The sequence below is a fragment of the Stenotrophomonas sp. 86428_Sma genome (assembly GCF_056481585.1).
This window is the reverse complement of the sequence record NZ_CM151156.1, coordinates 4502052-4729000: the sequence shown is the minus strand read 5'-3', so window position 1 is coordinate 4729000 and position 226949 is coordinate 4502052. Positions and strand designations below refer to the sequence as shown.

The window sequence follows — 226949 nt, the reverse complement described above, 5'->3', positions numbered from 1 at the left end:
AAGGCCTGCTGCTGCTGACCGACAACGGTACGCTGGCGCACAAGCTGACCGACCCGAGGCACAAGGCTGACAAGACCTACTGGGTGCAGGTGGAAGGCATGCCCAGCGACGAACAGCTGCAGCAGCTGCGCACGGGCGTGGTGCTCAATGACGGGCCGACCCTGCCGGCGAAGATCGAGCGCCTCGATCCGGCGCCGTCGCTGTGGACACGCGATCCGCCGGTACGCTTCCGCAAGACCGTGCCCGACGCCTGGCTGGCGATCACGATCCGGGAAGGCCGCAACCGGCAGGTGCGGCGGATGACCGCGGCGGTGAACCTGCCGACGCTGCGGCTGGTCCGCGTGTCGATGGGGCCTTACCGGCTGGACGACCTGCAGCCGGGGCAGTGGCGGCAGATCGGTTGATGCAGAAAGGGCCGGATACCTTCCGGTGTCCGGCCCTCATGTAGTGCCTTGGGGTCAGAGTCCTTCCTGTGGAAAGGATCCGACCCCGGCAGGCTCAGGCGTCGCTGCCGATATCGCTGTGCTCGTCCACCACGGTGTCGTTGCGGCGGTCACGTGCGTTGATGCGCTGCGCCTGGCCATTCACCACGTGGCCATTGGCGGCCTTCTTCTTCTGCTGCTTGCGGTACAGCGCGTAGCCGAGCAGGCCTACACCGACCGCAGCGGCGGCCACGGCCACTGCCGGATTGCGGCGCACGAACTTGGTTGCGGCCTTGCCGCCGGTCTTCACTGCGCCGATGGCGGCGCCGGTCTTGATCCAGTCCGCATTGCGCAGGCTGCCACCGGCGCTCTTCAGGCCATCGCCGGCGGTGTGGGCCAGCTCCAGGGCGCGCTCCAGAGCGCGGTCGGTGATTACGGTCAGCTTGCTCATGCGGGGGTCCTTTGCCTCGGGTCGAAGTCCAGTGTCGCGTGTTGCCCGTAAACGGTATGTCAGTCGAGGTCACACGTGGCGTGACTTTACCGCAGCCATTCAGGATCAGGCAGGGTCCGCAGCCGGCCCCACCGGTCAGGTCCCGCGCGGCTTGGCCCGATGGGTGGCCGTCGCCGTCCACGGGTCATCCGGCCACGGATGGCGCGGGTAGCGGCCCTTCATTTCCTTTTTCACTTCCGCGTAGGTGTTTTCCCAGAAATTGCGCAGGTCCTGGGTGACCTGCAGCGGGCGGCCACCGGGCGAGAGCAGGTGCAGGGTCAGTGGGACGCGGCCATCGGCGATGCGCGGCGTGTCGGCCAGGCCGAACAGTTCCTGAAGTTTCACCGCCAGCACCGGCGGCAGCGGTTCGCCGCTCTCGCTGTCCAGCGCGTAGGTGATCGGCCGCTCCAGCCCGGAGGGTACGGTGATGCGGGTCGGTGCATGACGCTCGACCAGCTGACGCTGTGACCATTCCAGGGGCGACTTCAGCGCTTCGCCGAAGCTGGACTCGTCCAGCGCATCCAGGCGGCTCTTGCCGGCGAACGCAGGCTGCAGCCATTGCGCACGCGTGGCCAGCAGGGCGTCGTCGCTGCAGTCGGGCAGGCCGAGTTCGGGCATCCAGCGCCGCAGCGACTCCACGCGTGCCTGCCATTGGCGCAGGCCTTCGGTCCACGGCAGCGCCTGCAGGCCGAGTTCGGCCACCGCGTCGGTCAGCGCCTGTGCGGCGTGCTGCGGATCGACCCGGCCTGCCGAGCGGCTGTCCAGCACGATGCGGTCGAAACGGGTCTCGCGCAGTGCCACCAGGGCGCGACGCTCGCTGTCCCAGCGCACTACGTCCTCGGTCACGAAGCGCTCCGGCCAGGCCTTGCGCAGCTGGCCTTCGTCCACCGGTGCGGCACGCAGCAGCAGCGCGTCGCGTGCCTCGAAGCGCAGTTCACTGGCTACCAGCCACGGCTCGCCACGCAGGTCGCTCAGATCGTGCAGGCGTGCGCTGCGACCGTTGGCCAGCAGGTAGCGCAGTGGGTCGCTGGGGTGCTGGACACCGATGCGGTCCGGGAACGCGTGCGCGAGCAGGTCGCCCATTTCGTGCGCCTCGATGCTGGCCGGTGGTGCGGCCTCGCAGCGCAGGCGGCGACGCCACTGCTTGGCGGCGGCATCGATCGCGGCCAGGCCGCTGCGGTTGGCGTCGCCCGGTGCGCGGCCATTGCGGAACGCCGCCAGCGCACGCCAACGCGCGGCCAGCGCATCACCGCCCTGGCGCAACGGATCGCGCGCCTCCAGCAGGGCGGCCAGATCGGCGGCCAGCGCCTGTGCGCGGGCATCGGGCGCGGCCAGCAGCATCGCCGCCATCCGCGGATGCGTGCCCAGCGCCAGCACACGGCGGCCAAGTGCGGTGATCGCACCGCTGCTGGACAGCGCGCCGAGCCGCTGCAGCAGTTCGCGGGCGGCACCCATCGGGCCGGCCGGTGGCGGATCGAGGAAGCGCAGGTCGCTGCTGCCCCAGGCGGCCAGTTCCAGCGCCAGTCCGGCCAGCTCGACCTGATCGATTTCGGCGCGGCGCTGCGGCTCCAGCCGCTGCGACTGCGGCCACAGCCGCCACGCCACGCCTTCGGCCACGCGACCGGCGCGACCGGCGCGCTGGTCGGCCGACGCTTGGGCGATGGCCACCACGTCCAGCCGGGTGAAGCCACTGTTGGGGTCGTAGCGCGGTTCGCGCGCCTGGCCGCTGTCGATCACCACGCGCACGCCGGGCAGCGTCACCGAAGACTCGGCCACGTTGGTGGCCAGTACCACGCGCCGACGACCATCACTGGCCGCCTGCAGGACCCGCGCCTGCTGCTCCACCGGCAGTTCGCCGTGCAGGGCCAGCACTTCGACGCCGGCATCCAGCGATTCCTGGAGCCCGGCCTGCACCCGCGCGATCTCGCGCTGGCCGGGCAGGAACACCAGCAGGTCACCGGGATGTTCAGCCAGGGCCTGCTGCACCGCGCGGCGCACCTGCAGCTCCAGCGCCTCATCGCGGCGCGCCGGGAAATGGCTGATCGCCACTGGGTAGCTGCGGCCTTCGCTGCTCAGCCGCGGCGCATCCAGGAAACGGGCCAGGCGCTCACCATCCAGCGTCGCCGACATCACCACCAGGCGCAGGTCATCGCGCAGCTGTGCCTGCACGTCCAACGCCAGCGCCAGGCCCAGATCGCCACTGAGGTGGCGTTCGTGGAATTCGTCGAACAGGATCGCGCCGACGGTTTCCAGCATCGGGTCGTCCTGCAGCATGCGGGTCAGGATGCCTTCGGTGACGACTTCAATGCGGGTGCGTGCCGAAACCTTGTTCTCGAAGCGGATGCGGTAGCCGACGGTGCCACCGACCTCTTCGCCCAGCTGCCGCGCCATGAACAGCGCGGCGCTGCGCGCGGCGACCCGGCGCGGTTCCAGCAGGATGATCTTCCGCCCCTGCAGCCACGGTGCATCGAGCAGCGCCAGCGGCACCTGGGTGGTCTTGCCGGCGCCGGGCGGTGCCTCCAGCACCAGCCGCGGCTGCGCGGCCAGATGCTGCTGGATCTGTGGCAGCAGCGGGGAAATCGGGAAGAGCGGGGCGTTCATGTGCAAAGGATAAGGGGCCACGGCGGTCGCAGGTACAATGCGCGGGCACTTTTCCCCCGCGATGACCATGCACCTGATCGATATCGGCGCCAACCTGACCCACGACTCCTTCGACCGTGACCGCGATGCCGTGCTTGAACGCGCACGGCAGGCCGGCGTGGTGCAGATGGTCATCACCGGTGCCAGCCGCGAGCACTCGCCACTGGCCCTGCAGCTGGCGCAGCAGCACCCGGGCTTCCTGTATGCCACCGCCGGCGTGCACCCGCATCATGCGGTGGAGTACACCGAGGAATGCGACGCCGAGATGCGCGCGCTGCATGCCCACCCGGAAGTGGTGGCTGTGGGCGAGTGCGGGCTGGACTACTTCCGTGACTTCTCGCCGCGCCCGGCCCAGCACCGCGCGTTCGAGCGCCAGCTGCAGCTGGCCGCAGACAACGGCAAGCCGCTGTTCCTGCACCAGCGCGACGCGCATGCCGATTTCATGGCACAGATGAAGAACTTCGAAGGCCGTATCGGCCCGGCGGTGGTGCATTGCTTCACCGGCGAGCGTGACGAGCTGTTTGATTACCTGGACCAGGACTGGTACATCGGCATCACCGGCTGGCTGTGCGACGAACGCCGTGGCGCGCACCTGCGCGAGCTGGTGAAGAACATCCCGGCCAACCGCCTGATGATCGAGACCGACGCGCCGTACCTGCTGCCGCGCACGCTGAGACCGATGCCGAAGGACCGCCGCAACGAACCGATGTTCCTCTCGCACATCGTGGAAGAACTGGCGCGTGACCGTGGCGAGGACGTGGCGGTGACCGCCGCGAATGCAACTGCCGCGACGCGTACGTTCTTCCGCCTGCCCGACGCGGGTTGATCAGGTAGTGCCGGCCGCTGGCCGGCAGCAGCATGAACGCCGCAAAAATCGCGCGGTTGCCGGCCAGCGGCCGGCACTACCGGAGCAGGTCGCGCAGGCCCTCACGGTAGCTTGGGAAGCGCGGCTGCCACCCAAGCGCTTCACGCGTGCCACGACTGTCGATGCGCTTGTTGCTCTCGTAGAAGCGCCGCAGCGTCTGGCTCAGCGCAGGGTCGTCCCAGGCCATGGCAGGTGGCATCGCAAAGCCGCCCAGCTGCGCGGCGAAGGCCAGTACCTCCTGCGATGGTGCCGGCTCGTCATCGGCTGGCAGATACAGCCCATCCACGCACGGCCGCTGCATCGATGCGATAACGACCGTTGCCAGGTCATCCACGTGCAGGCGGTTGAACACCAACCCTGGACGCACTACGTGGCGCGCACGTCCCTGTGCCAGCTGCAGCAGCGCATTGCGTCCCGGCCCGTACAGGCCGGGCAGGCGGAATACCGCCGAGGCGATACCGCGCTGCTCCGCCAGCGCACGCCACTGGTCCTCGGCGCGTCTGCGTTGCATGCCGGTCGTTTCAGTGGCATCGGCCACGCTGGTTGCGTTGATCCAGCCGCCGGCCCGATCGGCATAGACCGACGTGGATGACAGATAGCCCACCCAGCGAAGTGCCGGACTTTCCTGCAGTGCCGGTAGCAGCAGACGCAGTGCCGGGTCACCCTCGGCATCGGGCGGCACGCTGCACAGCACGGCCTCGGCCTGCGCGATCTCATCGAGCAGGGCGGGCGACGGTGGCATGTCAGCTCGCAGCTGATGGCGCGGCAGGCCATCGTGCGGTGCCGACGCCGGGTCGCGCGCCGTGCCGGCCACGTGTACGCCCAACGCCCGCAGATGCGTAGCCAGCACGCACCCGCTCCAGCCCATGCCGAGGATCAGCACCCGCGCCGGCAGCGCGTTGGTCTGCAACGCGGCGCTCACGCGCTGCGCAGCGCCTGGTAGGCCTGCAGGCTGCTGTAGGCGACCTGCAGCAGCAGAGCTTCCTGGTCGGCCTTGCGCGCGCGCGCCAGCATGTCGCCGACGATCTGTTCTGCCTCCACCTGCTGGCCGGCTTCCAGATCGCGCAGCATCGAAGCCTTCAACGCAGAGCCGGCCTGGGTCAGGGTGCCGCGTGCGGTGTCCTGCGCAGCATCGGGAATCGGCTCACCGGCAGCTTCGGCCACGGCCAGGCATTCGTCGTACAGGCCACGCACGATCGCCTCGCCATCATCGGTGGCGACGATGCTGCCGATATCCGCGCGCAGCAGGCAGGTCGAGGCGGCCAGCGCGGTCAGGAAGGTGTACTTGATCCACTGTTCCTGGCCAATGTGCTCGCTGGCCAGATGATCGAGGTTGGCCTGCACGCAGGCGGCGGCGAAGGCACGCACGCGTTCGGAGATGGCACCGCTGTCGCGCTCGCCGAAGGTGAGCTTGGCCGGCTTGCCCAAGTGCAGCACGGCGCCGTCGGGGGCCTTGGTGGCACTGATGAAGCACAGGCCGCCGAGCACGGCGTCGCGGCCGAAGCGCAGGTCCAGCGCCTTGTAGTGATGCAGGCCGTTGAGGATCGGCAGCACGGTGGTGTTCGCGCCCACGGCCGGAGCGATGGCATCGATCGAGCTGTCCAGGTCGTAGGCCTTGCAGCTGAGGATGACCAGGTCGAACGGCTTCTGTGCGGCAAGCGCGGGAAGGACGTCGGCGGTGACGTGCTGCACCGGGAAGCTGGCGTCGCCGAGCGGGCTGCGGATGACCAGGCCATCGCGGTCCAGCTGGGCGGCGCGTGCGGGGCGCACCAGGAAGGTCACGTCCACGCCAGCCTGAGCCAGGCGACCGCCGAAGTAACCGCCGGTACCGCCGGCGCCGAGGATCAGGATGCGCATTGCACGTTCACCGTTTTCTGGGGAATCAGGAGTGCGATTGTGCCGGAGATTGCGGCCAACGGCGGAGCCCCTCGTGGTGGTTCGCGGAAAGCACTGTTCATTGGGGTAGGCCGGGCGGGTAGGCCGCGCAGGGGACGCTGCAAGTACGTCCCTGTAAGCTCGGTCGCCGCATCCATGCGGCTCACGCCCCTGCGCAACCTACCCGTCCGGCCACGGACATGTTCCGGGCGCGGCCACCACGGAAAGCAGATCAAGAGCGGAAGCGGGTCGCTCGCTGCGCGAGCTCGTGTAGAGCGGTGCTCAGGGTAGTTGTTCGCTGAAGTCTTCGGTGTAGCCCAATAGCAGTGTGGTGCGGTTGGCCAGCGTTGCAGCCAGTTGTGACCAGGTGTCGTGCGTTCCGGCCGCGTAGATGCGCTGCAGGTCCGCGACCAACGCGCCCGCCTCTGCAGGCGACGGTGCGCTGTCGCGCTGGAAACCGAGCCACGATGCGCCGAGTCCGAACAGACGGTAGTCGTAGCGCTCCTGCAGATGCCGGATCAGGGCGTGGTTCTGGAAGAGGTCCCAGTCCGCGCTGAAGTAACCGTTGGGCAGGGCGGCAATCAGCAGGTCGTCACTGGCTACGGGTACCTGTTGCACGCAGACCACGTCATCGATGATGAGATCCGGCTTCGCATTGGCAGCGACCAGCGCCTCGATGTCCTCGTCGCTGCACATCAACGTACCCGCCAGCGCTGTCCACTGCAGCCGATGCGTGGAATGCTCGAGCTGCGCGACGACGTGCGCCAGCAACCGCTCGCGTGCCGCCAACGCATCTTCCGGCGTCGCCGGGTCTTCGTCCTCGTACAGCGCGATGCGCTCGTCGTCGGACGCGTGCATGCTGGTGTAGCGGCACTGGCCGACATCGTCGAGCGTGCAGAGATAACGAAGGCGGGGATCAGCCGTCTGCAGCGAGGCCAGGCAACCCAGCACCTCATCCATCGTAGGCGAATCGCTCAGCAGGACGTGGCTGAACGCATCGATCGGACCATCCGACACGGCCTTGTCCAACGCAATGGAAGTGATCTTCATCGCCACAGCCTAGCCGTAATCCGAAACGAAAAGAGCCAAGCATCGGTCTTACCGTGAACGCTCCATCCACGCATGGCGTGGATCCATCGTGTCGACCAAGGTCGACACCTACCAACAGCGACCGGAAACTGTCAGGGGTGGGGCGGTGTGGGGGTGCAGGACCGTTGGCGCCATGGATGGCGCCATCGAGCCCCCACGGACGGGTTTACGGCGTGTCCTGCACCCTCACACCGCCCCGCCCAACTCGTGATGCTTCCGCCTTGGCTGTTGCTGTTGCCGGCCAGCGGCCGGCACTACCACTGCAGGTGCAGGTGCAGGGCCGCAGTGCCGCAGGCCCTGCAGGCACCCCTCAGCTGCGCATGCCCACGCCACGGCGCAGCAACCACAGCGCCAGCGCCGTCAGCACCACCACGAAGCCGATCATCAGCCCGTAGGCCACCGGCAGCGGCACATCGCTGCTGCCCAGCAGGCCATAGCGGAATGCATTGACCATGTAGAAGATCGGGTTCGCGTGCGTGGCCGCTTCCGCCCAGCCCGGCAGCAGCTTCACCGAATAGAACACGCCGCCCAGGTAGGTCAGCGGGGTCAGGATGAAGGTCGGCACGATCGCCACGTCATCGAACTTCTTCGCATACACCGCGTTGATGAAACCGGCCAGCGAGAAGATCGTCGCACCCAGGATCACCGTGGTCAGCATCACCAGCGGGTGCGGGATGCGCACCGGGGTGAAGAACATCGCGATGATCAGCACGATCACGCCCACCATCAGGCCGCGCAGCACCGCACCGGCCACGTAGCCCCACAGGATCACCCAGTTCGGCATCGGGCTGACCAGCAGCTCTTCCACGTGGCGGCCGAACTTGGCACCGAAGAACGAGGAACTGATGTTGCCGTAGCTGTTCTGGATCACGCTCATCATCACCAGGCCCGGCACGATGAACTGCATGTAGGTGTAGCCGCCCATGTCCCCCACGCGCGACCCGATCAGGTTGCCGAAGATCAGGAAGTACAGGGTCATGGTGATCGCCGGCGGCACCAGGGTCTGGCCCCAGATGCGCATGATGCGGGCGACTTCGCGGCGCACGATGGTCATCAGTGCGATGCGGTTGCGCTGGCCGTCGGTCAGCTCGGTGGTGCTCATGCAGGCTTCTCCAGGTTGCCGGTGAGGCGCACGAACAGCTCCTCCAGGCGGTTGCTCTTGGTACGCATCGATCGCACGCGGATACCGGACTCGTTGAGCGTGGCAAACACGCGGTTGAGGTCCATTGCGCGCGGCATGTCGATGTCCAGCGTGTGCGGGTCCGGTGCGGTCAGCGTCGCGCCCTCGATCACCGGCAGCTGCGCCGGCAGGTCACCGTCGATGTCCAGCAGGAAGCCTTCCACGTCCAGCTTGGCCAGCAGGGTGCGCATCGGCCCCTGCTCGACGATCTGGCCATGGTTGATGATCGCCAGGTGGCGGCACAGGTACTCGGCTTCTTCCAGGTAGTGCGTGGTGAGGATGATCGTGGTGCCGGCGGCGTTGATCTCCTTCAGCACGCGCCACATGTCGCGGCGGATCTCGATGTCCACGCCGGCGGTCGGCTCGTCCAGGATCAGCAGGCGCGGGCGGGTCATCATCGCGCGGGCGATCATCAGCCGGCGCTTCATGCCACCGGACAGCGTACGGCTCATCACCTGTGCCTTTTCCCACAGGTGCGCCCGCTTCAGTTCCTCTTCGGCACGCTCCTCGGCTTCCTCGCGCGGCACGCCATAGAAACCGGCGTAGTTCACCAGGATGTCGAAGGGCTTTTCGAACAGGTTGAAGTTGATTTCCTGCGGCACCAGCCCGATCAGGCGCATGGTGGCGCTGCGGTTGCGCACCAGGTCGCTGCCGAATACTTCCACCTGGCCCTCGCTGAGGTTGACCAGGGAGCTGATGATGCCGATCAGGGTGGACTTGCCGGCACCGTTGGGGCCGAGCAGGGCGAAGAAGTCGCCCGGGGCCACTTCCAGGGAAACCCCCTTGAGGGCCTGGGTGCCGTTGTCATAGGTCTTGCGCAGGTCGCGCACGCGCAGGGCGGGCGCCGTATCGTTCTGGGATGCCAAGCTCGAAGCCTTCGCGCCCATGGGCTGGCGCTGGAGAGGGGCGGGGAGGGGCTATTATAGAAGACCCCGAGGGCTTGCCCCGGCTACACACTGTCCCGAAAAGTCGTGCCTGTTCAATTCCCCCTCAAGCTGGTCGGCTGCCGCATGCTGGCCCCGACCGTCGGCCACTACCAGTTCGTGCGTGACGATGGGCAGCCGCTGGATTTCCAGCCCGGTCAGTTCATCCAGGTCCATTTCAGCTACGCCGACGGCACCGAAACCAAGCGCAGCTACTCGCTGGCGACCATCCACGACCACGCGCTGGGCCCGGGCGAGGCGGTGGATATCGCGGTCAGTTTCGTCCCCGGTGGCGCCGCCACGGCCCTGTTCGAGGCGCTGGAGCAGGGCGGCCAGATCAGTGCGTCCGGCCCCTATGGCCGGTTCTGCCTGAATCCCGGTGACCACAATGCCCGCTACCTGCTGATCGCCACCGGCACCGGCGTTACCCCGTACCGCTCGATGCTGCCGCTGCTGGAAAAGGCCATGGCCGAGCGCGGCGTGCAGATCGTGCTGCTGCAGGGCGCGCGCAGCCCGGGTGAGCTGCTGTACAGCGAAGATTTCTACAGCTTCGCCGAAAAGCACCCGAACTTCCGTTATGTTCCATGCCTGTCGCGTGAACTGCCGGCTGATCCGCATCCGGACGTGCAGCACGGCTACGTGCAGCAGGCGCTGGCCGGCTTCACCCCGGACCCGGCCACCGACATTGCCTACCTGTGCGGCAACCCGGACATGGTCGACGCCTGTGCCGAACTGCTGAAGGGCGCGGGGCTGGGCAACCCGCAGATCCGCCGCGAGAAGTACGTCAGCAGCAAGTAAGCCTGCGTAGTGCCGGCCGCTGGCCGGCAACCGCGTGGACCCTGGTAGTGCCGGCCGCTGGCCGGCAGCCCATGAACCAGGGGCGGCATCACGCCGCCCCCGGTGTCCTGCCTCAGTACGCGATCCAGGCGTCGCGCCACGCATAGCCGGTGCCCGGACGATAGGCATCGGCATTGATGTTGCACCAGGCGCCTTCCGGGAACGGGCGGCAGGCATACAGCTTGCCGTCAGTGCCCTTCACCACGGTCTCGCCCGGCGTGTAGTTGCCGAGGCCGGCCGGGTACACGAAGTCGAAGTCGCCGCCCGGCGGATCGACCGGATCGATCGGCCCCGGCCCCGGCACCTGGGTTTCCAGCTGGAAGCGGTTGCCCGGCTTCAGGTACACGCGGTTGTCGGTGGCCGAGGCGACCGGCGTGATCACGCCGTTCTTCATCACGCCCACGCGCGCATGCTGTGCACTGGCATTGACCTTGCGGGCCAGGGCCAGCGGCCACTGCGTCGGGCTGGTCTGGCCAGCGGCCAGCTTGGTTTCCACGCGCTCCAGATCGTTGCCGTTGGCATTGAACACACGCAGGGTCACGGTGCTGTCCACGTCCAGTGCGCCATTGGCGGTCACCGCGCCGGCATCCTGCCACTGCGGCGGCGGAACCACGCCACCGCCACCTTCGAAGCGCACGTCCATGCAGGTGTAGAAGGCTTCCTGCGAATCCGAGCGCTGCCAGGTGTTGTAGATGATGTGCTGGCCAGTGCGCTTGGGCAGCGGGCAGTCCAGCTTGTAGACACCGCCTTCGGACAGCGGCACGTTGCCCAGGGTGCAGAATTCCTGCAGGTCGGCCCAGCGCAGCGGGCTGCCCGGCTGCCAACCGTCACGGGTGACGTAGAACTTCCACTCGCGGGTGGCGTGCGGCGCCGGCGCCAGGAATTCGAAGGTGTAGCGGCCACGCGAATCGGCGCGCATCGGCGTGGTCGGCCAGTCGCTGCGATTCAGATCGAGGCCGCGGTACTTGGGGATGCTGGCGCTGCACAGCTCGCCATCGCGCACCAGGTCGCGGTGGTTGCCATTGGCGTTGCCGTGGGCGATCGCGCTCCAGTCATAGAACGGCTGCGCGCCGCCGATGGCCTTGGCCGCGGCACAGGCCGGGTTGGTCGGGTTTTCCGGATTGCCTTCGTGGCACTGCTTCACGCGGCTGAGCGGCTTGGACATGGTGCCGTGGGCGAGGGCGCTGCCGGACAGGGCCAGGCCGGCAACGACGGACAGAGCGAGGACTGCCCGGTGGGACAGGTGCATGCAGGAACTCCTTTGCGAAGTGTGGGAAACCTCGCGCAGTCTTCACGTGCAGGGCCGTCGGCAACATCGGACAAGTTTGAAATCGATGGCGGCTGTGTTCGATCTGCAACACGGTGCTCACTGTGCCGCCATCCGGGCGAAAGGCGGTGCACTGTGCACCGCCTCCCGCATCACTGCCTCAGTACGCGATCCACGCATCGCGCCATGCTGCACCCACGCCCGGCCGGTAGGCTTCGGCGTTGACGTTGCACCATGCACCTTCCGGGAACGGGCGGCAGGCATAAAGCTTGCCGTCGCCGCCCTTCACCACGGTCTGGCCCGGCACGTAGCTGCCGATACCGGCGGGATACACGTGGTCAAAATCACCGCCCGGTGATGGCGTGCCGGGGTCGGGCACCTGGGTATCGAGCTGGAAGCGGTTGCCATCCTTCAGGTACACGCGGTTGGCGGTGGCCGAGGCCGTCGGTGTGATCACGCCATTGCTGAGCACACCCACGCGTGCGTGCTGGGCGCTGGTATTGACCTTGCGGGCCAGCGCCAACGGCCACTGCGCGGCCGCAGTCTGGCCACTGGCCAGGGTCGCTTCCACGCGTTCGACATCATTGCCGTTGGCGTTGAACACGCGCAACGCCAGGGTGGTGCCGACCGGCAGCTCGCCGCGCGCGGTGACCGGGCCGGCATCCTGCCACTGCGCTGCGGGCGGGGTGCTGCCACCGCCTCCTTCAAAGCGCACGTCCATGCAGGTATAGAACGCCTCGGTCGAATCCGAGCGCTGCCAGGTGTTGTAGATCACATGCTGGCCGCTGCGCTGTGGCAGCGTGCATTGCAGCTTGTAGGTGCCATCGGCCGACAGCGGCGTGTTGCCCAGCGTGCAGAACTCCTGCAGGTCGGCCCAGCGCAGCGGGCTGCCCGGTTGCCAGCCGTCGCGGGTGACGAAGAAGCGCCAGTCGCGCGTGGCGTGCGGTGCGGTCGCCTTGAACACGAAGGTGAACTTGCCGTTGGCGTCTGGCTGGATCGGTGTGGTCTGCCAGTCGCTGCGGTTTACATCCAGCCCGCGGAAGGTCGGGTTATTGCCGCTGCACAGCTTGCCGTCGGGCACCACGGCCTGGTGGTTGCCGTTGGCATTGGCCTGGTTGATGCCATTCCAGTCGTAGAACGCCTGCGAACCGCCCACCGCTTTCGCGGCGGCGCAGGCCGGGTTGGTCGGGTTCTCCGGATTGCCTTGGAAACAGGCATAGACGCGGCTGACCGGCATGGTCATGGTGCCGTGGGCGAATGCGTTGCCGGCCAGGCACAGGCCCGCAGCGGCGAACGAGGTGGCCAGCAACAGCGGTGTGGATCGGAATGACATGGCGCTTCCTTGTGGTCGTCGAAAGAGAACGGTGACCGCAGGAGCTGCGCTGCACGGCGGACTTTCGGCGGCACCACGGCGAGTATCGAGTCGCGATGCAGGCTGAGGAACCACCGAAGCGCCGATCCGTGACTGGGGGTGTGAAGCCCTTCCCGCAGGCTTCACGCGGGACTGAACGGATGCGTTGGCGGTCACGGGATCGGCGTGGCATCGATCACGTCGTGGAGATCCTGCTACGTCGGCGCCATACCCACTCGATCTGCCTGGCACGAGAAGCAGCCGTGGGCCGCGTTGTGCAGCTGCACGAAGGCCACGGCAGGGTCGGCAAACAGCGCGTCCAGCCGGGCGGCAACATCAGTGCCCGCGCTGATCTCTGCGGCCAGCATCAATGCAGCCTGGTCATAGGCGCGCAACGAGATCGTACGGCGCTGTACATAGGCGGGTACCTCACCCGGCGGCAGCACGCAGCGCGTTACGCCACGCTGCACGAAGATCGGGCCCGAGGCGTGATAGGGCGAGTGCAGCGGCAGGTGCACATGGGACAACAGCAGCAGCTCGCTGCCGCTGGGCGGATCGCTCAGGCCGATCCGGCAGGGGTGTCCTCCTGTTTCGCCGGCCCAGCGACGCTGGATGCCCAGCGCAGCCAGCGCGGTGTCACTCTTCTCGAACAGGTGCTGGAAGGGGCGGTGGTCGAGGCCACCGAGATACCACGCATGCATGGGCGTCTCCTTGGTTTTCCCCGGATTCTGCGCATGCACCGGCCGTCATGCTCGCCGTTTTCAGACCCGGCATCGCCATCGGGCCAGGCAGTGCCACGGGGATCGCACCGCAAGGCGCTAAGATGCGCGCGCCGCCCCGGCCGATGAGCGCCGCATGTCCCTGGATTTCCCCACCATCACCGTGCTTGGCTTCCTGCTCTGCATCGGCATCGCCGTGGGGTTCTCATTGCTGCTGGTGGTGCTGCGCGGGCAACCGGTGCTGCGCCTGTGGACCGCCAGCCTGTGGCTGCTGACCCTGGGCGTGACCCTGCTGGCGCTGCGCCCCTACCTGCCGTTGGCGCTGGCCATACTGGCCGGGAATGCGGCGATGGCCGGTTGCGCGGTGCTGATGCTGCGCGGCGTGGCGCTGCATCTGGAACAGCCGCTGCCGCTGTGGCGGCCGTTGTTGATGGCAGCCGCGTTCATGGCCTGCATCTTCGCCTTCCTGGTGCTCTGGCCGGACCTGGGCGTGCGCCTGCAGGTGTTCAGTGTGTTCACGCTGCTGGTCGATGGCTGGATCGCCTGGCTGCTGCTGCGGCATGCCCCCGTACAGCAGCGCATCAGCTGCCGTCTGGCGGCGGCGGTGTTCCTGGCCGAGGCGGCACTGTACGCGGTGCGCCTGTTCCTGCCGGTGGCGCCCGATGCCGGTGAGGACATCATGCGCACCGGCACGCCGATGTTCGTCACCTACATTGCCGGGGTGATGCTGGAGCTGGCGCGATGTTTCGCGATGGTACTGCTGCTGGTCGAGCGCATGCTGGTCGATCTGCGGCGTGCGGCACGCACCGATGGCCTGACCGGGCTGCTCAACCGCAGCGCGGTGCTGGCCGATGGCCAGGCGCAGTTGCAGCGGCTGCGTCGGCAGGGCCGGCCGCTGGCCCTGCTGCTGGTCGACGTCGATCACTTCAAGCAGATCAACGACCGCTGGGGCCACCTGGCCGGTGACCAGGTACTGCGTCACTTCGCTGCGCTGCTGCAGCATGGTTTGCAGGGCCACGACACGCTGCTGGGCCGCTACGGTGGCGAGGAGTTCGTGCTGGTGCTGGCCGGCAGCACACAGGGTGAAGCGATGGCGCGGGCCGCGGCGATCCGTACCGCTCTGCAGCAGAAGCCGGCGCGGCTGGGTACCGGGCCGGTGATGGTCACCGCCAGCATTGGCCTGGCCATGGACGACGGCCACGGCGACCTGTCCACGCTGTTGGCAGCGGCGGATGCGGCGCTGTACCGGGCCAAGGCCGCAGGCCGCGACCGCCTGGCCTGCGCCACGCCGGCGGAGATTTCGCGTCTGCCCATCGCCGACGACGCCGTGCCCGTGTAAGTTGAGTCACATCTTCCGCGGCAGCCCGTCGTGGTTGCCAGGAACGTCCTCCAGGGGAAACGAGCACGATGCAAAGACACCACCTCGCGTTGGCCGCAGCGTTGGCCAGCCTGATGCTTGCCGGTTGCAGCCAGTCACCGTCACCCGGCGCCGAAAGCGCCAGCGATGCACCCAGCCGCCGTTTCGGCACGATCGACTTCCAGCCCTGCACGTTGTCCACCGAAGGCGCCAGCGCCAACGTGGAAGCGCAGTGCGCCACCCTGCAGGTGCCGGAGGACCGGGCCCAGCCCGATGGCCGACGCATTGGCCTGCGCATCGCCTGGCTGGAATCGGGCAGCAGCGGCTCCAGCCAGCCCGACCCGGTGTTCTTCCTGGCCGGTGGTCCCGGCCAGGCGGCCAGCGAAGTGGCGGTCATCGTCGATACCGCGCTGCGCCAGGTGCGCAAGCAGCGCGACATCTTCCTTGTCGACCAGCGGGGTACCGGTGGCTCCAACCCGCTCAGCTGCCTCGGCGCGGACGGCAAGGACCTGCAGATGGACGAGGACGCCGCTCCCACCGAGGCGTCGCTGCGCGACTACGCGCAGCGCTGCGCGGCCTCGCTGCAGGGGCGTGCCGATGCCCGCTTCTACACGACCACCGAAGCCATCGCCGACCTGGATGCGGTACGCCAGGCCTTGGGCGTGGACCGGATCAACCTGGTCGGCGGCTCCTACGGTACCCGCGTGGCCCAGCGCTATGCCGGTGCCTATCCGCAGCACACCCGCAGCATCGTCATCGATGGCGTAGTGCCCAATGAACTGGTGGTGGGCGGCGACTTCGCCACGACGTTCGAGGATGCGATCGCCCTGCAGTCGGCGCAGTGCCGCAAGGATGCCGCCTGCAGCAAACGCTTCCCGACCGACACCCGCGCGCAGCTGCGCAGCGTGGTCGAGACCCTGCGCCGTGCGCCGGTCTCGGTGGAGTATCGCGACCCCGGCACCAACCAGACCCGGCAGGATGTGCTGAGTCCGGACAGCGTGATCGGCCTGGCGTTCGCCTTCTCCTATGTGCCGCAGTATTCCTCGCTGCTGCCGCTGGTGCTCGATGAAGCCGCGCATGGCCGCTATGCACCGCTGGCGTCACTGGCACGCGGTGCGAACCGCAGCATGGATTTCCAGATCAACCGAGGCATGCAGTGGTCGGTGATCTGCAGCGAGGATGCGCCGCGTTACAAGGCGCCGGCCGAGGACCCGGAGCGACTGTTCGGCAACGACGTGGCCAGTGCCTTCTTCGCGGCCTGCCCGGTATGGCCGCACCAGCCGGCGCCAGCGTCCAATGCCGTGCCGCTGCGCAGCGACGTACCGGCGCTGCTGCTGTCCGGTGAACTCGACCCGGTGACACCCCCGCGCTATGCCGAACAGGTCCTCAAGGGCCTGCCGAATGGCCGCGCGCTGGTCGCCCGCGGCCAGGGCCACGGCACGCTGAGTGCCGGCTGCATGCCGCGCCTGCTCGGCCAGTTCATCGACAAGACCGATGCCAAGGCGCTGGATGCCGGCTGCCTGGACACGCTGAGCTACGTGCCGGCGTTCACCTCGTTCAACGGATGGGAACCATGATCGTCGCCGACAACCTGCACAAGGCTTTCGACACCCGCACCGGCCGCATCCAGGCGGTCTCCAACGTCGGCTTCCGCGCCGAGGACGGCCGCATCACCGGCCTGCTGGGCCCCAATGGTGCCGGCAAGACCACCACCATGCGCATGCTGTACACGCTGATGACCCCGGACCAGGGCAGCATCAGCGTCGATGGTGTCGATGCCGCACGCAATCCGGTGGAAGTACGCCGCCACCTTGGCGTGCTGCCCGATGCGCGTGGCGTCTACAAGCGCCTGACCGCGCGCGAGAACATCGCCTACTTCGGCGAGCTGCATGGCCTGTCGGCCGAGCGCATCCGCGAACGCATCGAAGTGCTGTCGCATGCCCTGGACATGGGTGACATCCTCGACCGCCAGACCGATGGCTTCTCGCAGGGCCAGCGCACCAAGACCGCGATCGCCCGCGCGCTGGTGCACGACCCGCGCAACGTCATTCTGGATGAGCCGACCAACGGTCTGGACGTGATGACCACGCGCGCACTGCGCCGCTTCCTGCTGGGCCTGCGCGAAGAGGGCCGCTGCGTGATCCTGTCCAGCCACATCATGCAGGAGGTGGCCGCGCTGTGCGATCACATCGTGATCATCGCCAAGGGCACGGTGATGGCTGCCGGCAGCGCCGATGAACTGCGTGCGCAAGCCAGCGAATCCAACCTGGAAGACGCGTTCGTGAAATTGATCGGCAGCGAAGAGGGCCTGCACGCATGAGCATGATGTCGACCCTGATGACGGTGATGCGCAAGGAACTGCGCGACCTTTCCCGTGATCGCCGCACGCTGCTGCTGACCCTGCTGTTCGGGCCGCTGCTGTACCCGGTGCTGCTGCTGGGCATGGGCAAGCTGGCCGAGAGCCGGGTACGCACCCAGATCGAGCAGCCGCTGCAGATTCCGACCATCGGTGCGGACAACGCCCCCAACCTGGTGCGTTTCCTCGCCGCGCAGGGGCTGAACACCGCGCCGGCACCGAAGGACCTGGCCGAGGCCATCCGCAGCCAGGAGATCGACGTGGCGCTGCGCATCAGCGATGACTTCGGCAAGGACTGGGCCGATGGCAAGCCGGCGCTGGTGGAGGTGATCAAGGACAGTACCCGTCGCGCCGCAGAAGTACCCAGTGCGCGTCTGGAGGCGGCGCTGGCCACCTACAACGGCCAGGTGGGCGCGCTGCGATTGATGGCGCGTGGCATCGACGCGCAGGTGGCGCGGCCGCTGGACGTGGCGCGCCAGGACCTGGCCAGTGCCGAGGCCAAGCGCGGCATGATCCTGTCGATGCTGCTGCCGGTGCTGCTCACGCTGACCTCGTTCATCGGCGGCGCCTACCTGGTGATGGACGCCACCGCCGGCGAGCGCGAGCGGCAGTCACTGGAGCCGCTGCTGGCCACGCCCGGCTCGCGCAGCGCGATCGTCAGCGGCAAGATCGCGGCTGCCTGCGTGGTCGGCTTCGTGTCACTGCTGCTGACCCTGGTCGCATTCAAGGTGAGCGCACAGATCGCGCCCGGCAACATCGGCCGCCAGTTCAACATGAACGTCGGTTCGATGCTGCAGATGCTGCTGGTGATGTTGCCGATGCTGATGATCGGCACCTCGCTGCTGACCTTCCTGTCGGCGGCGGCCAAGAGCATGAAGGAAGCGCAGAGCCACATGACCTGGCTGATGCTGTTGCCGATGATGCCCGGCTACGCGCTGGTGGCCTATCCGCTGAAGAGCGAGCTGTGGCAGTACGCCGTGCCGTTCCTGTCGCAGAACCAGATGCTGTTGAAGGTGATCCGCCACGAGACCATCACGCCGTCGGTCTGGGCCATCTATCTCGGTGCCAGCCTCGGCCTGGCCGCACTGCTGTGGTTCGCCGCCGTGCGCCGTTACCACAACGAGCGCCTGGCGATCTCGGGCTGACTGCAAAAAGGGGACGGAGGGGATTAAGTCGTTTTTAACCCTCCGCCCCCTTCTTCTGAGGGCGCCCCCGCTTGCGCAGCACCACGGGGCGGCCCAGTGTCTGTTCCACCATCCGCAGGTAAGCTGCATTTCCCAACGGATGCTGCCCGGCACTGTGCGCGCGTATTGCCGGCAGGTCGGCGGACGCGTTCACGTCCCGCAGGAACTGCGCATAGAGCGTCGTCCGCTGTCGCTTGGTCGAGGCCAGTGCCCGAAAGGCGGGATGTTCTGTCAGCATCGGATCATCGCGGCGCTGCAGGTTTCCATGCACGCTCGACCAAGGGTGATCTTCCGGGGCGCCTGTCATGCCTGCACGAACCGGATTGAGTTCGATGTAGCGATAGACGCTGAGCAGATAGGCGTCGCTGTCCACCATCGAAGAATGGAAGCGGCCCTGCCAGAGTGGTCCGCTGCGCTCATGCCGCTGATTGAACGCCTGGACATAGTTGTTGCCCTGCATCCGCATCGCGTTGGCCAAGCCGGCCTGAGTGGAGGGTGTGGCCAATAGATGGACGTGATTGCCCATCAATACATAGGCATGCAGCGCGACCTGATGCTTCAGGAAGGCGCTGTGCAAAAGGTGCAGAAACAGCTGGCGGTCGATATCGTCAACGAAGATCGCCCCCTTGTTCACACCGCGCTGGGTTACGTGATACGGCTGTTCGGCCAACATCAGGCGTGCTTGTCGAGGCATGGCAGTTCAGGGGTTTCAAGGAATCATCAGCCTGCCGCCTCCGTGACCGCGAAGGGCATCAGGCGATGCCGCGAGTTGATGTGGGGGAGGGCAGAAGCGACTTAATCCCCTCCGTCCCCTTTTCCATACCGCGCAGGCGTCACCCCCATCTCGCGCTTGAACACGGCGATGAAGGCACTGGGTGTGTCGTAGCCCATCGACAGCGCGACGCTGATCACCGGCTCGCCGGACAGCAGGCGTGGCAGTGCCAGCAGCACCCGCAGGCGTTGCCGCCACTGGCTTGGCGACAGGCCGGTCTCGGCCAGCCAATGGCGGGCGAGGCTGCGGCTGGACAGACCGCTGCTGGCGGCCCAGTCCTCGATGCTGCGGTTGTCGTGCGGTGCGCGCGCCAGTGCGGCGGCAAGTTTCTGCAGTCGCCGGTCACGCGGTTGTGGCAGGGCAAGCGGCAGAGGCTTGCTGGCGGCAATCTCATCGGCGATCACACCGGCCAGTCGTGCCTGTGTGGCATCCAGTGGAACATGCGGCCACTGCAGCGCCCGAATCACCGCGGCCTGCAGCAGCGGCCCCGGCTGGAAGATGCGAGGGGCTGCAGGCAGGTCGGTGCAGGCCTGCGCGCTGAAGTACAGGCTCCAGCCGTCGAACGCACTGGTACTGGCCAGTGCGTGGGGCAGCGAAGGCGGTATCCAGGCGACATGACCCGCCGGCAGCAGCCAGTGCAGGTCGCCGACCTCGATCCGCAGCAGGCCCTGATGTGCACCCAGCAGCTGCCCGCGGGCGTGCTGGTGGCGTGCCGTGCGGCGCGGACCCGGCAGGCGCAGCTGCGCCCCCAGCAATGCAGGCCCGTCGGCGGCATTGGCCAGCGCCGGGTCAATCAATGCGGTGGTTGTCTGATCTGCCATATCGATTGGCAGTTATACGGCAGAAACGTCGCGTCCGGGCTCCGACACTGGAGCCCACTTCAACGGAGCGCTTCCCCATGCAGCCACAGGACATTCTTCCCGACCATCAGAACGACGTGCAGGTGAACGGCCTCACCGTGCGCAAGGGCAGCGTGGGTGCTTTCCTGGCCAGCGTCCGCGACTGGCAGGATCCGTCCAGCGATCACGCCACCCGCGCCACTGCCGAAGCCGACCTGCGCGCGTTGCTGCCCGGCCTGCATGCGCTGGGCCTGTTCCAGGTGCTGGCCGCGCGCGATCCGGCGTTGCAGCGCCTGATTGATGGCGCGGCCTGAAACGGACAAGGCCCGGACGGACCGGGCCTTGGCGTCATGGAGGTGGCAGAAACGACTTAATCCCCTCCGTCCCCTTTTTTGCGGTCAGCCGCCCGGTGCGAACACCAGGGTGCGGCGGGTGGTGACCGGCGCGTTGACCGGCTCGAAGCGCCAGCGCTTGACCGCGTTCAGGGCTTCGCGGTCGAAGGTCCGTCCCGACGTCGCGCGCAGCACGCGGGCGCTGACCACTGAGCCGTCGGTACCGACGGTGATCTCCACCAGCACTTCGCCCGACGTTCCCGAACGCAGTGCCTCGGCCGGATAGCGCGGCGCCGGCGTGCTGACCGGGCGGAGGGTGGGCGCTGCCGCGGCGGCTGCCTGGCGTGCGGCGCTGGCCTGTTGGGCGGCGGCCTGCTGCTGTTTCTGTTCGGCATCGCGACGGGCCGCGGCCTGGCGCTCCGCCTCCTGGCGCTCGTTGTCGCGGCGTGCGGCATCCTGCTGCGCGGCAATCTGCTTGGCCGCATCGGCTTCCTTGGCGCGCTGCTCGGTCAGGCGCTGCTGTTCGGCCTGCTGCTTGGTCCGGTCTTCGGCGTCCTTCTTGGCCTTCTCGGCTTCGGTCTCGCTGCGCTTGGCCGCATTTTCCACGCCCTTGGCCAGGCCTTCCTTCAGGCGCGGCAGGGCGGGAGCGGAGGCGTCCACCTTCTCGATCAGTGCCACCAGGCGCTGCGCCTCGGTGTAGTCCTCGCGGCCCAGGTGCTGCTCGGCGGCGATCAGGGTGTAGGGCAGCAGGTCGGTCAGCGCGCTCTTCACCGACGCGTCGTCCGGTGTCTTGTCGCGCAGGGCGAGGTAGTACTCGATGGCGTTGTCGCCGGCCGGCGCGTACATGCGGTTCTCGCGCAGTGCCTGGCTGGCCGATTCACGCAGCTGTTCGGTGCCCATGGACTGCACCTTGGCGGCGACCACCGGTGCGGCCGGTGCAGCGGTGGCGGGTGCGGCGGCCGGGGCCGGTGCTGCAGATTCTTCCTTTCCCGAGCAGGCGGCCAGCGCCAGTGCCAAAGCAACCGGCAGCCACCGGCGCGCGGCGGTGATCGTTGAGACGTGCGACATCCTGCTCCCCTCTAGAAGACGACGTGACGTAAATCATTGATACGCATGGCCGGGACCTGTGGTCCGGGCGCGGAACGATGACGTTTCCCGACGCCACCGCCGGCAACGGCGAGGGTGCAATCTAGCATCCCGGCCACCGCCGCGTACAAGGGGCAGGGGCCGGGATGGGGCAGCGGCGAAGGACCGCTGCCGGTTGCCGCATCAGTGGTCGTGCGACTTGCTGTGGCTGTTGGACATCAGCTTGTCGGTCCAGGCAATACCGATCGCCGACAGGATGAACACGCAGTGGATGATGGTCTGCCACAGCACGCCTTCCTGGGTCATGGTCGTGCAGGTATCGACACCAGCGTTGTAGAAGCTGGTCGAAGCCGACGACACTGCTGCTGCCCATTGTTCCGGCTTGCACAGCGGCAGTCCCTTCAGCGCGCTGGTGGCGATGAAGGTCTTCAGCAGGTGGATCGAGGAGATGCCGATGATCGCCATTGCCAGCTTCACCTTCAGCACGCTGGCGTTGACGTGGCTCAGCCATTCCGGCTGGTCCGGGTGGCCTTCCAGGCGCAGGCGCGAGACGAAGGTCTCGTAGCCACCGACGATCACCATCACCAGCAGGTTGGAGATCATCACCACGTCGATCAGGCCCAGCACGATCAGCATGATCTGCTGTTCGCCCATCGAGACCGAGTGGGACAGCAGGTGCCACAGTTCCTTGCCGAACAGGAACACGTAGACGCACTGGGCAAGGATCAGGCCCAGGTACAGCGGCAGCTGCAGCCAGCGCGAGGCGAAGATCAGCGAGGACAACGGGGACAAGGGGCGAGGACTGTGGCTCATGCAGGACAGTGCGTTTCGGGGGAGCCGCGAGGTTACCGGCCCGTCGTGACGGTGCCAACCCAACTCTCGCACTAGACTTCAGGTTCCTTTCCGCACCCCGAGCCGCCGCCATGATCGACCTGTATTACTGGCCCACCCCGAACGGCCACAAAGTGACCCTGCTGCTGGAAGAAGCCGGCCTGGAGTACCGCATCCATCCGGTCAACATCGGCTCGGGCGACCAGTTCAAGCCGGAATTCCTTGCGATCTCGCCCAACAACAAGATGCCTGCGATTGTCGACCACGCCCCGGCCGATGGCGGCGCCCCGCAGAGCGTGTTCGAGTCCGGCGCCATCCTGCTGTACCTGGCCGAGAAGACCGGCCAGTTCCTGCCCAGCGACCCGCGCGGCCGCGTCACCACTCTGGAGTGGCTGTTCTGGCAGATGGCCGGCCTGGGCCCGATGAGCGGCCAGATGGGCCACTTCAACGTGTATGCGCCGGAAAAGATCCCCTACGCGATCGAGCGCTACGACAACGAAGTGCGCCGCCTGCACGGGGTGATGGACAAGCGACTGGCCCAGCACGCCTTCCTGGCTGGCGACGCGTACACCATTGCCGACATGGCCAGCTACCCGTGGATCGGTGCCTACGACAAGCTGCCGGTGGATTTCGCCGCGTTCCCGAACCTCAAGCGCTGGCACGAAGCGATTGCTGCACGCCCGGCCACCCAGCGCGCCTATGCCCTGCGCCAGCAGGTGAACCCCAACGCCGGCAAGCCGCTCAGCGACGAAGAGCGCAAGCACCTGTTCGGCCAGCGTTGACCCGGAACGGTGGGTGCCGACCGTTGGTCGGCACGCCTCATGGGCAGAAGGTCATGCTGCCTTCCCGCACCGGCTTGGTTAGGATGGAGGCTGACCGCCCCGCGTCCATCGCGGTGGCGGACCTGCCGTTTGCCGGGATCCTCCATGCGCCACCTGTTCGCTTCGCTCGCCCTCATGCTCGCCACCAGTACCGCCGCCCACGCTGAAAAGCTGACCCTGGAAGCCATCACCGGCCCGCTGCCGCTGTCCGGCCCGACCCTGATGAAACCGAAGGTCGCCCCCGATGGTTCGCAGGTCAGCTTCCTGCGCGGCAAGGACAGCGACCGCAACCAGCTGGACCTGTGGACCTACGACATCGGCAGCGGCCAGACCCGTCTGCTGGTGGATTCGAAGGAGGTGCTGCCCGGCACCGAGACCCTCAGCGATGAGGAAAAGGCCCGCCGCGAGCGCCAGCGCATCGCTGCGATGACCGGCATCGTCGATTACCAGTGGTCGCCGGACGCGCAGCGCCTGCTGTTCCCGTTGGGCGGCGAGCTGTACCTGTACGACCTCAAGCAGCAGGGCCAGGCCGCAGTGCGCCAGCTGACCCACGGCGAGGGCTTCGCCACCGACGCCAAGCTGTCGCCCAAGGGCGGTTTCGTCAGCTTCATCCGTGGCCGCAACCTGTGGGTGATCGACCTGGTCAGCGGCAGGCAGTTGCAGCTCACCCGCGACGGCAGCACCACCATCGGCAACGGCGTGGCCGAGTTCGTTGCCGACGAGGAAATGGACCGCCACACCGGTTACTGGTGGGCGCCGGATGATTCGGCGATCGCTTTCGCGCGCATCGATGAAGCACCGGTGCCGGTGCAGAAGCGCTACGAGGTCTACGCCGACCGCACCGACGTGATCGAGCAGCGTTACCCGGCCGCCGGCGACGCCAACGTGCGCGTGCAGCTGGGCGTGATCGCACCGGCCGCCGATGCGCAGCCGCGCTGGGTCGACCTCGGCAAGGAACAGGACATCTATCTGGCTCGTGTCGATTGGCGCGATGCGCAGCACCTGAGCTTCCAGCGCCAGTCGCGCGACCAGAAGCAGCTGGACCTGGTGGAAGTGGCGCTCGATTCCAATCGCCAGCGCGTGCTCGCCCACGAGACCAGCCCGACCTGGGTGCCGTTGCACAACAGCCTGCGTTTCCTCGATGACGGCAGCGTGCTTTGGTCGTCCGAGCGCACCGGTTTCCAGCATCTGTACCGCATCGACAGCAAGGGCAAGGCCACCGCGTTGACCCACGGCAACTGGCCGGTAGACGAACTGCTGGCGGTCGATGAGAAGGCTGGCAAGGCCTACTTCCGCGCCGGCATCGAGACCTCGCGCGAAAGCCAGATCTACGCGGTGTCGCTGCAGGGCGGTGAGCCGCAGCGCCTGTCGAAGGCACCGGGCATGCACAGCGCCAGCTTCGCCCGCAACGCCAGCGTCTATGTCGACAGCTGGTCCAACAGCACCACGCCGCCGCAGATCGAACTGTTCCGCGCCAATGGTGAGAAGATCGCCACCCTGCTCGAGAACGATCTGGCGGACCCGAAGCATCCGTATGCGCGTTATCGCGATGCGCAGCGCCCGATCGAGTTCGGCACGCTGACCGCGGCCGACGGCAAGACCCCGCTCAACTACAGCCTGATCAAGCCGGCCGGCTTCGATCCGTCCAAGCGTTACCCGGTGGCGGTGTACGTCTACGGTGGCCCGGCCAGCCAGACCGTCACCGACAGCTGGCCCGGCCGTGGCGACCACCTGTTCAACCAGTACCTGGCCCAGCAGGGCTACGTGGTGTTCTCGCTGGACAACCGCGGCACCCCGCGCCGTGGCCGTGACTTCGGTGGCGCGTTGTACGGCAAGCAGGGCACGGTGGAAGTGACCGACCAGCTGCGCGGCGTGACCTGGCTGAAGCAGCAATCGTGGGTGGACCCGGCGCGCATCGGCGTGCAGGGCTGGTCCAACGGTGGCTACATGACCCTGATGCTGCTGGCCAAGGCCTCGAACCAGTACGCCTGTGGCGTGGCCGGTGCGCCGGTGACCGATTGGGGCCTGTACGACAGCCACTACACCGAACGCTACATGGACCTGCCGGCGCGCAACGAAGCGGGTTACCGCGAAGCGCGCGTGCTGACCCATATCGACGGCCTGCGCTCGCCGCTGCTGCTGATCCACGGCATGGCCGATGACAACGTGCTGTTCACCAACTCGACCAGCTTGATGAGTGCGCTGCAGAAGCGTGCACAGCCGTTCGAACTGATGACCTATCCGGGTGCCAAGCACGGCCTGTCCGGTGCCGATGCGTTGCATCGCTACCGCGTCGCCGAAGCCTTCCTGGGACGTTGCCTGAAACCCTGATCACCTGCCGGGAAGGAGCCCGTCATGACCCTGCCACCACCGATTCCCACCCCTGGACAGGCCTCCACCGGTTGGTGGTGCCGTCACTGGCGCTGGGCGATGCCGTTGACGGTGGTGCTGGTGCTGGGCGGCGCCGGTGGCGTGGTGACCTGGAGCGTGCTGCGCTGGAGCGAGGCGGCACGCGAGAGCCCGCCGATGCGCGAAGCGTTGCGCCGCGCGGGCTGCAGCATCGAACTGGTGGAAGCCTTTGGCGAGCCGCTGCATATCGAATCGATGCCGCTGGGCAGCATGCAGACCGCGATGAACGGCCAGCGCGACGTCGGCCTGACCGTGGCCCTGGAAGGACCGCACGCGCACGGCCGGCTGTTCGTGCAGGGCAGCCGTCGCGATGAAGTCTGGGATTACCCGGTGATGTATGTACTGGCCGAAGACAAGCAGACCTTCGACCTGACTGCACTGGATGACGACGAGGCTGCGGGGGAGTGCGAGCTGCAGGCCTGCCGTGAGCGTGGCGAATGCCCGCTGACCGCCGCGCTGTGACCGCAGGTCGCGCGGCCGGGTTAGGGCGGCCATGTAGAGTCGACTGTTAGTCGACTGCTCTCCACAAGACGCCTGAAAACCCCGCGCTGCGCGCGATAGTCGACTGACAGTCGACTCTACCCATCAGCCGCGCCGTGACCTCCAGCCGATTGTCGCCATCGCCGTGAGCGCGTAAGTTGCGGGCAACCCTTTGCTGGAGTGTCCCATGAAGCCGATTGCGCTCGCTGTTGCCCTGGCCCTGACTGCCGCCCCGTTGCTGTCCGCACCGCCGGCCCTGGCCGCGCCGGCTGCCAAGGCCGCGACTCCCGCCAGCCCTGCCTGGGTCGCCCGCAGCAATGCACTGGCGCAGATCCTGCTTGATGCACAGGGCCCGTTCCAGCCGGAGGAAACCGGCTTCTTCGGCGTTCCCGGCTACGACGACAAGGTGGCCGACCTCGGCCCGGACAACGGCAAGCGCTACCGCGCCGCGATGGCCAAGGCCCGCGACGAACTGAAGGCGAAGCTGGCCACCGAGCAGGATCCCAATGTCCGCCAGGACCTGGAGATCATGATCCACGCCGCCAGCCAGAACATCGAAGGCAGCGAGCTCAACGAGAAGTACCTGTTGCCGTGGAGCGATGCGCCGCAGACGGTGTTCAGCGGCCTCAACCTGCTGCTGTCCGACCAGGTGCCGGCCGAGCGCCGGGCCAAGGCGCTCGACCGCCTCAAGGCCTACGCCGGCCTGCAGCCGGGCGGCACCGCCTTCACCACGCTGGCGCGCCAGCGCTATGAAGAGCGCTTGAAGGACAGCAGCCTGCTGCAGCCGACGAAGATCGAAGTGCAGCAGTCGCTGGACAACGTCGAGACCTACATCACCGGTATCGAGTCGCTGCTGAAGAAGTACCAGATCGCCGGTGCCGATGAAGCAATGAAGGCGCTGGCCGGGCAGATGAAGGACTACGCCAGCTGGACGCGCACCACCGTGCTGCCGAAGGCTCGCACCGACGCACGCCTGCCGGCACCGTTGTACGCGTACCAGCTCAAGCAGGTCGGCATCGACATCGACCCGAAGCTGTTGATGCAGCGCGCGCAGCTGGAGTTCATGGAAACCCGCTCGGCGATGCAGCAGCTGGCGCCGCTGGTGGCGAAGGACAAGGGCCTGAAGGTGGCCGACCCGAGCGACCCGGTGGCGGTGATCCGCGCGCTGAAGGCCGACAAGATTGCCGACGATCATCTGGAAGGCCACTACCGCAAGGTGATCGACGCGATCGATCCGCTGATCCGCGAGCACGCCATCGTCGACGTGCCCAAGCGTGCCATGCAGATGCGACTGGGTTCGGCCGCCGAGAGCGCCGCCAGCCCGGCGCCGCACTTCCTGCCGGCGCCGCTGGTCAACAACACCGGGCAGCAGGGCACCTTCGTGCTGCCGCTGGGCAATCCGGCCGCCGGTCCGGGTGCGCAGTACGACGACTTCAACTTCGGTGCGGCGGCGTGGACGTTGAGCGCGCATGAAGGTCGCCCCGGCCACGAGCTGCAGTTCACCGCGATGGTCGAGCGCGGCGTGTCGCTGGCACGCACGATGTTCGCGTTCAATTCGGTGAACGTGGAAGGCTGGGCGTTGTATGCCGAAGCCGAGATGGTGCCGTACGAGCCGCTGGACGGGCAGATGATCGCCCTGCAGTTCCGCCTGCTGCGCGCCGCACGCGCGATGCTGGACCCGATGCTCAACCTTGGCCTGACCGATCGTGCCAACGGCGAGCGCGTGCTGATCGAGCAGGTCGGACTGTCCAAGGCGATGGCCACCCAGGAACTGGATCGCTACATGGTGCGCATGCCGGGCCAGGCCGGCAGCTATTTCTACGGCTACACCCGCATCCTGGAACTGCGCATGCAGACCGAGCTGGCACTGGGCGCGAAGTTCGACCGCCTGGCGTTCAACAACTTCCTGCTCGACCAGGGCCTGCTGCCGCCGGACCAGCTGGCCGATGCGGTGAACAAGGTGTTCGTGCCGAAGTACAAGCGCTGAGCATCACCGGTAGTGCCGGCCACTGGCCGGCGCTGCGGGTTTCGTGCCAACCAAGGTTGGCACCTACCAGAGCGATGCGTCGGTTATTGCAGGGGTAGTGCCGGCCGCTGGCCGGCAATTGCCGTTGGTAGATGCCGACCTTGGTCGGCGCTGTGGGTTTCGTGCCAACCAAGGTTGGCACCTACCAGAGCGATACGTCGGTTGTTGCAGGGGTAGCGCCGGCCGCTAGCCGGCAACCGGTGTTGGTAGATGCCGACCTTGGTCGGCGCGGCGGGTTTCGTGCCAACCAAGGTTGGCACCTACCAGAGCGATACGTCGGTTGTTACAGGGGTAGTGCCGGCCGCTGGCCGGCAATCGCCGTTGGTAGATGCCGACCTTGGTCGGCGCTGTGGGTTTGTGCCAACCAAGGTTGGCACCTACCAGAGCGATACGTTGGTTGTTGCAGGGGTAGTGCCGGCCGCTGGCCGGCAACCGGTGTTGGTAGATGCCGACCTTGGTCGGCGCTGTGGGTTTCGTGCCAACCAAGGTTGGCACCTACCAGAGCGATACGTCGGTTATTGCAGGGGTAGTGCCGGCCGCTGGCCGGCAATTGCCGTTGGTAGATGCCGACCTTGGTCGGCGCCGCGGGTTTCGTGCCAACCAAGGTTGGCACCTACCAGAGCGATGCGTCGGTGGTTGCAGGGGTAGTGCCGGCCGCTGGCCGGCAATTGCCGTCGGTAGATGCCGACCTTGGTCGGCGCTGTGGGTTTCGTGCCAACCAAGGTTGGCACCTACCAGAGCGATGCGTCGGTTATTGCAGGGAGTAGTGCCGGCCGCTGGCCGGCATTTCCCTTGGGCGAAGAGGATTTCTGAGGTTGCCGGCCAGCGGCCGGCACTACCGGCGGTGACCCTCTCGGGTCACCGCTGCGGTTGCGGCGTAATCACTTGTGTCGGCAACCGCGCGGGCGGTGCCGGATTCGGCACCCAGATCGCGACGCCGGCGGCGCGCTTCTGCGTGGTCGGAATACCGATGCCGACGCCGCCACCGACGTGCGAGCCGAACGTGCCGGCGCCGACCGACATGCCCACCGGCGAGCCACTACTGCCCACGCCCATCAAAACCACGCCATTGGCGCCGAGCGCGGCGGCCTCACGCTTCAGGCGTGCCACGGCGGCATCGGTCTGGCCCTGGGTGCCGAAGCCGACGGCGGACGCCGATTCCAGCTGGGCGATTTCCTGTGAACCGGCCGGTGGCGTCGAATAGATCTGCACCAGCGCCGGATCGATCGGTGCGCGGGCGCGGCCCAGCATCACCTTGGAGGTACTGGCACAGCCAGCGGCGACCAGCAGGATGGCCGCCAACGCGGCCCAACGGATGTTCATGGCACGACCCCTGTAGGACTGGTTGCGATCATCGGCGGGCCACTCTGAATCGGCGCCAACACCCGGGCCAGGGCACGCACGGCAGCACGCTAGCACGGCGGGGGTGACAGCCCCGCCAATGGCAGTAGGCGGCGGCAGCGGGAACGTCTATGGTTGGGGCAGGAACCAACTGCGGGAGAGCGGCATGGGTGTGATCAGTCTGTTGTGGGGCGTACTGGCGCTGTTGTGGATGATCCTGGCGCTGATTCCACTGCTGGGCTGGGGCAACTGGTTCCTGATCCCGTTCGCTGCGGTGGGCGCGGTCATCGCCGCGCTCGGCATCCTGTTCACCCACCCGAGCAAGCGTGGCCGGGCCTGGGCCGGGCTGGTGCTGAACGGCATCGTGGTGGTGGTGGGCATCCTCCGGCTCGGCCTGGGTGGCGGCGTGATCTGAGCCCGCACCCGGGTGCGACAGGGCGTCGCAGGCGCACGGTCCATGGCCGGGCAGGGGCGTACAATGAATGGCTGCGCGAGCCCCCCGCGTGCCTGTGAATCCGCGCCCGGCGCGGCAGCCCCATGATCATCCGACCCCGTCCCCACGGCTGGCAACTGCTCTACATCCTGCGCGGCTCGATCGTCAAAGCGATCGCGCCCAAGGTGCTGGCCATCCTGATCCTGTCCATTGCCGTGGCTGCGGTGGTGGAACTGGCGCCGCCCACCGGCATCGAACGCGTTTCCGTCACGCCGTTCACCCTGCTCGGCCTGGTCCTGTCGATCTTCCTCAGCTTCCGCAACAGCGCCTGCTACGAGCGCTGGTGGGAAGGCCGCAAGCTGTGGGGCCAGCTGGTCTACGAATCGCGCTCGCTGGCCCGCCAGGTGAACCTGCTGCTGGCCGATAACACCGGCCGCCGCCGCCGCATCGCCTACCTCACCACCGCCTTCGCTCATGCACTGGCCGGTCGCCTGCGCGGGCGCATCGTGGCGCTGATGGCCCTGCCGTGGCTGGACAAGCGCCAGCGCGAACAACTCGGGCAGCGCGAGAACGTGCCCGACGCGCTGCTCTCGATGATCGCTGGGGAACTGGCGCAGGCCCTGCGCGCCGGTGACCTCGACCCGATCCTCTACACCCAGCTGGAAGAGCGCCTGCATGCGATGTCGTCGATCCAGGCCGGCTGCGAGCGCATCCTCACCACACCGCTGCCGTTCGCCTACACCCTGCTGCTGCACCGCTGCGCGTGGATGTTCTGCGTGCTGCTGCCGTTTGGCCTGGCCAGTTCGCTGGGCTGGGGCACGCCGGTGCTGTCGGCGGTGCTGGCCTATGCCTTCTTCGGCCTGGACCAGCTGGGCGAAGAAATGGAAGACCCGTTCGGCCTGGAGCCGAACGACCTGCCGCTGGACGCGCTGGTGCGCACGATCGAGATCGACCAGCTCGACGCGCTCGGCGAACGCCCATTGCCCGAACCCCTGCTGCCGCAGGGCTACCTGTTGCAATAGCCACTCCTCGGAGCCTGCCATGTCCCACCCGCTTTACCGCCCGCGCCGCATGCGCCATGACGAGTTCTCGCGCCGCCTGATGCGCGAGAACACGCTGACCACCGACGACCTGATCTACCCGGTGTTCGTGCACGAACTGGCCGGCCGCACCGCAGTACCGTCGATGCCGGGCGTGGAGCGGCTGTCGATCGAAGAACTGCTGAAGGTGGCCGAAGAGGCGCTGGAGCTGGGCATTCCGGTGATCGACCTGTTCCCGGTGATCGACCCCTCGCTGAAGTCGCTGGACGCGTCGGCGGCGTGGGCCGAAGACGGCCTGGCGCAGCGTGCGATCCGCGCGCTGAAGTCACGCTTCCCGGAGCTGGGGGTGATGACCGACGTGGCGCTGGACCCGTACACCACGCACGGCCAGGACGGCATCATCGACGACAAGGGCTATGTGCTGAACGACATCACCGTCGAGGCGCTGGTCAAGCAGTCGGTATCGCACGCCGAAGCCGGTGTCGACATCGTTTCGCCCTCGGACATGATGGACGGCCGCATCGGCGCGATCCGTCGTGCGCTGGATGCCGACAACCACATCAATGTGCGCATCATGGCTTACTCGGCCAAGTACGCCTCGGCGTTCTACGGCCCGTTCCGTGATGCGGTGGGCAGCGCCGCCAGCCTCGGCAAGGCCGACAAGAAGACCTACCAGATGGACCCTGCCAACGGCGACGAGGCCCTGCGCGAGATCGCGCTGGACCTGGAAGAGGGTGCTGACATGGTGATGGTCAAGCCGGGCATGCCGTACCTGGACCTGGTGCGCCGGGTGAAGGAAAAATTCGGCGTGCCGACCTTCGCCTATCAGGTGAGTGGCGAGTACGCGATGATGAAGGCCGCCTTCGCCAACGGCTGGCTGGACGAGCGCGCCTGCGTGCTGGAGTCGCTGCTGGGCTTCAAGCGGGCCGGCGCCGATGGCGTGCTGACCTATTTCGCGCCGCAGGTGGCGCGATGGCTGCGCGAGCGCTGACAATAGCGCCACGATAGACGGAGGATTACGCGATGGGACCCGAACTGGGATGGATGCAATGGCTGATCTGGGGCATCGGTACGCTGGTGTTCGGCGCCATCATCGTCGGTGTCTTCATCGCGGCCTGGCGGGCCGGCAAGCGCCCGCCGGAGCAGCTCTCCGCCGCCCGCCATGTCGCCCGTGAGCAGGCCCTGCCGGACAGCGTGCAGGCCGAACTGGCCGCGTTGAACCAGCGCAAGGACAATGGCCAGCTGAGCGAGATCGAGTACGAGCAGCAGCGCGCCAAGGTGTTGTCGCGCTGACGGGTGGGTGCCAACCTTGGTTGGCACTTTCCCGCCTGCCAACCAAGGTTGGCATCTACCAAGCGGCCATCCACGCACGGCGTGGATCTACCGCACGCACCTGGCGCCTCCATCGCCCGGGTAGCCGCCAACCTTGGTTGGCGTTTGCCGTCACCGTGCGCCCGGCACGCACCCCGCAACCGCCGCCACCTTCGGCGCGGCCAACCGGTACACATCCACGCCACCGGCACGCGGTGCCTTCGCCGCACTGCTGGCGACCATCATCTCGCCGGGCTTGGCGTTGTCGATCACCGGCGCGCCGGTCCAGCCGCTGGCCTGGTTGAACGACAGCCCCAATGGCTGCAGCGCCGCACCGGTCCACGCACAGCCGCTGCTCCACACCTGCGTGGTCGTGCCGTTGCCGCGGCTGAACACCACGGCGCCGTCATGCCCCAGCCAGTCGCCGTCGGTCTCGTCGTCGGCACTGTTCAACGCGCTCAGTGCGCTGGCCGGGCCACGCAGTCCCTGCGCATCCAGCGTCGCCACGAACAGGTCCCAGCCGGCGCCACGGCCCTGCTGGCGGGCAAACAACAGCTGCCTGCCATCCGCGCTCAGGGCCGGCCCGCGCTCTTCCCGGCGGCCCGCGTCGCCCGCCAGCAGCTGCGCGGTACCCAGTTGGCCATCGGTGGCGAGAGTGGCCCGATACATCGCCAACGCGCCCTCGCGGCCGGCCGCGAACAGCAGCCAGCGGCCGTCGCGGCTGAAGTAGGGATCATGGGCCTCACCGGCCACGCCTACCGGCAAGGCCTGCGCCTGCTGCCAGCGGCCGTCCACCACGCGCGCCTCCCACAGGCCCCAACCGGCCTCGCCACGGCGGGCGAAAACGATGCGCTGGCCATCGGCGCTGATCGTGGCGCGGCCCTCGTCGGCACGGGTCGAGACTACGCCCATGCCTTCGATGCCGTACTCGTTCAACGCCATCGCCACGGGGGCAGAGAGTAGACTGGCGGCAAGCACCAGCAGGGGCGGGGTGATGCGCATCATCCGGGTCCGTGCACGAAAGAGCATCAGTCTAGCCAGCTTGAGGATTCCATGACCGACCGTTACGCCGTCTTCGGACACCCCGTTGCCCACTCGAAGTCGCCGCAGATCCACGCGACGTTCGGTCGCCAGGAAGGCATCGCGGTGGATTACCGCGCGATCGACCTGGCCCCGGATGCGTTCCTGGCCGGCCTGGAAGCCTTCGCCGCCGACGGCGGTGTCGGTGCCAACGTCACCTCGCCGCACAAGGAAGCCGCGTTCTCGATGTGCACCACGCTGACTGCACGTGCGCGCCGCGCCGGCTCGGTCAACACGCTGCTGCGCAAGGGCGACCGCTGGCATGGCGACACCACCGACGGCATCGGCCTGGTGCGTGACCTGACCGACCGCCATGGCCTGGACCTGCGTGGCCGCCGCATGCTGCTGATCGGTGCCGGCGGCTCCGCGCGCAGCGTCGCTCCGGCCTTCCTCGATGCCGGCATCACCGAGCTGGTGGTGGTCAACCGCACGCCGGAACGCGCCGATGAACTGATCGACGCGATGGGCGAGCCGGGCCGCGCGATCAGCCGCTACTGGGAAGACCTGCGCGAGCTGGGCGACTTCGAACTGATCGTCAACGCCACCTCGGCCGGCCGCGACCGCGACGTCGAGTTCAAGCTGCCGCTGTCGCTGGTCAACTCGATGACCACCGCCGTCGACCTGAACTACGGCGAGGCCGCCATCGCCTTCCTGGCCTGGGCGCGCGCAGCGAACTGCCGCAATACCGTGGATGGCCTGGGCATGCTGGTCGAGCAGGCCGCCGAGAGCTTCCTGCAGTGGCACGGTGTGCGTCCGCAGACCGACGAGGTCTACCAGACGCTGCGGCAGGGCTCGGCCGTGCTGGCCGGCGAGGACTGATCGATGGACAACACGACCCTGATGGTGACGGTGCTGAGCATCGTGGGCGTGCGCCTGCCGGTGCTGATCGCACTGTGCGTGGGCCTGGTCTGGGTGGTCGGCGCACCGCGCGATGCCACCCGCACCGGCGCCCTGGTCGGCCTGGTGCTGTTGCTGCTGTCCAGCCTCGGCAGCATGGCCGCCGGCATCCTGCCGATGTGGTTGATCAACAGCGGCAACTTCGACGCCATCTCGGGCATGAGTGCCATCCTTGGCGTGCTGCACTTCGCGCTGGCGATGGTCGAGGCCATCGGCGTGGTGCTGCTGGTGTGGGCGCTGGTGCGCCTGCTGCGTACCCGTACGCTCCCGGCCGCCTGACCGGTCGCGCCGGGCCATGCCCGGCGTATCTGCCCCTGGGATGGTCCGGCCATTGGACCGGGACCGCCAGCGGGCGTCGTCGCTGGCCCGTTCAGGGTCCCAGCGGCGGTGAATGCGGCCGGCCATGCGACAATGCCCGGCCTGATCCAGCTACGGTAATTCCCGGCGTGACCGAAACCGTCGCCGCTCCGCGCACCCTCGATGACACCTTGAAGGACGCGATCCGCAAGGCGTACACGACGCTGCAGGCCAATACCCCCGGCTTTTCCACCCGTCGCTCGCAGAGCCAGATGATCGGCGTGGTGTCGCGTGCGCTGTCGAAAAGCGGTGGCGTCGGCGTGGTCGAGGCGCCCACCGGCGTCGGCAAGAGCCTGGGCTACCTCACCGCAGGCGTGCCGATCGCATTGGCCAGCAAGAAGAAGCTGGTGATCAGCACCGGCACCGTGGCGCTGCAGTCGCAGCTGGTCGAGCGCGATATCCCGAACTTCCTCAAGGCCACCGGCCTGGAAGCGACCGTGGCGCTGGCCAAGGGCCGTACCCGTTACCTCTGCACGCGCAATGCCGCCGAGGCGCAGGGCGAGGGCTCGCAGGGCGGCATGTTCGAGGATGACGCGCCGCTGTTCGACCGGCCGCTGGCGCCGATCGAAATGGACATCGCCAAGCGCCTGACCGACGCCTTCACCAGCGGCAGCTGGGATGGCGATATCGACAACGCACCGGAGACCATCAGCCCCGGCCTGCGCAGCCGCATCACCACGCCGGCTTCGGGTTGCGCCGGGCGCCGTTGTGCGCACTCGGCACAGTGCGCGGTGCTGCGTTCGCGCAACACCGTGCGTGACGCGCAGATCGTGGTCACCAACCACGCGCTGCTGCTGTCGGCGCTGTCGATCGGCGACAGCGACAACGGCCAGCCGTTGATCGCACCGCCGTCGGACATGCTGCTGGTGCTGGACGAAGGCCATCACATCGGCAACGTGGCGATCGACCAGGGCGCGGCCAGCCTGGCGCTGGACGAGATGGCCAAGCGTACCGGTCGCCTGCAGATCCTGATCGCCGGCGCCTACCGCGCGGTCGACAAGGATCGCCTCGGCAACCTGCTGCCGAATGAAGCGATCGAGGTGGCCAGCAACGTGGCCAAGCAGCTGCGCGCGTTCCGCGATCATATCGAGCGCGTGTGGATGCCGGCGCCGGCGGACGAAGAGCCGATGTGGCGCGCCGCCAATGGACGCCTGCCCGAGGCCTGGCGCGAGCCGATCGAAGCGCTGGCCGACGACACCCGCAGCCTCTACAACTGGGCGCATGCCGCCACCGCGCAGGTCGCCAAGGGCAAGCCGGACGATGCCGCGCGCGAGCGCCTGCAGCGTAACCTGGGCATGGCGCTGGAGATGATCGAGCAGCAGTACAACCTGTGGCAGGCCTGGCGCCGCGAGGACAAGGACGGCGCGCCGCCGATGGCGCGCTGGGTCACCGCCACCCGCGACGGCGACCTGGTGCTGCATGGCTCACCGGTGTCGGCCGCGCACGTGCTGCGCAAGCTGCTGTGGGATGAAGTGGATTCGGTGGTGATGACCTCGGCGACGCTGACCGGCGGTGGCGACTTCCAGTCGCTGGCAATCGACAACGGCATTCCGGAAGAGGCCGAGATGGTCTCGCTGTCGTCGCCCTTCGACCTGCCCAACCAGGCCGAGCTGATCGTGCCGAAGTTCCCGGTCACGCCGGACGACCGCGAAGGCCACCCGCGCGAAGTGGCGCGCTACCTCGACACCGAACTGGACTGGGCAAAGGGCTCGATGGTGCTGTTCACCTCGCGCTGGAAGATGGAGAAGGTAGCCGGGCTGATGTCGGCCGCGCGCCGCAAGCAGGTGCTGGTGCAGGGCGAGATGTCCAAGACCCGGCTGATCGACGAGCATCTGCGGCGCGTGGCGGCAGGCGAAGGCTCGGTGCTGTTCGGGCTGAATTCGTTCGGCGAAGGCCTCGACCTGCCCGGTGAGGCCTGCACCACCGTGGTGATCACCCAGGTGCCGTTCGCGGTGCCGACCGATCCGCAGACCGCCACGCTCAGTGAGTGGTTCGAGGGGCGCGGGCTCAACGCCTTCAACCTGATCGCCATTCCGCATGCGCTGCGCACGTTGACCCAGTTCGCCGGCCGCCTGATCCGCACCTCCACCGACACCGGCCGCGTGGTCATTCTTGATTCGCGACTGCTGACCCGCCGTTACGGCAAGCGCATCATCGACGCGCTGCCACCGTTCAAGCGCGTGATCGGCTGACCGGTAGTGCCGGCCGCTGGCCGGCAAAAAGGGGACGGAGGGAATTAAGTCGTAAGTGGCACAAACGACCTCATCACCGCCGTCTCCGGTCGCTAGCGCCGTAACGGCAGCCATTGCCCTTCGCTGGCGCTGCGCCACAGCCATTCGACTGGCCCGAAGCGATGGCCACGCAGCCACCACGCGCTCGCCCACAGTTGCAGCGGGAACACCACCGCTGCCACCAGCAGCACCGGCCACAGCCCGTACTGCGAGCCGATGCCCAGCCCGAAGCCGGCAAACAGCGGCACGCAGATCGCGCTTTGCAGCAGGTAGTTGCTCAGTGCCATGCGTCCGGCCGGCACGAACACGCGCAGCATGCGCTCGGCCCACGGACGCAGATAGAGCAGGGTGAAGATCGCCGCCGCAGCAATGCCGAGTGCCAGCGGCGCAACGCGATAGGACACGCGCAGCAGGTAGCCGGGCACGCCCGCGCGCAGCGCCGGCCATGCCTGTTTGAGCGCATCGGCCTGGGCATCGATCCACAGGAACACCGCCGTCAGCAGCAGGCTGCCGATGGCGATCGAGCGCAGCAGCGGCAGATGCGCCTGCGGCTGCTGCAGCAGTCCGCGGCGGCCGGCCCAGTAGCCCAGCAGGAAGCGGCCGAGCACGAAGAACAACAGCGCCCAGTTGCTCAGCTTCAGCCATGCGGCCAGCTGCAGGTTGTGCCACCACGCCTGCGCCAGCGTGCCGTGCGCAAGGGCATCGAGCGCCATGGCGTTCATCTGCGCGCGCGGTGTGAGCAGGGCGACCCATTCGCGGATCCACGGCGACAGCAGCGGTGGCAGCAACAGGGCGATGAACATCCCAATGAACAGCAGTGCGCGATCACCAAGGTGACGGAACAATGGCAGCAGCAGGCCCACCAGCGCATAGACCAGCAGGATGTCGCCCCACCAGACCAGCACCGAATGCAGCAGGCCGATCACCAGCAGTACTGCCATCCGCCGCAGGTGCGCGGCCATGCTACCGGGAGCGTAGCCGTCCATCTGCATTGCTACGCCCATGCCGAACAGCAGCGAGAACAGGGTGATCGCCTTCATGTCCACCAACCACGCCATGCCGGTGCGGATGGCATGGTCGAGGGCCGCGCTGGGCAGTGCCTGCTGCGCGGCCTCGGTCATCAACGCATCGAGCGAGAAGAAGCGCAGGTTGACCAGGAACACCCCGAGCAACGCGAACCCACGCAGGGCATCGATGAGGGGCTGGCGCGGCGGGCGATGGGTCATGCCGCGCAGCGTACCGGATCGGTAGCGCCGGCCGCTGGCCGGCAACCGTTGTTGGTAGATGCCGACCTTGGTCGGCGCTGTGGGTTCCGTGCCAACCAAGGTTGGCACCCACCAGAACGATGCGGCGGTTGTTGCAGGGGTAGTGCCGGCCGCTGGCCGGCACCTGCACCGCGATGGCCCACATCGATGAGGCTGCCGGCCAGCGGCCGGCACTACCGCACGGGGGTCAATCGCCGAGCAGCGCGGTGTTGCGTACGGCGCCCTTGTCGGCACTGGTGGCGAGCAGCGCGTAAGCCTTCAGCGCGCTGGTGACCTTGCGCGGGCGGGGTGCGCGCGGCTTCCAGCCGCGGGCATCGGCGTCGGCGCGGCGCTGGGCCAGCGTGGCCTCATCCAGCAGCAGGTCGATGCGGCGGGCCGGGATGTCGATGCGGATGCGGTCGCTGTTTTCCACCAGGCCGATGACACCGCCGCTGGCGGCTTCCGGCGAGACGTGGCCAATCGACAGGCCCGAGGTTCCGCCGGAAAAGCGGCCATCGGTGAGCAGCGCACATTGCTTGCCCAGCCCCTTCGATTTCAGATAGCTGGTCGGGTACAGCATCTCCTGCATGCCGGGGCCGCCTTTCGGGCCTTCGTAGCGGATCACCACCACCTCGCCCGGCTGCACTTCGTCGGCGAGGATGCCGGCGACGGCGGCGTCCTGGCTTTCGTAGACGCGCGCGGGGCCTTCGAACACATGGATCGACTCGTCCACGCCGGCGGTCTTCACCACGCAGCCATCGATGGCCAGGTTGCCGCGCAGCACGGCCAGCCCGCCTTCCAGCGAATACGCGTGCTGCAGCGAGCGGATGCAGCCCTCGGCGCGGTCTACGTCCAGCGTCGGCCAGCGCGTGGCCTGGCTGAAGGCTTCCTGGGTGGGGATGCCGGCCGGGCCAGCCTTGAAGAAGGTATGCAGGGTGTCGTTGTCACTGCGCACCACGTCCCAGCGTTCCAGTGCTTCGGCCAGGCTGGCGCTGTGCACGGTCGGCACCGTGGTTTCGAGCAGGCCGGCGCGGTCCAGTTCACCGAGGATGCCGAACACGCCGCCGGCGCGGTGCACGTCCTCGATGTGGTACTTCGGCGTGTTCGGCGCCACCTTGCACAGCTGCGGTACGCGCCGCGACAGCGCGTCGATGTGGGTCAGGTCGAAGTCGACCTCCGCTTCCTGCGCGGCAGCCAGCAGATGCAGGATGGTGTTGGTGGAACCGCCCATGGCGATGTCCAGGGTCATCGCATTGGCGAACGCGGCCTGGGTGGCGATGCCGCGCGGCAGCGCGCTCGGGTCTTCGCCGCCATACCAGCGGTGGCAGAGTTCGACGATCAGGCGGCCGGCGCGGCGGAACAGCGCCTCGCGGTCGGCATGGGTGGCCAGCGTGGTGCCATTGCCCGGCAGCGACAGGCCCAGCGCTTCGGTCAGGCAGTTCATCGAGTTGGCGGTGAACATGCCCGAGCAGGAGCCGCAGGTGGGGCAGGCGCTGCGCTCGAACGCGGCGACCTTCTCGTCGGAGGCGCTGTCATCGGCGGCCACCACCATCGCATCGACCAGGTCCAGCTTGTGCTCGGACAGCTTGGTCTTGCCCGCTTCCATCGGCCCGCCGGAGACGAACACCACCGGGATGTTGAGGCGCAGCGCGGCCATCAGCATGCCGGGGGTGATCTTGTCGCAGTTGCTGATGCACACCAGCGCGTCGGCGCAGTGCGCGTTGACCATGTACTCCACGGCATCGGCGATGATCTCGCGGCTGGGCAGCGAATACAGCATGCCGTCGTGGCCCATCGCGATGCCGTCGTCCACGGCGATGGTGTTGAATTCCTTGGCGACGCCGCCGACCTGTTCGATCTCGCGCGCGACCAGCTGGCCGAGGTCCTTCAGGTGCACGTGGCCGGGCACGAACTGGGTGAAGGAGTTGGCGATGGCGATGATCGGCTTGTGGAAGTCGCCGTCCTTCATGCCGGTGGCACGCCACAGGGCGCGGGCGCCGGCCATGTTGCGGCCGGCAGTGGAGGTGCGGGAGCGGTATTCAGGCATGGCTGGCGGAACGGGCGGGCCGTACAACGTGGGGGTCAGCCGATCATGGCCAATTTTTTCGGTTGCTGCTGCAACCACCGGGTAGGATTCGGCAGGGCTGCGCCCTGCACCTGCCGAAGCAAGTGCTAATGCAACGGCCGAAGCAACGGCAACAGCTGGCCTATCCGTGGGATGGCGGGGTGGGTCCGGTTGCGGGGGACGGCGCAAGTACGTCCATGTAGCCTCGGTCGCGCCATCCATGGCGCTCACGCCCCCGCAACCGGACCCACCCCGCCTTCGACACTTTCCCAATGCTGTTGGTGGGTGTCGACCTTGGTCGACACGATGTATCCACGCCATGCGTGGATGATGGGGAACGACGAAAATGAAAGTCCGTTCATCTTTCGGACTTTGCCGATTCCGGTTGCTGGTCCGGATTTGGCATCATTGGGGCATTGATCCGTCGACAGGGCATGAGGCCATGAAACGTTCCCGCACCACCGCGCTGCTGCTGATGAGCGCCGCACCGCTGCTGTTCACCGCCTGCCAGAAGGAGCCGGAGGTGAAGGTGCAGGAAGGCCTGTACACCTCGGTGGAGGCCTGCACCGAGGCCACCGGCGATCCGTCGTCGTGCCGCAATGCGTTCGCCGAAGCGCAGAAGCAGGCCGCCGATGCGGCGCCGAAGTACGCCAGCAAGGAAGCCTGCGAGAAGGACTACAAGCCGGAACAGTGTGTGCAGCAGCACACCTCGGCCGGTACCTCGTTCATCGGCCCGATGATGATGGGCTTCTTCATGTCGCAGATGCTGAGCAACCGAGGCGGCCTCGCGCCGCAGGCGCCGGCGGCGTCGCCGGCCTATCAGGACAAGAGCGCTGGTTGGGCGCGTCCGGCACCGGGCGGTACCGGTGGCCTGAACACCGCCAGCGGCATCGGCGCCGGCAAGGCGGGCCTGGCGCCGGTCACCAGCGAACCGAACCGTGCGGTCACCGCCAGCCGTGGTGGCTTCGGCAACACCAGCGCACACCGCAGCACCAGCGGCAGCTACGGCGGCTGATCGACCCATGCAGCGTATCCGGATTGCCGAGCGTGCCCAGTGGCGGGCACGCGCGGAAGAGGCGGGTTTCCGCTTCCATACCATCGACGGCCAGCCGTACTGGGATGAAAGCGCGTATTACGCTTTCACCCTGCGCCAGATCGAGCAGGACATCGAAGACCCCAGCGCCGAGCTGCACCAGATGGCGCTGGACCTGGTCGGCGATGTCATCGGCAGCGAACGCCTGATGGACCAGCTGGCGATTCCGTCGCATTACCGCGACTGGATCGCCGACAGCTGGCGCCAGCGCCAGCCGCATCTGTACGGTCGCCTGGACCTGGCCTACGACGGTACCGGCCCGGCCAAGCTGTACGAGTTGAACTACGACACGCCGACCTCGCTGTTCGAGGCCAGCTTCTTCCAGTGGCAATGGCTGGAAGACCAGCGCAATGCCGGTCGCCTGCCGCAGCATGCCGACCAGTTCAACGCGATCCACGAAGCGCTGGTCGAACGCTTCGGCGAACTGGCCACGCAGCTGCCGCCGCCGCTGTACTTCAGCGCCGTGGGCAGTTCGGAAGAAGACCGCGGCACCGTGGAGTACCTGCGCGACTGTGCGTCGCAGGCCGGCCTGCATGGCCAGGCCATCGCCATCGAGGATATCGGCCTGTCCGAGGACGGCCGCTTCACCGCGCTGGACGATTCGGTGATCGGCACACTGTTCAAGCTGTATCCGCTGGAAGACCTGATGGCCGAGGAATTCGGCCGCGCGTTGCCCGGCTCGGGCGTGCAGCTGCTGGAACCGGCGTGGAAGGCGGTGCTGAGCAACAAGGGCATCCTGCCGCTGCTGTGGCAGCGCAACGTGGGCCATCCGAACCTGCTGGAAGCGCATTTCGATGACGGCAGCACGCTGGCGTCGGGCTGGGTGCGCAAGCCGCTGTTCTCGCGCGAAGGCGCCAACATCGAGATGCACCTGGCCGATGGCAGCACCCAACGCAGCGACGGTCCCTACGACGGCCCGGCGATCATCCAGCGTGCGCATCCGCTGACCCGCTTCGAAGGCGGCTACCCGCTGATCGGCAGCTGGGTGGTGGGTGACCACGCCTGCGGCATCGGCATCCGCGAGGACGACAGCGCGATCACCCGCGACAGCGCGCGCTTCGTGCCGCACGCGATCGTTGATGAAGCGCCGACGCGGATCTACGTCTGATGACGGTACGGCGCAACCGGGCCGGCGTGGGCAACCGACGCCGGTCGTAGAACAACCGCTGTGGGTAGTGGCCGACCTTGGTCGGCGCCGTTGATTCCGTGCCAACCAAGGTTGGCACCTACCAGAGCGGTGCGTCGGTTGTTGCAGGGGTAGTGCCGGCCGCTGGCCGGCAACCGCCGTTGGTAGATGCCGACCTTGGTCGGCGCCGTTGATTCCGTGCCAACCAAGGTTGGCACCCACCAGAGCGATGCGTTGGTTGTTGCAGGGGTAGTGCCGGCCGCTGGCCGGCAATCGCCGTTGGTAGATGCCGACCCTGGTTGGCGCTGTGGGTTCGTGCCAACCAAGGTTGGCACCCACCAGAGCGGTGCGTCGGTTGTTGCAGGGGTAGTGCCGGCCGCTGGCCGGCTACCGCTGTTGGTAGATGCTGACCCTGGTCGGCGCTGTGGGTTTGTGCCAACCAAGGTTGGCACCTACCAGAGCGATGCGTCGGCTGTTGCAGGGGTAGTGCCGGCCGCTGGCCGGCAACCGTTGTTGGCCCCCACCAGAGCGATCGCTGGTATCAGAGCAGCCCTTCGCGCTTCACCGCCAGGTAGCGTTCCACCAGCGCACCGGGCAGGGCATCGGCGGTTACGTCCAGCACCATCACCTTCTCGCTGCGCAGCGCCTCATGCGCCTTCGCGCGCTGCTGCAGGTACAGCGCCGCTGCACCGGCCTGGGTGGCGTCTTCCAGTGTCTGCACTTCGCTGTCCAGCACACCGTCCAGCTCACGCTCGCGCAGGCTGGCCACGCATACCAGGTGGCGCTGCTGCAGCAGGCGCACCGCCGCCAGCAGGTCTTCGATGTCTTCGTCGCGCACATTGCTGACCAGCATCACCAGCGCACGCCGGCGCTGGCGCAGCGACACCTCGGTGGCGGCGGCCAGGTAGTCGGTGGCCACCGCGCGTGGCTGCAGGTCGTAGCTGGCGCGCAGCAGGTGCTCGACGGTGCCCATGCCGCGCTGCGGCGCCACCCAACGGCGCTCGCCACCGGTGGCGAACAGGCCGGCGGCGTCGCCCTGGCGCAACGCCAGGTAAGCCACCACCAGCGAGGCGTTCAAGGCATGGTCGAAGTGCGAGAGCCCGCCTTCGCTGGCCAGCATGCGCCGGCCGCTGTCGAGCATCAGCAGCAGCTGCTGGTTCTTCTCGTCCTGGTATTCGCGCGAGATCAGCTTGCGCGCACGCGCGGTGGCCTTCCAGTCGAGCTGGCGCAGGCTGTCGCCGATGCGGTACTCGCGCATCTGATGGAAGTCGGTGCCTTCACCGCGGCGGCGCTTCACGTGTGCACCGACCAGCCGCGAGGCCTGGTCGGCACTGAACAACGCAAACCGGGTGAGCGGCACGAAGTTCGGATAGACCCGCACGTCCAGTGCGGGCGGCAGCGTGCGTTGCTGCCACCACAGCCGCCACGGCGAGCGCATGCGCAGGTGCACGCCTTCGAAGCGGAAGTGCCCACGCTGCAGCGGCTGCAGGTGGTAGTGCAGGGTGGAGGCACTGCCGCCCTGCAGGCGCACGCGCTGCGGCAGTGATTCCAGCGGCCAGCCACCGGGCACCAGGTCGAACACCTGCACCGTCATCGATTGTCCGGCCTGCAGGCGCAGCGCGGCTTCGCGACGCACGCCCAGTGCCAGCGCCTCGGGCAGCTCGCGTTGCACCTGCGGCGACGGACGCCGCGTCTGCCGCCACAGATCGATCAACGCTGGCACAGCAATCGCCAGCGCCGCCAGCGCCCAGCTCCAGCGCGGCAGCACGCCGCCCAGCACCAGGCCGCCCAGCGCGGCCCAGGCCAGCAGCAGCAACAGCAGCAGCGGTGCTGGTCTCATCGACGCGGCGCTTCCACCTTGGCCAGCAGTGCGCCCAGCACGTCGTCGGCGTCCTGGCCTTCGATCTGCAGTTCCGGTGCCAGCGCGATGCGATGGCGCAGCGCAGGGCGCGCGATGTCGCGCACATCATCCGGAGTGACGAAATCACGACCGGCCAGCACCGCCTGCGCGCGCGAGGCACGCACCAGCGCGATGCTGCCACGCGGGCCAGCGCCGACCGCGATACCCGGCCACTGCCTTGTGGCCGCCACAATCCGCACCGCGTAGTCGATCACTTCGTCGTCGACGGTGATCGCCGCAGTGGCGCGCTGCAGTTCCAGCAGCTCACCAGCACCGAGCACGCGTGGCACCTGGCTCAGGTCGAAATCGCTGGCGGCGCGGCCGCTGGTGATCGCGGTCACCATGCGCTTCTCGTCCTCCAGCTGCGGGTAGTCGATCAGCACCTTCAGCAGGAAGCGGTCCAGCTGTGCTTCCGGCAGCGGGTAGGTGCCTTCCTGCTCCAGCGGGTTCTGCGTGGCCAGCGCCATGAACGGCGGCGCCAGGGTGAAGGCCTTGCCTTCGATGGTCACCTGGCCTTCCTGCATCACTTCCAGCAGCGCCGACTGGGTCTTGGCGGGTGCACGGTTGATCTCGTCGGCCAGCAGCAGGTTGGTGAACACCGGGCCGCGGCGGATCTTGAAGCTCTCGCTCTTCGGGTCGTACACCGCGTGGCCACTGACGTCGCTGGGCATCAGGTCGGGGGTGAACTGTACACGCCCGTAATCCAGCTCCAGGGCCTGTGCCAGTGCGCGCACCAGCAGGGTCTTGCCCAGCCCGGGCACGCCCTCGATCAGCACGTGACCACCGGCAAGCAGCGCCACCAGGATCTGGTCCAGCACATCGGCCTGGCCGATGAAGGCGTGGCCGACGGCATCGCGGATGGCATCGACGCGTTCGATCAGGCGGGCGTTGGCGGCCGCCGGCAGCTCGGGGACTTCGGTCATAGCAGGGATCTCATCTGGAGCAGCAAGCGGATGCGCTCGCGCAGGGCGGAGGAATCGTGCGGCGGTGGGGGCGTGAGTGCGCTGGCGACGCGGCCCTGCGGCCACTTCAGCAGCTCGGCGATGGCCTGATCGCGCGGCGCACCATCCAGTGCGGCGGCAATCGGTGCGCGCAGGCGCAGGCGGTGCAGGAACAGGGCGAGCACGGCCTCGTACAGGCGTATGCCGTGACCGAAGCGCAGCAGCAGTTCGCCACTGGCACGCACGTGCTCCAGCAGTGAACGACGTTCCAGCACCGGCGACGGCAGCAGGCTGCCGAAGCGCTGTGAACGGCCCCACAGCCAGCCCAGCAAGGCCAGCAGCAACGGCACCCACAACGGCCAGCCCTGATAGAACATGCGCGACCACAGCGACGGCGGGCGGCTGGCATAGACCAGCCAGACCGCACCCTTGCCATAGTTCGGATCGAGCAGGTAGCGGGTCAGGTCGCGATGCGACGCGTCGTGCAGGCCGTCGCTGGCCCCGCCACCTGCCGACGCCTGGCGCGCTGCCGGTGAGTCCACTTCGCTGCGCATGAACTCCATGTCGGCCAGCACGCTCACTCTGCCCTGGCCGTGGCGCAGGCGCGCGAACACCAGGTCGCGATCAGTGCCCCAGCGGCGTTCGGCCTGCGCACTGGCCGCAAACCCAAGGGTGAAGCGGCGGCCACCACAGAATTCGACGTGGCCCGGATCGTCGTCGACATGGAAGGCCTGGCAGTCGCTGCGCTGGAACAGGCTGTCCACGCCCAGCCGGTCCAGCAGGGGGCCCTGCGTGCTGCCGGCATCGTCCTCGGCCGGCGGCGGCGTACGTACCAGCAGGTGGCCACCCCCGTCGACCCAGTCCAGCAGTGCGCTGGCGATGGGCGGCGGCAGTTCGCTGCTGTCCTGCAGCAGCACTACCGTGTCGTGGCGCCCCAGCGTCATCTGCTGCAACTCCAGCCGCGGTCGCGAATGCACGTCGATGCCATCGGCGCGCAGGGCCTGGCCGAGCACGTACAGCGGGTTGTAGGCGGCCTCGCCCTGTGGCGGCAGCCGGATCGTCTCGGTCACCCGCTCGTGCGTGCGCAGGTAGAGGATGGTCAGCGGTACGCCGAACAGCACCAGCGCACCGAGCAGGAGCGACCAGAACAGGCGCGGACTCATGCCTGCCACCCGTACTGCTGGCGCAGGGTATCGGCCAACGCATCGAAATCGGCGCGGCTGGGCAGGCGGCCACCGTAGGCGGCGTACTGCCACATGCGCACGATGCGCGCGAACAGGTCACGGTCGCTGGCCTGGGGCATGCGTCGCGATGCGCGCAGGCATTGCGCTTCGGTGGCACCGGGTGGAAGCGCGATACCGCTGCGCTCGCCCACCGTGCGCACGCTGGCGCGGTACAGCAGGGCCAGCGCCTGCCGCGGCCGGCCCTGGTCCCAGAGCAGGCCGGCCTGGGTGGCCACGTCCGGCGGCAGCACCACCGGCAACTCCACCTGCTCCTCCAGCACCTTCGGTGCAGCGTCGGCCTTGCGCCGGCCACTGCCACGCAGCCACGGCAGCCACAGCCGCGCGGTCAGCAGCAGCACCAGCAGCAGGATGCCGAGCAGGCCCCACAGGCCCCATTCGGCCAGCCGTGCCAGCCAGGCGATGCCGTCCTTGCGCGCCTTGCGTTCACCTTTGCTGCTGGTGTCACGCTGCAGCTGCTTGTCTTCCTTCTTTTTTTCCTCGGCCTGCTCGATCGGCTTCCAGCGGGCCACCTGGCGGGTCGGGCGCTGCAGCGGGTCTTCATAGGCGCGGTTCACTGCCTGACGGAAACCGGCGGTGTCCACCGGCGCTGTACCGAAGATCATTGCCGGCGTATTGGCGGGGTCGTTGGCCGCGGTGGCCGGTTCTTCTGCACTGTCTTCGTCCTCTTCGGCATCGCCGGCCTGCTCCGCGACCGTCTGCGCGTCCTGCGCATGCACCGGTGCGGACACCAGCGGCAGTGCCAGCCACAGCAGCAGCGCCAGCGTCGATGCTGCCGGCAGCAGCCGCTCGCGTAGGCGGCGCAGGGCGATTTCGACGTCCCAGGCTTCCATCTGCGTTCGACGGTTCAGGTACAGGCCAAAGCCCGCACCGACGAAGAACGGGCCGATCAGCACCGAGGCCAGCCAGCACGCCAGGTTGAAGCCCAGCCGTGCCCATGCGGGCGTGTCCTTGCCAATCATGTCCCACGCCGCACGCCACGATTCGGACATCAGCTCCAGTGGCATGAACATGAACACCGCACCGATCGCGCCGGATACCAACACGGCTTCGAACGCCAGGCAGGTCACCGTCAGTACCAGTGCCGCGCCCGCTGCGCCGGCTGCCACCGCACGACGGCGTGGGCCGCGCTGGCCCGGTGTGTTGCCTTCCAGCAGGTTCACCGGCAGGCACAGGCTGCGCAGCACGCTGAAGCGACGCCAGCCCAGGTAGCCCCAGAAACCGGTGTTGCCCCAGTGGCGCTGCGCGCGCAGGGCGGCCAGCGTGCCGACCGGCTCACCGAAAATGCCGCGCGACAGCACGTACAGCGGCGCGCGTTCGAACAGCGGCTTGCACCACCACATCGCCAGCCAGGCCCAGCCGAAGGCATCCAGCCACCAGCCCAGCGCGTTGAAGATCACGAACAGCGGTGCACTGGCCAGCAGCCAGCTGCCCCACAGCGCACGCGCGTGACGGCGGGACAGGGCGGTGCCCAGCTCCATCGCTTCCCAGCCACTGCGGGCGCGCAGCGCCACGTCCAGGCGGTCAATGCGCATGGCCGCCCCCACGTCCGCCGCGCCACAGCCACAGCAGCACGCCGGCCCACAACACACCGGCCACGCTGAACTTGCCCCACGCCGGTACTTCGGCAAGCGAGGACCAGAAGGCTTCGATGAAGGCGGCCACCAGCAGCATGAAGGCGACGCCGAGGCACAGCCGTGCGCCGATGCGGCCGCCTTCGACCAGTGCATCCAGGCGGCTGCGCCGGCCTGGTGCCAGCAGCTTCATGCCCAGCTGCAGACCGGCACCGCCGGCGATCACGATCGCGGTCAGCTCGAAGGCACCGTGGCCGACCACGAAGCGCCAGAACGGGTCGCCATGGCCGATGTGCTGCAGGTGACCGGCCACCGAACCGATGATCACGCCGTTGAACAACAGCACCAGCAGCGTGCCCAGCCCAGCCAGCAGCCCGCTGGCAAAGGTGCGCAGGGCGATGCTGATGTTGTTCATGATGTAGTGGCCGAACATCATCCAGTCGGTGCCGCTGTCACGCCCCAGGCGCTCGGCGGCGGGATCGTACATGCGCTCCATCTCGGCGATCTGGCGGTTGTCCATCAGCATGTGGATCAGGTCCGGATAGACCTGCACCAGCACGAAGCAGGCCACCGCCGGCAGCGCGAACATCGCCAGCGCCACCCACATGCTGCGCGCCTGGCTGCGCACCAGCAGCGGGAAATCGGCCACCAGGAACTCCAGGGCACCCCGCCAGCGCGTCGGCGGCGTGCGGTACAGCACGCTGTGGCCCTGCTGCATGAGCTGCTGCAGGCGCTGCACCAGCTGCGGGCTGTAGCCGCGTTCGCGGGCCAGTGCCAGTTGCTGGCACAGCCGCCGGTAGCGCTGCGGGAAGGTGGTGTCGTCCAGTGCCAGGCCGCTGGCCTTGCGGCGCGTGCGGCGTGAGGCACCGGCACGCAGCAGCAGCCACTGCTCCAGGTCCTGCCATTCCTGCTGGTAGCGGGCGACGAACTGTTCCTGCTTCATCGCCGCCCCAGCAGCCAGTTGGCCATCGCATACAGGCGCAGCACGCCGACCTGGCCATGGGTGCCGGTCAGTGGCTCGGCAATACCGGCCAGCTCCTGCTGGCGCGCCGCCGACAACCGTGGCGCGCGCTCGGCGAAGGCCATCAACGCAGCCTGTTCCTCTGGTCGCAGCGGCTGCGGCGGGGCCAGCACGCTGTCGATGGTCGGCGGCGGTGGCAGGTACAGCGCGGGTGCGTGCACCACCACGGTGCCCGCCACCAGGTCGCCAAGGCGGCGGCCATGCGGATCGAACAGGCTGCTGATCAGGCCCAGCGCATAGCCGAACGGCAGCATGTCCACCGTGCGCAGCAGGTTGCGGGTGATCGCCGCCATCCAGCCTACCGGCGCGCCATCGCGGGACAGCACGCGCAGCCCCAGCGCACGCTTGCCCAGCGTGCGCCCCCACAACGCTTCGCAGACGATCGGGTAGGCCCAGTAGACCAGGAACATCAGCACCAGGTAGAGGCCGGAGCCGAACTTGTCCAGCAGCGCCAGCGGAATGGACACCAGCACCAGTGCCGCGATGCGCACGCCAAGATCGACCAGCCAGGCCATCGCCCGCGGTACCGGGCCGGCGGCAGGCAACTGCAGCGGCACACCCTCCGGCGTCACCACCTCGCGGTAGGTATCGAGCATCGGTGCGGCCATCAGCGCGATGGCCTTCGTTGTGGGCGCCGGAGTCCTCTCCGGCGGGCAGCCACAGGCATGGGGGTCTCGACAGGTCCTGGTCGGGCCAAGACTTTAGCAGAGCCGCATGGCAGCGACGGGGGCTCAGCCCCGGTATTCGTCCTTCAGCCGCACGTAGTGGTCGGCCGAGTAATGCAGCGCCTCGATCTCCTTGTCACTGAGCGTGCGTGCCGGTCGTGCAGGGTTGCCGACCCACAGCTCGCCTTCGCCCACCACCTTGCCGGGGCCGATCACCGCACCGGCGCCGACGAAGCCATGGCGCTCCACGCGGGCGCCATCGAGGATGCAGGCGCCCATGCCGATCAGGCTGTAATCGCCGATCGTGCAGGCATGGATGATGCAGCCGTGGCCAACGGTCACGCCTTCGCCGATCAGGGTCGGGTAGCCGGCCTTGTTGTACGGGCTGTGGTGGCTGACGTGGATGATGGTGCCGTCCTGCACGTTGGTGCGTGCACCGATGCGCACATGGTTGACGTCGCCGCGGATGACCGTGCCCGGCCATACCGACACGTCATCGGCCAGCTCCACGTCGCCGATGATGGTGCAGGCCGGATCGATGTACACGCGTTCGCCGAGGACGGGCATCTTGTCGCGGAAGGGGCGCAGCGGGTTCATCGAAGTCTCCGGAAATCAGGGCGTTCACGACGATGATACCTGCGTGGTCTGCACGCCGCGCGCGCACCGCAGGGTAGTGCCGGCCGCTGGCCGGCAACCTCATGGGCGTGTCTGGAGTTCTGCGATTGCCGGCCAGCGGCCGGCACTACCCGCTACGGTTCGTAGTTGTAGCCGATGCTGTATGCGGAACAGCGGATCGCGCGCAGCATTGCAGTAGATCCACGCCATGCGTGGATGGCATCTACCGCGCTCGTGTTATGCCACGCGTCCCCGGCGTGCGCGCTCCAGGTGCACCAGCAGCAGCGAGATCGCTGCCGGGGTCATGCCCGGAATGCGCTGTGCCTGGCCGATGGTCTGCGGGCGTACGCGCTCCAGCTTCTGCAGCGCTTCGGCCGACAGCCCGCGCACCGTCGCGTAATCGAAGGCTTCAGCGATCGGCGTGGCTTCGTGCCGCTGCTGGCGCTCGATCTCCTCGCGCTGGCGGTCCAGGTAGCCGGCGTACTTCACGCCGATCTCCACCTGCTCGGCAACCTTGCCATCGGCCACCGCCGGGCCCAGCGAGGGCACCTGCATCAGCTTGGCGTAATCCAGCTCGGGGCGCTTGATCAGGTCCAGCACGTTGGTCTCGCGACTGACCGCCACGCCCAGCGTCTCGTTCACTTCGCGGCCCAGTGCATTGGCCGGGGTCGCCCACAGCGCACCCAGGCGTGCGCGCTCGGCAGCGACGGCGGCCTGCTTGGTCTCGAACGCGCTCCAGCGGCGATCATCCACCAGGCCCATTTCGCGGCCGGTCGGGGTCAGGCGCTGGTCGGCATTGTCCTCGCGCAGCTGCAGGCGGTACTCGGCGCGGCTGGTGAACATACGGTACGGCTCGTTGGTGCCGTGGGTGATCAGGTCATCGACCAGCACGCCCAGGTAGGCCTCGTCGCGACGCGGGCACCAGCCGTCCAGCCCGCGCACCTGGCGTGCGGCGTTGAGGCCGGCCAGCAGGCCCTGCGCGGCGGCTTCTTCATAGCCGGTGGTGCCGTTGATCTGGCCGGCGAAGTACAGGCCGTTGACCAGCTTGGTCTCCAGCGAGGCCTTCAGCCCGCGCGGGTCGAAGAAGTCGTACTCGATCGCGTAGCCGGGGCGGGTGATGTGTGCGTTCTCGAAGCCACGGATGCTGCGCACCATCTCCAGCTGCACGTCGAACGGCAGCGAGGTGGAGATGCCGTTGGGATAGATCTCGACGATGCCCAGGCCTTCGGGTTCGACGAAGATCTGGTGGCTGGCCTTCTCGGCGAAGCGCACCACCTTGTCCTCGATGGACGGGCAGTATCGCGGGCCGATGCCTTCGATCTGGCCGCTGTACAGCGGCGAACGGTGCAGCGCGTCGCGGATGATCTGGTGGGTCTGTTCGGTGGTGTGGGTGATCCAGCAGCTGACCTGCTGCGGATGCTCGTCCACCGAGCCGAGGAAGGACATCACCGGCCGCGGCGAATCGCCGGGCTGCTCGTCCATCACGCTGTAGTCCAGCGAGCGGCCATCGATGCGCGGCGGCGTGCCGGTCTTCAGGCGGTCCACCTGGAACGGGCGCTCGCGCAGCCGCGCGGCCAGCGTGGTGGCCGGCGGGTCGCCCATGCGGCCGGCGGCGTACTGGGTCGGACCGACATGGATCTTGCCGGCCAGGAAGGTGCCGGCGGTCAGCACCACGGCCTCGGCATCGAAGCGCAGCCCGGTCTGGGTGATGACCCCGCGCACGGCGTCGCCTTCGATGACCAGGTCGTCCACGGCGGCCTGGAACACGGTCAGGTTGGCCTGGCCCTCGACGATGGCGCGGATCGCCATGCGGTACAGGTTGCGGTCGGCCTGGCAGCGGGTGGCGCGCACGGCCGGGCCCTTGGAGGCATTGAGCGTGCGCCACTGGATGCCGGCGCGGTCGGCGGCATGCGCCATCGCACCGCCCAGCGCGTCGATCTCCTTGACCAGGTGGCCCTTGCCGATGCCGCCGATGGCCGGGTTGCAGCTCATCGCACCCACCGTTTCGATGTTGTGGGTCAGCAGCAGGGTGCGCACGCCGGTGCGGGCCGCGGCCAGCGCGGCTTCGGTGCCGGCGTGGCCACCGCCGATGACGATGACGTCGTAACGATGGAAGGACGGGTTCATGGGGGGCTGTTCAGTTGGGGGCGGGCGCGGACCGGGGGCGGCGCCGGGGTGGCGATTTTAGCGCCATTCGGGGCCGGGACGTCGGTGCCGGCCGGCCGGCGTCGAAATCAGCCCTAAAGTTGGCAGGATTTTTGCAGATAACCCAATAGCACCCATCGTGGCTGGCGCCGTAGGCGCCCGTGACCGGAATTGGAACAGGGGCCGGTACAGGCGCACGGTGGGGGAGCAGAGGGCCGGCAGTCGGGGGACTGTCCGGCCCTGTTTTTTTGCGGTTGTCGGGAAGGCGCCATCCACGCATGGCGTGGAGCTACTGACGCTGGGGCCCTCGCCGGTTGGCGACCCAACAAAACAAACGGCCCCGCATTGCGGGGCCGTCTGTTTTCAGAGGTGCCGACATCCGACAGGGCCGGAACAGGGGGGATCCAGATGTTCCTGTCGGATATCGACGTAGAGCTTTTTGCGGCGGCCCGTGTCGTTTTTGTCACTTTGTGACGCGGGCCGTCACTGTCCGCGTAGATTGCGGCTTGGACCGTGTGAAATGCAAGACGGTTCAGCGCTCAACTGTGCGCTGCGTCGCACGATCCATGTTGCGCCAGGGGGAACCGTTCATCCTCGGCGCACTCGGTGCCGGTGCCGGACGGGCCTGCGGCGGGGGCGCCGACGGCTGGGCGTTCGATTGCGGCGGGCGGCGCATGGAGTCCATGTTCCGCCACGGCGAACCCCCGTTGTACGACGGACGCGACGGCGGCGGCGGACGGTGCTCGCCGCCATTGCCCGGACGCGGCGGCGGGCGGTGGTTGTGCGGCGGACGGTAGATCGGGCGCGAGTAATACGGGTTGCCGTAGCCGCCGTAGTAGCCGCCATAGCCACCGTAGTAGGGGCCGTAGTTGTAGGGATAGCCGGCCGGGTAGCGGTATTCCACCGACGGCGCACCGTGGTAGTAGCTGCCGCTGCGGCCGCCGCCGACATAGTCGTAGGTGGTGCAGCCGGTCAGGGCCAGCAACAGGCCACCGGCAAGCATCAGGCGCATTTTCATGGTGGGTCCCCCCAGAGGACGGGTGTGCAGTCAGCTTCGGGCGCCAGCGTTGAATCGGCCCTTAATTCCGCCGGCCAGGATGAATGGAGGCGTAGGGCTGCATGCTGGCATGACCTGTGTCCCGGTCGCCAGCGCGGGGGCATACGTTAATCTTGCGTCATGAGCGATTCACTGTTGCCCCGCGCCGACGACGTCCTGCTTGCTGCCGCGAGGATCGCCCCGCATGCCAGCGTGACCCCGGTGCTGCGCTCGCACACGCTCGATGCGCTCGCCGGGGCACAGCTGGCGTTCAAGGCCGAGCACCTGCAGCGTGGTGGTGCGTTCAAGTTCCGCGGTGCCTGCAACGCGGTGTGGTCGCTGGAGTCTGATTCCGCCAGTGCCGGCGTGGTCACCCACTCCTCCGGCAATCACGGCGCCGCCCTGGCGCTGGCCGCACGTACCCGGGGCATTCCCTGTCACGTGGTGGTGCCGGAAGGTGCGGTGGCGGCCAAGCTGGCCAATATTGCGCGCCATGGCGCCACGCTCTGGCACTGCCCGCCGACCATTGCCGACCGTGAGGCCACCTGCGCCAAGGTGCAGGCCGACACCGGCGCGACCCTGGTGCATCCCTATACGAATCCGGCGGTGATGGCCGGGCAGGGCACCGCCGCCCTGGAACTGCTGCACAGCGACGGCCCGTTCGACGTGCTGGTGGTGCCGGTGGGCGGCGGCGGCCTCGCCAGCGGCACTGCGCTGGCCCTGCAGCACGCCAGCCCGCAGACCCGTCTGGTGCTGGCCGAGCCGGCCGGTGCCGACGATACCGCGCGCTCGCTGGCCGCTGGCGAGCGCCAGGACGCGTTCACCCCGGACACGATCTGCGATGGCCTGCGTACCCTGATCGGCGCGCCCAATTTCGAACTGCTGCGCGCGGCCGGTGCCGAGGTGATCGTGGTCGATGACGCGGCGACGATGGCCGCGATGCGCCTGCTGTGGGAGGTGCTCAAGCAGGTGGTCGAGCCGTCCTCGGCCACCGTGCTGGCTGCGGTGCTGGCGCAGCCGCAACGTTTCGCCGGACTGCGCGTGGGCCTGGTGCTGTCCGGCGGCAACGTCGACCTGCCAGCGCTGCGCTGGGGGGCGCCGTGAGCCGCGACCGGCAGCGGCCTCGCACCGGCCTGCTGGGCTGGCTGTGGCGGCTGTTTGTCCTGCTGGTGATCTGGCTGCTGGGCGTGACTGCCTGGATCGTCTGGGTCGGCGAGCGTGACCAGGCCGCCAAGGCCGACGCCATCATCGTGCTGGGTGCGGCCGCCTATGACGCCAAACCGTCACCGGTGTTCGAAGAGCGTATCCGGCATGGGCTGGACCTGTACGAGGCCCAGTACGCGCCGCTGCTGATCTTCACCGGCGGCTACGGTGGCACCGGTGCGCGTTTTTCCGAATCGCAGGTGGCGCGGCGTTATGCGCTGAAACATGGCGTGCCGGACGATGCGATCCTGATCGAAACCGCCTCGCGCAATACCGTGCAGAACCTGGTTGAAGCCAAGCGGCTGATGGACCAGCGCGACCTGCACCGGGTGATCATCGTCAGCGATCCGCTGCACATGGCGCGCGCGCTGCGCCTGAGCAAGGCGCTGGGCATCGATGCGCTGGCCTCGTCCACGCCCAGCACGCGCTTCCGCAGCTTCCACACCAGCTGGCGCTTCCTGGTGCAGGAAATCTATTTCTTCCACCGTGACCTGGTGCGCCCGCCGCTGAGTTCGCCGGCCAATACCTGAGGGTGCCGCTGCGCTCGCCGGGCATGGCCCGGCGCTACCCGGTCCACGTGCCGGCCCATACCCGCCTTTGGTAGGTGCCGACCTTGGTCGGCACACTGCTGGCGGCATCGCGATCTGATGGGGTGTGCCAACCAAGGTTGGCACCTACCAGAGCGATTCGCGTACGGCGTGGCATGCGGTAGTGCCGGCCGCTGGCCGGCAGATGCCCAGCATGGAATCATGAAGTTGCCGGCCAGCGGCCGGCACTACGGGACGATCAGCTCTGCTTGCGCCGGATCGGAATTGCCGACACCGGCACCGAGGCCACGTCATGCCCGCCTTCGCGGATCGGCGCGCCCGGGTCCGGCGCCCAGGCGTGCGCATAGATCACTTCCCAGCTGCTGGGCAGCTTGCCGTCGGCACGACGCATCGGTTCATACGCCGCTGCCGCAGCGGCGAAACGGCCACGCCCGGTCAGCGTGTGGCGTCGGTCCACCCGTGCATTGGTCGCGCCCATCGCACGCAGTTCGCGCATCAGTGACGGCAGATCGTCGTAGGTCAGGGTGAACAGGTCGCGGTCCAGCACCGGGTCGCGGAAGCCGGCCATCATCAGCGCATCGCCGAACTGGGCGATCTGCGCGAAGCGGCTCACGTGCGGGCGGTCATCGGCGGCGGCGAATGCCTCGTTGAGTTCGATCAAGGTTTCCGGGCCGAAGGTGGAACACACCAGCAGGCCGCCCGGCTTGAGTACGCGGCGGAACCCGGCGAACACCGCCGGCAGGTCGTCCACCCACTGCAGGCACAGGTTGCTGAAGATCACGTCCACGCTGTTGTCGGCCAGCGGCAGCGCGGCGGCGTCGCCGCACAGCCGCTGGAACGGCTTCCACCAGCCGGCCTGGCGCTTGGCCTGGTCCAGCATCGGCAGCGCCACGTCCAGCGCGATCACCTGCGCCTTCGGCCAGCGCTTCTTCATCAACGCGCTGGCATGGCCGGTGCCGGCACCAATGTCCAGCACCACCTCGGGCTTGCGTGCCTCCAGGTAGTCCAGCGATTCGATCAGCCGCGACTGCACTTCGCGCTGCAGGGCGGCGGCGGCGTCGTAGCTGTTGGCGGCACGGGCGAACGCGCGGCGGACGTGGCGGGCATCGAAGTGGGACGGCATTGCGAAAGTCTCTTAGAACGTACCGGGGTAGGCGCCGCCGTCGATCAGCAGGTTCTGCCCGGTGAGGTAACCGGCCTGTGCACTGCACAGGAAGGCGCAGGCGGCGCCGAATTCGTCGGGTGTGCCGAAGCGGCCGGCGGGGATCTGCTGGCGGCGGCGTTCGGCCACTTCGTCGGCGTCGCCGTCCTTGCCCGCACTGTGGGCGAAGTTGGCGCGCAGGCGGTCGGTGTCGAACTGGCCGGGCAGCAGGTTGTTGATGGTGACGTTGTGGGCCACGGTGCGGCGCGACAGGCCGGCGACGAAACCGGTCAGGCCACTGCGCGCGCCGTTGGACAGCGCCAGGATATCGATCGGGGCTTTCACCGCCGACGAGGTGATGTTGACGATACGGCCGAAGCCGCGCTCGATCATCGCGTCGACGGTGGCGCGGATCAGCGCGATCGGCGCCAGCATGTTGGCGTCCAGCGCGGCAATCCAGTCGTCACGCTCGAAATTGCGGAAATCACCGGGCGGCGGGCCACCGGCGTTGTTGACCAGGATGTCCACCTGCGGGCATGCGGCCAGCGCCGCGACGCGGCCGGCTTCGGTGGTGACGTCGGCGGCGATCGCGCGCACCTCGGCGGCACCGGCCAGCGCGCGCAGCTCCTCGGCAGCCTGCTGAAGCGCCGTTTCGCCACGAGCGACGATCACCACGTTGACGCCCTCGCGCACCAGCGCACGCGCGCAGCCCAGGCCCAGCCCCTTGCTTGCGCCGCAGACCAGTGCCCAGCGGCCATTGATACCCAGATCCATGTGTCAGTCCTGCGGAATTCGGAAGGCGCTCATTGTCCGCCATCGGCCGGTGACAGGCCGGCAACGAAGTGTTGCAACGCGGTGGCCACCTCATCGGCATGGCCGAGGAAGGGCGCGTGGCCGCCATGGGCGATGGTCAGCGCCTGTCCGCCCGGGGCCAGCGCTGCAGCGGCTTGCATCGCTGCTGGCGAAACCAGCCGGTCGCGTTGGCCGGCGATCCACAGGCTGGGCTTACCCAGCGTCGGCAGCGCGCCACGCAGGTCGGTGCTTTCCAGCAGCCGCAGGCCTTCCAGCAGCGCGCGCTCGGTGGGCGCACCGCGCTCGACCAGGCGCTGGCGCAGGGTGCGCAGCTCTTCGCGGGCGTGCGCCGAGCCCATCACGTCCAGGGCGAGGAAGCGTTCCAGGGTGCCGGCGAAATCGGTGGCCAGCTCACGCCCGAACTGCTCGAACACGGCCGGTTCCACCGCGTGCGGCCAATCTTCGCCACGTACGAAGCGCGGTGTGGCGGCGATCATCGCCAGCCCACGCACCTTCGGCAGCGTCGCTGCCGCGTGCAGCGCGAACAATCCGCCCAGCGACCAGCCGCACCACACCGCCGGTGGCGTCGCCGCCGCAATCGCGTTGACCACGAACGGCAGGCGCAGCGGCGTGGTGTCGTCGCGGCTGTGGCCATGCCCGGGAAGGTCGACCCGATGCAGGGTGAACTGGTCTGCCAAGCGCTGCACCAGCGGTGCGAACACGCCGCCCTGCAGGGCCCAGCCGTGGATCAGAACCAGGTCCGGCCCGCGGCCGGTGACTTCAATATGCATGGGGAACTACACGGAACTCAGGCAAAAGCGGGCAGCGGCGGTGGCGCGGCTTCACGCACGGCCAGGGTCACGCGGTCGCGCGCGCTGGCGATGGCCTCGACCAGGCCGCGCACCTGTTCCGGCGTATGCAGCGCGGACAGGGTGACGCGCAAGCGTGCCTTGCCTTCCGGCACCGTCGGTGGGCGGATTGCGCCGACCAGCCAGCCGGCCTGTTCCAGCGTCGTGGACATCGCAACGGCGGTATGGTCATCGCCGCACAGCAGCGGCTGGATCGGCGTTTCCGAAGCCATCAGGTCCAGCCCATGGCGACGCGCTTCGCTGCGGAACAGCGCGATCAGGTCGGTCAGCTTGGTGCGGCGCCAGTGGTCGCGACGCGCCAGGCGCACTGCTTCAAGCGCCGCAGCGGCCATCGCCGGTGGCACGGCGGTGGTGTAGATGTACGGGCGCGCGGTTTCGGCCAGATGCTCGATCAGGTCGTCACGGCCCAGCACCAGTGCACCGGAACCGCCCAGTGCCTTGCCCAGCGTGACCAGTTGCAGCGGTACGTCGTCCACGCTCAGGCCAGCGGCCGCGACCGCACCACGGCCATCACCGACCACGCCCACACCGTGCGCGTCATCGACGTAGAACAGCGCCTGCTGCAGGCGTGCCACAAGCGACAATGCACGCAGCGGTGCGATGTCGCCATCCATGCTGAAGACACCATCGGTGGCCAGCATCGCCGCGCCATCGGGCGCGTGCTTGAGCTGACGCATCGCGCCTTCCGCATCCAGATGTGGATAGCGGCGCAGGCGTGCACCGGCCAACCGCGTCGCATCGAGCAGGCTGGCGTGGTTGAGCTTGTCCTGTACGCAGACATCGTTCTCTTCGCTCAGCAATGCCTGCTGCACCGCCAGGTTGGCGGCGAAGCCACTGCCGAACAGCAGCGCACGCGGATAGCCCAGCCACTCGGCCACTTCGCGTTCAAGTGCCTCGTGCAGGGCGTGGTGGCCGCAGACCAGGTGCGAGGCACCGGCGCCAGCGCCTTCGCGTGCGGCGGCGTCCTGCAACGCGTTGACCACGCTGAACTGCTGGGCCAGGCCCAGGTAGTCGTTGCTGCAGAAGCCGGTCAGCCACTGGCCGTCCACTTCCAGGCGTACGCCATCACGACGGGTGACCGTGCGCCGCGTGCGGCGACGGCCTTGGGCATCGCGCAGGGCGCGTTGGGCGTGGAGGCGGGCGGTCAGGTCGGGGCGGGCCATGGTGGCTGAATGCGACGACGGGGCGGCTAGGGTAGCGCGTTGCCGCGACGCCTGCCTGCATCCCGTCTCAGGCCGCGTGAGCGCAGCCACAGCCGGGCGTATCGGCGCTGATATCGGCGTGCACGGTGCCGCCGTGGTCGTGGCCCTCGGCATCTACCTGCACCGCCATCGGTTGCAGGCCCAGGCGTGCGAACAAGGCCAGGTCGCGTTCGCTTTCCGGGTTGCCCGTGGTCAGCAGCTTGTCGCCATAGAAGATCGAATTGGCACCGGCCAGGAAGCACAGCGCCTGCAGTTCGTCGCTCATCGCCTCGCGCCCGGCGGACAACCGCACCATCGAGCGCGGCATGGCGATGCGCGCCACCGCGATCATGCGCACGAACTCGAACGGATCCAGCTCGGCACTGCCATGCAGCGGCGTGCCCGCCACCTGCACCAGCTTGTTGATCGGCACCGAATCGGGATGTGCCGGCAGCGTGGCCAGCGCCAGCAGCAGACCGACGCGCTGCGCGCGCGTCTCGCCCATGCCGACGATGCCGCCGCAGCAGGTCTTCAGGCCGGCATCACGCACGTGCTCCAGCGTGTACAGGCGGTCCTGGTACTGGCGCGTGTGGATGATCGAATCGTAGTAGTCCGGCGCGGTGTCGAGGTTGTGGTTGTAGTAGTCCAGGCCGGCGTCCTTCAGCGCACGTGCCTGTTCGCCACTGAGCATGCCCAGCGTGGCGCAGGTCTCCAGGCCCAGTGCCTTCACCCCGGCGATCATTGCCGCCACCTTCGGAATGTCGCGGTCCTTCGGCGATCGCCACGCGGCACCCATGCAGAAGCGCGACGCACCAGCGGCCTTGGCCTGGCGTGCCTTGGCCAGCACCGCATCGGTCTCCATCAGCTTCTGCGCGTTCACCCCGGTGCTGTAGCGCTGCGCCTGCGGGCAGTACGCGCAGTCTTCCGGGCAGCCGCCGGTCTTCACCGACAGCAACGTGGAGACCTGCACCTGCGAGGGGTCGAAATGCTCGCGATGGACCGCTGCGGCGCGGAACAGCAGCTCGGGGAACGGCAGATCGAACAGCGCCTGCAGTTCGTCGTGTTGCCAGTCGTGGCGGATGGCAGCAGCCATGGCGGGACCTTGGGTACGAGTGGAGCGAGGGCGGCAGTGTGGGTGGGCGTGCGCAGGCTGTCAACAATATTTATGTTCACATGGTTTACAGTGTTTGCACTCCGGGCGATCCCGCCCGGAGCGTTGCTTCTGTCGTCGAGCGCGAAAAGCGATCGGCATCAAGGCGTGTGCGGTGTTTCGCTGATCAGCGCGGTCACCTTGCCGAGGATGAAGGGACCGTCATCGAAGTAGCCGTGGCCCCAACCTTCGCGCTGGTCGGCATTGAGGTCATCAAGGGTCCACCAGCTCACCGCGCTTTCTCCCTTCCGGGCGAAGAACGCCTGGCAGGCCGAGATGTCTGCCCACGCCGCAGAGTTGCGATAGACGTTCTCCCGGGTGAAGAAGCGTTCCATGCCGAGCAGAGGCTCATCGGCAGCATCTTCGAAGATGTTGGACACGATGTAGAGCAGCGAACCGGGAAAGAACAGTGAGCGCTCGTTGGCTTCGTCGGCATCCCTCATCGCCAATTGCCGGAACCTCCCGATGCGGTTCTCGTGCTTCGAGATGGCATGCGCGAACCGACGACACGTCACCGCAGGCGCTTCGAGAATAAGGTCGAACGTCAGATCCGGAAGGATCTGCGCTGCCTGGTCCAACAGCTCGCACAGGAAGATGCTGCCGGCGCTGTGGCCGACGAGCGTGATGCGGGGAACAGAGGCTTCGGACTGCAACTGCCTGTGCAGCTCGCGCAGGAATCTGACGCCACCCGATGCCGGGCCGTCGAATGAATCCTGTGCATCCTTCTTCATGGGATTCCACCAGCCGATGCGCCCCACGTCATCGAGATAGAACTCACGCAGCACTTCTTCCACGATCACGGCAGAGACGGCGCCTGGGCGCCCTCGACCACTCTGCTGGCGCTGCCATACGCGTATCACCAGTCTGGCCACCTTGATGGCCAGCGCGATCCAATTCAATGCCATGGCCTTGTTGGGTGACGGAGTGCCAAACAGTTCCCTGGCCGTGCGCTCGTTGACGATGGCCGCGCGTTCGGCTGGCGGTTCGTGTGCCAGCATCTTGTTGGCGGGCGCCAGCGTCGCCTCCCTGTAATCGTCACGGGCCTCGGCAATGGCTTGGTTCACCTCGGGATCATCAGCGAATTCCTGCGCGAGATCTGACGAAAGGATCTCCTCGTCGGGTGGCGCGGCGTTGAGGATCTTCATGCCGGGCGTGAGAACCTGCCCGCCGCCTAGCTTTTCCAGGATCTTGTCGTGGACTTTCCTGAAGAGAAGTTTGGCGAGTACTGCACCCAGGATCTCGCCCAGGTTGTTCAACGGAGCTTCGATGTCACCCGTTTCCCAGACGAAGAACAAGGGGTAGGCCTGTGCCCGCACATAGGGGTCATGCAAGGCTTCTGCGATGCGCCGTCCACGCTTCTGCGAAACGCGGCCGCCATGTACATGGATAACGATTCCGGAAGGTGACCTGGCCTGCAGCGCGCGACCGACAATCCGGCGAAGGTCTGATTCCTGCAGCGTGCCATCACGAAGATGGATGATGTGATCCAGCGGGTCGTAGGCATTCATCTCACACTCCATTGTCATTGAGGATGTCGAGAACGAAGCAATTCACGCAGATGTCGGCACGCAGGTGCTGGCAAGCGCTACCGCGATGACGAGCGGTGGCGGCCTTTCGTTGCCGGCGGAGCTGCACCCTCTCCCCAGAGGGCAGCGGCTGCAATGCTACCTCCACGAGGCGCGTTGGACGAACCCGGCAGGAATCGGCCGGCCTTCACGCATGTGGGACGGCGTGCCATTGCTGCCAAAGCATGCGGTTCCCGGCGCGTGAGCGTATTCACCACATCCTGCAAGGCCTTCAGCCACAGTACCCGCTGTCCGCCTTCCTCCGCAGCGTCCAGACTGCCCCGCATGACCGATCTCGACCGCCTCCGCGGCCGCATCACCGCGCTGGTTCTCAGTGAGGCCTGGCGTCGCCGTGCCGCGCTCTGGGGCGGCGCTGTGGCCGTGGCGCTGGTGGCCATCCTGTTCGCCAAGGCCAGCGACGCGGCCTTCCATCTCTTCCAGCGCATTACCTCGCACTCGCCGTGGTGGGCCCTGCTGCTCACGCCGGGCATCTTCGCGCTGCTGGCCTGGCTCACTTCCGGTGTGCTGAAACCCACGCGGGGCAGCGGTATTCCGCAGGTCATCGCCGCGTTGGACAAGGCCGATGAGCCGTTCCGGAAGACTAATCTTTCACCTGCGGTCTCGGCCGGCAAGCTCCTGCTGACCTCGTTGTCGCTGCTCGGTGGCGCATCGGTGGGGCGCGAGGGTCCCACGGTGCATGTGGGCGCCAGCCTGATGTACCTGTTCGGCCGCTGGTTCGGTTTCAAGGATCCCCGCGAGCTCTCGCACTTCCTGCTGGCCGGTGGTGCGGCGGGTATCGCGGCGGCGTTCAACACGCCGCTGGCCGGCATCGTCTTTGCCATCGAAGAGCTCAGTGGCCGCTTCGAGCATCGCTTTTCCGGCACCCTGCTGACCGCGGTGATCGTCGGTGGCGTGGTGTCGCTGGGCCTGCTGGGCAACTACACCTACTTCGGTCATGTCAGCGCGCGCCTGCCACTGGGCCAGGGCTGGCTGGCGATCCTGCTGTGCGGCGTAGTGGCCGGGTTGCTGGGAGGCCTGTTCGCGCGCGCGGTGCTGGCCAGTGCGGCGGGCCGCCCGCGTTGGCTGGGCCAGCTGCGGCAGCGGCATCCCGTGCTGCTGGCTGCAGGCTGCGGCCTGGTGGTGGTGGCGCTGGCGTTGACGTTCGGCGAAGGCGCGTTCGGCACCGGCTACGAGCAGGCGCGAAGCCTGGTGCAGGGGCAGGCGATGGTCGGCCACGAGTTCGGGTTGATGAAGCTGCTGGCGAATCTGGCGTCCTACGTGGCGGGCATCCCCGGTGGCCTGTTCTCGCCGGCGCTGGCGGTCGGTGCCGGCCTTGGGCACAACCTCGCGGTGCTGATGCCGGGTGTGGATCCGCGTGCGTTCGTGCTGTTGGGCATGTGCGCCTATCTGACCGGCGTCACCCAGGCGCCACTGACCTCGGCGGTGATCTCGCTGGAGCTGACCGACAGTGGTGATCTGCTGCTGCCGATCCTGGCCACGGTGCTGATCGCGCGCGGCGTGTCCGGGTTGGTGTGCCGGGTGCCGATCTATCGCGGGCTGGCGGAGGTGTTGATGATGCCCGCCGTCGTGCCACACTCGCCTTCCAGCGGAAAGGATTTCACGAAGTGAGTTACACCATCGCCCCTGAACAGGTCATCGATTACCCGCCCGAGCGCTTGCGCGAGTTCCATGGCAGCGTGGTCGAGTACATCGACAACCGGGTGTTCATGCTGGATCCGGGGCAACTGGTCGGCGAACCTGCCGCGCAGGCCTACCGGGAGATCGCAGCCGGGATGTTCACCGCGCTGGGCTGGCAGGGAGATGGCCGCATCGAGCTGTTGTGGCTGCCCGCCTTCGTTTTCCCGCTGTCCGAGCACATGGCGGATGTCGGTGTTGGCGTCTGGCATGTCAAGCAGGACGAAGACGGCATCTCCTACCTGTTGTCGCCGGTGCCGATGCCGTTCGAGGCACTGCACAACACGCCACACTGGAAGGAGGTCCGCCAGGCGGCACACCGCAGGCGCGGTGCACTGGGCCGAGCGGTGGATGAAGTCCTGCACTATGTATGGGATCCAATAGGCATCCAGGCCAATCCGGACTGCCGTGGCGAGTACGCCGCCTACGCAGATCGCATCGAGTCCCAGCTGCTGCGCGGTGCAGGCGAACAGGACCTGTGTGCGGCCCTTGCCGGCATGGCGCGCAATGAGATGGGCGTCAATCCGGATGAGCGCAGGACCCAGCGCGCCGCCGCCGCCCTGGTGGCCTGGCGGGCATCCCTGCGTGACTGACCCGATGAGACGGCCGACAGCACTGCGTCCGCTTTCCTGACCGTCCGGTGTGGTTGCCGGTGATGGTTCCGGCATCGCTGCGCGGGCAGGTTGGGGTATGCCTCTTGCCTACCTCCCTCTACCGGCGGATTGGCCCGCAGTGCTGCTTCGCGTTCTGCTGCCACTGCGTTGCCTGGTCTGCAACGACCCGGGCCACGATGATCTTGACCTGTGCCGCGCCTGCCTTGCCGAGCTGCCGTGGGCCGGCCGCGCCTGCCTGCGCTGCGCATTGCCGCTGCCCGACAACGCCCTGATCGTCTGCGGCAGCTGCCGCGAGGAAGCGCCACCGCAGGCCGCTACCCATGCCAGCCTGTTGTACCTGCCGCCGGTCGACCAGCTGCTGGTGCGCTACAAGTTCCATCAGGATCTCGCCGCCGGTCGCCTGCTGGCGCAGTTGATGCAGCGCGCACCGCCGCCGTGGTCATGCCTACCTCTGGTGCCGGTACCGCTGCACCGGCGCCGCCTGCGCCAGCGCGGCTACAACCAGGCGGCAGAACTGTGCCGCCTGCTGCCGATGCCGGTCTGGCAGGGGCTGTACCGGCGGCGGCATACCGCGCCGCAGTCTGAGCGTACGGCCGAACAGCGCAGGGAAAACCTGTTCGATGCGTTCGATGTACGTGGTCCGGTGCCGCCGCGACTGACCGTGGTGGACGATGTGATGACCACCGGCAGCACGGTGATGGAGGTTGCGGAGACGCTGCGGTGGGTGGGAGCGGACGAGGTGCGGGTATGGGTCTGCGCGCGGGCGCCGTGATCGCCCTCTTCATCCCCAGGGGCTAGGATGAGCCCGGTTCCGGATCGAAGGAGTGGCGATGAATTCCCCCTTGTCTCCCCTGTTGTCGGCGGTTGGTCGTAGCTGGTGGATCCTGCTGCTGTATGGGCTGGTTGCGCTGGGCTTTGGCATCGTCGCCATCGGCTGGCCGCTGTCTGCAGCCATGGCATTGGCATGGACGCTGGGTGTGATGGCCATCGTTGAAGGTGTCATCAGCCTGTTCGCACTGGTCAGCGGCGGCAGCGGTGCCTCGCGTGGCTGGCTGGCGCTGTATGCCATCGCCTCGCTGGGCTTCGGCATCCTGGCGGTGATCAATCCGCTGGCCACCGCCAGCGTGCTGGTGCTGTTCCTGGCAGCGTGGCTGCTGGTGGCCGGCATCTATCGCATCGTGTTCGCGATCCGCGTGCGCAAGCAGATCCAGGGCGAGTGGCTGCTGATCCTCAGTGGCGTGCTGGCGGTGGTGCTGGGCGTGCTGTTCGCGGCCAACCCGTATGCGGGTGTGGCAGTGACCACGCTGTGGATTGGCATTGGCAGCCTGCTGTATGGGCTGCTGCAGGTGCTGGTGGCATTCAAGTTGCGGAAGTTGAAGTGAGGGCTGCGCTTCCCCTGTTGCTGGGCATGGCGTTGATCCTGACCGGATGTATGCCGGGCGCCACACCCGGTGTCTTGGCAGGCAAGGATCATGCACCACGCCCCGGCGTGGATGTGCGCCTGAGTGCGGTCGATGCAGCCGGCAAGGGCACATCGGTGCAGTGGCAGGGCGAGACCCTCGCCCTGCGCGAGCCCCCGATTGCCGGCAGCGCGGATATTGCCGATGTGCGCTATGTGCTGGATGAAGGCAAGCAGCCGGGCCTGCAGATCCGCTATCGGCCGGAGGCGCATCAGCGCATCCACGATGGCACCGCGGCACTGGTGGGCCAGCGTGCGGCGATCAGCGTGGATGGCCGCGTGCTGATGGTGGCGACGGTGCAGGGGCCGTTCGGCGAATCGATGATGCTGAGCGGCTTGTCCAGCGTTGCCGAAGCGCGGGAGCTGGCCAAGCACATCACTGGCGAATGACGGGCGCGCCATGAACCCGCGCTGCGCGCGGAGGTCGACCAAAGTCGACCGCTACCGGGCGAAGCGGGCCTCGATCTCTTCCAGCGACTTGCCCTTGGTCTCCGGCAGCCAGAACGCGGCCACCAGGAAGAACACGAAGGTGCAGGCCGCCCAGAACACGAACATGCTGGCGTAGCCATAGTGGCCCACCGTGGGCAGGAAGATCGCGGCGATAGTGGTCGACACGAACTGGTTGATCAGCAGCGCGATGCTCATGCCGTTGGAGCGGATGCGGTTCGGCATCAGCTCGGACAGCGCGAGCCACACGCAGACGCCGGGCCCGACCGCGAAGAATGCGACGAACACCAGGATGCAGGCGGCCACTGCCCAGCCGTGTGCCGGTGGCGGCACCGGGCCGATGCGGGCCTGCTCGATACGCAGCGGTGCCTGCGCTGCAGCGGCCGGATCGGCGAACGGGTTCAGATGCAGTTTGCGGAAGAACGCGCCGATCACGCTGTCCGGCTGCACGGTGCCGGCACGCTCGATGCGCAGCTCGCGGTCGGTCAGGTTGTCGCTGCGCAGGGCGCGCACATTGGTGAAGTCGCCGTAGGCGTAGGAGACGGTCAGCTGCAGCGGCCGGCCCTGGCTGTCGATGCCATTGCTCAGGCGCTGCCACTGCGCATCATCCAGCACCAGCTGCAGGCCGTCGCCGCTGACCGCCGCCTGCAGCTGCGGCTGCACGTCGGTGCGGCCGCGTTCGGCCTGGAAGAAGAGGGTGGCGGCGGCCAGCAGGGCCACGCAGATGCCGCCACTGCCGAGCATCAGCAGGAACTTGCGGCCCTTGCGGTCGACCAGCAGCAGCGCGACCACGGTCATCACCGCATTGAGCAGCTTGATCGCCACATCGGCACCATTGGCCACCGAGCCGGACAGGCCGGCCTGGTTGAGAATGTTCACCGCGTAGGCCAGCACCGAGTTGATGCCGGTGGCCTGGGTGCAGGCCAGCACTACGCAGGCGAGCAGGAACGGCACCACGTAGCGGCGGCTGAGCAGCGGGTCGCGCTTGCCGCTGCCGCTGCTCGATTCCGGTGCCTGGATCTGTGCAAGCGTCGGCTCCACCTCCGAAGCGGGCAGCACGCGCTGCAGGCTGCGGCGCGCATCATCGATGCGGCCGCGACGCACCAGCCAGCGCGGCGATTCGGACAGCCAGAAGATGCCAGCGCAGAACAGCAGGCCCGGTGCCAGGCAGGTCCAGAAGATGGTGCGCCAGGCGTGGTCCTTCACCGTGAACAGTTCCTGCGCCTGCTGCGCGACCGGCAGTGAGCGCACGGCTTCGGCGGCGGCATCCACGGCGTGGGCGTGGTAGAGGCCGATCAGGGCAGCCAGCACCAGGCCAACGGTCAGCAGCAGCTGGAACATGGCCGCGCCGCGCCCGCGTCGCTCGGGGCTGAGCACTTCGGCCAGGTACAGCGGAATCACCACGCCGATCAGGCCGCCACTGATGCCCTGCAGCAGCCGGCCGAGCAGCAGGGGCGTGTAGCCGGATGCCAGTGCCATGATCGGGATTGAGGCAGTGAACAGCAGGCCGGCCAGCAGCATCGCACCGCGGCGGCCGATCAGGTCGGCGACCATGCCGGCGAACAGCGAGGACAGCACGCTGCCCAGCAGCACTGCCGCGACGACGAAGCCGAGCTGCTGGCTGCTGAGCTGCCAGGCGTGGCTGGCAGTCGCTTCAAGATAGGGCAGGGCGCCGGCGATGATGCCGATGTCGATGCCGTACAGCAGGCCACCGAGGCCGCCGATGAAGAGCAGGTAGCGTACGGGCCAGCGCGGAGCGGTGCTTGCAGTCATCGGCATATCCCAGGAGGCGTTTCGGTGCGGATTGCCTTCGTAGAGTCGAGCTTGCTCGACTGACCGCGCGGGGCGCGGCAGAGCAGTCGAGCAAGCTCGACTCTACAAAGGCGGTGCGTCAGGCATTTCCGGCGTTAAGGAGCGGCGGCACGTCAGGCGTTTGCGGCGTTCAAATCAACTACGCGCCCGCCCACCACCACCTGCTGCAGGCGCAGCTCGGCGTCCAGCACCACCAGGTCGGCGCGGGCGTCGGGCGCGATGCGGCCGCGATCGTCCAGGCCCAGGTAGTCCGCCGGGAAGGTGGAAACACGTTGCGAGGCATCGGCCAGCTCCAGGCCGACGCGCACCAGATTGCGCAGCGCCTGGTCCATGGTCAGTGCGCTGCCCGCCAGCGAACCGGTAGCGAGGCGCACGCAGCCGCCACACTTGTGCACGCGCTGCTCGCCCAACGCGTACTCGCCGTCGGGCATGCCGGTGGCGGCAGTGGCGTCGGTCACCGCGTACAGGCGCGGGATCGCGCGCGCGGCCAGCCGGATCACGCCGGGGTGGATGTGCTGCAGGTCGGGAATGATCTCGGCGTACTGCGCATGTGCCAACGCCGCCGCTGCAATGCCCGGGCGATAGTGATCGACGCCGGTCATGCCGTTGAACAGGTGGGTGAAGCCGGAGGCGCCGGCCTGCAGCGCGGCCACGCCTTCCTCGTAGGTACCGGCGCTGTGACCGAGCTGCACTCGGATGCCCATCGCCGAGAGCGCGGGAATCAGCGCGGTGTGCTCACCGATTTCCGGGGCCAGCGTCATCACCCGGATCGGTGCCAGCGCATGCAGCTGCTGCACCAGTGCCAGCGTCGCCTCGATCGTGCGGTTGGGCTGCGCACCCAGACGCTGCGGGCTGATGAACGGTCCTTCCAGATGCACACCGACGATGCTGGCGGCGTCTGCATCGGGTGCCGCCATGGTGGCGGCCACGCCCTGCAGCGCGTACTCGATCTCGTCCAGCCCGGCGGTCATGGTGGTCGCCAGCAGCGTGGTGGTGCCGAAGCGAAGATGGGTGCGGGCGATGGTTCGCGCCACGTCGCCGCCCTGCATCAGGTCCACGCCGGCCGCGCCATGCACATGCAGGTCGATGAAGCCGGGCAGGATCACCGGCAGCTGCAGGTCGTCAGCGCCGCTGTGGTCATCCACCTGCAGCTGGCGCACGTGCGAATCGAAGTGGACGTGGCCACGCCGCCAACCCAGCGGGGTGAGGATGCGGCCATGCAGGGTGCGGGTGTCGGTCATGCGGTGGGCTCGGCGATGATCACTTCGATGCCCAGCCGCTGCAGCCCCTCACGGGTTGCATCGTCAATGCCGGCGTCGGTGATGATGGCGTGGATCTGATCCAGCAGGGCGATGCGATGCAGGCTGACGCGGCCGAATTTGGAGGCGTCGGTCAGCACCACGATACGGCGCGCACGCTCGACCATGCGATGGTTGAGGCGGGCTTCGGCTTCATCGTGGGTAGTCAGGCCGAACTGCAGGTCCAGGCCGTCCACACCCAGGAACAGGGTGTCGAAGCTGTACGAATTGAGGCTGGCCTCGGCCTGGCTGCCCTGCAGCGACAGCGACTGCTGGCGCAGCAGGCCACCGGTCAGCAGCACGGTGATGCCCGCGGCATTGGCCAGTTCCCAGGCGATGTTCAGGCCGTTGGTCATCACCGTCACGTCGCGATGCGCGCGCAGGTGGCGGGCCAGGGTCATCGTGGTCGAGCCGGAGTCGATGATGATGTTGTCGCCGGGCTGCACCAGGCGCGCAGCGCGCGCACCGATCGATTCCTTCAGCGGCAGGTTCAGCGCGTCTTTCTCGTGGATGTCCTGTTCCTGCGGCGGCGTACGAACGAGCGTGGCGCCGCCGTGGGTACGGTTGGCCAGGCCCTGCGACTCGAAGTGGGTCAGGTCGGCACGGATGGTCACCGCCGACACGCCGAAGCGCTCGACCAGATCGGCCACCTGCACCGAGCCATGCTCGATCAGCAGCTGCAGGATCTGTTGCCGGCGGGAGCGGGTGTTGCGCATGGCCATTCTCGGTTTCGCGGGAAAAGGTAGAGATTAGCCGTTCGCAGCAACGCCGGCAGCCGAGCCCGCGTTCTGCGTGCGGGGGCCGGCCTGGTTGGCGCTGCAGGCGCGGGCGTATTCGCCCAGGCACAGGCCGATACGGTGCTGCACCAGTGCGGTGGGCGTGTTGGCCAGGCGGCCCTCGCGCACGGCGCGGTACTGCTCCGGCAGGTACTGGCTGAGCAGCACCAGCGGCGGCGCATGCTGCTCCAGGTTGGCGAACAGGGTCTGCACCGCCTGCACCAGCGCCGGCTCGCCCCAGTAGTAGCGGCAGCGGTCGCTGAAGGAGTAACTGCGCAGCAGGCGCAGCGCCGCCTCATCGCCCTGGTAATAGGACTGCCAGTACTTCGGCTGCGCCAGCATCACCTCGTCCAGCACCTGCGGCAGGCGCGAGCACTGCGCGGCTGGCAGCAGCTCGGCCTCGATCGCGGCCAGCGCGAACAGCGCCTCGCGATAGGCGAAGGTGGCGGCCGGGCCGACCTTGAGGATGGCGAAGTGGTCGCGTACCAGCGCGTGTAGGCCACTTTCGCGCTGGTAGTCGGTGGAATGCGCCTCGAACACGATGCGCGGCTGCTGTTCGAGGAAGCCGGCCAGCGCACTGGCGGCGGCCGCGTCGTATTCGTGCACGCTGCTGTGGTCGAAATCCACGCCGGGCTGCACCACCATCGCGATCACGCGCTGCCACGCATCGCGCAGCTGCGGGGTATCGAACGCCTGCTGGTGGATGGCCAGGGTCTGCGCGGCGGCGGCCGGCGTGGTCACCTGCAGGCCTTCGGCCAGCGAGGCTTCGCCACCCGGAATCGGCACTTCGGTACCGATCACGTAGACCGGCGGCAGCAGGCCGTGTTCGGCGGCGGTACGCTCGGCAATCTCGGCCAGCTCGGCCGAACGCGCGGCAACGATGGCGTCGGGCAGCGGCACCGGGTCATCGGCGCAGGACATGCTGCAGTCCAGGTGGATCTTGTGGAAGCCGGCGGCGACGTAGGCTTCGATCAGCACGCGCGCGTGGCTCATCGCTTCGGCGGCCGGGCGCTTCTGCCAGGCATTCGGGCCGAGGTGGTCACCGCCCAGGATCAGCCGTTCGCGCGGGAAGCCTTCCTCATCGGCCAGCGTGCCCACGTAATCGCGGTACTGCGGCGGGGTCATGCCGGTGTAGCCGCCGAACTGGTCGACCTGGTTGGAGGTGGCCTCGATCAGCAGCACGGTGCCGTGTGCCAGCGCCACGTGCATGGCCGCGCGCAGCACCTGCTCGTTGCTGCAGCAGACGCTGTACAGGCCGATGTTGGCACCGGCGCGGTGGGAGGCAAGCAGGGTCTGCAACGGGGACATGGTCAGGCTCCGGACATCAGGAAAACGAGGGTTGGCAGGCGAGCAGGGCAGCACCACGTGCGCCACCGGCATCGCCGAAGCGTGGTGGCACGATCGGTGGCACCTGCACACCGTTGAACAGATGGGCGGCGATGGCGGCGGGCAGGTGCTCGTACAGCGGCGCGTACTGCGAAAGACCGCCGCCGAGCACGATCACGTGCGGGTCCAGCGCCAGCACCAGCGCGGCCAGACTATGGCCGAGCAGGTCGCGATGGATGTCCAGCGCCTTGCGCGCGCGCGCATCGCCGGCTTCGGCCAGAGCGATCACCGCGCTGGCGTCGGCGGCGCTGCCACCGAGGTGACGCTCGATCATCGCCACGCCACTGCCGGACACATAGCGCTCCACGCAGCCCTGCAGGCCGCAGGCGCAGTCGATCAGCGGCAGGCCGTGGCGCTGCAGCAGATGACCGGGCACGCTCCAGTGGCCCCATTCGCCGGCCAGCCCGTTGAAACCGGACAGCAGGCGGCCGTGCAGGCAGAAACCACCGCCAGCGCCGGTGCCGAGGATGGCGCCGAACATGCTGGGATAGCCGTCGGCGGCACCGCCGTGTGCTTCCGACAGGGCAAAACACTGCAGGTCGTTACCGAAATGCAGCGGCCGCTGCAGGCGTGCCTGCAGGTCGGCGGCCACGCTGTGGCCGGTCAACGCAGGCACGTTCGCGCTGAGCTGGCGGCCGCTGCGGCGGTCGCGCACGCCGGGTAGAGCGATGCCGATGGCCGCATCACTACGGCCCAGCGCGGCATCGGCCTCGGCGACCAGGGTCACCACCGCCTGCAGGAAACCGCCGTAGTCGCCCTGCGGCGTGGCCACGCGGCGGCGCCAGGTGACCTGCATCGCCGCATCGCACGCCACCAGCTCGATCTTGGTGCCGCCGATGTCGATGCCGTAGCAGGCGTGGGCGATCAGCTCAGCCATGGTGGATGGTGACGCCCTTGACCACGCGGTTGACGGTGCCATCCGGGAACGGATTGTCCGGGGTCAGGCCGAGTGCGGCCGAGCGCTGCAGCGCGAACAGCTGCGCAAAGCCCAGCCACACCGGTGCCAGCCACGGATCATCCAGTGCCGGTACGGTGAGGGTGTACTCGTCGTCCGCACCGATGTCCGAATGCGGGCCGATCGCCAGTACCTGGCCGGCCACGCCATCGCGGCGCAGTTCTTCCAGCAGGTCCTGTTCGTAGCGGCGCGCCAGCGGCTGCACGCTGCGCAGCACCACCACCAGGGTGTTGCCGTCCAGCGTCGACTTCGGGCCATGGCGGAAGCCCAGCGGGGTGTTGGCCAGCGCCAGCACGCGGCCGGCGGTCAGTTCCAGCACCTTCAGCGCACACTCGCGTGCCAGCGCTTCCAGCGGGCCGCTGCCGAGGTAGATGATGCGGTTGAACGGGCGCTGTGCCAGCGCGGCCACCGGTGCATCCCACTGTGCCTGGCCTTCGCGGGCCAGCGCGGCGATCTGCTTCAGGCGCGCCACGCGCGCGTCCCACGGCGAACGATCGAACACGGTTAGCGCGGCCAGCAGCATGCAGGTCAGGCTGCTGGTCATGGCGAAGGCACGGTCGCAGCTGGCCGAGGGCATCAGCAGGGTGCAGGTATCGGCACGGCCGGCGCCACGTCGGGCCAGTTCGCCATCGGCATTGCAGGTGATGTCGAGGAAGCGCGCGTCATCCACGTCGCTGCGCACGCGGTCGACTGCCGCCACGCTCTCCGGGCTGGAACCGCTGCGGCCGAACGAGACCAGCAGGGTCGGGCGGTCGCGCTGCAGGTACAGCGCCGGGTGGGTCAGCAGGCTGGTGGTGTGCACCACGCGCACATCGGCTGGCCACTGCGCGTTGATCGCATCGGCCACCATTTCGGCGATGAAGCCGGAGCTGCCGGCGCCGGTGAACAGCACGCGCTGGTTGGGATCGTTGAGGCTGTCGCCGAGGAAGGCCTGCAGGCGGTCGCGGGCACGCGACAGGTCCTGTGCGAGGGCTTCCCACAGCGCAGGCTGCTGGGCGATTTCGGTAGCGGTATCGGCTCCGCCAAGGCGCTGCCAGGCGGACACATCGGAAAGCAGGGTGACGTCCATTCGGAGGTTCCAGTTGGGCCAGCGCACCATCTGTGTTTTCTTTCGAAATGTCAAATAGCGAAAGTAAAAAGAAAGAAAATGGCGTGGTGACTTTTCCCGCCCGGGTGTGCTCGGGAAAACGAAAGAACGGGCCGGATGCCGTATCGCACAATGCTTAACAGGCGCCTGCAAGCGCTTACACAAAGTATTGCGGTGCAACAACTTTCGTTTCAATAGAATATATCTTCCTTTTTCCTTTCAATTTGTTGACATCTTTCGAATCGCTGCCCTAGAGTCGGCCCAATCGCTTTCGAAACGCCCGGTGAACGGGTTGGGAGTCCGCGTGGAAATCTGCGTTCGTCGCTCGCCGCTGATGCTGGCCCTGTTGCCGGCATTGATGCTGGCGTCCATGCCGGCCCGGGCCGAGCCGGTCGGCAACCTGCGTTCGGTCAGCGCCAGCGCCAGCCGCGACGGCGTGCAGGGCTGGGATCTGCAGACCGACAAGGGCGCGCGCATCCGCATCGAACTGCCGGCTACCGACATCATCCGCGTGCAGGCCGGCCGCAACGGCACGCTGACCGGCGCCGGCGACAAGGCCGCACCGATCGTGTTGCCGCAGCCCAAGGCGAACGTACAGGCGCAGCTGGAAGAAGACGCGCAGGAAATCCGCGTGCGTACCGATGCACTGGTGCTGCATGTGCAGCGGCAGCCGTTGCGCCTGCGCCTGGAGCGCCTGGACAACGGCCAGCCCACCGCGCTGTGGCAGGAACTGCAGCCGCTGGACCTGGATGCCACGCAGAGCGTGCAGGTGCTGTCCTCGCAGGCCGATGAAGGCTATTTCGGTGGCGGCCAGCAGAACGGCCGTTACCAGTTCAAGGGCCGCGAGCTGGAAGTGTCCTACTCCGGCGGCTGGGAAGAGGGCGACCGCCCCAGCCCGGCGCCGATGCTGCTGAGCAGCCGCGGCTGGGGCATGCTGCGCAATACCTGGAGCGATGGCAGCTACGATCTGCGCGAGGCCGACCAGGCCACGCTGCTGCATCGCGAAGACCGCTTCGATGCGTACTACTTCGTCGGCGCCGACCTGCCGAAACTGATCGAGCGCTACACCCAGCTGACTGGTCGCCCCAACATGGTCGCGCGCTGGGCGCTGTCCTACGGCGATGCCGATTGCTACAACGACGGCGACAACAGCAAGAAGCCCGGCACCGTGCCCGAAGGCTGGAGCGACGGCCCGACCGGCACCACCCCGGATGTGATCGACAGCGTGGCCAAGCAGTACCGCGCCCACGACATGCCCGGTGGCTGGATCCTGCCCAATGATGGTTACGGCTGCGGTTACAAGCAGTTGCCGGAAACAGTGAAGGGCCTGGCCGGCTATGGTTTCCGCACCGGCCTGTGGACCGAGAACGGCGTCGACAAGATCGCCTGGGAAGTGGGCAAGGCCGGCAGCCGCGTGCAGAAGCTGGACGTGGCCTGGACCGGCAAGGGCTACCAGTTCGCGATGGACGCCAACCGCCAGGCCTTCAACGGCATCCTCGACAATTCCGATTCGCGCCCGTTCCTGTGGACGGTGATGGGCTGGGCCGGCATCCAGCGCTATGCCGTAGCGTGGACCGGCGACCAGAGCAGCAGCTGGGACTACATCCGCTGGCATGTGCCGACCCTGGTCGGTTCGGGCCTGTCCGGCATGGCCTACGCCAGCGGCGATGTCGATGCGATCTTCGGCGGCAGCGCCGAGACCTTCACCCGCGACCTGCAGTGGAAGGCGTTCACTCCGGTGCTGATGGGCATGAGCGGCTGGTCGTCGAACGCGCGCAAGCACCCGTGGTGGTACGACGAGCCCTACCGCAGCATCAACCGCGACTACCTGAAGTTGAAGATGCGCCTGACCCCGTACATGTATGGGCTGGTGCACGAGGCCGCGCAGAGCGGCGCGCCGCCGGTGCGTGGCCTGATGTGGGACAACCCGCGCGATCCGCATGCGCAGGATGAAACCTACAAGTACCAGTTCCTGCTCGGCCGCGACCTGCTGGTGGCACCGGTGTATCGCAGCCAGGCCGCAAGCCGTGGCTGGCGCCGCGACATCCACCTGCCTGCCGGCGGCTGGATCGACTACTGGGATGGCCGCCGCGTGCAGGCCGCCGCCGATGGCCGCCAGCTCGACCGCCAGGTGGACCTGGCCACGCTGCCGGTGTTCGTGCGTGCCGGTGCGATCCTGCCGATGTACCCGTCAATGCTGTTCGATGGCGAAAAGCCACTCGATGAGGTGACGTTCGACCTGTACCCGCAGGGCGAGTCGCAGTACACGCTGTACGAAGACGATGGCAACACCCGCCGCTACCAGCAGGGTGAATCGAGCACGCAGCAGATCCGCGTGCAGGCGCCGGCGCAGGGCAGCGGCCCGGTGCAGGTGCAGATTGATGCCGTGCAGGGCCAGTACAACGGCCAGCTGGCGCAGCGTCGTTATGGCCTGCGCGTGCTCAGCCGCCAGGCGCCGCGCGCGGTACAGGCCGGTGGTCGCGCGCTGCCGGCGCTGGCCGATGCCGCCGCGTTCAACAACGCCAGTGAAGGCTGGTACTTCGATGCCAAGGAGCGTCGTGGCACCGTGCATGTGCGCACCGCCGCCCAGGACATCCGCCAGCCGTTGCAGTTGCAGCTGGACTTCGCGGTGGCTGCCGCGGCCGCCGACGATGCCTATCCGGCCGCGCCGGTGCTGGGCCGCGAACTGCCGGCCGACAGCCTGCTGGTGGTCAATCGCCCGGCCGAAGAGCCTGGCCATGCGCTGGAAAATGCCTTCGACGACGATCCGGCCACCTGGTTCCGCAGTGTGCGCAACCAGGCCGTGCGCACCGGTGCGCACGAGTGGGTGATCGGCTTCGGTGAGCGCAGGATGATCGACGGCATCGACATCGCGCCGCGCAACGACAAGAACTGGAAGCACGGCCAGGTGCGCGACTACGAGGTGTACCTGGGCGACAGCAATGGCGAGTGGGGCGAGCCGATCGCACGTGGCCGCCTGCAGTTGAAGGAGGGCGTGCAGCGCATCGCGTTCCCGGCCCATGCCGGGCGCCTGCTGCGCTTCCGCGTGCTGAGCGTGCAGAACCCCGAAGGCGACGGCGCCAGCAGCACCGACCCGATGGTCACCGCCGCACAGGGCAGCGCCCGCGCATTCGATGCACTGCAGCCACGCGACGTCGGCCCGATCGCCTTGTCCACCTTCCACATCCTCGAACACCAGGAACCGGAGCGACCGGCCCGGCAGCGCTATCTCTCCGAGCTGCCGGTGCCGGCCGCGCTGGCCAGCCAGGTGCGCACCGACCAGTCCTTCCGTGGCGACGCCGGCATGCGCATGAACCGCCTGCAGTTCCGCCGTGGCCTGGGCGTCGGCGCCAACAGCCGCATCGACCTGCGCCTGCAGGGTGGCTGGCACCTGCTGCGTGCCGACCTCGGCATCGACGACGCCTGCCGCACCGCCGGTGGCCTGCAGTTCCAGGTCTGGGGTGACAACCGCCTGTTGTATGACAGCGGCCTGGTGAAGGCACCCGGCGTGGTCAAGCCGGAGCTGGACATCCGAGGCCTTTCCACCCTGAGCCTGCGCACGCTGGGTGCGCAGGGCAGTCAACCCGCCCAGGTCTGCGCCAACTGGGCCAATGCCGTACTGATCGGCCAGGAGGGCGACTCCGCCAGCATCGTCGCCCCATGACCCCCTCGTAACACCGCTCCTCCCCCCGCCCATTCCGACTACGGCCCTCGTGGCCGTGGCCCGGGAGCGTTTTGCCCGCCGAACGCCCACGCGCTCACTTATTGCGCTGCACCCCTGCCAGGAGAGAACCCCGATGTTGCCCGCCCGCCACCACCGCCCCCCCTGTCGTTCGATCGCTCCGCTGTCGCTGGCCATCGCCGGCGTGCTGCTGTCGGTCGCCGTTCCTGCCTTCGCCCAGGAGAGCAAGGACAAGGCCACCGACCTGGCCCGCATCGAGGTCACCGGTTCCAACATCCGCCGCACCGACGTGGAAACCGCCTCGCCGGTGCAGGTGATCAGCAAGCAGGATATCCAGAACATGGGTGCGCGCACGCTGCTGCAGGTGCTCGACAACCTGCCGGCCGCCCGCCCGGCGCAGCAGGACGCGCGTTCGCTGTTCACCGGTTCCGATGGTGCCTCGCAGGCCAATCTGCGTGGCCTCGGTGCCCAGGGCACGCTGGTGCTGCTGAACGGTCGCCGCCTGTCGTACTACGGTGCACCGGCCGGCTTCCAGACCCAGTTCGTCAACATCGATGCGATTCCGGCCGCGGCCATCGAGCGCATGGAAGTGCTGACCGACGGCGCCTCGGCGGTGTACGGCACCGACGCGGTGGCCGGCGTGATCAACGTGATCACCAAGCGCAACTTCCAGGGGGCCGAGGTCAGCTTCACCAACGACACCTCTTCGCGCATCGACTCCTACGGCGAACGCCAGGCCAGCATCACCGCCGGCTTCGGTGACCTGGCCGAGAACCGCTTCAACATCTACGGCGCGGTGAACATGTACCGCCGCGACGCGATCCCGCTGAGCGATTTCTACGACAAGCGGCCCGACCAGTACTACGTCAACAATCCGAACTACCTCAACAACCTGCGCCTGGGCGTGGGCAGCAAGCCGGGTGAATTCAATCCGGGCACTTACTTCGCCTTCGATCCAGTCACCGGCCGCCGTGTGCAGGAAGCTGCGCCGGGTTGCAGGAACGTGCTGACCAGTGAAGCGGCCGGTCCGCGTTGCGTCTGGGAAACCTGGATGAACAACGAGATCGACGCCGGTGCCAAGTCCGAGCGCAACACCGCCTACCTCAACGGCACCTTCCTGGTCGGTGACAGCACCGAGATCTTCGCCGAGGCGACCTACACCGACATCGACCTGCGTGCCAACGGCGGCACGCCGCGCACCTACGGCACCACCACCGGCAACCCGACCAGCTGGTTCTCGCGCAATACCGGCAACACCGTCAACCAGTTCCTGTACCCGTTCCTGGGCCCGAACAACGAATACAACCACGCCAGCCCGCAGATGAAGGCGATGATGGGCGGTGTGGTCGGCCTGAACTACCTGCTGCAGGATGCCGGCCCGAACTATTTCGGCCAGCGCAATACCGACAAGAGCTACCGCGTGCTGGCCGGTGCGCGTGGCAACCGGGGCGACTGGAACTGGGAAACCGCGTTCGCCAGCGCCGGCACCCACTCCACCACCTACCAGACGATCAACGTCAACACCAAGGGCTTCGAGAAGGCCTTCGGCCCGTACACGATCGATCCGGGCACCGGCCGCGTGATCATTTCCGACCATCCGGCGTACAAGTTCGGCGAGATCAGCGAAGCCAACGCCGCGCTGATCCGTGAAGCGTTCCCGACCTTCGACATCCAGTCGTGGACCCGCCTGCACACCCTCGACGGCAAGATCGAAGGCCCGCTGTTCCAGCTGCCGGCCGGCGAGATGCGTGCGGCATTCGGCTTCAACGCCAGCCGCGAAACCTTCTACACTCCGGGCAACGCCGACGCCGCCAACGGTCTGATCACCCAGCAGGGCGGTTCCTGGTTCGACGGCAAGCGCAACACCTACGCGCTGTTTGCCGAAACCGTGGCGCCGATCACCGACAAGCTGGAACTGGATGCGGCGGTGCGCGTGGACAAGTACCCGAACTTCAGTGCCAACGTGGCACCGAAGATCGGCTTCAAGTACCAGGCGTTCGACCAGCTGATGCTGCGCGGTACCTACTCCACCGGCTTCCGTGCACCGAGCCTGGCCGAGTCCGGCAATGGCGGCGTGTTCGCGCAGCTCGGCGGCTTCCGCGACGAGCTGCGCTGCAACGAGACCAACGCCATCGCCAACCTGTTGCTGAAGTCGCAGCGGCCGGGTGATGTCGACCTGGGCAAGAACATGCTGAACGTCGACTGCAGCCGCACCGTGGCCCGCATGACCCAGCCGAACAAGGACCTGAAGCCGGAGAAGGCGAAGATCGCCACCCTCGGCTTCGTCTACGAGCCGGCGAGCTGGCTGTCGGTGTCGGCCGACTACTGGTTCATCTACCGCAACAACGAAATCGTCGCGCCGGACTATCGCCGCATGGAAGACATCATCTCGATGTCGCGCTCGCCGATCACCGACAGCGACCGCGCCAACCTGGCGCAGCTGGCGGCCATGTGTGCCGACCCGGCCAGTGGCGTGAGCTGCCCGTCGGTGCTGCCGGGCTATTCGGCCGGCAACGTGGCCAGCGTGGTGGGCCAGTACAAGAACCGAGGCAAGACCCTGATCGACGGCTTCGACATCGATGCGCGCAGCCGTTTCTCGCTGGGCGACTGGGGCAACCTGAACATCGGCCTGGCCGCCACCATCGCCAACCGCAACCGCTTCTACATGGATGCGGAGAACGGCTGGTACTACGGCGACGTGGTCGGCTACTACAACAACCCGCGCCTGCGTGCCACGCTCAATGCCGACTGGACCTACAAGCAGGTGACCACCAGCATGTTCGTCAACTACGTGGGCGGCACCAAGTGGGCCACCGACCAGGTTGATGAGGTGAGCAACAACAAGGAAACCTGCACCGGCGGCTACCTGGCCCTGCAGAAGAGCAAGTGCGATGGTGCGCCGTCGTGGTGGACTGCCAACATGAGTGTCACCTGGCGCCCGGATGACGCGTGGAACCTGAGCTTCACCGTCAAGAACCTGTTCAACCGCCTGCCGTTCTACGATCCGAACAGCTTCCTGGGTGACTCCAGTGACTACGCAACCATCTTCGGTCGTGGTTACAGTGTGACTGTCGGTTACCGGTTCAAGTAATTCCGTTTGCGTGACCTGGCGTGCCGGCTTCGGTCGGCACGCTGCCAAGAGGAGAGATGTTTGCCATGAAGCGTAGGGAATTCATCGCGGCCAGCGCCGCTGTCGCCGCCAGCAGCCTGCTGCCGCAGACCCCGGCCTGGGCACGCGGGCGCAAGGTGCGCCTGGCCATGATCGGTACCGGCATGCGTGGCCTGGTGCTGCTGAAGGAACTGGTGCGCCGCGATGACGTCGAGGTTGTCGCCGTCTGCGATATCGAGCCGATCATGCTCGGCCGCGCCGTGGAGATGGTCAGCAAGGCCGGCAAGCCGGCCCCGAAGACCTATGGCCAGGATCGCGACACCAATGCCTGGAAGCGCCTGCTGGAACAGAAGGGCATCGATGGCGTGATCATCGCCACACCGTGGGAGTACCACGCGCCGATGGCGATTGCCGCGATGCAGGCCGGCGTGGCAGTGGGCTGTGAAGTAGTGGCCGGCATCACCCTGCAGGACCACTGGGACGTGTTGAAGACCCAGTTGAGTACCGGCACGCCCTACATGCTGCTGGAGAACGTCTGCTACCGCCGCGACGTGATGGCCGCGCTGCAGATGGTGCGCCAGGGCCTGTTCGGCGAGCTGGTGCACCTGCAGGCCGGCTACCAGCACGACCTGCGCGGCGTGAAGTTCAATTCCGGTGACCCGAACCAGCCCTACGACAGCGGCGTGGAATTCGGTCCCAAGGGCTGGAGCGAAGCCCGCTGGCGCACCGAGCATTCGGTCGAGCGCAACGGTGAGCTGTATCCCAGCCACGGCATCGGCCCGTGCGCGATGTATACCGGCATCAACCGTGGCAACCGCTTCACCCACATCAACGCCTTTGCGACCAAGGCGCGCGGCCTGCACGAATACACCGTGGCCAAGAGTGGCGGCACCACCCATCCCAGCACCAAGGTGAAGTTCAAGCTGGGCGACATCGTGACCACCACGCTGGCCTGCGAGAACGGCGAGACCATCCTGCTGCAGCACGACACCTCGCTGCCGCGCCCGTACTCGATGGGCTTCCGCGTGCAGGGCACCAAGGGCCTGTGGATGGATGTGAACCATTCGATCCACATCGAAGGCCGCAGCCCGCCGCACCAGTGGGAGGAGTTCAAGAAGTACCAGGACGAGTACGAACACCCGCTGTGGAAGCAGAATGCCGAGACTGCTGCCAGCGCTGGTCATGGTGGCATGGACTGGTTCGTCATCCATGCGTTCGTGGAAGCGCTGAAGGCCAAGGCACCGATGCCGATCGACATCTATGACGCAGTGACCTGGAGCGCGATCACCCCGCTGAGCGAGCAGTCGATCGCCAACAGCTTCCAGACCCTGGAGTTCCCGGACTTTACTGCTGGTGCGTGGAAGCAGCGCAAGCCTATCTTTGCGTTTGATGGGAAGTACTGATCTGCTCTGTGTAGAGTCGAGCCATGCTCGACTGCTTTGAACACAACGCCGGGCCATGCCCGGCGTTGCTGTCTGCATCGGTGCATTGGCACCCGTAGAGCCGAACCCACGCCCGGCTGTCTTTCCCGCCGACCGCATTAAACTAACGGCCCCGCCGTTGGCGGAGCCCCATACCATGCCATGGCAGAAGATCAGCGAACTTCCTGACCAGCGATTCGTCGGCCCCTACGGCACCGAATTCTGGCGAATCCACGAAGGCCAAGTCTTCCACCAGGGCCGGTTGCTGCGCAAGGCCGACGCGGCCAGTTTCGAGTTCATCCCCGAGCACTATTTCATCGCGCGCGATTCGCACGCCGTCTACCACGCCTGGACCCGCCTGCCTGCGATTGACCGCGACAGCTTCCGCCAGTGCGGCGATTACTGGCTGGACAAGCGCAATGTCTACTTCGAATACGAGACTTCGCTGAAAGCCTTGGCCGAAGCCAATTGCGCCACTTTCCGCAGTATGGGCGGCGGCTACGGTGCCGACGATCACGGCGGCTGGTACTGCGGCCGACGCATGAAGCATTGCCTGCGCGGCGACCTGCTGCAGACAATCCCGCAGGACCCGCTGTACGCCGTTGACGACAGCAGCGTCTACTGCGACGGGAAGCCTCTGCCCGGCGTGGATCACGCGCGCTGGCGGCTGCTGGACGGACACTTCTCGGGCGATGGCAGCTGTGTCTACTACTTGGAACGGAAGCTGCCGCGCGTAGATGTGGCGTCGTGGCGTCTGTTGCAGGGGAGCTGGTCGCGGGACCATAAACACCTGTTCCATATGTTCATGATCGAGACCGACCCGATGCTGCGTGCACAGCATGGTTTCACGGATGAAGAGGGTTGACGCGCGAAGCGGCTACCGTGACACCTTGATCTGCGTCAGCCGCCCCCCGGACGCCCTGGCATGCGGTACGCGGAACATTGCACCAGGTTGCACGAGTTCGGCCTGCTGCATCATCTTGGGCCACCACTCCAGAAGCCGCGCTGCGCGCTCGTAGTGGTTGAACGTGCTCCAGCCCTTGGCCAGAACGAATACGGTCAGGCCGAGGCGTGCGATCGCCTCGCGCTCTGCGGGCTTGCGATGATGATGGTCCTGGGTAACGTGTACGCGGATGCCACGCTGGGTGGCCGCGTCGAAGAGCTCCAGGTCAGTAGTGCCGGGCATCACGAACTCCCTTACGTGGAAGACTTCGTGTTCGTCCGTTCCTGCAATGGCGTCGATGGCCCGGGCCAGCGCGGGCGGAAGATTCTCATCGATCTGCGCCTTCAACGCGCGGCTCGATTCTCGAACTGCAGTGCTTTCTTCACTGCAGTCAGAGATAGGTCATACAGCTTGGCCACGCGACGCTCGTCGCCACCTTCGGCGCGCAGCGCCTCGACAATGGCGATGGTAGGAACGCCCGATTCGGCAAGGATGGGCTGACCAAAACTGCGCTGTGGATCAAATACCACCGCACGGGATCCCTTCAGTGGGAACCATCGTTCGGCACGATCATCGATGCCCAGTTCGATGCCGTCACGCAGCGAAGGTGCGATGACCTTGCGCATCACGTCCTGGCGCTTCACCACATCCACCAGTGCTGCATCGCCGCTGTCGCCCACGAGCTCCATGAAAATGCGGCGCCCATCAGTCTTGAAGCTCGTGCTGGTGAAGGGGTACTCCTTACCGAGCCGCTCGTTCAGCTCGACAATGGTTCGCCGCACCAGGTTGAGTGGCACGCCACATGCGACGAATGTGCGGACGAAGCGCAGCTCGATCAGATCGCGAAAGCCAATGCCGTCGATCTCTGAATCGGCCCATTGCGACTTCCACAGGGGAGGGTGGGCTTCCGGATTCCCGTGCTTCCGACCCTGATAGCCCTTCAGCCACCGGCGCAGTTCCGACGAGCTGCCGCCAATGAAGCGCGCAGCATCGGCGTAGGAATAGAGACCGACGCCGAGGCTGTCCTGTGCTGGCAAGGCGATACCCATGGCGCCGAGTCTACTCAATCCAAATGGAGCTGGAGTACAGAATCACATTCTGCGCCCTGCGGGACTCATAAACTGAGAACGGAGACATGCGCGGGCGAATCTGCCCGGTGATTGGCAGGCCGAAGCCGACAAGAAGATGGCGCGCCCGGAGGGATTCGAACCCCCGACCAATGGCTTCGGAAGCCACTACTCTATCCGGCTGAGCTACGGGCGCGTTGTAGAACCGCCGCGCCGTCGGCCAGTGCCGGGGCGGGCGTCGCAGCGCCATGAAGCGGTGCGGGACGGGCATTCTATCCAGTTTCGCCGAACAAATCTCCCCCCACCGGCAAAGCCCTGCCGGAGGGGCAGGAGTATCCTATCGCCATGGCTGATACCCCCCTCACTTCGCCGCAGTCGCCGGCGACGCCGCGTTGGCGGCATTACTGGAGTCTGATGCGCGCTGATCGCCCGATCGGCACGTTGCTGCTGCTGTGGCCCACCTGGTGGGCGTTGTGGCTGGCTGCCGGCGGCCTGCCGCCGCTGTGGACGCTGTTCGTGTTCACCGCCGGCGTGTGGTTGACCCGCTCGGCCGGTTGCGTCATCAACGACTACGCCGACCGCTGGCTCGACCCGCATGTGGAGCGCACCAAGGCCCGTCCGCTGGCCACCGGCGCAATCAGCGGCCGTGCCGCGCTGGCACTGTTCGCGGTGCTGATGCTGGTGGCCTTCGGCCTGGTGCTGACCCTGAACGGGCTGACCATCGGCCTGAGCTTCATCGGCGTGTTCCTGGCCGCCAGCTACCCGTACCTGAAGCGCTATACCCATCTGCCGCAGGTCTACCTGGGCATGTCGTTCGGCTGGGGCATCCCGATGGCGTTCGCCGCCGTGCAGGGCGAGGTGCCGCTGCTGGGCTGGCTGTTGTATGCCGGCAACATCCTGTGGTCCACCGCCTACGACACCTGGTACGCCATGGTCGACCGCGAGGACGACCTGAAGATGGGCTCGCACTCCACCGCGATCCTGTTTGGTGACCTCGACCTGGTCATCCAGGGCGTGTTGTACGCGCTGTTCCTGGCCACCATGGCGCTGGTCGGCGTGCGCGGCGGGCTGGGTGGGTACTACCTGGCCGGCGTGGCGGTGGCCACCGTTCTGGTGGTGTACGAGTTCTGGATCTGCCGCAACCGCGAGCGCGGCCCGTGCTTCAAGGCGTTCCTGCACAACAACTGGGTGGGTGCCGCGCTGTTCGCCGGCATCGCCGTGGACCTGGCGCTGCGTTGAGCCCAGGGTGAGGTAGAGCCGGCCGCTGGCCGGCTGCACCCGTATGCGGTCCCGAGGTTGCCGGCCAGCGGCCGGCACTACCATCCCGCCACCTACGACGATCCTTGAGTTTGGTAGAGCCGGCCGCTGGCCGGCTGCACCCGTGCGCGAACCCGAGGTTGCCGGCCAGCGGCCGGCACTACCATTCCGCCACCTACGACCAATAGGTGGCAGACAGCCTGCACCCCACCGCCCAGAATCGATCCATCGAACCTGGGAGGGTAGGCGATGGCCTCGACGGCAGCAGTACAGGACGGCTGGATGGCGCGCGCTGCGCTGCGCTCGGCCGCCTGGGCGGAAAAATGGTTCCCCGATGCGTACGTGTTCGCGGTGCTGGGCGTGGTCATCGTCGCGGTGGCCGCGATGGGCTTCGGCTCGACTCCGCAGGCCACTGCCAGCGCCTTCGGTGACGGCTTCTGGAGCCTGATCCCCTTCACCATGCAGATGGCCTTCGTGGTCATCGGTGGCTACGCCGTGGCAACCGCACCGGTGGTTGCACGCTTCATCGACTTCCTGGCCCGGGTGCCGCGCACCGGACGCGGTGCGGTGGTGTACGTGGGCCTGGTCAGCATGCTCGCCTCGCTGCTCAGCTGGGGCTTCTCGCTGGTGTTCGGCGGCCTGCTGGTGCGCGCGCTGGCCCGCCGCACCGAACTGCGCATGGACTACCGCGCCGCCGGTGCGTCGGCATATCTTGGCCTGGGCGCGGTGTGGGCCATGGGGTTGAGTTCCTCGGCCGCACAGCTGCAGGCCAACCCGGCCAGCATGCCGCCGGGGCTGGTGGAGATCACCGGCGTGTTGCCGTTCACCGAAACCATTTTCCTGTGGCAGTCGATTGCGCTGACTGCAGTGCTGATCCTGGTCTCGCTGCTGATCGCCTGGCTGACCGCACCGGCTGCCGGCAGTGCGCGTACTGCCGAGGAGTTCCCAGGCGCTGCGCAGGCCGAGCCGGAACCGCTGCAGCGACGCACGCGCCCGGGCGAATGGCTGGAATACAGCCCGCTGCTGACCGTGCTGCTCTCGCTGCTGGCGTTCGGCTGGCTGTTCAACGAGTTCGCCAGCAAGCCGGTGGTCACTGCCATCGCCAACCTCAACACCTACAACTTCCTGTTCATTTCGCTGGGCCTGCTGCTGCACTGGCGGCCGCGCAGCTTCCTCAACGCGGTGGCCAAGGCGGTGCCCAGCACCACCGGCGTGTTGATCCAGTTCCCGCTGTACGGTGGCATCGCGATGATCCTCACCCATGCTGCTGGCGGCGACGGGCAGACACTGGCGCACCGCCTGTCGAGCCTGTTCGTGCACGTGGCCAGCACCGATACCTTCGCGCTGGTGATGGGCGTCTATTCGGCGGTGCTGGGCTTCTTCGTGCCCTCCGGCGGTGGCAAGTGGATCATCGAGGCGCCGTACGTGATGCAGGCCGCCAATGAACTGAAGGCACACCTGGGCTGGGCGGTGCAGGTCTACAACGCGGCCGAAGCGCTGCCGAACCTGATCAACCCGTTCTGGATGCTGCCGCTGCTGGGCGTGCTGGGCCTGAAGGCACGCGACATCGTGGGCTTCACCTTCATCCAGCTGCTGGTGCACATTCCGCTGGTGCTGGGCCTGCTGTGGCTGCTGGGCATGACCCTGGCCTATGTGCCGCCCGTGATGCCCTGAATGCAGGGTTGGCTTCCCTGCGTGCGTTGGGAAGCCAACCTTGTTCAGCGCGTGTTTCCGGCGGCGAACGCCATGAATGCGTGCAGGCTGACGATGGCATGAGCACATGCCGAACCCGCATGAATCCTTCAGCCGCTTGTGCCACAAGGGCTTCTGCGCGTTCATTCACACGCGTACACACAGATGTAGCCGCCCACCCACGCGTGATTAACCATTCGCTGCAGACGATGGCCACGTCCACCGCATTCCGCGAGTGGCTTTGGAGATCGGACATGGCACAGCAGAACCAGAACCCGAACCAGAAGCAGCAGGGCCAGCAGAACCAGCAGGATCAGCAGCAGGGTCGTGGCCGCGACCAGCAGCAGCAACAGCAGCAGGAACAGCAGCAGCGCAACCAGCGCAACCAGCAGCAGGGTGGGCAGGACGAGGAAGAGTGACCTCGCCACCAGCTCCGGTGATGCGAAGCCCCGCCCCGTGCGGGGCTTTGCTTATTCCAGCATGCCGATGCGCTGCAACACCGGCGCCGCCGACATGTCGTTCGGATTGGTGCCGGGCTGATCCTGCGGCACGTCCATGCCCATGCCGCGGTACAGATCCACCCAGCGCTGGGCGATCTCCCCGGTCTGCGGGTTACGGAAATTCATCGGCTGCAATGCGAACACGTGGTGCGCACGGAAGGCGCGTTCGATGAAGTCCGAGCAGTAGTAGCTGTCCTCGTTCAACACATACGACGTGTTGTACGGCTTGCCCAGCATCGTGCGCGCGGTGGCGACCGCATCCCTGATCGCTGCCTGCTGCGGCGCGCGCAGGCGATAGACCACGATCTGCCGCTGCTTGGCGCGCGCTTCCTGGCGGAATTCGACCAGCGATTGCCGGCGCGATCCTTTCTCGTCTGCATGCAATACCTCCCAGCCCTTCGGCGCGGAGGCGACCAGCGCGACGTGATCGAAGCTGGGCGCGCCCTGCTTGCCGGTGGCATCGTCGATGGCCGCACTGAGACCGCTGCGGCCGGCGGTGACGAACAGAAGGTCGCCTTCGTGGACATCGACGGCCCTCGCCACCGCCGGCCACAGGGCGGGCAGCAGCAGGCCGATCAGGAGCAGGAGGCGATGCATGAGGACTCTCGGACAAGCGGAATGCCTGAATTGTAGGGTGCGCGGTAGCATGGAGCGACCGGACCGGATTCAGGATGTGCCCATGTGTCGATACCGTTTTGCCGCAGTGCTGATGCTTGCCTGTGGCGCGGTGCTGGCAGCCTGCGCGCCAGTGCCGCAGGCACCGCAGACCGCGACCGAAGCCTCACCTGCCGCAGCGGCGCCGGCGACCACCGTCGCCGAGCCAACAGCTGTGGCTGCACGCAGTGAGTGCCCCTACCCGGAATTCGATACGTTCCTGAAGCATTTCGGCAACGAGATCGCGCTGCAGGAAAAGACCACCGCCGATCCGCTGCTGGACAGCTACATCGATGCCGAGGCCGAGCCGGAACCGCGCAAGGTGGAAAGCCGGCTGGCGCGGGCCGATGTCGAGTGGCCGGTGATGCCTGATCCCGCCGCACTGGCCGGGCAGGGCCGCGAAATGCAGGTCAGCCTCCTGGCCGATGGACAGCGGCAGGTGCAGATCCGTACGCAGGACAGCAGCGACCAGCAGACCTATACCTTTGCGCAGGCGCCGTGCTGGACGCTGGTCAAGCGTGAGGATGAGTCGATCTGATGGCTGATCCGGCACAGGCGCGGCGGGCCAGCGGCTGCTAGGCTCGATCCCTGGTCCAGGCAGGGAGACGCCGATGCAGGCTTTCAGGAAGCGCACCACCACCGCCGCCATCGCAGCTGTGCTGGCGATAGCCTCCCTCAGCGGCGCCCAGGCACAGTCGGTGCATGCCGATGACCGCGCCTACTTCGCCAATGCCACCGCCGAACAGACCGCGCGTGACGCACTGGGCAAGCGCGTCGAGGCTCTGCAGCAGGCGTCCACCGTTGCACCCGCGGAACGCTTCCGGCAGGCCGAGGTACTGGAGGCGCAGTGCCTGCGCCATCACAGCTACCTGCACCTGCAGGCCGCCCGCAATGCGCGTGATCAGCGTCCGGCCCAGGCGCTGGACCAGGTGATGGGGCTGTGCAGCCGCATTGCCCGCAGCGGCCGCGCCGCTCTGCGCGAGGCGCCCGCAGATGCGGCGTGGGCAGCACCGTATGGCTTCCTGCGCACTCGGGCGCTGAAGGAGGCTGCCACCCCGGCCAACGTCGCGCTGGATGAGGCCGTGGAGGCACTGGCCGATCCGGCGCTGGACAGCTTCGCGCGCCTGCGCGGGCAGATCCTGCGCAGCGCCGAGTATCCGCAGATCGAGCACGGCGGTCGTCACTGGGACACCGGACGCGACAAGCAGCTGCTGGCCCAGCAGCCCGACCGCGCCCTGCGCGAGGCCGGCTGGAAGGGCTACTGGCAGGGGTTGCACTCGCGCCGTGAGCCGATGGCCTCGGTGCTGCTGGGGCTGGTGCAGGTGAATGACGCCGCCGCACGCCTGCAGGGTGACGGCTCGGCGCCGGCATATGGCTACCAGCGCATGGGCCTGGATACTGCCGCAGTGGATGCAACGCTGGTGGCGATCGAACAGCACGCCGGGGACCGCCGTGCCTACCAGGACATGCTGCTGCGCCACGCTGCGCGATCCGGCATCGACGCGCCGCAGATCTGGGATACCACCGTGCCCGATGCCGGCTATACGCCACCAGTGCTGACGTTGGCGCAGCTGCGTGACAACGCCGCCGATGCCATGCAGCACCTGGGACCGGCGTACGTCGCCGAACTGCGCGCGCTGCTCGATCCGGCCAACCAGCGCATGGATCTGGCCACCGAACGTGGTGACCGCAGCCAGGACGCGTTCCCGGTGAGCGCTCCCGGTGTGCCGGCAATGCTGTTCGTTGGCCTGCGCCGTGGTGATCTGGAAAGCGACGTCGAGATCGCCCATGAAGCCGCTCATGCCGTGCACGGCGAGTGGATGCAGCGCGGTCATGCGTCGCCGCTGCAGCGTAATGGCAGCCAGTGGCTGACCGAGGCGTTCGCGATCTACAACGAGCTGCGCTTCCGCGACCAGCTGTACCAGCAGGCAGAGGATCCGCGCGCCAAAGCCTATTACCTGAAATCGCTGCTGGACGACATGGTGCTGCAGCTGTTCACCTCTTCCGAGGAAGCGCAGCTGGAGCAGTCGATCTATCGGGGCGTGGCCGCCGGCACGCTGGGCACCGCCGATGACCTGGACGCGCTGACCGGGCAGGTGCTGGCGCGCTTCGGCCAGCAACCGGAGCGCTACCCGCAGCTGCGCAACACCTGGATCGGCAAGCGTCTGATGTATGAAGACCCGAATTATCTGGTGAACTACCTGTATGCGGGGCTGTTGGCCGTGCAGCTGTACGTGCAGGACCAGCGCGACCCCGAAGGGTTCCGTGAGCGCTATCTTGCCGTGCTTGGCGAGGGCTTCGACCGCGCGCCGAACGAGCAGGTGGCGCAACTGCTGGGGCACGCGCCTGACTGGGCGGCCCTGGTGGATGCCGATCTGCAGGTGTTCAACCAGACGGCGGCGCAGCTGCAGGCGCTGCATGCGCAGATCGAGGCAGGGCAGGGTACGTGAACCCGGCGCGCCCCTTGCAGCAGGCGGCCGCCACCGTGTGGCTGCTGTTGCTGCTGTGCCTGCTGCCGATGGCAGCGCTGGCGGCAATCCCGGTCCCGGCGCTGGACGATCCCGTGGTGGACACTGCCAACGCGCTGTCCGCTGAAACCCGCGCCACCCTGCGCAGGCAGGCGCTGCAGCTGCAGGCACGGAAAGGTGCACAGCTGCAGGTGCTGGTGGTACCCAGCGTGGGCAGCGAAGGCATCGAGGCCTATGCACAGCGGGTGTTCGATCAGTGGCAGCTGGGTCGCGCCGGTGTCGACGACGGTGTGCTGTTGCTGGTGGCGGTGCAGGACCGCCGCGTACGCATCCAGACCGGCTATGGCCTGGAAGGAGCGCTACCGGACGCGTACGCCGCTCGCATCATCGACAACGCGATCGTGCCGCGTTTCCGTGAGGGCGATGTCGACCAGGGCGTGCTCGATGGCACGACGATCATGGTGGCGCTGATCGATGGCGAGGACCTGCCGGCATGGGAAGAACCGTCGGCCAGCAACGTGCTGCCTGCGGACTGGCGACGCGCAGACTCGGTGGTGGCGTTGACCCTGCTGGCCGGCTTCCTGGCCGGGCTGTGGCGCTCGCCGCCGCCGCTCCCGCCGGCGAAGGCCGAGGATGATTTCAGCGGCAGCCGTCGGGAGCGGCGGCGCAAGGCACTGGCCGCCAATGCATCGGCACCAAAACCAACCTGGCCGACCTTGCCGGCCTGGGGCCGCCCGATGCTGTTGACCGCTGTTGTGGGTGCGGGCGTGCTCTCCGTGGCGCTGCTGCTGCCACGCCATGTGCTGCCGGGCCTGTGCTTCGTGCTGGCGCTGGGTGTGCCGGTGGCGGCCCTGCTGGGCTGGTGCTGGCGCCGCAGCCGAAGTGTGCGCATCGTGCTGTGCGGGATGCTGATGCTCAGCGTGCTCTTCCTTGTGCAGGCGCTGCTGCGTGGCCAGCTGCCACCGAGCCTGGCCCGGCACCTGCTGCTGCAGGCCGCCGCGGGCGTTGTCACCCTGATGGTGTTCCTGCTGGTGCAGGCCTGCCGCACACGCTGGAAGAAGAACCGCAGCAGCTTCATCGTGCGCATGACGGTGCTGGTGCTGTTGACCCTCGGCTATGCCGCGGGCGCGTTGCTGGCGATCCATCGTGCCGAAGGTGACGATCCACGATTGCTGGCGATGATCGTGTCCGGGGTATGTGGCGTACTGCTGTACTTCGTGTGGTTGTTCACCATGCTGCCGGGCGAGCGCGCACGTGGCCGGGCTTCATCATCCCGCGAACGCACGTCGTCCCGTTCGTCATCCTCGTCGAGTTCGTCGTCGAGCAGTTCCAGCAGCTGGTCTGGAGGCGGCGGCAGCAGCGGCGGCGGCGGCGCGTCCGGCAGCTGGTAGTTCAGGTCGCCTGCACCCGCCAGCCGAGCGAGGCGTCCTCCACAACACCCGGGCCGGCCACGTCGCCGACCTGCAGCTGCAAGCCGCGCGCGTTCGGCAGGTCCTTCTGCTCGGGGAACCAGCGACGATCCGCCGCAACCACGATCAGCAGGCCCTCATCGTCGCCCATCGGCGCGAACTGCGGCGACGGCGGGCTGATCGGTTGCAGGCCGAACCGCAGGCTGGACTGTTCGCGCACAGCGTCGACATCGTGGCTGGGCAGGCCGACTTCGCTCAGGCAGGTCAGTTCGCTGCCGTGGAACGCACCTTCGCGCGCGCTGGCCGGCAAACGGCGGCGGCCGATCAGTTCCAGGATCAGGCCGTCAGGGCCAGTGAAGTACACCGACTGCGACTGCCAGCTGCTCTCCAGCGCGAAGTAGTCCAGTCCCGCCGGATTGCGTTGCAGCGGCGTGCGCTCACGCAACCAGGTCATCGCCTCGCTGAAGCGGTTGTCCGGTACGTTGAAGGCCAGGTGCACGCCACCGACCGGATGATCAGCTGCCGGCTGCAGTTCGATCGTGCTCCAGCCGATGTGCACATGATTGCCGACCACGCGCTGCTGCAGCACGTCGTGGAAATATGCAGCGATGGTGGTGACGTCGGACACCGGGAGGGTGAGGTGAAGCAGGCGCATGATCGATCCTCCGTGGAGCGCATGCACCGAGTGTAGACCTGGCGGGATTGCGTGGGTGTCACCGCGGGCGCAACGATTCGTTACGGTGGGTGCCGCGCTCGAAGATCACTCCACTGGTAGCCAGATTTCCACGCCGCCGTTGCCGCTGTGCTCATCGAAACGCATGTCGTAGCGTTCCAGATCGGGGGCATCGGCCAGGCTGAGCCCGGAGCCGGGCAGGTAGTGATCCAGCAGCCAGAACCAGGTCGAGCGGATGGTCGAGATGTGCCCGCCGTGCCAGGCCACCAGGTAGCGACGCGGCGGAATGTCCACGCGTTGCCAGTGCGCAGGTACGCTCGGCACCGCGCTGGCCGGCAGCGCGGCGATGTAGTCGAAGCCGCCGTCGTCATCGCTGTTGCAGCACACGCCGAAGCTGATCGGCGCCGGCGTCGGCCATTCCCGGTTGAGCTGCGCCCACTGTCCGGGTATCGCACCGCCGCTGTCGCGGGTATGCCGCATGCCGATACCCGCGACCTGGAAGGCAGGGGTATCGAGCAGGCGCGGCGCTTCACCGCAGGCAGTCGGCGCATCGTCCACGCGGATCGCCTGCACCAGCGCCAGCCCATCGGTGCCCTGTTCGCGTACCCGCTCCGGGGTCTGCCCGAACTGTTCGCTGAAGGCGCGGGTGAACGCGGCATGGGTGGTGTAGCCCGCGCCCAGTGCCACCTGCAGGATGTCGCCCGCCCCGTTGGCCAGCCGCTGCGCGGCAGCGGTCAGGCGCCGTCCCCGCAGATAACGCACCACCGAGGTGCCGGTGCGGGCCTGGAACAGGCGCGACAGATGGAACGGCGAAAGCCCCGCTGCGGCGGCAATATCGGCCAGTGCCAATGGCCGGTCCGCATGGGTTTCGATGTACCACAACGCCTTGCCTGCCGCGCTCATCCTTCCGTTCCCCGAATCCAATGCCGGGCACAGTAGCGGATCGCGTGGCGCTTCGTTTAGCAGTTCTTGCGCTGCAGCGGCATCAAGCTGTCGCACTGACGTCATGGCTCCTTCACAGATCGCGCCGAGACTGCGCGCCTTGTCCACGCCTGTTGTGTCCGAGCAGGTGCTGGCCCAGTCGCGTCCTCCCGGAGCCCTGCCGTGCATCGTTCGAAGCTTTCGCGTTCCATCCTCCTCGCCCTTTCCATGGCCAGCGCAGGAGGCGCGATCGCAGCGGAGGCCGATGCGGTCGATGCCCCGGCGGGCAGCCGTACGGCGCCCACCCAGCTCGACGCGATGCTGGTCACCGGCACCCGCGCCTCCAACCGCACCCAGTTCGAAACGCTGGCGCCGGTGGACGTGTTCACCAAGGAAGACATCAAGTCCGTCGAGTCGACCGATCTGAAGGACGTGCTGGCGCAGCTGGTGCCGTCGTTCGTGGTGCAGCGCCTGCCAATGGCGGACGGTCAGGTGTTCGTGCGCCCGGCGACCCTGCGCGGCCTGTCGCCGGACCAGACCCTGGTGCTGGTCAACGGTCGCCGCTTCCACCGCAGCGCGCTGCTCGGCAACCGTGGTGCGCAGGCGGCCGATCTGGCACAGATTCCAACCAGTGCGATCAAGCGCATCGAAGTGCTGCGCGATGGTGCGTCGGCGCAGTACGGCTCGGATGCCATCGCCGGCGTCATCAACATCATTCTCGAGGATGGCCCGGGTACCGAGATCACCGCTGGTTATTCGCAGTATGCGCAGGGCGATGGCGCCTCGCGCGATTTCAGTGCGCGCACCGGCTGGTCGCTGGGCGACTATGGCAGCCTGGTGCTGTTCGCTGAATCCTCCAATTCCGATGCCACCTCGCGCACCCGCCAGCGCCCCGATGCCATCGCCTTCCAGGCCGCGCATCCCGCGCTGGACGTTCCCAACCCGGTGCAGCGCTGGGGCCAGCCGGAGCTGGAAAGCCGCCGCGTCGGCTTCAACGTGAAGGCCAACGCCAGCGAGACACTGGAACTGTATGCGTTCGGTCTGTACAGCCACAGCGACGGTGTCAGCGATTTCAACTGGCGCAATCCGGACACCACCACCGGCGCGTATCGCACCACCGCCATCTTCCCGGGCTGGGACCTGCGTTCGTTGTACCCGGTGGGCTTCAGCCCGCAGTACGGCAACGTCCAGAACGACCTGCAGCTGGTCGGTGGCCTGCGCGGCGAGATCACGCCGAAGCTGCGCTGGGATGTCAGCGCCTCGTACGGCCGTAACGCGATCGACTACAGCCTGAAGAACTCGATCAATGCCTCGCTCGGCCCGGCCAGCCCCACCGCATTCGATCTCGGCCGCCTGACCCAGACCGAGAAGAACGCCAACGCCGACTTCAACTACGAGTGGGACGTAGCCGCGCTGGCCAAGCCGATCAACGTCGCTTTCGGTGGCGAGTTCCGCCAGGAGACCTACCAGGTGCGTGCCGGTGATCCGGCTTCGTACGCAGTGGGCCCGGGCGCTGCGGCAGGGCTGGAAGCCAATTCCAACGGCGCGCCGGGCTTCTCGGCCAGCCAGGCCGGGCAGTGGAGCCAGCGCAGCAAGGCGGCCTACGTGGATATGGAAGTGCCGCTGGGCGAGCGCTGGAGCATCGGCGCGGCCAGCCGTTACGAGGACTTCTCCAGCTTTGGCAGCACGCTGGACGGCAAGCTGTCGGCACGTTTCGCGATCACCCCGGACGTGGCCCTGCGCGGCACGGTGTCCACCGGCTTCCGCGCACCGACACCGGCGCAGCTCAATACCACCAGCACCACCCAGGGGCTGGATACGCGTACCCTGCAGATCTTCACCAGTGGCCGCCTGTCACCGAACGATCCGCTGGCCCAGCTGCTCGGTGCCAGGCCGCTGAAGCCGGAGGAATCGCGTACCGCGTCGCTGGGCCTGACCTGGCGCACCGACCTGGGCCTGTCCGGCTCGGTGGACGTCTACCAGATCAAGCTCACCGACCGCTTCAGCCAGTCGGCCAGTTTCGCCATTCCGGCTGGTACTCCCAATCCGCTGGGCTATACCTCGGTGAACTACTTCACCAACGACTTCGATACCACCACCACCGGCGTGGACGTGGTCGGCAACTACCTGCGCGACCTCGGCGCGGGTCGCATGACGCTGACCCTGGCCTACAACTACAACCGCACCCGCGTGGACAACGGCAGCACCTCGGTGGCCACCAACGAAACCCAGCGCGTGCTGTTCGAAGACCGCCTGCCCGAGCACAAGGGCAGCCTGACCGGCAGCTGGGATGTCGGCGCCTGGTCGCTGATGGCACGCATGCGCTACTACGGTGCCTGGACCGACGCCAGCGGCAATGCGGTGGGCGATATCTACCAGCGCTTCGGCGCGATGAGCTTCCTCGACCTGGCCGTGGGCTATCGCATCAACGAGCACCACAGCCTGCGCGTGGGGGCCGACAACGTGCTGGACCGTTATCCGGATGAGGCGGTGTTCCAGGCCAGCCGCGGCCTGGTCTACTCGCGCAACGCGCCGTACGACACCGACGGCGCCAACCTGTACGCGCAGTACCGATTGAGCTTCTGATGGACCGCACGCGCCGCTCCCTGCTGCGTGCCGGCACCCTGCTGCCGGCCGCAGCCGCACTGTCTTCACTGCCCGCCATGGCTGCCACGCGTTACGCTGCGCCCATGCAGATTCCCGCAACGACCGTGGCGCCGGACGTGCTGGCCCGCGATGAAGGCTATTGGGCCTCCGTGGCCAGCCACTTCGACATCACCGACGAAGTGAACCACCTGGAGAACGGCTATTGGGGCGCGATGGGCCGCGAGACGCTGGCCAGCTACCAGCGCCATACCGCTGAAGTGAACCGTGGCAACGCCTGGTACGGCCGTCGTGAGTTTCCGGCGCAGTACATGGCGGTGCAGCGGCAGGTGGCCGAGTTGCTGGGCGTGGGCGCCGACGAGATCGCACTGACCCGTGGCGCCACCGAGGCGATGCTGGCGCTGATCGGTGGCTACAATCGCCTGCAGCCCGGCGACCAGGTGCTCTACGCCGACATCGACTACGACAGCATGATCGGCGCGATGCGCTGGCTGCAGCAGCGTCGCGGCGTGCAGGTCGAGCGTATCGCGCTACCGGCCGTGCCCGACCACGCGCAGATCCTGCAGGCCTACGAGGCCGCATTCGCGCGGCTGCCACGCCTGAAGCTGGTGCTGCTGACCCAGGTCAGCCATCGCCATGGGCTGGTGCTGCCGGTGGCGGAGATCGCCGAACGCGCGCGAGCGCGCGGTATCGATGTGATCGTCGATGCCGCGCATGGGTTTGGCCAGATCGACTACGCGGTGCCGCAGCTGAAGGCCGATTTCGTCGGGATCAATCTGCACAAGTGGATCGGTGCGCCGGTCGGTGTCGGCGCGATGTACGTGCGCAAGGGGCGCGTGACCGACCTGGACCCCTACATGGGCGAGACCGACGATGGCCGGGTGGGCAGCCGCGTGCATACCGGTACGGTCAACTTCGCCGCCTACCTGGCGCTGCCGGAAGCGATTTCCCTGCACCAGCGTATCGGCGTAGCCAACAAGCAGGCGCGCCTGCGTTACCTGCGCGAGCGCTGGACGGTACCGGCGCGGCAGATGGCACATATCGAAGTGCTGTCCTCACCGGATCCGGCGTTGGCGAGTGCATTGGCCAGCTTCCGCCTGCGCGGGCGTACCAGCGTGGCCGACAACATCGCGCTGCAGAAGCGCCTGCTGGATGAGCATCGCGTGTTCACCACGCATCGCGATGGCTTGGAGTCCGGCGCGTGCGTGCGGGTGACGCCGTCGGTGTTCACCCGGCCGGAGCAGATGGATGCGCTGGTGCAGGCGCTGGACGCCCTGGCCTGACCCTGCTTTGGTGGGTGCCAACCTTGGTTGGCACATTCCGTCCGTGCCGGGGAATCTTCCGCCGGGCAGCGGCCGGCACTACCAGGCCTACCGCTCGATGGCCGGCAACGCATCCGACAACAACAACCGGTCGATCCTCCGCAGCGCACTTTCCAGCTGCCGTCGATCCGCCGCCAGTCCCAGCGACAGCCGCACTCCACTCTGATGCAATACCCCCGGCGGGCAGAACGCCGATGACGGTGCAATCGCCAGCCCCTGCAGCTGTGCGGTACGCACCAGCGTGGCGTCGGTCCACGGCGCGGGTATCCGGCACCACGCATGCAGGCCCTCTGCCCGCTGCAACAGCGACGGCGCCAGCAGGTAGCGGGCCATGCGCATGCGCTCGCGCGCCTCGGTGCGCACCTGCGTCAGCAGTGACTGCGCCGAACCATCCAGCAGCAGCTGGCTGGCCAGCGCCGAGACCAGCGGATGGCCCATCAACCGCGTTGCCCGCAGTGCGGCCGTCATCGCCTCGGCATGCGCGGCGCTCGGGCAACGCACGAAGGCGGTGCGCAGGCCGGGGCTGATCACCTTCGACAGTGTCGCCACGTAGAACACATGACGCGGTGCCAGCGTTGCCAGCGGTATCGGCGCCTCCTCGGCGAGGTGCCAGTACGGATCGTCTTCGATCGCCAGCAGGCCTTCGCTTTCCAGCACACGCGCCAGCGCTTCGCGCCGCTGCAGCGGCAGGGTCAGCGCGGTCGGGTTCTGGCAGGTGGGATTGAGATAGACCAACCGCGCGCCGCTTTCGCGTGCCAGCCGGGCCAGTGCATCGGGGCACATGCCGTGTTCGTCGCTGTCCACCGGCAGCAGGCGCCGGCCCAGTGCGGCGGCCGCCTGCAGCAGGCCCGGATAGACCAGCGCATCGCACAGGATCGCGTCGTCGTCGCGTCCCTGGCTGACCAGGATCGACGCCAGCGCCACCTGTGCACCTTCGGTCAGCAGCAGGCAGGCATCGGCCACCTTTCCCAGCATCGGCTGCAGCCAGCGCGCCGCTGCGTGGCGGTCGGTCGGGTTGCCGCCGCCCAGGTGATACGTCATCAGGTTCGGCGCGTTGCTGCGCGCAAGCACGGCGGCGGCACCGCGGCGCAGCGTCTCGGCCAGCGCGTCGGCATCGGGCACCGGCGGCACGTTCATGCTCAGGTCCACCACCTGGTCAAAGCCGGCCTTGGGCGGTGCGATGAAACTGCCCTGTGGTCCACGCGCTTCGATCAGGCCACGCTTGCGTGCTTCATCGAAGGCGCGGGTGACCGTGGTCAGGTCGATACCGAGCTGCTGCGCCAACGCGCGTTGCGAAGGCAGGCGCTGTCCCGGTGCGAGACCACCGCGGCGCACCGTGCGTTCCAGCGAGTTGACGATGCGCAGGTAGATCGGCCCGCTGTGCGCGAGTACGTCCTGCACCCATTCGCGGGCTGCGACATCCGGTCGCGGCATGTACGGAGCATGTCGGGGCGTATCGTTGCTTCCAACGGCGGGAGCCTGTCCATAACCATCGGTCGGTTCGGACAGGTGACCGCCGTTGTTGTTTGCGGCGGCCACGCCGGCCAGCGTCAGTGATGTCATTGCGCGTCCTCAGCGCTTGGCCTGCCACGGGCAGTAGCAGCCCACGGCAAGCAGTCCTTTCGGGCGCACGGTCTCGCCGCGTACCAGTCTGTCCAGCAGCGGTTCGACGAAGCTGTTGGCCGAGTTGCAGACCATGCCGATGCTGTACGGTCCTGCGTAGGCGAGGTGGCCCTGGCGATCCCAGATGGCTACGGCGGGGCTGGCCGGAATGTGTTCGATGCCGTCGATGGTCGGCAGGTTGATCACCTTGTTGCGCAGTGGCTCGGGCAGCTCGCCCTGCGTACCCGGGCGGCGGATGGCATAGAAGTCGATGCCGGCGCGGCGGTACATGCTGATCAGGTAGCTCAGGTGCGCGCCGGTCTCGCGGTTACACACGCCGCAGGCCGGGTCCCAGAAATGCACCACGCGGATGCGGCCGGTATCACCGGCCAGATCGGCCGGCAGGCGCAGCTGCGAATCGTCGAAGACGATGGCCTGTTCGGTGAAGGTGGACTGCGCGCTGTAGCCGAAGTACTGCCACAGCGCAGCTGCCACGCCGGCCATGAACAGGCAGGCGAGGGCGATCATCGTCGGCAGCAGCCAGCGGCGACGCGGCGCGGCTGCGCCCATCAGGAATCTTCCCGGCCGAACTTGTGCACGTACTGCTTGCGCATCTCGCGGCAGGAATCGGCCTGCGCGCGGCGCTGGATCTCGCTACGCGACGGATCCTCGCTGCGCTGCAAGCACTGCTCGATGGCGTGGCGTTCGGCCGCCTGCACATCCACGGTCTGCGGCTGCAGGCAGACCCAGGCCAGCGCGGCCAGCATCAACACCACAAAGCCACCGCACCCGGCCATCACCAGGTGGAATTTCAGTTTCTCGGCGCGCATCGATGCACGTCCCTTCATCCATACATTGCATACAAAATATCATCTTGTATGGATAGAGCGCCATGCGCCCCGTTCAGACGATGGCGTTGTGGCGTGCCTCGGGGGCCTCGGACAGGATCTCGTTCAGCTTGGCCAGCGCCCCGGCCAGCGCGCCCTGGTCGACCGCGCCGCCCAACGACAGGCGGATCGCGTTGCCCGGTGGCGGTTCTTCCACGCTGAAGGCATCGGAGCTGGCAATGCCCAGCCCCTGCTCCTGTGCGGCCTGGATCAACCGGTACTGGTCGAGCCGCGGCGGCAGCGGCAGCCACACATGCAGGCCGGCCGGATGCGCCTGGGCACGGGCCGGCAGGTAACGGGCGGCAATGGCCTGGCGCTCGCGCAGTTCCTGCTGGAAGCGCTGCACCATGTCCTGGGCCTGGCCGCTGCGGATCCACTGCGAGGCCACCGCCACCATCGACTGGGTCGGCATCAGCGCGATTGCGCGCAGCGCATCCAGCACCGGTTCCATCGGCTCGCCGGCCGGCACCACCAGGTAGGCGGTGCGCAGGCCCGGCGCCAGGCACTTGGAAAGGGTGGAGATGTAATAGACCGCGCAGCCCACATCGCGGTGGGCGGCCAGCGGCGGCGCGGCGTCTCCGGCCAGCAACCAGTAGGGATCGTCTTCGATCACGGTCAGATCGTGGCGCTTGGCGACCGCCAGCAGGGCCTGCCTGCGTTGTGCCGACATCGTCGCCGTGGTCGGGTTCTGGATGGTCGGTACCAGGTACAGCAGGCGCGGGCGGCGTAGCTGGCAGGCCTCCTCCAGTGCGTCGGGGAGCATGCCTTCGGCGTCCATCGCCACTGGCACCACGCCCCGCTGCAGCACGCGCGCGGCGGCCAGCAGGCCCGGGTAGGTCAGCTGCTCGGCGGCAATCAGCTCGCCCGGCTGGGTGCGGGCCAGGATCAGCGCGCACAGTGCGGTCTGCGCACCGGGGCAGATCACCACCTGGTCGGCACCGACCGTCCCCAGCATCGGTGACAGCCACTGCACAGCGGCGGCGCGGTCCTCGCGGGTGCCGGCGCCGACGTGGTAGCTCATCAGTTCGCCCTGGCCCAGCTGCTGGCCCACGTGCTGGAAACCGGCCTCCATGCCCTGTGCGAACGGCGCGCTGCCCAGCAGCGGCGGGATGTTCATGCTCAGGTCCACCGAGGTGCTGCGGTTGCCGGCCGACAGCGCGATGAAGGTACCGCCAGCGCCTTGGGCGTCGAGCAGGCCGGCCTGGCGCAGCTCGGCGAAGGCACGGGTGACCGTGGTCAGGTCCACGCCCACCTGCTGGGCCAGGTCGCGCTGCGGCGGCAGGCGGTCGCCCGGGCGCAGCACGCCGTCATCCACCGCCTCGCGCACCTGCTGGGCAATCTGCAGGTACAGCGGGCCGGCGCCCTCGCGGAAGGGGCGAACCCAGGTGCGATTGGGGTGTTTCAGGCGGCGGCCGGCGGCAGGTGGCGTCATCGGTCAGTTTTTTCCATACGTGCAGATGCACAAGTCCATACAATGATGTATCTTGTATGGGCTTGATTGGAGTGGTTCGCCTGCTTGTAGGCGACCTCGTACCCACAGTGTAGCCGCTCCACGCCCGGGCGCTGCGCGCAGGCGAGCCGGTCAAGCGCGCTTCTTCAACAGGGTTGACCTCCAATGAATATCTGCTGGAACCGCATCCGCCTGGCGCTGGTCGCCCTGGCCTGCGTCGGCCTGTCGGGCTGTGACTGGGTGCTGCTGGATTCGAAGGGCATGGTCGGGCTCGCCCAGCGCGACCTGATCCTGATCTGCATCGGCCTGATGCTGATCGTGGTGATACCGGCCATCGTGCTGACCTTCGTGTTCGCCTGGCGCTACCGCGCCGGCAATACCAAAGCCAAATACATGCCTGACTGGTCGCACTCCACCAAGGTGGAGATCGTGGTCTGGGGCGTGCCGCTGATCATCATCGCGGTGCTGGCGGTGATCGTGTGGAAGTCCACCCACGAGCTGGACCCCTACAAGCCGCTGGACGTGGCCGGTGAGCCGCTGCACGTGGACGTGATCGCCACCGACTGGAAGTGGGTGTTCGTGTATCCGGACCTGGGCATCGCCACGGTCAACCAGCTCAACTTCCCGGTCGACCGCCCGCTGGCGTTCAACATCACCTCCAACTCGACGATGAATACCTTCTTCATCCCGCAGCTGGGTGGGCAGATCTACGCGATGGCCGGCATGCGCACGCAGCTGCACCTGATCGCCAACGAGCCCGGCCAGTTCCGTGGCATGTCCGGCAACTACAGCGGGCATGGCTTCTCGAACATGAAGTTCATCGCCACCGCCAGCAGCAACGAAGAGTTCGAGCGCTGGGTGACCGAGGTGCGCAGCGCGCCGGACGCGCTCAGCTTCACGCAGTTCAAGGCGCTGGCCGCACCGTCGAAGAACGCACCGGTGCAGCACTTCTCCAGTGTTGAACCACTGCTGTTCAAGAAGGTCATCGACCAGTTCATCGGCGTTGGTGAGAACACCGCTGCTGCGACCCCGGCGGGCGCTGCCGGCGGTGCCCAGGTTTCCCAGGAGTAACGAACATGTTGGGTAAATTGACGTGGGAGGCCGTGCCGCTGCACGAGCCGATCGTCGTGGTCACATTGGCGGCCATGGTGCTGGGTGGCCTCGCGCTGCTCGGCGCGGTGACGTACTTCAAGCTGTGGGGCCCGCTGTGGCGTGACTGGTTCACCACCGTGGACCACAAGAAGATCGGCATCATGTACGTGGTGGTAGCGCTGGTCATGCTGGTGCGCGGCTTTGCCGATGCGCTGATGATGCGCGCGCAGCTGGCCGCGGCTGGCCCGGGCAGTGACGGCTTCCTGCCACCTGAGCACTACGACCAGATCTTCACCGCGCACGGCGTGATCATGATCTTCTTCGTGGCCACCCCGTTCGTGGTCGGCCTGATGAACATCATCGTGCCGCTGCAGATCGGCGCACGCGACATGGCGTTCCCGTTCCTCAACGCCTTCAGCTTCTGGATCTTCGTGGTCGGCGCCGCGCTGATGATGATCTCGCTGGGCGTTGGCGAATTCGCCATGACCGGCTGGGTAGCCTATCCGCCGCTGTCGGGCATCGAGTTCAGTCCAGGCGTGGGCGTGGACTACTACATCTGGGCGTTGCAGGCCTCGGGCATCGGCACATTGCTGACCGGCGTCAACCTGTTCATCACCATCCTGCGCATGCGTGCGCCGGGCATGACCCTGATGAAGATGCCGGTGTTCACCTGGACCGTGCTGGTCACCAGCGTGATCATCATCGCCGCCTTCCCGATCCTGACCGTGGCGCTGGGTGCGCTCACCCTGGACCGCTACCTGGACTTCAACTTCTACACCAACACGTTGGGTGGCAACCCGATGATGTACGTGAACCTGGTGTGGGCCTGGGGCCACCCGGAGGTGTACATCCTGGTGCTGCCGGCATTCGGCATCTTCTCTGAAGTGACCGCCACGTTCGCGCGCAAGAAGCTGTTCGGCTACAAGTCGATGGTGGGCGCCACGCTGGCGATCGGCATCCTGTCGTTCATCGTCTGGCTGCACCACTTCTTCACCATGGGTTCCGGTGCCAGCGTCAATGCCTTCTTCGGCATCATGACGATGATCATCGCCATTCCCACCGGCGTGAAGATCTTCACCTGGCTGTTCACCATGTATGGCGGCCGCGTCGAGTTCAGCGTGCCGATGCTGTGGACCATCGCCTTCCTGGTCACCTTCACCATCGGTGGCATGACCGGTGTGCTGCTGGCCATCCCGGGCGCGGACTTCCTGCTGCACAACAGCCTGTTCCTGGTCGCGCACTTCCACAACACCATCATCGGCGGCGCGCTGTTCGGTTACCTGGCTGGCTTCGCCTACTGGTTCCCGAAGGTGTTCGGCTTCACCCTCAACGAGCGCCTGGGCAAGTGGTCGTTCGCGTGCTGGGTGATCGGCTTCTACCTGGCCTTCATGCCGCTGTACATGCTCGGCTTCATGGGCATGACCCGCCGCATGAACCAGTACGACAACCCGGCGTGGACGCCGTACCTGATCGCCGCCTTCATCGGTGCACTGTTCGTGTTCGCGGGCATCATCCTGATGCTGGTGCAGATCTACGTGAGCGTGCGCGACCGCAAGCGCAACCTGGACCTGACCGGCGACCCGTGGAATGCACGCACGCTGGAATGGGCCACGCCGTCGCCGCCGCCGTTCTACAACTTCGCCGTGGTGCCCAAGGCCGATGAGCTGGATGCCTTCCACGAAGCGAAGAAGCGTGGTCTGCCGCCGCCGCCGAAGAAGTACGCACCGATCCACATGCCGAAGAACACCGGCGTGCCGCTGATCCTCAACATCTGGATCCTGGTGTTGTGCTTCGCCCTGGTCTGGCACATCTGGTGGATGGCCGCGGCCAGCTTCATCGCGATGATCGTCACCCTGATCGTGCGGTCCTATGACGAGGACGTGGACTACTACGTCAGTTCCGAAGAGGTGGCGCGCACCGAAGCGGCCAACCTGGCCAAGCTGAAGGAGGCACGCGCATGAACCTGTTGACCCGCCCCGAGCTGGCCAGCGACACGCAGGCGCACGAGGACCACCACGAGCACGACCATGGCCACGAACAGGGCGGCATGAAGGTGTTCGGCATGTGGGTCTACCTCATGTCCGACCTGGTGCTGTTCGGTTCGCTGTTCGCCTCGTATGCGGTGCTCAGCACCGCCTACGCCGGCGGCCCCACCGGCAAGGACCTGTTCTCGCTGCCGTTCGTGATGGCCGAGACCTTCCTGCTGCTGGTCTCCAGCATCACCTACGGCCAGGCTGTGCTGGCGATGCATCGTCACGACACCTCGGCAGTGCTGCGCTGGCTGGGCGTGACCTTCGTGCTCGGTGCCTCGTTCATCGGCATGGAGATCTACGAGTTCTCGCACCTGATCCACGAAGGCGCGGGCCCCAGCACCAGTGCCTACCTGTCGGCGTTCTTCGCGCTGGTCGCCACTCACGGCCTGCACGTGGCCAGCGGCCTGATCTGGATGGCGGTGGTCATGCACCAGGTCTACAGCCGCGGCCTGACCCCGACCAACATCACCCGCGTGTCGTGCCTGAGCCTGTTCTGGCACTTCCTGGACCTGGTGTGGATCTGCGTCTTCACCTTCGTCTACCTGATCGGAGCCTTCTGACATGGCCCACGTCGAAACCTCGCGCGCCGGCAATGCGCACGGCTCCACCAAGTCCTACCTGATCGGCTTCGTGCTGTGCGCGCTGCTGACCGTGGTGCCGTTCGCACTGGTGATGAACCCGGTGCTGTCGCGGCCGCTCACGCTGTTCCTGCTGGTCGGCTTCGCGGTGGCGCAGATCCTGGTGCAGCTGGTCTATTTCCTGCACATGGACCGCAAGTCCGAAGGTGGCTGGAACCTGGCCAGCTTCGTGTTCACCCTGGTGATCCTGTTCATCGTCGTCGCACTGTCGGTCTGGATCATCTGGAGCATGCACTACCACATGATGATCAACTGACCGTGGCCGGGGTGATCGGCATGGACCGCGCGATCACCCCGGCACCTCCGTCCTCTTTCCCCCACGGGCAGGCCTGACCGAGACCCCGCCCGCGTCTGCGTTGGTGGTACCCGTGAAGCGTCCTGCTGCTGTTGTCCGTTCGTTGTTCTCTCCCCGTTTCCGCCTGCCGCTGCTGGCAGGCCTGGCCATCGGCCTGCTGGCCGGCTGCAGTGCGCAGTCGCGCATGGACTTCTATTCCAAGGACATCGCCTGCGAAGAACTCGGCCAGCAGTGGTCGATGCCCGACAGCCACGGCACCGTGCGTGGGCCGAAGGACCTGCAGGGGCAGGTGACCTATCTGTTCTTCGGCTTCACCAGCTGCCCGGACGTGTGCCCGACCACCATGGTCGAGCTCAGCCAGGTCAAGCACCTGATGGGCAAGGATGCCGACCAGCTGCAGGTAGTGTTCGTCAGTGTCGATCCCGCACGCGACACGCCCGAAGTCGCCCGCACCTATGTGGAAGCGTTCGACCCCAAGGCGATCGCATTGGTCGGCAACGAAGCACAACTGGCCGCGATGGCCAGCGACTTCAAGGCGTTCTACGAAAAGGAACCCGGCCCGGTGCCGGACACCTACACCATGAGCCATATCGCCGGCGGCTACGTGTTTGATCGCCAAGGCCGCCTGCGCCTGTTCGCGCCCTATGGCATGCCGGTGGACAAGCTGTTCTCGGACGTGCAGCGCCTGCTGCTCGAGCCTGGCCATCCGGCCGCCGGCAACGGCCCGTTGGCCAGCTGCCACCTCAAGCGAAGCGGCACGCTCGCTGCCGGGTAATCCTGGGCCATGCCCGGCTGATGCCGCCTGTTCGTCGCGCCCGCTGCCCCGGTAGGTGTCGACCTTGGTCGACACGCGGTGAATGAATCTGGTGGGTGCCGACCGTTGGTCGGCACACCCCACACACCAATCCCCCGGCCGGCCAGGAGAGCCAACCGGCCGGGGGCACCACTCAACGCCTTACTTGGTTTCTTCCCACTGCACCACGTCCGGCTCGGCCGCCTTGATGCCGGCGGTCGACAGCAGCTTGGTGGTCGCATCCAGTGCCGCGTTCACCGACGGATACTCCACAATCGCGCGGCCCGAGGCCTTGGATACCTTCACCACGGTGCCGCCGGTGGCGGTGGCCGCACGCTGCGCCGAAGCCGCATCGGTGAAGAACACCTTGACCCGCGAGGTCGCCACGACCGGCGCGCCATCGTTGGAGACAGCGGCCGCAAACTTGCTGGCACCGGCATCCGCACGTGCGGCCACACCGGTAGACGCATCCGTGGACCGCTTGCTGCGGGTGCCGACGGCCGCCGCGCTGGCATCAGCCCCGGTGGTGATCCGGAACTGGCCGCCGCTGGCCGGCTGCACGGTTGCCGACGGTGCCAGCTGGAAGCGCGAGCCGCCCACATTGAACGAACGGCCAGTAGCCTCCGCCTTCAACTGCTGCGTGTCTACGGTCGACAAGGTCTTCGCCGGAGGTGTCTGGCCCGAGCTCTGTGCCCAGGCGGTGGTGGTCATCGCCGCGAGGGCGAGGGTGCTCAACAGAATGGTCGTCTTCATCATCAGTGCCCCAGAACGCGGATCTTGAAGAATTCGAGGTTGCCACGCGATGCAGCGTTCGCGGCCTGCCCCAGGTCGGTGACTTCCAGCGTCCAGGTGCCCGTGGCGTTCTCATCCAGGAAGGCATTGCTGGACAGCAGGTCCCAGTTGGTGAAGTTGCGCTGGACGCCATTGAGGCCAGAGCCGATCGCGGTGAATGCCGGCTGCACCACGCTGCGGGTGCCACTGGGCGAGATCAGCACGAACTGCAGCTGGCGTGTGTTGCTGTGGTTGACGCGGAAGCCGAGCTGCACGCTCTCGATGTTGCGCGCACCGTTGGCCAGCTGGAAGGTCAGGCGCGCCGCGGCCGCCGAGGTATTGCCGATGGCCACGGTACGCGTCGTGTTGCGCCAGCCACTATCCACCAGTGCACCCAGCGGCTGGAAGTCCTCTGCGACCTGTACCGCGCGTGCTGCATTGACCACACCGAAACCGTACCAGTTGCTGTAGGCACGGCCGGCGGCATTCACCGTCCAGCCCGGCACCAGCACGCGGCCGTCGGAGTGGGTCACCGCTGCCCGGTTCGGATCGGTGCGGGTGGCGGTGGTGGCCAGGATGTACTTCACATCGCGGTAGGACAGGTTCGGGTTGGTCTCCAGCAGCAGCGCCGCCACGCCCGACACCATCGGCGTGGCCGCCGAAGTGCCGTTCATCTTGCCTGTGTAGTTGCAGGTGCTGTCGATGGCAGACTGGTCGCCGTCCAAAGTGTTGCGCAGGCTCGTGTTCTTGTTGCTGCCCTGCGCGCAGCCGGTGACATCGGTGGTGAGGATGGCCGGATCGTAGCGGATCGCCAGCTGCCCCGGCACGACCTGCCGCTGCCAACCATTCTCACCGCCGAAGCCGGACACCCACAGCGCCGAGCCGGTGGACGAGTAGGACGAGCGCACGCCATCGGCGCGCACGGCGGCAACGGTGATCACGTTGAACAGGTTGTTACGCGGGTCGCGACCGGCCGGAATGCAACCCGTGTTGCGGTTCTTGGTGTCTGCCGAGCAGATGTCGGTGCCATCCGAGCGTGCGCCGTTGTTGTGGTTGTTGCCTGCGGCCTTCACGTAGATGCCACCGCGGCCGCCACGGGTGCCGGACATGGCCTGCTCATAGGCGGCGATGTCGTTCTGGCTGTAGGCCAGCGGCAGGTTGGGGTTGCCCGGGCTGGAGCCCCAGCTGTTGTTGAAGACCCCCACGTCGGCCACTTCGGCGCCGTCCCACCACGAGTACTCGATGTTGGAATTCGAATTGCCCTGGGCATTGGACGCCAGGAAATTGAAGCCCTTCAGGGTGGCCGCCGAGGCCACGCCGCGCACGCCCAGATTGTTGGCACCTACTGCACCGGCGATGCCGCCGACCATGGTGCCGTGATTGTCGCGGTCCGGATTGGAAGGTGAAGGGTTGTTGCTCTGGTTGGCGAAGTTCTTGCCGGCGACCGCCGCAACGTTGGCGGCCAGGTCCGGGTGTGCGATCTGCAGGCCGTCATCGACGATGGCGATGGTGACGCCCTGGCCACGGATGCCATTGCGGAACAGGCCATCCACGTTCAGATCGTTGCCAGCCACCGGCAGGGTATCGCCCAGTACGGCCTGTCCGGTGTTGAGCAGATGCCACTGACGCCCGGCCAGCGGATCGGCCTGCTGGGCCTGGGCGGTGACGGCCAGGCTGCCCAGCACCAGGGCAGTGGCAAGGGCCAGGCGCGCGGAGCGCGGTGGCGCGGAGCGTTGCGTGTGTCGCTTCATACACGAATCCTTCTGTTGTGAATCGGCATGGCAGGACGGCGGGGCGGAACTGCCCCATCGCAACGAGCCAAACGCGACACAACGAACAACCCCCTACCTCTTCACACTCCCAATCTGCAGATGTGCCGATTGCGTCACAAACACTTATGCCGTGGGGTAATGACGACTGCAGCGGCCCGCATCTGGTAGGCGCCAACCTGGGTTGGTATCCGCATCCACACATGGCGTGGATCCACCCGGCATCATCGCGCGCCCTCACATCCGGCTGTGCTACTACAGCCCGTGCACCCTTCCGCATCGGAGCACGATGATGGTCAACCCTCTGGCCCAGGCCCATCGCGGCCTCGGCACCACGCTGTTCAGCCTGTTGAACCCGATACCCTTCGGCTTCTTCGTCGGCGCGCTGATCTTCGACGCGATCTACCTCAACAGCGCCGAGGTGATGTGGGGCAAGTCCGCCGCCTGGCTGATCACCTTCGGCCTGCTGATCGCCATCATTCCGCGCCTGATCAACCTGTTCGCGGTCTGGCGCCGCAACGGTACCGCCACCCGCATCGACCGCATCGACTTCTTCCTAAACCTGGTCGCGGTGCTGCTGGCGATCTGGAATGCCTTCGTGCACAGCCGCGATGCGTATGCCGTTGCCGTGCCGGGCACGATCCTGTCGGCGCTCACCGTGGCCCTGATCGCCCTGGGCCTGACCCTGCTGTCACTGCAGCCGCCGGTGCTGCAGGGAGGTCGTCATGGCTAAGCACATCCTGCCCACCGTGGGCGCCCTGGCGCTGGCCGTGATGCTGTCGGCCTGTGCCGGCAAGGCCGAATACCATCCCGCTGACCAGTCCGGTGCACAACCGCCGTTGCCGGCACCGAAGAACTTCCTGATGCCGCCGATGCAGGTGCCCACGGGCGTCGGCTGGGCCGAGGGGCAGTCGCCCACCGTGGCCGACGGCCTGAAGATCGAACGCATCGCCGCCAACCTGCTGCATCCACGGCGGCTGCTGACCCTGCCGAATGGCGATGTGCTGGTGGTGGAAGGCAACGGCCCCGGTGAAGAACCGGTCACCACGCCCAAGCAGTGGATCGCCGGCAAGGTCAAGGCGCGCTCGGGCAAGGCCGGCAAGGGCGGCAACCGGGTCACCCTGCTGCGCCGCACGCCGGGCACGAACACCTGGACCCAGCATGTCTACATCGAAGGCCTGCATTCGCCGTTCGGCATCCAGCTGATCGGCGACACGCTGTACGTGGCCAACACCGGCAACATCGTGCAGTACCACTACGTGCCCGGTGAAACCCGCATGTCCGACAAGGGCCGCGAGTTCACCGACCTGCCCAGCACCATCAACCACCACTGGACCAAGGAACTGCTGGCCAGCCGCGATGGCCGCAAGCTGTACGTGGGCGTGGGCTCCAACAGCAACATCACCGAGAATGGCCTGGCCGTTGAGTACCGCCGCGCGGTGGTGCTGGAAGTGGACGTGGCCACCCGTGGCAGCCGCATCTTTGCGTCGGGCATCCGCAACCCGACCGGACTGGACTGGGAACCGAGCACCGGCACGCTGTGGGCCGTGGCGAACGAACGCGATGAAATCGGTGCGGATCTGGTGCCCGATTACCTCACCTCGGTGAAGGAAGATGGCTTCTACGGGTGGCCCTACAGCTACTACGGCCAGCACGTGGACGAGCGCGTGCAGCCGCAGCGGCCGGACCTGGTGGCGAAAGCCATCACGCCGGACTACGCCATCGGCTCGCACGTGGCACCGCTGGGCCTGCTGTTCTACACCGGCCAGGCACTGCCGGCGCAGTACCACGGCGGCGCCTTCATCGGCGAACACGGCAGCTGGGATCGTTCGCCGCTGAGCGGCTACGAAGTGGTCTACGTACCGTTCAAGGACGGCAAGCCGACCGGGCGGCCGCAGACCGTGGTCAGTGGCTTCGCCTCCAAGGACGAGAAGACGCTGATGGGCGCGCCAGTGGGCATGGCCATGGATGCCGAGGGTGCATTGCTGGTGGCCGACGACGTGGGTGACGTGGTGTGGCGGGTGTCGGCCAAGTAACTCTGCAGCGTCGAGCCACGCTCGACTGCGTTGGATCTGGCCCTTGTAGAGTCGAGCCATGCTCGACTGCTTTTGCCAGCAGCAGTCGAGCATGGCTCGACTCTACAAAAAGCCATAAGCCGCCGAGCCAGGGCTCGGCTCTACACTTCAGACGGCGCCGCGCGCAGCCCGCTGAACACCGATTCGGCAGCAAACCCCACGCCACCCAGCAGCACGCCGAAATACACCACCGTAGCCACCACGAAACCATAACCAGCCGCCACCGCCGCACCATCGCGCTGGATGAAGCCGATCGCAAAGGACATCAGCGCCAGCGCCGGCAAGGTATTGCTGAACGGAATCGGCCCGGCCGGCGCCATCAGCAGCAGGGTCGCGAACACCAGCATCAGGTTGTTCAGGCGCATCATCTTCTTCGAGCGCACCATCACCGCCAGCCGCATCGGCCGCGACAGGCGCTCCATGCGGTGCACCCACTTCAGCGCACGGCCCAGGTTGGCCTTCAGCTTGTCGGTGGCGATCTCGCGGCGCGCCAGCTTCTGCGGCACCCACAGCGGGCGGTTGCGTACGCGGCTCAGGCCGATCAGCAGGATCGAGGCACCAAACACCGTACTCAGCCCCGGAATCGACACCGGAATGATGAAGATGGCCGAGAGCAGGATCACGATCAGCAGCAGGCCTTCATCGCCCAGCGCGCTGAGCAGGGTGCCGATACTGACCTGCTCACCGGGCAATTCGTCGATCATCTGCTCGATCTGCTCGGCCAGGGGCGCGCTGTCGTTGGTTTCGGGGGCACGGTAAGTCATGCGTCGCAAGGTTCTCCAGGGAAGGGCGGTCAGCGGGCCGTCCTGCGGTGGGGGACGCACAGGCTCCCGCAGTATCCCGGCCAACGTGGGCAAAGAGGTGAACCGGGCATGAGGGGGTAAACTGGCGTGCCCCGCACGAGTTGAACGCAATGGACATGGGCCGCAGGCAATCGACCATCGAACTGGTCGCCATCGACATGGATGGCACCCTGCTGGACCCCAGCCACACCCTCACCGCGCGGGCCAAGCAGGCGATCGCACAGGCGCGCGCGCTGGGCGTGCACATCGTGCTGACCAGTGGCCGCCCGGTTCCGGGCCTGGCACCGTTCCTGCACGAGCTGGGCATCACAGGCGACGACGACTACTGCATCGCCTGCAATGGCGGCCTGGTGCAGCGTATCGGCACGCGCGAAACCGTGGTCGAGTATCCGCTCAGCTTCGACGACTTCCTGTTCTGCGAGCAGGTGGCCCGAGACCTGGGTGTGCACTTCCAGGCGCTGGACAGCCGGCGCATGTATACGCCCAACCAGGACATCAGCTACTACACCGTGGCCGACTCGCATCTCTCGCGGATGCCGCTGTCCTATCGCCGCGTGGCCGACATGGACCCGTCCATGTCGTTCATCAAGCTGATGATGATCGACGAGCCTGACGTGCTGGATGCCGCCATCGCGCGCCTGCCCAGCGAACTGACCGAGCGCTTCGCGGTGCTGAAGAGCGCACCGTTCTTCCTGGAAGTATTCGACCACCGCGCCGGCAAGGGGCCAAGCCTGCAGAAGCTGGCCGAGCACTTGGGCATCGACCGCGCCAACGTGATGGCCATCGGTGACCAGGAGAACGACCTGACCATGCTGCAGTACGCCGGTACCAGCGTGGCGATGGGCAATGCCATCGACGCGGTGAAGGCGGTGGCGCGGTTCGAGACCACCAGCAATGCAGACGAAGGCGTGGCGCGCGCCATTGAGCGTTTCGTCCTGCAGTAACCGCGCGCCCCTATGCCCCGGTAGGTGCCAACCTTGGTTGGCGCACGCACACCGTATGCGCCGACCAAGGTCGGCCTCTACCAGGTCCCGTCCGCCTCGGTAGGTGCCAACCTTGGTTGGCACACGCAGGCGGTAAGCGCCGACCCAGGCTATACCCACGTATAACCCACCCATCCCCATCGCCATCCGCGCTGTACTACCGCGCAATGGCGAATGCGCCTGTGCGATGCAAGAATTTCGCACGTCGAAATCACCCCACCGAATCCCGCAGCAGATGATCGCCTTCGTCTGCTGACCGGCGCGCACCGCGCCGTCACTCCCTCAACGCAATCGCATCGCCAGCCAGGGCGCCGACACCGGTGCTGCAACGCGCTGGGCGTGCGCCTGCGCCGCTCTCTCCCTGCACCCTGGATCAGCCCATGAACACCCCACCCACGACGCGCCTCGCTCTGGCCATCATCACGGCCATCACCGCACCTGCGTACGCCGCAGAAACGCACGATGCCGCGCATGACACCCCCACCACCTTGAACGCGCTGCAGGTCATCGCCACGCCGCGCGGCGCGGCCGTTGCGCCTACTCAGGTGGTCGGCCCCAACCGCTACGTCATCAAGGCTGAAGACCTCGACGCGATGGTCACCGGCAACAACGGCCTGGCAATGCTCAAGCAGGTACCGGGCGCCAGCTACACCGCCACCGATGGGCTGGGCCTGGATATCTCGGCCACCAGCCTGTTCGTGCGCGGCTTCCGCATGAACGAAATGGGCATCACCTTCGAAGGCGTGCCACTGAACGACAACGGTTTCCTCTCGCTCACCGGCACCAGCGTGGTGAACGTGGGCGTGCCCGATGGCATCGGCGCGATCACGGTCAGCCCCGGTGGCGCACCGGTCAGCGTGTTCTCCAGCAGCGTCAACGGCGGCAGCCTGGAATACCGCCTGCGCGAGCTGCAGGACACGCCCAGCCTGCGCGTGAAACAGGGCGTGGGCAGCAACAACACGCTGGTCACCACCGTGTCCGGGCAGAGCGGCCAACTCGGTGAGCACGGCCCGAAGGTGCTGGTCGACCTGCAGCGCGTGTCCGCCGACAAGTACCAGGGCGAGGGCACCCAGAACTTCCTGCGCGGCGACCTGAAGCTGCAGCAGGACGTTGCCTGGGGCGACTTCACCGTGTTCCTGTCCGACAGCAAGGCCAAGGTCTGGGGTTACAACAACATTTCGTTCGACATGATCCGCAAGCTGGGCTGGAAGGCCGACATCTTCTATCCCGATTATGCCTGGGCGTGGTACGTGGCCTCGCCGGAGAATGCGGACAAGTCCTGCGGCGCCTACACCTGCGGTGAGCTGTCCGAGCTGATTCCGTATGACACCGGCCAGATCACCCGCGACCGCGTGTCCTCGATCAACCATCGCTTCCAGATTACCCCGGCCCTGAGTGGCAACGTGCAGCTGTACAACGCCAACAGCCACACCCAGGCCACGCTGACCGACCCGACCGTGCCGTCGCCCAACGGCGCACCGTTCTCCGAACAGGTGCAGACGCCGCGCGTGAATCGGCTGGGCGGCATGCTCAACCTGCAGTTCGAGACCGGCGCGCACACCTTCACCGCCGGTTTCTGGCAGGAGAAGAGCAAGGCCGCAGCCAAGACCGAGTGGTACCAGCAGCCGCTGCTGGGTGAGGGCCCGCCGCTGAAGGCCACCGGCCCGTTCGATGTGTACGGCCCCGCGTTCAAGACCGACAACGCATCGAGCTGGGTGACCCGCTCGCGCCAGTTCTACCTGCAGGACGACATCGTGTTGAACGACACGCTGAAGCTGGGTGTCGGCTTCAAGGCCGTGGACTTCCGCACCAGCGGCGGCGGCCTCGGCGATGCCAAGGACCGGCCGGTGAACGGCACGCTGCGCGCGAAGAGCAACTTCCTGCCGCACGTCTCGCTGTTCTGGAGCCCGACCGAATCCACCGACGCCTTCATCGACCTGGCCAATACCATGAACGGCTATCGCGTGGCGCAGCGCGGCAACATCGGCTACACCGCCTCCGCGTGGACCATCACCGACCAGGAAGAGTTCGACCGCGTGGCCGGCACGCTGCGCCCGGAGAAGAACTGGAATCTGACCGTCGGCGCGTCGCATCGCTTCGACCGGCTGACGATCACCGGTGACGTGTTCTACAACGACATCCGCAACCGCCTGCTGTCGGCGGCCATTGGTACCCAGTTCGCGCAGATCAACACGGTGCGGCTGATGCCGAAGATGCACGTGATCGGCGCCGACCTCGGCATCACCGCCGACCTGACCGACCATCTGCAGTTCTACCAGGGCGTGGCCGTGGCCCGTTCGTACTACGACAGCGATTTCGTGGTGGGCGATACGGTGTATCCGATCAAGGGCAATGCCCAGCCGGGCTACCCGCAGATCTCGCTGGTCAGCGACCTGTCCGCCCACTTCGGTGACTGGCGCTTCGGTGCCACCAGCACCTCCTACCTGCGCCAGCCTTTCACCTACGAGAACGACATCCGCGTGCCGACCTTCTGGCAGGTCAACACCTATGCCGCCTACCGCTTTGGTGCGGACAGCGCCGTGCCGGGCCTGGAGCTGCGGCTGGACGTGAGCAACCTGTTCAACCGCCACAACATCGGCACCGCCACCATCGCCGGCTCGTCGTTCTCGGGGGATTACCAGACCCTGCAGCGCAGCGCGCCCCGGCAGCTGATGCTCAGCACCTCGATGACCTTCTAAGTAGATCCACGCCATGCGTGGATGCACCTGGCGGTCCCCAGGCAGGTGCCCAGATCCGTCCACAGACCCGCCTTGCGCAATCAACAGGGATTTTCTGGCGGCGACGCAAGGTTCCCACAATGTTGCTGGGTCATGCTGTCGGCATGGCTCAGTACAACCCGCGAACCCCGCTGTTCGGCATCCGGGGCCCAGGACGGCCCCGGCAGGCGCTGTCCGTGGCGCCTGTGATCGACCTGCAGGCCGAGTACCAGTTCTGGCACGTCTACGAGCGCGTGGTCCGTCCGTTGCCCGGTGGGGGGCTGCGGCTGGCTTGGCTGGTGTGCCAGAAGGTGTACCGGGACCGGTGGCAGCACCCGCACGACAGCGACGAGGCGGCGTTGTCGCGGGTGCTGTTTGGCGGGAACATGACGGCTGACCGGGCGTCGGAGCTGGCGGAGCTGCACGCGCTGGTCAGCCGTCGGGTGGCGTTGCTGGCCCGGCGAGGCGTATTGTTCGGGCGCGGCCGCTGACCCGCACATCTGCAGGGAGTTCCGATGGATCTTCTTCTGGGGCGATATCGCATCCTCGCGTACCGCGGATTCCACGACCTGCCACGGCTGATGCTGGTGACCGATAGCGCATCAAAGCACTGGGTGCTCGACTGTCCGTTCGAGGACGAACGGGATGACTACGCACCGGTGTATCGAGTCCTTGCCGTGGAAGCTGGTGCCGCAGGGCCGGCGGAGATATGGGAACGGCACAGTCGTGGGCTTCTGCTTGGCGTCGGCGTTCTGCCAGTAAACAGGCTGCAGTTTGACGAGACGCGGCGTGCCTCCTTCATCTTGACGTGATCCTTCGTTACACCCCCGGCTTTCCCCGGTCCAGTTGCCGATAGCCAATCGCCTCAGCCAGATGCGCCGTCTGGATCACCTCGCAACCTGCCAGATCTGCAATCGTGCGCGCCACCCGCAGAATCCGATGCATCGCCCGTGCGGACAGCTGCAGACGCTCAATCGCCTGCTCCAGCAGATCCTGATCGGCCTCACTCAATTTTGTGCACGCACGCAGCGCAGCCGGCGGTAGATGTGCATTGAGCCCGCCACGCACCTGCTGCCGCGCATGCGCGGCTTCCACCCGCTCACGCACCGATGCACTGGGCTCACCCAGCGGCGTACTCTCCCGCAGCTCCACCGCGTCCATGCGCGCCACGCTGATATGCAGGTCGATACGGTCCAGCAACGGGCCGGATACCCGCGCGCGATAGCGGTTGATGCGCTCGTCACTGCACAGGCAGCGGTTGCTGCGGTCACCGGCCCAGCCACACGGGCAAGGGTTCATCGCTGCCACCAGTTGGAACCGCGCGGGATACTGCACGCTGCGCGCCGCGCGGGCGATGCGGATGTGGCCGGATTCCAGCGGCTCGCGCAGGGTTTCCAGTGCGCTGCGGTTCCACTCTGGAAGCTCGTCAAGGAAGAGGACTCCATGGTGGGCCAGTGATATCTCACCGGGGCAGGGCGGATTGCCCCCACCCACCAGCGCCGCCGCACTGGCACTGTGATGCGGTGCCCGAAAGGGCCGCTGCCGCCATCGTCGTGGGTCCAGTCCTTCGCCACTCACCGATGCAATCGCGGCCAGCTGCAGCGCCTCAGTCTCTTCGGTATCCGGCAACAGGCTGGGCAGGCGCGAGGCCAGCAGTGTCTTGCCGCAGCCAGGACTGCCGATCAACAACAGATGGTGCCCACCGGCGGCAGCCACTTCCAATGCGCGTCGTGCATGCGCCTGCCCGCGCACGTCGGCCAGATCGGGCAGTGGCAACGGTGTCGTGTCCACGCGTTCCACGGGCGGCAACAGGCGCGGATTGCCCAACCCGGCGCAGCACTCCAGCAGTGTGCGCGCTACACGCACATCGGCGTGCTCGGCCAGTGCGGCCTCCGCCGCATTGCCGGGCGGCACCACCAGGATGCGCCCGGCTTCAGCGGCGGCAATCGCGGCCGGTAGTGCACCGGCCACCGGCCGCAGCTCGCCGGTCAGCCCCAGCTCGCCCAGGAATTCGTACTGCAGCAGCGACTGCGGATCGACCTGGCCGCTGGCCGCCAGAATGCCCAGCGCAATGGCCAGGTCGTATCGCCCGCCTTCCTTTGGCAGGTCGGCGGGCGCCAGATTCAGGGTGATGCGCCGCTGTGGAAAGTCGAAGCGAGCGCAGAGCAGGGCGGCCCGCACACGCTCGCGGGATTCGCGCACGCTGGTTTCGGCCAGGCCGACAATCTGGGTGGCGGGCAGGCCGCCAGAGAGGTGCACTTCCACCCGCACCAGCGGGGCGTCGACCCCGGCGCGGGCACGGCTGTGGACCAGCGCCAGGCTCATGTGTGGTTTCCCGCAGAAAGACGCTTGATGGTGCGGCAGGCGCTCCGCGTGGGATATCGGAAGTTGCTGGTGAATGGACTAGGAGGATTCTGGCAGTCAGTTGATCCGTTGAAGTTTGGCTTCTTGCTCCCCGGCGGTTGGTCTCTGCAATTGAGTGACGGAACTCGACCGGCATCACGTGGAGTAGCGCTGGGGCGGCGGCTTGCTACAGCTGGATCGGCCGGGAATTCACATTGTTTAACCGGCGCCCGGGAGATGGCTGAATTCAAGTTGGATTTTTCACAAAGTTTTTTTAGAACAAGCATTTACAACCACCCAAAGCTACACACAATTACTTGCAGGCAAGAAGCGGAGCCGCTAAAATGTACGCAACACACCCGCCACGCCTCTGACGCGCTAGTTCGCGACATGCTCAAATTGGCGGGTTTTTTTTGCTCGCAAATGAGTGTCAGGATGACCCATTACCGCAAGCCGCCGCTTTCGATTCAGGCGCAGCTTGATCAGCTACAGCAGCGCGGGCTGGCCATCGGCGACGTCGCCAACGCCAATCGCTACCTGCAGCGTGTCGGCTACTACCGCCTCATGGGCTATCTTTATACCCAGCGCATTCCTCGTAGCGATCACTTCCGCGATCAAGCGACTTTCGAGGATGCGGTCAGCCTCTATGAGTTCGATAGGGTGCTTCGAGACCTGGTGATGGAGGCCGTCGGCCATATCGAGGTAGCAACGCGGACCGTGCTCACCTACCACTTTGCCCATGCCCATGGCGCCTTCGGCCACTTGGAGTCGCGTAATCTGAACTTCGCTGGGCAGGAGTATGCGGATTGGCTCGGCGGCGTCGAAAGTGAAGTGACCCGCTCCAGGGAGGCGTTCATTCGGCACTACAAGGACAAGTACACCTCACCAGCGTTTCCCAGAGTGCCGATCTGGATGGCAACGGAAGTCATGTCGCTGGGTTCGCTTTCTCGTTTCTACAAAGCGCTGCACTCCAGAGAACAGAAGGCTGTTGCGGGTGAGATGCAGCTGGCAGCGCCAGTCTTCGCAAACTGGCTGCATGTCACCAGCGTGGTGCGAAATGTCGTTGCACATCACAGCAGGTTGTGGAACAAGGAGCTCGGTGTTTCGGCGGTTCGCCCTCGGTCGGCGGGATGGTCTGAACGTGAAGCGCCGTACGCACCGAATCGCTGCTTCTTTCTGCTGCTCCTGCTTCGCAGACTTCTGGAAGCGACGACCGCTGATTCCTTGGATTGGCGTGAACGCGTCGATGTCCACCTCTCGGCTGGCCTGACGACCGAAGTGCGAACGAAAAGCATCGGGGCTGCAGCAGGGTGGCAGGACCATCGCCTTTGGCGCGGGTGAGTCTCAGGACTCGCCGCTTCTCCAGGTCGTTTCTGGTGGCTTCGAGTTGCGAATGGGCCGGTTAGGGGATGACAGTCAATGGCGGCCCAGCGCCCCAAGCAGACACCGCTGCTCATCAGGCACTGACCCAGTGAAGTGCCCAAACCGCGCCGCAACCCACGAAGGCCCCGCACTTTCCACCAGCAACCATCCCTGGCTCTGGTGCAGATCCAGCCAACGCTCGAAGCTGATACGCAGCCGTTCGATATCCGGCGCCCGCCACCGTGCATCGGCGGGCATGCGGATCATCACACGCGAGGGCGCATTCTCTACGTCCATCACCACAACGCCCTTGCACCGGATCTCGAAGGACGTTGCCCCGGCATGGCGTGCGTGCAGTTCAAAGCCCTCGTATGCCTTCGCGGTAACGAAGCCGAGCGCATCACTGTGCAGCAGGCGGTAATCGGCCGGCCGTAGCTTCTGGTAGGCCCACACTTGATCGCCCGCTGGCTCGGGCCACTCCACCCACATCGCGCCGATCACCGCGACACACACCGCTGCAGCGGCAAGGCCGTGCATCTTCATTCGTCACCCCGCACACAGGCAGAAAGGTGCGCGCCGTGAGCACGCTCAGTCCTTGGGTCGCATTCGCTCGTGGATGTAGGCGGTCAGCGCCAGATCGGCCATCACCAGCCCCTCCATCACCCGGTCGCCCACGTACTGCTCCGGCTCGCCGTTCTGGCGCGTGCGCTCGGCCGCCAGCAGGATCTCCTGCACGATGCGCTGGCCGGTGAGCGCGCAGTCGGCGTCGGACAACTGCATCTGCCGGCTGCGCAGGTGATGCCGCTCGGGCCAGGGCTGTCCGTCGGCCGCAGCGCCCGCGCCGATGGCGTGCAGGATGGCGATGAGGCTGTTGGGGTCCAAGGCCGGAGCGGCCAAGGGCGCTTCCTGGATGGGGCGCGGGGGCGGGGAGTGCGGCGTGGTCATGGCAGGCTCCGTGCATGCAGGCGGACGCCGCCACCGATAAAGGTGGCGGGCAGAGCGTGGCTCGAAAACCGGGCTATTAGGAAGAAACCGGCGGGCACAAGGCCCCCACGCCCCGCCCGCCATAGCCGGCAGACGGAATGCCAGCCGACACCACGCAAGGCGATGCCGGCTGGCAAGTGCAAACAACATCCTAATAGCTCGGGTTTTCGAGGCCCGGCCACCCGTTTTCGGTGGCGATACCAGAGTTGCCTGACGTAGTTGGGAATGCCAAGGGGTAGGGGTCAATGCCGCCAAAACCCGAGACGTTTTCGGCATTGTCGCATAGCACCGGAAGCGGCGAGAGCCTTGGCGTGCTAGGCGGAACGGCACTTCTGGAACGGAGTCGTCAGAACCTTCCGCCAGAGATGCAAGGCGCGGCAAATGCGACAGCACTCGCCCATCGGACATGTGTGATCGCTCATGCAACCGAACCGCTGCGACACCCGCTGGATGGTTTAAATGACTTCTTGCCTATTGAACCTACCGAGTGCCGCGCGCAATCTGACTACTGCTGTAGTCACTCACGATCGTCCTGCCCGCAGTAGGAAGGTTCTGCAGCGTTCGTCTGGATCCCACCCACTGGCGCAGGCCAAACAAGGACCACCGTACGTGTCACGCCGCAGCCGACTGCTTCTCTACGCGGGTCTGGTCCCGCTGCCGTGGTTCCTGTTCTGGACCAGCGTTGCCGCCCTGTTCGCGCCGGGCTACAACCCGCTTGCGCAGCACGCCAGCGAGCTGCTGCAGGCGCCAACGACCGCAAGCATCTGCGCCAGGATTGCCGCCATCGGCTCCGGCGTGGGCTTCGTGGCGTTTGCCATCGGGGTATGGCGGGAGTCCGGTCGCCGGATTGCCGTAGGCGCGATCTGCTGGTTGGTCTTTGGCATTTCCATGCTGACCAACGGGCTCTGGCCCATGGGCCATCCGATGCACGGCTTCTACACCATCGGTATCGCAAACATCATTGCACCGGCGATGTCGCATATCGAATTGAGCGCGTGGTCTGCCAACCGAAGGACGTACGCCGTGACTGCTGTGGTGAGCGTCGCGGGGATTGTCTATCTCTGGTTGAACGTGGTGGGCGCGGACCCGGAGGGCTTCAGAGGGCTGACACAGCGGCTGTTCTCATCGATCAACTCGTTGTGGCCATTCCTGGTTGCGTTGTATCTGCTGCGAAGGGGTTCAGGCGTGCTGAAGGCGCAGCCTGCGCCTTGATGGGGGCGCGCGACAGGAACATAGAGGACCGATCAAGTACTTCCCGATTCTCCGGCCCAGCTCAAGGTGATCTTTTCGGGATTCATGCCAGGGTGCTTACTGTTCAAGCCGTGGGCGCTCTTCAACTATCCGTTCCTTGATGCTGGCACCTCGGGCGGCAAGAGGGGAAAGGTCGTGCGCGCCTTCTGCTATAAGTAGCGCAACCGCGCCCAGAGGGCCTTTTGGAGGATTGTGGACTCATGGAGTTGTACTGGCGCTTGTTCACCAATTGCACATCGCAGCAGGCGGCTCTCAAGGTCGCGGCGCGGATGTTTGAGCAAGCAGGTCTTGAAATCAGCAATCTCCAGGCCGAGCCATATCACAAGGGTAGCTTCATGGTGAGTGCCTGCTCCCGTCATGCCGCGCAATCGTGGCCTGAATTTGTGGTTCTTGCCCTGGCTTCGGCTCAGTCCACCGGCCGCGGATGGCTCCTGAGTGGCTCAATTGCAGAAGAGCTGGATGCTTGGTCCAATCATTCCTTGGTTTCCGGTGTTTCGTCTATCCATATCCATGCGGAAAGGCAGGAGTGACGACTCGCTGGAGTAGACCAAGGCCAATAGCCTGCAATCATCTTGCAGTAGCGTGGCAAGGGTCGAGCTTGAGAATCGCGCTTCCCGTATCTAGCCGGCCTGATGGTGCTCAGACTCTCGCGCCGGTATTCCGCGATAAGGAAGACTTCTGCGTTTGATGTCCGCTCCTGGCCGAAAGCGGACATTTAGACGGCCTGGCGGCTGGCTCGGTGGTAACGTCCGCCTTCGACCCTAAGCAGCCGTTCGGCAGCGGTGTGCCAAAACCGGCCATTCGCCCAGCGCGAAGCCGTCGGGCAGAAATGCAAAGGGCAGCGGGTCCGGTCTAAGACTCCGCGAGAGCCGGGATCGGCGTCAGAGCCGCGCTGAGGATGCTCGGATCAGCAGCTATTCGAAACTCTGCTCGCCTTCCCGATCGCGCTTGCTCTCATGTTCGATCCAGCGTTCCAGTTCGGGCAGCATGTCGGTGACCCATTGCCGAACCTCGCCTCCGACATTGTCACCCAGCGTTTTAATAGCCGCGCGACGCCGAACCAGGATATCGGCGAGCGAACCACTCCCGCTGCGCGGATGCAGCCGCGTCCAGATATCACCGAGAAACGCCCGCTTGTCTCGCGCGTGGCCCAGTATTTCCAGGAAAAGCGCGGAGACACCATTCTCCTCTTCGCCCTGCCGCCGCTTGAACATGGAGATGCTTTTGCCAAGCAGCGGGTAGCGCCGATCCGGATCGATATTCGCCCACTGAACAAGGGTCTCGGCGCCGACATCTTCCACGGGTGTGTCAGACCCGAAGTCCCCCTCACACAGTCCTCGATTCCCCGGCCGGAGCTCAGGAAGCAGGAATTCGTCGAGAGCGATGAGGGGATGCGTTTCGAAGAGCGCCTTCAAGACATAACCAAGATCGTAGGACGAGAGATAGACGGTCTCCAGCCCGGCCCGGACCCGCGCGCAGATCTCGCGCAGCGTCGCCGCGCCATCAGGTCCGGCGCAGCAGACCCGAATGACGGTATGCAGCCCGAAATCGCGAAGCGCCTGTTTCTTCCCGAAGTCGGCGCGCAGCAGCAGCTCACGGCCGACGGCAATCAAGGATGGAGCGCGTTGTCGGCCCTCCTCCCGATCGCGGTAGAAGTGCATGTGAAGAATATCGAGCGCGATCTCCACGCCGTCGGCGAGACTGGCGATGTCGGTGAGCAGCGGGCCAAGCGCGTCGGGTGGAGACTCGCCGACGCTGCCATTGGCGATGCTGTGAAAAGTCCGCGCCGACAGGACGCCACGCTCAATAGCACGCCGAAGCCGCGCAATGCCCTGGATATCGATACCAACACGCCCCTGAAGATAGGGCAAGCTCGCGGCGAGATCGGAATTCTCGATCACATCCTCCAGCGCGGCGTCGGCGAAGGTCGAATCCCTAGCGTGTGCGCCATGGATGAACCCGCCCAGCACCGTCGCATTCCGGCTGCCTACATCGGCGGCAGAAAAGAGGCCCAGCAGTTCTCGCCACATCGCATCAAGATCGGCGGCACCATCCGACAGGCCGATGCCGCACTCGTAGGCGCGCTGCGGATGTTGTTCGACGAGCAGTTCGGCGATGAAGGCAACGCGCGTCACCGGGTCGTGCGCGAGCGCGGTTCCGATCTCCTTCGCCAACTGGGAGGCGCGCTCATACGGCTTCATGACATCGCCGTCGCCGGCATCACCGTCAGCGACATCCCAGCCGAAGCTGCTGCGCCCCAGTACCACCGCGCGGGCCTGATGGAGAAGATCGGTCGGTTTCAGGCGGTCGATGAGCGCGGTGAGACGCGCGCGCACCTCATCAGGCATAGCGTCGCCCTCGAAACGCAGCGCTGTGCGGAAGCCGATCCACCCCTCGATCCAGGGGCGCTCGGAAGAGAAGTGGGTCGCTGCCCGTTCGAGCGCATCGTGACAGGCACCGAAATCCCACAGCTGCCTTACGCTATGGGCAAGGTGGCCCCGGGCGTTTTCAATGATTGGCGAAAGCTCGACCGCCAAGTCGACCGCGCCGTTGTACCAGGCCCAGATGTCGCCATAGGTTGGCGGGTGCCAGCCATAGTCGCGTGACCGGGCGCCGAAGTCGAATTCGCTGGATGAACTGAAATAGTGCGCCTTCAGTAGCGCATCGAGGGCGACGCTGGCGCAACGCATCAAAGCCGGATCACCAGATTGCGCGAACCGGCGCACAAGCGATCGCCGCTGGTCCGGCAAAGCCTTGGTGCCGGACAGGTGCAGGTGAAAAAGCTCGGCGAACATGTCTGATGCCGAGTTGTTGTTGTGATTGGGCGGTTCGGCGGAAAGGAACCGGGCAAGCAATGTCGCCGCGTAGTCGAATAGCGGTGGATCGTAAGCTAGTAGCTTGATCAACCGTATCCACTGCCATCGGTCGCTCGACTGCGGATCGAGTATCTCGGCGCCCCGTGGCCCGGCCACGTCCCGCTCGATCCTTGCGAGCACGGCATCGGGCGCGACCGGAGCGATATTCGTGATGATCTGGAGGCCGTCTTCGCCCAACGCCGTGAGATCGCCAAGAAGGCCGTCGGCACCGAGCCAGCGCTCGACCGCGGCCCGTGCCTCGGCGCTGTCGTGCAGATAGCCGAGGCGGCGCGAAAGGGACTTCTGCATCCGCGCCGTGAGCGACGCGCAGAAGCGATCGAAATCGGCCGGGGGCATGCGTTCGAGGGCGAATCCGGCGAGTGGGTTGGCGATCGCGTGCGGCAGGATCGCGCGCCACCGTCCGCGCAGCTGCACGATCCCGCGCTGACGAAGCGTGTTCAGCGCTGCATATATCGTCGCCACGGAAGCGCCGCGAATAGCAGCAACTCGCGCAAGTTCGCCGCTTTCCGACGTGTCTTCGCCATCGATCGAATAGAGCAGCGCAAGGTCTTCGGCGGCGGATAGGAGATCCCGGTCGGGCTCGTTGCGCTGGTGAAAAAGCCGCTCGAAGAGGTCACGGCTCTTGAGCTTTCCCAGGGTCTCGCCTTTCCCGAGGGTTTCGGCGAGGGCGCGCGCCACGCGGAAGTTGCCGTCGCTGAAATCCGATATCGTGCGTCGGTCCACCTGCGTCACATTGGGGAAAGTTTTTTCCAGCCACATTCCCACCATTTCGGGCGATGCTGATTGCAGGCGAAAGACCTCGGTACGCTCGGGCTCATCGTCGCGAACATCATATTCGACCGTGAGGAGGCTGACCTGGCTCCCCGCTTCCGAACAGATGCGGGCAAGTTCGCTGTGCGTCGCGGGATTGCAGTTATCGACGATCAGGATCGCACGTTGCCGTGCGATAACTAGCTGGCGCGCCATGTCCCGGGCGGTCGGGTCAGTTTCGACCGAATAGTCGGTATATACGGCAAGCCCAGGGTCCAGCGGCGCCTCGCCGACAGCATCCTCGAACAGTGCCTGCACAAGACGAGTCTTTCCGAGGCCGGACAAGCCGATCAACCGGATACATTGGCGAGCTTTGGTCAGAGAGGCGCGAAGCCGGGCGATACCCTCGCCGATGGTAATTTGCTCACGGTCGCTTGTTCGCTCATCAGTTAGGCAAGCCTTGTCATTGAAGAGATAGGGCGTCTCCTCGCTCACTCCGACGCCGCACCAATCGCCGATGCTGCTCCAGCCCGACATGCCGATGCCGAGCCGCATGCGGACCCAGGCGGCAATCCCGGGATAGTGATTGACCCATGTAGCCAGCCGGTCGCGATCGTAGAAGTCGCTATGTAACTGCCCGGCCTCAGGCAGATCGTCTAGCTGCGCCCGGATCGCATCGCGACGATCGCTCAGCGGCTTGTCTGCGACCGACCCTTGCGCGCTGACGATGATGTAGGCGCCCGAGCGAGCAGCGAGTTCGGCGATGGCCGGCCGTAGTACGCCGCCAGGACGCATCTCATTGCGGATTGCACTCGCCGGCATGTCGGGCTTCTTTACCTGAAACCCTGTGTGCTGGCTCGGCACGAAATCTGGCATCGGCAGTGCGGACGGGCACTCGACCCGGACATCAAGCCCGCCATCGGCCGCATCCTGATTACCGCCAGCGGTCACCGACGAACTGGGGCAACCCTGCGCCCGCAATTCTGCCAAAGCGAGACGTGCGACGAGTGTCCGTAGATCGGCGTCATTGAGGTCGGCGACTTGTGCGCCAGTAATTTCGAACATCATTGTTCCCCCCTTTCATCAAGTATAGGAGAGCATGCGGGAGAATAAAGAGCGGTCAAGCGATAGCTGGTCCGCCACGGCCGCGACGAACTGCCAGGTGTCCCATATGTCAGTTATTGGCCGGGAGCGGACACTGGCTCGCGCAGGGCATCTCCAGTGGATCAGTGGCCGGCCAGTGACCCGTAGCAGACTTGCCCGTGTGGCTTGAACGTGGATCTGGAGAGGCTCCTGATCCTATGCGTGGGTCCGGTCATGCGCCGGCTTGATGGCTGAACTCGGCCGCCCTAGGATCACGCCGTATCAGGGGAGCGGCCCAACATGCGGGGATGCGGGATGAACGCTTGTGTGAGACTGGTCTTGTTCACGAGCATGGCGCTATGCCTTCTGGCTTGCACCAAACCCGGTGGCACCGCCAGCGATGTGATCGCAGGGAGCAGAAGCGGAAGGTACGGCCCCGAGTCCGCCGCGCAGATGGAAGCCAGGGCCCGCGCCGGTGACAGATACGCTCAGGCGCTGGTCGAGAATCACTATCGCGAGATAGGCAATGCAGCGCTGTACAGGCAGTGGATGGAAGGGGGCGTTTCGAGAGGAGACCCCGCAGCGATGCAGCGCCTCGCTTCCCATCTCATTTCCTTGGGGGGAAGCGAGAATTGCCGCCGGGCTGAGGTGATGCTGGTGCGCGCGCGCGGGCTTGTGACGGACGACGACGCGTCGTTTCTTGGAGCGCTCGACTCCACGATGCGACGGCTGAAGGGCGCGCTACCAGGTAGCACGCCCTGCAAGTAACGGCCGCGGGGAAGCGCTGATCTTCCTCCTTATCAGTATCAGTTGATGATCTCCCCACTCCCCGAAGCAACAAACGCCTTCAACTGTCGAACGAACTCGGCGTCATAAAGCTCCCACTCCACAATCTCCCCAACCACCCGCAACGGCTGCGCACTGCGATACGACCGCGTCGGATTCCCGGGAAACCTCTTGTTGGTCACGTTCGGGTCGTCTTCAAACGGCCCGGTCGGCTCCACCACATACACGCGCGGCCGCCCTTCACCGCGGGCCATGTCCGCAGCCAGCCCAGCGCCCTTGGCAATCGTGGTGAAGTAGATGTGGTTCATCACCACACTGTCGCGATAGTTGGAGCGGTAGCCCGCGTTCAGCAGCTCGCCCACCGCCAGATCAGCGCGGGTGCCGTGATAGAACGGCCCGGCGACCTGGTCGCAGTTGTCATGCGAAACGGGTGTCCATTCGGTGTCCTGCGCCATCGGCACTGCCCCTGCGTGTCCTGCCGGATCGACAGGCCGGCGAGTCTAGGGCGCCCGGTGGGCCTTGCTGCAAGGCCCCATCCGGGAAATACTCTGTAGTGGGAGGCGCGGTGCGCCTCCTTTTTTCATTCTGCGGCGCCGCGCCCTTCCAGTTCGCGCACGGCGGTTTCCAGCGCATCCAGCTTCTCGCGGGTCTTCAGCAGCACGGCGCGCTGCACTTCGAACTCCTCGCGGGTGACCAGGTCCAGCTTGGCCAGGCCGGCCTGCAGTGCGCTCTTGAAGGTGGCCTGCAGTTCCTCGCGCGATTCGCGCAGGCCCGGCGGCACCAGGTCGCTGAGGCGACGGGCGAGGTCATCGATGTGGTTCAGGTCGATCATGGGGAGCTCCGTGGGGTAGGGCCCGTGCATCCGGCGCGGGCAGGCCATTCGGGCACAAGGATACTGCTGGCACCCATCGCCCGGACAGGCGGCAGCGGCTTCGCACGGGCCGCGTTCAGGCGCTATCCTCCACGCCGGAAGACAGGAGATAGACGATGAAGATGGTCATGGCGGTGATCAAGCCGTTCAAGCTCGACGACGTGCGCGAAGCGCTGGCCGAGCGTGGGGTCACCGGGATCACGGTGACGGAAGTGAAGGGCTTTGGTCGCCAGAAGGGTCATACCGAGCTGTACCGCGGCGCGGAGTATGTGGTCGATTTCCTGCCGAAGGTGAAGCTGGAAGTGGCGGTGACCGATGACCAGGTTGAGGCCGTGGTTGAGGCCATCGTGAAGGCGGCCGGCACCGGCAAGATTGGTGACGGCAAGGTGTTCGTGTACGACCTGGGCAGTGTGGTGCGTATTCGTACCGGTGAACTGGACGCGGACGCGTTGTAACCCGTTCGGCGGGATGTTGTAGAGCCGAGCCGATGCTCGGCTTGCTCTTTGTAGAGTCGAGCTTGCTCGACTGCTCTGCGCTTCAGTCGAGCAAGCTTGACTCTACGAAACGGCAGCCGAGCATGGGCTCGACTCTACAAAGAGCGGTAAAGCGGTCGAGCAAGCTCGACCCCTACCAAAGCAAAGCGCTTACCGGCGCTTCGCCCACTTATAGAACCGCTTCCAACCCTGCCGCACCGCCGCCACCCAACCCGGGTCGGCCACCAGTGCGGCCTGCGCGGCACTTGGCGCCTGGCCGGTCACGCGCTGGCGGATCTTCAGCAGGTTTTTCATGTCGCTACGGCGCATCTGCCGGCTCAGCGGGTTGCGGCGCAGCCAACGCGGGGCCCGCGAGGCCGAGGTGAAGTCCAGCAGCACCGGTACGCCGCTGCTGACCACCACGTTGGTGCCATGCAGGTCGTTGTGGGTGATGCCGGCGGCGTGCAGGCGGCTGAGCGCGTGCTGCAGCTGCTCGAACACGTCGTTGCCGACCGCCTGCGCGGTGCTCAGGGTCTGGCCGGGAATGAATTCCATGCCAAGTGCGAGGCCGCCGAGGGTGCCGAGCAGCGCAGGGGCATGCTTCCAACCGCCGAGGCGCTGCAGCATGCGGGCTTCACGGCGCACCATCAGCCGCGCGATCAGCGAAACGGGAGTGCCGCGGTAGCGGGAATAGTCCTTGATGACCGCCTCGCGCCCGTCCAGGCAGGTACGGTAGACGTCGGGGGCCAGGAAGCGTTCGCCGCGCTTGAGCAGCAGCGGGGTGGCGGCGTCATCGCCGCAGGAGGAGGGGGGCAGAGCGGGAAGATACATGTCGGGGTCTCGGACGACCCGGTGGGTGGCGCAAAGCGTCAAGCGAACCGGTGTTACAGGGAGTTACTAAGTTTTCGTTAATTTTAGTACTCGCCAGTTCGCTATTCCACGATTTGTCGGAGAAATGTCGGGGTCGTGGCTGGAACAGTTCGTCGCGCCCAATCGGACAATTCTGTCTCACTTGGTCGGTGGTTCTTTCAGAATCAATAGGTTGCGTTTCGCTCCACTTCGTTCATCCGCGGCCCGCTGAACGTCACGCACGTCCAGCTTGACCCCGACGCACGGCCTGCCGACCATAAGCTGTTAATTCGCGACATCGGCGGCCGCCCCTTCCTGGCACGTCCCCGTCCCCTGCCGCGGTCCCCACCGGTGCTGGCCGTCCGGCCGTGCATCGCCCTGATTCCCGTTCCGGCTGCGGCTGGAGGAAAGTGTTTTGATCATCAAAATCGTCATTGCAGCGCTGTTCGTCGCCTGCGTGCTGTACATCCACTTCCGTGGCAAGGTCCGCGCGCGCTGGTCGCGCCAGCTGCTGGACCACTCCAGTTTCATGGCCCCGATCAACGTGGTCATGTACATGTTCTCGAAGGTGCCGACCACGCCGTTCCTGGACCCGGCCAAGGAATTCCCGCAGCTGGAGCCGCTGCGCCAGAACTGGCAGATGATCCGCGACGAGGCGCTGGCGCTGCGCGATGCACAGAAGATCGCTGCGTCCAGCACGTTCAACGACGCCGGCTTCAACTCGTTCTTCCGCCGTGGCTGGAAGCGCTTCTACCTGAAGTGGTACGGCCCGTCGCACCCGTCGGCGAAGGCGATGTGTCCCAAGACCACCGCGCTGCTGGAGTCGCTGCCGGACGTGCGTGCGGCGATGTTCGCGCAGCTGCCTTCGGGCAGCGAACTGCGCCCGCACCGCGACCCGTTCGCCGGTTCGCTGCGCCTGCACCTGGGCTTGGCCACGCCCAACAACGACGGCTGCTACATCGAAGTGGACGGCATCAAGAAGAGCTGGCGCGACGGCGAGTGGATGATGTTCGACGAGACCTACATCCACCACGCGCACAACGAGACGCCGGATGATCGCGTGATCCTGTTCTGCGACATCGCCCGCCCGCTGCGCTTCGGCCTGCCGGGCCTGTTCAACCGCGCGGTGGCGGCCACGCTGCTGGCCGGTGGTGCCTCGCCGAACCTGCCGGGTGACCCGACCGGTGGCGTCAACAAGGCCTTTGGCAGCGTCTACAAGGTGCGCCTGAAGGCCAAGGCACTGCGCGAGCGCAGCGTGGTGGCGTATCAGGTCATCAAGTGGGGCCTGGTGGTGGCGGTGATTGCGGGTATCTGGGCGCTTTGAATTGTAGAGTCGAGCCATGCTCGACTGCATTTCGGTCAGATCGCGGTAGCCCTGCAGAAGAGCAGTCGAGCATGGCTCGACTCTACAGAAAGCAGAAACCCGCGCTGTTGCCAGCGCGGGTTTTTTGTTGGATCAGCCCTTCAGCGCCGCCTGCACGAACGGCGGGGTCACCAGCACGCCGGTGTGCAGCGCGGCGGTGTAGTACAGGGTGTTGAAGGTCTTGGCGGCTGAGTCGGCCTGGCGGAAGTCGAAGCTGCTGTCGCCCTTGCGCGCCATGGTCACGCTCCACCAGCCGGTGGGGTAGCACGGCTGCGGGAACGGCAGGGTCTTGAACGAACCGAAGCCGGCCTTGCCCATCTCGGTGCGCATTTCGTTGATCAGGTCCAGCTGCATCAGCGGCGACTCGGACTGCTGCACCAGGATGCCGTCGTCCTTCAGGGCCTTGAAGCAGCTCTCGTAGAAGGCCTTGTTGAACAGGCCTTCGCCGGGGCCGACCGGGTCGGTCGAATCGACGATCACCACGTCCACGCTGCCGGCCGGGCAGTTGGCCATGTAGGCCACGCCGTCGTCGAACAGCAGCTCGGCGCGGGCGTCGTCGTTGGAGTCGCACAGTTCCGGGAAGTGCTTGCGCGCCATCACGGTGACCTGCTCGTCGATATCGCACTGGGTCACGCTCTCCACGCCGGTGTGCTTGAGCACTTCGCGCAGGGTGCCGCAGTCGCCACCACCGATGATCACCACGCGCTTGGGTGCGGCGTGGGTGAACAGCACCGGGTGGCTGATCATCTCGTGGTAGAAGAAGTTGTCCTTGCTGGTCAGCATGATGGCCCCGTCGATGGTCATCAGGTTGCCCCAGTCGGTGGTCTGGAAGATCTCGATCTTCTGGAACGGCGACTGCACCTCGTCCAGCTTGCCGGTGATGCGGTAGCCGATGGCCGAGCCGGTGCGCTCGAAGTGTTCGATGTACCAGTTGTTGCTGTCAGTCATTGAAAACAGTCCTGTTCGGAGGGGTGGAGCCGGGCTGGCGGGCGGGGCCGCGTGGCACAGATGCCACATCCGGACGGATCGGCCCGTTCAGGTTGGAACCTGTCACGGGCGCGGGCGCGCATGATAACGAACCTGTGGGCATATAGGCGTTATCATGCCCCCCCCCTTTATTGCCAACAAGGCCGACTGAAATGACCGATTGGTCCCTCGACCAAGCCCGCAAGACCTACTCGATCCCGCATTGGGCGGACGGTTACTTCGACGTGGATCAGGCCGGGCACATGGTGGTGAGACCGACCGGGGCGGACGGCCCGGTGGTATCGCTGCCCAAGGTGGTGGACGCGGCCCGTGCGGCCGGTGCCAAGCTGCCGCTGCTGGTGCGCTTCCCGGACATCCTCGGCCAGCGCCTGGGCAAGCTGCAGGCGGCCTTCGGCCAGGCCCAGCAGGACTGGGAGTACAGCGGCGGCTACACCGCCGTGTACCCGATCAAGGTCAACCAGACCCGCGGCGTGGCCGGCACCCTGGCCAGCCACCACGGCGAAGGCTTCGGCCTGGAAGCGGGCAGCAAGCCCGAGCTGATGGCCGTGCTGGCACTGTCGCGCCCGGGTGGCCTGATCGTCTGCAACGGCTACAAGGACCGCGAGTACATCCGCCTGGCCCTGATCGGCCGCAAGCTGGGCCTGCAGACCTTCATCGTCATCGAGAAGCCGTCCGAGCTGAAGCTGGTGCTGGAAGAGTCCAAGGCGCTGGATGTGAAGCCGGGCCTGGGCGTGCGCATGCGCCTGGCCTCGCTGGGCGCCGGCAAGTGGCAGAACAGCGGTGGCGACAAGGCCAAGTTCGGCCTGTCGCCGCGCCAGCTGCTGGACCTGTGGAAGTCGCTGCGTGACACCGAGTACGCCGACTGCCTGAACCTGCTGCACTTCCACATGGGCTCGCAGATCTCCAACGTGCGCGACATCGCCAACGGCATGCGCGAAGCCACCCGCTACTTCGTGGAGCTGTCGCGCCTGGGCGCGAAGATCACCCACGTCGATGTGGGCGGCGGCCTGGGCGTGGATTACGAAGGCACCCGTTCGCGCAGCTTCTGCTCGATCAACTACGGCCTGCATTCCTACGCCAGCAACATCGTGCAGCCGCTGGCCAATGCCTGCGAAGAGTTCGGCCTGACCCCGCCGCGCATCGTCACCGAGTGCGGTCGCGCGATGACCGCGCACCACGCGGTGCTGATCGCCAACGTGTCGGAAGTGGAAGAGGCGCAGGAAGGCCGCGTGCCGGACCAGCACGACGACGAACCGGCGGCGATCCGCCACCTGCGCGAGATCCACGACGAGCTGGACGTGCGTCCGGCGGTGGAACTGTTCCAGGAAGCACAGCACTTCCACGCCGAAGGCCTGGCCAGCTATGCGCTGGGCCAGATCGACCTGCCGCAGCGTGCGCGCATCGACGATCTGTTCTACGCCATCGCCCACGGCGTGCGTGCGCGCCTGAGCTATGACGAGAAGAGCCATCGCCCGGTGCTGGACGAACTGAACGAGCGCCTGGTCGACAAGTACTTCGTCAACTTCAGCGTGTTCGAATCGATCCCGGACGTGTGGGCGATCGACCAGGTGTTCCCGATCGTGCCGATCGAGCGCCTGGACGAAACCCCGGACCGTCGCGGCATCATCGCCGACATGACCTGCGACTCGGACGGCATGGTGGAAACCTATGTCGAGAACGAGAGCCTGGACAGCTCGCTGCCGCTGCACAAGATGAAGCCGGGCGAGAGCTACCGCATCGGCTTCTTCATGGTCGGCGCCTACCAGGAAATCCTGGGCGACATCCACAACCTGTTCGGCGATACCGACGCGGTGGAAGTGCTGGCCGATGCCGATGGCTACGCCATCACCCAGCAGCGCCGTGGCGACACCACCGACGTGATGCTGGATTACGTGGGTTACCGCCTGGACGAACTGCGCGCGACCTATGCGCAGCGCGTGGCCGAGGCGCAGCTGTCGCCGGAACGCGCGCAGGAGCTGTCGGAGGCGCTGGAAGCCGGCCTGACCGGTTACACCTACCTGTCCGACGAACCGCTGGTCTGATGGACGGTGCCGGGCCTGCCCGGCGCCGCCGTTGCCGATGAGCGCGCGCGCGATCTTCCACCTGTTCCTGCATGCCGCCGTGCCAGCCCTGCTGGCATGGCTGTTCTGGCGCAAGCGCTTCGCCTCGGCGTGGCTGCTGATGCTGCTGGGCTGGATCATCGATCTGGACCACCTGCTGGCCGATCCGATCTATGCACCGAACCGCTGCAGCATCGGGTTCCACCCGCTGCACACCGCACCGGCGATTGCGGTCTATGCCGGGCTGTGCGTGCCGAAGAAAACGCGGTTGTTCGGCATCGGTTTGATCATCCACATCGTGCTGGATGCGATTGATTGCTGGTGGATGCATCACCGTTGATGCTGGGTGCGTGTCGACCAAGGTCGACACCTACAGGGGGCGCGATGGCCGACGGAACCGATGCACTGCTTTGGTAGATGCCGACCTTGGTCGGCGCTTTTGATGCGTGTCGACCAAGGTCGATACCTACCGGGAGCACGGCGACCGGTCGGGTTGGCGCTTGGTAGAGCCGGCCGCTGGCCGGCTTCCGCAGGGTGTTCCCGTTGATCACGTGGTTGCCGGCCAGCGGCCGGCACTACCCGCCGTCAGGTTGGCCGCCTCACGCCACCGGCAACCACAACGTCGCACGCAGGCCGGGCTGCGCATTTTCCAGCGCCACGCGTCCGCCATAACTGGCGGCGATATCCCCGACAATCGCCAACCCCAGCCCACTGCTGCCCTCGCGCTCATCCAGCCGCACGCCGCGCTGGGTGACCCGTTCCAGGGCGTCCGCAGCCAGGCCAGGGCCGTCGTCACGTACTTCGATGCGCAACTGGCCGTCGTCGGGTTCCGCGCTGACGTGGACCTGCTGCCGTGCCCAACGTCCGGCGTTGTCCAGCAGATTGCCCAGCATTTCCTCCAGGTCCGCACCGGCACCGGCGAACTGCAGCGCCGGATCGATGCCTGCCGCCGTGAACGTGATGCCACGTTCGCCATGCACGCGTGCCATCAGCCGGCACATCGCCTGTGCGACTGCCGCCACGTCGGTGCGCTGGCGATGGTCGGCGGCCAACCCTGCGGCCAGGTAACGGTCGACGCTGGCCTGCATACGCGCACTCTGCTCGCGTACGGTGGCGCGCCAGTCCGCGCCGTCGCCGTCGGCCTCAGTGGCCAGGACGCTCAGCGGGGTTTTCAGCGCATGCGCCAGATCCTGTGCACTGGTGCGCGCGCGCGCGACCATGCGTTGCTGATGCTCCAGCAGCGCGTTGAGCTCCTCGCCCAGCGGTGCGACCTCCGCACCCAGCCTCCGTATATCGATGCGCTGCGCGTCGCCGCGCCGCACCCGTTCCAGCTGTGCACCGAGGCGATGCAATGGACGCAATCCGAAGTGCACCTGGCTGGCCAGCACCGCCAGCCACGCCGCGACCAACACACCCAGCGCGATGGCAGTACGCTGGCGGAACGCGGCAACGTCTGCATCCAGCGCGCTGCGATCGGTGGCAACCACGGCCACGAACGGTTCGTTGGCGCGTGGCAGGCGCACCTGCTGCACGCGTGCGCGCAGGGATTGCTGCAGCGGTCCAGCCAGATTGCGGGTGGCCGCTCCCATGGCCGTGGCAGGCAGCGTTTCATCCCACAGCGAGCGCGATTGCAGCAGCACACGGCCATCGGCACCGGCGATCTGCCAGTAAGCACCTGAGAACACGCGCTGGAAGCGTGCGTCATTCGGTTCCTGGCGCAGGCGCAGCTGTCCGTCCGCATCCACTTCGGCCTGCGCCAGCAGGGTCAGCATGTCCTGCTGCAGTTCATGGTCGAAGCGATCGCGCGCGCTGCGCTTGAACAGCTCGCCCAGCAGTGCACTGGCCAGCAGCGAGACCAGCAGCAGGCCGACACCGCCAGCCAGCAGCAGGCGTCGTCGCAGCGAGGGTTGCCGGCTCACGGCGCGGCCAGCCGCCAACCCTGGCCGCGTACGGTCTGGATCAGATCGATGCCGAGCTTGCGGCGCACCCGCCCGAGCAGCACGTCCAGTGCGTTCGAGTCCGGATCGTGGCCGCCATCGAACACCTGTTCGCCCAGGCGGTCGCGGCCGATCACCTGGCCGCTGTGGTGGATGAGGTAACTGAGCAGGCGGAACTCCTGCGGGCTCAGCGACAGCGCCTGCCCATCCAGTTCAAAGCGGCCGGCGTTGACGTCCAGCTGCAGCGGGCCGCAGTGCAGGCGCGGGCTGGCGTGGCCGTGGCTGCGACGGATCAGTGCGCGCAGGCGCAGCACCAGTTCGTCGGCCTGGAACGGCTTGGTGAGATAGTCATCGGCACCGGCATCGAACCCAGCCAGCTTGTCGTGCCAGCGCCCGCGTGCGGTCAGCACCAGCACCGGAAAGCTGCGGCCGTTGCCGCGCCAGCGTTCGATCACGCTCAGTCCGTCCAGCCCGGGCAGGCCCAGATCGACGATGGCGGCCTGCAGATCTTCGATCTGGCCGATCTCCTCGGCCTGGCGGCCGTCGGCGACCACGTGCACCACGTAGCCGGCCTGCTCCAGCAGGGGCACCAGGCGCTGTGCCAGCGCGGCATCGTCTTCGGCCAACAGGATGCGCATCAGTCGTCGAGCTCCGTCTTCAGCAGCTTTCCGCTGCGCGCATCATAGTCCAGCTCCACCACCACGCCGTCGCCGCGCAGGATCTCCACTTCGTAGACGCCGTCGTCCAGCTCCACTTCCAGCAGCTGGCCCGGAAAGCGCTTGAGCGCATCGCGCACCACGCTTTCCAGCGGCACGTAGCGGCCCTGCTGCACGGCGCGGCGCGCGACCTGCTGCGCCGGGTCCTGTGCTGGCGCGGCGGCGGTCGGGGCGCTGGCCAGGGCCAGCAGCAGGGGCAGGGTGGAGAGCATCGGGGCGCAGGGCGGGCTGTAGGAACAGGCGTGAGTGTGCCGGGGCTGACTAACAGCTGGCTAACAGTGCCGGCTAAGGAGCTGTTAACCACGGGGTGCATTGTGGCGTTGCCGGGATGGTCCGGCCACGAACACGAACAGGAGAACCCCCATGTTGAAGTCGCTCACCCTCGCCACTGTTGCTCTGCTGGCCATCGCACCGGCCGCACAGGCTGCACCGCTGGGCATGGCCCAGGTCGAACAGACCCTGCGCAAGGCCGGCTACACCCAGATCCACGAGATCGAACGCGATGACGGCCTGTGGGAAGCCGACGTGAGCCGCGCTGATGGCCGCTTCAGCGAGGTCTACGTGGACCCGAAGACCGGCGAGATCTTCGATGAGCACAGCGGCCGCACGCTGCTGACCACCGAGCAGGTACTGGCACGTGCACAGGCGCATGGCCTGCGCGAAATCCATTCGCTGGAACGCGATGGTGCGACCTGGTCGCTGGAAGCCCGCAATGCCCGCAACCAGAAGGTGGAGGTGCGCCTGAGCGGCTATGACGGCCGCATCCTGCACAGCGAGCGCGATGGCTGGCTGGATTGACCTGCTGGTAGTGCCGGCCGCTGGCCGGCACACGGGGAGAAAGCGTGTCGACCAAGGTCGACACCTACCAAACGTACGCATCGGTAGCGGCCGACCCTGGTCGGCCCAGGCCCGACGCGGCGCTTACCAGCCAAACGGCGGCGGGTAATCCCAGTAGCCCGGGCCGCGGCCGTAGTAGCCGCCGTACGGGCCGTAGAAGCCCGGGCCCTTGCCTTCGCTCACGTGGATGTTGACGTTGACCCCGTGGGTCTTGCCTTCATCGGTGGTGTAGTTCTTGCTGAGGTTCAGCGTGGCGGCGTTGTAGTGGCTGTTGCCACCGTTCTTGGAATAGCCGATGCCGGTGGTGAAGCTGCCGGACACTTTGACCTTGTCGTCGGTGACGTCGGCGATCTTCGCGTCGTCGTGCACGCGCGGGCCGCTCTTGTCACCGTAGTACGTGCCTGGCGGGTCCTGCTGCAGGGCCGGGTCGTTGAGGTAGCGCATCGGCGCCTGCGGCAGCGTCAGGTCCAGGCCGGCGGCCTGCGGCGCGGTGGCGCCAGCGGCGGACTGGGCCAGCACGGTTCCCGGCAGGGCCAGGCACAGCAGCAGGGTCAGGGGGCGGATCATGACGGCGCTCCAGCGGACAGGTGGCCACGCAACACGCGGCGGTACAGGCCGACGCTAGCAGGGGTTGCTTGAATGATGCCTGTCGGCGCCGGATTGGGGTAGAGCCAGGCCATGCCTGGCTGCAGGTCACAGCCGCCCGAACCCGAACAGCCCTTCCAGCGCATGCCTGCGCCGCTCGATCCGGGCCCGCAGCAGCTGGGCGCCGATCATCGAATAAGTGATGCCGTTGCCGCCGTAGGCCATGGCGAAATGCACCCGTGGCCCCCACTGATCGTGCGGGCCGAAGAAAGGCAGGCCGTCGGCGGTTTCGGCGAAGGTGCCGGCCCAGGAGAAGGCGGGCACCGGATCCAGCCGCGGGAACCAGTGCTGGAGCTGTTTCATCAGCTTGTCGGCCTTGCGCTCTACGCGCCTATCGCGGCGGGCGGGGATGTCGATGGCGTCGTCCAGCCCGCCCACCAGCAGGCGGCGGTCGCCGGTGGCGCGCAGGTAGAGGTACGGGCGTGCGCTCTCCCACACCATCGTGTTGCGCAGCCGGCCCAGCACGTCCGCATCGATCGGGTCGGTGATGAAGGCATAGCTGCTGCGGTTGCGTGCGACGCGCTGATGCAGCCAGCGTTGGTTGGCATAGCCCATTGCCAGCACCACGTGGCGGGCGTGGATCGTGGCGCCGTCCTCGGTGAGGGCGGTTATCCCGCGCGCGCAGGGCGTGAGCGTGTGCAGTACCGTACGGTCATGCACATTGCCGCCGCGCCGGCGCACGCGCTGCAGCAGCGCATAGGTCAGGCGATAGGGATCGACCCGCGCCGCCAGGCGCGTGAGCAGGGCACCACCGGCGTCCACGTCGAAGCGCTCCCGCAGTGCCTCCGGGCCCAGCCAGCGGGCATCCAGGCCGATTCCGCGCCGTGCCTCACCTTCGGCCATCAGGCGCGGCACGTCGCGATGGCGGCTGGCCAGGTACAGGCTGTCCATGCGCTGGAAATCAACGTCTTTCAGGCCGCGAGCCACGTCGCCCAGGGCCGGAATCGCCTCGGCACACGCCCGATAGGCAAGCGCGGCGGCGTCCTGGCCATAGCGTTGGGCCAGCTCCATCAGATGGGTATCGATCTCGTACTGCAGCAGCGCGGTGCTGGCGGCGGTGCTGCCCCAACCGATGTCGCGCTGCTCGATCACTGCCACGTCGTGGCCATGCCGGGACAGTTCGTCGGCAATCAGCGCACCGGTGATGCCGCCGCCGACCACCAGCACGTCGCAGCGCAGATCCTTTTCCAATGGCGGAAACGCCTGGATCAATCCATTGCGTACCGCCCACCAGGGGTAACCGCTCTTCAGGTCCATGGCCGTGTGCTGCTCAGGCGGTGGGACGGCCGGTATGCGGGGTCTGGATCAGTTCGGACAGATCGAAGCCCTGCAGGCGGGCGGCCGCCAGATAATGGTCCTGCACGGTCGCGTCCAGGCGCGGCTCGCGGGCCAGCAGCCACAGGTACTTGCGATCGGGGCTGCCGACCAGTGCCACGCTGTAGTCCGGCGCGACCTGGATCACCCAGTAGTCGCCCTTGGCGAACGGCAGCCAGCGCAGGCCCTTGGGCAGGAAGCTCACTTCCAGGCGCGCGCTGTCGTTGTCGACGGCGCAGGCCTCACCGGTGGCTTCCTCGACCTCGCCGTCCATACGGCAGCGGTTGGTGACGCCGACGTTGCCGTTGTCGAGCAGGGTGTAGTGCGCCGACACGTCGGTGCAGCCTTCCGGTTCATGGCGCATCGGCAGGCGTGCGATCTCGTACCAGGTGCCCAGGTAGCGGGGCAGCTTGAGGTCGGCGACGGTTTTCAGCGGCGGGTGCTCGGTCATCGGCAGTCGTGGCAGGGGTGGGCCTCCACGATGCCGATGGCCTTGCCATGGGCGGGTGAAGCCGGGGCGATGGCCGTGTCCAGAACGTTCCGTCGCCCCGGCGGAGCGCCCGTTGTCACCGGCGTGGCGGTATCCTGCTGCCAGCGCCGTGTTTTCCTGATCCAACCGAGGTGGAGGTGCCGATGTACCAGGTGATCCTGTTGAAGAGTGAATCCGCGTTCGCACGCGAACAGTGGCCGCAGGTCGATGACCTGGTCGACTACGAAGGCGTGGCCTACAGCCTGCGCGCCGGCCCGCGCCAGCCGCTGCCGACCGATCACGACTGGCACCCGGTGGCGGTATATGCGCCCGATGAGATTACCGAGGAAGAGTTCCAGGACTGGTACGCGCTGCAGCAGCCGGCCGTGGAAGAGCTGCGGCTGAAGTACTGATGCTCGACGTTGCCAGGGCCGCCCATCCGCCCTTGACCGCCTCTGCCGTATAGTCGCGCGCAGGCGCGGTGGTCCGCGCGAACCGGTGTGGCTGGCTTGTCTTCTTTCCTGCGATCGATCCGTGCACGGGGCCCTTGGCTGGCCCTGCTGCTGTGCAGCGCCTTCCTGCTGTCCGCGCCGGTGCTGGCGCAGGATGATGAGCCCACGCCGAAGCAGCAGCTGGCAGGTATCGATGCAAAGCTGAAGGAGGTCGACCGCAAGCGTGGTGATGCGGCCGCCATCGAGACGCTGGCGATGCTGTCCGAGAATGCCTCGCAGGCGCGGCGGGATGCTGAGGCGCTGGAAAAGGAGCTGCAGCCACAGCTCGTCCGCCTCGACGAACAACTGGCGCAGCTGGGCACACCTGCCGAGGGCACCACCGAGCCGCCCGAACTGGCGGCACAACGGCGCACCATCAACAAGCAGCGCGACGGCCTGGCCGCGTCGGTAGCGCAGGCCAAGACCAGTGCCGTGCGTGCCCAGCAGCTGGCAGCCGACATCGACCAGCAGCGCACTGCGCAACGCGCCGAAGACATGGGGAAGAAGGTCGCCTCGCCGTTGTCGCCGGCACTGTGGAGCAAGGTTGCCGAACGCCTGCCGATCGATATCGCACGCGTCGCGCCGTTGGCCGAGCAGGGGCGCGATACCTTCGTCGCCGGCATCCGGGCCAATGGCTGGGGCACGCCGTTGCTGGGCCTGGTGGCCGCGCTGGTGATGATGTTCCCGCTGCGGCTGTGGCTGCGCAGGCTGGGGCGGCGCTTTGCGGAGTCCGAGCGCGCGCCGGACGGTCGCCTGCGCCGTTCCGGCCTGGCCATGTGGCTGCTGCTGGTGGGGACACTGCTGCCCGGCTATGCCGTGGTGGTGCTGATGGCGGCGCTGGATGCCATCAATGCGATTGCGCCGCGCCTGCAGGTGGTGGCCGACGGGCTGGAGACCGCAACGTTCCGCGCTGCGTTCATTGCGGCACTCAGCGCCTGCATGCTGGTTCCCAAGCGGCCGTCGTGGCGGTTGCTGAATCTGGATGACACCGCCGCACTCAAACTGCGCAAGTACGCGTGGTGCGCGGCGGCGCTGGCTTGGCTGAGCACGGTGCTGGTCGCCCTCGATCAGGCCACACGTACCAGCGACGTCACCACGGTGGCGCTGGACGGCCTGATTGCGCTGACCTACCTCGGCCTGATCATGGCCATGCTGGTGACCCTGGCGCGCCTGCATCGGCGGCAGACCGCCGAGGCCGAAGCCAAGCTGGAGGCGCAGGCCGATGGCGTGGGCGCGGCCCCACCGGTGCGCCGCAGCAGCTGGCTGGTATTGGCACGCGTGGCGGGCAACGTCGCGGTAGTAGCGGCCATCATCGCCACCCTGCTGGGGTATCTGAACTTCGCCAAGTTTGTGAACCAGCAGCTGATCGGCGGCAGCATCGTGGTGCTGGCGGCGACCCTGCTGTTCAAATTCGTCGATGACCTGAGCACGTGGATGCTCAACGCCGACAGCAAAGTGGGCCAGACCATCCTGCTCAGTACCGGCCTGAGCGTGTCGCGGCTGGAGCAGGCCGGCGTGCTGCTCTCTGCAGCCCTGCGCACCATCGTCGTGCTGATCACATTGCTGGCGCTGGTGGCACCGTTTGGCAACATCGGCGCGGTGGTGGAACGCTTCTCTTCGCTGCTCACCACGGGCATTCCGTTGGGCGGAACCACCCTGAAGCCGATGCAGATCGTGCTGGCGGTTGTGGTGCTCCTGGCCGGCCTGGCGATCACCCAGCTGGTGCAGCGCTGGCTGACCGATACCTACCTGCCCAAGACCGAACTGGACCTGGGGGCGCGCAACTCGGTCAGTACCGTCGCCCGCTACGTCGGCATCATCCTCGCCGTGATCTGGGCGTTGACGGCGATGGGGCTGGAGCTGACCAAGCTGGCGCTGCTCGTCAGTGCGTTGTCAGTGGGTATTGGTTTCGGCTTGCAGGTGATCACACAGAACTTCGTCTCCGGCCTGATCCTGCTGGCCGAGCGTCCGGTGAAGATCGGCGACTGGGTGAAGCTGGGCGACCAGGAGGGCGACATCCGCCGCATCAGCCTGCGTTCGACCGAGATCCAGGTGGGCGACAAGTCGACGTTGATCGTGCCCAACTCCGAGTTGGTCACCAAGACCGTGCGCAACATGACGATGGGCAACAACCAGGGCCGCATCCAGATCCAGTTCGCGGTGCCGCCCAGCACCGATGTCGGCAACCTGCGGCAGGCGCTGCTGGATGCGTATACCGCACACACCAACGTGCTGAAGCAGCCGGCGCCGACGGTCTACATCGACAGCATTGCCGGTGGCCAGATCACCATCAACAGCTTCGCGTACGTGGCCAGCCCGCGGCAGGTGTATGCCACCCGCAGCGATCTGTACTTTAGCCTGCTGCACATCCTGGCCGAGCGGAACATTCCGCTGTCGACCCCGACCGACATCCACATCACCCGCGATCCGCAGGAGTAGGGGGTGTTCTGCAGGGCTGCGCCCTGCACCCGTGGTAGTGCCGGCCGCTGGCCGGCAACCTCAGAAGCAACAGCAACAGCATGCATTCCGTGGGATGGCGGGGTGGGTCCGGTTGCGGGGGGCGCTGCAAGTTCCCCTTCCGGGGCCCGGCCCAGCCGCTGGCGGCTGTGCGTTCGGGCGCTTGCGAAGCAGTGCTTCGCAAGCAAAGCGCCCTCACCCATGTAAGCTCGGTCGCCGCATCCATGCGGCTCACGCCCCCGCAACCGGACCCACCCCGCCTTCGACAGTTTGCTGCGGTCTGTTGGGCATGCCGATGGGGTCAGATCCGTTTTCCGGAGGAAAACGGATCTGACCCCAGATTGATTTCGATATCTGACAGAAGTGTCGACCAAGGTCGACACCTACCGACAGCCACAGGAATCTGTCAAAGGTGGGGCGGTGGCGGAGTGCGGGGTGTCAGCCGCATGGATGCGGCTGCCAAGCCTACAGGGACGTACTTGCGGCGTCCCCGCACTCCGGCACCGCCCCGCCAAACCACGGAATGCACTCTGTTGCTGTTGCTTCTGAGGTTGCCGGCCAGCGGCCGGCACTACCACGGGTGCAGGGCGCAGCCCTGCAAAGAACCCTACCCCCGCGGTCGGCCGCGCGAGGGCACCAGTGCGAACGTGTCCACCGCCAGCTTCTCGGCGTGGTTCAACCACGCGCGGATCTCCAGATCATCCACTTCGTGGTCCAGCCCGAACGACACGTTGATCTTGCCGTTGGCATCGGGCTGCACCCACTGCTGCGCCAGTACCACCTTGCGCTGCGAGGACACCGCCTCGATCCAGAAGCCGCGATCCGGGCGCGTGCTCGCCACCAGCTGCAGCATGTACTGGCCGGCACGGGTACGACGACCCTTCTGGGTGATCATGTGCGCCTGGCGCACGCTCGGGCGCGGGCCCTGGAACGCATCCAGCGGTGCGTCCACGGCAATGCCGCCACGCAGGTCGTTGTCGCGGTACAGCTTGATGCCGTTGTCACGGTTGACCAGCAGGGCGCACCAGTCGCCATCGGCCGAGCCGTCCTCGAACGCGGTGCAGCGGTCGACATAGGCCAGGGTGTTGTCCGGGTCGGCATCATCAAACTGGCGCGAGGTGTTTTCCAGATACACGGACTTCAGGCCCCAGTCCTTGTCGTACTCCAGCAGCACCGGCGGCTGCACGTGCTGCAGGCCCACTACCACCTGGTCATCGCCATCGATCTTCAGCTCACGGGTCGGCTCACCCAGCCACAGCGAGCGGGCGAAGGCGAGGTACTGCGGGTAATCTCGGCCGCCATCACGCTGGGTGGCCACGCTGGCGCTGGGCGCGCGCTGGGAGTCGATCAGTGAACGCCCGAAGCCCATCGTCTTCAGGTTCGGGTCCAGCAGGCTGAGCAGGGTCGCACCCGAATCCAGGGTGGTGCCGGCCTCGGCGCTGAGCTGCTGCGGGGCAATGCCATTACCCAGGAACAGCAGCAGGTTCTCGCGCTTCTGCCGGGTCAGGATATGGGTCAGATCGTTGGGCATCGCCAGGTGGTCGGAGGCGATCACGATCAGCGTGTCCTTGCCGTACGGGCTGGCCTGGATGCGCTGCACCAGCTGCGAGATCAGCCGGTCGCTGCACTTGAGCGCGTTGAGCATGTTGATGTTGCCGTACTGGCTCTGGTAGCGCTCGCCCTTGCACGACACCGGCAGATGACCGGCAGGGTGGTGGGTGTCCATGGTCAGCGTGGTCAGCATGAACGGCGAACCGGCGCGCGAGAGCTGCTCGAAGCGCTGGTAGGCGGTATCCAGCAGCACGTCATCGTGCACGCCCCAGGCCGAGTAGTGGATGCGGCCGATCTTCTTCTGCTGCTTGAACCACGCCAGGTCGTGCACTTCGTCGAAGCCGTGGCTGGCCAGGAACTGGCCCTTGCCGGCGAACTGGCCGTTGGCGCCACCCAGATAGTGGTTGGTGTAGCCCTGCTGCTTCAGGTAGTCGCCCAGGCACACCGCCTTGGGCAGGAAGCTGCCCATTCGGTCCATGCTGTTCTCATCGCCCTGCGAAGTGGTCAGCGGCACGCCGCACATCGACGACACCAGGCCGGCGATGGTCCAGCCGCTGCCCTCGGCCGAGGCCAGGTTGCGCACGTCCAGTGACTCGGACGCCAGGCGGTTGAGGTTGGGCATCAGGCCGGGAAACACGGCCTCGTCCAGGTAGGTACGTTCCAGGCTCTCGCCGTAGATCCAGACGATGTTGCGCGGGCGCTGCAGCGGCTGCGTCGGCACCTGGTATTCGGGTGCGATGCGGGCGAAGTCGACCGGCCGCAGCTGCTGGTAGAGGCGCTGGCCGTCGCGGGCCAGCGGACTGATCATGATCGTGGCCACCCACACGGCCGCGAAACCGGCGAACAATGCGCCACCATGGCCGGGCCGGCGCCAGCGCTTCACCCGCGTGGCGAACAGCGGCAGCAGCGAGACCAGCGCCAGCACGATGAAGCCGGCGATATAGCCCTTGAAGTCGGAGACACCGGCGCCTTCCATGTCGGCGCCGAGGTGGTACAGGGTGGCGGCATTGAGCCCATCACCGGACAGCTTGTCGATCAGCCACCACGCGCTGAGCATGAGCAGCAGCAGCGAGAACGCACCAGCCTTCCACCACACCCACTTGTCGGACGCGAGGAACAACCAGCACAGCAGCAACAACGACAGCAGCAGTATCCAGAGCATAGGCAGCTTCGGCAGTGACGGGGTGGTGGTGATGGACGTCGTACCGACGCGTGTCCATCCGACCGACGCTGCCACAAGCACATGCACATGACAGGCCGATGACCCGATAGTGCATGCACGAACCTGACTGAAATGTTTGTTGAAACAACACGCGCGCAATCGCGCTCAGAAGGTAAAACGAGCGTGAAGGGCTTCGTTGGATTGCATTAAAAACCGCATGAATACGGCGGTTTTCGCTGATGCGCTAGCGATGCCCGCGTTCTTCGCGTGCCCGCGCACGACGGTCGAACAGCAATGCACTGGTCACGATGCCAAGGCCGAGAACCACGCCGATGAACAGCAGAATCAGCGCAATGAGCGGGTAGCCGAACAGGTGCCAGCCGGTGTCGATCTTCATCATCATCGCCGCAGCCATGATCAATGCGGCACTGATGATGCCGGCAGCCACGCGGTTGGCGATCTTCTGCAGGTTCTCCATCAACCGCGATTCTTCCAGGCCGGTCACCTTCATCTGCAGGCGGTTCTCGGCCAGCAGCGCCATGATGTCCGAAAGTTTGCGCGGCCCATCGCGCAGCAGCTGCTGCAGTTCCATCGCCTCGCTGGCGAGGTTGGCGGCAGACAGCGATTTCTTCAGGCGCGCACGCATCACGTGCTGCAGCTGGCGCTCAACGATGCGGCGGGTTTCCAGCTCGGGTGCCAGCAGCCGGCACACGGTTTCCAGATTGAGCAGCGCCTTGCCCAGCAGGCTCAGTTCCGGCGGCGTGCGCAGGCCGCAGGCGGTGGCGATGCGCACCATGTCCAGCACCACGCGGCCTTCGGAGAAGCTACCGCTGGCGGCGTAGCGCGCGATCAGCTGGCCGGTCTCGCGCAGGTAGCGTTCTTCGTCGAAGGCCTCCAGCCGCGTGCTGATGCTGATCAGGTCGTCGGCTACTTCCTCGCCACGGCCATCGACCGCGGCGAACAGGATCTTCAGCAGGCGCTCGCGCAGACGCGGCGGCATGTGCGCGACCATGCCCAGGTCGAAGATCGCCAGCCGTCCATCTGGCATCACCCGCAGGTTGCCCGGGTGCGGGTCGGCATGGATCTCGCCATGCACGAAGATCTGGTCCAGGTAGCCGCGGATCAGCGCCGCCGCCAGAGGATCCATCGATTGCTCGGTGCGGCGCACATCGGGAATCGCATCCACGCGCACGCCGGTGGCCAGTTCCATGGTCAGCACGCGCTGGCTGCTGTAGTCCCACAGCGGCTGCGGAATCCACAGGCGGCGGAACGGCTTCAGGTGCCGGCCGAAACGGGCCAGGTTCTCGGCCTCGGCGTGGTAGTCCAGCTCCTGCATCAGGGTCTTGGCGAACTCGTTGAGCCAGTCGCGCAGGCGCACGCGACGGCCCACCTGGGTCAGGTGGTCGGCGGCCAGCGCGAAGCTGCGCAGTGCCTCCAGGTCCGAGCGCAGCTGCGCGGCGACCTCGGGTTTCTGCACCTTCACCGCCACTTGGCGGCCATCGTGCAGCACCGCGCGATGCACCTGCGCGATCGAGGCACAGCCCAGTGGCTCGGGATCGAACGCGGCGAACAGCTTGTTCACCGGCGCGCCCAGCTCCTGTTCGACGATGGCATGGATGCGCTCGACCGGAATCTCGGCCACCTTTTCCTGCATGCGCTCCAGCGCCGTGGCGAACTCCACCGGCACCATGTCCGGGCGGGTGGACAGCATCTGGCCTAGTTTGACGAAGGTCGGTCCCAGCGCTTCCAGGTCGCTGACGAACTGTTCCGGGTTGCCATCGGCGGGGACGTCGGCCTGGTTGCTGGCCGCGTCCAGGTTCATGCCCGAGAACACGCCCGAATGGCGGTAGCGCATCAGCAGGCGCAGGATCTGGCTGCGCCGGTTCATGCCTTTGACCAGCGGAGGGTTGCCATTGGCGGTGGGCGGATTGCTCAAGCGACACTCCCATGCGACGAATACAGGTAGTGCCGGCCGCTGGCCGGCAATGTCCGGATTCCGCAGTGTCGCCGGTGGGCGGTAGGCACGCGGTGAATCCGACCGCTTCCGCAGCTGCCCCGGTATCGGTCAGAATCCGCTCATTCCCTCACTTGGACGCCCCATGGCCGGTGCCAGCCTGTTCGCCCTGCTCGACGATATCGCCTCCCTGCTGGACGACGTCTCGGTCCTGACCAAGGTTGCGGCGAAGAAGACCGCCGGTGTGCTCGGCGACGACCTGGCGCTGAACGCGCAGCAGGTCACCGGAGTCAACGCCAACCGCGAACTGCCGGTGGTGTGGGCGGTGGCCAAGGGCTCGCTGGTCAACAAGGTGATCCTGGTACCGGCGGCGCTGGCGATCAGTGCACTGGAGGCGTGGCTGCACAGCCGTGGCTGGAACGTGCCGCTGATCGTGCCATTGATGATGATCGGCGGTGCCTTCCTCTGCTTCGAGGGCGTGGAGAAGCTGGCGCATCGCTTCCTGCATTCGGCTGACGACGATGCCGAGCATCAGGCCGAGCGGCGCAAGGCGCTAGCCGATACCCAGGTGGACATGGTGGCGTGGGAGAAGGACAAGGTAAAAGGCGCGATCCGCACCGACTTCATCCTCTCGGCCGAGATCATCGTGTTGACCCTGGGCGTGGTCGCCACCGCACCGTTCACCAACCAGGTGGTCACCCTGGCCGTGGTTGCACTGGCGATGACGGTCTTCGTCTATGGGCTGGTCGCGGGCATCGTGAAGCTTGATGACGTCGGCCTGTACCTGTCGCGCAAGGGTGGGGCTGTGGCCGCCTTCGGTCGCGGCCTGGTGGCCTCGGCGCCGTGGCTGATGAAGTTCCTGTCGGTGGCCGGCACCATCGCCATGTTCCTGGTCGGTGGCGGCATCCTGGTGCACAACGTGCCGGCACTGCACCACGCGGTGCAGGCGCTGGGCGGCGAAGGGCAGTGGGGCTGGCTGATCAGCGCTGCGGCCAACATGGTGGTGGGCATCATCGCCGGTGCCATCGTGCTGGCGGCGGTGACCGGGTTCCAGAAGCTGCGCGGGAAGTAAGCGGCGGCCCATTGCCCGGTAGAGGCCGACCTTGGTCGGCGCTTTGTTTCCGCGTGTGCCAACCAAGGTTGGCACCTACCAAAGCGCTGTCCCTTGCGTTGGTAGAGGCCGACCTTGGTCGGCGCTTTGCCCCGGCGTGTGCCAACCAAGGTTGGCACCTACCAAAGCGCTGTCCCTTGCGTTGGTAGAGGCCGACCTTGGTCGGCGCTTTGCCCCGGCGTGTGCCAACCAAGGTTGCCACCTACCGAAGCGCTGTCCTTTGCGTTGGTAGAGGCCGACCTTGGTCGGCGCTTTGTTCCGGCGTGTGCCAACCAAGGTTGCCACCAACCGAAGCGCTGTCCTTTGCGTTGGTAGAGGCCGACCTTGGTCGGTGCTTTGCCCCGGCGTGTGCCAACCAAGGTTGGCACCTACCGAAGCGGTTTGCGGTGGGCCGGGCGATCAACCCGCCTGTACGCGGTTCTTGCCCTGGCGCTTGGCGGCATACAGCGCGTCATCGGCGCGCCGCAGCAGGGTTTCGGTATCGTCGCCGGGCTGCCATTGCGCCAACCCGGCACTGAAGTGCACCGGCACGCGCTGGTCCTGCACGGTCAGCACGCGGTGCGCCAGTGAACGCTGCAGGCGCTGCACGGTGGCCATGCTGTCGGCACCCTGGGTCTCCGGCAGCACCAGCACGAACTCGTCGCCACCCAGCCGCGCGATGCCATCGGTGGCGCGCAGCAGCAGCTTGCACACGGCTACCAGGTGCTGCAGCAGCGCATCGCCACCGGCATGGCCGTGCGCATCGTTGGTCTGGTGGAAATCATCCAGATCGATTACCGCCACGCCCAGCGGCGAGTTGTTGCGCGCGGCGCGCGCCAGCTCGCGCTGCAGCAGTTCGTCCAGGCCACGGCGGTTCAGCGCCTGGGTCAGTGGATCGATGCGCGCCAGGTCACCGGCGGCGCGCAGTTCCTGCTCCAGCTCGGCAATGCGTTGCTCTGCACGTTCCACTTCCTGCCGCGCGTTGGCCAGGTGATCGCGCGCCTGTGCGGCCTGCTGCTGCACCTTGCCGGTATCGCGCATCACGTCCTGCAGCAGCTGATTGAGGTCGGCGATGCTGCGCGCTTCGCGCAGCTGCAGCGCATAGCTGCCAATGCGGTCGTGGTATTCGCCGGTGCTGGTGGCCATGCCGTCCATACGCTCGATGAACTCGCCCATCAACCCGCGCATCGCCGCCTTCGAATCGTCGATGCCCTGCCGCAGCAGGCCCTGCTTGTAGATCACTTCGCGCAGTTCGGCGCGGGTGCGCTCGACCGCCTCAGCTTCCAACGGCCCGTCCAGCAGCTGGCGTACTGCGGCGATCTGGCCCTGCAGCCAGCTGCGGTCATCCAGCAGCTCGCTCACGTTCTCCAGCAGCAGCGCGAACAGCTCAAGCAGCAGCGCCTGCTGCTCCTGCCAGCTCTCGGCACGCACGCCGACCTGGTGGCCGAGCTCGCGCACGCCCTGTTCGATCGGTTCCAGCGCTGTGCCCGGTTGCCACTGGCGCAGCTGCATGGCCAGCGTCTGCGCCTGCTCGCGCAGGTCCGGATCGTGCTGCAGCAGGGCCACCACCGCGCCGCCCAGCAGCAGGCGCAGCTGCTCGGACAGGCGCAGGCTTTCCGGCTGCCCATCCGGCGAATGCTGTTCGATGGTGCGGATGTACTTGTCGATCAGCTGCCGCATCGCGCGCCCATAGCGCGGCCAATCGGCGCTGGCCTGCGCCGACTGCAGGCGGTCGCCCATGTCGCCCAGTTCGCCGGGCAGGGTGGCCATGCCATTGGCGAATGCGGCCAGCAGCGGCTCCGGTGCGTCGGCCCCGGCGAACAGCTGCTGCAGCGCCACGCCACCGCCACCCTGCAGCACCACGCGGTCGCCCAGCCCATCGTCCACCACCGCGCGCACGCGTGCCGGCGGCCCAAGGGCGGTACCGGGGGCAGGGCGGTGGTCGGGCTGGTCCGTCATGGAGCAAATCCTGGGGCTGGCAGGGACTGGTTCCAGCATATCGGCGCGGCCGCCGACGGCTTGAACGGCTAGGATGGGCGACAGGATGCCGCAGTGGAGGTGGTGATGCGCGTGATGTTGCTGGGGGCGACCGGGCTGGTCGGTGGGCTGACCCTGTCCAGGCTGCTGGACGACCCGCGCTGCAGCGCCGTGATCGCGCCGACCCGCCGCCCGTTGGCTGTGGCCCACGCCAAGCTGGAGAACCCGGTGCTGGCCTTCGATGCACTGCCCGACGCAGCCGAATGGACGCGCGTGGACGCGGTCATCTGCGCGCTCGGCAGCACCATTGCCCAAGCCGGCAGCCGCGAGGCCTTCCACCGTATCGACCATGACTACCCGCTGGCGTTCGCCCGCCTGGCGCAGGCGCAGGGTGCGCAGACCTATGTGCTGAATTCCGCAGCCGGCGCCAACCCGCAGTCGTCGATCTTCTACAGCCGGGTGAAGGGCGAGCTGGAGCATGACCTGCGTGCGCTGGGGTTCAACTCGTTGACCCTGGTCCGCCCCGGGCTGATCGGCGGCGAGCGCACCGAGGTGCGACGTGGCGAGCGCCTGGCGCTGACGGTGTTGGGGGCATTGGGGCCGCTGCTGCCACGGGCGTGGCGGATCAATCCGGCCAGCGAGATCGCCAAGGCACTGGTCGAAGCCGCGCTGGCCCCACAACCGGGTGAACACGTGGTGGCATCCAGCGCACTGGTCGGCTGATGTCGCGCGCGCTGCGCCTGACCCAGCTTCAACAGCTGCTGCGCCGCCATCGACGGCCGGTGGCCGGGCAGGTGCTGGCCGAAGCGCTGGGCATCAGCTTGCGAACGCTGTACCGCGATATCGAGACCCTGCGCGAGCAAGGCGCCGACCTGCGTGGTGAGGCTGGCGTCGGCTACCAGCTGGCACCTAGCGATACCCTGCCGCCGATGACCCTGCCACCCGCAGAGATCGATGCATTGGTGCTGGGCCTGCGCTGGGTTGCGGCCCGCACCGAACCCGCGTTGGCCGAGGCCGCACGTGACGCTCTGGCGCGTATCGCGCATGTGCTGCCTGCCGCGCGTCGGGAAGCCTTGCGTGACAGTGGACTGCGCGTTGGCCCTTCGCGCGCTGCGGCCAAGATGCCGGCGGCACGCCTGCAGGCCGTGCGTGAGGCTGTGGGTTCACAGCGGCGCCTGAAGTTCGGCTACCAGGATGCACAGGGCCAGCGCAGCGAGCGCATTGTCTGGCCGTTCGCACTGGGCTACTTCGATGAAGTGCCGATGCTGGCGGCGTGGTGCGAAGGCCGCGAGGACTTCCGCCATTTCCGGCTGGACCGCATCCGCCAGGTGCGCGTGCTGGAGGATCGCTACCTCGTGCCGCGCGCCACCCTGCTGCGGCGCTGGCAGAAGGCACAGGGCATCGCACCGGACTGGCTGGACCGTTCGTAGGGTCGAGCGTGCTCGACTGCTTCCGTGCATCGCTTCCGGCTCCTGGGGACGGCGGCCTTCGCTCTTCGCTCCTGGTAGAGGTCGAGCTTGCTCGACCGCCTTTGATCTTCGCGAACAGCAGTCGAGCAAGCTCGACATCTACCAGAGCAACAACAACAGCAGTCGAGCAAGCTCGACATCTACCAGGGCAAGGGCAACAGCAGTCGAGCAAGCTCGACATCTACCAGGGGGGGGCAACAGCAGTCGATCACGCTCGACGCTACTGACAGAATCTGTCAGCAGGGCCGTACCACCATGAACGCTCCCAACAACGGAGGTTCCCCATGTTCACGCCCAGCACCCTGCTGCAGTACGTGCGCGACGTCGCCACCAGCGCCACGTTCTACAGCGGCATTCTCGGCAAGCCACCGGTCGAGCAGTCGCCCGGTTTCGCCCTGTTCCTGCTCGGCGATGGCGCCGCACTGGGCCTGTGGCAACGCGACGACGTGCAGCCACCTGTGTCTGCGCAGGCCGGTGCCGCCGAACTGGCGATGATGGTCGCCAACCCGGAGGCCGTGCAGCAGATGCACGATGCGTGGCGCGCATTCGGCGTGCAGATCCTGCAGGCACCGGTGACCTTGGAATTCGGCCATACCTTCGTCGGCGCCGATCCGGATGGCCACCGCCTGCGTGTGTACAGCCGCGCCGAAGGCATGGTCGCGCGCGATTGATCGCCCGCATTGTGTAGATCCACGCCATGCATGGATGCAGGCACAAAAAAACGCCGGGCATTGCCCGGCGTTTCTCCACTTCATGTGCCAACCAAGGTTGGCACCCACCAATCAGTTTCATGTGCCAACCAAGGTCGGCACCCACCGATAAGGTGGCCGATCAGCTGGCCAGCGCCAAATCGTCCATCATCGCGCGCAGGAAGCGGGCCGCTTCACCACCGGTAGCCGCGCGGTGGTCGAAGGTGACCGACAGCGGGATCACCTTGTGCGCTTCCACACCGCCCATCACCGGGGTCATCTGGTGGCGGGCACGGCCGGCACCGACGATGGCCACGCATGGCGGCACCACGACCGGGGTCGCGTAGCGGCCGGCGAACATGCCGAAGTTGGACAGCGAGATGGTGTAGCCGCTCAGTTCCGAGGCGGCGATCGAACGCGATTCGACCTGCTCGCGCAGGCGGTTGACGCCTTCACGGATGCCGCGTGCGTCGAGCATGTCGGCGTTGCGCAGGGCCGGCACGAACAGGCCGTCGTCGGTGTCCACGGCGATGCCGATGTCCACCTGCGCGTGCAGGGTGCGGGTCAGCGCTTCACCGTCGAACCAGGCGTTCATCGCCGGCACCTTCTGTGCGGCGACCACGATCGAACGCACCAGGCGCGCGGTGACGTCGTTGCCCGGCAGCCAGGCGTGGATGTCGGCGTCGTCGTTCAGCGTGGTCGGCACGACCTTGCTGTGCGCATCGGCCATCACGCGCGCCATGTTGCGGCGAACGCCCTTCAGCGGTTCCGGCTGACCCTTGGCGACCACGCCCGGCGGCTGGGTGCGCATCGGCTTGCCGGCGGCGGACAGCGGGGTGCGGGCTTCGCTCTGCACCGGGGCAGACACCTGCGCCGGGGCCGGCGCGGCATAGGCAGCAGCGGCCGGCGCCGGAGCGGCACCGATCTTTGCGCTGCCATCCGCAGCTGCCTGCTTGACGTCGGCCATGGTCACCGCGCCATCGGCGCCGGTGGCGCGTACGCGGGACAGGTCCACGCCCAGCTTGCGCGCGGTGGCACGCACGGCCGGTACGGCCTTGACGCCACCGACGGCCAGCGCCTGCTCGGCGTGCACGGCGTTGGAACTCTGCATGGCGCCGACCACGGTACCGGCGTCATCACGCTCGGCGGCGGCGGGCTTGGCCGCTTCGGCGGCCACCGGTGCGGCAGCGGCCGGCAGCGGCGGCGGGGTCGGTGCCGCGGCCGGTGCCGTATGGCCGTGGCTGTGGCCGGTGTCCTGGCCATCCGCGCGCTGCGGCAGGTTCGGGTCCAGCTCGAAGCTGGCCAGCACCGAGCCGGTCGGGATGATGTCGCCGGCAGCGCCGGACAGCTTCAGCACCTTGCCGGAGAACGGCGACGGCACCTCGACGACGGCCTTGGCGGTCTCCATCGAGACCAGCGGCTCGTCCAGCTTGATCACATCGCCTTCCTTGACGAACCACTCGACGATGGTCGCGTCCGGCAGGCCTTCGCCCAGGTCGGGCAGGTTGAAGTTCTTGGTCTGGCTCATTTGCAGTTCTCTTCCAGCAGTTCCAGTTCGCGGGCCGGCAGCCAACCCGTCGCGCCATTGGCGCGCTCGGACCACCACCACCCGCCGTGTTCGTGATGAAGCTTCACCATCTCGCCGCTTTCCACATCCAGCTCGCGGGCGTCGTAGTCGCACAGCGCTTCGGCGCGCCCCTCGTCCAGCAGCTGCAACCAGGCGATGGGCGCCCATCCAGCGCGCCCATCGTTGGTGCGTACCCAGGCAAACGCCGGCCATTCCTCGTCACGGACACCTACTTCGACGATCTGGCCGGTGTGGAACCGGAGCGGGTTGGGATACTGGCTGCGGTAAGCCCCCAGAAGGCGGGCCCGCATGTCAGCCGGCCGCCACCGCGCGCTTGGCCGCAGCCACGATCCGCTCAACGCTCGGCAGGTACTTCATTTCCAGGCGGAACAGCGGAATGTGGGTGTCGTAGCCAGTGACGCGCTCGACCGGGGCCAGCAGGTCGTAGATCGAGTCCTCGGCCAGGCGCGCAGCGATTTCGGCGCCGAAGCCCGCGGTCTTCGGGGCCTCCTGCACGATCACGCAGCGGCCGGTCTTGGCCACCGATTCGGCGATGGTGGCGAAGTCCAGCGGACGCAGCGTGGCCACGTCGATGACTTCGGCACTGATGCCTTCACCGGCCAGCTTGTCGGCCGCTTCCAGCGCTTCCTTCACCTGCGCGCCCCAGGTCACCAGGGTCACGTCGGTGCCGTCGCGCAGCACGAAGCAGACGTCCAGCGGCAAGGCCTCGCCGTCGTTGACGACCACTTCCTTGTACTGGCGGTAGATGCGCTTGGGCTCCATGTAGATCACCGGATCCGGCTCGCGGATCGCGGCCAGCAGCAGGCCGTAGGCGCGCTGCGGCGACGACGGCAGCACCACGCGCAGGCCCGGCACGTTGGTGAAGATCGCCTCGTTGGCTTCGCTGTGGTGTTCCGGTGCGCGGATGCCACCGCCCCACGGCACGCGCAGCACCATCGGGCAGTGCAGGCGGCCACGCGTGCGGTAACGCAGGCGTGCGGCGTGGCAGACGATATGGTCGACCATCGGGTACATGAAGCCATCGAACTGGGCCTCGGCCACGGGCTTCATGCCCTGCGCCGCCAGGCCGATGGTCAGGCCGGCGATGGTGGTTTCATCCAGCGGGGTGTCGAGGATGCGTTCGGAGCCGAAGCGCTGCTGCAGGCCGGCGGTGGCGCGGAACACGCCGCCGTTGACGCCCACGTCCTCGCCCAGCACCAGCACCGACGGGTCGTGCTCCAGCTCCCAGGCCAGTGCCTGTGTGATGGCTTCGATCAGGGTGATGGGGGTAGTGGTCATGCTCTCTTCTCCGCGCGCGCCGGCGGCGCTGTCGGCGGCGTTGGTGTGCGCGCCGGGCGCGCCGTTCTTGATCTCATCCATGGCGCTTCTCCAGGGCGATCGCCTGGGCACGCTGGGCCAGCAGGTCCTGCGGCGGATCGGCGTAGAGGAAATCGAACATCGCCTCGACCGGCTGCACCGGCGTGTTGAGGTACAGGTTCACTTCCTCGTCCACGCGCGCGCCGCACTCGGCGACCCACGCGGTTTCCTCGTCCTCGCTCCACACGCCGGCGTTGATCAGGTACTTGCGCAGGCGCAGCATCGGCTCGCGCTGCCAGGCATCCTTCACTTCGGCGTCGTCGCGGTAGCGGCGCGCGTCATCGGCGGTGGTGTGGTCGGACAGGCGGTAGGTCATCAGTTCCAGCACGGTGCCACCGTTACCGGCCAGCGCACGTTCGCGCGCCTGCTCCATCGCCGCCAGCACTGCGATCAGGTCGTTGCCGTCCACCTGCAGGCAATGCAGGCCACCGGCCAGGCCCTTCTGCGCCAGCGTTTCGGCACCGGTCTGGGCCGAACGCGGGACCGAGATGGCCCAGCCGTTGTTGACGATGCACAGGATCAGCGGCAGCTTGTAGGCGCCTGCCGAATTCAGTGCCGCATAGAAGTCGGTCTTGGAGCTGCCGCCGTCGCCACACACGGCCACCGCGATCTGCGCTTCCTTGTTGAGCTTGAACTTCAGCGCCGCGCCTGCGGCATGCAGGCACTGGGTGGAGATCGGCACGCAGAACGGGAAGTCCTTGGCCGCGTTGCCGCCGTAATCGTTGCCGCGTTCGTCGCCGCCCCAGTACATCAGCACGTCGTGCGGGCGCACGCCACGCATGAACATCGCGCCATACTCACGGTACGAAGGTGCGAACACGTCGTCCTTCTGCATCGCAGCGCCGATACCCACGTGCGCGGCTTCGTGGCCCAGGCAGGCGGCATAGGTGCCGAGCTTGCCGGTGCGCTGCAGCGCGATGGATTTGCTGTCGAACGTGCGTACGAACAGCATCTGCTTGAACAGCGGTACCAGGACCTTGGGGTCGCGCAGCGACGCGGGCAGGTCATCGCGGACGAGCGTGCCGTCCGTATCCAGGTACTGCAGGTATTCGATCTTGAATTCAGCGGCAACCGTCATTGCGTACTGCACCTTCGACAGAGAAGTTACAAATGATATGAATCGCCATGTTAAGGAACGCGTACGGAATAGCCTTCCTGCGCCGCAACACGGCGATTCCCCGTTTTACCCCTGCCGGCGGGTGGGGGGCCAATAACAACAACGTATTCAGTCGTTGCTGCAAAGCATCAGAATACGCCTCTGGCTGACCGCCAGTACAACGGCGCGGACGGTTCCACGCGCAGCCCCGGCATCGGCCGATGCTCCACGACCAACCGCACGCCCCGGTATGGACCCGGCGGCTGCCAGCGCGGCGGCAACGCGCTACCCTTGCCGCCCCCGATCTGGTCCCGCCCATGTCCGTCGACAACAACCAACGCGATCTCGAAGCCGGCATCCACACCGACCTGCAGGGACGCCTGACCTATGGCGGCTACCTGCGGCTGGACCAGCTGCTCAGCGCGCAGCAGCCGCTGTCCAGCCCGCCGCACCACGACGAGATGCTCTTCATCATCCAGCATCAGACCTCGGAGCTGTGGCTGAAGCTGCTGGGCCATGAGCTGCGTGCCGCAATCGGCTTCCTGCAGCGCGATGAAGTCTGGCAGTGCCGCAAGGTGCTGGCGCGCAGCAAGCAGGTGCTGCGCCAGCTGACCGAGCAGTGGTCGGTGCTGGAAACCCTGACCCCGTCCGAGTACATGGGCTTCCGCGACGTGCTGGGCCCGTCGTCGGGCTTCCAGTCGCTGCAGTACCGCTACATCGAGTTCCTGCTGGGCAACAAGAACGCACAGATGCTGCAGGTGTTCGAGCACGATGCGGCCGGGCAGGCGCAGCTGCGCACCGTGCTGGAGGCGCCCAGCCTGTACGAGGAATTCCTGAAGTACCTGACCCGTTTCGGCCACGCCGTCCCGGCGGTGTACGAGGCCCACGACTGGACCCAGCCGCATGTGGCCGATGACGCACTGCAGCCGGTCTTCGAACGCATCTACCAGGACACCGACCGCTACTGGCGCGAGTACTCGCTGTGCGAGGACCTGGTGGACCTGGAGACCGCCTTCCAGCTGTGGCGATTCCGACACATGCGCACCGTGATGCGGGTGATCGGCTTCAAGCGCGGCACGGGCGGCTCGTCCGGCGTGGGCTTCCTGGCCAAGGCGCTGGAACTGACCTTCTTCCCTGAACTGTTCCAGGTGCGGACCAGCCTGCAGGCCGGGCCCCCGGCAGAACAGGGCTGATCCGTATTCAGCTTGGATCCCGGCCGGCGGCTGGATCGTTTCAGATGCAAGTTCAGGGAGCAGGCTGGCACCTGCCTCAAACGGCGTGTATTTGACGTGAACGCCAGAAGTCGGTGATCCTCGCGCGTTGCTCCAACTGCACATCGGACGTGCTCGTCATCCACCGAACCAGGAAATCCGCATGAGCGTAAACGCCACTGCGAACACCCCAGAGCCGGCGCTGCCGGACTTCAAGACCACGCTGGGCCACCCGCGCCCGTTGTGGATGCTGTTCATGACCGAGTTCTGGGAGCGCTTTGCGTTCTACGGCATCCGCTGGGCCTTGGTGCTGTACATCGTCGCCCAGTTCTACAACGGCAGCGCTGCCGGTGAAGGCGACGCCAGCCGCATCTACGGCGCCTACCTGGCCCTGGTGTATGCCGCAGCGATCTTCGGTGGCTACGTGGCCGACCGGGTACTGGGTTACCAGCGATCGATCCTGACCGGCGCGATCATCATGGCCGCCGGCCTGTTCATGATCTCGCTGCCGCAGGAGCACATCTTCAAGCTCGGCCTGGCCACGATCATCGTCGGCAACGGCCTGTTCAAGCCCAACATCTCGACCATGGTCGGCAAGCTGTACGGCCTGAAGGACGAGCGCCGCGATTCGGGCTTCACCATCTTCTACATGGGCATCAACATCGGCGCGATGATCGCCCCGGTGCTGACCGAGTACCTGGCCCGCAAGGTCTTCGGTACCGACGCGATGCCGTCCTACAAGGTCGTGTTCATCGCCTCGGGCGTGGGCATGCTGATCTCGCTGGTGTGGTTCTACATCGGTCGCGCCGGCCTGAAGGGCATCGGTGCACCGCCGGCCGGCGCTGAAGGCTTCGGCCGCATCATCATGGTGCTGGCCGGTGCCGTGGTCGCCATCCCGGTCGCCTACTTCCTGCTGGCCACCGGCGCCACCGCACTGGCCTGGATCCTGGGCGCGATGTTCACCGCGCTGGCCATCCTGCTGCTGGTCGAGGGCATCCGCGAGGGCAAGGTGCAGCGCGACCGCGTGATCGCGATGCTGATCATCTTCGCCTTCAATGTGATGTTCTGGATGTTCTTCGAGCAGGCCGGCAGCTCGTTCACCTTCCTGGCTGAGAACATCGTCAACCGCCAGTTCGGTGACTGGACCTTCCCGACCGCGTGGTTCCAGTCGGTCAACTCGGTGGCCATCATCACCCTGGCACCGATCATCGCCTGGATCTGGGTGGCCATGGGCCGCGCCAATCCGTCCATCCCGCGCAAGTTCGGCCTGGGCCTGCTGTTCAACGGCGCCGCGTTCGCGCTGTTGATGTTCGCCCTGTCGCAGATGGTCGTGGACGGCAAGATCCCGTTCTGGACCCTGTTCATGGTCTACGTCATCCAGTCGGTGGGTGAGCTGTGCCTGTCGCCGATCGGCCTGTCGATGGTGACCAAGCTGGCCCCGGTGCGCCTGGTCGGCTTCGGCATGGGTGGCTGGTTCCTGTCCACCGGCATCGGCAACAACCTGTCGGGCATCTTCGCCGGCGTGGTCAGTGGTGAAGGCGGCATGACGGTCGAGTCGGCCCTGAAGGGGTATACCTTCGGGTTCTGGGCCCTGATCGGCTCCGGCGTGGTGCTGTTCCTGGTCGCCCCGCTGATCAACAAGCTGATGCACGGCGTCAAATGATGATGAGAGGGTAGTAGGCATGCGCAGCAAGCTCGGTGGTGCAGTGGTGGTGGTCTGTGTGGCGCTGATCGGCGCCTGTTCCCAACCGCAACCGCCTGCCGCCGCCGAGCCTACGCAGCCTTTGGATACCCGACCCACCGAGCCACCGGTCGCTGACCCCAGCGAACCGGTGGCCTCGGGCAACACCCCGGTGGCGGCGGACATCGCCGCCATCGCAGGGCTCGGCGCGCAGTTCGACCCGGCCCGCAACCCCGCCGACGATCTGGCCACTGCCAAGGTGGAAGCCCAGCGCGGCAAGAAGCGCATCCTGCTCGAGGTCGGCAACGCCGCCTGTGAGCGCTGCCGGGCGCTGGACGAGGTGGTGGAAGGCAACGGCGACCTGCGCCGCTTCCGCGATGCCCACTACGTGTGGGTGAAGGTCAACACCAGCGACGAACAGCCCAACACCGCTTTCTTCGCCCAGTTCCCGATGATGGAACGCGACTACCCGTACCTGCTGGTACTCGATGCCGATGGCGGACTGCTGGTGTCGCAGGCGACCGGCGAGCTGCGCAAGGGCGAAGCCTTCCAGCCCGCGCGCGTGACCGCGTTCCTCAAGCAGTGGGCACCTGACAAACCGGAATAGGGTAGTGCCGGCCGCTGGCCGGCAGCTTCGGTGGATGCCGACCGCTGACCGCCCCCCCGGTGGGTGCTGACCGTTGGTCGGCACTGAGGCACATCCACGCATGAAGTGGGTCGATTGCGCGCGCCGTCACACTCTCTGAAACGGCGTCTCAACTTCATCGCACGTACGCCGTTACCGGCAAGGACCTCAGTCGACATCCCGTCGATGCAACCTTCCGGAACGCCCATGCACAGCGACCACGCCGAACGACTGCCCGAACCTGCCAGCGACCTGGCCGAGGCTGGGGCAGGCGAGGGCGTGACCCTGCCGCCGCAGGAGGCGTTGCTGGATGACGCCGGTACCGGCGAGGACACCGTTGAACTGGCACCGCCGCGTCACCGCCTACCGCAGATCGCGCTGCCCGACAACGTGGTGCTGAAGGGGGCGGTGCAGAAACTGGTCGAGCAGAAGTCACGGCTCGATGCATTGGCCGCCGACGGCCAGCTGGCCGGGCTGCTGCCGCCGGAATGGCAGGGCCATGGCGTGCGTGCGATCGAACTGTCCACGTTCATCCAGGGCGTGCTGCCGTTCCTGCAGCCGGGCGAACGTGGTGAAACCGCGTCGGCGCGCCTGCCGGTGCGCCACGTGCTGGGTGACGACAGCCGCTGGGGCCTGGAGGACGTCTCTGAACCAAAGTCGCTGGCCTGGTACCTGGCCAGCGACGAGCGCGCCACCGCCGGCAGCAAGGACGTGGCGGAGGCCTATCTGGTGGGTGCACTCGGTCTGGCGTGGATGCAGGAAGGGCGCAGCCGTCCTGGCTTCCTGCGCGCGATGGGCCAGGACAGCCTGGCCGCGCGGGTGACCATGCTCGGCTATCCACCGGCCAACGAACTGGCGCTGTACAGCGTCACCGCGCACGGCCAGCCGCAGATCTGGTGCGTGCATGGCCGTCGCCGCATGCGCCCACTGGTGGCGCCGTGGCTGAGCGTGCCGCTGCTGACCGCCTATGGCGTGCCGGCGCCGGTTGCGTGGCCGTCCAGTTTCCCGCCGGTGGAGGCGGTGGCCGAACTGCTGGCGACTACACGGCAGGGGCGTGCGGTGCCGGAGGTGGACCTGGGCAAGGTCGTGGCGAAGATCGCCGAAGACACCGCATCCGACGCCTGGCAGCCGGTCAGCCTGCTGCAGCTCAACACCTGGTCACCGCGTTGGCACTTCTTCCTGGGCACCTTCGTCGGCCTGCCGTCGCTGCTGCTGGTGGCTGCCGCGCTGGCGCTGCCGGGCGCGGTTGAAGCGGCCACGGTTGCCGCATCGCTGGGCTTCGCCGGCGGTGCCATCGCTGCGCTGGCGGTGCCGTGGATCCATGCGCGGCGCAAGCATCTGAGCTGAAAAAAGGGGACGGAGGGGATTAAGTCGTATCACGCACATATGTGCCGATTGCGGCTTAATCCCCTCCGTCCCCTTTTTTCTTTCAGACCCCTTCGCCCATCCGCTCCAGGCCTTCGCCGGCCAGGCGGAGGATCAGTTTTTCCAGCACCTGCTCTTCCTCTTCGCTCAGCACCGACATCAGTTTGCGGGTGATCTCGATCACCATCGGCGCGATGGTCTCGTAGACCTCGAAGCCGGCCGCCGACAGCGCCAGCACCGAGCGGCGGCGGTCGTCGCCGTGGGTCTCGCGCTTGATGAAGCCGCGCTCCAGCAGGCGGGCCACGGCGCGGCTGACCGCCACCTTGTCCATTGCCGTGCGGTCGGAGACCTCGCTGGCCGAGGAGCCCGGGTACAGCGCCAGGATGGTTATCACCCGCCACTCGGGAATCGCCAGACCGTAACGATCGCCGTATAGCTTGGCGATGTTGCCGCTGACCCGGTTGGACAGCACGCTCAGCCGGTACGGCAGGAACTGTTCCAGGTCGAGCAGGACGTGCGAGGAACGCAGGCGGGTCGAAACGGGATCGGCGGGGCTCATGTTGCGGTGCACCTTGCTGGTGGTTTCAAGTGTAACTATAAGGGGTAGGTCCAGACCCTGCATTCTCGCCGGGTCCCTACCTGCCCGCACCTGGTTTGTACCGATGCGGTACCGATTCGGAGCCACGCCATGAATACCGCAGTCCCGACCGCCTCGCACCCCAACCCCGGCATGCAGGTCACCACCTTCGAGAACCCGATGGGCATCGACGGCTTCGAGTTCGTCGAATTCGCCGCCCCGGCCGGCCGTGGCCAGGAGCTGCACGAGTACTTCCGGAAGATGGGCTTCAGCGCGGTGCTCAAGCACAAGCAGCGTCCGATTACCGTCTATCGCCAGGGCGACGTCAACTTCCTGGTCAATGAAGACCCGGATTCGTTCGCCTCGGACTTCGCCGAAAAGCACGGCCCGTGCGCCTGCGGCTTCGCCATCCGCTTCAAGAAGCCGGGCCAGGAGGTCTACCAGACCGCGCTGGGCAACGGCGCCGAAGCCATCGCTTTCAAGCCGGACAGCAAGGCGGTCAGCGCGCCGGTCATCAAGGGCATCGGCGACTGCATGCTGTACCTGGTCGACCGCTACGGCAGCGCCGGCAGCATCTTCGACGGCGACTACGAGCCGATCGCCGGTGCCGACCTGCACCCGGTGGGCTTCGGCCTGACCTTCATCGACCACCTGACCCACAACCTGTACTTCGGCAACATGCAGCAGTGGTCGGACTACTACGAACGCCTGTTCAACTTCCGCGAGATCCGCTACTTCGACATCAAGGGCCTGAAGACCGGCCTGGTGTCCAAGGCGATGACCGCGCCGGACGGCATCGTGCGCATCCCGCTGAACGAATCGTCCGACCCGAAGAGCCAGATCAACGAGTACCTGGACGCGTACAAGGGCGAGGGCATCCAGCACATCGCCTGCTTCACCGAGAACATCTACGAGACCGTCGAAGCGATGCGCGCGCAGGGCGTGGACTTCCTCGATACGCCGGAGACCTACTTCGACGTGATCGACCAGCGCGTGCCGAACCACGGTGAAGACGTGCCGCGCCTGGCGAAGAACAAGATCCTGATCGATGCCGATCCGGAAACCCACCAGCGCAAGCTGCTGCAGATCTTCACCCAGAACTGCATCGGCCCGATCTTCTTCGAGATCATCCAGCGCAAGGGCAACGAAGGCTTCGGCGAAGGCAACTTCACCGCACTGTTCGAGAGCATCGAGCGCGACCAGATCCGCCGCGGCGTGCTGTAAGGTCTGCAGGCAATGTCGGCGTCCCGCCGGCATTGCCTGTCCGAATGGTCGTGCCGGCCGCTGGCCGGCAATCTCTGGAGTTCCCATGTCCCCCGCCATCACCGCCCGCGGCTACCAGTCCGGCTTCGGCAACGAATTCGCCACCGAGGCCGTTGCCGGCGCGCTGCCGGTCGGGCAGAACTCACCGCAGAAGGTGGCCCACGGCCTGTACGCCGAACAGTTGACCGGCACCGCCTTCACCGCGCCGCGTGGCAGCAACCGCCGCAGCTGGCTGTACCGGATCCGCCCGGCGGTGACCCATGGCGAGTTCAGCCCGTTCGCGCAGTCGCAGCTGCAGTGTGATTTCGGCGCACAGCCGGCTTCACCGAACCAGCTGCGCTGGAGCCCGTTGCCGCTGCCGGAGCTGCCGACCGATTTTGTCGAAGGCCTGTACACGATGGGTGGCAACGGCTCGCCCGATGCGCATGCCGGCGTGGGCATCCACCTATACGCTGCCAACCGCGACATGGTCGGCCGCTACTTCTACGACGCCGACGGCGAGCTGCTGATCGTGCCGCAGCTGGGCGCGCTGCGCCTGCTGACCGAGCTGGGCGTGATCGAGATCGAGCCGCAGCAGATCGCGGTGATCCCGCGCGGCGTGCGCTTCCGCGTCGAACTGCCCGATGGCCCGAGCCGCGGCTATATCTGCGAAAACTACGGTGCGCTGCTGAAACTGCCGGACCTCGGTCCGATCGGGTCCAACGGCCTGGCCAACCCGCGCGACTTCGAAACCCCGCACGCGGCGTTCGAGGATGTCGATGGTGATTTCGAACTGATCGCCAAGTTCGAGGGCCGCCTGTGGCGTGCGCCGATCGACCATTCGCCGCTGGACGTGGTGGCCTGGCATGGCAATTACGCGCCGTACCGCTACGACCTGCGCCGCTTCAACACCATCGGTTCGATCAGTTACGACCACCCGGATCCGTCGATCTTCCTGGTGCTGCATTCGCCCAGCGACACGCCCGGCACCAGCAACATGGACTTCGCGATCTTCCCGCCACGCTGGCTGGTGGCGCAGAACACGTTCCGTCCGCCGTGGTTCCATCGCAACATCGCCAGCGAGTTCATGGGCCTGGTGCATGGCGCCTACGATGCCAAGGCCGAAGGCTTCGTGCCCGGCGGCGCGTCGCTGCACAACTGCATGAGCGGTCACGGTCCGGATGCGCCGACCTTCGACAAGGCCTCCAATGCGGACCTGTCCAAGGCCGATGTGATCAAGGACACGATGGCTTTCATGTTTGAGACCCGCGCGGTGATCCGCCCGACCGCACAGGCGCTGGCCGCCGGCCATCGCCAGGGCGATTACCAGCAGTGCTGGAACGGCCTGCGCAACAACTTCCGGTCGTCCCGCTAGCTTGGTGGGTGCCGACCTTGGTCGGCACGGATCCTGATCGCATCCACGCCATGCGTGGATGCTCTCCGCCGGAACCTGCGCTTACGCCACCTCCGCGAACGCGTCGCAATGCTCCAGCGGCAGCGCTTCCAACAGGCGCTGGCGTACGCGCTGGCAATAGCCGTCCGAGGTCAGCCCGGGCAGCATCTGCATCGCCGACTGCAGCCGCTGCAGCACCTCGTCTTCCGCACGCGCCTGCTGCAGGTCGCGGAACAGTGCTGCCGCCTGCGGGTGGCGCTGCATCTCCAGGATGCCCAGCACATAGATGCGCGCGGCCACCAGCGAGCGGCGGCGTTCGACCGCGGGTGCAGCAAGTGCTGCAGGTGCGGCTGCCGGCGGTGTGGGCACCGGCGCTACCGCGGTTGCGGGCGACGGTGCTGGGACGCCAGTGCTCAGGTACCCCGCCTGCACAAGCTGGATGACCATCGCAGGTGCGTCCTGGCCGAGCAGGCCGGTCAGGTCGGCAATGGTGCGCTGGCCGTCGCACAGGATCAGCAGCCGTCGCTGGCGCATGTCCAGCGGCGCGCGGTGGGCCTGCAGCGCGGTTCGGGCGAGATCGGTCTTGCGCGGTTGCATGGAAGGGACGGCCAGGTCGGTGCTCGCCGAGCCTGAACGAAGGCGATGAAACCGCGATGACAATGCAGCGCCTGCACACAGGATGGGCTAGCGTGCAGCCACCTTCGTGCCAGGGAACCGCACCGATGAAGCAACTTCCGCTTGCTGGTCTGTTGCTCCTTTCGCTCACCGCCTGCAGTGCTGGCTCCGACAGGCAGGGGGCGGCCGGCAGCGGCAGCGATACCCCGGCCGAAACCGCCTCGGCGACCGGGCCCGCGCAGTCGACGGATCCTGATCTGGCAGCCCGTCCAGCCAATGACCGCCGCGAGGACAGTCCCGCGCACCTGGAGGGCTTCGCCGGCGCGAAGCTGGGTGCCGGCATCGCTGAGGTCCGCAGTGGCTTCGGCGCACCGTTGCAGGGGCTGGGCACCGATGCCAGTGGCAAACCGCTGCCGGCCGACGACAGCAACGATGGCTGCTATTTCCTGCGACCGCAGAATGCCGAAGACCCGCGCCTGATGATCGAGGGCCGCAAGCTGGTGCGCTACGACGTGCGCAGCGCCGCCATCATCGCACCGGGCGGCGGCAAGGTCGGCATGACCCTGGGCGAGCTGCAGGTGCTGTACCCCGACCGCGGTGACGTCGGCCCCGACAAGTACGACGAGAAGGCCCAGCACCTGCGCGTGCGTCCGGCGCAGGAGGGTGGGGCGGTGATCGATTTCGCACTCGGTGCGGACGGCCGGGTCGGTGCGTGGCGGGTCGGGCAGACCCCGCAGGTCGATTATGTGGAAGGCTGTGGCTGATCCTTGATCCACGGCCCAGCCATGCGCGCGGGGCCAGCGTAGAATCGCGCCACGACCGCAGGGGGAGTGCTCGATGATCGCCATTGCCATTGCCTGGTTCCTGCTCGGCCTGCTGCTGCTGGCGCTGGGCGGGGACTCCATCGTCAAGGCCGTGTCCGGCTTGGCGCAACGCTTCGGGGCCAGTCCGTTCACGGCTGGCCTGTTGCTGCTCGGCGTGACCACTTCGCTGCCGGAACTGGCGGTCAACGCGCGCGCGCTGGCGGTCGGTCAGCCGGAGCTGGCGCTGGGCAACGCGGTGGGCAGCAGCATCGTCAACCTGGGCCTGACCCTGGCCGTGGCGGCCATGGCTGCGCCACTGCTGCTGCGCGCGCGCCTGCAGACGGTGCTGTGGTGGTCGCTGCTGGCGGCCGGCGTGCTGCTGATCCTGTTCGGTCTTGATGGTGGCCTGGCGCGCTGGGAGGGCGGCGTGCTGCTGGCCGGCTTCATCGTGGTGCAGGTGCTGCTGCTGCGCCGTGGTCGCAGCGAGAGTGCGGAGGTGCAGGCAGCCATCGCCGAGTCCGCACTGAGCCGCACCAGCCTGCCGTTGAATGTACTGCGGGTGCTGATCGCCGCGCTGGCCCTGTACTGGGGCGCACGCCTGGTGGTGGGGGCCGCAGCGGACTTCGGTACTGCACTGGGTTGGACACCGCTACTGGTCGGTCTGCTGCCGGTCGCGATCGGTACCGCGCTGCCGGAGGTGGCAACCGCGATTGCTGCCGCACGCCGTGGTCATGGCGACATGGTGCTGGGCCACGTGCTGGGTTCCAGCGTGGTCAACCTGTTGCTGGTGATTGGTGCGATGGCCGTACTGCAGCCGCTGGCCCTGCCGGCCTCGTTCGTGCGCCTGGAATTGCCGGCGCTGCTGGCCTTCGCACTGGTGCTGTACCCCATGCTGCGCGGCGACCTGAAGATCAGCCGCGGCGAAGGCGCGATCCTGCTGGTCGCGTTCGCGGGCTGGTTCGTGCTGGAGCTGCTGCTGGTGGGCGCACCGGCGTTGTAGATCCACGCTCTGCGTGGATGCGGTTGGTTCCGTGCCGACCAAGGTCGGCACCCACCGGTCCACCCACCGATGATGCGGTAGCTGCCAACCTTGGTTGGCACTCGGGGAAACAGAGCGCCGACCAAGGTCGGCACCTACCGGTCACCTCGCCGATGATGCGGTAGCTGCCAACCTTGGTTGGCACTCAGGGAAACAAAGCGCCGACCAAGGTTGGCCGCTACCGGGCATTGCGGTCGGTAGATCCACGCCATGCGTGTATGCGGTTGGCTCCGTACCGACCAACGGTCGGCACCCACCACCAATCACCCGGTAGCTGCCAACCTTGGTTGGCACTCGCAGCAACGAAGCGCCGACCAAGGTCGGCCTCTACCGGATTCACCGGTTCTGCGTGGTTTCTTCTTCCCGCACCGGTTCCGGCGGCGGCAGCTGCTCTTCAGCAGCCGGCTCGTTGCCGGGCAGGCTGGGGCGGGTTTCCATCAGCAGCGACAGCGCGGCCTTGGCCATCATGTGCGCGCTGATCGGTGCGGTGATGAACAGGAACACGGTGATCAGCAGCTCGCGCGGCTGCGGGTCCTGGCCGAGGAAGATGTGGTAGCACACCGAGCACACCAGCACGCAGCCCACGCCCAGCGTGCTGGCCTTGGTCGGTGCGTGCAGCCGCTTGAAGAACGTGGACAGCTTCACCAGGCCCAGTGCACCGACCAGGATGAAGAAGCAGCCGAACAGCAGCAGGATCGACAGGCCGATCTGGATCGCGGTGATCATTCGACGATGTCCCGGCGCAGCACGAACTTGCTCAGCACCACGGTGCTGCCGAAGCCGAGCATGGCGATGATCAGCGCCGCCTCGAAGTAGATCGGCGAGTTGAGGTACATGCCGAACAGCATCAGCTCGGCAATCGCGGTCACCGACAACGTGTCCAGCGCGAGGATGCGGTCGGGCACGGTCGGCCCGCGCAGCAGGCGCCAGGTGGCCAGCAGCATGGCCAGGCCGACCACGTGCATGCACACCACCAGGGTGGTCTGGATGACTTCAAAACCGGTCATGGGAAGATCTCCATCAACGGCGCCTCGTAACGGCGCTTGATCGTATCGATCAGGTCCTGCGGGTCCTCCAGGTGCAGCACGTGCACCAGCAGGAACTTGCGGTCGTCACTGAGCGCGGCCGAGACCGTGCCCGGGGTCAGCGTGATCATGCTGGTCAGCGCGGCGATGCCGTGGATGTTGGCGATGTCCAGCGGCAGCCAGATGAAGCCCGGATGGATGTTCTTCTCCGGGCCCAGCACCTGCACGGCAACGCGGATGTTGGACATCAGGATGTCCCACAGGGTCACGCACAGCAGCTTGGGCAGCGGTCGCAGGGTACCGATGCGGGCGAACTCGCGGTCCAGGCGCGCGGCGAACAGCGGCACCACCACGCCCAGCACCAGCCCCAGCACGAACTGGCCGAGGGTGAAGCTGTCGGACATCAGCAGCCAGAACGCCACCACCATGATGCTGAGCATCGGCGAGGGAATGATGCGGCGGAACAGGGAACGCTGGGCGGTCATGGCTGGCGGATCTCCGGCGTGGTCGCGCGCAACTGCTGCACGTACTCGCTGGGGTGCAGCAGCTGTGCGGCGGTGGCGTCGGTGTAGCGCATCAGCGGTGCAGCGGCCAGGGTCATGCCGATGCCGCAGGCCAGCAGGATGCAGGCCGCGTACAGCTCGACCCGGCGCAGGCGTGCCTTGCGCGGCTTCGGTGCATCGGCCTCGACCGGCGGCACGCGCCAGAACAGGCGGATGCCGCCTCGGGTCAGGCCCATGATCACCAGCAGGCTGCTCACCAGCACTGCCGTCCACACCGGCGCGGTGTACTGCGCCGGCATGCCGGCCAGCAGTGCGGCCTTGGCCAGGAAGCCGGACAGCGGTGGCAGGCCGGCCACGGACACCGCGCCGATCAGGAACAGCACCGCCGGCGTTTCCTTGCCCGGCATCGGCGCGACTACTTCCTTGCGGTCGCTGGCGCCACCGCGGCGGCGGCGGATCAGGTCGGCAATCAGGAACAGTGCGGCGGCGACGAAGCTGCTGTGCGGCAGGTAGTACAGGCCGGCGGACAGCACCTGCGGCGTGCCTACCGAGAAGGCGATGAACAGCGTGGCTGCCGAGACGATCACCAGATACGAGATCAGCACGCGCAGGCGGGTCGCGGCCAGCGCACCGAGGCCGCCAAGCACCAGCGTTGCCACGCCGGCCCACAGCAGCCAGTCGCGGCCATAGCCGGCCATCGCACCGGCATCGTCGCCGAACCACAGCATCTGGATGCGCAGCACCGAGTACAGGCCGACCTTGGTCATGATCGCGAACAGGGCGGCCACGGCGGCCGGTGCGCGCGAATAGGCTTCCGGCAGCCACAGGTACAGCGGCATCAGTGCAGCCTTGGCGCAGAACACCAGCAGCAACAGGCCCATCGTGGCCTTTACCAGAGTCAGCTGCGCCGGCGGCACCTCGGCAATGCGCTGTGACAGCTCGGCCATGTTCAGCGAGCCCAGCGAGGCGTACAGCAGGCCCAGTGCGATCAGGAACAGGGTCGAGGCGGTGACGTTGAACACCACGTAGTGCAGGCCGATGCGCATGCGCAGGCCGCGGCCGCCACTGAGCAGCAGGCCGTAGGAGGCGATCAGCATCACCTCGAAGAACACGAACAGGTTGAAGATGTCGCCGGTCAGGAATGCGCCATTCAGGCCGACCAGCTGGAACTGGAACAGTGCATGGAAGTGTGGTGCACGACGGTCCCAGCCCGAGCAGGCATGCAGCAGGCAGGGAATGGCCAGCAGCAGGGTGGTCAGCAGCATCCACGCCGACAGCCGGTCGGCCACCAGCGCGATGCCCAGACGCGACGGCCAGTCGCCGAGCAGGTAGACGTTGATCTCACCAGTGGCGGTGGTGGCAAACAGCAGGCCCACCGCCAGCGCCAGCGCCGACAGCGCAGTCCAGGCCACCGCGCGCTGCACCTTGGGGCCATAGCGGCGGTGTTCGACGAACAGCGACAGTGCAGCACCCAGCAGCGGAATCAGGATGGGCAGGATCACCAGGTGGTTCATGCGCGGTCCTCGCCCTGGCGCGGCGGCATGCGCTCATCCTGCAGGTCGTCATCCGGCTCGTGGGCGTCCACGTGGTCGCTGTGGTTGTCGCTGCGGCTGCGCATGGCCAGCACGATGCTGACCGCGGTCATCGCGAAGGCGATCACGATCGCTGTCAGCACCAGCGCCTGTGGCAGCGGATCGGTGTAGTTGCCCAGGTGACTGTCCACGCCTTCCTGCAGCACCGGTGCCTTGCCCAGCACCACGCGGCCACCGGCGAAGATCAGCAGGTTGGTGGCGTAGGACAGGAAGGTCATGCCGAGGATCACATCGAAGCTGCGCGCACGCAGCAGCAGGTAGATGCCGATGGCGGTCAGTACGCCGATCGCGGTAGCCAGGGCCAGTTCCATCAGTGCATCTCCCCGGTGCGTGCCGAACGGCGTTGCAGGTCGATCTCACCCTTGCGGGCAGTGCGGGTACGCGACGGCTTGATCGTGCCCATCATCGACAGCATCAGCATGGCACCACCGAACACCACCAGATAGACGCCGATGTCAAAACCAATCGCGCTGGCCAGCGGCACGTCGCCGATCAGCGGCAGGTGCAGGTCGAGGTGGCCGCTGGTCAGGAACGGCACGCCGAACAGCATCGACGCGCTGCCGCTGAGCAGGGCGATCAACAGGCCCATGCCGATGCAGCGGATGTAGTCGAAGCCGAAGCGCGACTCCACCGACGCGGTGCCCTGGATCACGTACTGGATCAGCAGCGGCACCGCCAGCACCAGGCCGGCGATGAAGCCACCGCCCGGCGCGTTGTGGCCGCGCAGGAACAGGAAGATCGATACGGTAAGCGTCAGCGGGAACATGATCTGCGCCAGGTCGGCCGGCACCGGCAGCTTGATCGGCGGGCCGGGCATGATCTGCTCCGGCGCCATCCGCGTGCGACGCAGCAGCGCATGCACCACCAGTGCGGCGATGCCGAACACGGTGATCTCGCCGAAGGTATCGAAGCCGCGGAAGTCGACCAGGATCACGTTGACCACGTTCTGGCCATAGGCCTCGGGCAGGGCGCGGGCGAGCAGCTCGCCGGCCATGGTGTTCGGCGGCAGCGTCATCGCCGAATAGGCCAGTGCACCCAGGCCGGCGCCGGCGATGATCGCGATCACCGCATCGCGGCGCTTGCGCCAGCGCGGCCGCTCCGGCCCGGACTGCGCGGGCAGGTAGTTCATGCCCAGCAGCATCAGCACCAGGGTCACCATCTCCACCAGCAGCTGGGTCAGCGCCAGGTCCGGTGCGGACAGGAACACGAAGGTCAGCGCCACCATCAGGCCGACGCCGCCGACCAGCAGCACCGCCAGCAGGCGCTGCTTGTAGACACGGAGGGTGGCAACGGCGCAGGCCATCATCACCAGCCACAGCACCCAGCCCAGCAGCGGGATCGGCTGCGGCGCGGTCCAGTTCGGCGAGGCCGGGTTGGCCACGAACGGCGCGGCGGCGACCGCGATCGCCACCAGCACCAGGCCCAGCAGCATGCGCTGCAGGCTGCCATTGGCGATGCCGTTGGTCAGGCGCATGGCCAGCGCGGAAAGGGCATCCAGCTGCGCATGGAACACGTTGCGGCCGGTGGTGCGGGTTTCCACCCCGTGCAGGTTGATCAGCTTGCGCAGGCCAAAGTACAGCGCCACGCCACCGACCACGCCGATCGCGCTCATCGCCAGCGGCAGGTTGAAGCCGTGCCATACGGCCAGGCTGTACTCGGGCATGGCGTTGCCGAGGATCGAGGCCGCAGCGGCATGCAGCACTGGCGCCACGGTCAGTGCCGGGGCGATGCCCACCGCCACGCAGATCACCACCAGCAGTTCCACCGGCACCTTCATCCAGCGCGGCGGCTCATGCGGCACGCGGTCGAGGTCGTGCGGGCCGGGGCCGAAGAAGGTGTCGTGCACGAAGCGCAGGCTGTAGGCCACGCCGAACACACCGGCCAGCAGCGCCGCGATCGATACGGCCGTGCGCATCGCGCCCGGGCCGCCACCGGCGGTCAGCGCTTCGGCGAACAGCATTTCCTTGGACAGGAAGCCGTTGAGCAACGGGATGCCGGCCATCGCCAGCGAGGCGATGATCGCCAGCGCGCTGGTGAATGGCATCAGTTTGCGCAGGCCACCCAGCTTGCGCATGTCACGGGTGCCGGTTTCGTGGTCGATGATGCCGGCGGCCATGAACAGCGAGGCCTTGAAGGTGGCGTGGTTGAGGATGTGGAACACGCCGGCCACCACCGCCATCGGCGTGGACAGGCCGAACAGCAGGGTGATCAGGCCCAGGTGGGAAATGGTCGAGTACGCCAGCAGGCCTTTCAGATCGTGCTGGAAGATCGCATTCCAGGCACCGATCAGCAGGGTCAGCGCGCCGATGCCGCTGACCGTGTAGAAGAACAGGTCGCTGCCGGCCAGTGCCGGGTGCAGCCGCGCCAGCAGGAACACACCGGCCTTCACCATGGTGGCCGAGTGCAGGTAGGCAGAGACCGGGGTCGGCGCCGCCATCGCGTGCGGCAGCCAGAAGTGGAACGGGAACTGCGCGCTCTTGGTGAAGATGCCGGCCAGCACCAGGAACAGTGCGTACGGGTACAGCGCGCTGGCGCGGATCTGCTCGCCGGCGGCCAGCACCACATCCAGGTCGAAGCTGCCGACGATGCGGCCGATCAGCAGCACGCCACCGAGCAGGGCCAGGCCACCGCCGCCGGTGATCACCAGCGCCATGCGTGCGCCTTCGCGGGCGTCCTGGCGGTGCGACCAGAAGCCGATCAGCAGGAACGAGCTGATGCTGGTCATTTCCCAGAAAATCATCAGCAACAGCAGGTTGCCCGACAGCACCATGCCCAGCATGGCGCCCATGAACAGCAGCAGGTAGCAGTAGAAGCGGTGGGCGTTGTCCTGCTGGCTCAGGTAGTAGCGCGCATACAGCACCACCAGCGCGCCGATGCCGAGCACCAGCCCGGCGAACATCCAGGCCAGCCCGTCCAGGCGCAGGGTGAAGTCCAGACCGATCTGCGGCAGCCAAGGGACCATCGTCTGCACGACCTGGCCGTCGAGCACCGACGGAGTCAGCCAGCCGAGGATGGCCAGTCCGCCCAACGGCGCCAGCGCCGCCAGCCAGGCAGCAGTCGAGCGCGAACTACGGGGGAAGGCCGCAACAGCCGCTGCCATCAGGAACGGCAGGGCCAGCAGCAGGGGCAGGCTGGGGAGCATGCAGGGAATCCATGATTCACGAGCAGGTCAGGGAGGATAACAGGCTGCGAAATGTCGCCGAAACCCATCGAACAGCGATCAATTGCAGGTAACGTCCGCTGATTCATTTTTTCTGCAGCGCAGCATCACTTTGCTGCGGTCCCTCCCCGGTTGCTCTCGGGGGACACCCTACGCCGACGCAGGGAGACCGCAGGCCCTGTCGCACAGGGGCTGCCGTCGACGGGCGGGCGATGGGGAACGGATCACCGGTGCAGGCTGGCAGGGCCGTCGTGGAGTGCGGGTGACGGAATCTGCCCGTTCAGGAAACGAGGGGCAGCGTCGGCCACGGGCAGGTCAGTAGCGCCAGTCGAGCTTGCGGTAGAACTTGGCCATCACCCAGGCCGGGCCGATCAGCAGGTAGGTCAGGTCGGTCAGGAAGCTGGGCTTGCGGCCCTCGAACTTGTGACCGATGAACTGCGCGATCCAGGCCACCACGAATACACCCACCGCCAGCCAGAACAGGTTGTGCAGGCCGATCTCGGCCTCCAGCAGCCTGCACAGGCAGCCGAATACGAAGAACTGGATGAGCATGCCGATGCCCAGCGGGCGCGACAGCTTGTTGTAGAAGCACCAGGCGCTGAACATCGCGAACGCCGACCAGATGCCGTACTGGAACCAGGTGATCAGCGGCGGCAGGCACCACAGCAGGGCCACCACCGACCACAGGATCGCCGGCACCGCCACCACGTGGATGCGCTGGTTGATCAGATTGCGGTGGTCGTCGGAGTAGCTGGCGAAATAGCGGTCGATCGGCCGCGCAAGCTCGGTGGATGTCTGCATGCTGCGTTGCTTCCTCGGACAACGGTGGTGCCGGCCGCTGGCCGGCAATCCAGAGCATAGCCGAGTTCGCGAGGCTGCCGGCCAGCGGCCGGCACTACCTCAGGCAACCGTCAGTAGAGCCAGGCCATGCCTGGCTGCAGGTTCGCGAGGTTGCCGGCCAGCGGCCGGCAGTACCTCAGGCAACCGTCAGTAGAGCCAGGCCATGCCTGGCTGCAGGTTCGCGAGGTTGCCGGCCAGCGGCCGGCACTACCCCAGGCAACCGGCAGTAGAGCCAGGCCATGCCTGGCTGCAGGTTCGCGAGGCTGCCGGCCAGCGGCCGGCACTACCCCAGGCAACCGGCAGTAGAGCCAGGCCATGCCTGGCTGCAGGTTCGCGAGGTTGCCGGCCAGCGGCCGGCACTACCCTCAGGCAACCGGCAGTAGAGCCAGGCCATGCCTGGCTGCAGGCTTGCGAGGTTGCCGGCCAGCGGCCGGCACTACCCCAGGCAACCGGCAGTAGAGCCAGGCCATGCCTGGCTGCAGGTTCGCGAGGTTGCCGGCCAGCGGCCGGCACTACCCCCAGGCAACCGGCAGTAGAGCCAGGCCATGCCTGGCTGCAGGTTCGCGAGGTTGCCGGCCAGCGGCCGGCAGTACCGCATTCAGAACGCCCCCAGCCAGACCGGCGTGGGGCGCAGGGCATCAGTCGACGCTGATCCCGGCCAGGCGCTGCAGCGCCTCGGCGTACTTGGCGCGGGTGCGCTCGATGATCTCGGCCGGGATGGTCGGGCCCGGGGCGGTCTTGCCCCAGTCCAGCGTCTCCAGGTAATCGCGCACGAACTGCTTGTCGTAGCTCGGCGGGCTGGTGCCCACTTCGTACTCGTCGGCCGGCCAGTAACGCGAGGAATCCGGCGTCAGCATCTCGTCCATGATGTACAGGCGGCCATCGGCGTCGGTACCGAACTCGAACTTGGTATCGGCCAGGATGATGCCGCGCTCGCGGGCGTATTCGGCGGCGAACTTGTAGATGCGCAGGGTGGCATCGCGCACGCGCTCGGCCATCTCGGCACCGACCTGCTTCACCATCGCATCGAAATCGATGTTCTCGTCATGGTCGCCCACGGCGGCCTTGGTCGAGGGGGTGAAGATCGGCTCGGGCAGCTGCTCGGCCTGGCGCAGGCCGTCGGGCAGGTCGATGCCGCTGACCTTGCCGGTGCGCTGGTAGTCCTTCCAGCCGCTGCCGATCAGGTAGCCGCGGGCGATCGCTTCCACCGGCACCGGCTTCAGCTTGCGGGTGACCACCGCGCGCTTGGCGTACAGGGCCGGGTCCACGCCTTCGGGCAGCACGCTGGCCACGTCGATGCCGGTCAGGTGGTTGGGCATCAGGTGCGCGGTCTTGGCGAACCAGAAGTTGGAGACCTGGCAGAGCATCTCGCCCTTGCCCGGGATCGGGTCGGGCAGGACCACGTCGAACGCCGACAGGCGATCGGTGGCCACCATCAGCAGGTAGTCGCCCGGCGGGGTCCCTGCTGGCAGCCGCTCGCGCGGGATATCGAACACATCACGCACCTTGCCGCGATGGCGCAAGGGCAGGCCGGGGAGATCGGATTGCAACAGCGTGGTTGGCACGGGCACTCCTGGGGCGTTGTCGATACGGCTGCTGCCCAACGGACCCGGCGGGCCCGCTGACCAGCGGGCGGCCTAGTGTAAAGCCGTCCGGGCCCGCTGTGACGTAAAATGAGCGTCCATTTCGTCGGTCGACCCCGGAGCGCCATGCGCTGGTACGGAAAACTGCTCGGATTCATCGCCGGCGCCCTGCTGTTCCGGCCCAATCCGCTGTTTGGCGCGGTGGTCGGCCTGTTGATCGGCCATGCCTTCGATTCGGACTGGTTCCGCCTGAACAAGGAAAACCCGTACCGGGAGCTGGGGCTGACCTCCGAGGCCACCGATGCCGAGGTCGAGCGCGCCTACCGCAAGCTGATTTCCCAGTACCACCCCGACAAGCTCGGCGGCGCGGCCCCCGAGCTGCAGCAGCAGGCCGAGCAGAAGTCGCGGCGGATCAACGCCGCCTACGACCGCATCAAGACCCTGCGCAAGCGCTGACCCTCTTTCCTACCGTTGCAAGGCCCGGCCATGTCCAACTGCCTCATCGCCCCCTCCATCCTGTCCGCCAACTTCGCCCGCCTCGGCGAGGAAGTCGACAACGTCCTCGCCGCCGGCGCGGACTGGGTCCACTTCGACGTGATGGACAACCACTACGTGCCGAACCTGACCATCGGCCCGATGGTCTGCCAGGCGCTGCGCAAGCACGGCGTGACCGCGCCGATCGACGTGCACCTGATGGTCGAGCCGGTGGACCGCATCATCCCGGACTTTGCCGAAGCCGGTGCCACCTACATCAGCTTCCACCCGGAAGCGAGCCGCCACGTGCACCGCACCATCCAGCTGATCCGCTCGCTGGGCTGCAAGCCGGGCATCGTGCTCAATCCGGCCACCCCGGTGGACATCCTCGACTGGGTACTGGACGACCTGGATCTGGTGCTGCTGATGTCGGTCAACCCGGGCTTCGGCGGCCAGGCCTTCATTCCCTCGGCGCTGGACAAGCTGCGCGTGGTGCGCAAGATGATCGATGCCAGCGGCAAGGACATCCGCCTGGAGATCGACGGCGGCGTGAAGGCCGACAACATCGGCGAGATCGCTGCGGCCGGTGCCGACACCTTCGTCGCCGGTTCGGCCATCTTCAACGCCAAGACCAGCTACCAGGACGTGATCGCGCAGATGCGCGCGAACGTCGCTGCGGCACGCTGACAAAAAAGGGACGGAGGGGATTAAGCTCGCCTGATTCCCTCCGTCTCCCTTTTCCGCCCATGGCTCTGTTGAACATCCGTCCGGCCACTGTGGCCGATGCCGGCCTGATCCTGCATTTCATCCGCGAACTGGCCATCTACGAGAAGGCCGAGCATTCGGTGCAGACCGATGAGATCGGCATCGCCGAAAGCCTGTTCGGCGCCGACGCAACGGCCCGCGCGCTGATCTGCGAAGCCGACGGCGAGCCCATTGGTTACGCCGTGTATTTCTACAACTACTCCACCTGGCTGGGCCGCAAGGGCATCTACCTGGAAGACCTGTATGTCAGCCAGGAAAAGCGCGGCGCAGGCGCCGGCAAGGCGCTGCTGAAGTACATCGCACGCCAGGCCGTGGCCGAGGGTTGCGGTCGTTTCGAATGGTCGGTGCTGGACTGGAATACCCCGGCCATCGAGTTCTACACCGCCGCTGGCGCCACGCCGCAGGACGAGTGGACCGTGTACCGGCTGCAGGGCCAGGCATTGCACGATTTCGCCAACGGTTGAGGCGAAGTGCATCCACGCATGGCGTGGATCTACCCACCCGGTGTGCGCGAACCGCAACCCGGTGGGTGCGAACCGCAGCCTGGTGGGTGCGAACCGCAGCCTGGTGGGTGCGAACCGCAACCCGGTGGGTGCGAACCTTGGTTCGCACTCCCTACGCACCAAAAAAAAGCCACGCCAATCACTGGCGTGGCCTCGCTGCATGCGTGGGAGGCTGATCCTGCCTCCATCCGTCGTCCCTGCTATGGCCTTCCATTCTCCAGCAGCTGAATGACACCTGCGTGACATTCACTGCGGACAAACGGCGCATTGCTAGCCTGTGCCACCCCCGTCCTGGAAGCACCGCATGACCACCCCGCGCTGGCGCCTGATCCTCAACGGAAAATCCGCAGGCAATGACGAGCTGCGCGACGCGGTCGGTCATTGGCGTGGGCAGGGCGTGCAGCTGGAAGTGCGTGTGACCTGGGAAGACGGTGACGCCGAACGCTACGTGGCCGAGGCGATCGATCATGGCGTGGACGTGATCGTGGCCGCCGGTGGCGACGGCACGCTCAGCGCGGTGGCCGAGACACTGGCGCATCGTGAGGAGCCGGCAGATGCGTTGCCCTCGCTGGCGCTGATCCCGATGGGGACCGCCAACGACTTCGCGACTGCGGCCGGCATCCCGACCGAGCCGAAGGCGGCCTTGGCCTTGATCGGGCAGGCCACGCCGCATGCCATCGATCTGCTGCGCGTGGACGCCGATGGCACGCAATGGTGGTGCGCCAACCTCGCCAGCGGTGGCTTCGGCACGCAGGTGACGGTGGAGACCGATGCCGGCCTGAAGAAGATGCTGGGCGGGCTGGCCTACGTGATCACCGGCATTGCCAAGCTGGGGCGGATCGAGCCGATCCATGCGCGCCTGTCGGGCCCGGATTTCGCGTGGGAAGGCGACTTCATCGCGCTCGGCATCGGCAATGGCCGCCAGGCCGGTGGTGGCCAGCAATTGTGCCCGCAGGCGCTGATCGATGATGGGCAGCTGGACGTGACGGTGCTTCCGGAGCTGGAAGGTGAAGTCACCGCCACGCTTGGCCAGATGCTGAAGTCCGGCACCCAGGCCGCGCTGGAACAACTGGCGACGCGCGCGCGCCTGTCGTGGCTGCAGGTGGAATCCGAGCGTCCGTTGACGCTCAACCTGGACGGCGAACCGGTACAGGCGCGCCAGTTCCGCATCGCGTGCGTGCCGGGCAGGGTGCGGATGCACCTGCCCGTGGGCTGTGCCCTGTTGTCCGAGCCGCGCTGAGCCGGACCGGAAGTCCTACAACGGGGGGATGTCCTGCTCCTTCGCCGGGAACCCGAATGCTTCACGCTTCTCGCGGATGTACTGCGGCAGCGGCGGCCGGGCAATGCCGTGATCGATCAGCCACTGCTGGCACTTCTTCTGCCAGGGCAGCAGGTCCGGTGTGGTGATTTCCCAGTAGATGGCTTCGACCATGGCCATCCGATCGGGCGCGCCCGGTTGCGCCGATGACGGCGATGCAATCGTGGGGTCCGCACCATGCTCAAGCAGCCAGTAAGCCTGCTCGAAGCCGCCACGGCCGGTGTACCAGCTGAGAACGGTATCGGCCTGGCCGATGTTGGATTCGTTGACGTGCGCGCCTCGCTCCACCAGCAGCTGGATGTTCTTCCACAGGTTGCCGGAAATGAAAGCCTGGAACAGCAGCGTTTCGGTGTTGGAGGTGCGCGTGTCCGGGTCGCCGCCATGATCCAGCAGCAGGGCCAGGTAGCGCGGATCGTCCATCTTCGCGGCATAGACCATGGCGTTGTTGTGGCGGAACGTCTCGCCGTCCAGCGTTTCAATACGCCGTGCATTCGGGTCGGCGCCGTTGTCGAGCATCGCGCGCAGGCCTTCCAGGTTCTGTGCGCGCAACGGCCACGCGATGAGCGGAATGCCATCCTGCTTCGAGAACTCCTTGTCGGGGTTCACGCCTTCGGTCTTGATCAGGCGCGTGATCGTCGCTGCATCACCCTGTTCGGCGGCGATGGCCAGTTCAAGTGCCTTGCCCTCGAAATAGCGCTCCGCGCCATGTGAAGACGTGCGCGCGCAGGCGCTCAGCAGCATCAGCAGCATCAGCGCCAGGCAGGAAAATGGCGTAAAGGAACTGTGAGGGTGACGGTGCATGTGATCCCTTGACATGGACGCGTTCGGGGGATGATAGCGTTGGCTGTGGTCATTCCAGCAGGTCCTGGATGACCGTGTCTTCACTGATGAGCAATGGAGTCTGCCATGAGCGGTCACGATCCCGAGCAGCAGGAACGCCTGTTGCAGGCCCGCGCCAAGAGCGTCCAGGCGCAGCAGCACCTGGTCGAGCAACTGCAGGGAGGTGGACATGCCACCGAGGCGGCGCGCTTGCGCGAGACCTATCACGCCCGCGAGCTGGGTTCGCTTGCTGGTGATGTGTATGCCTCGGCAAAGGGCAAAGGTGAGCCGCCGGTCGGGTGGACGCGCGCCAGTGCCGTGACCGACCCGGACACGCTCAAAGCGGCGGGCATCAGCCTGGGAGCGGCCGACCTGAAGAAGCTGATGCGGCCGAACGACTCGGGTTTTCGCGCAGAGATCTACATTCCGGACAAAAGGGTGTTCGGTGATGACGCCAAGCCTGTGCTGGTGTTCAAGGGCTCAACGGGCGAAATCATCGATCCCCGGGCGAAAGGCGGGCGGCGTGAATCCGGAGGCGAGGATTTCCTCAACAATGGACGCCAGGGCGTAGGCATGCAGAGTGACTACTACGATCGGGCCATGGCACTGGCGAGTCGCTTGAAGACCTCTGGTACCCAGTTTGAACTCGCCGGTCATTCGCTTGGCGGCGGCATGGCCTCTGCCGCTTCGGCGGTTACCGGTGTACGTGCGACCACCTTCAATTCGGCCGGGCTGCATCCGGCCACCGCCGATCGCTACGCGAAATCCCACGGATTGCCGGTGTTCAACACGCGCGACACGGTGCACACCTACCAGACGTCGGGTGAAGTGCTCAACGATGTGCAGAATGGATTGAAGCGGCTCAACGAGCATCACCGGCAGGGCTTTGGCCTGTTGGCCAGCGAGACCAGCCAGCTGCTGCGTCAGCCCGGCGTGCAGCAGATGGTTACCCGCAAGCTGCAGGAGATGATGCCGGCGGGTGCGCAGACGGCCACGGCCCAGCTGGTTGACCAGCTGGCGTCGAAATCCGGGGCAGAGGCATTGCGCAATGTTCCGGTGGCCGCGGGCAGGATGGAACTGTTGCTGGACGCCAAGACCGAAGTGAACGGAAAGGTGGTGGATCGCCGTCATCGAGAAGCGCCAAGCCAGCTTGCCGAATACGGTGGCCCGCTGGCCGAGGTGCTGATCGCAGGTGCGCGCGGCATGCGTGCCGGACGGGTTGCCGGTGAACATGTCGAGCAGGTCGGCGCGCTGGCGGGCCGGGGCATGAGCTTGTCCGGCGTGGCCGTCGAGCGTGCGTCGACCCTGCAGGGAAATGCGATCGGCACCGTGGTCGACTACGGTGGCAAGAGCATGCGGGTGGGCATCGAAGGCGGTGCGACGGTCATTGCCAAGGGTCGCGAGCTGCAGGGTCTGGTCGAATCGGTCAGCCACCGCGTGCAGGCCAAGGGCAGTTACGGCTGGAACATCGGGGCCAGCGTGCTGGGTGCGCTCGGTGCCGACGACATGGCCAGACAGATGCGTGAGCACGGTGATGCGGCGCGCAATCAACACGAAACCAAGGCCCGTGAAGCCACCCGTGAAGCGGCGGCGGATGCCGGCCGCATCCGTGCCGGCGGCCATCATCTGGGCGGCCAGCTGCAGCAGGGCGTGCATGGCGTGGCCAATGGGCTGCGCAACGGCTATGCCGTGTACGGCGCGACTTTCCACATGGGCATGAACTGGAGCAGCCATCAGATCACCGGGCTGACCTCGCAGGCGCCGGCCGTGCTGGCCGGCACCGTCGGGCTGGGCGCGATGGCCAACAAGGGCATTGCCACGCACCTGCCCACGCCGGCACTGCCGCAGAACCTGGTCAACCTGGCCAAGACGTCGTGGGTGATCGGGCGCGGCAGTGCCACCATGGGGGAGTCGGTGGACCGGCATGGCATGAGCGAGACGATGAACCCCAGTCTCGACGCGGCAATCGCGAGCCAGGAGGCGGCCGCGCGCAAGCTGCTTGGGCGGCCGCATGCGCAGCTGCAGGAGGGGGGCGCGAAGATGCCCGCGCTGAACGATCCGGGGCACATCGATTTCCATCTGTTCAAGGGCGCGCAGACCGGCGTGCACGGCCTCGATGTGGCACATGGCCGCATCCCGAACCTGCAGAGCGATCAGCTGGCCGGGGCGTTGGCTGCGCAGGCCAAGCGCGAAGGGTTGCAGGCCATCTCCCATGTGCTGCTCAGTGACGACCGCACGCGGGCATTCGCGATCGACACCCCGGATCTGCAGGCGGCCCACCGCCGACATGCGCATGTGGACGTGGCGGCCGGCATGGCCCAGCCGCTGGCCGTGAGTACGGCGCAGGTTGACGCCCTGAACACCGGTCGCGAACAGGCGACGGCAGCCGGACTGGCCCAGCAACAGGGGCTGGAGGCCCAGGAGAACGCCCGGCGGATGGGCTAATGGCCGAATGAACCGCGACGCCGCGACGGGGTTCCCCTCCCGCCCCGGCTGCGATACAGTCAAGGGGTGTCCAGCCTGACGACCCCGCATACCCTTTCTTCCGCACGCCGTTGGTGGCGATGGTGGCCCGTTGCCGTCGTCCGCCCCCATAACGCTGTGTCCCGGAAGGAAAGTCGTCTTGAACTCGCACGCTCAGTTTCAGCTGCAGGCCGCTGAAGGCCACACCCATATTCCCGTCGTCCGTGAAGTGCTGTCCGACCTGGACACGCCGCTTTCGGTCTATCTGAAGCTCGCCGACGGCCCCAATACCTACCTGTTTGAATCCGTCGAAGGCGGCGAGCGCTTTGGTCGTTACTCGATCATCGGCCTGCCGGCGCGCCGCGTGTATGCCTTCCATGGCCACACGCTGACCGTGCGCGAAGACGGCCAGGTGGTGGACACCCGCGAGGTGGCCGACCCGTTCGCCGAAGTCGAGGCGCTGCGCAGCGCCCACTCGGTGCCCAAGCTGGAAGGCCTGCCGGGCTTCACCGGCGGCCTGGTCGGCTGGTTCGGTTTCGAGTGCATCGGCTACATCGAACCGCGCCTGGCTCCGCCGGCAGGCCGCGACGAGCTGGGCACGCCGGACATCCTGCTGCTGGACTCCAACGAGCTGGCGGTGTTCGACAACCTCAAGGGCCGGCTGTACCTGATCGTGCATGCCGACCCGCGTGTCGAGGGTGCGTTCGAGCAGGCCCAGGCACGCCTGGATGCGTTGACCGCCAAGCTGCGCGCACCGGGGGCCGGCTATCCCGCACCGCTCAACAGCGACGTGCTGGACGAGTCCGATTTCGTCTCCGGGTTCACCCGCGAAGGCTTCGTCGATGCGGTCCAGCGCAGCAAGGAATACATCCTTGCCGGCGACATCTTCCAGGTGGTGCTGAGCCAGCGCCTGAGCGTGCCGTTCAAAGCGCGCCCGGTGGATGTGTACCGTGCGCTGCGTGCACTGAACCCGTCGCCCTACATGTATTTCCTTGATGTCGGCGACCTGCAGGTGGTCGGTTCCTCGCCGGAAATCCTGGTGCGTTTGCAGGATGGCGAAGTGACGGTGCGTCCGATCGCTGGCACCCGGCCGCGCGGTGCCACTGTCGAACAGGACCTGGCGCTGGAAGCCGAGCTGCTGGCCGATCCGAAGGAGCGCGCCGAGCACCTGATGCTGATCGACCTCGGCCGCAACGATGCTGGTCGCGTGTCCAAGGCCGGCACCGTGGAAGTGGGCGAGCAGTTCGTGATCGAGCGCTACAGCCACGTCATGCACATCGTCAGCGAAGTGACCGGGCAGCTGCAGCCGGGCCTGAGCTATGCCGACGTGCTGCGAGCCACCTTCCCGGCCGGTACGGTCAGCGGTGCGCCGAAGATCCGCGCGCTGGAAGTGATCCGCGAGCTGGAACCGATCAAGCGTAATGTCTACGCCGGCAGCATCGGCTACATCGGCTGGCACGGCGATGCCGATACCGCGATCGCGATCCGCACCGCCGTGATCAAGGACGGCCGCCTGTATGTGCAGGCCGGCGCCGGCATCGTCTACGACTCGGACCCGGACAAGGAATGGGACGAGACGATGAACAAGGGCCGCGCGCTGTTCCGCGCCGTCGCCCAGGCCGCCAAGGGCCTGTAAGCCTGCCTCACCACGGTCGCTGCGCCGTGGTCGTTCCGCCGTTCCCGTTCAAGACAAGGAGTACCGCATGAAGCTGCTGAGCGCATTGCTGTGGTCGTCACTGCTGGCCACGATGGCCCCGTCTGCGTGGGCGCAGGCCAATACCATTCCCTCGCAGCCGCACCTGCTGGTGAAGGGCGAGGCGCGCCGCGAGGTGATGCCGGACCGGTTCGGCCTGCAGTTGAACATCGAAGAGACCGACATGGATGCCGACGCCGCGCGCCGCCGCGTGCAGGACAACGTCGCGCGCGTGCTGGCGCTGTTCAAGCAGCACAAGGCGGTGGAGGGCAGCGTGCGTGCGGACAATCTGCGGATCGGCCCGGCCACGCGCTATGAGCAGAACCGGCAGGTCTTCGTCGGCACCCGCGTGTCGCGCCAGCTGCGTGCCAGCTTCGCCAGCGTGAAGGCGATGCAGGACGTGCTGGGTGCACTGAAGGCCAACGAGAACCTGCAGGTCAGCAGCGTGGCCCCGACCTACTCGGGCGAAGTGGCGCTGCGGCGCGAACTCAAGGGTGAGGCCGCCGCGTCGACGCGCCAATCCGCGCAGGGCCTTGCCAATGCCTACGGCACGAAGCTGCGCGGGCTGTACAGCATCTCCGATGTGGCGCCGAACTTCGCCTATGGCGTGCAGGCGGGCAATTGGCCCAGAAGCGACGACATGGTGACACCGCCATCGCCGCCGTCACCTGCGGCGCAGATGGACATGATCGAGACCACTGGCTCACGCCTGCGCGAATCCATCGAAGCCGGCCCCATCACCTACACCGAAAACGTATACGCCATTTTCCTGATAAGCGACGGAACCTGACCATGTTGTGGATGATCGACAACTACGACAGCTTCACCTACAACCTCGTGCAGTACCTGCAGACGCTGGGCGCCGAGGTCAAGGTGGTGCGCAACGATGCGATGAGCGTGGACGAGATCGCCGCGCAGAAGCCTGAGCGCATCGTCATCTCGCCCGGCCCGTGCACGCCCAACGAAGCGGGCGTGTCGCTGGAACTCATCCAGCGCCTGGGCCCGACCACGCCGATCCTCGGCGTGTGCCTGGGCCACCAGGGCATCGGCCAGGTCTACGGCGGTACGGTCATCCGCGCCGGCAACATCATGCATGGCAAGACCTCGCCCATCCGCCATCAAGGCAAGGGCGTGTTCGCCGGCCTGCCGGACCGTTACCAGGCCACCCGCTACCACTCGCTGGTGGTGGACAAGAACAGCCTGCCCGATGTGCTGGAAGTGACCGCCTGGACCGAGAACGACGACGGCTCGATCGAAGAGATCATGGGCCTGCGCCACCGCCAGTTCCCGGTGGAAGGCGTTCAGTTCCATCCCGAATCCATCCTCACCGAACACGGCCATGCCCTGCTGCGCAATTTCCTGCAGCGTCCGGCCGCCTGATCCCAGGAGCATTCCCATGAGCTTCTCCCCCCAGGAAGCCCTGCAACGCACCATCGAGCACCGCGAAATCTTCTTCGACGAAATGGTCGACCTGATGCGGCAGATCATGCGCGGCGACGTGTCGCCGATGATGACTGCCGCCATCCTCACCGGCCTGCGCGTGAAGAAGGAAACCATCGACGAGATCGCCGCTGCGGCCACGGTGATGCGCGAATTCGCGCTGGCGGTGCCGGTGGCCGATACCACCCACCTGGTCGACATCGTCGGCACCGGCGGCGATGGCTCGCACACCTTCAACATCTCCACCTGCGCGATGTTCGTCGCCGCTGCGGCCGGTGCGCGCGTGGCCAAGCATGGCAACCGCAGCGTGTCGTCCAAGTCCGGCAGCGCCGATGCAGTCGAAGCACTGGGTGCGGCCATCGAGCTGCAGCCGGCGCAGGTCGCCGCTGCGATCGAACAGACCGGCATCGGTTTCATGTTCGCGCCGATCCATCACCCGTCGATGAAGGTGGTCGCGCCGGTCCGCCGCGAGATGGGCGTGCGTACCATCTTCAACATCCTTGGCCCGCTGACCAACCCGGCCAGCGCACCGTCGGTGCTGATGGGCGTGTTTCACCCGGATTTAGTGGGTATCCAGGCGCGGGTGCTGCGCGAGCTGGGCACCGAGCGCGCCATGGTGGTCTGGGGCCGCGACAACATGGACGAGATCTCGCTGGGCGCCGGCACCCTGGTCGGCGAGCTGCGCGACGGCAAGGTGCGCGAGTACGAGATTCACCCGGAGGACTTCGGCATCGCGATGTCGGCCAGCCGCAACCTGCGCGTGGACGGCCCGGAGCAGTCCATTGCCATGCTGCGTGCGGTGCTGGACAACACCCCCGGCCCGGCGCTGGACATCGTGGCCCTGAACGCCGGCGCCGCGCTGTACGTGGCCGGCGTGGCCAGCGACATCGGCGACGGCCTGGCCCGTGCCCGTGCCGCCATCGCCAACGGCAGCGCCCGCCAGCGCCTGCAGCAGTATGTGGAGACCACCCGCGCGCTGGTTGCCTGAGCGCGCGGTTCAGCCTGACCCTCTTGATGGCCGATAATGGCCGTCCTCACCGCCCCCGCACCGAATCGAAGACGATGAGCGACATCCTGCAGACGATCCTGGCCCGCAAGGCCGAAGAAGTGGCCCAGCGCCGTGCCCAGCGTCCCCTCGAGGACCTGCAGGCCGCCGTGGCCAGCGCCCCGCCGGTACGTGGCTTCGTGCGCGCGCTGCAGGCGGCAGTGGCCAACGGCGATCCGGCGGTGATCGCCGAGGTGAAGAAGGCCAGCCCCTCCAAGGGTGTGATCCGCCCGGATTTCCGCCCGGCCGACATCGCCGTCAGCTATGAGTTCGGCGGCGCCAGCTGCCTGTCGGTGCTGACCGATGTGGACTTCTTCCAGGGTGCTGATGCCTACCTGCAGCAGGCCCGTGAGGCCTGCACGCTGCCGGTGCTGCGCAAGGACTTCGTGATCGACGCCTACCAGGTGTACGAGGCGCGCGTACTGGGTGCCGACTGCATCCTGCTGATCGTCGCTGCGCTGGACGACACGCAGTTGGCCACGCTGTCCGAACTGGCGATGTCGCTGGGCATGGACGTACTGGTGGAAGTGCACGACATCGACGAGCTGGAGCGTGCGCTGCAGGTACCGGCACCGATGATCGGCATCAACAACCGCAACCTGCGCACCTTCGAGGTGTCGCTGCAGACCACGCTGGACATGCAGAAGGCGGTGCCGCGCGATCGCCTGCTGGTCACCGAGAGCGGCATCCTCGGTCCGCAGGACGTGGCGCTGATGCGCGATGCCGGCATCCACTCGTTCCTGGTGGGTGAAGCCTTCATGCGCGTGGAAGAGCCGGGCGAGGGCCTGCGTCAGTTATTCTTCGCGGCATGAAAACGCACTATCCGACGCCGCGCGACGATGCGCCGCTGGTGGTCTTCGATTTCGACCACACCCTCTACGACGGCGATTCGGGTACTCACCTGTTCGCTTCGCTGATCAAGCGCAACCCGCTGCGCATGCTGGCGGCGCTGCTGGTCACGCCGATCGCCGGGCCGATGGTGGCGCTGCTGCCGACCCGCCGTACCGGCATTTCGGTCTATGTGTGGATCGGCAGCTTCGGCCTGCACCGTGCGCGCGATTTCAACAAGGTCATCGACGCCTATGTGCTGCGCAACGAGGCGCAGATGCGCGCCAAGCTGCTGCCACAGGCGCTGGAGGTGTTCGCCGCGCACCGGGCCAAGGGTGACCGCGTGGTGGTTGCCACGGGCGCGCCACCAGAGCTGGCACGCGCGATCCTGGCCTTCGTCGCCCACCAGGACGTACCGGTGATCGGCACCGAGGTCGGCCCACGGCTGGGTGGCGTCGGCCCGACCCGCCACTGCCACAACGAAGAGAAGATGCGCATGCTGCGCGAGCGCGGCTACGGCGACATCGATATCGCCTACTCAGACAGCACCGCCGACCTGCCGTTGTTGCTGGCCGCCAAGGCGCCGGTGGTGGTGAACCCGAAGCCGGGCAGGGTGGACTTCTTCCGCCGCGTGCTGCCGGCCGGCACCCGCATCCTCAACTGGGGCTGCGTGGACCGCGGCGGTGACAAGGCCTGACCTCGCCGCACGGTGACGGATCTGCCGGCCAGCGGCCGGCACTACCCTTCTCCGTCCCGGTAGTGCCGGCCGCTGGCCGGCAAATGGTCCTGCGCCCGGTGAGCAGTCAGCGCGCCAGATACCCGGTCAGCGCATGCCCGATCTGGAACAGGCTGATGCCCAGCACCAACACGCCCACGGCCACCAGCACCCAGCGCTCCTTCAGGCGCTTCACCAGCAGTGCGGCCACCGGCGCGGCCATCATGCCGCCGATCAGCAGGCCGGCCACGATCTGCAGGTGATGCAGCCCCATCGACAGCAGGAACGTTGCTGAAACTGTCAGGGTGACCACAAACTCGGCCGCGTTCACCGTGCCGATGGTGGTGCGTGCCTGGCCGCCGCGGGCCAGCAGGGTGGAGGTGGCCACCGGCCCCCAGCCGCCCCCGCCGCTGGCATCCAGGAAGCCGGCCACGAAGCCCAGCACGGGCACCCGCTTGACCTCGCCCTTGGGCATCAGGCGGCCGGCGGCACGTGCCAGGATGATGATGGCCAGCACCAGCAGGTACAGGTAGATGAGCGGGCGGATCACCTCGCCGGGCAGCTGGGTCAGGCCGTAGGCACCCACGGCGCCGCCTACGGCGCCGGGCAGCGCCAGGCGCAGGAACAGGCGCTTATCGACATTGCCGGCGACCAGATGCGACACGCCGGAGGCGCCAGTAGTGAACACCTCGGCGGTGTGGATGGCTGCACTGGCCTGCGCGGGCGGAATGCCCATGGCCAGCATCACCGACGACGACACGAGGCCGAACGCCATGCCCAGCGCGCCGTCCACCAGCTGGGCGCCCAGGCCGATGAGGATGAACCACCAGAATGCGCTGCTCAGTTCCATGCACCGAGCCTAGCGCGTGAAAGAGTGCGGACCAAGGTCCGCACCCACCGGGTGCTCAACGATCAACGGGTGCCGTACAGCACCACGGTCTTGCCGCGGGCGTGCAACAGGCCATCGGTCTGCAGCTTCTTCAGCACGCGGCCGGCCATTTCGCGCGAGCAGCCGACCAGGCGGGCCAGTTCCTGGCGCGAGACGCGCAGCTGGCTGCCCTGCGGATGGCTCATCGCCTCCGGCTCCTGCGCCAGGTCGTGCAGGGTGCGCACGATCCGGTCGGTAACGTCCAGGAATGCCAGGCGGCTGGCCTTGCGGCTGGTGTCGAGCAGGCGCTTGGAGATCTGCTGGCCCAGCGCGTAGAGCAGGCGCGGGGCATCGGCCGACAGCGGGCCGAGGAACAGCTGGTGCAGGCGCTCGTAGCTGATTTCGGCCAGCTCGCAGGCGGTACGGGTCCTCAGGATCACCTCGCGGCGGTCCGATTCAACGAACAGGCCCATCTCGCCGACGAACTCGCCGGCACCGAAGTAGCCCAGCACCAGCTCGCGATCGTCATCTTCCTCGGCCATGATCGAAACCGAGCCGCTGATGACGTAATACAGGGTTCCCGCCGGGTCACCGGGTCGGAAGACGTCGGTACGGGTGGGGTATCGCCGCCTGTGGCTGTGCGCCAGGAAACGATCGATTGTGGCGATATCCAGGGCCAGTGGACTGCTAGCTAGGCGCACGGTTGACACGATAGGAGCGCTCCCTCTGCGCATGAACGGATTCACGGGGTCGATAGCGGAGCTTAACCAGCGCAATTGTTAAGGGCAAACAGTGTGCCAGATGTGAGCGCTCTTCACGTTCCCCCCGGGGACAGTTTGCCCCATAATTCCCCCTTTCCCTTCTTACACAGGAATCGACCGCCGTGGTCAAGCCGTTGCCTCGCCTGAGGCTGCAGGGTTTCAACAACCTCACCAAGGCGCTGAGCTTCAACATCTATGACGTGTGTTACGCGCGCACCGAAGAGGAGCGTCAGCGTTACATTGAATACATCGATGAAGAGTACAACGCCGACAGGCTGACTCAAATCTTGACCGATGTCGCCGAGATCATCGGCGCCAACATCCTGAACGTGGCCCGCCAGGACTACGATCCGCAGGGTGCCTCGGTGACCATCCTGATCTCCGAAGAACCGGTGATCGACAAGAAGCAGGCCGGCAAGGAGCTGATCTCCGATGCCGTGGTCGCGCACATGGACAAGTCGCACATCACCGTGCACACCTATCCGGAAACGCACCCGCAGGAAGGTATCGCCACCTTCCGCGCCGACATCGACGTGGCCACCTGCGGCGTCATTTCGCCGTTGAAGGCGTTGAACTACCTGATCGAAAGCCTCGAGTCGGACATCGTGATCATGGACTACCGCGTCCGTGGCTTCACCCGCGATGTGAAGGGCAAGAAGCACTACATCGATCACAAGATCAACTCGATCCAGAACTTCCTGGCCAAGAACATCAAGTCGCGTTACGAGATGTTCGACGTCAACGTCTACCAGGAAAACATCTTCCACACGAAGATGCACCTGAAGGACTTCGACCTGGACCAGTACCTGTTCGAGGAAAAGGCCAAGAACCTGTCGTTCAAGGAACGCATGAAGATCGAAGCGCTGCTCAAGCGCGAGATCGAAGAGCTGTTCCACGGCCGGAACCTGTCCGAGTAAGCCCCATGTGCGATGCCCGCAGGCATCGCCGCCCAGGCGGGACGACCCGCCCCGTGGAACCAGTGCCCCGCACGCGTTACAGTTCCACGGTGATGTACCGACCCACGGCCCGGTGTGAAAACACCGGGCCGTTTCGTTTTTCTCAAAAAAGGTAAGGAGCCCCCACCCATGCCCTGGATCTACCTGCTGCTGGCCGGCCTGTTCGAGATCGGTTTCGCCCTCGGAATGAAGTACTCCGAAGGCTTCAGCAAACCCCTTCCCACCGCTGCCACGGTCGTGTCCGCGCTGATCAGCCTGTACCTGATGAGCCAGGCGATGAAGAGCATCCCGGTCGGTACCGCCTACGCGATCTGGACCGGTATCGGCGCCATGGGCGTGGCGGTGCTGGGCATCTACCTGTTCAACGACAGCGCATCGCCGGCCCGCCTGGCCTGCGTGGGCCTGATCGTGGCCGGTGTGATCGGCCTGAAGCTGGTCTCGCCCAATTAACTGGTAGTGCCGGCCGCTGGCCGGCAACCTCCGGATCTTCTGCGGCGTCTGCGTGGTTGCCGGCCAGCGGCCGGCACTACCTGGCGGTCACAGCCGGTAGGCGATGGTCTTCATGACCTTGGAAGCCAGCGCCATCGCGCCCGGGATCGGGAACGGCAGGCGGCGTGCGCCGGCCTGTTCGGCGTGGTCCGCATGGCGGGCCTCGTCTTCCTTCATCACGGCGATGACCGCGCGGCTGCGCAGGTCGCCGGCCGGCAGGTCGACCAGGTGCTCGTCCAGATGGGCTTCCACCTGGCGCTCGGTCTCGACCACGAAGCCCAGGTTCCAGCCGTCGCCGCGCAGCCCGGCCAGGGTGCCGATGGTGTAGCTGCCGGCGTACCAGAGCGGGTTGAACAGGCTCGGACGGCTGTCCAGTTCGCCCAGGCGGGTGGCGCACCAGGCCAGGTGGTCGGTTTCTTCCTGGGCCGCTTCCAGCAGGTGTTCACGCGTGGCCGGGTCGCGGGCCACGGCCGCCTGGCCGAAGTAAAGGCCCTGTGCGCAGACCTCGCCGACGTGGTTGATCCGCATCAGGCCGGCCGCGTGGCGGCGTTCGGTGCTGTCCATGCCCGGCTCGTCGGTGTCCGCAGCCGGATAGGGGCGGGCCGCCGGCGGGTTGCCGAACACCGTGTCCAGGGCGCGCTGCGCCTCGGTCAGCAGGTGGTCCAGCGGGGTGATCTGGCGGAGCACGGTCATGGCGGTACACGGTGGGGCGGAAGACCCCGCGATTCTCGCCCGACCCCGTCCCCCTGCCAACCCGGTCAAGGGCCGGCTTGCAACGGGGGGCTGACCTGCGTACAATCCCGCCTCTTACGCTTCACCTTTTCACAACGCGTGGCAGAGTTCCGGCGAGCCTTTCGCCGCAATGAGCCCGACCTAACCTAGAGTTCTTCATGAGCACTTTCACTGCCAAGAACGAGACCGTCCAGCGCGACTGGTACCTCGTCGACGCCGAGGGCAAGACCCTGGGCCGTCTCGCCACCGAGCTGGCCCGCCGTCTGCGTGGCAAGCACAAGCCGGTCTACACCCCGCACGTTGATACCGGCGACTACCTGGTCGTCATCAATGCAGAAAAGATTGCCGTCACCGGCAAGAAGCTGCAGGACAAGATGTATCACCGTTTCACCGGTTACATCGGCAACCTGAAGACCGAATCCCTGGCACAGGCGCTGGAGCGCCACCCGGAGCGCGTGATCGAGATCGCCGTGAAGGGCATGCTGCCGAAGGGCCCGCTGGGTCGCCAGATGTACCGCAAGCTCAAGGTCTACGCCGGCACTGAGCATCCGCACGCCGCACAGCAGCCGCAGGTTCTGGATATCTAATCATGGCTATCACTCAAAACTACGGCACTGGCCGCCGCAAGTCCTCCACCGCTCGCGTGTTCCTGCGCAAGGGTTCGGGCAACATCACCGTCAATGGCCGTCCGCTGGACGAGTTCTTCGGTCGTGAGACCGCGCGCATGATCGTGCGCCAGCCGCTCGAGCTGACCAAGAACACCGAAAGCTTCGACATCCTGGTCACCGCCGCTGGCGGCGGCACCACCGGCCAGGCCGGTGCGATCCGTCTGGGCATCGCCCGTGCTCTGGTCGAGTACGACGAAACCCTGAAGTCCGAGCTGCGCAAGGCTGGCTTCATGACCCGTGACGCCCGTGAAGTCGAGCGTAAGAAGGTCGGTCTGCACAAGGCCCGCCGCGCCACCCAGTTCTCCAAGCGCTGATCTACCGCGCCTGGTTGGGCTCCTTCGGGAGCCCGCTGGTTGGACAAGCAAAAGCCCGGCTTCGGCCGGGCTTTTGTCGTTCTGGGGTCGTGGATTTCCTGGTTGCCGGCCAGCGGCCGGCACTACCCGTGGTCCGCATGCCTGACCCCGGTCTCTGTCTGGAGAAGGGCCCCCTTGTTGTTCAAGGGGGTGCGCCGACAGGCGCGGGGATAAGGTGGAATGCGCGACCAAATTAAAAGCAAAAGGCCAGATCTTTCGATCTGGCCTTTTGCTTTTAATTTGGCTGCCCCGGATGGATTCGAACCACCGAATGCCTGAGTCAGAGTCAGGTGCCTTACCGCTTGGCGACGGGGCAAAACGTGCAACTATTTTCTCACTTTTCACGCTGAAAAACAACTTGATTTTCAGTGTGGTGGCTATGGGTGGACTCGAACCACCGACCCCAGCATTATGAGTGCTGTGCTCTAACCGGCTGAGCTACATAGCCTTGGTGAGCCCGCTATTCTGCGGATGTGTATCGCCCCTGTCAACACTTTTGTATCGTGCTTGTGGGCCGACAGGCGGCATGGGATAGTCCCGACCAGTAGATTTTTTAGGAGTCCGCATCGTGATCGATCCGGACGGCTATCGACCGAACGTCGGCATTGTGCTGATGCGGCAGGACGGCCAGGTGTTCTGGGCACGACGTGTGCGCCGGGACGGCTGGCAGTTCCCGCAGGGTGGCATGAATACCGACGAGACGCCTGTCGAGGCCATGTATCGTGAACTGCAGGAAGAGACCGGCCTGCTGCCTGAGCACGTGGAAGTGCTCGGGGCAACGCCCGGCTGGCTGCGCTACAAGCTGCCGGCGCGGGCGATCCGCCGCAACGAGCGGCAGGTCTGCATCGGCCAGAAGCAGGTCTGGTTCCTGCTGCGCCTGACCGGCGACGAATCCCACGTGAAGCTGGACCACACCGACTCCCCCGAGTTTGACCACTGGCGCTGGGTGGACTTCTGGTACCCGGTGGAGCACGTGGTGATGTTCAAGCGTGGCGTCTATGCGCGCGCCTTGCGACATCTGGCGCCGTTGGCGCGCGGGGTGGCCGGGCAGGGCGTGACCGCCATGCCCAAGAGCGCTGCGGAGGCCTGGATGCCGGGCCATACCGCCGGGCATGACCGCCCACGCAAGCGCCCACGGACCCGCGGCTACTGGCCGAAGAAGGCCACCGGCGATGGTCCGGCTACGTGACCGGCTGAACCGTATCGAGAATGGTTCAGGTCTCTGATTGACAACCATTCTCGTTTCCATTGGAATAGCCAACAGGCCACTCTTGGCCTGTCAGCCCGGTTCACGCCTGTGTACGTCTGCATCTGCAACGGAGTCACCGACCACCAGATCCGCGAAGCCGCCAGCCATGGCGTCAGCACGGTGGCCGAACTGACCATGCGTACCGGTTGTGGTGCCACCTGCGGTTCCTGCCTGGACATGGCCGGCGATCTGCTGGCCAAGGCGCGTGCCACCCACGATCTGCCGCTGCCGGTCCTCGGTCTGGCCCAGGTCGCCTGATCGTCTCTTTCGCGGCGCGTTGACGCCGCGCTTTCGCATCCTTCACGTGCGGCCGCACAGGCCAATGCGCACGATTCGCGTTCCTTCACGGCCGCGCGCAAGGCGTTAAAGTGCCTGCGTTTTCAGCGTGCAGGAGCACCCCCATGAAGGGCGACACCAAGGTCATCGAATTCCTCAACAAGGTCCTCTACAACGAGCTGACCGCGATCAACCAGTACTTCCTGCACGCCAAGATGCTGAAGAACTGGGGCATCAAGGAGCTGGCCGAACACGAGTACAAGGAATCGATCGACGAGATGAAGCATGCCGACATGCTTGCCGACCGCATCCTGTTCCTCGAAGGCCTGCCGAATTTCCAGGCGCTGGGCAAGCTGCGCATCGGCGAGAACCCGACCGAGATCCTGCAGTGCGACCTGTCGCTGGAGCGCGACGGCGTAGTGACCCTGCGCGAGGCCGTGGCCTACTCCGATTCGGTGGGTGACTACGTCAGCCGCCAGCTGTTCGTGAAGATCCTCGATTCGGAAGAAGAGCACATCGACTGGCTGGAAACCCAGCTCGACCTGATCGAGCGTATCGGCGAGCCGAAGTACCTGCTCAGCAAGCTGGAAGAGTGACGTAGCGTCGAGCTTGCTCGACTGTGATCAGCATGGCGATGGTCGAGCAAGCTCGACGCTACCGATGCTGTGCCAGGTAGCCCGTCAGCGCCACGCGCGCCCGGGCGAATTCGGCAACCAGCAGCGCCACCGCCACTGCGGGGCGCTGCAGGCTGCCACTACGGGCTTCGTGCTCGATCCGCTGCGCGATTGCCGACAGCGACAACGCCCCCACGTTCGCACTCGATGATTTAAGGCTGTGGGCGATTGCCTGCAGTCGCGGCTCGTCGCTGCTCTGCGCGGCCTGCTGCAGCTGCTGCACCATCGCCGGCGCATCCTCCAGGAACACCGAGACGATCTGGAGGGCGGTATCGCCGATCACCGCGTGCAGTTCGTCCAGCACATCACGGTCCAGCACCGGTTGCGTCACCGCTTGGCTTTTCGTCTCTTGTAGAGCCGGGCCATGCTCGGCTGGCGGGATCCCACTGGCCCCGGATGCATCGCCGTCGAGCAAGCTCGACGCTACGACATCGCGTGATCGCTGCCCCCAGCGCCTCAACAGCGCATGCAAGGTGGCGCGTGCGATCGGCTTGGACAGGTAGTCGTCCATGCCGGCCTGCAGGCAGCGTTCGCGGTCACCGGCCATGGCGTTGGCCGTCATCGCGATGATCGGCAACCGCGAGCGCCCGGTTTCCGTTTCTTCCGCACGCCAGCGGCGCGTGGCGGCGTAGCCGTCCAGCACCGGCATCTGGCAATCCATCAGCACCACGTCCACGCCGCCTTCGCGAAGGGCGGCCAGTGCCTGCTTGCCGTCGGCGGCGTTGCGCACCTCGCACTGGAACACGCGCAGCAGATGCTCGGCCACCATCCGGTTGACCGTGTTGTCTTCCACCAGCAGCACGCGCAGGTGCAATGGCGGCAGCGTCGGTGCGGGCAAGCCGTCTTCGGCATTGGCCAGCAGGGCGGCAGGGCGGGCAGGCGTGGCAGGCGCCGCCAGCAGTGCATGCAGGGCTGCATCATCGAAATGCGGGAGCAGCTGGCGTTGGCGCGGGCGTTGTGCAGGCGTGTCTTCCTGCAGCCACAGTACCTGCAGTGCATCATCGTCGCCGCGCTCGGCCAGCGCCTGCTGCAGCGTGACCTCGCCGTTGCGGCGGGTGCGGGAATCGACAATCAGCCATGCCGGTGCTGGTTGTCCGGGCCGCGCGGGAGCGCGCAGGCGCTCGACCACGGCATCCAGCTGTGCCAGCACCTGCACCTGCAGCCCATGGTGGGCGGCGATGCGCTCGATGCGTGCCTGCAGCGTTGCATCGGCGCTGAACAACAGTAGCGCTGCGGGGGCGCGCGCCATCGCAGGCAGGTCGCCGGGTACTTTCAGCAGCGGGATCTCGAACCAGAACGTTGCGCCCTGGCCGGGCGTGGACTGCACGCCGATCTGCCCGTGCATCAGGTCGATGATGCGCTTGCAGATGGCCAGGCCCAGGCCGGTGCCACCGTAGATGCGCGTGGTCGAGGCATCGGCCTGGCTGAAGGACTGGAACAGGCGTGCCTGCAGTGCCTCATCGATGCCGATACCGGTGTCGATGATCTCGAAGCGCAGCTGGTGCTGTGCCGCACCTTCGCCCAGGCGCTGCACGCGCAGCTGCACCTGGCCGCGGGCGGTGAACTTGATGGCATTGGCCAGCAGGTTGCTCAGCACCTGGCGCAGGCGTACCGGGTCGCCGCGCACCGGCAGGCGCACCGATGGGTCAAGCTGCAGGGCCAGGGACAGGCCCTTGGCATCGGCGGCGCGTTGCATCAGCTGCACCACGCCATCGAGCAGGTCGCGCAGGTTGAAGCTGGTGATCTCCAGTTCCAGCGCCTGCGCTTCCAGCCGGGAGTAGTCGAGGATGTCGTCGACGATGCGCAGCAGCTGCTGTGAACTGGCCGAAGCGGTGGCCAGCATCTGCCGCTGGTCTTCACCCAGCGGCCCGCGCGCGATCAGCTCCAGCATCGGCAGGATGCCGTTGAGCGGCGTGCGGATCTCGTGGCTCATCGTGGCCAGGAACTCGCCCTTGGCCAGCACGGCCGCTTCGGCGGCCTGCTTGGCCTGCAGCAGCTGCTGTTCCAGCTGGCCCTGGCGTTCGGTGGTGCGGCGCAGCTGGTCGCGCTCGCTGGCCAGCGCGCTGTGCTCGCGCTGCAGCTGGGCCAGTGCCCGGTTGCGCGCGCGCAGGCGCAGGCCCAACAGCAGCAGTGCGACGGCCGCAGCAAGGGCAACCAGCAGCACGCCCCACAGCGGCACCTCAGAGCACCGCGTTGTGGAAGTCGAAGTTCAGGTCACTGCCGGCCGACTGCACCATGTTGCCCTGGATGTAATCGACGCCGCCGACCCACATCGCTGCCGCGGCCTGCGGGTCCTCGATCTGCTGGCCGATGATCTGCAGCCCGGCGGCATGCGCCTGTTCGATCGCCTTGCGCAGTTCCTCGCGCGTGGCCGGGTTGGAATGGCTGCTGGAGAACCGCGCGGCCATGCGCACGAACGACAGCGGCAGCTGGGTCAGCAGTGCATCGGCTTCGCCACTGGGTTCGAACTGGCTCAGGCAGAAGCGCACGCCGGCGCCGGCCATGCGCTGGCAGAACTGCTGCAGCGGCACGGTGTGGATCAGCGCGTCGGGCAGGCGCACGTCGATCACCAGCGCACTGCCGGGCAGGTCACGCTGCTGCAGTGATTCCAGCAGCCAGTCGCCAAAGGCATCGCGCTGCAGGGTGCGCAGCGACTGCGAAACGAACAGGTTCAGCGGTTGCGTTGCGTGCCTGTACAGGTCCAGCAGGCCCAGCGCATGGTCCATCACCTGCTGGTCGAGGTCGGCGATGCGGCCTGCCGCTTCGGCGGCGGGAATCACCTGGCCGGCCGCCAGCACCGTGCCGTCGGCCTGGCGCAGGCGCAGCAGCAGCTGGTACTGCGCGGTGTTGCCACCGGCGACAGCGACGATCGGCTGATAGGCCAGCTCCAGCTGGCCTTCCAGCAGTGCCAGGTGTTCCTGTTCGGTGACGGCCTGGCGATGCACGTGGCCCGCCACGCCGGCGCTGAGCAGACGTGCCTGCAGGGTGGTGCGCTCGACCGCTTCCAGTGCAGCGTTGGCATCGTCGAAGCCCGGCGACAGCGGCGCGTAACCCACCACGCCGCGCAGATGCACCGATTCATCATCACGGATCACGAAGGCGCGTGCCGAGAGCTGCTCACGCAGGGTCGCGGCGATGCTTTCCAGGCTGTCTTCATCGGTATTGCGGGCCAGCAGCAGGAAGCTGTTGTCGTTCAGGCGTGCCAGCAGGTGCGGATGGCCGGCCTCGGCCAGGCGCTGCCCGGCCTGCACCATCAGGCGCTCGAAGGCGGCGTAGCCATAGCGTTCGCGCAGGCCCAGCGCGCTGGCCACTTCAATGAAGAACACGCCGCCCCGGTCGCGATGGGTGAGGGTGGCGTTGAGTTGCTGCAGCACGTGGTGACGTGTCGGCAGGCCGGTTTCCGGATTGCTGGTGGCCGGTGCGCCGGTAGCACCAGGCAGGGTCGCTGCCTGCGCACGTGCGCGGCGGATGCGGTTGGCCACGGCGGCGATCAGGTGGCGGGGGCGGATCGGCTTGCTCAGATAATCGTCGGCGCCGCTGTCGAGCACCTCGAACTGGCGTTCCGGGTCCGGATCGCCGCTCAGGAACACGATCGGCAGCAACTGCAGGCCAGGCTGCTGGCGGATCAGCGCGGTCAGGCGCATGCCGTCCAGGCCGGGCAGGTGCAGGTCCATCAGGATCAGGTCGGGCCGATGCTCCTTGATCGCCTGCAGCGCGCCGTCGGCATCGCTGTGCACGATCGCCTGCATGCCGGCGCCATGCAGCACGCTCTGTGCGAACAGGGCCTGCGCGCGGTCGTCCTCGACGATCAGCACGCGGTAGGGCGAATCGGAGGGCGGCGGCGCCTGGTCGTTGTTGCCAGCCTCGGCCAGCACGGCCGGGGCCGGCAACGGCGGCGGTGCGCTGCCGATCGATGCGGGTGCGTCGGAGGCGGCCAGCGGCGGAACCGCGGCCGGCGCTGCGGCGACCGCGCTCGCCGGTTCAGCGGTCCAGCGTTGCCAATGATCGGCCGGAGGGGTTTCAGCGCGTCCCGGGCGGGCGCCCGCGGGGGATTCGTTTGCGGCCATCGGTGCTCCTGGTGTTCGCGTCCATTATGCGACAAGCCCGGCGATCAACCGGTACCGGGCTGGCGTGGACTGTCGGGCGACGCACTGCGTGCCAGCCAGCGCACGCCCTTCCACAGGGCGCGCCAGACCAGCCACACCAGCAGCGCGCCGGCCAGGCTGCAGGCCAGCACCACGATCAGCGCGATCCACGGGTGTGCCAGGGCCAGGGCCAGGCCACCGACCACCACGGTGTCCTCGGCGGCGGAGGCCACCCAGTTGCTGGCAGGCTCGGGCGATGTATTGAGCAGGGCGCGGGTGCCGGCCTTCAGGCCATGGCTGGCCAGCGCGACACCGGCACCGGCAGCAAGTGCGCCGGTGCCCAGCTGCCCATCCGGCGACAGCGTGGCTGCGGCAAGGAAGGCACCTGCGGGTACGCGTGCCAGGGTCTGCACCAGATCCCACGCCGAGTCGACGCCGGGAATCTTGTCGGCGAAGAATTCGGTCACCGCCAGCGCTGCTGAGGTGCCCAGCACCCACCACGATTCCGTGGCCTGCAGGGCCGGCGGCAGGTCGACCCAGCCGAGCAGGCCGGCCAGGCCGACACCGAACACGGTGAGGTAGACGCGGATGCCGGCCAGCCAGGCCAGCAGGATGCCGATCACGAACAGGTGGGCTTCGGTCATGGCGATGCTCCGGCGACGGAACTGTGCAGGGGACCACACTATCGACGATGGCATGCCTGAACGCCACAGACGGTGGCTCGCCACTGCGCAGGAAACCCACCCGTCCTGTCATACACTAGCCCGTCGTTTGCCACAGGGGCCGTACCGGTGTCGCCCTCGCGATGCCCCGGAATCCACCCATGACCAACCGTCCTCCCATGCGCGTGCAGGTTCGCCTGCCCGGCGCGCCGCAACCGCCGGCCGACCGTCGCCGCCTGCTGGTGATCGGCGGCATCTGGCTGCTCAGCCTGGTGCTGGCCGTGCTGGGTGGCTGCTGGATGGCCACGCCGCGCGATGCACAGGGCCAGCGCCTGCAGGCCGCCGAGAAGCGCGCCGAGACGTTGCAGGCGCAGCTGACCGAACTGCGCCAGAAGCAGGCCACGCTGGAAGCCTCCGACCGCATCAGCCGCGCCGCCAACACCGAGGTGCAGTCCTCGCTGGCCGAACGCGATGAGGAAATCGCCGGCCTGCGTGCCGACGTTGCCTTCTATGAGCGCCTGGTGGGTTCGACCAGCCAGCGCAAGGGCCTGAACACCCATTCGATCGAGTTCAGCCCGGAAGCGGCCGGCACCTGGCAGTACACCGCCGTGCTGACACAGAACCTCAACCGCGGCGCCATCAGCCAGGGGCAGATGCGTTTCACCGTGGAAGGCGTCAAGAACGGCAAGCTGGCCACGATCAGCTGGGATGATCTGCACCAGCGCAGCAAGGTACCGGGACAGGATTACTCGTTCCGGTACTTCCAGCAGCTCACCGGCAGCGTGATGCTGCCGGCTGACTTCACCCCGCAACGCGTGCGGGTGACATTGGGGAGTGGTACGGGGGGTACCACCCAGGTATTCGACTGGAAACAGGCCGGTGCGCCGGCCGCCAAAGGGGAGTAGGCAGATGTTCGGAAGCAGCAAATCCAACCGTGAAGGCCAGCTGGTGGTGGATGCCCTGATCGGCAACCAGGTGGTGATCCGCGGTGATGTGGAATTCAGTGGTGGCCTGTATGTGGAAGGCCGCATCCACGGCAAGGTGATCGCCGCCGAAGGCGCCAGCGGCGCGACCTTGACGGTCGCCGAGCATGGCGTGATCGAAGGTGAGATCCGTGCCCAGGTGGTGGTCATCAGTGGACGCCTGGACGGCGACGTGCATGCCACCGAGAAGGTCGAACTGACCCCGAGCGCGCGGGTCAATGGCAACGTCCATTACCAGGTGGTGGAGATGAATGCGGGTGCCCAGCTGAACGGCCGCCTGATCCATGCCAGCGCCCCGATGGCGGCCCTGCCGGCCCCGGAAGGTGATGAGGCCAATGGCGGCAAGGGTGACACCGCCGCACGCCGCAAGCTGGCCGAGGCGATGGCTTGAAAGCCATCGTCGGCACCCCCATGCTGACACCATGAGCACGCTAGTCTCCCTGCCCGGCGCCACCCCGGTTGCCGCGCCCGATTACCAGTCGCTGGAGCGCCCGCTGAACTTCACCGAGTCGGCGGCCGCCAAGGTCAAATCCCTGATCCAGGAAGAGGGCAACCCCGACTTGGCCCTGCGCGTGTACATCGAAGGCGGTGGCTGTTCGGGCTTCCAGTACGGGTTCGAGTTCGACGAGAACCGTGCCGAGGATGACCTGGCGGTACAGACCAGCGGGGTGACCCTGCTGGTCGACCCGCTGAGCCTGCAGTACCTGATGGGCGCCGAGGTGGACTACACCGAGAGCCTGACCGGTGCCCAGTTCGTGATCCGCAACCCGAACGCCAAGACCACCTGCGGCTGCGGCAGCAGCTTCAGCATGTAAGAGGCCTGTGGCCGGAAGGTGCCAACCAAGGTTGGCACCTCTGTAGATCCACGCCATGCGTGGATGCTGTGCCTGCACGCCCACACCGGCAGATTGCGCACAGCGCCGAACTTGCCACCTGCATCGATTGGCGGCACGCTTGCCGGATGCCCAATACTCCTTCGCCGCTTTCCGGTTTCGCTTTCGTTGGCGAACCGCTGGAGCGCGCCGATGCCCTGCGCGACGATGCCGATGCACTGGCGCGCCTGTGGCCGGGCGCGCGCATTCTCGTGCTCGATCAGGACGGCAGCGCCTTCACCGGCGATGACGACCAGCCGCTGGCGCTGACCGGCGCCGACATCGGCGGCGGCCCCGGTGCCGCGATCTTCCTTGGCCTGCGTGGCGAGCAGGCCTGGTTCTCGGTCGAAGCCGCCAACGTTACCGTCACGGCCCCGCGCCGCCTCGACCTGCGCCAGGCCGCACTGCTGTGGCCGATGGCCGATGCGACCGCCTTCAGCTATGCCCGCGGCATGTCCTACTGGCATTCGCGCACCCGCTTCTGCGGCGTGTGCGGCGGTGCCGTGGCGTTTGCCCGTGGCGGCTTCGTTGGCCGTTGCGCGCAGTGTTCCACCGAGCATTACCCGCGTGTCGATCCCGCCGTGATCGTCGCCGTGGAAAACCAGGGCCGGCTGCTGCTGGGCCGGCAGTCGAACTGGGCACCGCGGCGTTACTCGGTGCTGGCCGGCTTCGTGGAACCCGGCGAGACCTTCGAGCAGACCGTGGTGCGTGAAGTGCACGAGGAGAGCAAGGTACGGGTGACCGCCTGCCAGTACCTCGGTTCGCAGCCGTGGCCGTTCCCGGGCGCGCTGATGATCGGTTTCCGTGCACAGGCGCAGGATGACCTGCCGACCGTGGATGGCGAGCTGGAAGATGCGCGCTGGTTCAGTGCCGACGAGGTCGGCGCGGCACTGGCACGCGATGTGGAGGACGATGGCCAGGGCATCCGCCTGTCGCCGCCGATCTCGATTTCGCGCGGCCTGATCGAACACTGGTACCGGCAGCAGAAGGGCTGAGCGGGGCTGACGGTGGCGCCTGTATTGCCGCCACCTGAACACGGCCCGGGTTACAGTCCGGTTCACCGCTGAGGGCGCCGCTGCGACAGGTAAGGTAGCGACGCCGAGCGTTCTGTTTCGTAGGGAGACCTGCCATGTTCACCACCCTGGCCGCCGTGCTGGTGGCACTGGCCCTGGGCCATGTTGCCCCGGCCGCTGCCGCCTCGCTGCGCCGTTTCGACGGCTTCCGGCGTTGGCTGGGCTGGCTGGACGCGCGCGGTGGCAAGGCCTGGCAGGGGCCGGCAGGCGTTGCCCTGGCACTGCTGCCGCCGCTGCTGCTGATGGCGCTGCTGGCGTGGCTGCTGCGTGGGGTGCTGTTCGGCCTGCCGTCGCTGCTGCTGGGCGTGGCGGTGCTGGCGTGGTGCTGGGGCCCGCGCGATCTGGACCGCGATATCGAAGCGATCATCGATGCCGATGACGCGGCGACGCGCCAGGCCGCGGTGCGTAACCTGCAGGCGGCCGGTGGCAGCCTGCGCGAGGACATTCCGTCACTGGTCGAGGCAACCGTGCTCAACGCCTTGCGGCGCTGGTTCGCGGTGCTGTTCTGGTTCCTGCTGCTGGGCCCGGCCGGTGCTCTCGGTTACCGGCTGCTGGCGCTGATGGCGGAAAGCCCGATGCGTGCCCGCGTGCCGGTGGAGCCGCTGGCGCTGGCGCAGCGCCTGCTGGGCTGGATCGAGTGGCCGGTGGCGCAGCTGATGGCATTTTCGATGGCGCTGGTGGGCAACTTCGATACGGCGTGGAAGGCCTGGCGCCAGGCCCACGGCGAGCGCCTGGCCGGCAACATCGGCTTCCTCGGCGCGGTGGCGCGGGCCAGCGTCAATGCCGAGCTGCGCGAGGATGCGCACGATTACACCGAGGCGGGGCTGTTGCCGGTGTGGCAGCGGTTGCCGGACCTGCGGGATGCGATGAGCCTGGTGTGGAGGATGCTGCTGCTGTGGCTGGCGATCCTGGCCCTGCTGGTGATTGCAGGCTGGGTGACGTAGTTGCTTTGCAGGGCTTGCAGCCCTGCACCTGCAGAAGCAACGGCAACGGCAACGGCAACGGCAACGGCAGGATTGCTGCGGGCTGGCGGGGTGGATCGGATGGCGGGGGACGCCGTGAATCCGTCCATGGAGGCTTGGTCGCCGCATCCATGCGGCTCACACCCCCGCCATCCGACCCACCCCGCCTTCGACAGATTCCCGCGGCTGTTGGTAGGTGTCGACCTTGGTCGACACGGTAGATCCACGCCATGCGTGGATGCAGAGCGAAGCGATCCGCTTCCGCTTTTGATCTTCTCTTTCTTTTCCGTGGTGGACGCGCACGGAAACTGTCCGTGGCCGGGCGGGATGGGTTTGCGGGGGTGTCCGCGGCATGGGCCCGAGGCATGCCTCGGGCGGGTTGGGCAGGAGGCTCAACCCCGGTCTTGCCGTGTGCGCAGGACAGCGCACACGAGCAAGCCGCGGCCAAGCCTCCACGGACGGATTCACGGCGTCCCCCGCAAACCCATCCCGCCCGGCCAACCCCATGATCGACAAACGCCGCCCACCACGAGGGGCTGCGCCGTTGGCTGGAAACCTAGATCGGTGCCAGTGCGGTGAACGGTGCCCACGGCAGGTTGCGCAGCAGCGCATACCCGGGCAGCACCCAGAGCCAGAACACGGGATTGGCCAGCACCCGCATCAGCGGGTCGAGCACACGCGGGCGGATGCCGGCGATGTTCAGCAGCATCAACAACAGGAACGGCAGGCTGATGACCAGCAGCGGGTTCATCGCCATCGCGCCGGGCAGGTCGAAGTGGACCAGGGAATACAGGCAGCGCGTGCTGCCACAGCCCGGGCAGTACAGGCCGGTCAGCGCGTACAGCGGGCAGCTCGGCAGGGGATTGCCGGCGACATACGGATTGACGTTGCGCAGCACCACCGTGGCACCCACGGCCAGGCCGGCGGAAACCAGCAGCGGTGCCCAGCGGGCGAGTCGGGAACGAGCGGGAAGCGCGGACATGCAACAACGGATCCGGCGCAGGCGCCGGATCCGTCCAGGCGTATCAGTAGTTGCCGTTGCTCATCGCGCCCATGCCGCCGAGCACAACGAAGAACAGCACGTACAGCACGACCAGCACGACCCAGGCGATGGCCGACCACATGGCCCACTTCTTGGCCTTGGCGGCGGAGTCCTGGGCGCCGGCGATGTCGCCGGCCGCCAGCTTGCCGTTGACCTGGGCGGCGTAGACGATCGACACGATGCCGGCCGGCAGGCAGCAGAACAGGGTGGTCAGGATCGCCCAGACCAGGTTGTTCGGGACCTGCGGAGTAGCAGTATTCATGGGTTCAAGCTCCTTGATGGGTGGTGGTGGTGAATCATTGGTCGGAAAGAGCGCCCAGTACGGCCAAGCCGCCGAACAGCCCGAACCACAACAGCAACAGGACCGGCAGGGCCACGGCCGAAGCCACCGCCCACCAGCCCGCTTTGCGCGACGCACTGTAGGCCCCCGGCAGGTCGCCGGCCGCGCGGCGGCCATCGACCTGGGAGGCGTACACGATCGACACCACGCCCAACGGCAGGCAGCAGAACAGCGTCGTCAGGATCGCCCAGACCAGATGGTTGGGGATGTAGACCGGACGGCTGAGCGGTGGTGGTTGATTCAAAGCGAGACTCCATTCCTTGGTGGCCGGCCATGATGAATCGGCCGGACCTCCCCCCTGTGGGTGCGTAATCTACCGCAACCTGCGTTGCATGTATGCGTTTACAGTCACGACATGTCGCGTACACCACTGGACGGTGACGTATGTGGGGGAGTCCGCTGGGCCCGCTCGGCGGGCCCATCTCGTCAGGCGTGATCGCCGCGCAGGGCCCGCACCTGGGCCTCCAGCACCGGCGCGCTGGTGCTGTGGCCATCCACGGCCGCTGCCGCCACCACCTCGACGGTGGCGCGGAAACGGCGCGGCACGCGCATGCGGCCCAGGCGGCTGTCGCGCCGGCTCCACATGCTCGACCACATGCCGCGCAGCGCCATCGGCACCACCGGCACCGGCCGCCGTTCGAGGATCTTCTCGACACCGGACTTGAACGGTGCCATCGCACCATCCTTGGTCAGCGCGCCTTCCGGGAAGATGCAGACCAGCTCGCCTTCGGCCAGCGCAGCGTCGATGTCATCGAACGCGCGCTGCATCAGCGCCGGGTCTTCGCGCGCACCGGCGATCGGGATCGCTTTGGCGGTCCGGAAGATCCAGCGCATCACCGGGATGTTGAAGATCTTGTAGTACATGACGAAGCGCACCGGGCGCGGGATCGTCGCCGACAGGATCAGTGCGTCCATGTAGCTGACATGGTTGCAGACCAGCAGCGCGGCGCCCTCGTCCGGCACGTTGGCCTCGATGCTGTGCGGGCGCAGGCGGTACAGGGTGCGCACCATCAGCCAGCTGAGGAAGCGCATCAGGAATTCGGGGACGATGGTGAAGATGTAGATCGCCACCAGTGCGTTGGCGATGGCCAGCGCCAGGAACTGCTGCGGGATGGTCCAGTGCAGCAGCTTGTGCGCGGCCAGCGACAGCAGGGCTGCGCCGACGATGAAACCGGAGTTCTGGATGTTCAGCGCCGCAAACACGCGCGACATCTGCGCCTTCGGCGTGCGGCTCTGGATCAGCGCGAACAGCGGCACCACGAAGATGCCGGTGAACAGGCCGATGCCGATCAGGTCGATGACGATGCGGATGCTGCCCGGCTGCTGCAGGAACGTCCCGATGGTCAGTCCGTGCACGGTCGCTTCGCCACTGCGGGCGAAATACAGGTCGAGCAGGAACGCGGTCATGCCGAACGCACCCAGCGGCACCAGGCCGATTTCCACCGTGCGCGCCGACAGCTTCTCGCACAGCAGCGAGCCAACGCCGGTGCCGACCGAGAACAGGGCCAGGGCGAACAGATACAGCTTGGGTTCGCCGCCGAGGTTGGCCAACGCGTAATTGGGCAGCTGCGATGTCAGCACGGTACCGACGAACCAGAACCAGGATACCCCGAGGATGGCGTTGCGCACCGCCTTCTGCTGCCGTGCCATGCGCAGCACGACCCGCGACTCCGGCAAGGGGTTCCAGTTGATCTTCAGGTTCGGATCGCCGGCGTCGACCTTGGGAATCAGGCGCGCCGCGATGTTGCCGCAGATGGCCAGAGCGATCACCGCTGTGGCTGCCACGATCGGACCGTGGCTGCCCGCAAGCAGGAACACAGAGCCGCCGATGATCATGCCGGACAGGATCGAGATCGAAGTACCCATCTCGACCAGGCCGTTGCCGCCCGTCAGTTCCTCGGGTTTCAGCACCGAGGGCAGTACCGAGTACTTTACCGGGCCGAACAGGGTCGACTGCATGCCGGTACAGAACAGCGCGACCAGCAGGAACGGCAGGCTCTCGGTGATGAAACCGACAGCCGCCATCGACATGATCACGATCTCCATGGTGGTGGTGATCACGATCAGCCGCGATTTCTCCAGTTTGTCGGCGATCTGCCCGGCCAGCGCCGAAAACAGGAAGTACGGCAGGATGAAGATGGCTGGCGCCAGCGTGGTGTAAAGCGAACGCTGCTCCTCCGAAACGCCCAGATAGAACAACAGGCCGATGATCGCCTGCCGGTACACGTTGTCGTTGAACGCTCCGAGCGCCTGGACGACGAAGAACGGCAGGAAACGGCGCTGGCGCAGCAGGGCGAACTGGTTGTGACCGGACATGGAGCCTCCTTGACCGGCGCAGCCTAGCATTCCTGCCTATCCGCCGGGACCATGGCGGGATGCATCCACGCATGGCGTGGATCTGCTGAAGCCCCACAACTGTGGGTGCGGACCGTTGGTCCGCACACCCTGATAGGTCTCAGACGATATCGTCGACCACGCCGCCATCCACGCGCAGCGCCGCACCCGAGGTCGCCGAGGCTTGCGGCGAGGCCAGGTACACCACCATGTTGGCCACTTCCTCGACCGTGGCGGTGCGCTGGATCACCGAAGACGGCCGGTGAGCCATCACGAACTCGCGGCCGATCTGCTCCAGTGGCTTGCCGCTGCGCTGGCGTTCATCTTCGAACATCGCCGCGAAACCGTCGGACAGGGTCGGGCCGGGCAGCACCGCGTTGACGGTGACGCCGCTGCCGGCCACGCGCTTGGCCAGGCCGCGCGACAGCGACAGCTGCGCGGTCTTGCTGACACCGTAGTGGATCATGTCGGCCGGAATGTTGCGTGCCGATTCGGACGAGATGAACAGCACGCGACCCCAGCCGGCATCGACCATCGCCGGCAGCAGTGCCCGCGACAGGCGCACGCCGGACATCACGTTGGTCTGCCAGTAACGTTCCCAGGTCGCGTCTTCGGTCTCGAAGAAGTCCTCGGGGCCGAAAATGCCGGCGTTGTTGACCAGGATGTCGACCTTGGGCAGGCCTGCCAGCAGCGTGTCGACGCCGGCCGCATCGGAGAGGTCGGCGGCCACGCCGAGCACGTCGGCACCCGGAACGGCGGCGAGCAGGCGCTGGCGGGCGCGTTCGACGCTGTCGGTGCTGCGGCCGTTGAGAATGATCCGCGCGCCCGCGTTGGCCAGGCCCTGGGCAATCGCCAGGCCGATGCCGGCGGTGGAGGCGGTGACCAGCGCGGTACGGCCGGTGAGTTCGATCTTCATGGGGAATCCGGGGGAGCAGGGATCACCCAGTATCCGCGCGGGAACGTGATCGGGGCGCATCGCCATACGCAACACACGGTTGCACGCGGTGCAGTAGATCCACGCCATGCGTGGATGGAATGTCCGACCAGCGATGAGGGATCAGGTCAGGCTGGTCACCGCCTCATTCGCCGCCGCCCGCACCTTCGGCAGCATCCGCAGCACCAGCGCCATCTGCGTGCGGATCAGCTGCAGCTTCGGCGGCATCGCCTCGTCGATCTGTTCCAGTTCGGCCGCCACCGCGCGATCAGCGTCGTTGTCGTCCTCGCTGACCGGCTGCCGAGCGCTCAGGGCCGTCGCCAGTTGCTGCAGCGCCTTGCGCACGCGCTCACCGGCAGCCAGCGCCAGCGGATCGCCGGCGTAGCTGTCCACCTGGTCGCGGTGCGCACCCAGGGCCGACAGGTGCCCGAGCAGTGTGTTGGACAGCGCCAGGAAGTGGAAGCCGGCATCCAGATTGCGGCGCACATGGCCGGGTTCACGAAGCATGTTCGACAGCGCGGTGGATAGCGCGGCGTCGGCGTTGTGCATGTCGCGGCGGGCGATGCGGTAGGCCAGATCGTCACGCATGCCGCTGCGGTACTGGCCCAGCACCGAATCCAGGTAGCGCGCGGCGGTGTCCAGCACGCGCGCCAGCACAAGGTGCAGCTGCCGGCCCTGCCAGTCGGGCAGGATCAGGAACGCGGCCGCCGCCGCGATTGCACAACCCAGCAGCGTATCGACCATGCGCGGCACGATCAGCACGAAGCCGTCGCCGATCAGGTTGAAGCAGGTCAGGGCCATCACCGTGATCGCCGCCGACGCCACCAGGTAGCGGTCGGTGCGGGTGAAGAAGAACAGCAGCGCCGACAGCAGCGCGATCAGCAGCTGCACGTGCAGTTGCGGGAACAGCTGCAGCAGTGCCCAGGTCAGCACCAGGCCGGCCACGGTGCCGGCGATGCGTTGTGCAAGGCGCTGGCGGGTCGCGCCGAAGTTGGGGCGGCACACGAACACGATGGTCAGCAGCACCCACGAGCCGTTCTGTGCATTGAACAAGCGGATTGCCGCGAAGCCGGCGATCAGGGCCAATGCCATGCGCAGGCCGTGGCGGAACAGGACCGAGCCGGGCGTGAGCTGCTGGCGCACGCGCACGCCCATCTCGCGCAGGGTGTGCGGGTTGCTGTCGCGCAGTCGGGTATCGACGTTGTCCAGGCTGGCCTCGGAGCGCTCGGCATCCAGCAGGCGGCGCTCGATGCTGCGCAGGTTGTGCACCAGCAGATCCAGCGAGCCAAGCAGTCGCTGCCACTGCGGCCGCTGCTGGTCGCGCAGATAGGCCAGCGCATCGGCCAGGTCGCGCCCGGCCTGCTGGTTGCTTTCGCCATACACGAACGGACGGCGCAGGCGGATCGCCTCGCCCAGTCGCGCGCAGGCCTGGCCCTGCAGGTCGAGCAGGCGCTGGCAGCGGTACAGCACGTCGCTGTGGAAGAAGGCATCGACCAGCGCGCCGTACGGGTAATGCGAGGAGCTGGCGCGCTCGTGGAAATCCTGCGCCATGTAGTACAGGCGCAGGTACAGGCCGGAATTGACGCCCGGCCGCCCGGAGCGGCCGAAGCGGGCCAGGATCGCGGTCTTGGCTTCGTTGAGCGCACCGACCACGCGCCGGTTCTGTTCGGCCAGGTCGAGCTGGCGACGCTGCAGGTCGGCCTCGCGCACCGGCTCGAACAGTGTTGCCTTCAACTGCAGGTAGCGGCCCAGTTCAACGTACAGTCGCGCCACGCGTTCGCGTACCGGACGGTTGGCGAACAGTGCGGTCCACAGGATCGACAGCAGGCCGTACCAGACCGCACCGGCCAGCAGGTGGCTGACCGCGTCCAGCGCGCTGTGCAGGTCGCTGGCGCCATGCTGCTCCAGCCCGATCATGGTGTAGATCGCCAGCGTTACCGTGGCCTGGGCGATGGACGCATAGCGCTCGCCGAGCGCACCCAGCAGGGTCAACCCGAAGGTGGACAGCGCCAGCGCGCCGATGAAGATCCATGGCCAGGGGAACAGCCAGATCACCGAAGCGGCGGCGAGGCAGAAGCACAGCAGCGACAGCAGTACCGCCTTGGTACGGCCCCACCAGTTGTCATCGGTCTCGGCGATGGCGCTGGCGATGATGCCGAGGAACACGCCGGGCAGGGCAGTGAGCGCGTCCAGCTGCCAGCACACGGCAAGCGCTGCGGTCAGGGCGATGAACACCCGAAGGCCATAACTGGCCTTTTCGTGGGCCCACAGGCGGCTGAGGCGGGATTCGCGGGCGGGCATGCAGGCTCGGTGGAAGGGTCTCCCACCATTATTGCGGGTGCGGGGTGAAATATGGAGTGCGGACCAACGGTCCGCACCCACCGTCCATGTGCGGGCCCGTCGTCCGCATGGACGGCGGGGACCGGCACCTTACATCTCCCAGCGCACGCTCACCGCGAACGTGCGCGGCAGGCCGGCGCCGGCGTTGGACCAGTACTTCCGGTTGGCCAGGTTCTCGACGCTGGCACGCAGGGTCACCGGATGGCCGGACGCCAGCAGGCGATAGCCGATGCCTGCATTCACCAGCGTGTAGTCAGGCAGCTTCAGGGTGTTGTCGGCGTCGTACCAGACATCGCCGTAGTAGCGCACGGCGGCATAGGTCTCCAAGCCGTCTACCCACGGCAGCTGGTAGGTGGCGTGCAGTACGCCGCTCCAGCGCGCAGCACCGGCGGTACGGTTGCCTTCCTGTGCGGCGCTGCCCGGGGACAGCTTGTCGTAGGTCGGATCCAGCCAGGTGACGCCGCCGCCGACGGTCAGTGCATCGTTGAGGTGCAGGTCGGCACTGGCTTCAATGCCTTCGTACAGCGTGATGCCGTCCTGCACCAGGCGCTTGCCGGCCGGCGTGAGCTCATCGATGTTGGCACCACGTTCCAGCCGGAACGCGGCCACGTTCGCATTCCAACGCGCCGCTTCGACCTTGGCCCCGATCTCGTACTGCTTGCTGATGGTGGGATCGAGCACGTCACCGGCGTTGATGTAGCTGTTGCCTACGCGGCTGCCCGCTTCGAGCGACTCGATGTAGCTGGCGTAGAGGGTGACCGCCTCGCTGGGCTTGAACATCACGGCGTAGGTCGGGGTGACCGGGTAGGTGTGGTACCGCCCCTTGGTTTCGAAGTCGTTGTAGCGCCAGCCCGCCAGCACCGACCAGCCGCTGCCGAGGTTCACCGTATCGCTTGCGAACACCGCCTGCTGCACCGTCTCGTCGCCGCGGGTCATCACCCGCGAACCAACGGCGTCGTGGCGGATGGCATGGCGCTGGTACAGGTTGGCGCGGCCAATCAGGTTCCACTCGTAGGGGCGGTCCCAGCCCAGTCCGGTCTGGTGGCTGATGCCCGCCACCACCTGATGCTGAAGGGGGCCGGTGCGGAAGCTGCCCTGCAGCATCGCCTGGGCCAGCTTCCACTCGCTCTTGCCACCCAGTTCGTAGACGTTGACGTCGTAGTCGCCGTTGAGATCGTCGATGTAGGCGAAGATCTTGTTGACGTCATTCCACGAGGTGGTGACGCCGTAACTCAGGCTGGCTTTCCAGTCGCTGTTGATCTGCCAGTTCAAGCCGGTCGACAGCAGGCTGGAGCGTGTGTCGTAGTAGGTGCCGGGCACGCTGTTGTCGGTATCTCCGGCGATCGGCCGCGGCAACGAGGTCAGGCCACGGAAGTAGTACTGCGGCGATTCCTCGCGCAGGTCGCGCGACTGGAACACACCGTCGAAGGTCCAGGTAAGCGCATCGCTCAGGCGCGCGTCCAGCGACAGTGCGCCCACCTTGCGATCGACGTGTCCGCCATTGAAGGTCTCGCCTTTTTCCTGGAAGGCGTTGAAGCGGTAGCCGAACATCTGCTCGTTGCCGAAGCGGCCGCCAACGTCGATGCCGCCGCTGACGATGCCTTGTTCGCGCCAGCCCAGCTGGGCGGAGAAGGTGGGCGTGTCCGTCGGCTTCTTGGTGATGTAGTTGACGATGCCGCCGGGGGTGCCGAAGCCATACAGGAATCCGCCCGGGCCTTTCAGCAGATCGACCTGTTCCATCACTTCCAGCGGCCATTCGGTGCCCCAGGAAGAGACCTGCAGGCCATTGACCCGGTAGCTGTCGTAGTTCAGCTCCAGACCGCGGTTGCGGATGGGCGAGCTCCAGCCACTGGCATAGGCGCTGACCTGGGTGCTGACCGAAGGGTCGAGCAGGAAGGCTTCGCCCAGCGAGACCACCTGGCGCTGCTCGATCTGCTCGCGGCCAACAGCGGTGATCGCGAACGGAGTGTCGCGCAGGGCGCGGTCGCCCAGTGCGCCAGCGTCGGTATGGGTGCGTTCGGCGGTGACCTTCACCGCATCCAGATCGGTGGCGTTACGGCTGACGGCCGGCGCTTCGGCATGGGCAGCGCAGGCGGCTGACAGGGCGATGGCCAGCAGGGCCAGGCGGGGGGAACGGGAAGGCAGCATCGATGGTGGTCCTCGACGGACGGCCACAGGCCATCCGCCCACGGGTGGGGGAAGGGGCAGTGGCTGGGATCACGCAGGCTGGCCGGAGATGGCAGCGGGGCGCCGCGAAGGGGCGCAGGACCATGGCTGGATGAGAATTGTTCTCTTTTCGTTACGGCACGTCAAACCCGGAGGTGTGCGGACCAACGGTTCGCACCCACCATCCGTGCCCACGGTCCGCACCCACGGTCCGTACCCACCATTCGCACCCACGGTAGTGCCGGCCGCTGGCCGGCAGATTGGCTGTACGGAGAACGCCGGCCAGCGGCCGGCGCTACCAGTAGATCCACGCCCTGCGTGGAAGGGCCCTTCTACGCCCGTTGCGCGCGCTTGAGCAGCTTCGCTTCGCGCCTGCGTGCGCGACGTGCGCGCCAGCGCTCGGCCAGGCACGAGAAGATCACGTACAGCGCCGGCGTGCTGAGCAGGGTCAGGCTCTGCGAGAACAGCAGGCCGCCGATCATCGCGATACCCAGCGGACGCCGCAGCTCGGACCCTTCGCCGAGGCCGATCGCCAGCGGCACAGCAGCCAGGATCGCCACCATCGTGGTCATCATGATCGGGCGGAAGCGCACGATGCTGGCCTCGCGGGCGGCGTCGCGGGGCGCCAGCCCGTGCTCGCGCTGCGCCACCAGCGCGAAGTCGATCATCATGATCGCGTTCTTCTTGACGATGCCGATCAGCAGCACCAGCGCGATCATCGAGATCACCGACAGTTCGGTATTGGTGCCGAACAACGCCAGCAGCGCACCTACGCCCGCCGCCGGCAGCGTGGACAGGATGGTGACCGGGTGGATCAGGCTCTCGTACAGCATGCCCAGCACCAGGTACACGGTCAGGATCGCGGCAAACACCAGGATCAGCATGTCGCTGGGGTCGGAGTTGAAGCCGAAGCCCGCATCATCGGCCAGGCGGATGTCACCGGGCATGCGCATGCCGGCCACGGTCGCGTCGATGATCGCCTTGGCCTCACCCATGCTCACGTTCGGAGCCAGGTTGTAGCTGAGGTCCATCGTCGTGTACTGGTTCTCGTGGGTGATCTGCGACGGGGCCAGGCCGGGCATCTGCGTGGCCACCGCGGTGATCGGCACCATGTCGCCGTTGCGCGCACGCACGTACACCTCGTCCAGCGCGGCGGGGGTGGCGGTCTGCGAGGGCAGGGCGTTGACCACCACGCTGTACTGGTTGATGTCCGAATAGATGGTGGAGATCTGGCGCTGGCCGAACGCACCGTACAGCGCACCGTCGATGGCACCCACGGTGATGCCCAGGCGTGCGGCCTTGGCGCGGTCGATCTGGATGTTCTGGCGCAGGCCGGCGTTGTCCACGTCGGTACCGACATCGCGCAGCTTGGGGTTCTTCTTCAGCTCCGCCTGCAGCTTGGGCAGCCATTCCTGCAGCGATGCCAGGTCGTTGCCCTGCAGCGAGATGCGGTACTGCGCGCCCTGGCTGGAACCGCCGCCATCGTTGCTGGGCAGATCCTGGATCGCGCGCAGGCGCAGCTGCAGGTCGGGGTAGCGGTCGGCCTTGGCGCTCAGTCGCGCCAGGGCATGTGCGGTGGTTTCGCGGCGGCCTTCCTTGCGTGATTTCAGCTCGACGTTGAACTGTGCGCTGGAGCCCTGGCGACCGCTGCCCAGGCGCACACCCACGGTCTTCACCGCCGGGTCGGCCATCAGCATGTCGGTGATGCGGCGCTGGCGGGCGACCATGTCCTCGAAGGATACGGTGGCGCTGGAGTTGGCGCGGCCCCAGATCAGGCCGGTGTCCTGCGGCGGGAACGCGCCCTTCTTCACCGCGCCGAACAGGAAGACGGTGGCACCGATCAGCAGCAGCGGCGTCAGCGACAGCAGCAGCGCATGGCGCAGAGAGAAATCCAGGAACACGGTGTAGATGCGCAGCATGCGCTCGTGGCCGGCATCCAGCCAACGGCCGAAGCGCGACGGCGGCGCCGTGTGGTCGTGGGCGCTGAGGAAGCGGCTGCACAGCGCCGGGGTCAGGGTCAGCGAGACGATCATCGAGACCACGATGGCCGCCACCAGGGTGACGGTGAACTCGCGGAAGAACGCGCCCATCATGCCGCTGGCGAACAGCAGCGGGATGAACACCGCCACCAGCGAGGCGGTGATCGAGACGATGGTGAAGCCGATCTCGCGCGCGCCGGTCAGCGCTGCCTGCATGCGCGGCATGCCTTCGTCGAGGTGGCGCATGATGTTCTCGATCACCACGATCGCATCGTCGACCACGAAGCCGATCGCGATCACCAGCGCCAGCAGGCTCAGATTGTTCAGGGTGAAACCCATCACGTACATCACCAGCGCGGCACCGGCCAGCGACAGCGGCACGGTCACTGCGGCGATCAGCGTGGGTGCCAGCCGGCGCAGGAACAGCGCCATGGTCAGCACCACCATCGCCAGGCTGATCAGCAGAGTGATCTGCACTTCATGCAGCGACGAGCGGATGGTCGGCGTACGGTCGAAGTACGGCGTCATCGTTGTACCCGGCTGCAGATAGTCGCGCAGGGCGGGAATCTGTGCCTTGACCCGGTCCACGGTCTCCACGATGTTGGCGCCGGCGCGGGTGAACACGTACATCACCACCGCCGGCTTGTGGTCGAACCACGCCGCCTGGTAGGCATCCTGCTGGCCGTCGTAGACGTTGGCGATGTCCTTCAGCCGGATCACCCGGCCATCGCCCTGGGTCTTGACCACCAGGTCGGCGAAGTCGGCGGCGCGTGCCACCGAATCGTTGGCGATGATCGCGGTGGTGGTGTTGCCATCGCTGAGGAAGCCGGTGGGCGAGGTCACGTTGGCCGCGCGCACGGCGTTGCGCAGGTCGTCGGCGGTCAGGCCGAGTGCGTTCATCAGGCGCAGGTTGACGTCCACGCGTACCGCCGGCGTCGAGGCACCGGCGATGTCGACCGAAGCAACACCGCTGATCTGGCGGATGCGCTGCGCCAGCAGCGAGTCGGCCACGTTGTACAGCTCATCGGCCGACTGCGTCTGCGAGGTGAGCGCGATGGCGATCACCGGGTCGTCGTTCGGGTTCGCCTTCTGGTACATCGGCGAGCCCATGCCCGAAGGCAGGTCGGCCTGTGCCGAGTTGATCGCGGTCTGTACGTCCAGTGCCGCCGAATCGATGTTGTGGCCGCTCTGGAAGATCATGAACACCAGCGAGCTGCCTTCCGAGCTCGACGAGCGCATGCGGTCGATGCCCGGCAGCTGGCCGAGATGACGTTCCAGCGGCGCGGTGACCGTGGAGGCCATGGTTGCCGCATCGGCACCGGACTGGCTGGCGTGCACGAAGATCACCGGGATCTCGATGTTCGGCAGCGCCGACACGCCCAGCCGCAGGTAGCAGATCAGGCCGACCATGAACAGGCCGATGGCCAGTAGCGCGGTGCCGATCGGGCGGCGGATGAAGGGGCCGGACAGGTTCATCGTGCGGCCCCCCGCGGCAGCGGGGCGTGGATCATGCCTGCGGCTCCTGCAGCGAACCGTCGCGCAGTGCGCGCTGCTCGCGGCGGCGGGCCAGCCATTCGGAGAAGCGCTCCATATACAGGTAGATCACCGGCGTGGTGTACAGGGTCACCAGCTGCGACAGCAGCAGGCCGCCGACGATGGCGATGCCCAGCGGGCGGCGCAGTTCCGAACCGATGCCGGTGCCCAGTGCCAACGGCAGCGCGCCGAGCATGGCCGCGGCGGTGGTCATCATGATCGGGCGGAAGCGCAGCAGGCAGGCGCGGCGGATCGCTTCATGCGCGTTGGCGCCGGCGCGGCGCGCCTCGATCGCGAAGTCCACCATCATGATGCCGTTCTTCTTGACGATGCCGATCAGCAGCACGATGCCGACGATGCCATCCACCGACAGGCTCAGCCCGCACAGCATCAGTGCCAGCAGCGCGCCGACACCGGCCGGCGGCAGCGTGGAGATGATCGTGATCGGGTGAATGTAGCTCTCGTAGAGCACGCCCAGCACGATGTAGATCACCACCAGCGAGGCCAGCAGCAGCCACACCACATCGGTCTGGCTGCCGGTGAATTCGGCGGCCTTGCCGATGAATTCGGCATGCAGGTGGGTGGGCATGTCCAGGCTGTCCTTGGTCTCCTGGATTGCACGCACGGCTTCGGACAGCGAATAGCCCGGCGCCACGTTGAACGAGACCGTCACTGCCGGCAGCTGCTGCTGGTGGCTGACCACCAGCGGTGCACTGCTGACCTTGCCTTCGGCCAGTGCCGACAGCGGAATGATGCTGCCCGCGCCGACGGTGATGCCGGTGTTCTGCGCGCCGATGCCGGTAGCCGTCGATGAGTTCGACGAGGTGACCTGGCCGAAACTGGTGGCATTGGTGCCGGTCAGTGCACCGGCACCATTGGAGGCAACGGCCAGCTGTTCCATCAGCGCGGTGCTGGTGCGGAACTCCGGCGCCACTTCCAGCACAACCCGATACTGGTTGAGTTCGGTGAAGATGGTCGAGATCTGGCGCTGGCCGAACGCATCGTAGAGGGTGTCGTCGATGGTCTGCATCGGCACGCCCAGCACGCTGGCCTTGTCGCGGTCGATGTTCAGTTCAAGCGCGCGGCCCTGGTTGGACAGGTTGTTGTCGACGTCGGCCAGTTCCGGGCGCTTGCGCAGCGCTTCGGTCAGGCGTGTGGCCTGGGTGGCCACGGTCGCCGGATCGACGTCCGACAGCGAGTACTGGTACTCGGTGGCGGCCACGCGGGTATCCAGGGTCACGTCCTGGACCGGCTTCAGGTACAGGGCCACGCCCGGAATACCGGCCACCGCCTTCTGCAGGCGCGGCAGGATCTTGTCCAGGCCGTCGCGCTCGCCGCGTTCCTTCAGCACGATCGACAGCTGGCCCTGGTTGAGCGTGGGGTTCATGCTGCCCGCGCCGATGAAGGCTGACACGCCGGTCACGTCCGGGTCCTGGCGCAGCGCTTCGGCCACCTGCTTGGTGCGCTGCTCCATCTGCGGGAAGGCGATGTTCTGGTCAGCCTGGACCACGCCGGTGATCAGGCCGGTGTCCTGTTCGGGCAGCAGGCCCTTGGGAATCAGCACGTACAGCAGCACGGTCAGCACCAGTGCGCCGCCGGCCACGGCCAGGGTCAGGCGCTGGTGGTCCAGCACCCAGTCCAGGCTGCGCTCGTACAGGCCGACGGTGCGCGTCCACAGGTTCTGCTTGCCGGCCGCCGCCGCACGCTCATGTGCGTCCTCGCCTTCGGGCAAGGCGTCGGGCTTGAGCAGGTAGGCGCACATCATCGGGGTCAGCGTCAGCGAGATCAGCATCGACAGCACGACGGCGATGCTCAGCACCCACGCGAACTCGTGGAACAGGCGGCCGGTGACGCCGGGCATCAGCAGCAGCGGCAGGAACACCGCCACCAGCGAAACGGTCAGCGACAGCACGGTGAAGCCGATCTGGCGCGCACCGATTTCGGCCGCTTCCTTGCCACTCTTGCCCTGCTCGATGTAACGCACGATGTTCTCGATCATCACGATCGCATCGTCGACCACGAAGCCGGTGGCCACCACCAGCGCCATCAGCGAGAGGTTGTCCAGCGACATGCCGGCAAAGGCCATCACCGCGAAGGTGCCGGCCAGCGACAACGGCACCGCCACCGAGGGAATGATCGTGGCCCACAGGCGGCGCAGGAACACGAAGATCACCGCCACCACCAGTCCGATGGTCAAGATCAGGGTGAACTGCACCTCATGCACCGAGGCGCGGATGGTCTCGGTACGGTCGTTGAAGATCTCCAGGTGCACGTCGGCTGGCAGCACGCCCTGCAGCTGCGGCAGGATCGCGCGGATGCGCTCGACGGTCTGCACGATGTTGGCGCCGGGCTGGCGGCGCACTTCCAGCAGCACCGCCGGCTTGCCATCGGCCCAGGCGGCCAGCTGGTCGTTCTCCACGCCATCAACCACTTCGGCCACGTCGGACAAACGCACGGGACGTCCGTTCTTGTAGCTGATGATGGTGTCGCGGTACTCGGCGGCACTGGTGAGCTGGTCGTTGGTACCAATGCTGTAGGACTGGGTCTTGCCGTTCAGCGAACCCTTCGGCGCGTTGACGTTGGCCTGGGTCAGCGCGCTGCGCAGCTGTTCCAGGGTCAGGCCCATGTTCGACAGCTGCGCCGGATTGACCTGGATGCGCACGGCCGGGCGCACGTTGCCGGCGATCGAGACCAGGCCCACGCCCTGCACCTGCGACAGTCGCTGGGCCAGGATCGAGTCGGCGTAGTTGTTGACGTCGCGCAGCGGGCGCGTGTCAGAGGTCAGTTTCAGGGTAACGATGGCCGCGTCGGCCGGATTCACCCGGTTGTAGACCGGCTGGTAGGGCAGCGACGAGGGCAGGGTGGCCTGGCGGATCGCCGCCTGCACGTCCTGCGCGGCAATGTCGATGTTCCGGTCCATCGAGAACTGCAGGATGATCGTGGACAACCCGGCCGACGAGTCGGAGGTCATCAGCTCCAGCCCGGAGATCTGCCCGAACTGGCGCTCCAGCGGCGTGGTGACCAGCGAGGCCATGGTGGTGGCGTTGGCGCCGGGGTACTGGGTGGTGACCACCAGGCTGGGCGCATCGATTTCCGGCAGCGCCGACACCGGCAGCTTGCGGTAACCGAGGATGCCCAGCAGCAACAGGCCCGCCATCAGCAGCGAGGTGGCGATGGGGCGGCGGATGAAGATCGTCGAAAAGCCCACGGACTGATCCTTGCTGGCACTTCAATGTCGGCGCCGGCAGGCTTGCCGGCGCGAGGGAGGTCGGTAGCCTGCGCTCAGCGCGGGCCGCCGCCACGACGGCCACCGCCGCCGTTCTTCTGCTCGGCGGCCTTCAGCTCGGCTTCGCTCGGCACCGCCGGGGTTTCGCCCGGCTTCAGCGCGGTGACCTTGCTGCCCGGCTTCAAGCGGAACTGGCCTTCACTGACCACCCGCTCGCCGCCCTTCAGGCCCTCGGCGATCTGCACCTGGCTGTCACCCACTTCCACGCCGCTGCGCACGGTCTGCATCTTCACCGTGTTGTCGCCCTGCACCACATAGACGTACTCGCCGTCCGGGCCACGCAGCACCGCCTGGGTCGGAATGACCACGCCACCGGCAATCGTGCGCAGCTGCATGCGCACGTTGACGAACTGGCCCGGCCACAGGCCGTTGTCGGTGTTGTCGAAGATCGCGCGCGCCTTGAACGTGCCGCTGTCGGCACTGATCAGGTTGTCGACCACGTCAAGCTTGCCGTCGCCGGACAGCACGTGCGAATCGGCGCGGTCCAGTGCCGCGACGGGTACCGCACCGGCGGCCTGCGCCTGGCGCACATCGCCGAGCTGGCGCTCGGGCAGGTTGAACAGCACGTGGATCGGATGGATCTGGGTCAGCGTGACCAGCGCGGTGCCGGCGTTGACCACGTTGCCGGCGTCGACCGCGCGGATGCCGGCGATGCCGGTGATCGGCGCGGTGACCTTGGTGTACTGCAGCTGCACCTGCGCCGAGCGCATGCTGGCCTCGTTCGCCGCGACAGCGCTTTCGTACTGTGCCACTTGATTTCGCTGTGTATCCAGATCGGTCTTGGCGACGAACTGGCGATACTCCGGCGCGTTCGAGCGCTGGTAGTTGGAACGCGCGGTGGCCAGCAGCGCCTCGTTCTGGCGCTTGGATGCCACCGCCTGGTCGTAGCTGGCCTGGGCGGTGCGCGGGTCGATCACCGCCAGCACATCGCCCTTCTTCACTTCCTGGCCTTCGCGGAAATTCAGGCTCATCAGCTGGCCGCCAACCTGCGGGCTGACGGTGACGGTGTTCATTGCGGTCACCGTACCCAGCGCACTGGCATAGACCGGCACGTCCTGGCGTGCCGCATCCACCACGGTCACCGGCACCGGGCCGGCATCCGGGTCTTCACCGCCCTGGCGCGCAGCTGCCGCCGGGCCACCGGCCTTGTCCTTGCCCCCGCCGAGTACGCGCAGGCCGACCACGGCCAGCACCAGTACCGCCACGACCAGCAGCACGATCTTCCAAACACGTGACATTCAAGGACTCCAAGAGGGCTGGACGGGGCACGGCCCCGGTTGGCAATGCGCAAAGCATACCTGCGCCACATCACGTTTCCTGCATGACGGATGGGACGGGCGCTAAGACCGGATCCGGCCGCGGAGGTTCCCGTAGCGGCGGTGTTGCCCTACATTCAGCTGGAACCCCCTGCCGTGGAGATCGTGATGCGCCGTTCGTTGCTGCTGTCCGCCCTGCTGCTGGCCCTGCCGGCTCTTGCCCACGCCCAGGACGGGCAACGCCCGGAGGTGACCGCCGCCGCGCAGCGGCTGCAGGCCAAGGTGGTCGAATGGCGCCGCGACTTCCACCAGCATCCGGAGTTGTCCAACCGCGAGGCACGCACCTCGGCCGAGGTCGCCAAGCGCCTGCGTGCGATGGGCTTGAAGCCGAAGACCGGCATCGCCCATCACGGCGTGGTGGCGATCATCGAAGGCGGAAAGCCAGGCCCGAAGATCGCGCTGCGCGCCGACATGGACGCGTTGCCGGTGACCGAGCAGACCGGCCTGCCGTTCGCCTCGAAGGCCACTGACCAGTACCGCGGGCAGACGGTGGGCGTGATGCATGCCTGCGGCCATGACGCGCATACCGCCACCCTGCTCGGCGTGGCCGAAGCACTGGTCGCGATGAAGAAGGACCTGCCGGGCCAGGTGATGCTGATCTTCCAGCCGGCCGAGGAGGGCGCACCGCCGCCGGAAGAGGGTGGCGCCGCGCTGATGCTGAAGGAAGGCCTGTTCGCTGATTTCAAGCCGGAAGCCGTGTTTGGCCTGCATGTGTTCTCCAGCGTGCAGGCTGGGCAGATCGCGGTGCGCGGTGGCCCGCTGATGGCCGCCTCGGATCGTTTCGGGATCAAGGTGATCGGTCGCCAGACGCATGGCTCGGCGCCGTGGAATGGTGTTGATCCGATCGTCGCCACCGCTGACCTGGTCGGCACGGCGCAGACCATCGTCAGCCGCCGCGCGAACCTGTCCAAGCAGCCGGCGGTGCTGACCTTCGGTGCGATCAACGGCGGCATCCGCTACAACATCATTCCGGACGAGGTGGAGATGGTCGGCACCATCCGCACCTTCGACGAGGGCATGCGGCAGCAGATCTTCGCCGACCTGCGCAACGTGGCCGAACACACCGCCGCCGCGCACGGTGCGAAGGCGGTGACCGACATCTACGAATCGGAGGGCAACCCGGCCACGGTGAACGACCCGGCGCTGACCGCGAAGATGCTGCCGAGCCTGCAGGCGGTGGTGGGCAAGGACAACGTGTACGAGCCACCGCTGCAGATGGGCGCGGAGGATTTCTCGCTGTACGCGAAGGAAGTGCCGGGGATGTTCTTCTTCGTCGGTTCGACCAGCGCGGGCATCGACCCGGCGACGGCACCGGCGAATCATTCGCCGAAGTTCCTGCTGGATGAGAAGGCGCTGGATGTCGGGTTGCGGGCGTTGCTGCAGGTGAGCCTGGATTACCTGCACGGTGCAGGTACTCCCGCGGGGTGAGGGTTTCCGGCAGGGCTTGCAGCCCTGCACCCGCAGAGGCCAAGGCAACAGCCGGAGCAACGGCAGAAGCCGGCTATCTGTGGGTTGGCGGGGCGGGTCCGGTGGCAGGGGACGGCGCAAGTACGTCCCTGTAGCCTCGGTCGCCGCATCCATGCGGCTCACGCCCCTGCCACCGGACCCACCCCGCCTTCGACGGTTTCCCGCGAACTGTCGGAACGACATTCTGCTTCTGGTGGGTGTCGACCTTGGTCGACACGGCGGACGTCATGAACGTCTGAAGCATCGGCTTTTGATTTTGATTTTTCTGATCTTTCCCGTGGTGGATCGGCGGCAGAAATGTGTCCGGGGGCCGGGCGGGTGGGGATGGCGGGGTATCCGCGCCATGGATGGCGCGGCTAAGCCTCCAGGGACGGATTCACGGCGTCCCCGCCAGCCCCACCCGCCCGGCCCGCATCCGGGAGTCGGGGCTTCCTGCGACCCACCCACCACGGAGGGGCTCCGCCGTTGGCCGGCCCGGCCGAAGGCCCGCTTCTGGCGCGATACAATGCCCCCCATGAACACCCCACAGGATTCCAGCCTCGGTCGCGAGGTCAGTTACCCGTCGCAGTACGATCCCGGCCTGCTGTTTCCCATCCCCCGCAGCGGCGCCCGCGCCGAGATCGGCCTCGACGACGCCGCGTTGCCGTTCGTCGGCCATGACCGCTGGCATGCCTTCGAGCTGAGCTGGCTCGACACGCGTGGCAAGCCGCAGGTCGCCGTCGCCACCGTGCAGGTGCCGTGCACCTCGCCGCGCCTGATCGAATCGAAGTCGTTCAAGCTGTACCTGAATTCCCTCAACAGCACCCGTATCGACAGCGCCGAGGCACTGCGCGCGCGCATCGTCGACGACCTGTCTGCCTGCGCCGGTGCGCCGGTCCAGATCGAGTTCGGCCTGCCGGGCCTGCGTGAGACGCCGCTCGGTGAATCCATCGACGGGCTGGATGTGGAGATCGACTGCTACGGCCCGCCGCAGGCGGACTTTCTGACTGCCGACGCGGGCGAGGTGGTGGAGGAGACCCTGGTCTCGTCGCTGCTGAAGTCCAACTGCCCGGTCACCGGCCAGCCGGACTGGGCAACGGTCAGCCTGCGTTACCGTGGGCCGAAGATCGACCGCGCGGGCCTGCTGCGCTACCTGGTCAGCTACCGCGAGCACGCCGAGTTCCACGAGCAGTGCGTTGAGCGGATCTTCAGCGAAGTGTCCGCCCGCTGCCAGCCGCAGTGGCTGGAAGTGGAGGCCCGCTATACCCGCCGTGGTGGCCTGGACATCAATCCCTGGCGCGCCAGCCCCGGCATCGCTGCCCCGGCCGCGACCTACCGCGAACTGCGGCAATAACCGCCGCAGGCGGTTACGGGTAGTGCCGGCCGCTGGCCGGCAATCGGCCAAGGCCGGATCCCCTGCTGGCACAGCCGGCCAGCGGCCGGCACTACCGGGCACCGGCTCTCCCGATTGTTCAGCCGCCCCCGGGGGCGGCTTCACATCTGCACCATCCCCATTTAACAACCTCCATGGCACCGTGCGAACCACGTAGTCATGCAGACGGGAGTTGTGGATGAGTACCGAGAAGAAAGCCGATTTCTCCGGCGTCAGTGCCAGCGTCGACAGTACCGCCGAACAGGTGCCGAAGGCGGACTTCTCCGGCGTGAGCGCTTCGGTGGACAGCACCGCCGACGTTGTGAGCGGCGGCACCTACACCGTGCAGAAGGGTGACTCGCTGTCGAAGATCGCCAAGCAGCACCTGGGCGATGCCAACGCCTGGAAGAAGATCTTCGAAGCCAATCGCGATGTGCTTGATGACCCGGACAAGATCTTCCCGGGCCAGACCCTGAAACTGCCGCCGAAGTAAGCCGGCGATCGAACGCCGTCCGACAATCCCTGGGAGGAACCCCGAATGATCAAGACCACCCCGCTCCAGACCGCCCTGATCGCCGCCCTGCTGGGCAGCGTTGCCCTGGTCGGTTGCAAGAAGAAGGAAGAGTCGACCGACAGCAATGCCGCTCCGGCAGCGACCGCGCCGGCTGAGCCGGCCCCGGCGCCGATGACCGGCGCACCGCCGCCGATGGCAGAAGCCGCTGCCGTCAGCGTCTCGGCCGTCACCGTCGGCAAGACCGCAGCCGCCGACAAGTCGGTTGCGACGACAGCATTGTTCGCACCGAAGGATGACGTCATCGTCTCGGTCAAGACCGACGGCGCTGCCAACAACGTCACCGTTGGCGCGAAGCTGACCTACCAGGACGGCCAGGTGGCCGGCGAACAGAACGCCACCCTGAACTCCAGTGGCGCGGAAACCACCAACGTCACGTTCAAGAATGCAAAGGGCTGGCCGGCCGGCAAGTACCGCGCCGAAGTCACCGTCGATGGCAAGGCGGCCGGAACGCCGCAGGAGTTCGAGGTCAAGTAAGTCCTGCCGACTCTCTCCCGGCAGGGCTCACGATGGACGCAGCCGCGAGGCTGCGTCCTTTTTTATTGGGCGATACTCGGAAGCACTCCGCGGGCCGCCCGTAATGAGATAAAGCTTGTCAACGGGGAAACCTCCCACCGCAGCGGACGGAGTTTCGCGGAGTTGGGCGGAAAGAAGGGCGAGATCAATGTCCTGGATAGATTTGACAAGGGTGTTGTTCCTCATGAAGTGTCACATCTTGGCGGTGTGGATGATCTTTATGACAAGACGACGGGGCTGCCCAATCCTGCACGTGGCGACGGAATCATGAATAGGGTTCCCGGTGTGGTTGACAGCCATACCATCGGTGGAATTGTGGAAGGCGATTCGGCGGTTCAAAAACGGGAGCGTTGAGATGCTTGCACGCATTTTGGTTTTCTTCGCTTTCTTGTGCCCGCTCACCTCGTGGGCCCAGGAATCTAGCCTGTGGAGCTACAGCTGCGACCACTTTCTGTACGGCGCCTGCCTGCGCGTGCCGACAGGCATGTCCGTGACCTACGAGGCACCCGTTGACTTTGGTCTGCACCGAATCAGGTATGAAGGTAGGGAAGTCGCCTTGATCTACGAGGGCGATGCCCCCGAAAAGCCTGCGTCAGGAAGCACGCCGGATCTGCGCTTCACGGACGGCGGATATGTCGTGTCGGGGTATGCAAGGGCGGAAGGAGGTTCCACCCGGTACGACGTCTACGTTCGACCCGGATCGTCTGGCGCCGGTTCGCTGCACATCCGCGGCTCTGCAGCGACGGCTGATGAACTCGCCAGCCTGGCCGCCGTCGTTGGGGGATTGCGCATCTGCAACTTCCAGCAAAGCAAGCGCTCACAGACATTGACCTGTCCAAGGCGTGCCGAGTGGGGGCCGCGATTGTCGGAATGGGTCATGCGTTCCTCCACGAGCGCGAAGTCGAACTAGCCATCAAGCCTCAGCTTCCAGACCGGAAGCGAGCCAACGACGAAACACAGCGGTCCAGTACCGCTGCGTATGGCACGGCTTTGCCCCGCGCGGCTGAAAACGCGACAATGCAGGGGTTTCCCCGCCGCGCGCCCACCCTGACGGCGGCGGGGGAAGTGACACGGTTGCACGTGGCCCGGCGCTGGCGCCGGCCTTCCCCTGAGCATTGCTACAGAGTCCAAGTCCCCCATGTCCAAGATCCTCTACACGCTGACCGACGAAGCACCGTTCCTGGCCACCCAGTCGCTGCTGCCGATCGTTGGTGCCTACACCGCCACTGCCGGCATCGTGGTGGAAACCCGTGACATCTCGCTGTCCGGCCGCATCCTGTCGCTGTTCCCTGAGCTGCTGAGCGACGCGCAGAAGGTCAGCGACGACCTGGCCGAGCTGGGCCAGCTGGCGACCACCCCGGACGCCAACATCATCAAGCTGCCGAACATCTCCGCTTCGGTGCCGCAGCTGAAGGCGGCCATCAAGGAACTGCAGGACCAGGGCTATCCGCTGCCGGATTACCCGGAAACCCCGGCTGACGACCAGCAGCGCGACTACAAGGCGCGCTACGACAAGGTCAAGGGCAGCGCGGTGAACCCGGTGCTGCGCGAAGGCAACTCCGACCGCCGCGCACCGCTGTCGGTGAAGAACTATGCGCGCAAGCACCCGCACCGCATGGGCGCCTGGGCCTCGGATTCGAAGTCGCACGTCGCGCACATGGCCGCCGGTGATTTCTACGGCAGCGAAAAGTCGGCCACCCTGGCCAACGCCGGTTCGCTGAAGATCACCTTCCACGGCAAGGACGGCAGCACCGTCGTGCTGAAGGAAAAGACCGCGGTCAAGGCCGGCGAGATCGTCGACGCCGCCGTCATGAGCCGCAAGGCACTGGCCGCCTTCATCGGCGAGCAGATCGCCGATGCCAAGGCCCAGGGCGTGCTGTTCTCGCTGCACCTGAAGGCGACCATGATGAAGGTCTCCGACCCGATCATGTTCGGCGTGGCGGTCAACGAGTTCTACAAGGACGTGCTGGCCAAGCACGCCGACGTGCTCAAGCAGGCGGGTTTCGATGCCAACAACGGCATCGGTGACCTGGCCGCACGCCTGCCGTCGCTGCCGGAAGCCACCCGCGCTGCGATCGAAGCCGACCTCGCCGCCGAGTACGCACAGCGTCCGGGCGTGGCCATGGTCAACTCGGACAAGGGCATCACCAACCTGCACGTGCCGAGCGACGTGATCGTCGATGCCTCGATGCCGGCGATGATCCGCGACTCCGGCAAGATGTGGAACGCCGAAGGCAAGCTGCAGGACACCAAGGCGGTCATTCCGGATCGCTGCTACGCCGGTGTGTACCAGGCCGTCATCGACGACTGCAAGGCGCACGGCGCCTTCGACCCGGCCACCATGGGTTCGGTGCCGAACGTCGGCCTGATGGCGCAGAAGGCCGAAGAGTACGGCTCGCACGACAAGACCTTCCAGATCGCTGCCGATGGCGTGGTCAAGGTCACTGACGATGCCGGCACCGTGGTGTTCGAGCACGCCGTGGAAGCCGGTGACATCTGGCGCATGTGCCAGACCAAGGACGCGCCGATCCAGGACTGGGTCAAGCTGGCCGTCGAACGCGCCCGCCTGAGCAGCACCCCGGCCGTGTTCTGGCTCGATGCCGCCCGCGCCCACGACGCGCAGGTCATCGCCAAGGTCGAGCAGTACCTGAAGAACCACGACACCAGCGGCCTGGATATCCGCATCCTTCCGCCGGTGGAAGCCACCGCGTTCTCGCTGGACCGCATCCGCAAGGGCGAGGACACCATCTCGGTGACCGGCAACGTGCTGCGCGACTACCTGACCGACCTGTTCCCGATCATGGAGCTGGGTACCAGCGCCAAGATGCTGTCGATCGTGCCGC

201 protein-coding genes, 3 tRNA genes and 1 pseudogene (2 of these 205 cut by a window edge) are annotated in these 226949 nt (G+C 66.8%); 103 read left to right on the top strand and 102 right to left on the bottom strand.

Annotation, left to right across the window (positions count from 1 at the left end; translation table 11 throughout):
• A protein-coding gene (locus ACZK3J_RS21690; RefSeq protein ID WP_049460607.1) for a pseudouridine synthase crosses the window boundary here: on the top strand, positions 1-404 show its 3' portion. Its footprint begins 136 nt before the window's first position; the window shows 404 of its 540 coding nt (coding positions 137-540); the start codon falls outside the window, past its left edge; its stop codon occupies positions 402-404.
• Between the two features lie 94 nt (positions 405-498).
• Here ACZK3J_RS21690 and ACZK3J_RS21685 read toward each other — a convergent pair whose 3' ends face one another.
• Positions 499-873 carry a hypothetical protein gene (locus ACZK3J_RS21685; RefSeq protein WP_019336760.1) on the bottom strand — a complete coding sequence of 125 codons (375 nt, stop codon included), beginning with the start codon at positions 871-873 and terminating at the stop codon, positions 499-501.
• Positions 874-1008: 135 nt separating this feature from the next.
• Positions 1009-3513 (bottom strand): ATP-dependent helicase HrpB, encoded by a 2505-nt coding sequence (hrpB, locus tag ACZK3J_RS21680; protein ID WP_049460604.1) that lies wholly within the window; start codon positions 3511-3513, stop codon positions 1009-1011.
• 67 nt (positions 3514-3580) lie between these two features.
• Between hrpB and ACZK3J_RS21675 the strand changes: the two genes are divergently transcribed.
• Positions 3581-4378 carry a TatD family hydrolase gene (locus ACZK3J_RS21675; RefSeq protein ID WP_049460617.1) on the top strand — a complete coding sequence of 266 codons (798 nt, stop codon included), beginning with the start codon at positions 3581-3583 and terminating at the stop codon, positions 4376-4378.
• Between the two features lie 76 nt (positions 4379-4454).
• Here ACZK3J_RS21675 and ACZK3J_RS21670 read toward each other — a convergent pair whose 3' ends face one another.
• The 5 genes from ACZK3J_RS21670 to ACZK3J_RS21650 all read right to left on the bottom strand — a co-directional run bounded on the left by ACZK3J_RS21670 (position 4455) and on the right by ACZK3J_RS21650 (position 9448).
• Entirely contained in the window at positions 4455-5285 is an 831-nt protein-coding gene (locus tag ACZK3J_RS21670; RefSeq protein ID WP_180862769.1) for a Rossmann-fold NAD(P)-binding domain-containing protein, read from the bottom strand.
• 50 nt (positions 5286-5335) lie between these two features.
• Positions 5336-6274 (bottom strand): 2-dehydropantoate 2-reductase, encoded by a 939-nt coding sequence (panE, locus tag ACZK3J_RS21665; RefSeq protein ID WP_049460601.1) that lies wholly within the window; start codon positions 6272-6274, stop codon positions 5336-5338.
• 300 nt (positions 6275-6574) lie between these two features.
• The gene (locus ACZK3J_RS21660; RefSeq protein WP_049460599.1) at positions 6575-7342 is read right to left on the bottom strand and encodes a hypothetical protein; all 768 of its coding nucleotides are present in this window, start codon (positions 7340-7342) and stop codon (positions 6575-6577) included.
• Between the two features lie 349 nt (positions 7343-7691).
• Positions 7692-8483 carry an ABC transporter permease gene (locus tag ACZK3J_RS21655; protein ID WP_005411568.1) on the bottom strand — a complete coding sequence of 264 codons (792 nt, stop codon included), beginning with the start codon at positions 8481-8483 and terminating at the stop codon, positions 7692-7694.
• Positions 8480-9448, bottom strand: coding sequence for an ABC transporter ATP-binding protein (locus ACZK3J_RS21650; protein WP_478476234.1), 969 nt, complete (start codon positions 9446-9448; stop codon positions 8480-8482). Before ACZK3J_RS21650 ends, ACZK3J_RS21655 begins: the two co-directional genes overlap by 4 nt.
• Before the next feature lie 84 nt (positions 9449-9532).
• Here ACZK3J_RS21650 and ACZK3J_RS21645 point away from each other — a divergent pair, with 84 nt between their 5' ends.
• Positions 9533-10282, top strand: a complete 750-nt coding sequence (locus ACZK3J_RS21645) for a ferredoxin--NADP reductase (RefSeq protein ID WP_080356485.1) — start codon at positions 9533-9535, stop codon at positions 10280-10282.
• Between the two features lie 112 nt (positions 10283-10394).
• On the opposite strand, the gene ACZK3J_RS21640 is transcribed toward ACZK3J_RS21645, so the two are convergent.
• The 3 genes from ACZK3J_RS21640 to ACZK3J_RS21630 all read right to left on the bottom strand — a co-directional run bounded on the left by ACZK3J_RS21640 (position 10395) and on the right by ACZK3J_RS21630 (position 13640).
• Positions 10395-11570 (bottom strand): lytic polysaccharide monooxygenase, encoded by a 1176-nt coding sequence (locus ACZK3J_RS21640; RefSeq protein WP_149908937.1) that lies wholly within the window; start codon positions 11568-11570, stop codon positions 10395-10397.
• 178 nt (positions 11571-11748) lie between these two features.
• Positions 11749-12921, bottom strand: coding sequence for a lytic polysaccharide monooxygenase (locus tag ACZK3J_RS21635; protein ID WP_049460593.1), 1173 nt, complete (start codon positions 12919-12921; stop codon positions 11749-11751).
• 233 nt (positions 12922-13154) lie between these two features.
• Positions 13155-13640, bottom strand: coding sequence for a DUF1203 domain-containing protein (locus ACZK3J_RS21630; protein ID WP_032129137.1), 486 nt, complete (start codon positions 13638-13640; stop codon positions 13155-13157).
• 154 nt (positions 13641-13794) lie between these two features.
• Between ACZK3J_RS21630 and ACZK3J_RS21625 the strand changes: the two genes are divergently transcribed.
• The 4 genes from ACZK3J_RS21625 (at position 13795) to ACZK3J_RS21610 (ending at position 18516) form a co-directional block, all read left to right on the top strand.
• The gene (locus ACZK3J_RS21625; protein WP_478476233.1) at positions 13795-14997 is read left to right on the top strand and encodes a GGDEF domain-containing protein; all 1203 of its coding nucleotides are present in this window, start codon (positions 13795-13797) and stop codon (positions 14995-14997) included.
• A gap of 68 nt (positions 14998-15065) precedes the next feature.
• Positions 15066-16592, top strand: coding sequence for an alpha/beta hydrolase (locus tag ACZK3J_RS21620; protein WP_049460588.1), 1527 nt, complete (start codon positions 15066-15068; stop codon positions 16590-16592).
• Entirely contained in the window at positions 16589-17335 is a 747-nt protein-coding gene (locus ACZK3J_RS21615; protein ID WP_049400883.1) for an ABC transporter ATP-binding protein, read from the top strand. The genes ACZK3J_RS21620 and ACZK3J_RS21615 overlap by 4 nt, the downstream gene beginning before the upstream one ends.
• Positions 17332-18516 (top strand): ABC transporter permease, encoded by a 1185-nt coding sequence (locus ACZK3J_RS21610; protein WP_049460587.1) that lies wholly within the window; start codon positions 17332-17334, stop codon positions 18514-18516. The genes ACZK3J_RS21615 and ACZK3J_RS21610 overlap by 4 nt, the downstream gene beginning before the upstream one ends.
• A gap of 34 nt (positions 18517-18550) precedes the next feature.
• Here ACZK3J_RS21610 and ACZK3J_RS21605 read toward each other — a convergent pair whose 3' ends face one another.
• Together ACZK3J_RS21605 and ACZK3J_RS21600 are read right to left on the bottom strand one after the other, a co-directional pair.
• Positions 18551-19249 (bottom strand): transposase, encoded by a 699-nt coding sequence (locus tag ACZK3J_RS21605; RefSeq protein ID WP_049460585.1) that lies wholly within the window; start codon positions 19247-19249, stop codon positions 18551-18553.
• 101 nt (positions 19250-19350) lie between these two features.
• Complete coding sequence (locus ACZK3J_RS21600) at positions 19351-20148, bottom strand: AraC family transcriptional regulator (protein WP_071228552.1); 798 nt, start codon at positions 20146-20148, stop codon at positions 19351-19353.
• Between the two features lie 77 nt (positions 20149-20225).
• On the opposite strand from ACZK3J_RS21600, the gene ACZK3J_RS21595 reads away from it, so the two are divergent.
• Positions 20226-20480, top strand: coding sequence for a hypothetical protein (locus tag ACZK3J_RS21595; protein WP_197615693.1), 255 nt, complete (start codon positions 20226-20228; stop codon positions 20478-20480).
• An 84-nt stretch (positions 20481-20564) separates the two neighbouring features.
• Here ACZK3J_RS21595 and ACZK3J_RS21590 read toward each other — a convergent pair whose 3' ends face one another.
• Both ACZK3J_RS21590 and ACZK3J_RS21585 read right to left on the bottom strand, forming a co-directional pair.
• Complete coding sequence (locus ACZK3J_RS21590; RefSeq protein WP_182266886.1) at positions 20565-21566, bottom strand: energy transducer TonB; 1002 nt, start codon at positions 21564-21566, stop codon at positions 20565-20567.
• A 201-nt stretch (positions 21567-21767) separates the two neighbouring features.
• Positions 21768-22397: a TIGR00645 family protein gene (locus ACZK3J_RS21585; RefSeq protein WP_032129129.1), complete on the bottom strand. Its 630-nt coding sequence runs from the start codon at positions 22395-22397 to the stop codon at positions 21768-21770.
• A gap of 110 nt (positions 22398-22507) precedes the next feature.
• On the opposite strand from ACZK3J_RS21585, the gene ACZK3J_RS21580 reads away from it, so the two are divergent.
• From ACZK3J_RS21580 to ACZK3J_RS21565, 4 genes are all read left to right on the top strand, one after another.
• A complete protein-coding gene (locus ACZK3J_RS21580) occupies positions 22508-23197 on the top strand; it encodes a glutathione binding-like protein (protein WP_032129128.1) in 690 nt (229 codons plus the stop codon).
• A gap of 144 nt (positions 23198-23341) precedes the next feature.
• On the top strand, positions 23342-25567 hold the full coding sequence (locus tag ACZK3J_RS21575; RefSeq protein ID WP_277778712.1) for a S9 family peptidase: 2226 nt from the start codon (positions 23342-23344) through the stop codon (positions 25565-25567).
• A 24-nt stretch (positions 25568-25591) separates the two neighbouring features.
• Positions 25592-26107 (top strand): cytochrome c oxidase assembly factor Coa1 family protein, encoded by a 516-nt coding sequence (locus tag ACZK3J_RS21570; RefSeq protein ID WP_180838683.1) that lies wholly within the window; start codon positions 25592-25594, stop codon positions 26105-26107.
• A 205-nt stretch (positions 26108-26312) separates the two neighbouring features.
• The gene (locus tag ACZK3J_RS21565; protein ID WP_049462824.1) at positions 26313-28112 is read left to right on the top strand and encodes a DUF885 domain-containing protein; all 1800 of its coding nucleotides are present in this window, start codon (positions 26313-26315) and stop codon (positions 28110-28112) included.
• 897 nt (positions 28113-29009) lie between these two features.
• Here the strand turns inward: ACZK3J_RS21565 and ACZK3J_RS21560 are convergent.
• Entirely contained in the window at positions 29010-29474 is a 465-nt protein-coding gene (locus tag ACZK3J_RS21560; protein ID WP_014038879.1) for a hypothetical protein, read from the bottom strand.
• Positions 29475-29658: 184 nt separating this feature from the next.
• Here ACZK3J_RS21560 and ACZK3J_RS21555 point away from each other — a divergent pair, with 184 nt between their 5' ends.
• From ACZK3J_RS21555 to ACZK3J_RS21540, 4 genes are all read left to right on the top strand, one after another.
• Positions 29659-29907 carry a hypothetical protein gene (locus ACZK3J_RS21555; protein ID WP_006475755.1) on the top strand — a complete coding sequence of 83 codons (249 nt, stop codon included), beginning with the start codon at positions 29659-29661 and terminating at the stop codon, positions 29905-29907.
• A 122-nt stretch (positions 29908-30029) separates the two neighbouring features.
• Positions 30030-30947 (top strand): bestrophin family protein, encoded by a 918-nt coding sequence (locus ACZK3J_RS21550; RefSeq protein ID WP_277778709.1) that lies wholly within the window; start codon positions 30030-30032, stop codon positions 30945-30947.
• A gap of 19 nt (positions 30948-30966) precedes the next feature.
• On the top strand, positions 30967-31956 hold the full coding sequence (gene hemB / locus ACZK3J_RS21545) for a porphobilinogen synthase (RefSeq protein ID WP_032129123.1): 990 nt from the start codon (positions 30967-30969) through the stop codon (positions 31954-31956).
• A gap of 32 nt (positions 31957-31988) precedes the next feature.
• Positions 31989-32258: a hypothetical protein gene (locus ACZK3J_RS21540; protein ID WP_049400875.1), complete on the top strand. Its 270-nt coding sequence runs from the start codon at positions 31989-31991 to the stop codon at positions 32256-32258.
• Positions 32259-32408: 150 nt separating this feature from the next.
• On the opposite strand, the gene ACZK3J_RS21535 is transcribed toward ACZK3J_RS21540, so the two are convergent.
• Positions 32409-33281 (bottom strand): TolB family protein, encoded by an 873-nt coding sequence (locus ACZK3J_RS21535; protein ID WP_277778708.1) that lies wholly within the window; start codon positions 33279-33281, stop codon positions 32409-32411.
• A 48-nt stretch (positions 33282-33329) separates the two neighbouring features.
• Between ACZK3J_RS21535 and aroE the strand changes: the two genes are divergently transcribed.
• The 3 genes from aroE (at position 33330) to dinG (ending at position 36802) form a co-directional block, all read left to right on the top strand.
• Complete coding sequence (gene aroE / locus ACZK3J_RS21530) at positions 33330-34175, top strand: shikimate dehydrogenase (RefSeq protein ID WP_277778707.1); 846 nt, start codon at positions 33330-33332, stop codon at positions 34173-34175.
• A 3-nt stretch (positions 34176-34178) separates the two neighbouring features.
• Positions 34179-34532, top strand: a complete 354-nt coding sequence (locus tag ACZK3J_RS21525; protein ID WP_277778706.1) for a hypothetical protein — start codon at positions 34179-34181, stop codon at positions 34530-34532.
• A 167-nt stretch (positions 34533-34699) separates the two neighbouring features.
• Positions 34700-36802, top strand: coding sequence for an ATP-dependent DNA helicase DinG (dinG, locus tag ACZK3J_RS21520; protein WP_049461681.1), 2103 nt, complete (start codon positions 34700-34702; stop codon positions 36800-36802).
• Positions 36803-36894: 92 nt separating this feature from the next.
• Here dinG and ACZK3J_RS21515 read toward each other — a convergent pair whose 3' ends face one another.
• Together ACZK3J_RS21515 and ilvD are read right to left on the bottom strand one after the other, a co-directional pair.
• Entirely contained in the window at positions 36895-38067 is a 1173-nt protein-coding gene (locus ACZK3J_RS21515; RefSeq protein ID WP_277778705.1) for a DUF418 domain-containing protein, read from the bottom strand.
• Positions 38068-38293: 226 nt separating this feature from the next.
• On the bottom strand, positions 38294-40132 hold the full coding sequence (ilvD, locus tag ACZK3J_RS21510) for a dihydroxy-acid dehydratase (RefSeq protein ID WP_277778704.1): 1839 nt from the start codon (positions 40130-40132) through the stop codon (positions 38294-38296).
• Positions 40133-40592: 460 nt separating this feature from the next.
• Here ilvD and ACZK3J_RS21505 point away from each other — a divergent pair, with 460 nt between their 5' ends.
• Both ACZK3J_RS21505 and ACZK3J_RS21500 read left to right on the top strand, forming a co-directional pair.
• Positions 40593-41165, top strand: coding sequence for a DUF1190 domain-containing protein (locus ACZK3J_RS21505; protein WP_478476232.1), 573 nt, complete (start codon positions 40593-40595; stop codon positions 41163-41165).
• A 7-nt stretch (positions 41166-41172) separates the two neighbouring features.
• Entirely contained in the window at positions 41173-42351 is a 1179-nt protein-coding gene (locus ACZK3J_RS21500; protein WP_049400870.1) for a glutathionylspermidine synthase family protein, read from the top strand.
• A gap of 559 nt (positions 42352-42910) precedes the next feature.
• On the opposite strand, the gene ACZK3J_RS21495 is transcribed toward ACZK3J_RS21500, so the two are convergent.
• From ACZK3J_RS21495 to ACZK3J_RS21455, 9 genes are all read right to left on the bottom strand, one after another.
• Positions 42911-44209 carry a DUF58 domain-containing protein gene (locus ACZK3J_RS21495; RefSeq protein ID WP_478476231.1) on the bottom strand — a complete coding sequence of 433 codons (1299 nt, stop codon included), beginning with the start codon at positions 44207-44209 and terminating at the stop codon, positions 42911-42913.
• A complete protein-coding gene (locus ACZK3J_RS21490; RefSeq protein ID WP_005411535.1) occupies positions 44206-45192 on the bottom strand; it encodes an AAA family ATPase in 987 nt (328 codons plus the stop codon). The genes ACZK3J_RS21495 and ACZK3J_RS21490 overlap by 4 nt, the downstream gene beginning before the upstream one ends.
• The gene (locus ACZK3J_RS21485) at positions 45189-46373 is read right to left on the bottom strand and encodes a DUF4350 domain-containing protein (protein WP_134952201.1); all 1185 of its coding nucleotides are present in this window, start codon (positions 46371-46373) and stop codon (positions 45189-45191) included. Before ACZK3J_RS21485 ends, ACZK3J_RS21490 begins: the two co-directional genes overlap by 4 nt.
• Positions 46370-47986 (bottom strand): DUF4129 domain-containing protein, encoded by a 1617-nt coding sequence (locus ACZK3J_RS21480; protein ID WP_277778701.1) that lies wholly within the window; start codon positions 47984-47986, stop codon positions 46370-46372. The genes ACZK3J_RS21485 and ACZK3J_RS21480 overlap by 4 nt, the downstream gene beginning before the upstream one ends.
• Complete coding sequence (locus tag ACZK3J_RS21475) at positions 47976-48968, bottom strand: stage II sporulation protein M (protein ID WP_032129115.1); 993 nt, start codon at positions 48966-48968, stop codon at positions 47976-47978. The genes ACZK3J_RS21480 and ACZK3J_RS21475 overlap by 11 nt, the downstream gene beginning before the upstream one ends.
• Entirely contained in the window at positions 48965-49654 is a 690-nt protein-coding gene (locus tag ACZK3J_RS21470; protein ID WP_049400866.1) for an RDD family protein, read from the bottom strand. Before ACZK3J_RS21470 ends, ACZK3J_RS21475 begins: the two co-directional genes overlap by 4 nt.
• A 123-nt stretch (positions 49655-49777) precedes the next feature.
• Positions 49778-50308, bottom strand: coding sequence for a gamma carbonic anhydrase family protein (locus tag ACZK3J_RS21465; RefSeq protein ID WP_032129113.1), 531 nt, complete (start codon positions 50306-50308; stop codon positions 49778-49780).
• 255 nt (positions 50309-50563) lie between these two features.
• Entirely contained in the window at positions 50564-52453 is a 1890-nt protein-coding gene (gene mnmG / locus ACZK3J_RS21460; RefSeq protein ID WP_049461687.1) for a tRNA uridine-5-carboxymethylaminomethyl(34) synthesis enzyme MnmG, read from the bottom strand.
• A 550-nt stretch (positions 52454-53003) separates the two neighbouring features.
• Positions 53004-53489: a hypothetical protein gene (locus ACZK3J_RS21455; protein WP_019337023.1), complete on the bottom strand. Its 486-nt coding sequence runs from the start codon at positions 53487-53489 to the stop codon at positions 53004-53006.
• Positions 53490-53648: 159 nt separating this feature from the next.
• On the opposite strand from ACZK3J_RS21455, the gene ACZK3J_RS21450 reads away from it, so the two are divergent.
• Both ACZK3J_RS21450 and ACZK3J_RS21445 read left to right on the top strand, forming a co-directional pair.
• Positions 53649-54611, top strand: a complete 963-nt coding sequence (locus ACZK3J_RS21450; protein ID WP_149908935.1) for a pyridoxal-phosphate dependent enzyme — start codon at positions 53649-53651, stop codon at positions 54609-54611.
• Positions 54596-55240, top strand: coding sequence for a YdcF family protein (locus tag ACZK3J_RS21445; RefSeq protein WP_071228615.1), 645 nt, complete (start codon positions 54596-54598; stop codon positions 55238-55240). Before ACZK3J_RS21450 ends, ACZK3J_RS21445 begins: the two co-directional genes overlap by 16 nt.
• 256 nt (positions 55241-55496) lie before the next feature.
• On the opposite strand, the gene bioC is transcribed toward ACZK3J_RS21445, so the two are convergent.
• The 6 genes from bioC to ACZK3J_RS21415 form a co-directional block, all read right to left on the bottom strand.
• Positions 55497-56381, bottom strand: a complete 885-nt coding sequence (bioC, locus tag ACZK3J_RS21440; protein ID WP_164080493.1) for a malonyl-ACP O-methyltransferase BioC — start codon at positions 56379-56381, stop codon at positions 55497-55499.
• Between the two features lie 12 nt (positions 56382-56393).
• Complete coding sequence (locus tag ACZK3J_RS21435) at positions 56394-57173, bottom strand: SDR family oxidoreductase (RefSeq protein ID WP_478476230.1); 780 nt, start codon at positions 57171-57173, stop codon at positions 56394-56396.
• A 29-nt stretch (positions 57174-57202) separates the two neighbouring features.
• Positions 57203-57982, bottom strand: coding sequence for a pimeloyl-ACP methyl ester esterase BioH (gene bioH, locus ACZK3J_RS21430; protein ID WP_422346886.1), 780 nt, complete (start codon positions 57980-57982; stop codon positions 57203-57205).
• Between the two features lie 17 nt (positions 57983-57999).
• The gene (gene bioF, locus ACZK3J_RS21425; RefSeq protein WP_478476229.1) at positions 58000-59223 is read right to left on the bottom strand and encodes an 8-amino-7-oxononanoate synthase; all 1224 of its coding nucleotides are present in this window, start codon (positions 59221-59223) and stop codon (positions 58000-58002) included.
• Between the two features lie 67 nt (positions 59224-59290).
• Positions 59291-60334 (bottom strand): biotin synthase BioB, encoded by a 1044-nt coding sequence (bioB, locus tag ACZK3J_RS21420; protein WP_478476228.1) that lies wholly within the window; start codon positions 60332-60334, stop codon positions 59291-59293.
• Between the two features lie 158 nt (positions 60335-60492).
• Positions 60493-61899, bottom strand: a complete 1407-nt coding sequence (locus tag ACZK3J_RS21415) for a hypothetical protein (protein ID WP_478476227.1) — start codon at positions 61897-61899, stop codon at positions 60493-60495.
• 342 nt (positions 61900-62241) lie between these two features.
• Here ACZK3J_RS21415 and ACZK3J_RS21410 point away from each other — a divergent pair, with 342 nt between their 5' ends.
• The 5 genes from ACZK3J_RS21410 to ACZK3J_RS21390 all read left to right on the top strand — a co-directional run bounded on the left by ACZK3J_RS21410 (position 62242) and on the right by ACZK3J_RS21390 (position 66114).
• Positions 62242-63585, top strand: coding sequence for a chloride channel protein (locus ACZK3J_RS21410; protein WP_414577006.1), 1344 nt, complete (start codon positions 62242-62244; stop codon positions 63583-63585).
• Positions 63582-64244 carry a hypothetical protein gene (locus tag ACZK3J_RS21405; RefSeq protein WP_414577008.1) on the top strand — a complete coding sequence of 221 codons (663 nt, stop codon included), beginning with the start codon at positions 63582-63584 and terminating at the stop codon, positions 64242-64244. The genes ACZK3J_RS21410 and ACZK3J_RS21405 overlap by 4 nt, the downstream gene beginning before the upstream one ends.
• A 97-nt stretch (positions 64245-64341) precedes the next feature.
• Positions 64342-65037 (top strand): ComF family protein, encoded by a 696-nt coding sequence (locus tag ACZK3J_RS21400; RefSeq protein ID WP_032127079.1) that lies wholly within the window; start codon positions 64342-64344, stop codon positions 65035-65037.
• Positions 65038-65095: 58 nt separating this feature from the next.
• Positions 65096-65647, top strand: a complete 552-nt coding sequence (locus ACZK3J_RS21395) for an HdeD family acid-resistance protein (RefSeq protein WP_049461697.1) — start codon at positions 65096-65098, stop codon at positions 65645-65647.
• Positions 65644-66114, top strand: coding sequence for a SecDF P1 head subdomain-containing protein (locus tag ACZK3J_RS21390; RefSeq protein WP_121504185.1), 471 nt, complete (start codon positions 65644-65646; stop codon positions 66112-66114). Before ACZK3J_RS21395 ends, ACZK3J_RS21390 begins: the two co-directional genes overlap by 4 nt.
• A gap of 51 nt (positions 66115-66165) precedes the next feature.
• Here the strand turns inward: ACZK3J_RS21390 and ACZK3J_RS21385 are convergent, their stop codons facing one another.
• From ACZK3J_RS21385 to ACZK3J_RS21360, 6 genes are all read right to left on the bottom strand, one after another.
• Positions 66166-67944, bottom strand: a complete 1779-nt coding sequence (locus tag ACZK3J_RS21385; protein ID WP_414577010.1) for an MFS transporter — start codon at positions 67942-67944, stop codon at positions 66166-66168.
• 152 nt (positions 67945-68096) lie between these two features.
• Complete coding sequence (gene nagA, locus ACZK3J_RS21380) at positions 68097-69224, bottom strand: N-acetylglucosamine-6-phosphate deacetylase (RefSeq protein ID WP_478476226.1); 1128 nt, start codon at positions 69222-69224, stop codon at positions 68097-68099.
• Positions 69221-69997, bottom strand: a complete 777-nt coding sequence (locus ACZK3J_RS21375; protein WP_014038836.1) for a DeoR family transcriptional regulator — start codon at positions 69995-69997, stop codon at positions 69221-69223. The genes nagA and ACZK3J_RS21375 overlap by 4 nt, the downstream gene beginning before the upstream one ends.
• Before the next feature lie 33 nt (positions 69998-70030).
• A complete protein-coding gene (locus tag ACZK3J_RS21370) occupies positions 70031-71365 on the bottom strand; it encodes a D-tagatose-bisphosphate aldolase, class II, non-catalytic subunit (protein ID WP_478476225.1) in 1335 nt (444 codons plus the stop codon).
• 16 nt (positions 71366-71381) lie between these two features.
• Complete coding sequence (locus tag ACZK3J_RS21365; RefSeq protein ID WP_478476224.1) at positions 71382-72320, bottom strand: ROK family protein; 939 nt, start codon at positions 72318-72320, stop codon at positions 71382-71384.
• A complete protein-coding gene (locus tag ACZK3J_RS21360; RefSeq protein WP_005411499.1) occupies positions 72313-73467 on the bottom strand; it encodes an SIS domain-containing protein in 1155 nt (384 codons plus the stop codon). The genes ACZK3J_RS21365 and ACZK3J_RS21360 overlap by 8 nt, the downstream gene beginning before the upstream one ends.
• 322 nt (positions 73468-73789) lie before the next feature.
• Here ACZK3J_RS21360 and ACZK3J_RS21355 point away from each other — a divergent pair, with 322 nt between their 5' ends.
• The 4 genes from ACZK3J_RS21355 to ACZK3J_RS21340 all read left to right on the top strand — a co-directional run bounded on the left by ACZK3J_RS21355 (position 73790) and on the right by ACZK3J_RS21340 (position 82562).
• A complete protein-coding gene (locus ACZK3J_RS21355; protein ID WP_478476223.1) occupies positions 73790-77149 on the top strand; it encodes a TIM-barrel domain-containing protein in 3360 nt (1119 codons plus the stop codon).
• Between the two features lie 133 nt (positions 77150-77282).
• Entirely contained in the window at positions 77283-80258 is a 2976-nt protein-coding gene (locus tag ACZK3J_RS21350; RefSeq protein ID WP_478476222.1) for a TonB-dependent receptor, read from the top strand.
• 65 nt (positions 80259-80323) lie between these two features.
• Positions 80324-81679, top strand: coding sequence for a Gfo/Idh/MocA family protein (locus ACZK3J_RS21345; RefSeq protein ID WP_106469419.1), 1356 nt, complete (start codon positions 80324-80326; stop codon positions 81677-81679).
• Between the two features lie 175 nt (positions 81680-81854).
• Complete coding sequence (locus tag ACZK3J_RS21340; RefSeq protein WP_414577023.1) at positions 81855-82562, top strand: DKNYY domain-containing protein; 708 nt, start codon at positions 81855-81857, stop codon at positions 82560-82562.
• A 12-nt stretch (positions 82563-82574) separates the two neighbouring features.
• On the opposite strand, the gene ACZK3J_RS21335 is transcribed toward ACZK3J_RS21340, so the two are convergent.
• The 3 genes from ACZK3J_RS21335 to ACZK3J_RS21325 form a co-directional block, all read right to left on the bottom strand.
• Positions 82575-82988 (bottom strand): DUF5615 family PIN-like protein, encoded by a 414-nt coding sequence (locus ACZK3J_RS21335; RefSeq protein ID WP_033832463.1) that lies wholly within the window; start codon positions 82986-82988, stop codon positions 82575-82577.
• Positions 82985-83689, bottom strand: a complete 705-nt coding sequence (locus ACZK3J_RS21330) for a DUF433 domain-containing protein (RefSeq protein WP_277778687.1) — start codon at positions 83687-83689, stop codon at positions 82985-82987. The genes ACZK3J_RS21335 and ACZK3J_RS21330 overlap by 4 nt, the downstream gene beginning before the upstream one ends.
• Before the next feature lie 137 nt (positions 83690-83826).
• Positions 83827-83903, bottom strand: a tRNA-Arg gene (locus tag ACZK3J_RS21325).
• Between the two features lie 149 nt (positions 83904-84052).
• Here ACZK3J_RS21325 and ubiA point away from each other — a divergent pair.
• The 3 genes from ubiA to ACZK3J_RS21310 all read left to right on the top strand — a co-directional run bounded on the left by ubiA (position 84053) and on the right by ACZK3J_RS21310 (position 87075).
• On the top strand, positions 84053-84946 hold the full coding sequence (gene ubiA / locus ACZK3J_RS21320; protein ID WP_097049961.1) for a 4-hydroxybenzoate octaprenyltransferase: 894 nt from the start codon (positions 84053-84055) through the stop codon (positions 84944-84946).
• Positions 84947-85213: 267 nt separating this feature from the next.
• Positions 85214-86638, top strand: coding sequence for a short-chain fatty acid transporter (locus ACZK3J_RS21315; RefSeq protein ID WP_180862767.1), 1425 nt, complete (start codon positions 85214-85216; stop codon positions 86636-86638).
• A 272-nt stretch (positions 86639-86910) separates the two neighbouring features.
• Positions 86911-87075 carry a hypothetical protein gene (locus ACZK3J_RS21310; RefSeq protein WP_005414774.1) on the top strand — a complete coding sequence of 55 codons (165 nt, stop codon included), beginning with the start codon at positions 86911-86913 and terminating at the stop codon, positions 87073-87075.
• A gap of 51 nt (positions 87076-87126) precedes the next feature.
• On the opposite strand, the gene ACZK3J_RS21305 is transcribed toward ACZK3J_RS21310, so the two are convergent.
• Positions 87127-87753 (bottom strand): YiiX/YebB-like N1pC/P60 family cysteine hydrolase, encoded by a 627-nt coding sequence (locus ACZK3J_RS21305; RefSeq protein ID WP_049461704.1) that lies wholly within the window; start codon positions 87751-87753, stop codon positions 87127-87129.
• An 82-nt stretch (positions 87754-87835) separates the two neighbouring features.
• On the opposite strand from ACZK3J_RS21305, the gene ACZK3J_RS21300 reads away from it, so the two are divergent.
• The 3 genes from ACZK3J_RS21300 to ACZK3J_RS21290 all read left to right on the top strand — a co-directional run bounded on the left by ACZK3J_RS21300 (position 87836) and on the right by ACZK3J_RS21290 (position 91669).
• Positions 87836-88348: a hypothetical protein gene (locus ACZK3J_RS21300; RefSeq protein ID WP_049461705.1), complete on the top strand. Its 513-nt coding sequence runs from the start codon at positions 87836-87838 to the stop codon at positions 88346-88348.
• A gap of 73 nt (positions 88349-88421) precedes the next feature.
• On the top strand, positions 88422-90260 hold the full coding sequence (locus ACZK3J_RS21295; RefSeq protein ID WP_049461706.1) for a M3 family metallopeptidase: 1839 nt from the start codon (positions 88422-88424) through the stop codon (positions 90258-90260).
• A 68-nt stretch (positions 90261-90328) separates the two neighbouring features.
• Positions 90329-91669: a TPM domain-containing protein gene (locus ACZK3J_RS21290; RefSeq protein WP_478476993.1), complete on the top strand. Its 1341-nt coding sequence runs from the start codon at positions 90329-90331 to the stop codon at positions 91667-91669.
• Between the two features lies 1 nt (position 91670).
• Here the strand turns inward: ACZK3J_RS21290 and ACZK3J_RS21285 are convergent, their stop codons facing one another.
• Positions 91671-92342, bottom strand: coding sequence for a VOC family protein (locus ACZK3J_RS21285; RefSeq protein ID WP_414577030.1), 672 nt, complete (start codon positions 92340-92342; stop codon positions 91671-91673).
• Between the two features lie 105 nt (positions 92343-92447).
• Positions 92448-93263, bottom strand: a complete 816-nt coding sequence (locus ACZK3J_RS21280) for an AraC family transcriptional regulator (protein WP_032127095.1) — start codon at positions 93261-93263, stop codon at positions 92448-92450.
• Between the two features lie 201 nt (positions 93264-93464).
• On the opposite strand from ACZK3J_RS21280, the gene ACZK3J_RS21275 reads away from it, so the two are divergent.
• Both ACZK3J_RS21275 and ACZK3J_RS21270 read left to right on the top strand, forming a co-directional pair.
• Positions 93465-95867, top strand: a complete 2403-nt coding sequence (locus ACZK3J_RS21275) for a TonB-dependent receptor plug domain-containing protein (protein WP_414577033.1) — start codon at positions 93465-93467, stop codon at positions 95865-95867.
• On the top strand, positions 95867-97168 hold the full coding sequence (locus ACZK3J_RS21270; protein ID WP_414577035.1) for an aminotransferase class V-fold PLP-dependent enzyme: 1302 nt from the start codon (positions 95867-95869) through the stop codon (positions 97166-97168). Before ACZK3J_RS21275 ends, ACZK3J_RS21270 begins: the two co-directional genes overlap by 1 nt.
• A gap of 87 nt (positions 97169-97255) precedes the next feature.
• On the opposite strand, the gene ACZK3J_RS21265 is transcribed toward ACZK3J_RS21270, so the two are convergent.
• The 4 genes from ACZK3J_RS21265 to ACZK3J_RS21250 are packed head-to-tail and all read right to left on the bottom strand — an operon-like array spanning position 97256 to position 101128.
• On the bottom strand, positions 97256-98770 hold the full coding sequence (locus ACZK3J_RS21265; RefSeq protein ID WP_478476221.1) for an aminotransferase-like domain-containing protein: 1515 nt from the start codon (positions 98768-98770) through the stop codon (positions 97256-97258).
• A 9-nt stretch (positions 98771-98779) separates the two neighbouring features.
• Positions 98780-99379 carry a DUF6436 domain-containing protein gene (locus ACZK3J_RS21260; RefSeq protein WP_012481503.1) on the bottom strand — a complete coding sequence of 200 codons (600 nt, stop codon included), beginning with the start codon at positions 99377-99379 and terminating at the stop codon, positions 98780-98782.
• Positions 99379-99657, bottom strand: coding sequence for a hypothetical protein (locus ACZK3J_RS21255; protein ID WP_019336318.1), 279 nt, complete (start codon positions 99655-99657; stop codon positions 99379-99381). Before ACZK3J_RS21255 ends, ACZK3J_RS21260 begins: the two co-directional genes overlap by 1 nt.
• A 55-nt stretch (positions 99658-99712) precedes the next feature.
• Positions 99713-101128: an aminotransferase-like domain-containing protein gene (locus ACZK3J_RS21250; RefSeq protein ID WP_277778683.1), complete on the bottom strand. Its 1416-nt coding sequence runs from the start codon at positions 101126-101128 to the stop codon at positions 99713-99715.
• A gap of 183 nt (positions 101129-101311) precedes the next feature.
• Here ACZK3J_RS21250 and cyoA point away from each other — a divergent pair, with 183 nt between their 5' ends.
• The 5 genes from cyoA to ACZK3J_RS21225 all read left to right on the top strand — a co-directional run bounded on the left by cyoA (position 101312) and on the right by ACZK3J_RS21225 (position 105979).
• On the top strand, positions 101312-102217 hold the full coding sequence (gene cyoA / locus ACZK3J_RS21245; protein ID WP_032127101.1) for a ubiquinol oxidase subunit II: 906 nt from the start codon (positions 101312-101314) through the stop codon (positions 102215-102217).
• A gap of 5 nt (positions 102218-102222) precedes the next feature.
• A complete protein-coding gene (gene cyoB, locus ACZK3J_RS21240) occupies positions 102223-104199 on the top strand; it encodes a cytochrome o ubiquinol oxidase subunit I (protein ID WP_049439979.1) in 1977 nt (658 codons plus the stop codon).
• A complete protein-coding gene (gene cyoC / locus ACZK3J_RS21235; protein WP_012512371.1) occupies positions 104196-104831 on the top strand; it encodes a cytochrome o ubiquinol oxidase subunit III in 636 nt (211 codons plus the stop codon). The genes cyoB and cyoC overlap by 4 nt, the downstream gene beginning before the upstream one ends.
• Before the next feature lies 1 nt (position 104832).
• A complete protein-coding gene (gene cyoD, locus ACZK3J_RS21230; RefSeq protein ID WP_006399830.1) occupies positions 104833-105165 on the top strand; it encodes a cytochrome o ubiquinol oxidase subunit IV in 333 nt (110 codons plus the stop codon).
• A gap of 142 nt (positions 105166-105307) precedes the next feature.
• Entirely contained in the window at positions 105308-105979 is a 672-nt protein-coding gene (locus tag ACZK3J_RS21225; RefSeq protein WP_107431810.1) for an SCO family protein, read from the top strand.
• A gap of 180 nt (positions 105980-106159) precedes the next feature.
• On the opposite strand, the gene ACZK3J_RS21220 is transcribed toward ACZK3J_RS21225, so the two are convergent.
• Positions 106160-106753 carry a S8 family serine peptidase gene (locus ACZK3J_RS21220; protein WP_189720183.1) on the bottom strand — a complete coding sequence of 198 codons (594 nt, stop codon included), beginning with the start codon at positions 106751-106753 and terminating at the stop codon, positions 106160-106162.
• On the bottom strand, positions 106753-108519 hold the full coding sequence (locus ACZK3J_RS21215; protein WP_049400824.1) for a S8 family serine peptidase: 1767 nt from the start codon (positions 108517-108519) through the stop codon (positions 106753-106755). Before ACZK3J_RS21215 ends, ACZK3J_RS21220 begins: the two co-directional genes overlap by 1 nt.
• Positions 108520-108829: 310 nt before the next feature.
• Here ACZK3J_RS21215 and ACZK3J_RS21210 point away from each other — a divergent pair, with 310 nt between their 5' ends.
• Positions 108830-109270, top strand: a complete 441-nt coding sequence (locus ACZK3J_RS21210; RefSeq protein ID WP_414578629.1) for a DUF2231 domain-containing protein — start codon at positions 108830-108832, stop codon at positions 109268-109270.
• Complete coding sequence (locus tag ACZK3J_RS21205) at positions 109263-110573, top strand: PQQ-dependent sugar dehydrogenase (protein WP_277778682.1); 1311 nt, start codon at positions 109263-109265, stop codon at positions 110571-110573. The genes ACZK3J_RS21210 and ACZK3J_RS21205 overlap by 8 nt, the downstream gene beginning before the upstream one ends.
• Positions 110574-110713: 140 nt before the next feature.
• On the opposite strand, the gene ACZK3J_RS21200 is transcribed toward ACZK3J_RS21205, so the two are convergent.
• Positions 110714-111376 (bottom strand): exopolysaccharide biosynthesis protein, encoded by a 663-nt coding sequence (locus ACZK3J_RS21200; RefSeq protein ID WP_277779427.1) that lies wholly within the window; start codon positions 111374-111376, stop codon positions 110714-110716.
• A 149-nt stretch (positions 111377-111525) separates the two neighbouring features.
• On the opposite strand from ACZK3J_RS21200, the gene yidA reads away from it, so the two are divergent.
• From yidA to ACZK3J_RS21180, 4 genes are all read left to right on the top strand, one after another.
• On the top strand, positions 111526-112359 hold the full coding sequence (gene yidA, locus ACZK3J_RS21195; RefSeq protein WP_134950809.1) for a sugar-phosphatase: 834 nt from the start codon (positions 111526-111528) through the stop codon (positions 112357-112359).
• Positions 112360-112778: 419 nt separating this feature from the next.
• The gene (locus tag ACZK3J_RS21190) at positions 112779-115097 is read left to right on the top strand and encodes a TonB-dependent receptor (RefSeq protein WP_478476220.1); all 2319 of its coding nucleotides are present in this window, start codon (positions 112779-112781) and stop codon (positions 115095-115097) included.
• 119 nt (positions 115098-115216) lie between these two features.
• Positions 115217-115606: a hypothetical protein gene (locus tag ACZK3J_RS21185; protein WP_478476219.1), complete on the top strand. Its 390-nt coding sequence runs from the start codon at positions 115217-115219 to the stop codon at positions 115604-115606.
• 24 nt (positions 115607-115630) lie between these two features.
• A complete protein-coding gene (locus ACZK3J_RS21180) occupies positions 115631-115927 on the top strand; it encodes a hypothetical protein (RefSeq protein ID WP_032127110.1) in 297 nt (98 codons plus the stop codon).
• A 7-nt stretch (positions 115928-115934) separates the two neighbouring features.
• Here the strand turns inward: ACZK3J_RS21180 and ACZK3J_RS21175 are convergent, their stop codons facing one another.
• Positions 115935-117440: a YifB family Mg chelatase-like AAA ATPase gene (locus tag ACZK3J_RS21175; RefSeq protein ID WP_478476218.1), complete on the bottom strand. Its 1506-nt coding sequence runs from the start codon at positions 117438-117440 to the stop codon at positions 115935-115937.
• A 453-nt stretch (positions 117441-117893) separates the two neighbouring features.
• Between ACZK3J_RS21175 and ACZK3J_RS21170 the strand changes: the two genes are divergently transcribed.
• Positions 117894-118799 (top strand): Abi family protein, encoded by a 906-nt coding sequence (locus ACZK3J_RS21170; protein WP_478476217.1) that lies wholly within the window; start codon positions 117894-117896, stop codon positions 118797-118799.
• Between the two features lie 75 nt (positions 118800-118874).
• Here the strand turns inward: ACZK3J_RS21170 and ACZK3J_RS21165 are convergent, their stop codons facing one another.
• Together ACZK3J_RS21165 and ACZK3J_RS21160 are read right to left on the bottom strand one after the other, a co-directional pair.
• Positions 118875-119363 carry a cold-shock protein gene (locus ACZK3J_RS21165; RefSeq protein WP_478476216.1) on the bottom strand — a complete coding sequence of 163 codons (489 nt, stop codon included), beginning with the start codon at positions 119361-119363 and terminating at the stop codon, positions 118875-118877.
• Between the two features lie 45 nt (positions 119364-119408).
• Positions 119409-119765 carry a hypothetical protein gene (locus ACZK3J_RS21160; RefSeq protein ID WP_478476215.1) on the bottom strand — a complete coding sequence of 119 codons (357 nt, stop codon included), beginning with the start codon at positions 119763-119765 and terminating at the stop codon, positions 119409-119411.
• Between the two features lie 648 nt (positions 119766-120413).
• On the opposite strand from ACZK3J_RS21160, the gene ACZK3J_RS21155 reads away from it, so the two are divergent.
• Complete coding sequence (locus tag ACZK3J_RS21155; protein WP_478476214.1) at positions 120414-121016, top strand: DUF998 domain-containing protein; 603 nt, start codon at positions 120414-120416, stop codon at positions 121014-121016.
• A 239-nt stretch (positions 121017-121255) separates the two neighbouring features.
• Positions 121256-121585: a hypothetical protein gene (locus ACZK3J_RS21150; RefSeq protein ID WP_134950816.1), complete on the top strand. Its 330-nt coding sequence runs from the start codon at positions 121256-121258 to the stop codon at positions 121583-121585.
• A gap of 384 nt (positions 121586-121969) precedes the next feature.
• Here ACZK3J_RS21150 and ACZK3J_RS21145 read toward each other — a convergent pair whose 3' ends face one another.
• The 3 genes from ACZK3J_RS21145 to ubiK all read right to left on the bottom strand — a co-directional run bounded on the left by ACZK3J_RS21145 (position 121970) and on the right by ubiK (position 127382).
• On the bottom strand, positions 121970-125749 hold the full coding sequence (locus ACZK3J_RS21145; RefSeq protein WP_478476213.1) for a hypothetical protein: 3780 nt from the start codon (positions 125747-125749) through the stop codon (positions 121970-121972).
• Positions 125750-126570: 821 nt separating this feature from the next.
• A complete protein-coding gene (gene arr / locus ACZK3J_RS21140; protein ID WP_478476212.1) occupies positions 126571-127005 on the bottom strand; it encodes an NAD(+)--rifampin ADP-ribosyltransferase in 435 nt (144 codons plus the stop codon).
• A gap of 125 nt (positions 127006-127130) precedes the next feature.
• The gene (gene ubiK / locus ACZK3J_RS21135) at positions 127131-127382 is read right to left on the bottom strand and encodes a ubiquinone biosynthesis accessory factor UbiK (protein WP_049456468.1); all 252 of its coding nucleotides are present in this window, start codon (positions 127380-127382) and stop codon (positions 127131-127133) included.
• Positions 127383-127537: 155 nt separating this feature from the next.
• On the opposite strand from ubiK, the gene ACZK3J_RS21130 reads away from it, so the two are divergent.
• The gene (locus tag ACZK3J_RS21130; RefSeq protein ID WP_005411374.1) at positions 127538-127876 is read left to right on the top strand and encodes a P-II family nitrogen regulator; all 339 of its coding nucleotides are present in this window, start codon (positions 127538-127540) and stop codon (positions 127874-127876) included.
• Positions 127877-128065: 189 nt separating this feature from the next.
• On the opposite strand, the gene ACZK3J_RS21125 is transcribed toward ACZK3J_RS21130, so the two are convergent.
• Positions 128066-128725: an RIO1 family regulatory kinase/ATPase domain-containing protein gene (locus ACZK3J_RS21125; protein ID WP_478476211.1), complete on the bottom strand. Its 660-nt coding sequence runs from the start codon at positions 128723-128725 to the stop codon at positions 128066-128068.
• A gap of 436 nt (positions 128726-129161) precedes the next feature.
• On the opposite strand from ACZK3J_RS21125, the gene ACZK3J_RS21120 reads away from it, so the two are divergent.
• Complete coding sequence (locus ACZK3J_RS21120; RefSeq protein ID WP_029550749.1) at positions 129162-130067, top strand: aspartyl/asparaginyl beta-hydroxylase domain-containing protein; 906 nt, start codon at positions 129162-129164, stop codon at positions 130065-130067.
• Positions 130068-130199: 132 nt separating this feature from the next.
• On the opposite strand, the gene speE is transcribed toward ACZK3J_RS21120, so the two are convergent.
• Entirely contained in the window at positions 130200-131054 is an 855-nt protein-coding gene (gene speE / locus ACZK3J_RS21115; RefSeq protein ID WP_049400802.1) for a polyamine aminopropyltransferase, read from the bottom strand.
• Between the two features lie 191 nt (positions 131055-131245).
• Between speE and speA the strand changes: the two genes are divergently transcribed.
• Together speA and ACZK3J_RS21105 are read left to right on the top strand one after the other, a co-directional pair.
• Positions 131246-133135 carry an arginine decarboxylase gene (gene speA / locus ACZK3J_RS21110; RefSeq protein WP_012512349.1) on the top strand — a complete coding sequence of 630 codons (1890 nt, stop codon included), beginning with the start codon at positions 131246-131248 and terminating at the stop codon, positions 133133-133135.
• 37 nt (positions 133136-133172) lie between these two features.
• Positions 133173-133493, top strand: a complete 321-nt coding sequence (locus tag ACZK3J_RS21105; RefSeq protein WP_005411369.1) for a DUF6122 family protein — start codon at positions 133173-133175, stop codon at positions 133491-133493.
• A gap of 259 nt (positions 133494-133752) precedes the next feature.
• On the opposite strand, the gene ACZK3J_RS21100 is transcribed toward ACZK3J_RS21105, so the two are convergent.
• The 3 genes from ACZK3J_RS21100 to ACZK3J_RS21090 are packed head-to-tail and all read right to left on the bottom strand — an operon-like array spanning position 133753 to position 136018.
• Positions 133753-135072, bottom strand: coding sequence for a sensor histidine kinase (locus ACZK3J_RS21100; RefSeq protein ID WP_478476210.1), 1320 nt, complete (start codon positions 135070-135072; stop codon positions 133753-133755).
• Positions 135069-135728, bottom strand: a complete 660-nt coding sequence (locus ACZK3J_RS21095) for a response regulator transcription factor (protein ID WP_049461646.1) — start codon at positions 135726-135728, stop codon at positions 135069-135071. Before ACZK3J_RS21095 ends, ACZK3J_RS21100 begins: the two co-directional genes overlap by 4 nt.
• Positions 135728-136018 (bottom strand): PepSY domain-containing protein, encoded by a 291-nt coding sequence (locus tag ACZK3J_RS21090; RefSeq protein ID WP_005411366.1) that lies wholly within the window; start codon positions 136016-136018, stop codon positions 135728-135730. Before ACZK3J_RS21090 ends, ACZK3J_RS21095 begins: the two co-directional genes overlap by 1 nt.
• 151 nt (positions 136019-136169) lie before the next feature.
• On the opposite strand from ACZK3J_RS21090, the gene ACZK3J_RS21085 reads away from it, so the two are divergent.
• Positions 136170-136604 (top strand): PepSY domain-containing protein, encoded by a 435-nt coding sequence (locus tag ACZK3J_RS21085; RefSeq protein ID WP_049461647.1) that lies wholly within the window; start codon positions 136170-136172, stop codon positions 136602-136604.
• Between the two features lie 123 nt (positions 136605-136727).
• Here ACZK3J_RS21085 and ACZK3J_RS21080 read toward each other — a convergent pair whose 3' ends face one another.
• The 3 genes from ACZK3J_RS21080 to ACZK3J_RS21070 form a co-directional block, all read right to left on the bottom strand.
• Positions 136728-137210: a hypothetical protein gene (locus ACZK3J_RS21080; RefSeq protein ID WP_049400799.1), complete on the bottom strand. Its 483-nt coding sequence runs from the start codon at positions 137208-137210 to the stop codon at positions 136728-136730.
• A gap of 126 nt (positions 137211-137336) precedes the next feature.
• Positions 137337-138545 (bottom strand): NAD(P)/FAD-dependent oxidoreductase, encoded by a 1209-nt coding sequence (locus ACZK3J_RS21075; protein WP_049461648.1) that lies wholly within the window; start codon positions 138543-138545, stop codon positions 137337-137339.
• A gap of 13 nt (positions 138546-138558) precedes the next feature.
• Positions 138559-139053: a lipocalin family protein gene (locus ACZK3J_RS21070; protein ID WP_012512342.1), complete on the bottom strand. Its 495-nt coding sequence runs from the start codon at positions 139051-139053 to the stop codon at positions 138559-138561.
• Positions 139054-139235: 182 nt separating this feature from the next.
• Here ACZK3J_RS21070 and ACZK3J_RS21065 point away from each other — a divergent pair, with 182 nt between their 5' ends.
• Complete coding sequence (locus tag ACZK3J_RS21065) at positions 139236-139484, top strand: hypothetical protein (RefSeq protein ID WP_049422925.1); 249 nt, start codon at positions 139236-139238, stop codon at positions 139482-139484.
• 87 nt (positions 139485-139571) lie between these two features.
• Positions 139572-142001, top strand: a complete 2430-nt coding sequence (locus ACZK3J_RS21060) for a DUF3772 domain-containing protein (RefSeq protein ID WP_049461649.1) — start codon at positions 139572-139574, stop codon at positions 141999-142001.
• 625 nt (positions 142002-142626) lie between these two features.
• Here ACZK3J_RS21060 and ACZK3J_RS21055 read toward each other — a convergent pair.
• Both ACZK3J_RS21055 and ACZK3J_RS21050 read right to left on the bottom strand, forming a co-directional pair.
• Positions 142627-144732 carry a phosphoglycerol transferase I gene (locus ACZK3J_RS21055; RefSeq protein WP_049463102.1) on the bottom strand — a complete coding sequence of 702 codons (2106 nt, stop codon included), beginning with the start codon at positions 144730-144732 and terminating at the stop codon, positions 142627-142629.
• Positions 144733-144976: 244 nt separating this feature from the next.
• Positions 144977-146623: pseudogene (locus tag ACZK3J_RS21050) on the bottom strand (ABC1 kinase family protein); the annotation flags it as partial.
• 208 nt (positions 146624-146831) lie between these two features.
• Between ACZK3J_RS21050 and ACZK3J_RS21045 the strand changes: the two are divergent.
• Entirely contained in the window at positions 146832-147758 is a 927-nt protein-coding gene (locus tag ACZK3J_RS21045) for a DUF808 domain-containing protein (protein WP_049463103.1), read from the top strand.
• Between the two features lie 438 nt (positions 147759-148196).
• Here ACZK3J_RS21045 and ACZK3J_RS21040 read toward each other — a convergent pair whose 3' ends face one another.
• Positions 148197-149735, bottom strand: coding sequence for a GGDEF domain-containing protein (locus ACZK3J_RS21040; RefSeq protein WP_032127140.1), 1539 nt, complete (start codon positions 149733-149735; stop codon positions 148197-148199).
• Positions 149736-149840: 105 nt separating this feature from the next.
• On the opposite strand from ACZK3J_RS21040, the gene ACZK3J_RS21035 reads away from it, so the two are divergent.
• The 3 genes from ACZK3J_RS21035 (at position 149841) to ACZK3J_RS21025 (ending at position 151893) form a co-directional block, all read left to right on the top strand.
• Entirely contained in the window at positions 149841-150476 is a 636-nt protein-coding gene (locus tag ACZK3J_RS21035) for an NAD-dependent epimerase/dehydratase family protein (protein WP_049401697.1), read from the top strand.
• Positions 150476-151183 (top strand): helix-turn-helix transcriptional regulator, encoded by a 708-nt coding sequence (locus ACZK3J_RS21030; RefSeq protein WP_414578091.1) that lies wholly within the window; start codon positions 150476-150478, stop codon positions 151181-151183. The genes ACZK3J_RS21035 and ACZK3J_RS21030 overlap by 1 nt, the downstream gene beginning before the upstream one ends.
• A gap of 323 nt (positions 151184-151506) precedes the next feature.
• Complete coding sequence (locus ACZK3J_RS21025; RefSeq protein WP_414578093.1) at positions 151507-151893, top strand: VOC family protein; 387 nt, start codon at positions 151507-151509, stop codon at positions 151891-151893.
• Between the two features lie 160 nt (positions 151894-152053).
• On the opposite strand, the gene ACZK3J_RS21020 is transcribed toward ACZK3J_RS21025, so the two are convergent.
• Genes ACZK3J_RS21020 through pdhA form a run of 4 tightly spaced genes read right to left on the bottom strand, consistent with a single transcriptional unit; the run spans position 152054 to position 155933 of the window.
• Positions 152054-153439, bottom strand: a complete 1386-nt coding sequence (locus ACZK3J_RS21020; RefSeq protein WP_414578095.1) for a dihydrolipoamide acetyltransferase family protein — start codon at positions 153437-153439, stop codon at positions 152054-152056.
• Positions 153436-153789 (bottom strand): SH3 domain-containing protein, encoded by a 354-nt coding sequence (locus ACZK3J_RS21015; protein ID WP_005411349.1) that lies wholly within the window; start codon positions 153787-153789, stop codon positions 153436-153438. Before ACZK3J_RS21015 ends, ACZK3J_RS21020 begins: the two co-directional genes overlap by 4 nt.
• A gap of 1 nt (position 153790) precedes the next feature.
• A complete protein-coding gene (locus ACZK3J_RS21010) occupies positions 153791-154858 on the bottom strand; it encodes an alpha-ketoacid dehydrogenase subunit beta (RefSeq protein ID WP_414578097.1) in 1068 nt (355 codons plus the stop codon).
• Entirely contained in the window at positions 154851-155933 is a 1083-nt protein-coding gene (gene pdhA, locus ACZK3J_RS21005; RefSeq protein WP_414578099.1) for a pyruvate dehydrogenase (acetyl-transferring) E1 component subunit alpha, read from the bottom strand. The genes ACZK3J_RS21010 and pdhA overlap by 8 nt, the downstream gene beginning before the upstream one ends.
• A gap of 335 nt (positions 155934-156268) precedes the next feature.
• On the opposite strand from pdhA, the gene ACZK3J_RS21000 reads away from it, so the two are divergent.
• From ACZK3J_RS21000 to ACZK3J_RS20985, 4 genes are all read left to right on the top strand, one after another.
• On the top strand, positions 156269-157144 hold the full coding sequence (locus ACZK3J_RS21000) for a tryptophan 2,3-dioxygenase (RefSeq protein ID WP_049401685.1): 876 nt from the start codon (positions 156269-156271) through the stop codon (positions 157142-157144).
• 181 nt (positions 157145-157325) lie between these two features.
• Complete coding sequence (locus tag ACZK3J_RS20995) at positions 157326-158825, top strand: peptide MFS transporter (RefSeq protein WP_014038761.1); 1500 nt, start codon at positions 157326-157328, stop codon at positions 158823-158825.
• A 19-nt stretch (positions 158826-158844) separates the two neighbouring features.
• The gene (locus tag ACZK3J_RS20990) at positions 158845-159450 is read left to right on the top strand and encodes a thioredoxin family protein (protein WP_336685333.1); all 606 of its coding nucleotides are present in this window, start codon (positions 158845-158847) and stop codon (positions 159448-159450) included.
• A 225-nt stretch (positions 159451-159675) separates the two neighbouring features.
• Entirely contained in the window at positions 159676-160815 is a 1140-nt protein-coding gene (locus ACZK3J_RS20985; RefSeq protein ID WP_049461223.1) for a hypothetical protein, read from the top strand.
• Positions 160816-160897: 82 nt separating this feature from the next.
• Here the strand turns inward: ACZK3J_RS20985 and ACZK3J_RS20980 are convergent, their stop codons facing one another.
• Positions 160898-161455: a MarR family winged helix-turn-helix transcriptional regulator gene (locus ACZK3J_RS20980; protein WP_005411341.1), complete on the bottom strand. Its 558-nt coding sequence runs from the start codon at positions 161453-161455 to the stop codon at positions 160898-160900.
• 66 nt (positions 161456-161521) lie between these two features.
• On the opposite strand from ACZK3J_RS20980, the gene hppD reads away from it, so the two are divergent.
• Positions 161522-162634 (top strand): 4-hydroxyphenylpyruvate dioxygenase, encoded by a 1113-nt coding sequence (gene hppD, locus ACZK3J_RS20975; protein ID WP_414578103.1) that lies wholly within the window; start codon positions 161522-161524, stop codon positions 162632-162634.
• Between the two features lie 85 nt (positions 162635-162719).
• Entirely contained in the window at positions 162720-164027 is a 1308-nt protein-coding gene (gene hmgA / locus ACZK3J_RS20970; RefSeq protein WP_414578105.1) for a homogentisate 1,2-dioxygenase, read from the top strand.
• A gap of 81 nt (positions 164028-164108) precedes the next feature.
• Here hmgA and ACZK3J_RS20965 read toward each other — a convergent pair whose 3' ends face one another.
• Positions 164109-164642 (bottom strand): hypothetical protein, encoded by a 534-nt coding sequence (locus tag ACZK3J_RS20965; RefSeq protein WP_049422941.1) that lies wholly within the window; start codon positions 164640-164642, stop codon positions 164109-164111.
• 125 nt (positions 164643-164767) lie between these two features.
• Here ACZK3J_RS20965 and ACZK3J_RS20960 point away from each other — a divergent pair, with 125 nt between their 5' ends.
• Both ACZK3J_RS20960 and ACZK3J_RS20955 read left to right on the top strand, forming a co-directional pair.
• A complete protein-coding gene (locus tag ACZK3J_RS20960; RefSeq protein WP_414578107.1) occupies positions 164768-165424 on the top strand; it encodes a hypothetical protein in 657 nt (218 codons plus the stop codon).
• 73 nt (positions 165425-165497) lie between these two features.
• Positions 165498-166463: a sodium:calcium antiporter gene (locus tag ACZK3J_RS20955; RefSeq protein WP_032127153.1), complete on the top strand. Its 966-nt coding sequence runs from the start codon at positions 165498-165500 to the stop codon at positions 166461-166463.
• Positions 166464-166838: 375 nt separating this feature from the next.
• Here the strand turns inward: ACZK3J_RS20955 and ACZK3J_RS20950 are convergent, their stop codons facing one another.
• The 8 genes from ACZK3J_RS20950 to ACZK3J_RS20915 all read right to left on the bottom strand — a co-directional run bounded on the left by ACZK3J_RS20950 (position 166839) and on the right by ACZK3J_RS20915 (position 175187).
• Positions 166839-167228, bottom strand: coding sequence for a Na+/H+ antiporter subunit G (locus ACZK3J_RS20950; protein WP_049401677.1), 390 nt, complete (start codon positions 167226-167228; stop codon positions 166839-166841).
• Complete coding sequence (locus ACZK3J_RS20945; protein WP_005411334.1) at positions 167225-167509, bottom strand: K+/H+ antiporter subunit F; 285 nt, start codon at positions 167507-167509, stop codon at positions 167225-167227. The genes ACZK3J_RS20950 and ACZK3J_RS20945 overlap by 4 nt, the downstream gene beginning before the upstream one ends.
• The gene (locus ACZK3J_RS20940) at positions 167506-168012 is read right to left on the bottom strand and encodes a Na+/H+ antiporter subunit E (RefSeq protein ID WP_032127154.1); all 507 of its coding nucleotides are present in this window, start codon (positions 168010-168012) and stop codon (positions 167506-167508) included. The genes ACZK3J_RS20945 and ACZK3J_RS20940 overlap by 4 nt, the downstream gene beginning before the upstream one ends.
• Positions 168009-169544: a monovalent cation/H+ antiporter subunit D gene (locus tag ACZK3J_RS20935; RefSeq protein ID WP_277779212.1), complete on the bottom strand. Its 1536-nt coding sequence runs from the start codon at positions 169542-169544 to the stop codon at positions 168009-168011. The genes ACZK3J_RS20940 and ACZK3J_RS20935 overlap by 4 nt, the downstream gene beginning before the upstream one ends.
• On the bottom strand, positions 169541-169933 hold the full coding sequence (locus ACZK3J_RS20930; protein WP_049401674.1) for a Na+/H+ antiporter subunit C: 393 nt from the start codon (positions 169931-169933) through the stop codon (positions 169541-169543). Before ACZK3J_RS20930 ends, ACZK3J_RS20935 begins: the two co-directional genes overlap by 4 nt.
• Positions 169933-172764 (bottom strand): monovalent cation/H+ antiporter subunit A, encoded by a 2832-nt coding sequence (locus tag ACZK3J_RS20925; protein WP_149908974.1) that lies wholly within the window; start codon positions 172762-172764, stop codon positions 169933-169935. The genes ACZK3J_RS20930 and ACZK3J_RS20925 overlap by 1 nt, the downstream gene beginning before the upstream one ends.
• A gap of 333 nt (positions 172765-173097) precedes the next feature.
• Entirely contained in the window at positions 173098-173583 is a 486-nt protein-coding gene (locus ACZK3J_RS20920; RefSeq protein ID WP_032127158.1) for an Mpo1 family 2-hydroxy fatty acid dioxygenase, read from the bottom strand.
• A gap of 677 nt (positions 173584-174260) precedes the next feature.
• Complete coding sequence (locus tag ACZK3J_RS20915) at positions 174261-175187, bottom strand: phosphoribosylaminoimidazolesuccinocarboxamide synthase (protein WP_032127159.1); 927 nt, start codon at positions 175185-175187, stop codon at positions 174261-174263.
• A gap of 144 nt (positions 175188-175331) precedes the next feature.
• On the opposite strand from ACZK3J_RS20915, the gene ACZK3J_RS20910 reads away from it, so the two are divergent.
• The 4 genes from ACZK3J_RS20910 to yegS all read left to right on the top strand — a co-directional run bounded on the left by ACZK3J_RS20910 (position 175332) and on the right by yegS (position 178187).
• Positions 175332-175661, top strand: coding sequence for a J domain-containing protein (locus tag ACZK3J_RS20910; RefSeq protein WP_005411327.1), 330 nt, complete (start codon positions 175332-175334; stop codon positions 175659-175661).
• 30 nt (positions 175662-175691) lie between these two features.
• Complete coding sequence (gene rpe, locus ACZK3J_RS20905; protein ID WP_032127160.1) at positions 175692-176366, top strand: ribulose-phosphate 3-epimerase; 675 nt, start codon at positions 175692-175694, stop codon at positions 176364-176366.
• A gap of 59 nt (positions 176367-176425) precedes the next feature.
• A complete protein-coding gene (locus ACZK3J_RS20900) occupies positions 176426-176908 on the top strand; it encodes a GNAT family N-acetyltransferase (protein WP_032127161.1) in 483 nt (160 codons plus the stop codon).
• Positions 176909-177251: 343 nt separating this feature from the next.
• Positions 177252-178187, top strand: a complete 936-nt coding sequence (gene yegS / locus ACZK3J_RS20895; RefSeq protein ID WP_134950637.1) for a lipid kinase YegS — start codon at positions 177252-177254, stop codon at positions 178185-178187.
• A gap of 15 nt (positions 178188-178202) precedes the next feature.
• On the opposite strand, the gene ACZK3J_RS20890 is transcribed toward yegS, so the two are convergent.
• Positions 178203-179066, bottom strand: coding sequence for an ankyrin repeat domain-containing protein (locus ACZK3J_RS20890; RefSeq protein WP_230080636.1), 864 nt, complete (start codon positions 179064-179066; stop codon positions 178203-178205).
• Between the two features lie 105 nt (positions 179067-179171).
• Between ACZK3J_RS20890 and ACZK3J_RS20885 the strand changes: the two genes are divergently transcribed.
• From ACZK3J_RS20885 to ACZK3J_RS20855, 7 genes are all read left to right on the top strand, one after another.
• Positions 179172-181529 carry a Tle-like phospholipase domain-containing protein gene (locus tag ACZK3J_RS20885; protein WP_134950636.1) on the top strand — a complete coding sequence of 786 codons (2358 nt, stop codon included), beginning with the start codon at positions 179172-179174 and terminating at the stop codon, positions 181527-181529.
• Positions 181530-181707: 178 nt separating this feature from the next.
• A complete protein-coding gene (gene trpE, locus ACZK3J_RS20880) occupies positions 181708-183183 on the top strand; it encodes an anthranilate synthase component I (RefSeq protein ID WP_049461244.1) in 1476 nt (491 codons plus the stop codon).
• Between the two features lie 67 nt (positions 183184-183250).
• On the top strand, positions 183251-184030 hold the full coding sequence (locus ACZK3J_RS20875; RefSeq protein ID WP_049461246.1) for an SIMPL domain-containing protein: 780 nt from the start codon (positions 183251-183253) through the stop codon (positions 184028-184030).
• A gap of 2 nt (positions 184031-184032) precedes the next feature.
• Complete coding sequence (locus tag ACZK3J_RS20870; protein WP_049424046.1) at positions 184033-184620, top strand: anthranilate synthase component II; 588 nt, start codon at positions 184033-184035, stop codon at positions 184618-184620.
• A gap of 16 nt (positions 184621-184636) precedes the next feature.
• A complete protein-coding gene (trpD, locus tag ACZK3J_RS20865) occupies positions 184637-185668 on the top strand; it encodes an anthranilate phosphoribosyltransferase (protein WP_049461248.1) in 1032 nt (343 codons plus the stop codon).
• Positions 185669-185742: 74 nt separating this feature from the next.
• On the top strand, positions 185743-186537 hold the full coding sequence (gene trpC, locus ACZK3J_RS20860; protein WP_049401666.1) for an indole-3-glycerol phosphate synthase TrpC: 795 nt from the start codon (positions 185743-185745) through the stop codon (positions 186535-186537).
• Complete coding sequence (locus tag ACZK3J_RS20855; protein ID WP_032127168.1) at positions 186534-187250, top strand: haloacid dehalogenase-like hydrolase; 717 nt, start codon at positions 186534-186536, stop codon at positions 187248-187250. The genes trpC and ACZK3J_RS20855 overlap by 4 nt, the downstream gene beginning before the upstream one ends.
• Before the next feature lie 106 nt (positions 187251-187356).
• Here ACZK3J_RS20855 and ACZK3J_RS20850 read toward each other — a convergent pair whose 3' ends face one another.
• Together ACZK3J_RS20850 and crp are read right to left on the bottom strand one after the other, a co-directional pair.
• Entirely contained in the window at positions 187357-188118 is a 762-nt protein-coding gene (locus tag ACZK3J_RS20850; protein WP_014038735.1) for a sulfite exporter TauE/SafE family protein, read from the bottom strand.
• A gap of 62 nt (positions 188119-188180) precedes the next feature.
• Positions 188181-188870: a cAMP-activated global transcriptional regulator CRP gene (gene crp, locus ACZK3J_RS20845; RefSeq protein ID WP_010482649.1), complete on the bottom strand. Its 690-nt coding sequence runs from the start codon at positions 188868-188870 to the stop codon at positions 188181-188183.
• 149 nt (positions 188871-189019) lie between these two features.
• Between crp and speD the strand changes: the two genes are divergently transcribed.
• Entirely contained in the window at positions 189020-189814 is a 795-nt protein-coding gene (gene speD / locus ACZK3J_RS20840; RefSeq protein ID WP_006473908.1) for an adenosylmethionine decarboxylase, read from the top strand.
• A gap of 168 nt (positions 189815-189982) precedes the next feature.
• Complete coding sequence (locus ACZK3J_RS20835) at positions 189983-190303, top strand: DMT family transporter (RefSeq protein WP_005411314.1); 321 nt, start codon at positions 189983-189985, stop codon at positions 190301-190303.
• An 87-nt stretch (positions 190304-190390) separates the two neighbouring features.
• Here the strand turns inward: ACZK3J_RS20835 and coq7 are convergent, their stop codons facing one another.
• On the bottom strand, positions 190391-191035 hold the full coding sequence (gene coq7, locus ACZK3J_RS20830) for a 2-polyprenyl-3-methyl-6-methoxy-1,4-benzoquinone monooxygenase (protein WP_049401665.1): 645 nt from the start codon (positions 191033-191035) through the stop codon (positions 190391-190393).
• A gap of 197 nt (positions 191036-191232) precedes the next feature.
• On the opposite strand from coq7, the gene rplM reads away from it, so the two are divergent.
• Positions 191233-191661 carry a 50S ribosomal protein L13 gene (rplM, locus tag ACZK3J_RS20825; RefSeq protein WP_005414692.1) on the top strand — a complete coding sequence of 143 codons (429 nt, stop codon included), beginning with the start codon at positions 191233-191235 and terminating at the stop codon, positions 191659-191661.
• 2 nt (positions 191662-191663) lie between these two features.
• Complete coding sequence (rpsI, locus tag ACZK3J_RS20820) at positions 191664-192056, top strand: 30S ribosomal protein S9 (protein ID WP_005411311.1); 393 nt, start codon at positions 191664-191666, stop codon at positions 192054-192056.
• A gap of 280 nt (positions 192057-192336) precedes the next feature.
• Here rpsI and ACZK3J_RS20815 read toward each other — a convergent pair.
• A tRNA-Gln gene (locus ACZK3J_RS20815) sits at positions 192337-192411 on the bottom strand.
• Positions 192412-192466: 55 nt separating this feature from the next.
• Positions 192467-192543 (bottom strand) — tRNA-Met (locus tag ACZK3J_RS20810).
• 120 nt (positions 192544-192663) lie between these two features.
• Between ACZK3J_RS20810 and ACZK3J_RS20805 the strand changes: the two genes are divergently transcribed.
• From ACZK3J_RS20805 to bfr, 3 genes are all read left to right on the top strand, one after another.
• Complete coding sequence (locus ACZK3J_RS20805) at positions 192664-193284, top strand: RNA pyrophosphohydrolase (protein WP_032127170.1); 621 nt, start codon at positions 192664-192666, stop codon at positions 193282-193284.
• 108 nt (positions 193285-193392) lie between these two features.
• A complete protein-coding gene (locus ACZK3J_RS20800; RefSeq protein WP_005411309.1) occupies positions 193393-193602 on the top strand; it encodes a (2Fe-2S)-binding protein in 210 nt (69 codons plus the stop codon).
• A gap of 143 nt (positions 193603-193745) precedes the next feature.
• Complete coding sequence (gene bfr, locus ACZK3J_RS20795) at positions 193746-194216, top strand: bacterioferritin (protein ID WP_005419804.1); 471 nt, start codon at positions 193746-193748, stop codon at positions 194214-194216.
• 58 nt (positions 194217-194274) lie between these two features.
• Here bfr and ACZK3J_RS20790 read toward each other — a convergent pair whose 3' ends face one another.
• From ACZK3J_RS20790 to ACZK3J_RS20780, 3 genes are read right to left on the bottom strand one after another with little or no spacing between them, the layout of a single operon-like run.
• Positions 194275-196473 carry an ATP-binding protein gene (locus tag ACZK3J_RS20790; protein WP_049461251.1) on the bottom strand — a complete coding sequence of 733 codons (2199 nt, stop codon included), beginning with the start codon at positions 196471-196473 and terminating at the stop codon, positions 194275-194277.
• A 1-nt stretch (position 196474) separates the two neighbouring features.
• Positions 196475-198361: an EAL domain-containing protein gene (locus tag ACZK3J_RS20785; protein WP_049424052.1), complete on the bottom strand. Its 1887-nt coding sequence runs from the start codon at positions 198359-198361 to the stop codon at positions 196475-196477.
• A gap of 44 nt (positions 198362-198405) precedes the next feature.
• Positions 198406-199023: a DUF4126 domain-containing protein gene (locus ACZK3J_RS20780; RefSeq protein WP_049461254.1), complete on the bottom strand. Its 618-nt coding sequence runs from the start codon at positions 199021-199023 to the stop codon at positions 198406-198408.
• 179 nt (positions 199024-199202) lie between these two features.
• On the opposite strand from ACZK3J_RS20780, the gene ACZK3J_RS20775 reads away from it, so the two are divergent.
• From ACZK3J_RS20775 to ampE, 5 genes are all read left to right on the top strand, one after another.
• A complete protein-coding gene (locus ACZK3J_RS20775; RefSeq protein WP_019336613.1) occupies positions 199203-199946 on the top strand; it encodes a DUF6776 family protein in 744 nt (247 codons plus the stop codon).
• Positions 199947-199950: 4 nt separating this feature from the next.
• Positions 199951-200415, top strand: coding sequence for a bactofilin family protein (locus ACZK3J_RS20770; RefSeq protein WP_006398829.1), 465 nt, complete (start codon positions 199951-199953; stop codon positions 200413-200415).
• Positions 200416-200446: 31 nt separating this feature from the next.
• Entirely contained in the window at positions 200447-200839 is a 393-nt protein-coding gene (erpA, locus tag ACZK3J_RS20765; protein WP_005419789.1) for an iron-sulfur cluster insertion protein ErpA, read from the top strand.
• Positions 200840-200985: 146 nt separating this feature from the next.
• Positions 200986-201891, top strand: a complete 906-nt coding sequence (nudC, locus tag ACZK3J_RS20760) for an NAD(+) diphosphatase (RefSeq protein ID WP_049424057.1) — start codon at positions 200986-200988, stop codon at positions 201889-201891.
• Between the two features lie 134 nt (positions 201892-202025).
• Positions 202026-202913 (top strand): regulatory signaling modulator protein AmpE, encoded by an 888-nt coding sequence (ampE, locus tag ACZK3J_RS20755; RefSeq protein ID WP_032127176.1) that lies wholly within the window; start codon positions 202026-202028, stop codon positions 202911-202913.
• Positions 202914-203487: 574 nt separating this feature from the next.
• Here the strand turns inward: ampE and ACZK3J_RS20750 are convergent.
• The 10 genes from ACZK3J_RS20750 to ACZK3J_RS20705 all read right to left on the bottom strand — a co-directional run bounded on the left by ACZK3J_RS20750 (position 203488) and on the right by ACZK3J_RS20705 (position 220123).
• Positions 203488-203913, bottom strand: a complete 426-nt coding sequence (locus ACZK3J_RS20750; protein WP_006473646.1) for a DUF2752 domain-containing protein — start codon at positions 203911-203913, stop codon at positions 203488-203490.
• Between the two features lie 43 nt (positions 203914-203956).
• Positions 203957-204235, bottom strand: coding sequence for a CD225/dispanin family protein (locus ACZK3J_RS20745; RefSeq protein ID WP_032127177.1), 279 nt, complete (start codon positions 204233-204235; stop codon positions 203957-203959).
• A gap of 34 nt (positions 204236-204269) precedes the next feature.
• Positions 204270-204557: a CD225/dispanin family protein gene (locus ACZK3J_RS20740; RefSeq protein WP_005419784.1), complete on the bottom strand. Its 288-nt coding sequence runs from the start codon at positions 204555-204557 to the stop codon at positions 204270-204272.
• Between the two features lie 182 nt (positions 204558-204739).
• Positions 204740-206629, bottom strand: coding sequence for an MFS transporter (locus tag ACZK3J_RS20735; protein ID WP_414578146.1), 1890 nt, complete (start codon positions 206627-206629; stop codon positions 204740-204742).
• A 139-nt stretch (positions 206630-206768) separates the two neighbouring features.
• The gene (locus ACZK3J_RS20730; protein WP_049461643.1) at positions 206769-207563 is read right to left on the bottom strand and encodes an SDR family NAD(P)-dependent oxidoreductase; all 795 of its coding nucleotides are present in this window, start codon (positions 207561-207563) and stop codon (positions 206769-206771) included.
• Positions 207564-207704: 141 nt separating this feature from the next.
• On the bottom strand, positions 207705-209882 hold the full coding sequence (gene yccS, locus ACZK3J_RS20725) for a YccS family putative transporter (RefSeq protein ID WP_478476209.1): 2178 nt from the start codon (positions 209880-209882) through the stop codon (positions 207705-207707).
• A 129-nt stretch (positions 209883-210011) separates the two neighbouring features.
• A complete protein-coding gene (locus ACZK3J_RS20720; RefSeq protein WP_248858381.1) occupies positions 210012-212069 on the bottom strand; it encodes a TonB-dependent siderophore receptor in 2058 nt (685 codons plus the stop codon).
• A 350-nt stretch (positions 212070-212419) separates the two neighbouring features.
• A complete protein-coding gene (locus ACZK3J_RS20715) occupies positions 212420-215542 on the bottom strand; it encodes an efflux RND transporter permease subunit (RefSeq protein ID WP_049461640.1) in 3123 nt (1040 codons plus the stop codon).
• A 31-nt stretch (positions 215543-215573) separates the two neighbouring features.
• Positions 215574-218807, bottom strand: a complete 3234-nt coding sequence (locus ACZK3J_RS20710; protein WP_100437674.1) for an efflux RND transporter permease subunit — start codon at positions 218805-218807, stop codon at positions 215574-215576.
• Positions 218808-218881: 74 nt separating this feature from the next.
• The gene (locus ACZK3J_RS20705; protein WP_049461638.1) at positions 218882-220123 is read right to left on the bottom strand and encodes an efflux RND transporter periplasmic adaptor subunit; all 1242 of its coding nucleotides are present in this window, start codon (positions 220121-220123) and stop codon (positions 218882-218884) included.
• A gap of 186 nt (positions 220124-220309) precedes the next feature.
• Here ACZK3J_RS20705 and ACZK3J_RS20700 point away from each other — a divergent pair, with 186 nt between their 5' ends.
• The 7 genes from ACZK3J_RS20700 to ACZK3J_RS20670 form a co-directional block, all read left to right on the top strand.
• Positions 220310-221629, top strand: coding sequence for a M20 family metallopeptidase (locus ACZK3J_RS20700; RefSeq protein ID WP_414578148.1), 1320 nt, complete (start codon positions 220310-220312; stop codon positions 221627-221629).
• Between the two features lie 553 nt (positions 221630-222182).
• Positions 222183-223001, top strand: coding sequence for an NADPH-dependent 7-cyano-7-deazaguanine reductase QueF (gene queF / locus ACZK3J_RS20695; RefSeq protein WP_132810899.1), 819 nt, complete (start codon positions 222183-222185; stop codon positions 222999-223001).
• Between the two features lie 217 nt (positions 223002-223218).
• The gene (locus ACZK3J_RS20690) at positions 223219-223512 is read left to right on the top strand and encodes a LysM peptidoglycan-binding domain-containing protein (RefSeq protein ID WP_049401651.1); all 294 of its coding nucleotides are present in this window, start codon (positions 223219-223221) and stop codon (positions 223510-223512) included.
• A gap of 45 nt (positions 223513-223557) precedes the next feature.
• Positions 223558-224067 carry a hypothetical protein gene (locus ACZK3J_RS20685; protein ID WP_049401650.1) on the top strand — a complete coding sequence of 170 codons (510 nt, stop codon included), beginning with the start codon at positions 223558-223560 and terminating at the stop codon, positions 224065-224067.
• Positions 224068-224229: 162 nt separating this feature from the next.
• Positions 224230-224460, top strand: coding sequence for a hypothetical protein (locus ACZK3J_RS20680; RefSeq protein ID WP_134951482.1), 231 nt, complete (start codon positions 224230-224232; stop codon positions 224458-224460).
• Position 224461: 1 nt separating this feature from the next.
• Entirely contained in the window at positions 224462-225016 is a 555-nt protein-coding gene (locus ACZK3J_RS20675) for a hypothetical protein (protein ID WP_223224701.1), read from the top strand.
• 228 nt (positions 225017-225244) lie between these two features.
• A protein-coding gene (locus ACZK3J_RS20670) for an NADP-dependent isocitrate dehydrogenase (RefSeq protein ID WP_049463298.1) crosses the window boundary here: on the top strand, positions 225245-226949 show its 5' portion. Its footprint extends 518 nt past the window's final position; only the first 1705 of its 2223 coding nucleotides appear in the window; the start codon lies at positions 225245-225247; the stop codon falls past the right edge of the window.

Bases quoted from the DNA above. Each gene is read 5' to 3' on its own strand.
- ACZK3J_RS21685 (WP_019336760.1), bottom strand. From the start codon at position 873: ATGAGCAAGCTGACCGTAATCACCGACCGCGCTCTGGAGCGCGCCCTG.
- hrpB (WP_049460604.1), bottom strand. From the start codon at position 3,513: ATGAACGCCCCGCTCTTCCCGATTTCCCCGCTGCTGCCACAGATCCAG.
- ACZK3J_RS21675 (WP_049460617.1), top strand. From the start codon at position 3,581: ATGCACCTGATCGATATCGGCGCCAACCTGACCCACGACTCCTTCGAC.
- ACZK3J_RS21670 (WP_180862769.1), bottom strand. From the start codon at position 5,285: ATGGGCTGGAGCGGGTGCGTGCTGGCTACGCATCTGCGGGCGTTGGGC.
- panE (WP_049460601.1), bottom strand. From the start codon at position 6,274: ATGCGCATCCTGATCCTCGGCGCCGGCGGTACCGGCGGTTACTTCGGC.
- ACZK3J_RS21660 (WP_049460599.1), bottom strand. From the start codon at position 7,342: ATGAAGATCACTTCCATTGCGTTGGACAAGGCCGTGTCGGATGGTCCG.
- ACZK3J_RS21655 (WP_005411568.1), bottom strand. From the start codon at position 8,483: ATGAGCACCACCGAGCTGACCGACGGCCAGCGCAACCGCATCGCACTG.
- ACZK3J_RS21650 (WP_478476234.1), bottom strand. From the start codon at position 9,448: ATGGGCGCGAAGGCTTCGAGCTTGGCATCCCAGAACGATACGGCGCCC.
- ACZK3J_RS21640 (WP_149908937.1), bottom strand. From the start codon at position 11,570: ATGCACCTGTCCCACCGGGCAGTCCTCGCTCTGTCCGTCGTTGCCGGC.
- ACZK3J_RS21635 (WP_049460593.1), bottom strand. From the start codon at position 12,921: ATGTCATTCCGATCCACACCGCTGTTGCTGGCCACCTCGTTCGCCGCT.
- ACZK3J_RS21630 (WP_032129137.1), bottom strand. From the start codon at position 13,640: ATGCATGCGTGGTATCTCGGTGGCCTCGACCACCGCCCCTTCCAGCAC.
- ACZK3J_RS21625 (WP_478476233.1), top strand. From the start codon at position 13,795: ATGTCCCTGGATTTCCCCACCATCACCGTGCTTGGCTTCCTGCTCTGC.
- ACZK3J_RS21620 (WP_049460588.1), top strand. From the start codon at position 15,066: ATGCAAAGACACCACCTCGCGTTGGCCGCAGCGTTGGCCAGCCTGATG.
- ACZK3J_RS21615 (WP_049400883.1), top strand. From the start codon at position 16,589: ATGATCGTCGCCGACAACCTGCACAAGGCTTTCGACACCCGCACCGGC.
- ACZK3J_RS21610 (WP_049460587.1), top strand. From the start codon at position 17,332: ATGAGCATGATGTCGACCCTGATGACGGTGATGCGCAAGGAACTGCGC.
- ACZK3J_RS21605 (WP_049460585.1), bottom strand. From the start codon at position 19,249: ATGCCTCGACAAGCACGCCTGATGTTGGCCGAACAGCCGTATCACGTA.
- ACZK3J_RS21600 (WP_071228552.1), bottom strand. From the start codon at position 20,148: ATGGCAGATCAGACAACCACCGCATTGATTGACCCGGCGCTGGCCAAT.
- ACZK3J_RS21595 (WP_197615693.1), top strand. From the start codon at position 20,226: ATGCAGCCACAGGACATTCTTCCCGACCATCAGAACGACGTGCAGGTG.
- ACZK3J_RS21590 (WP_182266886.1), bottom strand. From the start codon at position 21,566: ATGTCGCACGTCTCAACGATCACCGCCGCGCGCCGGTGGCTGCCGGTT.
- ACZK3J_RS21585 (WP_032129129.1), bottom strand. From the start codon at position 22,397: ATGAGCCACAGTCCTCGCCCCTTGTCCCCGTTGTCCTCGCTGATCTTC.
- ACZK3J_RS21580 (WP_032129128.1), top strand. From the start codon at position 22,508: ATGATCGACCTGTATTACTGGCCCACCCCGAACGGCCACAAAGTGACC.
- ACZK3J_RS21575 (WP_277778712.1), top strand. From the start codon at position 23,342: ATGCGCCACCTGTTCGCTTCGCTCGCCCTCATGCTCGCCACCAGTACC.
- ACZK3J_RS21570 (WP_180838683.1), top strand. From the start codon at position 25,592: ATGACCCTGCCACCACCGATTCCCACCCCTGGACAGGCCTCCACCGGT.
- ACZK3J_RS21565 (WP_049462824.1), top strand. From the start codon at position 26,313: ATGAAGCCGATTGCGCTCGCTGTTGCCCTGGCCCTGACTGCCGCCCCG.
- ACZK3J_RS21560 (WP_014038879.1), bottom strand. From the start codon at position 29,474: ATGAACATCCGTTGGGCCGCGTTGGCGGCCATCCTGCTGGTCGCCGCT.
- ACZK3J_RS21555 (WP_006475755.1), top strand. From the start codon at position 29,659: ATGGGTGTGATCAGTCTGTTGTGGGGCGTACTGGCGCTGTTGTGGATG.
- ACZK3J_RS21550 (WP_277778709.1), top strand. From the start codon at position 30,030: ATGATCATCCGACCCCGTCCCCACGGCTGGCAACTGCTCTACATCCTG.
- hemB (WP_032129123.1), top strand. From the start codon at position 30,967: ATGTCCCACCCGCTTTACCGCCCGCGCCGCATGCGCCATGACGAGTTC.
- ACZK3J_RS21540 (WP_049400875.1), top strand. From the start codon at position 31,989: ATGGGACCCGAACTGGGATGGATGCAATGGCTGATCTGGGGCATCGGT.
- ACZK3J_RS21535 (WP_277778708.1), bottom strand. From the start codon at position 33,281: ATGATGCGCATCACCCCGCCCCTGCTGGTGCTTGCCGCCAGTCTACTC.
- aroE (WP_277778707.1), top strand. From the start codon at position 33,330: ATGACCGACCGTTACGCCGTCTTCGGACACCCCGTTGCCCACTCGAAG.
- ACZK3J_RS21525 (WP_277778706.1), top strand. From the start codon at position 34,179: ATGGACAACACGACCCTGATGGTGACGGTGCTGAGCATCGTGGGCGTG.
- ACZK3J_RS21515 (WP_277778705.1), bottom strand. From the start codon at position 38,067: ATGACCCATCGCCCGCCGCGCCAGCCCCTCATCGATGCCCTGCGTGGG.
- ilvD (WP_277778704.1), bottom strand. From the start codon at position 40,132: ATGCCTGAATACCGCTCCCGCACCTCCACTGCCGGCCGCAACATGGCC.
- ACZK3J_RS21505 (WP_478476232.1), top strand. From the start codon at position 40,593: ATGAAACGTTCCCGCACCACCGCGCTGCTGCTGATGAGCGCCGCACCG.
- ACZK3J_RS21500 (WP_049400870.1), top strand. From the start codon at position 41,173: ATGCAGCGTATCCGGATTGCCGAGCGTGCCCAGTGGCGGGCACGCGCG.
- ACZK3J_RS21495 (WP_478476231.1), bottom strand. From the start codon at position 44,209: ATGAGACCAGCACCGCTGCTGCTGTTGCTGCTGCTGGCCTGGGCCGCG.
- ACZK3J_RS21490 (WP_005411535.1), bottom strand. From the start codon at position 45,192: ATGACCGAAGTCCCCGAGCTGCCGGCGGCCGCCAACGCCCGCCTGATC.
- ACZK3J_RS21485 (WP_134952201.1), bottom strand. From the start codon at position 46,373: ATGAGTCCGCGCCTGTTCTGGTCGCTCCTGCTCGGTGCGCTGGTGCTG.
- ACZK3J_RS21480 (WP_277778701.1), bottom strand. From the start codon at position 47,986: ATGCGCATTGACCGCCTGGACGTGGCGCTGCGCGCCCGCAGTGGCTGG.
- ACZK3J_RS21475 (WP_032129115.1), bottom strand. From the start codon at position 48,968: ATGAAGCAGGAACAGTTCGTCGCCCGCTACCAGCAGGAATGGCAGGAC.
- ACZK3J_RS21470 (WP_049400866.1), bottom strand. From the start codon at position 49,654: ATGGCCGCACCGATGCTCGATACCTACCGCGAGGTGGTGACGCCGGAG.
- ACZK3J_RS21465 (WP_032129113.1), bottom strand. From the start codon at position 50,308: ATGAACCCGCTGCGCCCCTTCCGCGACAAGATGCCCGTCCTCGGCGAA.
- mnmG (WP_049461687.1), bottom strand. From the start codon at position 52,453: ATGAACCCGTCCTTCCATCGTTACGACGTCATCGTCATCGGCGGTGGC.
- ACZK3J_RS21455 (WP_019337023.1), bottom strand. From the start codon at position 53,489: ATGAAAATGCGCCTGATGCTTGCCGGTGGCCTGTTGCTGGCCCTGACC.
- ACZK3J_RS21450 (WP_149908935.1), top strand. From the start codon at position 53,649: ATGAGCGATTCACTGTTGCCCCGCGCCGACGACGTCCTGCTTGCTGCC.
- bioC (WP_164080493.1), bottom strand. From the start codon at position 56,381: ATGCCGTCCCACTTCGATGCCCGCCACGTCCGCCGCGCGTTCGCCCGT.
- ACZK3J_RS21435 (WP_478476230.1), bottom strand. From the start codon at position 57,173: ATGGATCTGGGTATCAATGGCCGCTGGGCACTGGTCTGCGGCGCAAGC.
- bioH (WP_422346886.1), bottom strand. From the start codon at position 57,982: ATGCATATTGAAGTCACCGGCCGCGGGCCGGACCTGGTTCTGATCCAC.
- bioF (WP_478476229.1), bottom strand. From the start codon at position 59,223: ATGGCCCGCCCCGACCTGACCGCCCGCCTCCACGCCCAACGCGCCCTG.
- bioB (WP_478476228.1), bottom strand. From the start codon at position 60,334: ATGGCTGCTGCCATCCGCCACGACTGGCAACACGACGAACTGCAGGCG.
- ACZK3J_RS21415 (WP_478476227.1), bottom strand. From the start codon at position 61,899: ATGAATGCCTACGACCCGCTGGATCACATCATCCATCTTCGTGATGGC.
- ACZK3J_RS21410 (WP_414577006.1), top strand. From the start codon at position 62,242: ATGACCGATCTCGACCGCCTCCGCGGCCGCATCACCGCGCTGGTTCTC.
- ACZK3J_RS21400 (WP_032127079.1), top strand. From the start codon at position 64,342: ATGCCTCTTGCCTACCTCCCTCTACCGGCGGATTGGCCCGCAGTGCTG.
- ACZK3J_RS21395 (WP_049461697.1), top strand. From the start codon at position 65,096: ATGAATTCCCCCTTGTCTCCCCTGTTGTCGGCGGTTGGTCGTAGCTGG.
- ACZK3J_RS21385 (WP_414577010.1), bottom strand. From the start codon at position 67,944: ATGACTGCAAGCACCGCTCCGCGCTGGCCCGTACGCTACCTGCTCTTC.
- nagA (WP_478476226.1), bottom strand. From the start codon at position 69,224: ATGACCGACACCCGCACCCTGCATGGCCGCATCCTCACCCCGCTGGGT.
- ACZK3J_RS21375 (WP_014038836.1), bottom strand. From the start codon at position 69,997: ATGCGCAACACCCGCTCCCGCCGGCAACAGATCCTGCAGCTGCTGATC.
- ACZK3J_RS21370 (WP_478476225.1), bottom strand. From the start codon at position 71,365: ATGTCCCCGTTGCAGACCCTGCTTGCCTCCCACCGCGCCGGTGCCAAC.
- ACZK3J_RS21365 (WP_478476224.1), bottom strand. From the start codon at position 72,320: ATGGCTGAGCTGATCGCCCACGCCTGCTACGGCATCGACATCGGCGGC.
- ACZK3J_RS21360 (WP_005411499.1), bottom strand. From the start codon at position 73,467: ATGGACGTCACCCTGCTTTCCGATGTGTCCGCCTGGCAGCGCCTTGGC.
- ACZK3J_RS21350 (WP_478476222.1), top strand. From the start codon at position 77,283: ATGTTGCCCGCCCGCCACCACCGCCCCCCCTGTCGTTCGATCGCTCCG.
- ACZK3J_RS21345 (WP_106469419.1), top strand. From the start codon at position 80,324: ATGAAGCGTAGGGAATTCATCGCGGCCAGCGCCGCTGTCGCCGCCAGC.
- ACZK3J_RS21340 (WP_414577023.1), top strand. From the start codon at position 81,855: ATGCCATGGCAGAAGATCAGCGAACTTCCTGACCAGCGATTCGTCGGC.
- ACZK3J_RS21330 (WP_277778687.1), bottom strand. From the start codon at position 83,689: ATGGGTATCGCCTTGCCAGCACAGGACAGCCTCGGCGTCGGTCTCTAT.
- ubiA (WP_097049961.1), top strand. From the start codon at position 84,053: ATGGCTGATACCCCCCTCACTTCGCCGCAGTCGCCGGCGACGCCGCGT.
- ACZK3J_RS21315 (WP_180862767.1), top strand. From the start codon at position 85,214: ATGGCCTCGACGGCAGCAGTACAGGACGGCTGGATGGCGCGCGCTGCG.
- ACZK3J_RS21310 (WP_005414774.1), top strand. From the start codon at position 86,911: ATGGCACAGCAGAACCAGAACCCGAACCAGAAGCAGCAGGGCCAGCAG.
- ACZK3J_RS21305 (WP_049461704.1), bottom strand. From the start codon at position 87,753: ATGCATCGCCTCCTGCTCCTGATCGGCCTGCTGCTGCCCGCCCTGTGG.
- ACZK3J_RS21300 (WP_049461705.1), top strand. From the start codon at position 87,836: ATGTGTCGATACCGTTTTGCCGCAGTGCTGATGCTTGCCTGTGGCGCG.
- ACZK3J_RS21295 (WP_049461706.1), top strand. From the start codon at position 88,422: ATGCAGGCTTTCAGGAAGCGCACCACCACCGCCGCCATCGCAGCTGTG.
- ACZK3J_RS21290 (WP_478476993.1), top strand. From the start codon at position 90,329: ATGGCAGCGCTGGCGGCAATCCCGGTCCCGGCGCTGGACGATCCCGTG.
- ACZK3J_RS21285 (WP_414577030.1), bottom strand. From the start codon at position 92,342: ATGCGCCTGCTTCACCTCACCCTCCCGGTGTCCGACGTCACCACCATC.
- ACZK3J_RS21280 (WP_032127095.1), bottom strand. From the start codon at position 93,263: ATGAGCGCGGCAGGCAAGGCGTTGTGGTACATCGAAACCCATGCGGAC.
- ACZK3J_RS21270 (WP_414577035.1), top strand. From the start codon at position 95,867: ATGGACCGCACGCGCCGCTCCCTGCTGCGTGCCGGCACCCTGCTGCCG.
- ACZK3J_RS21265 (WP_478476221.1), bottom strand. From the start codon at position 98,770: ATGACATCACTGACGCTGGCCGGCGTGGCCGCCGCAAACAACAACGGC.
- ACZK3J_RS21260 (WP_012481503.1), bottom strand. From the start codon at position 99,379: ATGGGCGCAGCCGCGCCGCGTCGCCGCTGGCTGCTGCCGACGATGATC.
- ACZK3J_RS21255 (WP_019336318.1), bottom strand. From the start codon at position 99,657: ATGAAGGGACGTGCATCGATGCGCGCCGAGAAACTGAAATTCCACCTG.
- ACZK3J_RS21250 (WP_277778683.1), bottom strand. From the start codon at position 101,128: ATGACGCCACCTGCCGCCGGCCGCCGCCTGAAACACCCCAATCGCACC.
- cyoA (WP_032127101.1), top strand. From the start codon at position 101,312: ATGAATATCTGCTGGAACCGCATCCGCCTGGCGCTGGTCGCCCTGGCC.
- cyoB (WP_049439979.1), top strand. From the start codon at position 102,223: ATGTTGGGTAAATTGACGTGGGAGGCCGTGCCGCTGCACGAGCCGATC.
- cyoC (WP_012512371.1), top strand. From the start codon at position 104,196: ATGAACCTGTTGACCCGCCCCGAGCTGGCCAGCGACACGCAGGCGCAC.
- cyoD (WP_006399830.1), top strand. From the start codon at position 104,833: ATGGCCCACGTCGAAACCTCGCGCGCCGGCAATGCGCACGGCTCCACC.
- ACZK3J_RS21220 (WP_189720183.1), bottom strand. From the start codon at position 106,753: ATGATGAAGACGACCATTCTGTTGAGCACCCTCGCCCTCGCGGCGATG.
- ACZK3J_RS21215 (WP_049400824.1), bottom strand. From the start codon at position 108,519: ATGAAGCGACACACGCAACGCTCCGCGCCACCGCGCTCCGCGCGCCTG.
- ACZK3J_RS21210 (WP_414578629.1), top strand. From the start codon at position 108,830: ATGGTCAACCCTCTGGCCCAGGCCCATCGCGGCCTCGGCACCACGCTG.
- ACZK3J_RS21205 (WP_277778682.1), top strand. From the start codon at position 109,263: ATGGCTAAGCACATCCTGCCCACCGTGGGCGCCCTGGCGCTGGCCGTG.
- ACZK3J_RS21200 (WP_277779427.1), bottom strand. From the start codon at position 111,376: ATGACTTACCGTGCCCCCGAAACCAACGACAGCGCGCCCCTGGCCGAG.
- yidA (WP_134950809.1), top strand. From the start codon at position 111,526: ATGGACATGGGCCGCAGGCAATCGACCATCGAACTGGTCGCCATCGAC.
- ACZK3J_RS21190 (WP_478476220.1), top strand. From the start codon at position 112,779: ATGAACACCCCACCCACGACGCGCCTCGCTCTGGCCATCATCACGGCC.
- ACZK3J_RS21185 (WP_478476219.1), top strand. From the start codon at position 115,217: ATGTTGCTGGGTCATGCTGTCGGCATGGCTCAGTACAACCCGCGAACC.
- ACZK3J_RS21180 (WP_032127110.1), top strand. From the start codon at position 115,631: ATGGATCTTCTTCTGGGGCGATATCGCATCCTCGCGTACCGCGGATTC.
- ACZK3J_RS21175 (WP_478476218.1), bottom strand. From the start codon at position 117,440: ATGAGCCTGGCGCTGGTCCACAGCCGTGCCCGCGCCGGGGTCGACGCC.
- ACZK3J_RS21170 (WP_478476217.1), top strand. From the start codon at position 117,894: ATGACCCATTACCGCAAGCCGCCGCTTTCGATTCAGGCGCAGCTTGAT.
- ACZK3J_RS21165 (WP_478476216.1), bottom strand. From the start codon at position 119,363: ATGAAGATGCACGGCCTTGCCGCTGCAGCGGTGTGTGTCGCGGTGATC.
- ACZK3J_RS21160 (WP_478476215.1), bottom strand. From the start codon at position 119,765: ATGACCACGCCGCACTCCCCGCCCCCGCGCCCCATCCAGGAAGCGCCC.
- ACZK3J_RS21150 (WP_134950816.1), top strand. From the start codon at position 121,256: ATGGAGTTGTACTGGCGCTTGTTCACCAATTGCACATCGCAGCAGGCG.
- ACZK3J_RS21145 (WP_478476213.1), bottom strand. From the start codon at position 125,749: ATGATGTTCGAAATTACTGGCGCACAAGTCGCCGACCTCAATGACGCC.
- arr (WP_478476212.1), bottom strand. From the start codon at position 127,005: ATGGCGCAGGACACCGAATGGACACCCGTTTCGCATGACAACTGCGAC.
- ubiK (WP_049456468.1), bottom strand. From the start codon at position 127,382: ATGATCGACCTGAACCACATCGATGACCTCGCCCGTCGCCTCAGCGAC.
- ACZK3J_RS21130 (WP_005411374.1), top strand. From the start codon at position 127,538: ATGAAGATGGTCATGGCGGTGATCAAGCCGTTCAAGCTCGACGACGTG.
- ACZK3J_RS21125 (WP_478476211.1), bottom strand. From the start codon at position 128,725: ATGTATCTTCCCGCTCTGCCCCCCTCCTCCTGCGGCGATGACGCCGCC.
- speE (WP_049400802.1), bottom strand. From the start codon at position 131,054: ATGACTGACAGCAACAACTGGTACATCGAACACTTCGAGCGCACCGGC.
- speA (WP_012512349.1), top strand. From the start codon at position 131,246: ATGACCGATTGGTCCCTCGACCAAGCCCGCAAGACCTACTCGATCCCG.
- ACZK3J_RS21105 (WP_005411369.1), top strand. From the start codon at position 133,173: ATGAGCGCGCGCGCGATCTTCCACCTGTTCCTGCATGCCGCCGTGCCA.
- ACZK3J_RS21095 (WP_049461646.1), bottom strand. From the start codon at position 135,728: ATGCGCATCCTGTTGGCCGAAGACGATGCCGCGCTGGCACAGCGCCTG.
- ACZK3J_RS21090 (WP_005411366.1), bottom strand. From the start codon at position 136,018: ATGCTCTCCACCCTGCCCCTGCTGCTGGCCCTGGCCAGCGCCCCGACC.
- ACZK3J_RS21085 (WP_049461647.1), top strand. From the start codon at position 136,170: ATGTTGAAGTCGCTCACCCTCGCCACTGTTGCTCTGCTGGCCATCGCA.
- ACZK3J_RS21080 (WP_049400799.1), bottom strand. From the start codon at position 137,210: ATGATCCGCCCCCTGACCCTGCTGCTGTGCCTGGCCCTGCCGGGAACC.
- ACZK3J_RS21075 (WP_049461648.1), bottom strand. From the start codon at position 138,545: ATGGACCTGAAGAGCGGTTACCCCTGGTGGGCGGTACGCAATGGATTG.
- ACZK3J_RS21070 (WP_012512342.1), bottom strand. From the start codon at position 139,053: ATGACCGAGCACCCGCCGCTGAAAACCGTCGCCGACCTCAAGCTGCCC.
- ACZK3J_RS21065 (WP_049422925.1), top strand. From the start codon at position 139,236: ATGTACCAGGTGATCCTGTTGAAGAGTGAATCCGCGTTCGCACGCGAA.
- ACZK3J_RS21055 (WP_049463102.1), bottom strand. From the start codon at position 144,732: ATGCTCTGGATACTGCTGCTGTCGTTGTTGCTGCTGTGCTGGTTGTTC.
- ACZK3J_RS21045 (WP_049463103.1), top strand. From the start codon at position 146,832: ATGGCCGGTGCCAGCCTGTTCGCCCTGCTCGACGATATCGCCTCCCTG.
- ACZK3J_RS21040 (WP_032127140.1), bottom strand. From the start codon at position 149,735: ATGACGGACCAGCCCGACCACCGCCCTGCCCCCGGTACCGCCCTTGGG.
- ACZK3J_RS21035 (WP_049401697.1), top strand. From the start codon at position 149,841: ATGCGCGTGATGTTGCTGGGGGCGACCGGGCTGGTCGGTGGGCTGACC.
- ACZK3J_RS21030 (WP_414578091.1), top strand. From the start codon at position 150,476: ATGTCGCGCGCGCTGCGCCTGACCCAGCTTCAACAGCTGCTGCGCCGC.
- ACZK3J_RS21025 (WP_414578093.1), top strand. From the start codon at position 151,507: ATGTTCACGCCCAGCACCCTGCTGCAGTACGTGCGCGACGTCGCCACC.
- ACZK3J_RS21020 (WP_414578095.1), bottom strand. From the start codon at position 153,439: ATGAGCCAGACCAAGAACTTCAACCTGCCCGACCTGGGCGAAGGCCTG.
- ACZK3J_RS21015 (WP_005411349.1), bottom strand. From the start codon at position 153,789: ATGCGGGCCCGCCTTCTGGGGGCTTACCGCAGCCAGTATCCCAACCCG.
- ACZK3J_RS21010 (WP_414578097.1), bottom strand. From the start codon at position 154,858: ATGGATGAGATCAAGAACGGCGCGCCCGGCGCGCACACCAACGCCGCC.
- pdhA (WP_414578099.1), bottom strand. From the start codon at position 155,933: ATGACGGTTGCCGCTGAATTCAAGATCGAATACCTGCAGTACCTGGAT.
- ACZK3J_RS21000 (WP_049401685.1), top strand. From the start codon at position 156,269: ATGTCCGTCGACAACAACCAACGCGATCTCGAAGCCGGCATCCACACC.
- ACZK3J_RS20995 (WP_014038761.1), top strand. From the start codon at position 157,326: ATGAGCGTAAACGCCACTGCGAACACCCCAGAGCCGGCGCTGCCGGAC.
- ACZK3J_RS20990 (WP_336685333.1), top strand. From the start codon at position 158,845: ATGCGCAGCAAGCTCGGTGGTGCAGTGGTGGTGGTCTGTGTGGCGCTG.
- ACZK3J_RS20985 (WP_049461223.1), top strand. From the start codon at position 159,676: ATGCACAGCGACCACGCCGAACGACTGCCCGAACCTGCCAGCGACCTG.
- ACZK3J_RS20980 (WP_005411341.1), bottom strand. From the start codon at position 161,455: ATGCAGGGTCTGGACCTACCCCTTATAGTTACACTTGAAACCACCAGC.
- hppD (WP_414578103.1), top strand. From the start codon at position 161,522: ATGAATACCGCAGTCCCGACCGCCTCGCACCCCAACCCCGGCATGCAG.
- hmgA (WP_414578105.1), top strand. From the start codon at position 162,720: ATGTCCCCCGCCATCACCGCCCGCGGCTACCAGTCCGGCTTCGGCAAC.
- ACZK3J_RS20965 (WP_049422941.1), bottom strand. From the start codon at position 164,642: ATGCAACCGCGCAAGACCGATCTCGCCCGAACCGCGCTGCAGGCCCAC.
- ACZK3J_RS20960 (WP_414578107.1), top strand. From the start codon at position 164,768: ATGAAGCAACTTCCGCTTGCTGGTCTGTTGCTCCTTTCGCTCACCGCC.
- ACZK3J_RS20955 (WP_032127153.1), top strand. From the start codon at position 165,498: ATGATCGCCATTGCCATTGCCTGGTTCCTGCTCGGCCTGCTGCTGCTG.
- ACZK3J_RS20950 (WP_049401677.1), bottom strand. From the start codon at position 167,228: ATGATCACCGCGATCCAGATCGGCCTGTCGATCCTGCTGCTGTTCGGC.
- ACZK3J_RS20945 (WP_005411334.1), bottom strand. From the start codon at position 167,509: ATGACCGGTTTTGAAGTCATCCAGACCACCCTGGTGGTGTGCATGCAC.
- ACZK3J_RS20940 (WP_032127154.1), bottom strand. From the start codon at position 168,012: ATGACCGCCCAGCGTTCCCTGTTCCGCCGCATCATTCCCTCGCCGATG.
- ACZK3J_RS20935 (WP_277779212.1), bottom strand. From the start codon at position 169,544: ATGAACCACCTGGTGATCCTGCCCATCCTGATTCCGCTGCTGGGTGCT.
- ACZK3J_RS20930 (WP_049401674.1), bottom strand. From the start codon at position 169,933: ATGGAACTGGCCCTGGCTACCGCGATCGGCGTACTGACCGCCATCGGC.
- ACZK3J_RS20925 (WP_149908974.1), bottom strand. From the start codon at position 172,764: ATGCTCCCCAGCCTGCCCCTGCTGCTGGCCCTGCCGTTCCTGATGGCA.
- ACZK3J_RS20920 (WP_032127158.1), bottom strand. From the start codon at position 173,583: ATGCAGACATCCACCGAGCTTGCGCGGCCGATCGACCGCTATTTCGCC.
- ACZK3J_RS20910 (WP_005411327.1), top strand. From the start codon at position 175,332: ATGCGCTGGTACGGAAAACTGCTCGGATTCATCGCCGGCGCCCTGCTG.
- rpe (WP_032127160.1), top strand. From the start codon at position 175,692: ATGTCCAACTGCCTCATCGCCCCCTCCATCCTGTCCGCCAACTTCGCC.
- ACZK3J_RS20900 (WP_032127161.1), top strand. From the start codon at position 176,426: ATGGCTCTGTTGAACATCCGTCCGGCCACTGTGGCCGATGCCGGCCTG.
- yegS (WP_134950637.1), top strand. From the start codon at position 177,252: ATGACCACCCCGCGCTGGCGCCTGATCCTCAACGGAAAATCCGCAGGC.
- ACZK3J_RS20890 (WP_230080636.1), bottom strand. From the start codon at position 179,066: ATGCACCGTCACCCTCACAGTTCCTTTACGCCATTTTCCTGCCTGGCG.
- ACZK3J_RS20885 (WP_134950636.1), top strand. From the start codon at position 179,172: ATGAGCGGTCACGATCCCGAGCAGCAGGAACGCCTGTTGCAGGCCCGC.
- ACZK3J_RS20875 (WP_049461246.1), top strand. From the start codon at position 183,251: ATGAAGCTGCTGAGCGCATTGCTGTGGTCGTCACTGCTGGCCACGATG.
- ACZK3J_RS20870 (WP_049424046.1), top strand. From the start codon at position 184,033: ATGTTGTGGATGATCGACAACTACGACAGCTTCACCTACAACCTCGTG.
- trpD (WP_049461248.1), top strand. From the start codon at position 184,637: ATGAGCTTCTCCCCCCAGGAAGCCCTGCAACGCACCATCGAGCACCGC.
- trpC (WP_049401666.1), top strand. From the start codon at position 185,743: ATGAGCGACATCCTGCAGACGATCCTGGCCCGCAAGGCCGAAGAAGTG.
- ACZK3J_RS20855 (WP_032127168.1), top strand. From the start codon at position 186,534: ATGAAAACGCACTATCCGACGCCGCGCGACGATGCGCCGCTGGTGGTC.
- ACZK3J_RS20850 (WP_014038735.1), bottom strand. From the start codon at position 188,118: ATGGAACTGAGCAGCGCATTCTGGTGGTTCATCCTCATCGGCCTGGGC.
- crp (WP_010482649.1), bottom strand. From the start codon at position 188,870: ATGCGCAGAGGGAGCGCTCCTATCGTGTCAACCGTGCGCCTAGCTAGC.
- ACZK3J_RS20835 (WP_005411314.1), top strand. From the start codon at position 189,983: ATGCCCTGGATCTACCTGCTGCTGGCCGGCCTGTTCGAGATCGGTTTC.
- coq7 (WP_049401665.1), bottom strand. From the start codon at position 191,035: ATGACCGTGCTCCGCCAGATCACCCCGCTGGACCACCTGCTGACCGAG.
- rplM (WP_005414692.1), top strand. From the start codon at position 191,233: ATGAGCACTTTCACTGCCAAGAACGAGACCGTCCAGCGCGACTGGTAC.
- rpsI (WP_005411311.1), top strand. From the start codon at position 191,664: ATGGCTATCACTCAAAACTACGGCACTGGCCGCCGCAAGTCCTCCACC.
- bfr (WP_005419804.1), top strand. From the start codon at position 193,746: ATGAAGGGCGACACCAAGGTCATCGAATTCCTCAACAAGGTCCTCTAC.
- ACZK3J_RS20785 (WP_049424052.1), bottom strand. From the start codon at position 198,361: ATGGCCGCAAACGAATCCCCCGCGGGCGCCCGCCCGGGACGCGCTGAA.
- ACZK3J_RS20780 (WP_049461254.1), bottom strand. From the start codon at position 199,023: ATGACCGAAGCCCACCTGTTCGTGATCGGCATCCTGCTGGCCTGGCTG.
- ACZK3J_RS20775 (WP_019336613.1), top strand. From the start codon at position 199,203: ATGACCAACCGTCCTCCCATGCGCGTGCAGGTTCGCCTGCCCGGCGCG.
- ACZK3J_RS20770 (WP_006398829.1), top strand. From the start codon at position 199,951: ATGTTCGGAAGCAGCAAATCCAACCGTGAAGGCCAGCTGGTGGTGGAT.
- erpA (WP_005419789.1), top strand. From the start codon at position 200,447: ATGAGCACGCTAGTCTCCCTGCCCGGCGCCACCCCGGTTGCCGCGCCC.
- nudC (WP_049424057.1), top strand. From the start codon at position 200,986: ATGCCCAATACTCCTTCGCCGCTTTCCGGTTTCGCTTTCGTTGGCGAA.
- ampE (WP_032127176.1), top strand. From the start codon at position 202,026: ATGTTCACCACCCTGGCCGCCGTGCTGGTGGCACTGGCCCTGGGCCAT.
- ACZK3J_RS20750 (WP_006473646.1), bottom strand. From the start codon at position 203,913: ATGTCCGCGCTTCCCGCTCGTTCCCGACTCGCCCGCTGGGCACCGCTG.
- ACZK3J_RS20745 (WP_032127177.1), bottom strand. From the start codon at position 204,235: ATGAATACTGCTACTCCGCAGGTCCCGAACAACCTGGTCTGGGCGATC.
- ACZK3J_RS20735 (WP_414578146.1), bottom strand. From the start codon at position 206,629: ATGTCCGGTCACAACCAGTTCGCCCTGCTGCGCCAGCGCCGTTTCCTG.
- ACZK3J_RS20730 (WP_049461643.1), bottom strand. From the start codon at position 207,563: ATGAAGATCGAACTCACCGGCCGTACCGCGCTGGTCACCGCCTCCACC.
- yccS (WP_478476209.1), bottom strand. From the start codon at position 209,882: ATGCCCGCCCGCGAATCCCGCCTCAGCCGCCTGTGGGCCCACGAAAAG.
- ACZK3J_RS20720 (WP_248858381.1), bottom strand. From the start codon at position 212,069: ATGCTGCCTTCCCGTTCCCCCCGCCTGGCCCTGCTGGCCATCGCCCTG.
- ACZK3J_RS20715 (WP_049461640.1), bottom strand. From the start codon at position 215,542: ATGAACCTGTCCGGCCCCTTCATCCGCCGCCCGATCGGCACCGCGCTA.
- ACZK3J_RS20705 (WP_049461638.1), bottom strand. From the start codon at position 220,123: ATGTCACGTGTTTGGAAGATCGTGCTGCTGGTCGTGGCGGTACTGGTG.
- ACZK3J_RS20700 (WP_414578148.1), top strand. From the start codon at position 220,310: ATGCGCCGTTCGTTGCTGCTGTCCGCCCTGCTGCTGGCCCTGCCGGCT.
- queF (WP_132810899.1), top strand. From the start codon at position 222,183: ATGAACACCCCACAGGATTCCAGCCTCGGTCGCGAGGTCAGTTACCCG.
- ACZK3J_RS20690 (WP_049401651.1), top strand. From the start codon at position 223,219: ATGAGTACCGAGAAGAAAGCCGATTTCTCCGGCGTCAGTGCCAGCGTC.
- ACZK3J_RS20685 (WP_049401650.1), top strand. From the start codon at position 223,558: ATGATCAAGACCACCCCGCTCCAGACCGCCCTGATCGCCGCCCTGCTG.
- ACZK3J_RS20675 (WP_223224701.1), top strand. From the start codon at position 224,462: ATGCTTGCACGCATTTTGGTTTTCTTCGCTTTCTTGTGCCCGCTCACC.